This window comes from Brevibacillus sp. NRS-1366, from assembly GCF_050467985.1.
This window is the reverse complement of sequence record NZ_JBITPN010000021.1, coordinates 114,022-344,707: the sequence shown is the minus strand read 5'-3', so window position 1 is coordinate 344,707 and position 230,686 is coordinate 114,022. Positions and strand designations below refer to the sequence as shown.

The following is a 230,686-nucleotide window of genomic DNA, read 5'->3' as shown; positions in this document are numbered from 1 at the left end:
TTCTGGATGGGGACAAAAACAACCTGATCGCAAAGGAGATCGGCGTGTCCCGGCAGCGCTACTATGAGATCAAGCGAAGCGCAGTCATGAAAATGGCATGGGCGATGTATGGAAACAAGATTCAGCCGACCGGATGACACTGGTTTACACAACCTGACACTCACGTTCGTTTTCCCTTTCTTTTCCGGATTTGGATTATACTTGAGTCAAGCGAAACAAATAAAGAGTAGCACGAAGCCATCCGGTAACCTTGCCGGGTGGTTTTTTTGTACCCGGCGAGCAGGGAAACAGGCGAAAGCGCCGCACATTTTTGCGAGTTCAAGGCGTATGTCCACTCGCTTCCTGCTCGGCGGGCATGGCTCGCTATGTTGGATGGAGGAGGAGATTGTATGTGACAGAGCTGAGAAGAACGGGTCAGGAGAGCGGGAGGTGGAGGAGTCATGGTTCGTGAGCTTGCTGTACTCATTGATCTTGTTAACGAAGCGTACCCAGATCTACCAACCGTGGTGAATGTGGACGACTGGATGGCACAGCGTTTTGAGTCCCCAATTGCGTTTCTTTTAACTCAGGGAGTTATGGAGACGGGAAACAGCCTGACGTCCTACCAGGTGGTTGCAGAAGCTGCCATCGTGCTGCACTATCCCAAAGCAGACGGTGTGTATCAGCCGATATCGACAGAGCCGCTACGAGAGTTTTTGCGGCACAAACAGTTCAGCTATCAGGGGAAACCGAATGGTTTGACTATCGAAATTGATAGTTCTACGCTTCGAATCTGGCGGGATAAAAAGGATCGAATCGAAATCGCGTTTCGTTTCACGTACAACGTCTCCGTACCGAAGGAAGTCACGGAGAAAATCAACGTTTTTGATATCGAGGAGGTCAAGTCGTAGTGGCGAAAAAAGAGCTACGAACGCAGATATTCTACAATACGAAACACAAGGAGAGAAATTATGAGTAAAATTCATATTGTAACTTTCAAAGAACAAGAGAAAGATCAGAAAAAAAATAAAGCAAAAGTAGACATACATCTTGCCAAACGTACCGCAAGAGGAAAAAAAGTGAAATTAAAGCACGAATTTGAAAATATTCCTCGTGTGTTCATAGTTGAAGATGCTGACGATGAGACACTCGAAGAATTGCGTAATGATCCGTATGTACTAGCTGTAGAAGAAAATAGTTCCTATGAGCTGCATATGGCCCAAGTCACGGAATGGTCACACGGTGTAAACTTCATTGACATTTCTCAGTTCCGTTCTCGAGGATGGACTGGTGCAGGAGTAAAAGTAGGAATCATTGACACAGGTTGTGCGAACCACGAAGATTTAACTTGGACTGCACGATACAACGCTTATACAGCTGTTTACGGTGGGACAACTCCCGCGGAAGCAGACAGAAAAAATCATGGTACTTGTGTCGCAGGTATTATTGCTGGGAGAGACAATTCCAAGGGTTATGTAGGTATCGCTCCCGACGTACAACTATATGGTGTAAAGGCAGACAATGAAGCAGGTAGCGGTATTGATCAAACTGCAATCATTGACGGTATTAACTGGTTAATCAATCAAGGTGTTAAAGTTATTAATTGTAGCTTTGGTAGTGATATGGATCACTCTGGGGTCAGGGCAGCATTTCAAAACGCATATGAAAAAGGTGCCGTCATTGTTTGCAGTGCTGGTAATGGTCGCATTGTAAATGTTACAAATAATAGTGTGGGTTATCCTGGAGCGTACGATTTTGTCATTGCAGTGTCAGCTCTGAAGGCAAATAAACAACCAGCACCTTACTCCAGTCGTGGTCCACAAGTCAATGTCGCTGCCCCTGCTGATCCAGTTATGACAACAACAGCTAGTGCAGCAAATAAAGCTGGAACAGACTACCTTTCACCAAGTTCATCTTATACAGCTTTTGCTGGGACATCTTGTGCTGCTCCACACGTATCAGGATTGGCAGCATTATACAGACAGATGTTCCCTGATTCCTCACCAGACGATATTATTTCATTCATTGAAATGTTCGTTGAAGAATTGGGTGCTCCTGGTAAAGATTACGATTTTGGATACGGAATGGTAACGTCGCCTTGGACAACACATGCTGACTATCCGGGGAAACTGACTTCTACCGCTATCGAAATGTCAGGCAACAGTATTTCCAGTTCTTTGACAAACGGACTCGGTAAATTTTTTAAATTTGTACCAAGTAAGACGGGACGTTATTTCATTACAACTACTAGCGCCCTAAATCTTTATGCACGTGTCTATGATGCCAGCTACAGACAAATTGCACAGGACGATGATGGAGGAGGAAATTCTCAGCCAAGAATGACAGTGGATCTTGAAATGGGGAAAACCTACTATATTATGGTTTGCGGATACAGTGGCTCTCAGACTGGGTCTTTCACCATCAATGTAGTTGCAGGTGGTGCTGTCATTACAGAGGACTTTGAGGACACTACTTTTACAATTCCATTCACTGGCGACTGGGAGCGCTCAATGATACTCCGAGCATACAGAAGCAAAGCAATTGGACACGGTATGACATCCCAAACGTCGTTTAAAGCAAATGTGCCATCAGGAAGAACAGCAGTGTTGTCCTTCTACTACTATACATCTACCGAAGCAAACTATGACAAACTGATCGTTACAGTGAACGGTGCAACCGTTCTTGAAAAATCAGGTTCTAATGCCCTGACACGTTTTGAGACAACACTGAACGCTGGTGTGAATACAATCTTATTTAAGTTTGTTCGAAATGGAAGCGGAGATGGTGGTGGTAACTTTGTCTATATTGACGATGTGGAACTCACTGGTGACGGCGTTACCGTATCAGCAGGTTAACCACAAAAACTAATGGCCGATAAATACGAAGGAGATGTTGCAAAACCAGTTATAGATTTGAGAACATACGAAACTATTATCAATACTGTTACTGTTTACTAGGTCTTAAGCTCTTAAACAAAAATACGTTGAACGGAGGTGAGAGGCTCATGGTTGAAATTTACATGTAGCTGATTTTGAATGGTCAGCGTACGTTTGAACGGGTTCCAGTAAACCTGCAGAAGGCAGTCGAAAGTGAATTGGAAGCAGCAGGGCTGGATACGGATGGAAAGCTCTTCAAATAAATTTACCGAGCAACCTAACTTTTGTTAGCTTACGAACGCTACTTCGAGGGCTTATACTTACCATGCCTGTTGTAAGATTCCTTCTGCTTTCGTTGATAGAACGCCGTGTGCGATGAAAGTCGCCCGCACGGTGTAGGCTCGAACGAAGCCCTCGAATCTAGTTAAGGGAATAAGTCGAGAATAGCATACCGGTAGCTAGAAACCTGTTTTACAATGATCTCAATAATGAGCATGGCGAGGTTAATGGAGTACTGACCTGGAACGGGGCGACGGATGAAGCTGCGGTGAAAGGCTACAACGTGTATTTTGTGAGCCAGACGAACCAGCGAACGCTTATGGCGAGTGTCCTGAAAGGCTCAAAAGTACGTTTATACCTTTACAGAAGCAGACGTTCCACCCCAATTTGAAAAGCTGACGGTGTACGCGGTAGACTTGGATGGAGAGGAGTATCCCGAGTATGCCAGGGTCTATTACTTGGATCTCACGCTATAACTGTCGTTCAACACATCAACGAATCCCCCGGAAATCTATCCAGGGGATTTTTTCTACCACAAGGGAGGGCTAGAGGCTCTCCCTTTACTATTTACCCCAAAGGGGGTGAGGAGGAGATACGTGCATGAAGTTTCTACACAGCTTGGATAGCATCGCTACTCCCGCGAACGGATGGGCGGCCACAACGGGTGCACTGGTGTCATCCGTCTTTCACTATTTTTATGGCATGAATCGGCAGGACATCTTGGTCGTGCTCTTTTTTATGATTGGTCTCGATTGGGTGACAGGTGTTTTTGCAGCCAAAAAGGACCGATCCTACTCGTCTGAATACGGTCTCGCACGGATTCCACGGACATTGTTTCTGGTGGCGCTGCCGGCAGTCGGCAATCTGTTGGACCGGGTGATGGGAACGCCCGGCTTTCTTTTTTATGGCGTGACATTCGGACTGATTTACCACACGTGGACGAGTCTGACAGCGAATGCACATCGAGCGGGCTGGCCGATGCCGAAATCGATTGAGCGACTGGTGAGTGCGGAGATCAAGGCAAAGATAGAGCGTGCCAAAAGAAAGGGGTCCAATCTATAAATGAAAATCACCGACCTGCTGCTGACGAACGTAAAATCGCGACCGCGGACAAGGATTACCCCAAAGGGAGTCGTCATCCATTGGACGGCCAATGAAAGAAAAGGGGCCAATGCTGTGGCAAACCGCAACTATTTTAACAACCCCACTACAGAAGCAAGTACCCACTATATTGTGGACGATTCCCAGATCATCCGCTGTCTTCCGGAAAATGAGATGGGGTATCATGTCGGAGCAAAAACCTACAAGCAGACAGCTCTTACCAGGCTCAGTGCTTACCCGAATAACTGTACGATTGGGATCGAGATGTGTGTCAATGCGGACGGGAGCTTCCAGTCGATGTACCAGCAAACAGTGGAATTGACCGCGGATATATTGAAAAGATACGGCTGGGGAAAAGAGCATCTCTGGCGCCACTATGACATTACAGGAAAAAATTGCCCGGCGTTTTTTGTAGGAGATGAGTATGCACGAAAATATACAGGCCTAACAGCAGTGGGGGCATGGGACAAATTTCAACAGGATGTCCACAGGATGCTCACAGGTTATCCACAAAAGTCACAGGGACATGTGGATAAGTGTGCGATACTAGCCCCACTTGCTGCATCGGGTGTTCTCATCGACGGCGTATCTTATTTGCCTGTCCGTGTCGTCACTGAGGCTGTGGGTGGCGTGGTCGGATGGGAATCTACAACCAAAAAGGTAACGGTGAATGGACGGGAGATAGCGTATATGAACGAGAACGGGATCGCTTATACAGCATCAAGAGAATTGGCGGCAGCATTAGGTATGCAAGTGGAGTGGGATGAACAGAGGAAAACGGTTATTTTACTGGAAGGGATAACTGGTTGATAGCGAAAAGGCAGCTCCAAACCAAAAAAGCCGCAGAATCTGCGACTTTTAGGTAAGACGTACCGACTTTCGTATTTACTTGATTGGAATCGAGATGAGATCTTGGGCGCATAGTGTTGCTCCGGGCTTTATCATTTGCCGATTGACCAGAATCTGTCCATCCCGAATTCGACGGATAATTTGATTACGGCTCCAGCCATCAATCTGCTCGGAGAGGAGCTTGTCAATACGAAAGCGACCCTCTACGCTCTCGATGAGAATGGTTACTTCCTGGATTCCGTGCTCCTGGTATTCGAGCAGGGAAAGGAGGGGGAGTGGAGTCGCTGGCTGCAAAGACTCCATATCCGGTACCTCTCGATGATCAGTATAAGCTTTGTAGATCGCTACTTTTTCATTCCACGTATGGTTTTTCTCACATTTATAAATGGCAAAGCGGTAGACGTTTTTGCCGTTTGCATTATGTCGACGGATATTGGTGTCAAAAAACAGGACGGTTCGCCCGCAATTTCGACAATACCGCGTGACTTCCCGGTTACGATTGTTCTCTCTTAATACCCATGTATGCTCGATTGTTCGCAAGGTCCTTCACCTCATCATGAAAGTGAAAGGAACGCACCTGCTATTTGGATGTCCCGTAGGAGGAAACCGTATTTTTACAATAAAAAAAGAGATCCCCCATAGCGAATCTCCAACGAATCTACACCTACAGGTTTCGTTACGTTCCTTTGTAATGGGAAAAAAGGGCAGACTGCACCTGTATGAAAAACCATAAGTTTTTCGAGGGCAATGCTATCCAGTTTTTTAGGCCATTACAAAGTAGTTGTTGGCATACGTAGTACCGTACCTTTCCATCCAAATAGACGTAAATGAATATTACCATAATAGGTCCATTTTTCCAAGTCATTTGGAAAAATGCAAGCACAAGCATCATAAAGAGATAAGGTGAGCAATAGGATGGTAAAAGGAGTTCTAAAATAAAACGAATATAATGGTTAGCGCTGGCTAGTACGTGATCGTATCGTCGCGTTACTTTATATGTTTGGCATCTGTTCAAACTTCATGAAATGGAGGTTGTCATAAAATGTCTTTACTTAACATACCGGATGTAACACCTCGCATTACGCTTAAAAGAGAGGAAGTCATTCATCTGTTGTTAACCTCCATTGCCGTGGAAGAAATGAGCATGTCCCACATAATGAATGCAGAAGGAGATAAGATTCAGCAACTGCTGGAGAGAGAGAATGTCAGCCTGGATGACATGCTTCGTCTGAACCGCAGCATGGAGCGGATGCTTCGCAATATGATCAGTAAACAAATCCTGCTCCAATTCAAGCTGGATCATATTATGGAAATGGAAGGAAAATCCTTCACGGTTGATGACGGGGTTACGGTTGATGACAGTGTTGCCGTTGATAACGGAGTAGCGGTTGATGATGGTGTTGCGGTTGATGATGGTGTTGCCGTTGATAACGGGGTAGCCGTTGATGATAGTGTTGCCGCTGAAAACGGAGTCGCAGTTGATGAAGGCGATGAAGGCGATGATACTTGACCTTTCGAGTGAACAGCTTTATGAGGACATAATCAATCGGGCAAAGCATATGGGGGGAGATGAGCATCCTTCTGGATTTACCGGTTTATTAGAGTCCACTGCGGCTTTGGAACAAGCATTGGCAGTCTTAACCAAATGCCATGCCGTGCAAACCACCACCTGCCTGATGATGATGAAGAATCAAAAATCATCCTTTTCGCCCCAACTGCTGGGGAGCTGGTTGGAAGCGTCAAATCGTTCGTTGGAAACCATGATCATGTATCAGTGGGTTACTTTAACCCGAAAAAAGGAGATCTTTCAGTACTGGTTGGTGAGTTTGGAGTCAAAAAAAAACGAAAGTATCCCTCCTACCATCCTGGAGGCTGCGCGACAGACAAATGCTGCTGTCCATGATCTGGTGGAGGCCAAAATCCAACTCGTTTCCCAGTTGACGAGTAAGCTGCAACAAGCATCTTCTCTGGGCACTTCAGAGGAAGTGGTGGAGAAAGAAGCTCTCCTTGCTCTGCATTGCGTGGAGGAATTGCTACGAATACTGGCTCGAAAACAGAGTCTACTGACAACCCTTGGTCGAGACCAAGGTGTCGCGTTGGATACATGGTTGAAAGAGATGCGGCCTGCTATGTTCACTTCCGTAAAAAAGTTGGAAGGTCAAATAACAAAGACGCCTTTATTTTCAAAGGATCTTATCAGTAAATTAAGAGAAGCTTTAAACCGATTAATAGAGTGCTATAGTGCCCCTCCTATACCCCATACACCGTCACGGCTGTTCTTCGAAGCAGAGCCCCCACTACCCGAACCTTGGCTTAACGAAAAAGTTTTTGGGCGGCGTAAAAAAGGTCGGTAAGGAACAAGCAGGCTCGGCTACCTCAAGGGGGTAGTCTTTTTCTTGTATGATTTGAGGGATAAAAATGGGGGGAATTGTATCAGCGCAGCATAGCGAGAAGGGTGATCTGTGCCGGTTGGGAATAAAGGCAAGTGTAGTTGATTAGTAAAAATATTTGGTTAATTAACGCGTGTTGATAGTATAATATGTACGATATGACTATGCCTAATCATTCGGAGTGAAGACAGATGCCGCTGGATGACTTGACCGTTTTTTTGGATGAGCATGAGGATGAGGTTGTGGAAGAGTTCAGGAAACAGGTAGTGTCCGAGCACGGCCATTTTCGGGGAGTGGTTCACCTACTTGGAAAAGCCATGTACCGTTTGGTAGTCGGATATTTTCGCTCCCAGATATCCCATGAAGACATCAAACAACTGGCCTATAAGGTAGCGCATGAAGGAAATCAAGCAGAAATCAGCATTGGAGAGTTTGTCTATAGCGTCTGTTTGGGTAGGAAGTTAGTGCTAGACTTGTTCCAAAAAGGTTCATTTCCGCCTTTCACTCTAGTATCGGCCATGATCAAGACCAACGAATGCTTCGATATGTTTCTGGTTCACGCAGTCTCCCAGTACACCACCCTCAAAGATAACGATCTGGAAGAAAAGAAACTATTCATCGAGCGATCCCACAAAGACAGATTAACGATTTTGGGACAAATGGCGTCCAGCTTTGTTCATGAATTTCGGAATCCCTTGACCTCTATTATTGGATTTTCCCGATTGTTAAAAGAAGATTTTCCATCCTTACCTTATGTGGATATTATTGAAAATGAGCTGTATCAGTTGAATTATCGGGTGTCACAATTTTTGCTTGTGTCCAAAAAGGGAGTCATACATCAGAAGAAAGAAATTTTTAGTATTTATAAACTTTTTGAAGAAATTCTCTCCTTTCTTTATCCCAATATTGTCGATGTAAATGCTCATATAAACAGCTATATCGACCCAGCCTTCATGCTAAACGGCTACAGGGACGAGATGAAGCAAGTACTCATCAACATCATTTCCAATGCATTGGACGCTCTGCATAAAAAAGCCGGACACAAAGAAGTTGTTATCGAGGCGTTTCAAAACGGGAAGACAGCAACCATTACGATAGCCAACAACGGAGCCCCTATTTCATCCGACTTTTTGCCGGTCATATTCGAACCGTTTTTCACGACCAAGGAGTTGGGAACGGGGATCGGCTTATACGTTTGCAAGGAAATCATTGAGAGGCACGGAGGAACGATCATGTGCGAGTCTTCCGAGGAACAAACCATTTTTTCAATGAAGTTCCAGGGCACCGGGCTTCCTGCAAAATTATGAAGCTGAATTTTGGGAACATGGCATACAAAAAAGAATGGCAATGTTGCCATCCTTTGGTTGACTTCTTCCGTAGGTGTGTCTGTGTATCGCGGGGATTCAACCCAAATTTCCCCTATCATAAAAAGAGTGGGCCAAAATTAACGAGTAAATGGATAATCCCCTATAAATGCGAAAATGACATCCAAACCATGGTCAGTTTGAACGTCATTTTCGTCGTCCCCTTTTTACTGAATCCGTTCTCTTCTGATCTTTCCAATCGATTTGCCCATCATTTCGAGTAGTTTTACAAAAAGAACCAACAGATTCGCTAATAGGCAGCTGCATCCCAAAATCAGGAGCAGATACACGAGCGAGTACCAGGTGTTGGTAAACACCCACGACACTTCCCCATAGAGATCAAAGAGAAAGTCTTTAAACAGGATGAGAAAGGCAGAGTGGAACAAAAAGATAAAGTAGGTTAAACCTTTCCGAAACTTGATGTGAAGGTGATCCACTAGCTCCAAAAAGAAGACCATCATAACCAGGAACGAGAGAAGCGTAGCAAAGACAAACGTCATATGAACTGCTACGTAAAGCTTGCTTGAGACGACAAAATAGATCGCAGCCGCAGTCGAAACGCCCGTCACCACCATCAGGATGGAGCGGTTATTTCGTAAAAAAGATAGAATCGGCGCACGGTACCAAAATAGCAAATGTCCCATGTACAGGGTGAATATCCAGCTTGGAAGCATATGACGTGTAGTTAGCCCAAGCCAGCCTTGGTGGAGGTAATTAATGTAGACATATTGCACCGCAAGCAGAATCCAAATGACATACAGGATGTTTTGTTTAGTAATCAGTTTGCGAAAAAAGTAGGCAAAGACATAATACTGACAGATCATAAACACAAAGTAGAGATGATCCCCTGTTTTCCCCAGCAGGATATTCACAGCGTCGTCAGTCGTCGTCGGCATTTCCTTCTTCAATAGGTAATGATACAAGATACCTGATACCAAGAAGGGCAAGACGATATAAAAGAGCTTGCCTGTAAAAAATTCGCGAAACTTCGGATTTTTCGCTTCAAAAGAGTAAGCGGTCAAGTACCCGGTTGCGATGGTCAACAGGACTGTGCCGTAACGGCTGATCTGATTCAGGGCGAGCACCCAAAACGGATCGTTGAAATACATAGCCGAAGCGGTGAAATGACCGATGACAACCAAGAAGCTCGAAGTGAGCTGGATGTAAAACAGAGACTTCAAAATCTTTGAATCCGTATACATATGCATTCTCCATTTATTCGTTTGTCGGCTTGCGATTGCGCTCAAACAATAAACTACGAATGGCCTCAATGATAAAAAATGTTTCTTTGAATTATATTTGAAAAGAGCTTTTGAGCCAAAGGGAATCAATGGGAAGAGTAAAAAACAGGAAAAAAGCCACACGTTTTTGTGTGACTTTGCTCATTAATTCTTCTGTTTTTTTATTTGTTGGATGGTTTCAGTAACCACAAAAGCCAGATCGTCATTGCCAAACAGTGACAATACTCCAAGCAACGTGGCGTCGGAGATCTCTTCCGCTTCTTCTTTGGGAACAGTATTCTCCATCATTTGGGCGAGGAGGGGATTGTCACCTTGTTCGGGGTAGGCTAGTCGATACAATTCACGAGCATCCAGACCATGGTTGACACACCATTGCGCGAATACAAGGATCATCATGCCCTCGTCTCGCTGATAAGCCTGAATCATTTGATCTTCCATCTCTTTTCGGTTCATGAGTACACTCCTCTCCCAATCGTTAGTCATGAGCTAATTGTAGGGAAGAGGACGAATACCCGCAAGAAAAAAGAAAAAGGGGGCTCACTTCCTCCTTGAGGAGACCTCGATAGAGGTTTTTTTAAGACGTTTACGTGCTGGCCTTTTTATGGTTGTTGTGGTTCGTCAAAATAGGGAGCATGCGCGTGTCTTTTACCATTTCAGACTGACAAAAGGGGCAGCTGGGACTTGTGTCAAAGGAAAAGTTATCTCTCATCCAGCACGTACAGCCGTCATTGCTGCACGTCCATACATCTGTTTCCTCTTCTTCGATTGGAACGATTGCTTTCTTTGAGAAATACACAGTAACTCCTCCTTTGCGGGGCATCGTGCACAAAGTAACCTCTATTAATGTATGATGAGAACGGCGTAAATATACCAAGTATTTTCTTTGATGCCAAATATCACATGTAAAGATAATTTTTTACATTGACATTAATATAAATTTTCAGTAAAGTTAAGCAAAATTCAAGGAGCTTAATTTGAATGCCATTTATTAATTACAGCCTAAATGTGTTTGACCCACAGCTGGAACCATACCTCACTGAGTTGTACAAACAGCACAGAGAGCGTGCAAATGGAATTGACTGGAGCTATCACGAGTACATTCCTTGGGAACAGGGTCGATGTTTTAAAAAGGAGCCCTGGTCGATCGAACAACGAAAGCTCCCTACGGCTATCTATACGGCAGTGGAGACTTCGCTGTTGACTGAGGTGAATCTTCCTTTCTTTTATCACCATTTGGCTGTGACATTTAAAGGATCATTGCAGGTTTTGCAAGATTTTGTCCATACATGGGTTTCCGAAGAAGACCAGCATTCCTCGTTACTGGAAACGTACCTGATCATTACACGCAATGCTGATCCGCATGAGCTTCACCGGCTGCGTAAAGAAGTGGTCGAGGGCGGCTTTGCTCCTGACTTCGATACAGCGATGGAAACGATGGTTTATACTACGATACAAGAACTGGCCACAATGGTTTTTTACAACAATGTAGCAAAGGCCGCGACTCCATACGATAAAGATCTGTCCCGACTGCTTAGACGGATCGCAAAGGATGAGACGCTGCATTTTGCCTTTTACCGTGATGCTGTCAAAGGGTATTTGGGTGTTGATCATAACTTTGTGCATTACATACATAAGGCGATGACGTCGTTTGCCATGCCAGGTGTAGCGATGCCATCGTTTAAAGAGAGAATGGATATGATTGCCAAAGAAGCGAATTACGGCCCGGTTTCATACTTTAACCAGGTGTTTGACTACCTGATTCAATTTTGGGGGATCGAAAAACTGCAACCGAGTCGTGCGGAAGCAGAAGCTGAAAAACAAGATCTGTTGGCCTACCACCTGAAATTGAAGCGAATCAGTGAGCGTTTGGCGGCAAAAGGATTAAGTTAAGACAAGAACAGGCAACGAAAGCTATTCTTTCGTTGCCTGTTTTTTCATTTAGATGCCCCTATTGTTGATCAGGGATTAGGATTTGACCAGATGCTTCATTGCTGGTAATAGCGAGCAAGATCGCCTTGGACAATGAATCTGGATGATAAGGCTTGATCAAATACCCCTTGGCACCCAGATCGAATGCTTTTTTCTTTTCCTCAAAGGCACTGGAAATGACGATCGGAATGGTCCGCAGCTTCGGATTATCTTGCATGGCGGAAATGACTTTCCAGCCATCTTCACCATCCTGCAGGATCAAATCCAGTACGACAGCGTCAGGCCGTAGCTTCTCGATGGCTTCCATCGCTTCCGCCGCTGCGGAAAAGGAATAGACGGTAAAACCTGAACCAATCAGCTCATCTCGCAAAAGCTCCGACAGGTTTACATCGTCTTCAATGATGACCACTTGTCCATTTGACTGGTCCGAGGAGGCAGGAAGATTATCCGAATGCTCAGCTCGGTTCACTGTGAATGGCTCCTCAGGTAATGGCAGCGACACAGTAAAGGTACTGCCTCGTCCGGATTCGGAGGTAACGGCGATTTCACCGTGGTGAATGTGAACAATTTCCTGCACAATCGCGAGTCCGAGACCAGTGCCGCCGATTTCCCGACGATCAGAATTATCGACACGATAAAACTTGGTGAACAGATGAGGGATTGCTTCGGGAGGTATTCCTAAGCCCTCATCATGGATCTCCACTGCCAGACGTCCTTCCTCCTGACGGCAGATTACGCGGACGCAGCCGCCATTTGGCGAGTATTTCACAGCGTTGCTGATCAAATTCACTAGCACTTGGCGCAGCTTGTCCGGATCTCCGTATATAATCGTCTGCTCGGTTTTCAGTTCGAGCTCAAAGGAGTGCATGGGAGATTGGATACGGTAGAGTCCAAACACCTCACGAATCAGTTGGTCGATAGCGACTCTTTCCACTTCATACACTTGTCGCCCCGACTCCATGCGTTGCAAATCCAGAAAGTCGTTGATCAGAGAGGTGAGTCGCTTGGCCTCCTGATAAATGGCGGTCATGTAGCGTTGTTGTCGTTCCGGCTTTAGCTCTTTGTTGAGCATAAGCTCGGCAAAACCAAGGACGCTGGCGAGAGGTGTGCGCAGCTCATGGCTGACCGTACTGACAAACTCCGATTTCATCTGGTCAATCTCGTATTCCTTGGTGATGTCGCGATAGACGAGCAGAGTACTCCATTTTTCCTGATGACGATACAATGACTCGGCATACAACTGAATATAGCGGGTCTGCGGAAAAGTCAACTCGAACACAAGACTGCGAGACGGTGCTTCGCCTTCGCCTAGGACAACTGCTTTTATATACTGAACCAATCGTTCATGATCTTTCGTGCGATTTTGTAAAAGAGTGAAAAATGGATGGATATCATGCCCATGTAAATCGTTTATGTTATCGCAGCCCAATAGCTCGCAGAAAGTCCGATTCACCTGCAGGGTTGCCCCATTCAAATGAACGAGCTGCACACCCTCTTGGACCGTATCGAGCATATCTTGGGTCATTTGCCGCTGTTTTTCCGTTTCCTCATACATAGCGAGCTTGTCCAATGCCAAGGAGATTTGCTTGGCTAAGCCGATTGCCAGACGCTGATCTTTCTCTACGATTTTGCGTCCGACACGTGAGAGGATCATGCAGGCGACTACTTCCTGTGAAGCATTCAATACAGGCAAGTATAGCTCGGACGTAAAGACCAGGTCTTCCATAAGGCCGCGTTCTCCTTCGGTACTTTCACGGGTGAGGACAAAAGGAAGCTTGGTTTCTTGAATTCGTACGAGAGGACCTTCCTCTAGACCACGTAAGAGCTGAGCCATACCAGAAGAAGAAACACCAAAGCTGGAAACATCCGGGGCCGCTTGCAACAGCACGATGACGCCTTTGTCGGCATCCATGACTTCAGTCGTGTTGCGGATGATGCTCGACAGCAGCTCCCGTTTGTCCAACGTATTGGAGAGGGATTGGACCAGTCGATTTCGCTTTTCCAAATAACGCTCGTTGTCCGCCATTTTCACTAAAGCTTCTTGCAAGTCTTCCTGCTGAACCATGAGTTCATCCTGCTGCGCAAGCAATTCTTCGTTTTGCGCCATCAGCATTTCTTCCTTGGCCTGAATCTGTTTCATTAAAAAGTCGAGCGAACGCGTGAGCTGTCCGATTTCATCCAAACGATTCAGGTCAGGAAGCTCGGCAGTTTGACCTTTGGCGAAGCGATCAGCCATGGCAGCGAGTCGTACCAGAGGATTTCCGATGTCTTTGGTTGTCCGAATGCTAACCCAGAGCGAAATGATGAGGACCATAAGAATGTACAGGATGAACCAGAAGCTTTGCCGGGTCAAATCTTCAAAAAGTAGGCGATTTTCCTGCATGAGCAAAGCTTCGCTCTCTTGTGAGTACTTGCTTGCGTAATTGATCAGATTGTTTACTTCTTGATTTAATCCGCTGGAAGAGAACTTTCGTAGTGCCTCATAGTCGCCGGTTTTCGCGTAGTTTGAGGCTGTTGGGAATACGTTGGTAAAAAAGTTGTTGAAGAAGCTTTCAATGGAAGTAACCAAATTCAGCTCTTCATTCGTGAGCGGAAGCTTTTTGAACGAAAGGAGTGATTGTTCCAGCTTTTGTTTTTCGATAAAAAGTTCATTGTATTCGAACGGACTTAAGAAAGCATAATAGCCACGTGCCCGAAAAATGATCTGATTGGTATGCTCCTTAATCTGAACGATCAGCTCCTGCTTTTGCTTGGAGGCTTTCACTGCAGACTGATATTCAGAAAAGGCGCTGTAATTCATCGAGAGGACAATCGCAGCTCCTGCGATCACCAGCGAGAGAAACAAGAGCATCATTGCCGTGTAGCGGCGCGTGATGCTTTTTCTCAGTACCTGCCTAAGGTCATTCATGCAAGCATTTCCTCCACTTTACGCACCAGGTCACTAGGGCTAAAAGGCTTTGGCATGAAATCATCTGCGCCGGCTGCCCGCATTTTTTCCTGTTCGGAATGCTGGCTTTTGGCGGAGAGAATCAAGATTTTCACATTCTGCTTATCAGGCATCTGCCTGGCCTGGGTCAACACCTCATATCCGGTCAGCTTGGGCATCATGTAGTCGAGTATGATTAGGTCATAATCATTATGAGTAATTTTATGCAAAGCTTCTTCTCCGTCGCATGCGATGTCTAGCTTATGACCTTCATCTTCGAGAGTATCGCCGATCAACATACGCAGAACCGCTTCATCTTCTGCTAATAGAATAGTTGCCATTTTCTTTCCCCCAACAAATTCGTTTGCACGTCATACGACACGTTTCACCAAGCGCTTGATTCTTGCTTCTAATTCGCGCATGCTAAAGGGCTTGGTCATATAGTCGTCAGCGCCAAGCTGCAGGGCACGGACGATATCCTGTTCTTCTGTACGGCCTGTAAGCATGATCACCGTGTAACGCTTTGCATGAGGCAAAGTCTTGATTTTTTGCAAGACTTCCAGACCATCCATTTTGGGCATGATCCCATCGAGAATGACGAGATAGGATTCAGGACCCAGATGCCAGGAATTACTGAAAAAAGCTTCTCCATCCTGGAACAACTGTATGTCAGCGTGCATCCAACCGTCAAAGCTGGCCTGGACAGAATCGGCAAGCATGGTGCGAATCATCGAATCGTCATCAATAATAGCTACCTTCAATTTGACGTTGGGAGCTTCCGGTGCTCCTGTCGAAGCGGCTACCTCAATGCGCCGACGGCCGAGATTTTTAGCAGAGTACAAGGCAGTGTCGGCTGCCTCCACCCAATAGGGAAATGACTTTTCGGAGCCCTCGATTTGTACGACACCAGCCGAAAAGCTCAAGGAAAAAAGCCCCCCGGGTGAATCAAACGATAGTGAGCAAAAGGAATCAAGCATCTGTTCCAAACGCAGCTTGGCTTCCTGTGCAGTGGTTCGCGGCATAAGCAGGAGAAACTCCTCTCCGCCATAGCGAAACAGGATATCGTTTTTTTCTGCACTCGTCTGGATAAAGGAGGCGAATCTGCAGAGTACCTTATCACCGATCAAGTGACCATGCGTGTCATTCACACTCTTGAAATGATCGATATCCAAAAAGCCAAGAGAGAAGGGGGTAGCGGTTCTGAGCGCATCTGTAAGAAGCCGCTGATAAGTATCGCCAAGTGAATTGCGATTGTACACTCCTGTCAGCTCATCCAAGAACAGAATCCGGTCCATCCACCGTTTGCGTCCCAATTGGCGTTCCAGCCTGACTGCTAATTCTTCGATGTCGAGAGGCTTGCACATCACATCGTCGGCACCTAGCCGATAGGCACGAAACCGCGTTTGACGATCACAATCAATACTGATGACAGTTGTCGGTACATATTGTTTTTTGATCTTTTCGCTGAGCGTTTGCATGACTTGAAAACCACCTGTTTCCGGAATATTCAAGTCCAGAATCAAGCAGTCTGGGTTCATATCGTGAAAAAAGTCGAGAGCCTTGTCCGGATACACCGTTGCAATGACAGACCAATTGAGCTTCTCTAAGTTTTCTTTCAAATACATGAGAAGAGTGACGTCATCATCTAAAATGAGCACGAGAGGCTGGTTTTCATAGCAATTCTCTCGCTTGAGGGTTGGATCTTCCAGCAATACTTCTTGTTCAGGATGCTGCTTGTAACAAAGGGCAATCAATTCAAGTAAAAACGCGCGCCATTCATTTGAATGCCACTCTTTTGCTGGCATCTCATCCATTTGCTCCAAAAGAGTTTGCGAGAGATCAGACAAATCAGACAAGCCAATCGTGCCTGAGGTCCCTTTCAACGAATGAAGAAAGCGATACAGATCATCGTGGGAGATGGGCCCGTCTTGAGCGAACCACGCCTCCAATTGTTTGTGAATATGAAAGAGAAGAGTCTCTCTATACTTCATCATACTTGTGTGTTCCTCCAGTTTTAAAAAGGCAGCAAGCAGTCAAAACGACTGCTTGGCCACGTTGTTCAAAGGTCTCTATTTTGGTATTGTACAGGTAACTAGGCAAAAGTGTACCTTATCAGGAGGGTTTATCCAATGGATGATCTGATCGCGGCAGGTGTGAAGGATAAGGTAGTAGGTAGCACTTTATACTTTATATAGAAGAAACGAATTTACTCGCGAGCAAAGCCTTCTTCGATGAGATACTGCTCAGCCTCGACGTATGATTCAAATGATGCTTCCAGATTCATGCCGTGATACACATTCCACAGGGAATCTTCCTGCTGTAGCACAAGTGTGTTGTTTTGTTTGTCGATCCATGTTTCCTCTACCTGCTCAGGAGCTGCTGTAATCTTTGGAGCGACCTCGCGTTTTTGAGAGAGGGATTGAATCGAAGCTTCGATCACTGTGTGCAGCTCCTCCGCTGAGAAATCGCGGATGTTGACGAAGCCCTTGTCGTCCTTCTGGTAGCCTTTCAAAAAGCCGGCGAAAACAAAACCGTTTCCGTTGGGATGAAGATGGTAGACGACCGTTTTTTTATCATGAAGACTCTCTTCATAATGAAAGTTGACGCGTTTGAGAGAGACGTTGTTGCGCGTTAGTTGAGGGAACGATTCAATAATCGCCAGTTTTTCTTCAAAAGTAAGCATGGATTCCTCCGTGGTTTGATGGATTTCTTCGTCGATTATATCATAGGAGGGCACAAAGAATGAAAAGGGATAAATGTAAGCAGAAAAGAGGAATTGTATGAATGGCAAAAACCGAAAAGATATTGTAGCGGGACTGGAAGTAGAGATCGTGTTGAAGCAGGATCAACGGACGGGAAAGCGTACGCGCGGAATCGTAAAAGATATCCTCACGAATTCGAGTACGCATCCGCACGGGATCAAAGTGCGACTGACTGACGGTCAGGTAGGGAGAGTACAGGAGATTGTTAAGTAAACCGCTACCGAGGCTTGCTCATGAAGAAAAGGAAGAACGGGCAAATGCCGTGATGGCTTGCCCGTTTTATTTTTATAGGGAGCTGCTTCAAATCGCGTGCATCATCAGCGATACGAATCATGACTAGGAACAAGCACATCCTCGTCGGAGCTGCGTACCAAAATAAACGGCTCCAGATTCCCAAGTCCATGCAAGCATGTATTATGGTGGGCGATGATTTGATCTGCCTGTAGCACCTCATTGTCTGTAGTGGAGTGGGCATCCTTCACTAGCGTGACATCGTAGCCCAATGTCGTCGCTTTTCGGCAGGCGCTATCGATACAGAATTCCGTTTTGCAGCCCATGATGACCAGATGGTTGATCCCTTGAGCCTGCAACTGCTGATGCAGATCTGTTCCATGAAAAGAATCCGTCGCTTTTTTGTGAATGATCGGTTCGCCGGGGAGCGGAGCGATCTCAGGATGAATCGCATATTCGTAAGTACCTGCTTCGGCAACATCTACATCTTGTACATAAAAGACGGGGATGGCCTGGCTGCGTGCTTTTTGAATGATGCCTTTCATCGTTTGAACCAACCTCGCGTGATCGTAAACAGGGCCAATCCTAGGCCCTTCCATTATTCCTACTTGGGCATCAATCACCAACAGTGCAGTCATTCGAATCATATGTTCCTCCTTAGGGAAGGGGGACTATCGCATGAATGCCCCCTTTTTGTTGTGTAGTGTACGAACGAATATATGAGCATTCCGATTTGCATGTCTGTTCATAGTCGCCAACTCCTTTCGTCTCATCGAACCAGGCACTACTGTGTTCTTGATTTCTCTATAGGAATTGTACCATAGTGGGTTGGGAATTTTTAGACATTTCTCACCTGCAAGAAAAAAAGACTCATTTCTACTGATTGCCAGTAAAGAAATGAGTCTTTTTTTTTTCGCCATGTCCTACGATTCATTTTCCTTTTTCGGTACAAACTGAAAGATATCATGTGATTCAAAAGAGTCAATTAAACGGGACAGCCAAAGATAATACTCCAAACCATTTTCAATGCGCTGGATACTGAGGTCCACACGATCTCTGTATTCGTCTGTGAGTTCTTCAGATTCCTTGAGGGAGCGCAGTTCCTGCAGGGACTTTTTCAAGCCTTGAACATTCTGCTCACTGGCGTGTCTCCACTTCACAGAAAACAGATCAATGAAGTTCTGATACCAGTCCAGGTTGACTTCGTAGTGATCTTTCCGGGTGCCTTTTTTCCATATTTTTTCTACCATATTTAAGTCCATTAACGTGCGAACGCCGGTGCTCATGCTGGTTTTGCTCATCCCCAGCGCTTCTCCCATTTCATCGAGCGTCATTGACTTGTCCTGGAACAGCAATGTACCGTACAAAAGCCCTGTAGACATGGTAATTCCGTACAAATCCATGTTGCGGGCAAGGGTCTCGATTACGCGTGCTTGAGCTTTTTCGAGGATTTTTTCCTGTTTTGTATCCATTTTGAAAAGAGCAGCTCCTCTGGTCATATTACCTGACTAGAATTGTACGTTCCCAGAAGCAAAATGTAAATGGAGATGTTGTACAGTATATACAAGTAAAACTGCGAATACAGAAAGAAAAGTACGTAAAGTTTTTTCTGAACGCCGAAAATGCCCGATTATCGAGGCTCACCCAGTTTGAGGTAAAAATTGTGTCTCGTTACAATTGAAAGGGTAAGAAAGCATCTGTCAAAGCCTCCTCAGGGAAGGCGACCGCGTTTTAGCGGAATGTTTTACCGCAGAAAATGCCAGAAGCAGACGCTGAGGCACTTCGCCATGCGCTCCAAAATTCATAAGCGTTGGCTTATAAAATCTTATAGGTTAATGAGCAGTCCGGAAGTCGGGCGTAAAAGTTGGAGGTGACCATATGCCCAAGATTAAAGTAGAGAATTTGACCAAAATCTTTGGACGCCAGCCAGGGCGTGCATTGCCCCTCGTAAAGCAGGGAAAGACCAAACAAGAGATTGCAAAGGAAACAGGTCTTACCCTTGGGGTTAACCAGGCGAGTTTTGAGGTGCATGCAGGCGAAATTTTCGTCATCATGGGGCTTTCGGGTAGTGGGAAATCAACTCTGGTTCGCTTGTTGAATCGGTTAATTGAGCCTACAGAAGGCAAGATCCTGATTGACGGTATGGATATCGTCAGTATGAACACCGAACAGCTGCAAGAGGCTCGGCGCAAGAAGCTGAGTATGGTATTCCAAAAGTTCGCCTTGTTTCCGCACAGGACGGTACTAGAGAATGCCGAGTATGGCTTGGAGGTTCAAAATATCCCTAAGCCCGAGCGTGAGGCAAAGGCACGTCAGTCGCTTGCGCTCGTTGGTCTAGGTGGCTGGGAACAAAGCTACCCTGATCAGTTGAGCGGGGGAATGCAACAGCGTGTAGGTCTGGCTCGTGCACTGGCCAATGATCCAGACGTGCTTCTGATGGATGAAGCATTCAGCGCTCTGGACCCTTTGATTCGCAAGGATATGCAGGATGAGCTGTTGGAACTGCAGAGCACCATGCAAAAAACGATTATTTTTATTACGCATGATCTGGATGAAGCACTAAAGATCGGAGATCGGATCGCTCTCATGAAGGATGGTGCGATTGTCCAGATTGGGACACCTGAAGAAATCATGACCAATCCGGCAAACGAATATGTGGAACGATTCGTGGAAGACGTGGACCGCTCCAAAGTTCTGTCTGCAGAAAATGTGATGAAGCGTGCTGAAACCATCACGTTGGATAAAGGGCCGCGCGTTGCCTTGCAGCTGATGCGGGATCGCGGTGTGTCCAGTCTGTATGTGGTAGACAAGAAAAAGACATTGTTGGGCGTATTGACGGCAGATGCGGTTAATGGAGCCAAGCAAGAGGGAAAAACATTGGAGGACGTCCTGCGAACAGAAGTGCCAACAGTAGGACCGCAGACGCTGCTCAATGAATTGTTCGATTTGGTCGCTTTTTCCGATATTCCAGTAGCAGTAATAGGTGATCAGAATCGTCTGCTCGGCGTGATTGTAAAAGGTGCTGTTTTAGGCGGTCTGGCAGGAAAAGTGAATCATGAAAATCCACCGCCGATAGATGAGGAAGGGCAGGTGAGTAAGGAATGAGTCAACTATTTCCGAAGCTACCTCTCGATAAGTGGGTAGAAACCATTGTAGATGGACTGGATGAGCATTTGGGTTTTTTGTTTGATCTGATTTCGACAGGAATTGGCGGAACGGTCGATCTGTTTAACTGGATTCTGACTGGGCTCCCATTCTGGCTGATTATTATTTTGTTTACTTTGCTTGCCTATCGGGCTGGCAAATGGACGATCGCTCTTTTTACTTTCATTGGACTTCTCTTGATTCAGAATCTGGGTTATTGGGAGCATTCCATGGAAACACTTGCGCTGGTGCTGACCGCAGGCTTGATCTCGGTTGTCATCGGGATTCCGGTGGGGATCTGGTGTGCCAAGAATGACTCGGTGCAAAAGGTCGTAACACCGCTTTTAGACTTCATGCAGACGATGCCAGCGTTTGTCTACCTGATTCCAGCGATCTTTTTCTTCGGGCTTGGAAAAGTTCCAGGTGTGATCGCATCCGTGATTTTCGCGATGCCGCCGACGATCCGTTTGACGAATCTGGGTATTCGCCAAGTGCCTGCAGACTTGATCGAGGCTTCCGATGCTTTCGGTTCGACCTACTGGCAAAAGCTGATGAAAGTACAGCTTCCTATTGCCAAGACGACAATGATGGCAGGGATTAACCAGAGCATTATGCTGGCGTTATCCATGGTCGTCATCGCGTCCATGATCGGAGCGAAAGGATTGGGAGCGGACGTCTATCGGGCCGTTACCCAGATTAAAATCGGAGAAGGCTTTGAAGCGGGTCTGGCCATTGTCATTATGGCCATTCTGTTGGACCGCATCACGCAAAGTGTCGGAAAGAGAAAAAAAGCGTAGGAGGGGTTTTCATGAAAAAAGGTACCTTGAAGGGTTTGGCAGTCGCATTGGGACTTTCCATGGTGATGGCAGGATGCTCAAGCGGGGGAGCGCCGCAGGGCAATCAATCTGCGGGAGACAACACGGGCGGTTCTGCACCGAATAGTGTGGGTGCCGAGGTAGACCACAAAATCATCGGGATTGACCCCGGTGCCGGATTGATGAAAGCAACTGAAAAAGCGATGAAAGAATACGACCTCAAAGATTGGGAGCTGGTTGAGGGCTCCAGCGCGGCGATGACTGCCGCATTGACGCAGGCTTACAAAGACAAAAAGCCGATTATTGTGACTGGCTGGACACCTCACTGGATGTTCTCCAAGTTTGACATGAAGTACCTGGAAGATCCAAAAGGTGTGTTTGGTAAAGATGAGCAAATTCACACCATCGTCCGCAAAGGCTTGAAGGAAGATCAGCCGAGCGCGTACGCATTTCTCGACAAGTTTTCTTGGACACCTGAAGACATGGAAAAAGTCATGCTAGCGATCGAGGACGGTAAAAAGCCGGAGGAAGCGGCCGCTGAGTGGGTAAAAAACAACGAGGCAACCGTGAATAAATGGGTAGAAGGCATCCAGCCGGCGGAAGGCAAAAAGCTGGCCCTCGCTTATGTAGCCTGGGATTCTGAAATTGCCAGCACCAACGTCGTGAAGACTGTTCTGGAACAAAAGCTGAAATACAAGGTAGAGCTCAGCCAAGTCGAAGCTGGCCCGATGTGGGTCGGTGTAGCGGGTGGCGACGTGGATGGCATGGTAGCTGCATGGCTGCCAACGACTCATGAGGACTACTTTGAAAAGCTGGGTAAAGACATCGAGGATCTCGGCCCTAATCTGAGCGGAACCAAGCTCGGACTGGCTGTTCCAAGCTACATGGAGATCAATTCCATCGAGGATTTGAAGAAGTAATTAAGTTGTAAATGAAATAGGAAAGGCACTGCCCACGATTGTGAGGGCGGTGCTTTTTTTACGTATACGAATCTATAAGCGCGACCGCTTATGAATTCTAGAGCGCATGACAAGGTACCTCAGCGTCCGCATCCGGCATTACTTCGGTGAAACATTCCGCTAAAAACGCGGTCGCTCCTCCTTGAGGAGGCATCGATAGAGGTTTATAATTAGTTTTAGACTAATCCGATCAAAGAGCAACAAGGGTAAACTAGGAAGAGAAAATAAAGTGTTAGACTTCGGCTGTTTCTATAAGCATTTACTAGCTATTAGTTCAACATGATGCAAGCAGTTCAGTTCGCGAAAGGAAAATTGTAACATTAATTCCAATGATTCGGTACCGTTTCGCATTGTTCTTTCAGTATGTTTGCTATGGCTAAAGAAATTACCTAATGGCACAAAAGCTTGAAGACTTTTTGGTTTAACTCAAAATTGATTTAACCACATTGCCTTGCCATTTAATTTATTCTCGAATATAATCGAAATCAAATATTTGTACGGAAAGGAGGTAAAAAGAGATGGAGGCTGTTTTCATGAATGCTGTTTTGGGAAAAAACGCAAAAGTTTCAGGCGGTTTTTTTTTCAACGGGATACGTATGCCCTTTTTCAGATATACAATTCATGAAAATAGGTACCGGTTTCTTTTTGCCTTCTTGCTTAAGAAAGCAGTCGATTTAGCCTCCTAAAATAGTAATCCAATATTTTAGGAGGCCATAACAAAATGAACACAATCACAAAATCAAACGATCAAAATAGAGCATCTACAAAGCTGTTGATGACGGTCTTAGTATTATCGTCCCTTCTGGCTGCCATTACAGTAGATATGGTGAATCCTGTTCTGAGTATGATAAGCGAGTCTTTGAAAGCTTCAAAGGCGCAAGTAAGCTGGGTAGTAAGTGGCGTTGCCCTTGTACTAGCAATTGGAGTTCCCCTTTACGGTAGGATGTCCGATTTTTTTGAGCTGAGGAAGCTGTTCACATTTGCTACTTCCATATTGACTCTTGGAAGTCTTATCTGTGCCGTTGCTCCAAGTCTTTCAGTATTAGTATTTGGCCGAATGGTTCAAGGCGCAGGAATGTCTGCCATTCCCATCCTATCCGTTGTGGCCATTTCTAAGGTTTTTCCGGAAGGTAAACGTGGATCGGCTTTTGGGGTTGTTGCAGGGTGCATAGGAATTGGAACGGCTTTCGGACCGATTTTCGGAGGAGTCGTTGGTCAAATTTGGGGCTGGCACGCTCTATTCTGGATAACGTTTATTCTGTCGCTCCTTATAGTAATCGGATCCATCTATGCTCTACCACCAATTAAACCAACAGTAGAAGGTAATGACGAACGGAGATTTGATTTGGTCGGCGGTTCCCTACTCGGCCTGACCGCAGGACTTTTGCTGTTTGGGGTAACACAAGGGGAGTCAGCTGGCTTCGCCTCATCTTCTTCTTTAGGAAGTCTGCTGGGATCTTTAGTATGCTTGATCGGCTTCATTTGGCGTATACGCACAGCAAGCAAGCCATTTGTACCGCCGCTTCTGTTCAAAAACAGAGTTTTTGTTAACTCACTCGTAGTCGCTTTCTTCTCTATGTTTGCCTATTTTGCTGTTCTTGTGTTTGTACCACTGTTGATTGTGGAAATCAATGGGCTTACCCCCGGAAAAGCTGGACTGACACTTTTACCAGGAGGTGCCGCAGTTGCACTCCTTTCACCATGGGTTGGGCGAATCTCTGATCGAGTCGGAACCAAACCACTTTTGATCGTCGGGCTGATCATCATGGGAATTTCCACCCTGTTCTTGTCGTCATTTGCCTCTGGAGCATCTCCTATTTTGGTTTCAATTGGAGTTATGGGGGTGGGGATAGCAGTTGCTTTCATCAACTCACCTGCCAATAATGCTGCTGTAGGCGCTCTTCAAAAAGATCAAGTTGGTACTGGAATGGGCTTGTTCCAGGGAGCCTTGTTTCTTGGAGCAGGAACGGGAGCAGGAATTATCGGAGCTTTTTTGCATGCACGTAGAGATGCTCCCGAATCGTTAAATCCACTGTATACTCTTGATGCGATAGCATTTTCCGACGCATTTCTGGCTACGACCATAGCAGTGATTATCGCCCTATTTGCTGCATTCGGACTGCGAAACGACAAGAAAGGCAGTAATTCAGCTAATCTATTCCAATAGAGGTGTAAAGCTGATATTCCACTGTTCATTCAAAGTTTTTCGAAGTCAATACGTTTGGTGATTAAAAATGAGTAAGCAGCCTTCTTTAAGAGGCTGCTTTTCTTTTATTACAATAGAAATTTATGCTATCTAAAATTATACGGTTTCATTTTTTGTAAGTATTCACTTTTGGACGTATGCCAAGAACAGATAGGACACTGCCTTGGCATAATGACTGGGAGCTAGTCTAAATCATTTCTTTTCTTAGTCTACAGCTGGCCGAGGAAAAAGGAGAAAACAGCGAAGATCATAGAAACACCGACCGAGGCGCAATGGAAAAAGAGAAACGCGCCTTTAAGAGTCCACCTCTGAGAAGCCCCCTGAGACGGCTGCTTTGGACGCGGTTTCGCTTTTTACATGGAGCTGTGCAGGGATGCCCCAGCAGGTGTTCCTACGCAGCTGGAGCGTATTCTCCTTTTTCCTTTCCTCCACAACAGTTAGACTGACCACACAGCCAAAGGACGCGGGTGCCCGCGTTTTTCTTAAATGGAACCGAAGAGGAGGCTGCGGTACACGGCTGAGTCAGGTAGGATTCAAGCTGATGGCACCACTGTATGGTATGATGAGGAAGTCAGGCTGACGATAAAGTGAAAAGGGACGGGTGTTATGGTAAGGACACGCAAAGTAACCTCCTAAAATCAAAGAATGCGATTATTTAGGAGGTTTATCTAATGAAATTTCATCGTATCAATCTGGACAAATGGGAACGAAAACCTTACTTCGACCATTATCTAAATCAAGTGAGATGCACTTTTAGTATGACGGCAAACATTGATATTACTGAATTGCTCCCCGTCCTTCGTGAAAAGGGCGTGAAGCTGTACCCGGCCTTTCTCTATATGGTGACGCAGGCGGTCAATGCGCATCGTGAATTCCGAACAACATTCAATGCTGAGGGGCATTTGGGTTATTGGGAGCGTATGGTGCCGAGCTATACTTTTTTTCACCAGGACGATCAGACGTTTTCTACAATGTGGACGGATTTCACCGACGATTTCTATGCATTTCATCAAAACTATGCAGCCGATATGAAAAAGTACGGAGACAAAAAGGGTATCGTAGCAAAAGAAATGGAGCCGCCCTATGCATTCCCTGTCTCCTGCATCCCGTGGGTAAGCTTTACCGGCTTTAACTTGAACATTTTCGGCGATGGACGGTATTTACTGCCGATCATTACGAGCGGGAAATATTTCGAGCAAGAGGGCAAGACGTTATTGCCTGTTTCGTTGCAGGTTCATCATGCGGTTTGTGACGGATACCACGCCAGTCTTTTTATGAACGATGTACAAAAATGGGCAAAAGATTGCAAGGAATGGCTGCTCCTCGATTGATTGAAAAAAAACATTAGGTTGTCGACCAAGTCGGCAGCCTTTTTGAATCTCGTTCAACAGAGAACTTCGACGGTAAATCCTCCCGGAGCTTCAACATAGAATGTCCAACCATGAGACCTTTGTGGCGGACTCACATCAAACCCGTCAGCCTTCAAGCGTTGATTGATCTCGTTCACCCGCTCTTCACTCTCCTGAATGAATCCGATATGAAAGGTCTTGGGATAGCTGACTTGAGCACCTCTAATACTCCCTTCGCACTTTTACTCTCATATACAGGCGGCCACGCATGATCTTTTCTCCAAGGATCAGGAGCAGGGGCAAAGACCCGGAGTACGAGATTGAAATCGCCTGCAGGGGTAGGAATCCAGTTTGATTCTTTGCCTGGGGGTGGTTCTTTTTGAATGTAGAGATCCAGCGAGCCATCCGGATTGTAGACGAGCGTACCCGTATTGCTCCGAACAGACGAACGATTTGCTGCGGTGGTAGCCAAATAAAGCTGGTGGCTGTAGACGTTGATCGACCAAAAAGCCGGCGTCTGTGGCAATTGTTCCTTCGTAAAATGCAGGGTGTAACGTTTTGTACCTGTCAGCAGTCCTCCTCGTTCATCCGTGTAAGCACGATAGTAGACTTCCTCTTCAGGAACATTGGCAGCCAATCCTGAAAAAGCGATGAAGGCACGTGCGAGAAATTGGTTGCCGTAGGTACCGATCGGGGAAAAGGAACCCCACCCATTTCGAATGTGCGTATAAGGGGGGAAGCCATTTTGCACAATCCCTGGAGCCTCCAACAGAGCCCGTCTTAAGCCGGCTAAGGTTGCTGGACGGAGCTTGGAAGGAGTAAAGCCATGCTCTACGTCAATTCCAGCAAGGGCAAACTGGTCGAGTAGCACACGATCACAGGCTGGAGGCGGATTTTTGCAGATCATGTCCGTCATGATTTTGAAAAAGGACAGGGAAGTCAGCGCGTCAGCAGGAATCGCGGCAGAAACCTGTGGGGCAGAGGCTTGCTTGGCCTGAAGTAGGGGGGCAAGGGTGATCTGTTTTTCAAAACGAATCGCTTGTGGCAAATCGCTATCACCTTTGACCTCTACCCGTCCAACCAGCCAGACTGTACCCGTAGGCGTTTGTATAAGCGAGGTATTTGCTGGGACAATTCCTTTCCACCGAGGACCCGCAATCAGATAGCGTCCTGCCTTTTGCTTGGTTGAACGATTGGATACATTGCGAAACGTATTGGTGTAGACGTCCAGCATTTGCACGGTATAGTAACGATTTTGCGGGTTGTCTGGCACATTCAGGATCACAGGTGACTGCGACAAATCCAGCCAGGCATTCATATACAACGTATCGGAATTGGGGGTAACGATGTCCCGATAAGCGGGTGAAGCCAGCGTTTCGGAATAATAAAACTGGTTGATCGGAGCACGGCTTTGGGTCATCTCTCCCATTGTTTTGGCGGAAATGACGAGAGGATAGCCATAAATGTAAGCCTGAATGCCGAGTGAATAGGCTAGCTCCTCCTCGGACTCGGCGAGTTGTTTCAGATGCTGGGCAGTCGGAAAGGGAGCAGGAGCAGAACGGGAAGGCACACCAGAGGCAGCTTGCAGAGTGGGAGCGTACGGTTGAAAAAGAGAGAGACAGAGCACCCAGGCCACAAGTGCGATGATTTTAGGCGACAAGCGACGCATGATACCCCTCCTGTATCAAAACGAGTCATGGATTACGCAGTCGTATTCTTCGCGGGACGATGGCTATTTTATACAAAAGAAAAAGCCACCTAGCATGTAAGAAAATGTGCCTAGACGTTCCAAGGAGAAAAGTAATACTGGCTGCGGCGAAATAATTAGGATTTTTGGCTTTGATTCTTGCTTTTGCGAAAAAGGGCTGGATTCTGATTGTTGTTGTGCTCGGCGCAGTGGTTAGCTTTGTGAAAAAAATGGTAGGTAAAAAGAACAAAACGGAACACAGTGAATCAGATGAGGAAAAACCGTCCGCCTAACTGGTATCAAGACCGGACTGATAGAATGAAAGAAATGAGCGACAGCTTTTCTCCGTACGAGAATGGAGATGGGCTGTCTTTTTGTGTAGGGGGGAGAATAGAATAAAATAGGACAACGTTTATGGAGGTAGCCATTGGAACAACATCTGGATTTGTTTCTGATGAAATATGGTTATGTGGGAATTTTTGTTTCGCTTGCTCTAGGAGTAGTTGGACTGCCGATACCAGATGAGGTATTGATGACTTACGCAGGGTACGCGGTTTCCCGCGGCATTTTGGATATGCCATTTGCAGTGCTGAGCGCATTTTTGGGAGCGGCGGTGGGGATATCAGTTAGTTATGCGATCGCATTGAAGTGGGGACTGCCCTTATTGCTAAAAGTAGGTCCTTATCTACATATCACACCGAAAAAAATCGAATCAACCCAAGGGCTTTTTACAAAATTTGGTCCTTATCTTTTGTTTATCGGCTATTTTTTGCCAGGAGTAAGGCATATAACCGCATACTTGGCAGGAATGGCTTCGATGGATTTCCGCAGGTTCGCTATCTTTTCCTATTCTGGCGCGCTGCTCTGGAGCATGACTTTTTTGTTGCTGGGACGAGCGCTCGGAAAAGAATGGTTCAAGGTCGTCGTCTATATCCGGCATTACGGTCTTACGTTCTTGTTGATCGCTGCCGCGGTTGCCATCGTCATCTACCTTTTTCGAAAATACAAACCAACCACCAGGACATGAGGAAGGGAATGCGCTCATTCGATGAATCAGTGGAAGCTGTCTACCAAAACCAAACAGTACGTACTCGTTTGCATCCTTATAATCGTTGGGTGTTTGTTTATTTTTGGAAGGCTGGGTCAGGAAATGCAGGAACAAGATCTGGCAGGGTTTGACTCGTGGGTCATCGGAAAAGTGCAATCGACGATTACACCTAAGCTTACATCGGCCATGTTGTTCTTCACATTTTTGGCATCTTCGTCGTCCTTGATGACGTTAGCCATTCTTTCTGTCTTGCTGATGCTGTGGCAGCATAAACGGTGGGAGGCCCTATTTTTAGTGATTGCCTTAGGGGGCGGCATCTTGTTTAATCTCCTTCTCAAGTCGCTTTTTCACCGAGAAAGACCAACGATCCATCGCTTGGTGGAAGAATCGGGATACAGTTTCCCTAGTGGGCATTCCATGGCTGCTTTCATTTTTTTCGGGATGTTGGCGATTTTGCTCTTTCTCTTTGTCGTTTCTCGTGCTGCAAAGACTGTGATTGTCTTACTCGCTGTTCTCTTGATTCTTATGGTAGGAGTGAGCAGAATTTACCTTGGCGTGCATTACCCAAGTGATGTTTTGGGAGGGTTTGCTGCCGGGGGAGTGTGGCTTGGAATTAGTCTGGCAGGACTGAAAATCGTATTGGAAAGAAGATAAGGAGAGAGGATAGGTGGAAGGGCGAAAAGCATTTCATGGGGGCGAAATGGTAAACGGGAGCCTGCCTGCGATGCCTGTCGTCAAATAGAGCAAGTGTATGTGGAAGTCGGCGAATCGGAGGCAGGTATCTCCCGGTTTACCATGGATCAAAAGATGGCTGTCGCAGTTATAGTTTTAATGTCCGCGAATCGCCAGGCTGTCCTTTACCAGCCGAACAAATTCAAGCTGATGCTCCCCCTGTGCCGATGACTCGGCCAGTTTCAATACATCAGGCAGGGAAGATTCTTCTGCCGATGGACTCTTACGCAATATTTCGGCGAACTCGGCTACAGAGGCGAGGAATTTCAAGTCAGGTGCGAGAGCGTTTTGTACCTGTACGGACTGGGACACTTCTTCTACCTTTTGCGAGGTCGGGTTGTGGTAGCGGATGCGAACCGTACCGATATCGGTTGTATCCGCGGCTTTGAGCTTTACTTCGTACAAAGCGGTCACACTATGACCGGCGCCGACCTCTCCTGCGTCTGTCTTGTCATTGCGGAAATCCTCATCCCGGACATCACGATTTTCATAGCCCAGCAAGCGATACGAGTCTACTTGTTTGGGGTCGAATTCCACCTGGATTTTCACGTCACGGGCAATGGTCTGGAGGGTCCCCGTCAATGCTTCAGTGAAAACGCGGCGTGCCTCTGAAAAGGAATCGATGTAAGCGTAATGTCCTTCTCCTTTGTTTGCGAGCTGTTCCATCAAGACGTCGTTATAATTGCCCATGCCAAAGCCAAACGTGCTTAAATAAATATCTTTGCGAGCGTAGTCCTCGATTGAGCGCAAAATTCCTTCTGCACCCGTTTCCCCTACATTGGCGACTCCATCGGAGCAGAGGATGACTCGATTGATCGCACCGCTTTCAAAAGATCGGGACGCTATTTCATAGCCGAGGCTCAGTCCTTCCTCGGCGTTGGTGGAGCCTTCGGGACTAAGGCTCGTGATCGCTGCCAAAATCGTTTGTTTGTCTTCGGCAGAGGTAGGGGTAAGGAGCACACGCCCCTGGGATCCATAGACGACAATCCCCACCGTGTCGGATGGCTGCAATTGATCAACGAGGACATGTAAGCTTTTCTTCACAAGCTCCAACCGATCTTCGCGATTCATCGAACCAGAGACGTCAATGACAAAGACGAGATGAGCGGGTTTTCTTTCTTCGACAGCGATTTCCTTGCCCTTGATCCCGATACGGACCAATTGATTCCCTTTGTGAAAAGGGGAGGGGCCGCCATCGGCTTGAATCGCGAACGTATTCTTTTCAGGAGCGGCATAGGCTGACGGGAAATAGTTAATGAATTCTTCCACTCGAACAGCTTCTGCTGGCGGAAGAGAGCCGTCTTTTACATAGTTGCGCATGACTGTGTAGGAGCCGGTGTCCACATCAGCGGCAAAGGTGGAGAGATTGTCCTTTGCGGTAGATACGAATGGATTGGTGCCATAGTCTTGGAAGTACATATCGTTTTTCCGGGAGGAGGATTGCTTTGTGAGCGCGTAATCTGCCATGCCTGTACTCTCAGAGCTTCTTGGAGCACCGGCAGGAGCGGATGCGTTTGCGTTTGCCTGATTTGAAGTGGATTCGGTTTGGCCCCCCGTTGGCTGTGGGCTTGAACTGCCTGAGCTGCACCCGATCAAGGATGCGACCAAGATCGTGATGCCACCTGCGTGAATCATTTTTTTCATATCTGTATAACCCCCTTTGCCCTATGTGACGTGGAAAAAAAAGGAACGTTTCAAAGGTGGCGCTTTTTAACGTGTAAGAAAGTTTCAGTGCTTCACCGCATGGAAGCGACATGGCTTAAACTTTCTGGAGCGCATGGAAACTTTCCGCTAAAACGCGGTCGCTCATCCATGAGCAGGCCTCGATAGAGGTTTTCCTATTGTCGTAATCTTTTTGCAATTATTCTGGAATGGGAACCCGTACGCTTGTATGATGAGAGTATAAGGTGGGGAGGGAAATCGATGAACACATACAGTTACTTTTGTTCTACACGAATAGAAATGGGGACGGGCAAATCAAAGGAATTGCCAGCACTTTTGCACTCTCTGGAGGCAGGCTCGTCCATTTTACTGGTGAGTGATCCCGGTGTGATTCGGGCGGGATTGGTTGTACCGATTCAAGCTGCGCTTGAGGGTGCGGGCTTTCGCGTTTCGCTGTTCGACCGGCTGAGCCAGAACCCGCGTGATACGGAGTGTATGGAGGGCGCGACGCAATTTCGTGATGTTTCTGCTGATATGGTGGTGGCGATTGGCGGAGGAAGCGCAATGGATACCGGCAAAGCGATTGCTCTGTGTGGAAATAATGGCGGCACTCCTGCTGATTATGCAGACGGTCGGCTGTCTTACGCAAATATTGCTCCGATTATTTGTGTGCCAACTACTGCCGGGACAGGCTCCGAGGTCACTCGTTCCTCGGTGATTACAGAATCGAGTACCCATCGCAAAATGACGCTCAAGCACGCATCCCTGCGCCCGACGCTCGCTGTGCTTGATCCGACTTTGACCTACAGCGTACCTGCATCTGTTACGGCTGCTACAGGTGTAGATGCACTAGTACACGCCATCGAGGGATATACGTGCAAGGCAACGAATCCAATCTCTCAAGCACTTGGCGCAAAAGCGATGAAAACGATCATCTCCGCGCTTCCTGTGGCTTTTGCTGATGGTCAAAATGAAGCTGCTCGCCATGCCATGCTGGAGGGGAGCTTACTCGCGGGGTTATGCTTTGGCTCTGCGGATGTGGCTGCTGTACATTGCTTGGCAGAAGCACTTGGCGGTATGTACGATACACCACACGGAATAGCCAACTCAGTCTTTTTGCCGCACGTATTGCGATTTAATGCCATGGAAAACAAGGCGATGCACGCTGATTTGGCCCGGTACATGGGATTTGCGATGGATGCAGACACAGATGAGCTGGCCGTCGAGAAGCTGATCGCAGGGATCGCAGCGTGGACCGAGAGCCTGGGAATTCCGAAGCTCAAGGATGTGCCCGGGGTTAAAACGGAGGACTTCCCACGAATCGTAGAATTGTCCATGCAAAACGGCTCCACGCCAAGCAACGTGCGGACGATTACAGCAGAAGATTACCTGCATATTTTGGAAGAGGCTTATCAGGTGCGCTGAGGCAGGCTCCTTCATGTTTCCTGGCAGCGCCCCACTCGTGCAAAGGTCCGAAAACAGAGCTTTTGTACGAGTGGAGATTTCCTCCCTCCATGAATAATAACCATTCCTTGCCGCAACTATGAGCAGCAATCATGTGGAAAGCGAGTGATTGGCATGGTACCGTACCCTGGCATCTATTACGCGATCTTTGCTCTTATTTTGGCTGCCGGCTTGATAGTTACTATCTATTTTATGAAAAGGCAAGGGAGCAAAGAATTGGACCATCATGTAAGCGAAACGACAGTAAAAAACAAAGTTCTCGGCAACACAGGAATGCTCTTTTACGTTGGGGCGTTTGCGGTCTTGCTGGCGGTATTGCTCATTGGCATCATGGTGTATTCATAAGAGAGGGGGCGTACTTATGGAAAAAAAGCGATACTATGTCTCCTTACAAGCCGGAACCGTCATGGAACACCAGGGGGATTCCGGCTATGAGTTTGAAATTGAGGCAACCGAAGACGATGTGGCTTATCTAAAGACCATGTTTGAGGATCGGACGGCGTATGAATTTAATACATTCACGCGAAGCCATATCGTTGCCCTTCCCTATCATTTTGATTCCGAGAACGATCAGTACGATGAATGCTTGCGCCAAATTTATGCCGCCATTCATAAATGGGGAACGGATGAGACAAAAAATCATATTCAATCGATGGGAATTCTCGACGCGTCAATTCAATGAGAATTTCATCAGAGATGAACAGAGGGGAGACAATCTGTGGGTATCACACACTGGTTGCCTCCTTTTTTTGTGTACAAATCCGTTTCTCTAGCGCTCCTTTTAAAGACAATGCCATCTTTTTCTGATAGTATAACCGTTATCCAAAAAATGCGGTAACGAGCGGGCAAGCAACTCGTTTTTGGGTGAGCTGTCGCAAAATAGATACTTAGTTAAGGATGTGACTAAATTGCACCAATACTTGGGGTTCATTGGTTCATTTCCGATTCGATCGTACAGCCTGCTGTTTGTTCTGGCTATCGTTCTTGGCATTGGAGTTACCGTTACGCTGGCCAAGCTCCAGAAAAAAGAGCATTTGGCGGAGCACCTGCTGAATTTAGCGGTTCCAATGATCATTGGAGCTATTATTGGTTCCCGATTTTGGACCGTCTTTTTCTTTGACTGGGAATTTTACTCCAAGCATCCGGAAGAAATCATCGCAGTATGGCATGGTGGGCTTTCGATCCAAGGCGGCGTCGTTGGTGCCATCCTGGTTGCGATCTGGTATGTCAGGAAGCATAAGATATCTTTCTGGGAGCTGGCAGACCTGTGTGCGCCTGGGTTGATTCTCGGGCAGAGCATCGGGCGGGATGCGAATCTGATGAATGGAGATGCATTTGGAGATCCGACTGGCGGGAATTGGGGAATTCTTTATCCAGAAGGAACGAATGCGAGAGCTACGTTTGGGGATCAGCCGCTATATCCTGCCGAGGTGTGGGAAGGGCAGATGGATGTCATCATTTTTGCGATTCTCCTTCTTCTGATGCAAAAGCGTTTAACGAGAGGCTATCTGTTCCTCGCCTATAATATTCTCTACAACCTGGGGCGATTCTTTTTGGAAATGCTGCGCGGTGATTCGCATCGCTTTCTATTCAATTGGACAACAGCACAGTGGACATCTGTGGTTGTGATTCTTCTTTCTGTGGGCATTGGTGTATATTTGCGCAGAAAGCAAAAGCAAGAAGAGCTGGGCGGACTCACGCCATAAATAAGGAAATAGAGATGAAGTAAGCAAATCCTCGTCAATATGATGAGGATTTTTTTGTATGATGATCCACCTCGCTGGACATAGGCAGTGCCTCCTTTTGCTAGAACGGATGTATTGACAAGAAAAAAGCAAAACCATATTATAATACCTATAGGGGTATATGTATAAAGTAAATTTGCGATATCGCGTTTTTCAAAACAGGGAGGTAACTCGAATGAGCAAAGCATGGCAAGATATATCGCCGCAAGCCGTTGAAGCAAAGCTGGAGCAAAAGGAAGCAGTCCAATTCATTGATGTCAGAAATCCCGACGAATACAGCGAGGGTCATATAGAGGGAGCGATCTTGATTCCACTTCCCGTGCTGCCGGTCAGACTGCATGAAATTGACCCTGAGAAAGAAGTGATCTTCATCTGTCGCAGTGGCGCCAGAAGTTCTCAGGCTTGTGAGTATGTGACAGGCCAAGGGTACAAGAAGGTCGCGAATATGACAGGTGGCATGCTGAATTGGCAAGGAATGCAAGAGACAAAACAGGAGGGATTAGCATGACTGCAAATATCACTACAGCCTTACAAGCGATGACACCGCATGAGTTAACCCAAATTGTTTTCCATAAAGGAGAATTGTTTATTTTGGATGTTCGCAATCAAAGTGATTTCCACGATTGGAAAATAGAAGGGCAAAACATAGAGATTATCAACATTCCTTATTTCGATTTAATGGACGGAGTAGAGTCGGCTCTTGAGCAAATTCCAGAAGGTAAGAAGGTTCTCGTCGTTTGTGCAAAAGAAGGATCGTCGATTTTCGTTGCAGAGCAAATCGTAGAAGCTGGCAGAAGGGATGTGTATTATCTCCAAGGTGGGATGAAGGCATGGAGTGAGCATCTCGAACCGGTGAAGGTCGGGGATTTACGAGATGGCGGGGCGCTCTATCAGTTTGTGCGGATCGGGAAGGGCTGCCTGTCCTATATGGTGGTGTCGGGTGGCGAAGCGGCTATCGTCGATACACTGCGGATGACTGACGTGTATGAGGATTTTGCCAGCATAAATAACATTGCAATCACTCACACGCTTGATACTCATTTGCACGCAGACCATATTTCCGGCGGCAAGAAACTGGCAGAGAAAGTAGGAGCAACCTACTGGCTTCCTGCCAAAGATGCGGAAGAAGTGACCTTCTCGTATGAAAAGCTGGAAGAAGGCAAAGACATCACCGTCGGAACTACCAAAATTGCCATCCAGCCGGTCTACTCGCCAGGGCATACGATTGGCAGCACGTCGTTGATCATCGATGACATGTACTTTCTTACAGGCGACATTTTGTTCGTGGAGTCGATTGGACGCCCGGATCTGGCCGGAAAAGCAGAGGATTGGGTAGGAGACTTGCGCAGCACGTTATACACTCGCTACAAAGAGCTGTCTGACAATCTGATTGTTTTGCCTGCCCACTTTGGCAAAATCACCGAGCTGGGAGAGGGCGGAGTGGTATCTGCCAGACTGAAGGACTTGTTTGCAAAAAATCCCGGACTGAACATCGCAGATGAAGGTGAATTCCGAAGCGCCGTAACAGAAAATTTGCCGCCACAACCGAATGCCTACCAAGAGATTCGTCAAACCAATATGGGGAAAATACAGCCGACAGAGGAAGAACAACGGGAGATGGAGATTGGGCCCAATCGTTGTGCGGTTCATGATAAATAAACAAGGATACAGCCGAGCGAGCACTTTCATATTTGTGCTCGCTTTTTTCAACGTGTAGGAAAGTTTAAGTGCTTCCCTGATAGAGGTTTTCTTATTTCTTCACCAGACCAGGCAGATAAATATGGAACGAACTTTATCGTTTCTTTACAATGGATAGATTAAATGAAGGTGGGAGATGAGGGAGGGGAATTCATGGACGGAAAAAACATCCTGATCATTGAAGATGATCCGAAAATAAGAAGGCTGCTGAAGCTGTACCTGGAACGAGAAGGTTATGAAGTAGTGGAGGCGGAAAATGGGGAGGAAGGGATGGAGGCTTTTCAAATGTTTGATCCCTGCTTTGTCATTACCGATTTGATGATGCCAAAGCTCAGCGGAGAAGCATTTTGTAAATGGATTCGTGGCGAGCTGAAAAGCGACATTCCGCTGATCATGCTAACCGCAAAAATAACGGAAGCCGAGCGGATTGAAGGTCTGAAAATGGGTGCTGACGATTATATAACCAAGCCTTTCAGTCCTCAAGAGGTCGTGACCCGCGTCAATACCGTACTCAGAAGAACCGCCAATCGATGCAGCAAAATCAGTTATAAGGGGCTGACGATCAAACCGCTGCGCAAAGAAGTCAAATATAACGGAGCGATGATTCCTCTGACACAGCATGAATTCAAGCTGCTTTATTTTTTCATGAGACATCCCAATCAAATCTTGTCACGCGAGCAAATTTTAGGCGAGCTGTACCCGAATGAAGAGAAGGCAGTGATTGATCGTACAGTCGACGTTCATATGGGCAAGCTACGAGAAAAGCTCGAGTCAACCAATGATGCACCGTGTTTTTTTGAAACCATTCGCGGAATGGGGTATCGCTTTGTCGCTTATTAGTCAGCTACGTGAGTGGAAGCAGCAGATGGCCTGGAAGCTGATCGGAGTAAATATTGTTGTCATTCTTGTCGTGATTTGGCTTGCGGGTGTTTCGGTTAAAGATTTCGCGTGTGTGCTCGTCGAGAAGTACCGTTTTGTCGGAGAAGAAAAGAACCTCCTGTTTAACCAAACCATGCAATTTTACTTGATGCGTGCGAGCCTTTTAGCGATTGTGGTTGCTGCACTCATTCATTACGTATGCATCAAGAAAATGCTAGTTCCCCTTCGGCGCTTGGCTCAATCGACGCGTCAACTCATGGAGGGGACTTACCCTGAGATGATTGCGGTCACTTCCCATGACGAAATCGGGCAGCTAACCAAGCATTTTAATGATATGACGCGGACGTTGAAGCGGACGGAAGAGAATCGCAAGCGTATGCTGAGCAATATTTCTCATGACCTGCGAACTCCACTCAGCAATTTAAATGGGTATTTGGAGGCGCTAAAAAGCGGAGTGATTACCGGAGACCGAGAGCTGTATCACTCTCTTTTAGAAGAATCGCAGCATATAACCAGAATGGTCGAGCAGCTGCATCTGCTTTCTGTATGGGAAGATCGCCGCGAGACTAGCATGACCAAAACAAGCTTACAGATAGATGAGTTGATTTCGAAGAGTACGAACACCTTTCAGTGGGAGTTGAAAAAAAGAAATATGGAGCTGAACGTATCTCTGGAGCCTGGAATCGTGATTGGCGATGAGGATGGATTACGGCAGGTGCTCAACAATTTAATGCAAAATGCCATTAGCTATAATACGGGACGGTTCATAGGGATGTCAGGCAAAAGCGAGCCGCTTTGTTATCGCGTAACCGTGAGTAACGTTGGCGAGCCGATGCCAGAAGAGGTACGGGAGCTTGTCTTTGAACGATTTTTTCAGGTAGATCCGTCGAGGCAGCGCACACAATCCGTCAAAGGAAGTGGGCTTGGTTTGGCGATCGTAAAAGAGGTAGTGCAGAAGCATGGGGGAGAAGTCGGGCTGATTTCTGAGGAAGACAACTACTCGTTTTGGATAACAATTCCACGAAGCGGATAATCGTATTTGAAACTTGGATGCTTTATCAAATCTTTAAAAAGGAACGGTACTCTTATGAATAAAAGGAGGCCGTGAGAATTGTACAACTTTCAAGTAGGCTCTTTGGTTGTAAACGGGCAGCTCGTCTTGTTTTTCAGCTTTTGGTTCGGGGGCTGGCTGACGCTGCGATACCGATTGCGGAACAGACAGAACAAAAAGATGATTTTGTCCGTGGTAGCAAACGCCTTTTTGCTATGGCTGCTCATTTGGAAAGCGAGCTATTTCCTTTTCCATCCGCACGAGGTCATCTTCCAGCCGATGTCGCTTTTGTATTTTGACGGAGGGGAACGTGGAAAATGGGCGGCCAGCCTGGTTGCAATCGCTTATAGCGGGTACGTGTTCTGGAAGCGAAACATGTCGCTCGGGCTTTGGCTAGATAGCGGAGCCTGGTTTATGTTTGCTGGCTGGATGCTTTATCACATTTTGTTGCTGTTAATGGGTACTTCTCCGTCGATCTATGTGTTTCTTCTGGCTGGATTATTCTTGGCATGCTGGGTCTGGTATCGAGAGAAGCGGCAAGAGGGAGGCGCTCATGGGTAACGTTACCGTTCTGTTAGCGTTTGTCGCGGGGATGCTGTCGTTTTTGTCTCCCTGTGTTTTTCCGCTTATTCCTGCGTATGTGTCCCATTTGACAGGCTCCACCATACAGGAAGGCAGACTTGTCGTTCAAAGGAGAACATTACTCTATCAGTCGCTCAGCTTCATTGTAGGATTTACGCTCATTTTCATCGCTATGGGGGCATCAGCTAGTCTCCTTGGCCGCTTTTTTGCTGAAGAACGTGATTTGGTTCAAAAAGTGAGCGGGCTACTCATTGTTGTGTTTGGATTGCAGATGATCGGATTTTTAAATCTGCGATTATTGATGGCTGGTAAGACGTGGGAAACAAAGCGGGACATGAGCCGTGGAACCATTCGATCGTTTCTTACGGGCTTGGCGTTTGGCGCAGGCTGGACTCCATGTGTGGGACTTGCGTTGTCATCTATATTGCTTCTGGCAGGGTCTACGGAAACATTGTGGCACGGGGTCGGCATGCTGGCGGTTTATTCGCTCGGGCTGGGGGTTCCCTTTTTGCTTATTTCGTTGTTGTTGACGTATTCGCTCGGTATTATGAAAAGACTGAACAGGTGGATACCGCTCTTATCGAAAATCAATGGCTGGCTGCTTATCGGAATGGGATTTCTGTTGTTTACCGGACAACTGCAAAAAATCAGCGCTTGGCTAACCCAATATACGTTCTGGGACATCAACTTTTAACAAGTGGAGGTACGAGGGCTTGAAAAAAAGTATGATCGCGATCATTTTGTTGGTTGGACTTGTCGTTTATGGCGGATACGATTTGTTTCAAACATCTTCGTTAGAAACAGGACAATCCAAGGAGGCAAGCATAGCTAATCTGGAGACGGGTACGCAAAAGGGACAAGTGGCGCCTGACTTTTCGCTGACGGATCTGAATGGGAATGAGGTCAAGCTAGCTGATTTTGCAGGCAAGAGAGTACTGGTGAATTTTTGGGCAACCTGGTGCCCTCCATGTCGAATAGAAATGCCCCATATGCAAAAATTTTACGAGGATTACCAAGCGAAAGACGTCGTTATTCTGGGTGTCAATTTAACCCCTTCGGAGAAAAACATGGACGTCGTAAAAGATTTTGTACAGGGGCAACAGCTGACATTCCCGATTGTGTTGGATCAAAAAGGGGAAGTCACACAAACCTACCAGGTCGTCGCCTATCCCACTACCTATATGCTGGATTCCAATGGAGTCATTCGGGAAAAGTTTCAAGGAGCCATCAACTATGAAGTAATAGAGAAAGCCATTTCAAACATGAAGTAAACAGGAGTGAGTCGAGATAAGCCAGCAAGTTGCAAAGCTGATGCTATTTACGTTATCCGCTTGCCCGATGGGGCGGTCCATACAGACCGTGCTAGGTGAGGTTTTATCTGTTAAACAGGACACTAGCTATGAAGTGGTCTATGTCGATGCGGATCATGAAACAACGAATCATTACCGTATCAAGGCGAACCCGACAACGCTCTTTTTGGCTTTAGACGGACAAGAGCTGTATCGTTTTGAAGGTTTTAAAGAGACTACGGAAGTAATGGACTTGCTTGAGCAAATGGAAGAAGGAACACTTCGCTCCGAAGAGAATAGAGAAGAAAATCGGGAGAGTAAGGAAGTCTACACGATCTATTTATTTGACGCTGAGCAGATTGTCCCGGTGGAGGTAGAATCGATCAATTTGACGTCGATCAAGGCACCGAGAATAACGGCGATTCAGCAATTGCTGCGCGAGCGGCGAGATGGGCTCGAAAATCCGTTTCCCGAGCATACTTCGCTTTAGGCTGTCTCCTTTCAAAATCAATCGGGTGTGGTCACGCTTCGTACCGACACAAAGGTGAGCGCCGAGCAAGTCGAGCGAATGCGGGCATTGCTTGCCCAGACGTTAGCTGTCTATGGTGTCAATGAAGTGGCATTGGACTGGGCGTAAGCAGCACCCAACCCCCGCTCCCTATGTTATCCTTACACAAAAATGAATGAAGAAAACAGCCCTCTACGAATAGGGCTGTTTTTTTGTACAGAGAAGCGTTTATAAAATTCCTATCCAGTATAAGGGCCACCGCGACTCCGCCAGAAGGCCTCTGTTTCATTTTGGTTTGTCCATAAAGAAACTCCGTGGAAAGCTCCCAGAAGAAGGCAGGGGTAAGATCCAAGGCTGGCCGAGGAAAAGGGAGAAAAAAGCGAAGCTCTTTGGGGCCCAGCCGAGGTGGAATGAAAAAAGGGAAACACGTTTTTAAGCGTCCACCTCTGAGAAGCGTCATGAATCGGCTACTTTGGACGCGGTTTCGCTTTTTTCATGGAACCGTGCAGGGATGACGCCTCAGCAGGGGTCCCAAGAAGCTGGAGCGTTTTCTCCCTTTTCCTCTCCTCCACCACAGTCACACCGACCACCTAACCTAAGGCCGCGATTCCGCGATTATCCTCATTCCTGATCCAGATAATCCCCATCCCGCAGCCCATTCACGAACTTCTGCAGCCAGGTGTAATAGCTTACGCCGTGGCGCAGCTTATGCAGGTCACGCAGGCATTCCTGTCTTTCGGTATCGGATGTGTCTTCCGCAAGTACCATTTCTGAAAGCTCGGGAACCACTTGATTGATTGCCCCGAGCATGACGTCGATTTCCCGCTGCAGCTTCATAGTAAAGAAGACACGGAAGGTCTGGAAAAAATCGGTCTCCGCCACATATTGATCCTTCCGATCCTTTTTCTCCTCCAGCTTGGTGACCATTTTGGAATCAAGCAGTGATCGGATTGCATAGCTCATGTTGCTCTTGCTCATATTCATATAGTCTTTCATGTCCTCAAGTGTCATCGGCTTATCCTCGAAAAACATGATACCGTACAGCTTGCCGAAAGAATGGTTGGCGCCGTAGAGATCCATCGTTTGCGCAATAGCTTCGATGACTTGGGCGCGTAATTCATTACGGCGCAGCGACGACCCTTCCTGAGCCTGTGTGGTCATCTGCTTCATACAGACACTCTCCTTTGATATTTACGAATTGCGAGCATACCTTTACAAAAAAACAAACTGAAATTGACACCCCGTTAACACAGGTTGTTTACGATGAATGTACAATATTTTTTGTACAGAAGTTCATTATCTAGTTATTACATGATGATTCTATCAAAAATTCAATAGAAATTGAATGATAAATTGGAAGAAAAATCTAGTCCCCGTTGCAACTGTCAGAACGACGCCGACTACGAAAATTGGATGAGGGGTTTTGATCATGTCAAGTATTACGTTGAAGGCATTATCCAAACAATATACAGATGATAAGCACACGCTAAATGATTTAAGCCTGCATATCAAAGATAAAGAGTTTCTCGTGCTGCTCGGACCGTCCGGATGTGGAAAATCCACTTTGCTGCGCATGATTGCCGGTATTGAAGACATCACACAAGGTGAAATATACATTGGCGATGTTTGTGTAAATAAAGTGGAACCCAAGGATCGCGGGGTAGCGATGGTTTTTCAAAACTATGCGCTGTATCCGCATATGACCGTATTTGAGAATATGGCTTACGGGCTGAAAATCAAAAAGGTGAAAAAAGCCGAACGAGAAAAGCGGATTCATGCCGCAGCCGAAATTTTGCAGATCAATCCCTTGTTGAAACGGCTCCCCAGCCAATTGTCAGGTGGGCAAAAACAGCGGGTTGCAATCGGGCGAGCGATCGTCAAAGAACCAAAGGTCTTTTTGATGGACGAGCCGTTATCCAACCTCGATGCGAAGCTGCGTAATGAAATGAGAATTGAAATAAAAAAACTTCATGAGCGCCTGGATTCTACTTTTATTTATGTCACTCATGATCAGGTGGAGGCAGTCACGCTAGGTGATCGGATTGCAATTATGACAGAAGGAAAGTTTAGACAAATCGGTACTCCGATGGAAATCATTGATTGTCCCATCGATATGTTTGTTGCTAGCTTCATCAGTTCACCACCAATCAATTATCTGGATGCTGTTCTCGTTAATCGCGATGGACAAACCTATGTAGATACTGACGGAGTACTCGTGGAAACGGACTTGCCGATAGAAGTGATCAAAGACCATCCGAGAGTAGTAGCAGGGGTCAGGCCTGAGCATTGTTTCATAACGGAAGACAGCAGCAATGCATTTGTCATGGAGGTTTTGTTTACGGAAATTATCGGGACGGATGTGTTATTGCATCTAAAGCACAAGACATCCCATTTCATTGTGAAAAAAAGCTTTACGCAAACGTATGAAAAGGGGCAAAAGCTGTATGTGGGAATGCAGGCAAACCATGTCCATGTGTTTGACAAAAATACGCAAAAAAATGTAAGGAGCCTCCAATGAATGTTCTTCTTTCGTTAGATGGTTTAAGCTATCAAATCTTTGAACGCCGCGCACAGCAATTTGTCGGGAAAGGCTTTTCGTACTGTAAAAAAATGATCACGACGTTTCCTTCGGTTACGTTTCATGCTCATGCAGCGGCGATCACAGGGAACAATCCTGACAAGCATCTTGTCTTTGACAATGTTGTGGCTCGCTTGCAAACCATGGAAAGAATCGAGTTGTACAAAGACCACGACAGCATTTGTAATGAAGCACTACATAAACAAACGCTCTTTTACTCACTGGCTAGAAATGGGCTTAGGAGCTGCTGCATTCATTGGCCGTTAACGACTGGCAACCCGTATATTCAGCATCTGGTCACTGAATCGAGCAGCAAAAAAAAGCTTCAAGGCGCAGCTTCAGTGGTAGAGATCGATAACGTAGCACTGCACGAAACGATCCAGACGATTGAATCAGAGGCATATGACTTTATCGCTGCACGATTTGTCGGGTATGATGCTCTGTCCCACCACTATGGAAAAGATTCTATGGAAGCAGCCGAATATCTTGAGAGGCTGTTTGAACATATCGGGCAAATTGATCTCACACTCAGAAAATCGCAACAACCATACAACTTGTTTCTCTTTTCCGATCATGGACAAAGTGATGTTCAATCGTTCTTTTATCCGAATGAGATTTTGGCGCAAAGCCGCTGGCGGGAACAGCTATCTAACAAACAAATCCGGTTCGTCGGCGACGGGAGCGGGTCGTTATTGTTCTACAGCTCGCTTTGCCATCTGCAAAATCGAGAAATCATGGATTGCTTCAATCAATTTACAGAAGTAAATCACTTTTATGAGATTACCGGAGAAGCCCGTTCAGAATACAAGCCTGTCGGCATCCTGGACCTGAATCATAAGGTGTGCGGCGAAGATATCGTTGCTCCAGAACAGCCCAAATACATGGAGATGAAAAGCTTGCACGGGTACCATCCTTCCAATGTCGATGAGATGAATGGATTTATGGTGTGCATGGGTGAAGGGATCGAGAAAGGCAAAACAATAGAGGAAGCGCATCTGCAAAACATCGCACCGACGATCGCAGAGCTGTTTCAAATCTCTCACGAATGCGACGGTACCAAAATCAATGACATGATCAGGGAGTACGAATAGATGCTCAGGCTAATCAGCAAAAATGGAAAAGACAACCTATGGTCGCTAGCACTTCTGTTGCCGACTCTCATTCCATTAGTTGTTTTTTGGATTTATCCGATGATCAAGACGTTCCACATTAGCTTTACGGATTGGAATTACATTTCACCGACATTCAATTATGTGCAATTAGACAACTACAAAAATTTAATCAGCGATACCTTTTTTGCAAAAGTACTGATGAATACGCTCGTGTTTACGTTTTTCACAGTCGTTCCGCCAATTCTTTTGGGGCTGTACGCGGCTACCTTATTGAACAAAATCAAAGCATTTCGCAATTTCTTTGTTGCGACTGCTTTTTCATCGTGGATAACCCCGACTGTCGTGGTTTCAATGGTATGGGTCAGCATATTCGACAGTGATTCGGGAATCGTCAATCTGATTTTAAAAGGTGTAGGTTTAGAGCCGGTTAAGTGGCTGGGTGGACAAACGACGGCAATGATTGTCGTCATTATCGTAACCATTTGGCAGTATTTGGGATTGGCAATCCTGTTGCTGACCTCTGCCTTAGCAAAGCTAGATCCAGAAGTAGAGAAGGCCAATGATTTGGACGGCGGAAAAGGGCTGAGAAAATTAGTGAAAATCACCCTGCCCGCCATCTCCCCCATTCTCGTATTCTTGTTTATCTTTTTTACGCTGAATTCGCTCAAAGCCTATGATCAGATTTATATTTTGACGCAAGGCGGCCCTTCAGGTGCGACCTCAACCATTTTGTACTATTTCTATGTGCTAGCTTTTGAGTGGTATGAAACCGGTCCAGCTTCTGCATTGGCAATGATTTTCCTAGTGATTTGCCTTTTGATCAGCGCATTAAATTTCGGCGTATCCAAAATCCTGTTTAAGAAATGAGGTGGGGGCACTGAGCTGGGCAAAAGTCAAAACAGGCATCCGTTACGCAGCGTTAGCTGTCGTAAGTGTAATCATGGTATTTCCGTTTATTTGGATGTTCTTGATTTCGATCACGCCAAAAAACGAGGTCTACAGCGGGAGTATTTTGCCGTCGACCTTTCATTTTGAAAATTACATTCGCGTATTTACGGATACCAAGATGCTTCTTTATTTGTGGAACAGCATTTCTGTCAGCTTGATCATCATTGTTTTTCAGATTGTATCCGCTATTTTTGCAGCGTATGTATTCACGACGGTCCGGAAGAAATGGGTGCAATTTTGTTTTGTGCTGATCTTGGCTACGTACATGCTCCCATCAGCTGTAACGTATATTCCTTCGTTTATTCTCTTGTCCAAAGTGAATCTGTTGGATACGCATACGGGTTATATTCTCAGTGAATTTATCAGCATCTTTGCGATCTTTTTCTTGAGGCAATCTTTCGTTCAAGTGCCAAAAGAAGTCGTCCATGCAGCGAAATTGGATGGGGCGGGACATTTGAGGCTGATTTTCACGGTGTATATTCCGTATTGCAAAAATGCGATTGCTTCACTGGTCTTGATCACCTTCATTTACAGCTACAACAACTACATGTGGCCTTCCTTGCTCATCAAGTCAGAAGAAAACATGTTTGTCACGATTGGTTTGCGGAGGCTGTTTATGAGTCAGGCAGGTTATGGAATGGACTTTCCACTAGCCATGGCGGCGTGTGCGGTGTCGCTGCTGCCGATGTTAATCCTGTTGGCCGTTGCCAGCAAACGAATCATTCATTCCATGGCGAATCTGTATGTGAACAAATAATAAGGTGGTGATGTGCTGAGCTGGGAACCAGGTACTGATAAATGTGGGCATCGCTAATGGAGACGAAAACAGCTATTTATCGGGAGGGCATCATTGTGGAAAAGCGACAAAGAAACGCCAAGAGCGTCATTTCTTCGATCATGTGTTTTGCACTCATTATGACAGGGGTAATCGGTTGCTCGAATCAATCTTCATCGGAAAGCAATGCGAATGCAGCTTCAGCGCCTCAAGGAAAAGTCAAACTGGAATTCTACTATGGTCTTGGCGGTAAGCTCGGGGAGACGATGCAAAAAATCGTGAAAGACTTTAACAGCCAAAATCAACAATATGAAGTCGTGCCGGTGATCCAAGGGGACTATGGTGAAACCTTGCAAGCATTACAAGCATCACTTGCAGCGGGGAAGCCTCCTGCACTGTCTATTAACGGTTACCCGGAATTTATGAAGCTGGCAAAAAGCGATGCGCTGCTTCCATTGGATGAGTATATCAATCAACCCGAGTATAAAAAGGACGATGTTCTGCTGTTGGAGCAAGGCAAGTACAATGAGGCAACCTTGGGTGTTCCGGCCTATGTCGCTACACAAATGATGTACTACCGAAAAGATATCTTTGAAAAATACAAGATTGATTACAATTCTTTGGAAAGCTTCGAACAATTGGCGGATGCGGCGAAGCTCATCAAAGAAAAGGAAGGCATTAGCGGCTGGTCTGTCATGTGGTACGCAGAGCATATGATCGATTACGCACGTTCAGCCGGCGGCGATATCGTCAGCGAAGACGGGAAGACCGTTACAATCGACTCGGAAGAATGGATTTACGCTTGGGACAACATTCGCAAATGGATTCATGAGGACAAGATCATGGACACCGTCTATGGCGGGAATGGCTGGGAATGGTGGTATAAAACGATCGACAATGTGATGAATGGAAAATCTGCAGGATACACAGGTTCTTCTGGCGACGGAGGCGATCTGGATTTTACCAAAGTGGCAACTGGGATGCAAAAAGGATTTCATGGAGAAAAGCCTAGACCTGTAGCGACCTCTGTCATGTTTAACTTGTTCAAAGCGTCCTCCAAAGAGCAGCAGCAAGGTGCTTGGGAATTCGTGAAGTTCTTCTCGGAAGCGGAAAAAACGGCTTACTGGGCAGTAGAAACAGGCTATATTCCGATTCGGGACAGCGCGGTGAAAACAGAGATCTACCAAAATAAATTGAAAGAAAATCCATATTTATCGGTTCCTTTGGAACAGGCAAAAACAAATGGCATCGCTCCTTTTGTAGATCCGACAGGCGGCAAAATTTATGCGGAGATTGAGCTTGCGAAAGACAAAGTGCTCATCGAAAACATCCCGGCAGCGGAAGCGTTGAAAGAAGCGAAAAGAAAAGCGCAAATTGAGCTCGACAAGGCTCTGAAGCAATAAGCGTCACGAGCAAGCACGTATGGAAGGGAGCTCGCTATGAGAGATGCGCGTGGGTTCCTTTCCCATCCTTAATAAAATGGAGAGATGAATCATGAAAAACGACATCGCACTAGCTGTATTTGATCTTGCGGGAACACTTGTAGAGGATAACAACGGAGTCAGAGATTGTCTTCATAAAGCGGCAGTGGAATACGGATTGAATGTGACAAAAGATGAAATCAGCACCCATATGGGTACAAACAAAATTCATCTCTATCAATTTTTAATTGCCAGAACAAAAGGAAACATCATCGACTTTAAAAACTTCGAAGTAGACATCGACAATACGACCCATGATGAGGCCGTTAAGCTGTACGAACGATACACCGAATACATGATTGCTTACTATCAGGAAAATTGCCGAGAAATCGAAGGCGCTACCGAAACGCTGAAATGGTGCAAGGAGAATGGTATCAAAGTAGCGACAGGGACAGGCTTTCATAAAGACATCAACAGCGTCATTATGGAGTCGCTCGGTTGGGTGAAGAATGGCCTGATTGATTATGCTGTCGATCTCGATATGGTTCCAGAAGGCAAAGGACGCCCGGCTCCATTCATGATTTTCAAAGCGATGGAATTCTTGAATGTGCAAAATGTAAGACAGGTCATTAAAATCGGCGACACACCTGCTGACATGCTCGAAGGCTACAATGCAGGCTGCAAAGCGATTATTGGCGTGATGCAAGGCTCGACTCCAATCGAAGTGTGGGGTAAGTACTACCATACGCATGTGATCGACACCGTGAAAGAACTGCCTGAGCTCATCGTGTCTGGAAAAATCGTATGATGGATCAACTGGAGAAAACAGCGAGTATCGGCATTGTACTTCCTAAGCTGTTTCCTTTTCCGCAAAGCAAGCCGGAACAGATGATTTCCAGTCTGTTAACGATTCTGGAAGACCCCTTTTTTACGGCAGTGGAAGTTTCGTACATGGCTGATAAAGAGGCGAGGGAGCTTGCGAGAAAGCATATGCAGTACAGTTGTGTGGAAATCATTTTCAACGGCGGAGATGCTTTTAGAGAGCTGCAGATTGATGTAAGCTCCCTAGATCAACTTATTCGAAAAGAGTCTATCAAAAAGTGTCACATGCTGATTGACCACTGCTATGAGATGGGTGCAAAAATCATGCATATCGTGACAGGGAAGTTTGAAGGAGAAGAAAGGAAACAGCAAAACATACAGGCGTTTATTGCCTCCGCGATGGAGCTATGCAAGTACGCGAAGGAGAAAGCGCAAACGGAAAAGTATGAGCTGTGCATCTCTCTAGAGATCGGGGATCGGCATGTTGACCGCAAATATTTGCTGGGCCCTACCCATGAGGCAGTGAACGTAGCAAGAATCATCCGCAGCGAATATAACAATTTCGGTTTGCTGCTTGATCAAAGCCATCTTCCGATTATGGGAGAAGATCCGCACAAATCACTGTGGCTGGCCAAAGACTATTTGACGCATATCCACATCGGGAATAGCTACATCAAAGACAGACAAGCCCGATATTTCGGCGATAAGCACATTCCTTTTGGTGTCAAAGATTCGGAGGTAGGCGTTGCAGAGCTTACCGAGTTTATTACAACGCTCAGAGAAATTGACTTTTTTAAAAGCCCAAAACCAACGAGAAAGCCAGTGATTACATTTGAAGTGGGCTGTCTTGAGGATGAATCTCCGAAGCTTGTTATCGCTAATATAAAGAGGACCTTCTTTGAAGCTTGGGCAAATGCATAAACACTGTTTACAGGGGGTGTTGTCTACATGAATGTACTAATTACAGGGTACTTTAACGATTATTCGAAACAAAGAGTGATTCAATCGTTTCCGCAAGATTGGAAAATTCACATTGTTGAACCGCAGCGAATCGAGGAATTTATCAGCGAAGCGGATGTGTTGATTCCAGAGCATATCGAAGTAAACGAAGCCTTATTGAACAAAGCCCAACAATTAAAGTTTGTTCAGACGGGGGCCGGTTTTGATAATGTCGACATTGAAGCGTGCACCCAAAAAAGCATTTGGGTAAGCAATGCGGCTGGTGTAAATGCGAATGCAGTAGCCGAGCATATCATGGCTCTCATTCTTGGTTACTACAAGAACATTTCGTTTCTGGATCATTTCATGAAAAATGGAGGAGACGAAACGAAGCTGGAGTACGTCGGTGGCGAGCTGCGGGGGAAAACGATCGGGACAATCGGCTTCGGCGCGATTGGGTCCAGAGTAGCGGAGCTTGCAAAAGCGTTTCAGATGAACGTACTGGCTTATGATACCAACAAAAGCATTCAAAGCGATGACGTCGAATTGGTTGATTTAGATACATTGATTGCCAATTCAGACGTAATCACAATCAATATTTTTCTAAATGAGTCGACACGAAATTTAGTAGATAAATCGTTTTTAGATAAAATGAAAAACGATGGGCTGCTTGTGAATACAGCGAGAGGCCCTATTGTGTGTGAAGACGATTTGATCGAAGCGCTCAAAAACAAGGTGATTGGCGGAGCCTGTCTTGATGTATTTACTGCTGAGCCTTTGAGCTTGAACAGTGAGCTTCGAGCTTTGAAAAATGTCATCCTAACTCCTCATACAGCAGGTATGCCGGATGGAACCAAATTCCACGAAACCAGATACCGTTTCTTCGTTCAAAATATAGAGCGAATACAACGGAAGGAAGCGCCGCAAAATCATTTAAATCAACTCTTCTAAACGTAGGAAGCAGTGATCAAATGCGTCATGCGAAAGAGGCTCGGGGTAAAACGAAAACCCAAGCCTCTTTTTGCTGAAAGAAAACAATTACGGCGAATACAGACCAGGACCAATAAGCGCAAGACCCACTGCTACAGCAATAATGACGACTAAATACTCAATACCGCCCTTATCAATCCAATAGCCATTGGGCAGGTGAACTTTCATGGCACCGAGCATGGCGATCACAATCATAGCCGCGCCCAGCGTGAAAAAGAACCCGGAAGCGAATAAGAGTCCGCCAACCAGCTCAAGAATGCCCGCGATCGTAGCCATCAAGACACCCGGTTTGATTCCAACCGATTCCATCCAGCCCCCGGTCCCCTTGATTCCGTGTCCACCAAACCAACCGAATAATTTTTGACTCCCATGCCCAACAAAGCTTAATCCTAAAACGAGACGAATAATGAGCAATCCGAGATCGACCATGATGCTTCATCACCTTTCGGGAGTGTCAATAGAGAGCGATCACTCATTTTTAGATACTGTCCCATAAAGGGTGAAATTATCCATTTCACGATCACGAAGCCTTCTATATGGATAACAGGCGAGCTTTTTGTTTGTTATTTCTTTGCAGAAGAGGGGAAGCTAACAAAAAATGTTGGTAAGGAGAATTAGCATGGTACCGGGTTTTAAACGATTGATAATTGGCAGACCGATGAAATCAAATGAGCTGGGGGAAGAAAAGTTAAACAAGGTAAAGGCATTAGCTGTGCTTTCATCTGATGCTTTATCTTCTGTAGCCTACGGAACGGAACAAATTCTTCTCGTGCTCGTTACAATGGGTGCAGTAGCCTTATGGTATTCTATCCCCATATCGATAGCGGTCGTCTGTCTTTTAACGATACTGATTTTGTCTTACCGCCAAACCATTTTTGCTTATACAACAGGCGGTGGCGCGTATATAGTGGCCAAAGACAATTTCGGCACATCGGCTGGATTAGTTGCGGGTGGCTCTTTACTCGTAGATTACATTTTAACCGTGGCGGTGAGTACCTCGGCTTCCACAGATGCCATTACTTCCGCTTTTCCGGTGCTTCATAATCACCGTGTACTGATTGCTCTTCTCATGATTGCCTCGGTAACCATATTAAATTTACGGGGGATCACAGAATCTGCAACGATTTTAATGTATCCTGTGTATCTGTTTGTCGCTGCTATTTTTCTATTGATCATCGGCGGGGGATTTCAATGGATCGCGGGTAATGTGCATGCTCAAACGCCAGTATACGGTGTAGCTGTCCCGGGGATCACTTTATTCTTGCTTTTACGGGCATTCAGTTCTGGCTGTTCAGCGCTAACAGGAGTAGAAGCCGTCTCGAATGCGATCCCCAATTTCAAAAATCCTGCACCGAAAAATGCGGCTTTAACCCTCGTCATGATGGGACTCATCCTCGGCATGATGTTCATGGGTATTAGTTTACTGGCTTATTCGTATGGTATCGCCCCAAATCCAAAGGAAACGGTCGTATCGCAAATCGCGTCAGCTATATTTGGGAGAGGAGTCATTTACTACTTTATTCAAGCGGTTACAGCCCTGATTCTATTCCTTGCAGCCAATACTGCTTTTGCTGCTTTCCCCTTGCTCGCGTTTATGCTAGCCAAAGACAGATTCATGCCGAACATGTTTATGGTCCGTGGAGACCGTCTTGGCTTTTCGAATGGTATCATTTTCTTGGGTGTTCTCTCTGCCATTCTGGTGATTTCTTTTGGAGGAAGAACGGAGAATTTAATTCCTTTATACGCACTTGGTGTATTCGTCCCGTTTACGTTGTCTCAAGCAGGAATGATGAAGCGATGGATAACCAAAAAACCACAAGGATGGTTCATTCCTTTTGTTATTAATACCATTGGAATGCTGACTACCCTTACGATTTGTCTTATTTTCCTGATTACCAAATTTTCGCATGTGTGGACGATTTTCATCTTCCTTCCTATCGTTATTTTTATTTTCCGGAAGATTCATGGGCATTACAGTGATTTGGCCGAGGAGCTTCGACTGGATATCGCAACAGAAAAGCCCCAGCCAAAAGGAAGTGTGATTGTCATCCCGGTAGCTGGCATCTCACGGGTTGTAAAAAACACCATTAGCTATGCCAAGTCATTGTCTGATGACATCGTGGCCGTCTATGTTGGATTCAGTGATGAAGAGATGAAGAAAATGGAAGAGAGATGGGAGCAGTGGAATCCTGGTGTGCGGTTGATTGTTTTACGTTCTCATTACCGGAGTATCATTAAACCATTATTTAAGTTTATTGATACGGTTGAATGGAAAAAGGCAGAAACGGATCATGTGACTGTGATGATTCCGCAATTTATTACCAAACGTTGGTGGCACAACCTGCTTCATAACCAAACCAGTTTTTTTCTGCGAGCTTACCTTTTTGCTCGACAAGATGTCAAAATCGCTACTGTGCCGTACCGATTAAAAAAATAGGATACCTGTGCAAAAAAAAACGGCCCTGACACTCAAGTATTAGGGCCGTTTTCTTTATGATGCGCTTATGCTCTTGCTCTTCTTGGGCCAGATGAAATAGCTGGCCGCAATCAAAAGATCGATCCCTAAAACAATCGTCCAAAGCTTTGTAATTTGCAGCAGTGCATTCGTTCGAGATGGATCATCGATGAAATAAATCATCGCGACGAGCAGGGCTGCCCCGATCAAAAAGGCAAAAAGGTGCTTAAGCCAGCTTTTGGCGTAGTGTTTGGCATGCTCGATGCCGTATCGCTTAGGCTTCCCAGAAGCTTGCTTGGTGAAATAGTACTGGAATTTATCGTCGGCCCATTGAATCATACTTTTCCCAAAGGCGATGGATACTCCAATATAAACAGCGGCAAGTCCGTGAGCAGTCGTCGCGATGGCTCCGCGGTACAGATCCACCCCGGTGATGATGAGCAGAAGAAGATCAACGAAGGGAGTCAGGGCTAACAGAAACAAACCGGCCTTCTTTTGTTTGAATACATACCGTGTGAGTAACCCCAATCCAATGACAACCCAAAAGGCTATCTCACATTTGACGATCATCCATGCAATCAAATTCAATGTACATGTCTCCTCTGGCGGTTTCTCTTCCTTGATCAGGACACGAAATTTTTTGTGATACAATTGTATTATATAAATATGTTAGCATCTGTCTTTAAATAATACAATTGTATTATTTAATTGCTTGGGCCTGCCTATCTTGATAAAATACAGCTATGCCAAAACTGATCGATCATGAGAAAAGAAAAGAAGAAATTGCCGAAGCGACGTGGCGAGTGATTGTAAAGCTGGGAATGGAGGGAGCGACGGTCAGAAACATCGCCAAAGAAGCAGGTCTATCTTTAGGTGCTCTGCGCCATTACTTTTCCACACAAGATGAACTGCTGATTTATGCAATGCAGCTCGTGAAAGAAAGGGCGACAGCGCGAATCGAGAAAATCGCTTTATTGGAAGACGATCCGCCAAAAGACAAAATCATGAAGTTGGTTCTGGAGCTTGTCCCGACAAATCAAGAAAAGATGGCAGAAATGGAAGTTTGGTTCGCATTTACAGCCTACTTTAGACATAAACAAGAGGTGTTTGATGCGCAGCACGACGGGATTTATCGCGGACTGCAAAAAATCATAAACTATGCAGAGCAATTTCACATGCTTCCTAAACAGGTAGACAAGGACTTGGAAACGGAGAGGCTCTATGCGCTCATCGATGGCTTGGCGCTGCATGCGTTGCTGGAGCCGAAGCGCGTTGACAAGGAGCGGATTGAGCGGGTGCTGGTTTATCATCTGACAGCGCTTTTCGATGGTGGAGCAAGTAAATAACCAAATAGTAGAAGGCCGGGACTCCCTGTGAAGAAGGAGAGATTCGGCTTTTTTTCATTTTGTGGTGAGCGTTTCCTATCGTAGGTTGTCCCGTATGTAAATACCATGAAAAAAGTGAAATCCCTATAATCGACAATAGAAAGACGAAAATGAATGTAGCAAGACTAAGACCGCACAAGTTAGATAAGACATGCAACAAGAAAGGTATAAATGATAGCTGGCATCGGGTTTCCCAAAATGGATAAAGAGAGAGGAGAGAAACGAGACTTTTTGCCCTACTTTTTTTCACGATTCGTCAGCGCGAAAGATGTGTACGCGCAGCCGATTGTAGTGACGGTGCGTTCGCCGGAAAATGAATGGATTGACGTTATGCAGCCGAACGTCGCACTGTTGGCGATGTTGCATTACGAGACTCGCCCCAATTTAGTCAAGCTGTTGCTTTCTAGACAAATTAGTGCTTTTTCCTCCCCACCACACAGCATGACAACCACCTCCCTCACTTTGCACTTTCTCACATATTTATACATTTACAACCCGAACGCCTATTCGTACAATAAGGGCAAGAAGGTGACGAAGATGAATCGAAAAAAAGACATGTCTGCCGTACTGGATCACTTAAAAACAGACGAACGTTTTCGCGATAACATTGAACATTGGAGAGTCATTCCTTCGCGCGAAGCTAAGTCCGTTCCTTTTCCTGTGGAAATGGATTCGCGCATACAGGATGCTTTAGTTAGAAGAGGAATTACCTCGTTGTACACGCATCAGGAAACCTCCTTTCGCCATGTATGCGAAGGAAAACATATCGTAGCTGTAACCCCTACCGCCTCTGGAAAGAGCATGTGCTACCATCTGCCGATCTTGCAGACACTGTCAGAAGATACGCAGGCACGTGCGCTTTACCTGTTCCCAACCAAAGCTTTGGCACAGGACCAAAAGTCCGAGCTGCACGAGCTGATTTCAGAAATGGGTCTTTCGATCAAGTCCGAAACATACGATGGGGATACCCCGGCCAATATACGGCAGATGGTTCGAAAGGCAGGAAATATTGTCATTACCAACCCCGATATGCTGCACTCGGCGATTTTGCCGCACCATACGAAGTGGGTTTCCTTTTTTGAACATCTCAAATATGTCGTCATTGATGAGCTGCATACATACCGAGGGGTGTTTGGCAGCCATGTAGCCAACGTGATTCGGCGCCTCAAGCGAATTTGCGCCTTTTATGGCAGCCATCCGCAATTTATTTGCACATCGGCTACGATCGCCAATCCAAAAGAGCTGGCAGAGCTGTTGACTGAGGAGCAGGTTGAGCTGGTCGATAATAACGGCGCACCAGCAGGAACCAAGCATTTTGTCTTCTACAACCCGCCTGTGGTCAACCGGCAGTTAAACATTCGGCGCAGCGCCACACTTGAAGCGCGGGATATTACCGAACAGTTTTTGACCAATGGCATTCAGACGATCCTGTTTGCCAGAAGCCGTGTTCGCGTGGAAATTTTGCTGACGTACTTGCAGGAGCTGATCAAGCGAAAGCTCGGTTCAAAGACGATTCAAGGGTACCGTGGCGGGTATTTGCCCAGCCAGCGAAGGGAAATCGAGCGTGGCTTGCGCAATGGTGAGATCATGGGTGTAGTGAGTACCAATGCACTGGAGCTTGGTGTTGATATCGGCCAGCTGCAGGCGTGCGTGATTACCGGGTATCCGGGCTCAGTTGCCAGTACGTGGCAGCAGGCGGGACGAGCGGGAAGGCGGCAGGGGGAGTCGGCTGTGATCATGGTCGGGAGCTCTACGCCGTTGGATCAGTACGTAATCGCCAATCCTGAGTACTTTTTTGATCGCAGTCCAGAGACCGCGCGGATCAATCCGGACAATTTGATCATTTTGGTGGACCATCTCAAGTGCGCCGCCTATGAGCTTCCGTTTCGTGAGGGAGACCGTTTTGGCCGCGCGGAAATCGTGGAGATTCTGGAGTTTTTGACCGAGGAGCAGGTGCTTCACTACTCGCGGGGCAAATGGTTCTGGATGAACGATTCGTTCCCTGCGCACAACATCAGCCTGAGGTCAGCCTCACAGGAAAATGTGGTCATTATCGACATCAGTGAGCGGGGCAATGAGCGAGTCATCGGGGAAATGGATCGGTTCAGCTCGATGACGCTCTTGCACGATGAAGCGATTTATTTGCATCAGGGTACCCAATTTCAAGTGGAAAGGCTCGATTACGAGGAAAAGAAAGCGTACGTCCGAGAAGTGCAGGTCGATTACTATACGGATGCCAATCTGGCTGTTCAGCTAAAGGTGCTCGAGCAGGACCAGTATCGCCAGCATGCGCAGGGCGTTTTTGCGTACGGTGAGGTTTCCGTGCATGCGATGGCGACGATTTTCAAAAAAATCAAGTTCGAGACGCATGAAAACATCGGCTCTGGTCCGATTCACCTGCCAGAAGAAGAGTTGCATACGAATGCAGCGTGGATCGGCTTTTCGGAGACGCTCTTGACGGAAATCGGTACGGAGGATGTGGAGCGTGGATTGGTTGGTCTGGCGCATGTGCTGCAGCACGTGGCTCCGTTGTTCGTCATGTGCGATCCGATGGATTTGCACGTGATTCCCCAGCGCAAGGCAGTCCACTCACAGGAGCCGACGATCTTTTTATACGACCGCTATCCGGGAGGGATCGGCCTTAGTGAGCAGGTGTACAAGGAAATGGAAATGATTCTCACCCAAGCGGAGCGGATGATTGTTTCCTGTCCATGCGAGTCCGGCTGTCCATCTTGCGTGGGAGCGACCGATGACGGCAGCAAGGAGCTGGCCATGACCTTGCTGCGCGTCGCTGGGGGGGGAAGTGCGTATGTCTCTTAAGTCCAAGCTGCAACGGATGAAAGGGCATCTGGTAAAAGAAACGGACAAAATAGAGACTTCGTCGATGGAATTGGCTCCGGCGCAGGGACGCGATGCTTTGGTAAACGAATTCCCTGCCGAACAAGAGCAACACCAGCAGTCTATGCCTACAGACAATCCGACGCAAGAGATTCCATATGCGGACCGCTGGGAAAAGCTGCAAGCCACGCCGTACATATGGGAAGACGAGCATGTGATGATCCGTGAAGTTCGCTTTCCGATTGGTTGGCGGCACGGGGCTTATGCTTTTTCCGAGCTGCATGAAGCGATTTCGATTTGGGAAGCATCTGGCAGAGAGCATCCGCTTTCGGCGGCGGGCAGACGACCGGAGGACCTGTTGTTTTTTGACACGGAAACGACAGGTTTATCCGGCGGTGCGGGCAATACTGTCTTTCTCTTGGGATACAGTCGTATCGAAGGTGAACAGGTCGTGGTGCGTCAGCATTTCCTGCCTGCTCCCCACGCGGAAGTGACCTTGTACCAATCGTTTTTGGAACATGCGGGGAAATCTTCTCATCTGGTGACGTTTAACGGGAAATCCTTCGACTGGCCGCAGGTTCGGACCCGGCATACGCTGATTCGCGATCAGGTCCCTGCTTTGCCCGTGTTTGGTCATTTCGACCTCTTGCATGGCGCCAGAAGATTGTGGAAGGCTGAGCTGGAATCATGCCGATTGGGGATCATCGAGCAGGAGAAGCTGGACGTTTTTCGAGAAGACGACTTGCCAGGTTACTTGGCACCGGTCCGTTATTTTGACTTTTTGCACTCCCAGGACCCGGATGTGATCGAGGGTGTGCTGCGTCATAATGAGACGGACGTCTTGTCTCTCATTACTCTCTACATCCACATGACCCGGCTATTGTTAGATCATGAGCATGGAGCTATCTCTCATGAGGAGCGCTTTGAGATTGCCAGATGGTATGACAAGCTGGGCGATCAGGCGGCAGCTATGGATGGGTACCGTCTCGTCGCAGACAGTAATCACGCATGGAGCAACCGGGCAAGACTGGCGATCGGGCACCTCTACAAAAAGCAAAAAGATTATCAGCAGGCACTGCACGTCTGGGAGTCTTGCATGAAATCATCCGGCTACGTCCCGGAAGAGGTATATATCGAGGCGGCCAAGCTGTGCGAGCACCAATTCAAAGATTGGGAAAAAGCGCTGCATTATACACGGCAGGCGTACGAACAGTGGAAGAAGCGGGGAAGCCTTTTGCGCAACAGGTCAAAAGCGGATGGGATTGCGTATCAGAAGCGGATTGATCGGTTGGAGGCGAAAGGACGGGGAAGCGGGACGGAAGAAGACGGCCAAAATTCCGGACTTTTCGATTGGCCGAATGACAGTCCGAGCTTATAAAATAAAAAACAAGTCCGAGGCAGAATTTGCTTTGGACTTGTTTTTTGTCAATCGATCAATCATTTTTCTGTGACGACAATTTTCTTTTTTAAATTTTTTCTTCCTTAACCGTACCATCTTCAAAAGTATGCCGTACTGTAATGACATCATCGCTTGCTTTATAGTAGTAACTAAATGTACTAATTTTATCTTTTTCATCAAATTCGATGAAAAGCTGGGCATCGATTATGCCTTGTCTTAAACTATCGTAATCAACAACATCTACATTCATTTTTTGTAACGTCGTCCCCGTTGGAACAAATTTATAATCAGTATTCTTGGTAATATCAAAACGCCAAATGACCGTATTGGTATCAGCGCTATTGACAAGCTCGTATTTTTTCCCGAACATTTCTTGCACGTAAGCAGCAGATTGACCAATTGCTAGTTTTGTAACTGCCGAATCCAGTTCTTTTGAACGATCATCAGTACTCGGGGGTTCGTCAACTGTAACATTTTCGTCTATGACTGGTTTGTTTTCGGATATGATTAGTTCTTTATCCTGATCTTTCTTTTCATGAATTTGGCTGTCTTCCTTTTGGGATTGGGGATCACTGCAACCAAACATTGCTAAACTAAGCGAAAACAGCAGAAAATATAGGAGTGAAGTTGTTTTACATAACTTTACCATTATCATTATCCCGCCTTTAACTTCCATATTGAGGAATGAAATGATAGGAACTAGTGTGCATTGTTCACTCGTTATATTTTACAAAAAATGCTAATCATTAACAATAAAACAAAAGTAATTCCCTAAAAAGAATTGCTTTTGTTTTATCCTTCTGTGATTCCATTTCCTAGCTTAAAGGGGGCAAATTCCCGCAACAAAGCTATTTTACATACTTCACCCGGTATTCATCTGCCAGCATCGACATCAAAATGGAGTCATGGTAGGCATGGTTGTAATAAAGGGCTTGCCGCTGTACGCCTTCTCGCTGAAAGCCAAGCTTCTCATACGTATGAATAGCACGGTCATTATAGGCGAATACATTCAGCTCGATCCGGTGCAGGTTGAGGATGCCAAAGCCGTAGTCCAGCATCAGTCGCATGGCTTCACTTCCGTATCCTTTTCCCTGATAGGCAGACTGCTCGATAGCAATTCGAATAAATGCGTTGCGGTTGAACATATCGATATCGCCTATCTGGATGTCTCCTATCACCTGATCACTCTCACACAGTGCGATCAGGAGCAGTACGCTTGAAGAGTCTTGTCCCTTGCTCTCGATATACTGGTGAATTTGTTCGCGTGTATAATGCTTTTGCGTCCCTGTTAATTTGCGAGTTTCCTTGCTATATAAGGATTGGTAGTAAAACTCTGTATCTTCCAGCCCGATTGGTCGTAGATAGACGCGTTCGCCTTCCAAAAAGCGGACCGGGGTATTGGTATTTTCATAAGTAGACATTGGCTGAGTCCTCCTAGTTTTGTTTGTAGTACGTACAGGGAAGTTTTAATTAGCATAGCGAACATGTATATACTTGAAAATGGACAGTTTTGATAAAGATAAAAGGACAGATGGAAGGTGATACACCGATGCTGCTAACCCCCAAATGGGATGAAAATGGAGATGAACCGCAGTACGTACAGCTTTATACGTTCATGAAAAATGAAATTGTCGCGGGAAGACTGACTGAACAAACAAGATTGCCTTCTGTTCGCAAGCTGGCAGATTTGCTCGGGTTAAGCACGACTCCAGTGGAGATGGCCTACCAGCAGCTACTGTCCGAGGGTTTTATCCAGAGCAGGCCACGAAGCGGGTATTTTGTGGAGGCACTGCCTGATCCAGAGGTAAAACCGGGAATCGCTACGAATAGCGAGCCTGGGCAACACGAATCCCAGCCAGTTCCGAGCAAACGGCCATTGCTTCGCGATGACAAACCATACATGTATGACTTTCACATGTCTCAAAATGATTTTTCGCTTTTTCCGTATACGATGTGGCGTCGATTGTACAATCAAACCCTTCGACTGGAACAGCAGGAGGATCTTTTCTACGGTGATCCCCAAGGCGAGCCCGGCTTTCGACAGCAAATTGCAGACTACTTGCGTCGCTATCGAGGGGTTGCTTGCTCGCCAGACCAGATTGTGATTGGGGCGGATCAATTCGGCTTGCTCTCACTAGTCAGTCTGATGCTAGGGACAACGCATAAGCATATCGGCGTAGAGAACCCAGGGTATCTTTTATATGCCAATACATTTCGACAGCATGGATACGAAGCAGTCCCGATTTCTCTGGAAGAGGACGGAATTTGCATCGGGGAGCTGTATGAAATCAATATCAGGCTAGTTGCCGTATCGCCTTCGCACCAATATCCACGTGGGATGATTATGCCTGTTTCCAAACGGTTGCAATTACTGGAGTGGGCACAAACGGTCAATGGCTACATCATCGAGGACGATTACGATGGAGAGTTCCGTTATCATGGCAGGCCGATTCCATCTCTGCAGGGGCTGGTACCCAATTCGAACGTCATTTACATGGGTGGTTTTGCACAAGTCATGGCTCCTGCGCTCGGTGTCTGGTACATGGTTCTGCCGGAAACACTCTTGGAGGTCTATTACAGCCTCCTTCGCGAGACCCTTTTGGAACAATCGTCTTCTCGCTTGCATCAGCGAACATTGCAAGCTTTTATGGAAAAAGGATTATTGGAAAAGCACGTCCGCAAAATGCGCAACCTGTATCGCAAAAAACATGATGCACTGCTTGCGGCTGTCCAAAAGCATTTCGGTGAGAGAGCCAGTGTGATCGGAAAGGATGCGGGCTTTCACGTATTGCTGCGGGTATACAGCGAGCGAACTGAGGAAGAACTCAAGCAGCTGGCGATTCAAGCTGGAGTCAGGACGTCCTCGGCATCGTTCACATGGCTGCTGCCCCCAGATACGTTGCCCAAGGAGTTTTTTCTGGGATTCTCCGGCATTTCATTGGAAAAGATCGACCCAGGGATAAGCGTGCTATGTCGAGCATGGTTTGGAGATAGTTGACAATATTCTGATCATGAAGGAAAATATAGAAAACGAAATATTTTCCTTGTTTTTTGAAGGGAGAGTCAGGCTCACATGCAAGAGAGGATTATCCAATGCGCGGTACAAGAGGTAGAGACACGAGGTGTACGATTTACCATGTCCGATTTAGCTCGGAGGGCAGGGGTGAGTACGAAGACCTTGTATGCCTATTTTCCGTCTAAAGAGGCTTTGATTACACAAGTGATTGAGGAGAGCATCGAGGACTTGCGTGTAAGCGAAGACCAGATTTTGCACAATCCACATATGGATTTGGTTGAAAAAATGAAGCAGCTTTTGGCGTTGGTGCCAAACAGCTTCGCACGTACGGATCTGCGGGTATGGTACGAGCTAAAACGCTATTATCCCCAGCAGTGGAAGCTGATAGAGGAGTGCAACAAGCAAGAATGGGAGCATGTTCGGCTCATTCTTGAGCAAGGGCTCAAAGAGGGGATTTTTCGACCGATTCAGCTTCCGATCCTCATTCAGATGTACACGGGGGGCATTGACCAGTTGATCGATCAGCAGATAGCAGGGAATCACCACATGACGATCAGGGAGGCGCTGGATGCTATGATTGATATTTTGCTGGGTGGCGTATTGGCTCCGGCAGCAAGAGGGGAGGGAGACAAATGACGAGCTGGGTCTATCTTTTATTCGCTATTTTACTGGAAGTGGCAGGTACGACATCTATGAAGCTGTCAGATGGACTGAGCAAGCCTATACCCAGTGTGATGATGTTTATTTTCTATGTACTCTGCTTTTCATCCCTTAGCATGGCGCTCAAGGAGATGGAGGTTGGGACTGCCTACGCTATTTGGTCGGGACTCGGCACAGCGATTGTGGCAGTGATTGGTGTCATCGTTTTTAAGGACGCGTTCACGGTTAAAAAAGTGATCGCGGTCAGCTTGATTATTGCCGGTTGTGTCCTGCTGAATCTGGGAGACGGGGCGGCGCATGGACAGCAAGCGTTAAAAATTCCGCAAGATACGGGTATGGCCGTTAAGTGAGTGTGTCGATGAAAAGGCTGCGCTCTTTAGGTAAATACCCTAATTTCCTAGCATGATGTCAATAGTCTATGCAGGTAAATGACGCCGTGCATATACACATATAGTCATCAAAATTAAAAGGAAAGAGGGCGACAGCATGTATTATCCGAGTTCGCAGTGGCCGTCATCGTATACTTCATCTTATGGTCAGTCTTCCTATTATCCATCTCAACAAAGACCAGGATATCCACAGCCTCCCGGTTGGGAGCAAGGGCAAAGCCATGGGAGAATTTACGGTCAAGAACACAGGCGTAGATGCCCGGATCATTGCCGATTCTGTCCGCCACAATGCTGTCGAGGTCGCCGTGGTTATTAATCCTTCCTAAGCAGATACATTTCAGCAAAGAGCCAAAACCGAACCTATGTGGCGGATTGGCTCTTTTGCTATTTTAGAAGAGAAGGGTACAACGATACCAAAATTACTTTCATTCTGCTCACGCCTTCCACGATCTGTTCCTCCGAGACATTTCCATATCCGATGATGACCTTCTCTTCATGCCTGCCTTTGATGATGGCATGCTCCTCCACTGGATAGAGAAGCACACCGGCTTCCTCTAGGGAGACGAATACATCTGGTGTGAATCGAATTCCGGGAAACGCTGCTACAATATTCAGTCCGGCCGACTCCCCCCACATGCATACAGCCCACAAAGCTCGGGGATGGGGAAGGAGGGTTAGACTATGCTTCCATCACCATGCCGTATGCGTCTGTAGGAATCGGCTGCAGGGTGGCTCCCGATGATCGAAAGATGGTTTGGATATCGTAGGTAATCGGATCTTCGATTTGTACGGTGCTGCCTGGTCCCAACATGACTTTGGCTATCAACGAGAGCGCCTGTGTGGCTCCAGAAGTCATCACGATATGCTCGGGCTCGCACTGGACGCCTCGCATTCGGTACAGATAGCGGCCAAGCACCTCTCGTAGTTACTTTTGACCTTCTGGCCGTCCGTAGCCAAATACATCTGCTGGAGCGTCCAGGCAAACATCCTGCACGATCTTTCCCCAGGTTTTTCGCGGAAAAAGTTCCAGAGCAGGGACGCCGGAACGAAAGTCGATCAAGGCTGGACGAGCCTCTGCGCCTGCCTTTTTCACCAGAATGATTCCACCTCTTTCGTGTGAGGTGGTTTTTGCATTTATCGTGTCAGACTACAGTACGAGCGTCTTTCAAAATCCATTTTCGAAATAGACTGTAGCTTTTTGTCTCCCTCTGTCGTCATTATCTATATGAAAATGACGGATTTGTAGTAAGAAGAACCGTCGATGGAGGTATAGCGAATGAATACCGCGAAGTGCAAACGTTGGCTGACAGCCATTTGTGCATTCCTTCTCCTGGTGGCGGGAGGTCCTGGTCATCTGACTTCCATTGCCCTGGCAGAGGAGACGATCCATCTCGGCGTGACGGCGGGAATCGGAGGAGAGTACAAAGAAGCGGGAATGGTGCCTGTCCAGGTAACCGTGACGAACGGAGGGGCGGATGTAGAAGGAGAGCTCTTAGTTGCAGCGGGAGACAGGGGCAACAACGAATTTGCCGTGGCGTACTATCAGCCGGTTTCCGTAGCCAAAGGGGCCACCAAGCAAGTGATGATTTCCGTGCCAGGCTCCGAGCTGAACAGCGATACATATGTAGCTTTGATGCAAAACGGCAAGATTGTAGCCCAGGCCCCAGTAGGTGGGAAGCGCTACAGCTACGATACGCTGATGGTTGGCGTACTCGCAGGGAGCCAGGATACAGCCAATTTTTTAGGAGTTTTGCCGAAAAGCTCGATCTCGTACGATGTCAGGGTGCTCCCGATGAAGCCGGAGCTGATTCCGACAGCCGGGGCGCAGCTGCAGATGATCAACATGCTCGTACTGAACAATTTTGCCCTGGATACGTTAAATGAACAACAGATCGGGGCCATTCGCGATTGGACAAAGGCAGGGGGATTGCTGGTTCTAGCGGGGGGAGCCCAGTACAAGAAAACCGCAGGCCTACTTACAGATTTATCACCGGTAGAGGTATCCGGGGTGACGAGTGTACGCTCGTTATCCAGCATGGTTACAGATAAAAACAAGCCAATCGAGTTGACATCGCCATTTACGATCAGCAATGGGTCAGTAAAGACAGGGAAGGTGCTAAACGCTGAGGGTGGGGTGCCCCTCGTTGCGGTTCACAACGTAGGAGAAGGAAAAGTCTTATACGTTGCCTATGATTTGGCGGAAGAACCTGTCGCAAGCTGGGCTGGAAATAGCCGTTTTTGGGCGGATACGCTCATCAAGGCATTCGGCTCGTCGCTTGATAGCACCAGAAAGTCTGAATTCGATCGCTTATGGCCGTTACAGGAGGCTGCAGACCGAATTCCGGCGTTGAAAATACCAGAGGTCACCTGGTTTGCGCTGTTCTTTGGCGTGTATGCCTTGATTGCCGGACCGATTCTCTTTTTCATTTTGCGAGCCATGCGCAAGCAAAGCTACATGTGGGTGGTCGTTCCCGCGCTGGCAGTGGTGACGGGAATTGGTATTTTTTCCTTCGGTGCGATGCAGCGCGGCTCTGGTGTGATGGTTCATGAGACGAGCTTTGTCCAGCTCAAAAACGATGGACAAGCGAAGGCGCATGCCGTAACAGCCTTTTTCGTTCCGAGCAGCGGCGATTACAAAATGACGATAAAGGGGCAAGGCTTGTCTCAGCCCATTCTGGAAAGCAGGCGAACGAATGAGATTCCGAAAGTTTGGGTATCCATGCAGCCTGACCAATCCGAGATCCAGTTTCGTGATGTAGAGTTCTGGTCAATGCGCAAGGTTGCTTCAGAGCGAACCATTCCGGATGCGGGCACATTTGAATCCAATCTGTCCTATGCCAATGGAGCTTTGAGTGGGACTGTAACCAACAAAACCAAATTTACGCTCAAAGAAGTGAGAATTGCTTCAGGGGCACAAACACAGGAATTTGCCGAGATGGCACCCGGGGCGAGCGTGGAAGTAAATCTGCCATTACAGCCGTCAGCGCAAATGAGAACGGTTCAAAGACACGGGCTCGCTTCGCAGCTTTTGCCACAGCGCTTGCAGCAGACCCCGCGTGAAGATTCACGCGAGGAGCTCATGCTGAATATGGTGGAGTTTTGGCAGAGTAGAGGCGCGAACTCCGAGGTGATGATAGCGGGCTGGACCGATCAGCCTGTCGTAGAGTCAGTGGTTCAAAATGAAAACGTACAAGCTGACAGCATCTCTCTGGTCACATCTGCCCTGCAAGTAAAACCGTCCAAGGACGGACATGTTTATTACCCGGCAGGTACATTTGATGTGGCCATGTCAGGCAGCTCCGTTCCTGTGCAGGATGAAGGAGACGGTTACAGGCTGTCTGCTGGAGACATCTCCTTCGATATCAATCTGTATCAGGATGGACAGAAGCTGACGGTTGACAACCTTTATCTGTATACATGGTCGGATGACAATACGCCGTTCGCCAAAGAGGTGTACAACTGGAAGAGCAAGGCGTATGAGCCATTCGAGAAAGTATTCACGAACAATGTCATGACGGGCGACAAAGCAGCCAGCTTTGTATCGGGAGAGGGCATTCTCCGCCTCAAATTTGCCCACCAGTTTGAAGAGCAACGCCACATTGGTGTTCCGAATGTCAGTGTGGAAGGGAAGGTGAGTAAACCGTGATCCAGATTCAAAATTTGCGCAAGCGCTATGGAAAAATGGAAGCTTTGAAGGGACTTACACTCGAAATTGACAAGGGAACGGTGTTTGGCTTCGTCGGGCCGAACGGGGCAGGAAAATCAACGACGATGTCAATTTTGGCGACCCTTCTGGAACCGACGAGCGGGAAAGCGTACGTAGGCGGCTATGAGGTAACGAAGCATCCAAAAGAAGTGCGCAAGCTGATTGGCTACATGCCAGATTTTTTCGGTGTTTACGATAATTTGACGGCCGAGGAGTACCTGGACTTTTACGGAGCCAACTACGATATTCCGGCTGCGGAAAGAAAACAGATCATTCCCCAGCTGCTAGAGCTCGTCAATCTCAGTCACAAGCGCGATGCTTACGTAGATTCCCTGTCCCGCGGGATGAAGCAGAGGCTGGGACTTGCCCGCTCACTCGTGCACAATCCAGAAGTGCTGATCCTCGATGAGCCAGCTTCCGGTCTGGACCCACGGGCGCGGATCGAATTACGGGAGATTTTAAAAGAACTGCGGGACATGGGAAAAACGATCATCATCAGCTCACACATTTTGCCGGAGCTGGCGGAGATGTGTGATGTCATCGGGATAGTCGAAGAAGGCAACCTCGTTTCCTTTGGGCGAGTGGAGGAAATCTACGCAAAGATGCAGGAACAGCGCGTCCTGCGTATTCGCCTGCTGGATCAGGTAGAGGAAGCCATGACCCGATTGCGTGAAATGCCTCTGGTTACCAGCGTGACCAGGGAAGGAAACTGGATTGTAGCTGGTTTTTCCGGGAATGACCAACAGCAGGTGGAGCTCTTGCGGGAACTTGCCGTAGCAGGACTTCCAGTTGCCGCGTTCAATGAGGCTGTCGGAGACCTGGAAGAAATCTTCCTGGAAATTACGAAGGGGGTGGGCTCGTGAACGCATGGAAACGATTGCGCAACCCTGTCTTGTTCAATGAATGGAAAATGCGGATGCGGACGAACCGATCACCGTGGATCATTTTCCTCTACTTGCTGACGCTCGGCGGTATGACGCTATTGTACATCTTTTTGCAGACGAACGGGGGGAGCTACTATAATCCCAACCAAACCCGCGAGCTGTTAATGATGCTGTCTATCCTGCAGCTCGGCATGATTGGGTTTGTCGTGCCGGGACTGACGGCTGGCGTCATCTCGGGTGAGCGTGAACGGCAGACGCTGAGCATTCTTTTGACGACCAATGTGAGTGCCACCAGGCTGATTTTGGGGAAATGGCTGGCTTCGCTCAGCTTCATGACGTTTCTCGTGTTCGCGACGATACCGTTGTACGCCATCGTCTTTTTGTACGGGGGAATTTCGCCGGTGCAATTAATCAAGGTGTTCAGTTTTTATGTCATTACGATGTTTGCCATTGGCAGTATTGGGGTGCTTTTGTCCACCCTGATCAAACGGACTGGAATCGCGACGGTTGTCAGTTATGCGCTCGTATTCGGCTTTGCGATTGGATCCAGTGTGCTTGCAGAGATCATTCGCGAGCTGATCCGCTTTCAGCGCCGGGTCAACTACGCAACTTCTACGCCGTTTCCGCTTTGGCCTGATCTGTTGCACAGCATCAATCCGCTTTTTGCGATGTTGAATATTTTTGATGAAGGACCAGTCCGTGACTTGCGGAGAATGAACAATACCCAGTTCACCCTGTTGAATATCGACCCATTTTGGTATTACTGCTTCTTTTTAGGGCTAGTAACAGTCGTGTGCTTGCTCTTGTCGATTTACTTTATCCAGCCCGTGCGGCCGCGTTTTCGCAAAGCCGATCGCGCTGCGGAGCAATAAGCCATGTTTACCCAAAAATCAAATGATGAGCTGCAGTCGCTCCTAGAACCGATTCGCAAGAGGCTAAAGCTTCACGTTTTCATTAGACAATTGACGGTTTTCGGCTTGTGGGGGATGGGAGGAAGCGTACTTGCGCTCCTCCTTGCCCGTCTCTGGCCGATTCCTTATTATCTATGGATAGCGTGTGCCCTGTTTCTGCTGTCCGTATTGGGTGGCGGGCTGAGTGTGATTTGGAGGCAGCCGACACTCTTGCAAAGCGCCCGTGTAGCAGATGGGAATGGCTTGGCAGAGCGGGTAGTCACTGCGTGGGAAAATCGCAAAAATCATTCCACAGTGGCAAAGATGCAACGAGAAGACGCACTGCGCCTTTTGCGCAAACAGTTGCCGCAAATCGTTGAAAGTATCCAAGTCTTTGCAGATACACAGAAAAAGAAGTACGCCATCGGTGGACTTCTCGTTGCTTCTCTCCTGCTAGTTCTGTGGCCGAATCCCCAGGACCTGAGACTCGCCCAGATGGCTGAGGAGAAAAAAGCTGTGGCTGAGGTGGAAAAGGAAGTAGAGGCCATCAAGCAGGAAGCGAAAAGCGACCCGGCCATGAGTGAAGCGCAGAAAAAGCAGATGGAAGAAATGCTGGAGCAAGCAAAAAAGGCGTTGGCGAAAGCGAACGATCCGGCAGAACGGCTAAACGCGCTGCGCGCAGCCGAGAAGCAGCTAGAGAAATGGAAGGAAGCCCAAGAGCGAAAGCAGACGGCATTGCAAGAGCTTCAGCGCAGTCTAGGCAATCAGCAAGGGACGCGCTCTGTGGCGGATGCGATGAATAGTAGCGATCGCCAAGCGATGACAGAGGCCCTGAAACAGATGGAAAAAGCACTGGAAGCCATGAATCCGAAAGAGCGAGAGCAGCTAGCCAGCGAGCTGGAAAAGGCAGCCGAGCAATTGAAAAAGGAAGCCGAATCTGCACAGTCTGAGGAGCTAAAGGAAATAGCCAATCAATTGGCACAAGCAGCCGCGCAAACTGCCCAAGGACAGGTGCCCCAAGCCATGGCGGCCATGGAGACTAGCCTCATGCAGGCAATGGCGGGTGCCCAGCAAGCCCAGCAAGGCATGCTGGCGGCAGCAAATGCAGCAGCCTCGCTCCAGCAGTCTCAGATGACTCTCGCTAGCGCGGGTGCATCTGCGGGCAGTAGCGGGACGGCAGGTAACGGCACTGCTTCGGGGACTGCCGGTACAGGTCAAGCCGTTCCGGTCTCGGGAACACCCGGTAATAATCCGTCTCAGCCTGCATCCGGAGCCGCAGCGAATCCGGGCTCCGGTACGCCGAATCAACCCGCAAACGGGAATGGTGGTGCAGGGCAAGGAAGTGGTTCGGGACAAGGAAACGGTTCTGGCCAAGGGATCGGTTCCGGCTCGGGGTCAGGCAATGGGTCAGGCAGCGGCCAAGGATCGGGAGCTGGACTGGGAGCGGGAAATCACGAGCTGGTTACGATTCCGACCAATCGTATCGATGGCGAAAACGGACCGTCCGAGACCGTAGGCGGGCCTTTGGGTGCCGGGCCGTCGCAATCGCAGCAGAGCGGCAATACACAGGTTTCTTCCGGGAGTACGCTGCCATACGAGGAAGTGTATGGTCAATATGAGCAATTTGCCCGGGAAAGTATAGAAAAAGGCAACATTCCTGGCGACTATAAAGAGGTTGTGAAAGAATACTTCAGCAAAATTGAACCCTGAGTGGATCAGATACATGGAAGGAAGGGGACGTGGCTATGGCGCAGCAAACGTTGGAGGATTGCCTGCAGCGAGTAGAACTCGTCAGACAAGAGATTGGAAAAGTATTGGTGGGGCAAAAAGACGTCGTGGAACAGCTCCTCTGGGCAGTATTTGCTGGCGGTCATGCGCTTTTGGAGGGTGTGCCCGGTTTGGGGAAAACGCTGTTGGTGCGGACGCTGTCTCAGGCGTTTGAGCTGTCTTTTCAGCGCATCCAGTTTACACCGGACTTGATGCCGACGGATATTACGGGAACCAACATCTTACTGGTGGACGAAACGGGACAGCAATCGTTCCAGTTTCAGGCGGGACCGATTTTTGCCCATGTGGTGCTCGCTGACGAGATTAACCGGGCGACGCCAAAAACACAGAGTGCCCTCTTGGAGGCGATGCAGGAGCGGACCGTGTCTGCTGGAGGTGTGACCCGCCCACTCCCTGACCCGTTTTTCGTGTTGGCGACACAAAACCCATTGGAGCAGGAAGGTACCTATCCTTTGCCGGAGGCGCAGATGGACCGCTTTTTGCTCAAAATCGATGTGCCTTATCCGACAGAAGAAGAGCTAAAGGCAATTGTACTCCGGACGACAACCGGGCAGGCCGCGCAGGTAGAAAAAGTCGCTTCAGCGGAACAAATCGCCGAGATTCAGCAGGCTGCACGCGAAGTGCTGGTAGCAGATAGGGTGCTGGATTACGCCGTAGGATTGCTACTCTCGACACATCCTGGTCAGCAGGCTGTCGCTTCCGTCAATCAGTACGTGCGAAATGGAGCAGGTCCGCGCGGTGTACAGGCGATGGTCGCATTGGCAAAGGTGCGGGCACTTTTGGCAGGGCGATACAATCTGGCGTACGAGGATGTGGAGGCAGTAGCTTTGCCGGCGCTGCGACATCGGATTTTCCTCAATTTTGAGGGAGAGGCAAATGGTATCCGTCCGGATCGAATCGTCCGCGATATTTTGGACGGACTGGAGAGCCGAAAGGTATGAGCCAGCACTTGCTAGACCCATCGTGGCTCGCGAGGCTGGAGAGAATGCAGCTGGCGACGAGAAAAGTCGTCAGCGGCAATCAAGCGGGAGGGCGACGCGCAAGACAATTGGGCAGCTCCATGGAGTTCGCCGACTACCGAGCTTATGTTCCCGGTGATGATCTGCGCCAGCTCGACTGGAATGCTTACGCGCGCTCAGGGAAGCTCTTTTTGAAAAAATATTTGGACGAGACAGAGCTTCACGTCACGATCTACATTGATTGCAGCCGGTCGATGGGCTATGGAGAGCCGGGAAAAATGCACCGAGCCATCCAAGTCGCCGCAGCACTCGGGTACTTGTCTCTATGCAATCTCGATCACGTCTCCGTCTACGCTTTTGACAGCGGGATTACGGCGTCCATCCAAGGCTTGCAAGGAAAAAAACAGGCGCATCGACTGCTCGGCTTTTTGTCTTCGCTAAAAGAGGGCGGAACTGGTGATCTACATTCAGCGATGCGTCAGCCGGGAGCAGTGCGTGGCAAGGCAGGCATCTCGATTGTGCTGTCGGACTTTTTGTTCGAGTCAGGCTACGCTGGGGGAATCGCTTATTTGCAGGCAGCGCGGCAAGAGGTGACACTGGTCCAGGTACTGTCACAAGAAGAGCTGCAGCCTGCCTACCAGGGCGAGCTGAGACTGATTGATTCCGAAACCAGTCAGGCAAAAGAAGTATCCGTGACAGGACTGCTCATTGAAGAATACCGCAAAAGTCTTTCGGACTTTCAAGAGGAGCTCACTTCGTTTGCTTATGGGAGAGGAATCTCCTTTGTCGCAATCGAAGCCGAACAGGTACTGGAGTCGATCGTCTTTCAAGTATTTCGTCAGGCTGGCATGATTCGCTAGAGAGGAGAGACCAATATGCAGTGGATGGCACTCGGCAACATGTGGTTCGCATTGATCATCCCGGCCATCATCGTCCTCTACCTGCTCAAGCGAAAAGTAGAGGATCGTGTTGTACCAAGCACACTCTTATGGCAGCGTACGTTGCAAAATTGGGAAGCAGTGAGGCCGTGGGAGAAGCTGCGTCGCAATCTGCTTTTACTTCTGCAATTGCTGATCGCATGCTTCCTGCTATTAGCTTTGCTCAGACCAGCAGTTCCTACAGATGGGATCTCCACTGATCATACGGTACTAGTGGTGGATACGTCTGGCAGCATGTTGGCAAAAGAAGGGGAAGAGACGCGCATAGATCGCGCTATCCAGGCTGCACAAGGGTTGGTGGAGCAGTTGGGAAGCGGGCAAACCATGACGCTGATCGAAGCCGGACGCGAACCCAATGTACTTTTCTCCAAAAGCGAGGACAAGCAGGAGCTGACCCAAGCATTGCAAAAGCTCACTGCATTTCCGGGGGCGGCAGATACGACTGCGGCACTCTCTCTTGCAGGGGCAATTGCAGCCAATGAGCCAGGAAGCGGTGTCGTTTGGATCGGAGATGGAAGCGGGGATCACAAGGTGGAATCGGGAGGAGTTTCTGCTTTTTCCGGGAGCTTTCGTTTCATGCAAATCGGACGAACAAGGGAGAATGCGGCTATCGGCGTGTTCGTGACTCAACCGGCGGATAAAGGCATGGAGGGGCTGCTGCGGATTGATCATTACGGCAGTCAGTCTTCTCGTGGACAAGTCACCATCTATGATGGAGACAGCAAGCTCTTGGACACGGGGTCCTTTTCGATGGAAGCAGGAGGGTCTTATACGGTGTCGTTTTCGTCGTTGCCAGCTTCACCTGTCTACCGGGCTGTCATTGAGCCAGAGCAGGATGGGCTGGCAGAGGACAATGAGATGTGGAGCGTGCCGTTTGCAGCCGGCAAGGGCAAGGCAGTTCTCCTCTCGCCAGAAGGGAATCGATTTTTGCATCAAGTATTGCAGACGGTGGGCCGTTTGGAGGTGGAAACTCTTCAGCAGATGTCGCAGCAACAAACGGAAGCCCGCGATTTGTGGGTTTTCGATGGAATGGTGCCTGATAAGCTGCCGGACGGAAATATCCTCTTGATTGCGCCAGATCGAAAAACAGAGTGGCTGCCATACGCAGGGGTAAAAGAGCTGGACCAGCAGCCAAAAGCTGTATCTGACGATGACGCTCTGCTCAACTATGTGGATTGGGGTGAGGTACACGTAGCGTCAAGTGCGGAATTGGGGGAGATGCCGGGGTTGAAGGCATTGGTGCGTTCCGGCGAGACTGACTTGGTCCGGGCAGGCATCATCGACGGGCGACGGATCGTGATTATCGGATTTGATCTGCATGCATCGGATTTGCCGCTGCGTCCGGCTTTTCCGATTCTCATGCAAAATGTGGTGACTTGGCTTTCTCCAACCCAATCGGCACCAATCGGTTCAGCTCACCCGGGCGAGCTCTTATCTATTCCGCTGACTCCAGGAGTATCGGAGAGGCTGCTGACCTCCCCGAATGGACTGAGAAAGCCCATAACCGGTGAAGGGACAAACTGGGCGATGCAGGTTCCTGACCAGTTGGGGTTGTATCGTTTAGACGAAACGCTGGATACAGGGCAGCAGAGTCGATATTTTACCGTCCAGATGAGTGAGAGCGAATCAGACATCACGCCAAAAATGCAGCGGATGGGAACGGATAGTCAGGCTGGAAGGAGCGAGGGAGGAGAAAAAGCAGCCAGCACAGTGGGGACGAAGGAGCTGACGTATTGGCTCGCGGCGCTGGCCCTTTTGGTGCTGTTTGTGGAATGGAGGGTGTATCAACGTGGGTATTAATTTTGTACAACCGCTATTCCTATTGCTCTTGCTCCCGGTCTTATACGTGATGATCAGCTGGTGGCGACAGCAAAGGCAGATGCCAATCGGCAGAAAAGCTGCGATTGCGTCTATCAGATCACTTCTTTTCCTGCTTATTATTTGCGCACTGGCCGGGACGCAGCTGCTGACCCCTGTTCAGGCCAAAACGATTGTATTTGTAGTGGACCGTTCAGCATCTATGAAGGATGATCCACGGATCATGGCCTTTTTGCGCGACGCGGTGGAGCAAAAGCGCGCGGAGGACAAGTACGCCATCGTATCTGTCGGTGCAGAAGCTGCCGTAGACCAACCGCTGACCACACGTGCGGAGATTTTGCCTCTAGGTGTGGAGATTAACCGCCATGCTACCGATTTGTCTGAGGGAATCCGGCTCGCAGCGGCGATGATTCCGAGCAGCGCCAGGGGGAAGGTCGTCTTGCTCACGGACGGGATCACGACCAGTGGAGATGCAGCACGCCAAACGAAGCTGGCCCGTGAACGAGGGATTGCAGTGGAGGCAGTCTCCTTGCAGCAGCCCCAGGGCGATGAGGTTGTACTCTCTTCCGTGCAGGTGCCTCAGCATTTGTATGCTGGCGAAGAATACGGCATCAGCGTGGAGGTGGAGAGCACGCTTGCTACCGAGGCGACGCTTCGCTTGTATGAAGGGAACCGGGAAGCAGGACGACAAACTGTTCAGATTGATAAAGGAGTGAACCGTTTTGTTTTTCAACAAAAAGCGATGGAGCAGGGCTTTCACCGTTTCCGCGTCGAAATTGAGCCGCTGCATGATACAGTGCAGGCGAACAATCAGGCGACCACCTATACGCAAGTTGCCGGTTCTCCCGTCATTCTCGTTGCTCAGGGGCATCCGGGAGCGGCAAGCAATTTAGTTCAGGCCCTGGAAGCGGGCAGCTTGAAGGTGGATGTGCGAGATCTGGCTCTTTTGCCAAAGGAGCTGGATGGTTACAAGCAATATGCCACCGTCATTTTAGCAGACGTACCTGCCACCCAAATGAGCGACGCCGATATGGAACGGATGAGGACAGCCGTACGTGATTTGGGGATGGGCCTGATCATGACAGGTGGGAGTGACGGCTTCGGCATGGGCGGCTGGTTTCAGACACCGATCGAAGAAGCGCTGCCTGTTCACATGGACTTGAAAGGAAAAGAACAGCTTCCTTCTCTTGGGCTGCAGCTTGTAATCGACAAGTCGGGCAGTATGACCGGAGATGCCGGAGGCGTGGACAAGATGGAGCTGGCAAAGGAAGCCGCAATTCGCGCTACAACGATGATGAATCAGCAGGACTACATCGGCGTTATTGCCTTTGACGGTGATCCATGGGAGGTCGTAGCGCCGCAGCCGATTACCAAGCTAGATGCGATTTCGCAACAGATCGGCAGTATTGTTGCCGACGGTGGTACCGATATCTTCCCGGCTCTGCAGATGGCGTATGAGCGTGTAAAGACGATGAAAACTCAGCGCAAGCATGTCATCCTGTTAACAGATGGACAGTCCGGCATGCAGGATGATTACCAAGGTCTGTTGCAGCAGATGTCTGGTGAAAATATAACCGTTTCCACAGTAGCAGTCGGAGATGATGCGGATACGCAGCTTTTGCAGATGATTGCTGAATGGGGAAAAGGCAGATACTACTTTGCTAATGATGCCGAATCTATCCCGAAAATTTTCAGCAAGGAAACCGCTTTGGCCAGTCGCACATTTATCGTTGAGAAACCCCAAGTACCGGCACTCATAGGAGCAGGTGCCTGGTCTTCCCTGCAAAAAGGCTTGCCTCCTCTGCGGGCCTATGTGGCTACGACTCCGAAGCAGACCGCTGAAACATCCCTGATGAGCATGGACGAGGATCCCATCCTTACCCGCTGGCAATATGGACTCGGCCGCTCTGTAGCGTGGACGAGCGATCTCGAAGGCAAATGGGCTCCAGACTGGGTCAGTTGGGGAGGAAACAGTCGTCTGTGGAACGAAGTTGTCGCATGGACATTGCCGCAGATTACCGAAGGCGAATGGAAGACACAAACCCGTCTTGAAGGTACAAAAGGAAAGGTAATGGTGACGCTGCCTGCCGGAAGGGGAATGCCGCAGGAGCTGGAGGCAGTCGTGCTGGGGCAGGACATGCAGCGAGAGCTCATCCGACTGAGGCCAATTGCACCCGGTATCATGGAAGGTGACTTTGAAACGAATGATCCTGGAACGTACCTGATTCAGATCGTAGAGAAGGCACAAGGCAAAGTAACGGCAAGCCAGACAACAGGATTGACTGTCTCATATTCACCGGAGTACGGAATACCTGTCGATGGAGAAAAAGAACTGCGCAGTTGGCTGCTGGCTGGCGGAGGAACAGAGATCTCCAAAGCAGAAGAAGTTTTTGGTGGATCGTTTCCGGAAAAGTGGGATACCCAGTCTGTAGGCCAGTGGCTCTTGATGCTGGCTGCCCTGTTATTTCCCTTTGATGTCGCTGTTCGCCGCTTGCAGCTTCCCGATCACTGGTGGGCAAAGCTGGCAAGCGTGTGGACCCGCCGAAGGGCTTCATCTGCTAGTCCCAAACAGCAGGCTGTGCTGACCCGACTCGGGGCAAAACAGGCGAGTCAGCGAAGTGGTGCCCAAGCTGTCAGTAAGGAAACCAATAGCGGCAGTGACAAGGGCGTAGCGGCATCAACGACGAACCCGCAAGCGACGGCTCGCGCTGCTTTCAGCAAAGCAGCGCCCCTATCCAATAAAGAAGAGCGTACGGCCAACGAACAAGCCCAACCAGATGAAACACTAAACCGCCTATTGGCAGCAAAAAACCGCCGAACCAAATAGACACCATGAGAAAAGCAGCCTGTGCATGAAGCCATTGGCTGCTTTTCGTGTTTTTGATGAATGGAAGGCTACTTTGTCACTGAGAGAAGACCAAAAGCTGGCCGAGGAAAAAGGAGAAATAAGCGAAAGTCTTTGGGACACCGACCAAGGCGCAATGGAAAAAGGGAAACACGCCCTTAAGCGTCCACCTCTGAGGAGCTTCTTGAATCGGCTGCTTTGGACGCGGTTTCCCTTTTTCCATGGAGCCGGACAGTGAATCCCCCATGCTAGTGTCCCAAGAACTTGAGCGTTTTCTCCTTTTTCCTCCCACCACGAAAGCCCGAACGAAGCTACTCCGGATGATTGCGAGTCCCACGCCCCATTTCAAACGGAGAAGTAATGCCTTCGTACAGCAAATGCATCGTCATCCCCAATGCGGCATGATCCTGATTGTGGCAATGATCCATCCACAGACCCGGATTGTCGGCTTGAAATCCGACTTCGTACGTTTCACCAGGTGCGACATTGAGGGTATCCGTCCACCATGGACTGCCTGTGACGGCTTTACCGTTGCGGCTGAGAACAAGCATATGGTGTCCGTGCAGGTGCATCGGATGATCCATGTAGCTGCGGTTCACAAAGGTCATTTTCACCAGATCGCCTTCCTTCACCATCATCATCGGCGTATCGGGGAACACCTTGCCGTTAATGGTCCACAAACCATCCAAGCGTCCATCATAAAATCCGAATTGCACATCGAACAGCATTTGATACTCTCTGTCAAAATGCGTAGATAGGTCAAATGGCAACGATTGGGGACTGCCGTAGCGCGCTGGATCAAAAAGGGGCAAATCCATACCCATATCAGGCACTTCGCCAGTACCATCCGGACTTAGCAATAATCCCTTCCCATTCGCATTTTTGGCCTGCGCAAAGAAAACGGGACGATTCGGCATGGTGAAACTGACGTCATATCTTCCACCCGCTGCCAGCAAGAGCGCTTGATTAGCAATCAGATTGGGTTCATTCACATCATTTCCATCAATCGCTGCAACCTGAAACGGAGTTCCGAGCAGCTGGAAAGTCACGGGAAAGTTGTCTGCGTTAATCAGGCGCAGCCGCACCGAAGTGCCAGGGGAGACGGTGTCTAGCGCAAGCGTATCGCGTCCGTTCAGCGTGACTCCTTCTTTGGCAAGCTTGTGGTGAATAAGTGTTACATCTCGGAAGCTGCCTGTTTCCTGAGGGCTGTCAGCAGGCTCGATCACGAGAGCGCCCAATAACCCTTTCCGCACTTGAACAGAAGCCTGTTGATGAGAGTGGTACCAGTACGTCCCGACTTGTTCGGCGACAAAGCGATACACATGCCGTTCACCTGGCATCACAGCATCTTGAGTAGCTCCGGCGACGCCATCCTCTGCATTTGGCACATGTAATCCATGCCAGTGAATCGTGACACCGTCTGTAATATCTTTGTTTTCCAGTACGACCTCGACTAGCTCGCCTTGCTTGATGCGAAGCTCAGGTCCTGGATATTGACCGTTAAAGGTCCACGCTTCGGCTGTTTTACCCGAGGGGAGCTGAATCGTTGTTTTTTGAGCGGTCAGCGTAAACTGGCGATCCGGGGTGCCTGTTCGCGGCCCGGTCAATTCCGTTACACTGATCAGCTTGCCCGGTGCCCCTTCAGATAAGTGCTCGGCATGAGCATCCGCTGATGCTTGCAGCTGTGGTACATGCCGTCCTGTGTCTATGTTCGTGTGATCGGTCATTTTCAACTGATCGGGGAGGATGCTCGCCACCAGCTCTTGATTGCCCCAATAGAAAATTCCGGTCCCGAGTGCCAGAAGGATGGCTGCAGCACGTAAAAAACGGATTGCCGGATGAAGTTTAGTGAACTCGCCAGGGCGAGAGCTGCGGTGTTGCTGCCACGATTGCCATATCCAGAGAAGCGAGAAGCCGCCAATAAGAACGCCCCATGCGATCGCGAGCTTAGGTAATTCCAAAGTAACAGCAGGGAAAAGGAATTGCAGAACAAGGGCAATCAGTACGCCGAGTACAGTTGCCTGCAGCGGCACAATCAATTCAGGAGCAGAAGCTTCTCTTCTCCAGTCAGCGTCTACCACGTCTGTTTTTTCTGGCGTGCTTTCTTCTTGCTGTACTTCCAATGCCGTTGCAGCTTCATGTATCACTGCATCTTCAGTAGGCGTATTGCTTGGTAATGTTAGCTCCGCCGTCGCTAGGTCCCATGAGTTTGCAGCTGTAGTGGCCGTGGACAGGGGAGGCGCTTCCCCAGAAGGGCGGATATGTCCCATGGCCAATCGCCATAGTCTGGGAAACGAAACCATTAGACTGACTGTCATAGGCAGCAGAATCAGCGGGAGAAAGCCAATCAGCTTGTCTTTTACGTACAGCCAGCCAAAAGAATGAAACAGGGACCACGTCACAAACGCTTGCCCCGCAAAGAGAAGGAGCGCCAATAAAACAAAAAACAAGCTCCAGCCAGCGCCCTTCATCAAGGAGCGTGTAGATGGCAAATAAACGAGCCCCTTCACTTTGGTTGCTGGCAGAAGCGTGGCTACCAAAAGGATCAGGAACAGCCCCTGATGGATCCCTGCGAGAGTTTCAAAATCAGACATGATAAGTTCCTCCTGTTAATGAGTTCGTTTCTATCATATAGAGGAACGACTGAAGCCCAAACGTACCAGGGCAGGATTTTACCTCAGTCTCAGGTCGGATACCCTACTTGCTTCGCTTTGCTTTGTGCTGAATCATTATGAATCCACGTATATATCAAAAGATCAATCCTAGGCAGGGGGTTAACGCTCTTGGAAACGTTTAAACGGTTGAAGGACTACTATTGGCCATATAGACGGTATTTTTTGATTTCAATACTTTCGTTGCTTGTCGTAACGGGCGTAACCGTCGTCTATCCCCTCGTATTGAAGTATACGATCGACGAGGTGTTTGGACGGGAGCAGTATGAGCTGGTTCCTTATTTGGCGATCGGGTTTATTGTGCTGATGGGGATAAAGGGGATCGCCGTGTACTATCACCAGTACTTTGGCGATCTGTTTGGAGTGTCAACCGTATATGAGCTGCGCAACGAGTTGTATAAAAAGCTGCAATACTTGCCTTTTCGCTATTACGACAACGCCAAAACAGGCGATCTGATGTCGCGGCTGGCTGGGGACGTAGAGGTATTCCGGTTTTTTCTGTCGTTCGGCTCGGCTCAATTTCTCAATTTTTTGCTGCTCATCGGCTTCGGATTTGCCATCATGCTGTACTTGCATCCTTCGCTTGCATTGGTCACATTGGTCGCGATGCCATTTGTTGCGATTACAGCGTACCGCTTTGATAAAAAGGTTCATGTGGCCTTCAAGCAAATCAGAGAGGCTTTTTCGGCTTTAACCACCAAGGTTCAGGAGAATATCAGCGGCATCAATACCGTCAAGGCTCTTTCCCGCGAAGACTTTGAGATTGGCAAGTTTACGGAGAAAAATCAGAACTACAAGGACAATCACATTTCTACAGCCAAAATTTGGGGTGCCTTTTTTCCAGTCATGGAGCTGATCGGCAATATTTGTGTGGTCACATTGCTGGCGTATGGCGGCTGGCTAGTAATTCATGATCAGATGAAGCTGGGGGAACTGGTCGCTTTTTTTAGTTTGGTTTGGTTTATTATTGGTCCACTGATGCAGCTCGGTTTTATTCTCAATTCGTATTCGCAATCAAAAGCAGCAGGAGAACGCTTGTTGCAGGTGCTGGATGAAGCCGATGACGTTCCAAAAGGATTGGAGCAGGAGGATGGACATGACGGAAAATTACGTGGTCACGTGCAGTTTGTCGATGTCAGCCTCTCCTACAACAAAGAAAATGAAAACGCGCTTCGTGCCATCAGCTTCAATGCGACACCCGGAAAGATCATCGGGCTGATTGGCGCGACAGGTTCAGGAAAAACAACCGTCACCCAGTTGATTTCGCGCTTTTATGCCCCGACCCAAGGCATGATTCTCATGGATGGAAAGGAGATCGCGAGCTATCCCCATCAAGAGCTGCGCAAGCATATCGGGGTGGTGTTTCAGGAGTCTTTCCTGTTTTCTTGCTCGATTTACGACAATATTGCGTACGGACGCCCAGATGCCACGATGGAGGAAGTGGTGACTGCAGCGAAATATGCACGGGCACATGACTTCATCAAGGAGCTTCCGGAAGGATACGATACCCTTTTGGGAGAGCGGGGCCTCGGACTGTCAGGCGGCCAAAAACAGCGGATAGCCATCGCTCGGGCTTTTTTAACGAAGCCCAGCATTTTGATATTAGATGATGCTACCAGTGCTGTTGATATGGAGACCGAATTCCAGATCCAGCATGCTTTGCGAGAGGTGATGGTGGGGCGTACCACCTTCATCATCGCGCATCGAATTTCTTCTTTGAAGCATGCGGATGAAATCCTCGTTTTGGATCGGGGGATGGTTGCGGAAAGAGGGACGCATGATCAGTTGGTGGAAAAGCAGGACGGAATCTATCGGCGCATTTACCAGATTCAGTTTCAGGATCACCTGACAGTGATGCATGAGCAGGCAAGGGAGAGGAGCAGAGCATGAAAAGCAGGCAAAGAAAGGAACGATTTCGGTACTCGATCGACAACGTAATCGACAAACCGTACAACTGGTCCCAGATGGCGCGCTTGCTCGGCTATATGAAACCGTATGTAAACAAATGGCTCCCTTTTGCTGCTCTCTCGCTGATTGTCGTTACGATCGTTCGGCTCGGAGTTCCTTTTCTGATCAGCATAGCGATTGACGAAGCGATTCAAAAAAAGGACCTCGCGTACTTGTTGATTTTGACAGGAGTCATTTTGGGATTGTATCTGCTCGGGTGGTTCGAAAATGCGATGCGCATCCGCTGGACGAATCAACTCGGACATTCGATTATATTTGATTTGCGCCAGCAGCTTTTTACCCATATTCAACGACTTTCCCATCGTTTTTTCGACGGGCGCTCGGCTGGCTCCATCCTCGTGCGAATTACGAACGACATTAATTCCTTGCAGGATTTATTTACGAACGGAGTTGTCAACATCTTTATCGATATCGCCATCCTGGCAGGAATTGTCGTCATGCTGTTTGTGCTGAGTCCAACACTGACGCTCGGGATTATGATCGTGCTTCCGCTGATGTTTTTGATTTCCATCAAGCTGCGAAAGAAGATCCGACTCTCCTGGCAAAACGTACGGCTCAAGCAGTCTAGCATTAATTCACACTTAAATGAGAGCATTCAAGGCATTCGCGTGACCCAATCCTTTACGCAGGAGCAGGAGAACATCTCCTTTTTTAAACGGATGAATCAGGATAACTACGAAGCCTGGCGTGTAGCTACACAGCAAAGCGCAACCTTTCGCCCAGTAGTAGACATGGCCGGTGCGATCGGTACGGCGATTCTGATTTGGCTGGGAGCTATGTTAATCCAAGCCGATGATATCTCAGTAGGGGTTTTTGTTGCGTTTGCCTATTATCTCGGAAACTTTTGGGAGCCGATTTCCCGCCTTGGTCAAGTGTACAACCAGCTGCTCATGGCGATGGCTTCCTCGGAAAGAATCTTTGAATTTCTGGATGAGAAGCCTTCCGTGCCAGAGAAAAAAGAGGCTGTGGATCTGGGCGTGATTCGAGGCGAGATCGAGCTTTCCGATGTTACCTTTTCCTATGATGGCAAGCGGGATGTGCTGAATGGAATCAGCTTGAAAATCCGTGCAGGAGAAACGATTGCTTTTGTCGGGCATACGGGCTCGGGCAAGACATCCATCGTCAATCTGATTTGCCGCTTTTATGACCCTGCCAGTGGCTTTATAACGATTGATGGCGTTGATCTTAGAGAGATTAAGCTGGATACGCTGCGTTCTCAAGTAAGCATTGTGCTTCAAGACACGTTTATTTTTTCGGGGACGATTATGGAAAACATACGCTTTGGACGTCCGGGGGCAACAGACGAAGAAGTCAGGCAGGCTGCCAAAGAAATTGGCGCGGACTCCTTTATTTGCAGGCTGCCTAACGGTTATGATACAGAGGTGGAAGAACGTGGGAATGTGCTTTCTCAGGGAGAAAGACAATTGCTCTCCTTTGCCCGGGCTTTGCTGGCCAATCCGCGAATCCTGATTCTGGATGAAGCGACGGCGAGCATTGATACGGAGACGGAAGTAAAGGTGCAGAAAGCATTGAATCGCTTGCTGCAAGGAAGGACAGCGATTGTTATTGCCCATCGTTTGTCCACGATTCGCGAAGTAGACAAAATCGTGGTGCTTGATCAAGGCCATATGATTGAGCAAGGGAATCATCAGCAATTAATGGAGAAAAAAGGTACCTATCAAAGCCTGGTCAGTTCCCAGTTTCGTGTACTGGAGAGAGAATAATCATCGGTCAGGAGGAAGCTGCATGTATTACCTCTACGTCGAAACATAACAACGCTGTCCGCGCTGCCGTGCACCACCTTTTCCTCTCACCCCGAATCGATGACGGGAAGAACAGGCGAGAAAACGGGAGGAGATGAAACGATGACGCAACAGAACTGGATACGCATTTTTCAGGAAGAGGTAGAAGCTGCCTTTGAGGGCTGGAATTTTTCACGTTTAACAGAAACAGGAAGGATGCAGGAAGCCCCCTTGAGCTGGAATTACCCGAGCGTCGTTCGGCAGAAAATGAAGGGAATTCACTCGATGCTGGATATGGGGACAGGAGGAGGAGAGCTTTTGAGCAGACTTGCTCCTCTGCCTGACCAGACTTATGCCACCGAAGGCTACTCACCCAATGTCGATGTCGCCCGGGCCAGGCTGGAACCGCTAGGCGTCAAGGTGATTCCTGCGGATGGCGAAGACGTGCTGCCTCTCCCTGATCAATCATTGGAGCTGATCATCAACCGGCATGAGTCTTACGCGCCAGCGGAACTGTACCGCCTGCTTAAGCCAGAGGGATTGTTTATTACCCAACAAGTAGGCGGGGGGGGATAATCTGAAGCTGAACCATCTACTAGGGGCACCGATCCCGCAAGAATACCTTCATTGGAATCTGGCGTATGCTGCCAAACAACTGGAAGAAGCCGGATTCATCATTTTGGATCGAAAGGAAGAAGAGGTCTATACACGATTTTATGATGTCGGGGCGATCGTCTACTATTTAAAGGCAATCGAATGGCAAATTCCAGACTTTTCAGTGGAGCGTTACGCTGATGCTTTGGTTCAACTGCATCATGATTTGGAATCGGCCTCTTATGTGGATATCCCGACCCATCGTTTTTTGCTTGTGGCCCAGTCTAGGAAAAAATGGTAAAAAAGTGACCCCAAATTGTCGATAAGACAAAATGGGAGCAATTATTAGAAAAGCACCCGTAATAGGGTGCTTTTTATATGAGTGTAGGAGACCGTCCCATCTATGCGAATTCATATCGTAAACTGCGAAGGAGAAGTGAGACAGATGAGAAAAAGTTTGGCGACACGGGTTGCTGTTCTTGTGGCAGTGATTGTAGCACTCATGATGGCAATTAACATATTCATGATCAATCAAAACAGCACGACCACTGTAGAGCAGACGCTGTCCCGTTCCAGTATCAGTACTGCACTTACGATTGCTGCTGGAATTGACACTGAGGCGTACGCGAGATTTCTGGCTCAGCCGCAGGAAGGAGAGGACTACTGGGCCATTCGGAATAATTTACTCGATTATACACTAAAAACGGGTGCTCTCTACGTCTACACCCTGCAGGCAGACAATGGGCAAGTGAAAATCTTGGTAGATGGTACGGAAAAAGGGGCAGAAGATGCAGCTTGGATTGGACAGCCTACTTCCACGACTACATTTGCAGATATTTCTCCAGCCCTAAAGGGGGAAACGAACAGCACACCGATCGTTTCAGATCCGTTGTACGGTGATTACCTCAGCTCATTTGTGCCAATCAAGGACAAATCCGGCCAAGTGCTAGGCGTGCTAGGTGTTGATACATCGGCAGACAAGGTGGGCTTGATCAGCGATTTAGTGCTTAGCAGTACGATACCGCGTATTATTACTGCCATGATCGCTGTTACGTTAATTGCTTTGCTGGCTGTGTATTTCATTGTCAGAAAAATGCTGCGTCCACTCAGCATCGTGGAGACGGCATCGACCCGTATCGCTTCGGGAGACTTGACGTCATCAGAGATTGCCGTTTCCAATAAAAATGATGAGATCGGCCGGATCGTAGTAGCTTTTGGCGAAATGACGACCCAATTACGTCAGATTATTGGCGGGGTCAAAGAGACGACGGAGAGAATTGACAAGATGTCTGGCTCGATCCGTGAAGGCGCCACGTCTGTCCGTGAGCAAAATAAAAATGTCGTAGTCGCCAGTCATGAGATCGCACTGGGGAATGAGCAAACGGCAACCGCGATGGAAACCACTGTGCAGACGGTACAGGAGTTCCTCAGCGAGCTCGCAGAGTTGAATCGTGCTATTGACGAGATGGACGGAATCTCCAATCAAGTATCTGAAATTGGGCAAGGCAGTTACAAGGTCCTGCAGGAATTTTTGGCGGATGGAAAAGAAACGAACAAGCAGTTCCATGACGTTCAACAAACGATGAGAATATTGGAAGAAAAATCAGATCGCATCAACGACGTCATCGTAACCATTCAGCAAATTGCCGGGCAAACCAATCTGCTGGCGCTAAATGCCGCGATCGAAAGTGCCCGCGCAGGAGAAGCAGGAAGAGGCTTTGCAGTCGTTGCAGATGAAGTGCGAAAATTGGCAGAACAGACGGGTGCAGCGACCCTCGTCATTCAAGAGAGCATCCAGGATATTCAGCATCAGGTAAAGCAGGCTACGGAAAAGACAACGGCAACTCTCGACCGTTACAATGCAGGTACAGAACGGCTTGATTCCGTTACCCAAGGGATTACGGCTCTTTCGGATATGACTGCTACCCTGAAAGCATCGCTGGCAAACGTCATCTCCAATGTGGAAGCGATGAAAAACGGCCAGCAAAAGGTGAATGAGTCGGTACTGACGGTCACAGCGATATCCGAACAGACAGCAGCAGCTACCGAGGAAGTTTCCGCAACCATTCATGAGGTAAGCAGCAATGTGGATCATTTTGTGGCTGAAACCGAACAAGTAACCGACAGCATTCAGGAGCTGCGAAATAAGGTAGATACGTTCCGCTTGTAGCCATTCGGATAGTACGACAAAAAAACAGCTCTGTCGCTTAGCCAAAGAAATTGCTAAGGGAAGAGCTGTTTTTCATGTAGAGAACAATCCGATCAATACACACACGGCTGCTTGAATGGTTAACAGGACTCTGCGTAACCAAAAAAAAGCGTGCTTCTGCTGCTTTTCGTCAATCGGCAGAAGGGAATACATGTTGCTTTTTCGATGGTGGCTCCACAGTCCCTTCAATTGAATGCCTGACATGAAAAGAAATAGAGTAGCGACGATTGCCTTGGCGTACAGATTCGGCAATAGCAGGATCAGCAAGGATGCTAAAACAATCAGCCTGATGTACACACCTGCATAGCCGCCTGAGCGAATAAAGGTCTTCAAGAAAAGCTGCCGAGCCGCATGAGACTGTCGGTAGGAGACGGCTTTGGTTACGGGGATGAGCCACTGACGGGGCTTCACCTCGTTTTGCAGAGAAGGGACATCTTTAAAATTGTTCACGATCCGGTAAAATCTGCTGCGTAACCCCGTCTCGACTTCCAAGAGACGGTACCACTGGATGGTATGCTTTCTCTTTATCGTTTGCAGCCTGAAATGGAACCAGATGACGAGCAGGATACCAATCAAGCCGGCGTATGGCACATGATGGTAGGTTAAGAGTTGCCCCCCACTGAGTACCCAAGCGAGTACAAAATACGAAAATAAAAAGCGGGCAAGGGAATACTGCTGCTCCCTTTTTTTATCAGGCAATCGCAAGAAAATCCAACTGCTGTATAGATTCCAGCCCTTTAGAACAAAGGGGACGCACCAGTAAAGCCAGAGCTGTCCACCCTGGACACCCAGCGTCCCTTGATAGAGAGGCGAGAGAAGGAGCAGCACAATGAATAATCCGATACTCTGGATGCAAAAATTGTACGCCCTCGTCTTTTGAAAGTAGCTGCTCATCTTTGTTTCCGCAGGGGTTAAAAAGAGCAGGTCCGCTTCAAGTAAAAACGTACGGTGCGGGCTTTTGGTGACGAAGAGCGCAATCACAAAAGCAAGGGCGTACGAGATCGGAAACCAGGAAGGGATCATCTCGACGAAGCTTCGATAATAGAGGGAGAGCAACCCCATCAAAACAATCATAACAATGAGCAAGCCACCACTGGCTATGTACTGTGAGTACCGGACAAATTCTACAGAAAATCGATTTAATCGTTCGCGAAATAGCGCATCAACATCTATGTTCACTCGCTATCACCCTCTACTATATGTAAATAGATATCGTCCAAAGAGTGGTGGGTCAATCCAGTGAAGCTGCGCAGTTCTTCCAGTGTTCCTTGTGCTCTGATTTCACCTTTGTGCATAATGATAAATCGGTCGCAGTACTTTTCAGCGGTTGCCAAAATGTGCGTGGACATGAGGATTCCAGCGCCTTGTTCCTTGCAACGATTCAGCCATGTCAAAAGCGAACGAATTCCGAGAGGATCTAGCCCTAATATAGGCTCGTCAACGATGTAGAGACGCGGCTGCACGAGCAGCGCCATCATGATCATCAGCTTTTGTCTCATTCCTTTTGAAAATTGCTGTGGGAATCTATCTTTCATTTTTTCCATTCGGAACTCTTTTAATAGAGGAACGGCTCTTTCCTCAAACACCTCTCTCTCCAATCCATGGCTCATCGCGGCGAGCTCGATATGCTCCCATAAGGTCAGTTCCTCATAATAAATAGGAGATTCAGGTATGTAGCCATAGGAAAAGCGATATGTATCCGGATCCGACTGGAACGTCTTTCCTGCTATGCTGATGGCGCCCTTGGCAGGCTCTAATAGTCCGAGGATATGCTTGATGGTTGTACTTTTGCCTGCTCCATTCAAACCGATGAGCGCCACAATTTCCTTTTCCTGTATACGGAAGGAAACGTCTTTGATCACAGCATGGCTCGCACTGTATCCACCTGTTACTCCTTGTACTTCTAATAGACTTGTCATGGTATCTCATCCCCCTTTCTAGCATTGCAGCAATTCCTTCTATTGTACCCATTATCAATAGAGAAATAAAATAGGGCACCCTTTTTCCAAAGCGTGCCTTGGAGCTACTTACTCCAATGTATTCACCATACTTTTTACTGGGTTTCTCATCAGGTCATAATGAGGAAAAATCAGGTCTGCTTGCTGATTGGTTTTAAAATCGGATACATGTATTGGTGTGCTTTGCGATGCGGGCTGTTGATCAGCAGATGGCAAGTTTTCTAATAGGGGAGGTAGCGAATAAGGTGGCTTGACTAACAAAAACAACAGTACCCCACTAATCATGCATATCAAAAGGGAAAGGATCACAGGGCTGTCCTCCTTCCGTATTTTAGAAAAATTGGCCCTACCAAGTCCTGGCAGAGCCCGTATTTCATTCGAGACAACAGGAAAATAGAACAATTCACATTTGTTTATATCTGTATTTAGCGTCTCGAATTTCTGTTGTTTCTGCTGTTTTTTTGATTGTTGCTGTTGCTGTTGTTGTTGTTGTCTTGTTCGTTGTTGTTTTTTGCACTGTAGCTGATGTTGCGAATATGGAAGGGGAGCAGCTTGATCAGCTCGTTTCCTACAATCATAGTAACTTCAGAATCTGTGGCGTCGACCATCACGCCTTCAATTTTTTCCGGACCACCACGATTAATTTGAACCGATTGAAACTGCATGCTTTGGAGAAGAGAGGTGAAGTTTTCTGCATCAATGTAGAGGAGAGTAGGTTGTTGAGAAGTCTCAGGATCTTCGTAATATTCACTTGTTTCCCGAGTATCCAGAGTTAAACTTTTGACATGATCATTCTTGTAGTAGATCATTCCTTCGTTTTCGATGTAAACGACAAAATGATCATCTTTTACGTCTATCAGCTTACCACTTCTAGACTCAGGTCCGCCTCTGTCAATACGGACTGATCTGCCGATAAACGAATCCATACTGGTTTTTTCCATTCGAAAGATCCCTTCCTTTTTCTGTTTTTTTGCACGGTTCAAACGTAAGCGAGATGCCACATCGATTTGAACGGTGTTTCAAGGTTTGTTCGTGTTTTGTTTTACACGAAAGAAAGAGTCACCTCCCGTAACTTGCTAATCCAATGTATGTCTTACTGGCAGACAACGTATAAGCAGATGACATGTACTATTTGTCCATTTTTTAAGCGGAATGAACCCCCCCTGCGGAACGTACTTTATTTATAGTAAGAAGTGGGAGCATCGTCAGCCTTTTTTGCGAGGAATTGGACAAAGAGGGATACGAGTACAAGCAATGATTTCCCCTCCTTCATAAACAAGAAAGTAAGAAGGACGGAGGAGGTGAATCCCATGACGCCGGGGCAAAATAACAAGCAGACAGACATTGACAAACAGGTACAGCGCATCTATCAACGATTAGACAAATTCGAGGAACGGGTAGACCAGCTTGAGGGACAAATGATTGCAGCTACGAAGTGGTTGGAACGGATAGAACACCGTTTAGAACGTATGGAAGAAGTACGCGTAGATCTATTACAGGCTTTAGCCAAACTGCAGACAGAGTTAGAGTTGAAATCGGAGAAAACAGATAAAGAGAAAGATATAATTAGGCAGCTATTGAACAACGACAAATCGGACAAAGAAAATTTCGCACAGTTGCTTGAAGGAGAAAAAGCAGGAAGCAAGAGCGGTTTTTACAAGTATGGGCGGTTGTGGGACCCGTTATCGCCTCCGTTCTTACTTCTTTTTTGCTCGATTTTTCATCTAAGGAATGTAATTGTGGAAAAGATGTGTAAAGCAAATTCCATTTTTCTACCGTAACTCCTGTCTATACTTGGGGGGCAGATCATAGAAAGAGAGGATAACCTAGTGAAGAAGTTTGATGTTTCTATACTCTCGGTCTCCATCCTATTGACAGGGTTAGCGGTTTTGGGATTTTACCAGGCAGGGGAGAAGGACAAGGACCCAGCTTTAGTAAAAGCCGGCGATACCTCGATTACTCAATATCAGTTATATGATGAAATGAAAAGTGTGTACGGTAAACAAATGATTCAAGAGCTGGTTGCCCAATCATTAATTAAACAGGAAGCCAAGCTGCAAAATATAACAGTCACACAAGAAGAAATGGACAAAGAAATTGATTCCATTAAAAAACAAATCGGGTCCGAGGAAGCTTTCCAGGACTATTTGAAAAACATGGGGATGAACGAACAAAAGCTGCGTGAAAAGCTAAGTGTTCTTTTGACCCGTGATAAATTGTTGGACAAGGCTTTCCCCGTAACAGATGAAGAGATTAAAAAATACTACGATGAAAATAAAGCGAATATGGGCTCGCCTGCTCCCGAATTTGACAAGGTAAAAGATCAGATCAAATCTGCTCTGGTCGATCAGAATCGAGGAGAAAACTACAACGAATGGCTCAACTCGATTCAAGCCAATCATAAGGTCGAATGGCTAGACCCTGCCTTTGAAGAAAAGGCTGCGAGTGCGCAAGCTGCACCAGCGCAAGGATAGATTAACAAAAACCACTCGTAGGGGTGGTTTTTTTGTTAATCAAAAAGGGTGGCTGCAAAACAAGGCAATCAAGCGGATTGTGAGAAAAAACAAGGGCATACTGAAGACACCCCCTAAAAAAGGAGACAGAGGAACGTGGACGGTCTATGGGTAAAGCTGCTTGTAAGTCCGTTGGTGGTCGTAGTAGCGGATGCACTGTTTCCAGAAGTGAATTTTGCCAACCTTTATCAGTCGATCGGAGTAGGCTTTGTTCTAGCGTTAGCCGGCACTTTTCTAGAGTGGGCGATTCTTGTACCGGGCAGCTTGTGGATGACAACCGCCATCGACTTCATTATTGGATTTCTCATTGTATATGGTAGCATCATCTTTTTGCCGAACGCTCAAATGAGCGCGATGGGTGCCGGGTTTGTCGCTATAATATTTGGCGTGAGTGAGTATTTGCAGCATACGTGGTTAATTCGTACAGGACGAACGGAAGAAGCATAGGACTGCTTTTATGCGACAAAAGGGTGTCCCGAAAGTAGCTTGGACTACTTAAGGGGCACCCTTTTTCTTGACGATAAACTCGATCCATTTCCACGGTAAAAACCTTTTAGCGGCAAGGGTCAATCCTATGCCACGCCCAACCGGATAACGTAAACGGGGTTTTGCCGCCATGGCAGCAGACACAATCACTGCAACGACTTCGTCTGGCTCGGGTGCTTGCCGAATGATCGTCTCGACGTGGGCAATCATCTGTTTTGTTTGCTTGGCGTACGGTGAATGGGGGAAAGGTGTCTTTTGTCTCATTCCTTTTTCCCAGATGGATGTCCGGTATGAGCCTGGCTCGATCAGAACTACGTGAATAGGATAGGGGAGCATTTCCAGCCGAAGAGATTCGCTGAAGCCTTCTATCGCGTGCTTGGAAGCAACATAGGGAGCCAGTCCCGGAAAGCCGAAGCGGCCGCTGATACTGCTCAAGTTGATAATCGTACCGCTTTTTCGCTCTCGCATATAGGGCAGGACGGCACGAGTGACATCAATGACTCCAAACACATTGACATCGAATTGGTTGCGCCACTCTTCAGAAGTAACCTCTTCCACAAATCCTCCGCAGGCGTATCCGGCGTTGTTAACCAAAAGGTCTATCTGGTGATGCCTGGCGATGACTGACGATACCGTCTGTTCAATTTGCTGGGTAGAAGTCACATCCATAGGCATGACTTCTATATGATGGGCAACATTTCGAGTCATGGCGAGTTTGTCAAGAGGTTCACGCTTGTCTGGATCTCGCATGGATGCAATTACCGTGAAACCTGCCTCGGCTAAAGCAACCGAAGTGAGCATCCCAAAGCCACTGGAGGCTCCTGTGACCAGTGCTACAGGCCTTTTTTGCATGTTTTTCTCCTTAATGATTCCTATTTTGGTCGTATTTCTCAGGAAAATTCACAAATTTGTTCATAAATTTGTTAACAAAATGATAACAAATAGACTTTAGATTAAGGAAAATTTATGTATACTTAATATGGTTACCACGCACGGGCAGAAGTGTATACCTATTCCTATTCTATTCGTTTTTGGAATGTCTGCTAATACTTTTCCTGATTGGGTATTATAGGTGTGGAAAGTAAAAGATAGCCATTCTTAGGCGATAGGAAAGAGAATGAAAGACTTCTAGTTGCAAGCGTGGCTAGAACGTTACCAACACGAAGAAAGAGGGGTTCACTGGTATGAAGGGTTGGCAACAGTTTTGGCGTCAGCTTTCTCTGTTTGGTCTGCTGGCACTAGTCTTAACCGGTTGTGGCAAAGATGAGCTCTCCGCGCTCAAGCCTTCGGGTCCGGTTGCAGCAATGCAGTATGACTTGATGAAGCTGTCCTCCGCTATCATGATCGGCGTCTTTATTGTTGTTATGCTGATCTTTACGTACGTCCTTATCCGTTACCGTAAGCGTCCAGGACAGCAAGGCGTTCCAAAACAGGTAGAAGGCAATCATGCACTTGAAATTCTATGGACCGTCATTCCTTTCCTGCTCCTCATTATCATGGCAATTCCAACTGTTACTACTGGATTTGCTCTGCACAAGGAGTATCCGAAAGAGGAAGCAATTCAAGTAAAGGTTACCGCTCACCAGTTCTGGTGGGAATTTGAGTATCCGGATCTTGGAGTATCAACAGCGCAAGACCTTGTTCTGCCAGTCGGTAAAAAGGTTCAATTTAACGTGACCTCTGCTGACGTTATGCACGCATTCTGGATTCCTGCATTGGGTGGTAAAATCGACACCAACCCAGGTCAAGAAAACAAAATTTGGCTGCAAGCAGACAAAACAGGCATTTTCTATGGAAAATGTGCGGAGCTCTGTGGAGCGTCCCATGCCTTGATGGACTTCAAGGTAGAAGTAATGGAACAAGCTGCGTTTGACAGTTGGGCAAATGGCATGAAGGGCGTTCAGTCCGCAGAGCCAGTAGCAGCAACTGCGGCAAGTGCGGCACAAGGACAAGAAATCTTCAATAAGAGCTGTCTGGGTTGTCACGCGATTGCCGGTAAAGGCGGCAAAATGGGTCCAAACCTAACCAACTTTGCAGATCGTGAGCGTGTTGCGGGTATTCTTGCACACACACCTGAAAGCATTGCAGAGTGGCTGAAAGATCCTCAAAAGGTGAAGCCAGGCAACAACATGCCTAACTTGAACCTCGATGATAACCAAGTGAAAGCGCTGGTTGACTACATGTCTACTCTCAGCGTGAAGTAACTACACGTAAGTGATTTACAATCGTCATAGGCAGTGACGCTTAAAAGGAGGTAAACCTGTGTCTGCACATGCTTCTCACGCACCAAATCGTTCAGGGCTGTGGGATTGGCTCACGACAGTGGACCACAAGAAGATTGCAATCCTGTACTTGATTGCCGGCGGAATTTTCTTCCTGGCTGGCGGCCTCGAAGCCATGCTGATTCGTTTGCAATTGATGTACCCAGAGTCTTCTGTTATTGGTGCCAAGACGTTCAACGAAATGATCACCATGCACGGTACGACAATGATTTTCTTGGCAGCGATGCCGGTCATCTTTGCTTTGATGAACGCTGTTGTTCCGCTACAAATCGGTGCACGCGACGTAGCATTCCCGTTTGTTAACTCACTCGGATTCTGGCTCTTTTTCTTCGGTGGGGTGCTGCTGAATACCAGCTGGTTCTTGGGCGGAGCGCCTGATGCTGGTTGGACATCGTACACGACTTTGGCTTTGAATCAATATAGCGGCCACGGTGTAGATTTTTACGTACTGGGTCTGCAAATTGCCGGTATCGGTACGCTGATTGGTGGTATTAACTTCCTGGTTACCATCATCAACATGCGTGCTCCAGGTATGACGTTCATGCGCATGCCAATGTTTACTTGGTCGGCATTCATTACATCCGGTTTGATCTTGTTCGCATTCCCGGCGATCACCGTCGGTTTGGTTCTCTTGATGTTTGACCGTTTGTTCGGTGGTAACTTCTTTAACCCGGATGCGGGTGGTAACGTTGTCATTTGGGAGCACTTGTTCTGGATCTTCGGTCACCCCGAAGTATACATTCTGATTCTCCCGGCATTCGGTGTTATTTCTGAAGTTATTTCCACGTTTGCAAGAAAGCGTCTGTTCGGTTACAGCTCCATGGTATTCGCTACTGCGCTGATCGGTTTCCTCGGCTTCATGGTATGGGCTCACCACATGTTCACAACAGGTCTGGGTGCCATCGCCAACACGCTGTTCGGACTTGCAACGATGTTGATTGCGGTACCTACGGGTATCAAAATCTTTAACTGGCTGTTGACGATGTGGGGCGGTCAAATCCGTTTCACTACAGCAAACCTGTTTGCAGTAGGGTTTATTCCTACCTTTACCATTGGTGGTATGACAGGGGTTATGCTCGCGATTCCAGCGGCTGACTACCAATACCATGACAGCTACTTCGTAGTAGCTCACTTCCACTACGTAATTGTAGGGGGACTCGTTTTCGGTCTCTTCTCAGGTCTGTATTACTGGTGGCCGAAAATGTTTGGTAAAATGCTGAATGAAAAATTGGGTCAATGGAATTTTTGGACATTCTTTATCGGTTTCCACCTGACCTTCTTCCCTCAGCACTTCCTGGGTCTGATGGGGATGCCGCGCCGTGTCTTCACTTACATGAAGGATCAAGATCTGGATGTTGGTAACTTTATCAGTACGATCGGTGCATTTGGAATGGCGATTGGTACCATCCTATTCTTAGTGAACTGTGTCGTCGCAGCGAAGAGCTCCAAACGTGCTCCTGCTGACCCATGGGATGGACGTACACTGGAATGGTCGATTCCCTCGCCACCACCAGAGTACAACTTTGCTCAAACACCGCTGGTTCGTGGTCTGGATGCTTTGTGGATTGAGAAAATGGCTGGTAACAAAGGCATGACGCCTGCAGAACCGCTTGGCGATATTCACATGCCATCACCATCGTTCTTGCCGTTCCTGATGTCTTTGGGTCTATTCATCGCCGGCTACGGTTTCATGTACCACAACTACGTGGTCGTAGCGATCGGGATGCTGGTTACATTCGCTAGCATGTTTGCCCGTTCTATAAAAGACGATCCGGGTTATCATATTCATGAGGACGAAATCGAGGAGAAAGGGGTAAAGGCTTAATGGCTACACATCATGCAAATGCAGTATTGCCTGACGAACCGGAAAAAGCCACCCTTGAAGGCAAGAATAAAGTTCTTGGCTTCTGGCTCTTCCTTGGTGGGGAGACTGTTCTTTTCGGTTCCTTGTTTGCCACATTCATCGCACTTCGCGATCAAGTAAACGGCGGACCTACGTCCCAACAGTTGTTTGATATGCCGCTGGTTGCTGCTGCAACGCTAATCCTCTTAACCAGCTCGATGACAAGCGTTATGGCTACACTTGCTCTACACAAGAAAAACCTGAAAATGATTCAGGTATGGCTGACGATCACCGTATTGCTCGGTCTTGGATTCCTTGGCCTGGAGATTTACGAGTTCGTACACTATGTGCACGAAGGACATAAAGTCTCGACGAGTGCATTCGGTTCTGCCTTCTATACGCTGGTTGGCTTCCACGGAGGCCACGTTGCGTTCGGGATTATCTGGATCACCATTTTGCAGTTGTCTGCAGTGAAAAAAGGCCTGACAGTAGTAACGGCTCCGAAGTTCTACCTGGCCTGCCTGTACTGGCACTTTATTGACGTCGTATGGGTATTCATCTTTACCGTGGTATATCTCATGGGTATGATCGGTGGAAAGGTGGGATAAATCTATGGGGGCACATGCTCATAATGAAGAAGTACGTAAGCCGAAAGTGAAGCACGATGGACCTAAGAGACACGTTGTTGCTTTTATCGGATCTCTCGTATTGACCGCGCTGGCGTTTATCGCAGTAGCATTTGAGGTGATTCCGACTGGATTTACCGTACCATTCATCGTTATCTTGGCTTTTGTCCAGGCGTTCTTCCAACTGTTTGTGTGGATGCACATGGATCAAAAAGGTCATGAGTTTGCACGGATCAGCATTTTTGCAGGATTGTTCGTTATCCTGCTCGCGGTAATCGTATTCGTTTACTGGGTGTGGATCTAGGAAGCAAAGCGATTTAGAGGGGACAGACATTGCGTCTGTCCTCTTTTTTTTGTGCGACTATTTGGTGCGGCAGTGGAGAGGAGGAAACAGGAGAAAACGCTCAAGGTTCTTGGGTCTCTTTCTGGGGGAGTACTGTCCGCTTCCGTGGAAAAAGGGAAACCACGTCCAAAGTTGTTCTCTCAAAGATGTTGTCGCAGAGGTGGACGCTTAAAAGCGTGTTTCCCTTTTACCCCTCCAGCTCGGTAGGAGCCCCAAAGACCTTCGCTTATTTCTCCTGTTTCCTCTGGGAGCGAAAGATTTCAGTCGAGCTTAAAAAATAGTTAGTTAATCGAGATGACGACAAGATTTACTTATTTAAAGAAATTGTTACCAAAAAAATCCTCGACCTTAAAAAATACTTCTAAACGATTTACCTCTTGAAAAGCCTTACGAATATCCGATCCATCATCAAAAGCTGCTCACGAGGAAAGAGGAGAAATAAACGAAAGATCTTTGGGATCCCAACCGAGGCGGAAAGGAAAAAGTGAAACACGCCTTTAGCGTCCACCTCTGAGAAGCTTCCGGGATGGGCGACTTTGGACGCGGTTTCGCTTTTTCCTTGTAGCCGGGCACAGACTCCCCGCAGGGATCCCAAGAAGCTGGAGTGTTTTCTCCTCTTTCCTCGCCTCCACTACAAGCAACGATAAAGTGGTTTTGTTTTTTATTTTGCAGCTGATTCTGCCAGCGGTTTTTTAGCATAAGTAGGAATATAACAGACTGAGTTTTCTTGCTTTTTGAAAAATACTTGCACCTGCTTCAAAGGCTTTATATAATAAAAATATCAACATGCGTTAAAATAACGTTATATTATTTACTCGTTACATGTTTTGACTATTTTTCAAAGAAAGCAGGGATCATGATGGTGAAATTGGTGGCAATTTATCGCAAGCCTGAGGATATCGAAGCTTTTGACAAGCATTATTTCGAAGTGCATGGCCCATTGGCAGAAAAAATGCCTGGCTTGATCAAGATGGAAGTCAGCAAAGTGTATGGAACGCCGATGGGTGAATCTGACCTTCATCTGATGGCAGAAATGTACTTCGAATCTAAAGAAGCTTTGATGGAAGCGTTGTCATCTCCTGAAGGCCGCGCAGCGGGAAAAGATCTGCGTGGATTTGCGGGTCCAGTTGTGTCCATGCATTTCGCTGAAGTGGTATAGACGTGAGCACAAAGCAGTTTATTGACGAGAGCGAGCTTCACCGCAAGCACTACGATGAAATTTGCCAAAAACTGAAGCAAGATCAATTCGCACAATTTCTGGGCATCAAGCTGATTGAGCTGGGAGAGGGAACAGCCACAGCAGAAGTGACGGTTGCCGATCATATGCTGAATGCACATGGCACTGCTCATGGAGCGATCATTTTCTCTCTGGCAGACTTTGTTTTTGCAGCAGCCTGTAATTCCTATGGGAAGACTTCCGTAGCGCTATCTATGAACATTGGATTTCTGGCAGCGGCGATGAAAGGAAATCGGTTGGTCGCAACCGCTACAGAAGAGAAGAAAAACAACCGGACCGCCTGGTATCGTATCCGTGTCGAAACGGAAAATGGCCTGGTAGCGACATTGGACGCACTGGCTTACCGAAAAAGCGAGTACTTTGTCCAGGTCGACGAAGAAAAATAGACAAATGCGAAACGAAAACGGAGAAAGGAAGCCGATGCCAGGTGCTTTGGCTCCTTTCACTGTTTTACGCCGAAACGTTGAAAAGGGGACGCTAGAGATGACAGGGGAAAACCGAAATCGTTTCAACCACTACCTGGGCATAGAAATCGTGCATCGAGATGAGCAGGGGTGCAAAGCAGCACTGAAAATCCGCCCTGATCTCTTCAATAGTATAGAAGGCGTCGTGCACGGAGGGGTTACTGCTACGTTGGCCGATGTGGTTATGGGACATGGAGCGGCGCCTCACGTCGACGGCGTACAGCAGTGTGTCACCGTGGAAAGTAAAATTCAATATCTGTATCCAGCGCGCGGTGAACTGCTGGAAGCAGAGTCTAAAGTTTTAAAACAGGGAAAAAGCCTGATTATCATGGAAGCACGCGTCACCTGTGATGGCAAACTGGTCGCATTTGCAACCGGCACCTATGCACGGGTAACTACAAAATAAAAGGAACCAAGCACGTGCGGGGGAGGACAAGGATGAACCAGGATACAGTGCGATTTGAACGAGACGGACACATAGGGTTAATCACGTTGAACCGTCCGGATGAGCTCAATGCCCTTAATTACGAAACATTGGAGCGATTGGGCGACTTCATTGAGCAGGTGCGTCTCGATTCGAAAGAGATTCGTGTATTGATCGTGAAGGCAGAGGGCCGTGCTTTTTGTGCCGGTGCTGACTTGAAAGAACGTCGTACGCTAACAGAGCAACAGGTGCGCCGTAATGTGCGAAAAATTCGGGACGTATTTACTGCATTGGAGAGACTTCCACAGCCGACGATTGCCATGATCAACGGGTTTGCCTTTGGCGGGGGCTTCGAGCTCGCACTAGCCTGTGATTTCCGTTATGCGGTAGCAGAAGCCAAGATGGGATTGACGGAAGTAAGCCTTGGAATCATCCCGGGTGCAGGCGGTACGCAGCGACTTTCCCGTTTAATTGGGCCGTCCAAAGCAAAAGAGCTCATATTGACAGCTCGTCGGATTTCCGCTGCTGACGCACAGGAGCTTGGCTTCGTTAATGGAGTGGCAGAGGATAATGTCATATTGGAAGCGTTGGCAATGGGACTGGCAAATGAGATTTTGGCCAATGCACCGCTTGCTGTTTATCAGGCAAAGTCAGCGATCGACCGTGGTTCTAGCGTCGACTTGCAAACGGGACTGGATCTGGAAACGATGTGCTATGAAGTAATTATTCCAACCAAAGACCGTTTAGAAGCATTGGAAGCATTCCAAGAAAAACGAAAGCCCGTGTTTTTAGGTGAATAGATATAAATTAAACGCATACAAGAAGTAACAGAATGGGGGAAGAGATATGATCTTTAATAAGGAGATGGAAGCGCTGTCAAGGGATGAAATGACAGAACTTCAATTGGGACGCCTCAAAGAGACTGTGAAACGCGTATACGAACGAGTTCCCTTTCACAAAGAAGCGATGGATGCAGCAGGGGTAAAGCCGGAGGATATTCAATCCATCGAAGATATTCAGAAACTTCCGTTTATGAAAAAGACGCATTTGCGTGAAAACTATCCATTCAATCTGTTCGCGGTTGATATGAAGGACGTAGCCCGAATCCACGGTTCGTCTGGAACAAAAGGAAAACCGACTGTCGTAGGCTACACCAAAAAAGACCTCGAAAACTGGGCGGAAATCGTAGCTCGTGCCATCTGCTGCGCAGGTGGACAGCTTGGGGATATTTTTCACAATGCTTACGGTTATGGACTGTTCACGGGTGGACTCGGTCTGCACAACGGAATCGAATATATGGGAGCAGTAGCTGTACCGGTATCAGGTGGAAACACGTCCCGTCAGATTTGCCTGATTGAAGACTTCAAACCGCGCGGACTGGCAGCTACACCTTCGTACGTGCTGAACATCGTGGAAGAAATGAAAAAGATGGGGATCAACCCGCGAGAAACGAGCGTCAAGTACGGCATTTTTGGTGCAGAGCCATGGTCCGAAGAGATGCGCGTTCAATTGGAAGAAGCACTCGACATCAAGGCAGTCGACATTTACGGTCTCTCTGAAGTCATGGGACCAGGTGTATCCATCGAGTGTCATGAAGCGCAGGATGGTCTGCATATCGCCGAAGACCATTTCTATGCAGAAATTATTGATCCGAGCACGGGTGAAGTGCAGCCATACGGTCAAGAAGGAGAGCTCGTGTTCACCTCCTTGACGAAGGAAGCTTTTCCAGTTGTACGCTACCGTACTGGTGATATCGCTTCGCTCAATCCTGAGCCATGTAAATGCGGCCGCACGACCATGCGCATGTCGCGCATCAAAGGGCGTGTGGACGACATGCTGATCATTCGCGGCGTCAACGTGTTCCCGACGGAGATTGAGTCTGTCTTGTTAACCTTTGAACAACTGGCACCTCAGTACCAAGTAGTGATCGAACGCGATGGGGCATTAGACCGATTTGAAGTTCACTGCGAGCTAAATCAGGATTATGCAAGTAAAATCGCCGAGAATGAAAATGCTGCACTTGCGCCATTAACCAAAGAGATCGGTCATATGATCAAAAATACGTTGGGTGTTTCCGTAGTCCTGCGCATCTTGCCGCCAAACTCCTTGTTGCGGAGTGAAAGTAAAGCTATCCGTGTCGTGGATAACCGGAACAAACCCCAAGCTGCCATTTAATCGGTTGCAATCTAAATCGACATGTCTGGGGAAAGGTGTGACTCTTCGTGTCCTATGAATACATCACGGTAACAAATGATGAAGCCGTAGGTATTGTAACGCTCAATCGACCGAAAATTCTCAATGCCCTAAATTTGCAGTTGATAGATGAGCTGGTGGAAGCGCTAGAGCAGTTTGACCGCGACCCCGCGATCGGTGCGATTGTTATCACTGGCAATGACAGAGCTTTTGCCGCTGGGGCGGATATCAATGAAATGGCGGAAGCATCTGCAATCGAAATCATGCAAAGAGATCAGTTTGCCGTATGGGATCGCATGTCAAGGATTTCCAAGCCAATCATCGGAGCTGTCAGCGGCTTTGTACTTGGTGGCGGCTGTGAATTAATGATGAACTGCGACATCGTAATCGCATCGGAAACGGCGGTAATCGGACAACCGGAGATCAATCTTGGCGTGATGCCGGGGGCAGGTGGCACGCAGCGTCTGACTCGCGCGGTCGGTCTTCGCAAAGCGATGGAAATGCTGCTCACGGGAGAGCCAATCTCTGCCAAGGAAGCCTGGCAGTATGGTTTGGTCAACCGTGTAGTGCCAGTGGAAGCATATTACAGCGAGGCACTCAAACTGGCCAAACGAATCGCCAATCAGGCACCGCTCGCTGTCAAAGTGATCAAGAAAACAGTGCATAAGGCAGAGGATCTGCCGCTTCAAGAAGGCATGGATTATGAACGGAACAGTTTTTATTTGCTGCTCGCAAGCGAAGATCGGAAGGAAGGAATGCAAGCCTTCCTGGAAAAACGCAAACCCCGGTTTACGGGAAACTAGGAGGCAGCCATGTACGAAACGATTCTCTACGAAGTATCCGAAGGCGTCGCAGTCATTACGATGAACCGTCCAGAAAAATTCAACGCTTTTACTGAGCTGATGAACAAGGAAATCACTGAAGCCTTGAAACAGGCGCAAAAGGCACCCGAGGTTCGCTGCATTTTGTTTACGGGAACAGGTCGGGCGTTTAATGCTGGACAGGATTTAGGAGATGTGTCAGGCGGGAATGTGGACTTTGGCGGATTTTTGCGCAAACGATACAATCCGATGATTCTGCAATTCCAAAAAACGGAAAAGCCAATTGTAGCTGCGATCAATGGAGTAGCAGCAGGTGCAGGAATGAGTGTAGCGCTTGCTTGTGATATTCGGCTCGCGTCTGATAAGGCTTCGCTCGTTAATGCGTTTGTCAACATCGGATTGGTGCCAGACTCGGGTGGCTGCTACTTCCTGCCGCGCATCGTCGGGATCGGCAAAGCGCTGGAGCTAGCGATGACCGGCGAAAAGATCTCTGCAGAGGAAGCGCTGCGCATTGGCCTCGTCAACCAAATATATCCTGCTGACTCCTTCAGGGAAGAAGCGATGTCGTATGCGCGCAAGCTGGCTGCGCTGCCTACCCGTGCAATCGGTTTAATCAAGCGCACCATGTACAAGGGGCTTGAGATGAATTTGGAAGAGACCTTGGAATATGAAGCGTTTGCGCAGGATGCGGCAGGCAGTACGGAGGATCACAAAGAAGGGGTTACCGCCTTCATGGAAAAACGTGCTCCTCGCTTTACAGGCCGATAGCCAAAAGGGGAGGTTTATAGCAGTGGAGACGAAAACAGTGGGCGTCATCGGTGCCGGAACGATGGGGGCAGGAATCGCTCTTGTATGTGGCCGCAAAGGGCATCAGGTCAAATTATTGGATGCGAATCAGGCTGTTTTGGACAAAGCGCGCAGCTATCTGCAATCCATCCTGACCAAGGATGTGGAAAAAGGCAAAATCAGTGAGCAGCAAAAGGTAGACACACTTGAGCGAATGAATCTCGTCTCGGATATGGATCAATTGGCTACGTGCGATATCGTAATTGAAGCGGTACCAGAGCGGCTGGATCTGAAAAAAACGATTTTTGGCGAGCTCTCTCGGATTTGTCGGAGCGATGCACTGCTCTTGACCAATACTTCCTCCATTTCGATTACGGAAATTGCTGGAGGATTACCTCATCCCGAGCGTATTCTCGGGTTTCATTTTTTCAATCCCGCACCCGTCATGCCTCTGGTTGAGGTCATACGCGGAAAGAAATCTAACGAAGAAAATGTGGAGCTGGCCTACTGTTTTGCGAAGCAACTGGGCAAAGTGCCTGTACTCGTGACGGATACACCTGGTTTTATCGTTAATCGGATCGCCCGCCCTTACTATAATGAAGCCTTGCGTATTCTCGGCGACAATGTAGCCGGTGTGGAACAGATTGATCGAATCATGAAAAGGGCTGGCGGATTCAAAATGGGGCCGTTCGAGCTGCAGGACATGATTGGGATCGACATCAATTTTGCTACGACTGAGTCGGTGTATTGCGATTTCTTCCACGAAGGACGATTCAAGCCCAGCCGGATTCAGCAACGGATGGTACAGGCCGGCAGCCTGGGCAGAAAGACGGGGGAAGGCTTCTATGACTACAGCAAATAAGGCGGTTCTGCTTGCGGGTGACAGCCCGCTCTATGCAGAGTTTCATCAACTGCTTACCGATAAGGGCTTTCGGGTGCTATCGCGCGAGGAAGCAGCAAGTGAGCCGGGTACGGTTTTACTCGCGATGGAAGTAAACAGCGTCGATCTAGAGGCGAAGCGACAAGAGCTTTGCGCACTAGACCAATTGCTGCCAGTTGGTGTGCCCATTGTGACGACTTCGCTCGCCATTACGGCGACAGAAGCTGCCTCCTGGACCAAGCATCCTGAGCGCGTGTGCGGCTTTGGGACGCTCGTGCCTTTGGCTGAGCGAGAGCTGATCGAAATCGCCCCTGCCCTGCAAACGGAAGAAGCGGCGTTACTGGCGGCGGTGTCTCTTTTTCAATCGCTCGGCAAAGAGACAGAAGTCGTGGAGGACGAGGTGGGGCTCGTATTTCCGCGCATCCTTTCATTGATTATTAACGAGGCGGCATTTGCTTTGATGGAAAAGGCAGCGACCCGAGAGGACATCGACACAGCGATGAAAAAGGGAACCAATTATCCGTATGGGCCGCTGGAATGGGCAGATCGGATCGGACTGGATGAAGTGTATGCCATTTCGCGTGGCTTGCAGCGCGATCTGGCCGAAGAACGATATCGCACAGCACCGCTTCTGCGAAAGCTGGTACTCGCCAAACGTTTTGGTGTGAGAAGCGGCCTGGGCTTTTACCATTATGAAACCAAAGAGGGGTGTGAGCAATGACACAGGCACGTAAGGGTGTATATGTGACGGCAGCTGTTCGCACACCGATCGGTAAATTAGGCGGCAGTCTGAAAAATACGCCCATCGATGATCTGACTGCGATCGTTTTAAACGGTGCGCTGAAGCAGGCAGGACAAACTGGTGAGAGTGTGGATGGAGTCATTATGGGGAACGTGATTTCGGCGGGACCTTTTATCAACATCGCACGTGTGGGGCTTCTAAAAGCAAGCTTGCCGGAAACGGTGCCGGGCTTGACTGTAAACCGGGTATGCGCTTCTGGCTTGGAGGCGGTCAATCTGGCAGCGCAGTCCATCCAGGCCGGACACAGCAGTGTCATGCTGGCGGGTGGTGTGGAAAACCTGACCCGCTCGCCGTATATCATGGAAAAATTTGAACTGCCGTTCCAACGCGGTGGACAGACCCTGATGGAATCATTCGGCGGGCCTCGTTCTGCACCGATCTCCCTTTACGGCGAGCTGACGATGGGAGATACAGCAGAGAATGTGGCAGAACGCTACGGAATCAGCCGCGAGGATCAGGATCAGTTTGCCGCGGAAAGCCAAAGACGGGCGATTGCGGCAATTGATGAGGGACGATTTCGTGAGGAGATCGTACCCGTTATACTCCGTGGCAAAAAAGGCGAAGAAACCATATTCGACACAGATGAATTCCCGCGTCGCGATTCCAGTGTAGAGTCGCTAGCCAAGCTACGCCCTGCATTCCGCAAAAATGGCAGCGTCACTGCTGGCAATTCGTCCGGGATTAATGATGGAGCGGCTGCTCTCCTGCTGATGAACGAAGAAAAGCTGAAAGAGTCAGGCCTCGAACCGTTGGGACGGATTATCCATTTCGTCAGTGCCGGGGTAGACCCGCGTATCATGGGGATTGGGCCGGTCGCGGCGATTCAAAAGCTGCTCGCAGAAGTCAACATGACCGTAGATCAAATTGATCTATTCGAATTAAATGAAGCCTTTGCTTCTCAATCACTCGCTTGCATGCGCGAGCTGGGACTGCCGCCAGAGAAGACAAACGTAAATGGCGGGGCAATCGCTCTTGGCCATCCGCTTGGCTGCAGCGGTGCCCGGTTGGCAGGTACGATTTTGTACGAGCTGCGCCGTCGTAAAAAACGCTATGGCATCGTTTCTTTGTGTATCGGTGGAGGACAAGGATTGGCTACGTTGGTAGAAGTACTGTAAGGAAAGAGAAACTGGCCAAGAAGTGGAGGAGTTGGCGATGAATACACCTGTAATTGTAGATGCTCTGCGGACGCCGATTGGACGTATTGGCGGAGCTTTAAAAGACGTGCGCCCGGATGATCTGGGTGCTCTAGTGATTCGGAAACTGTTGGAGCGAAATCCGATCGATCCAAAGAGTATTGACGATGTCATTTTTGGTTGTGCCAATCAGGCTGGCGAGGACAATCGCAACGTAGCCCGCATGTCTTTGCTGCTCGCTGGTGTACCGGTTGATGTTCCTGGTGTCACGGTGAATCGTTTGTGTGGATCAGGTCTGGAGGCTGTCAACCAAAGCGCCAATGCGATCAAAGCAGGCGCGGGAAAAGTGTATATTGCCGGTGGCACTGAAAGCATGACACGTTCGCCGCTCGTGATGATGAAGCCAGGTACGGCTTTTCAGCGCGGCAACCAGCAGTTGGTTGATACTACGTTGGGCTGGAGACTGGTCAATGACAAAATGGCAGAGATGTATCCCCCGATCAGTCTGGGTGAAACCGCTGAAAATGTAGCGGAGCAGCACCGGATCAGCCGCGAAGATCAGGATGCGTTTGCTCTTCGAAGCCAGCAAAACTATGCGCGTGCACTGGCAGAAGGCAAATGGGAGGCGGAAATCGTTCCAGTAGAGCTGCGCGGGCGAAAGGGTGATGTGTCTTATTTTGATCGCGATGAGCATGCCCGTCCGGAAACGACTATCGAGCAATTGCAAAAGCTAAAACCGGTGTTTAAATCAGATGGTTCAGTGACTGCAGGTAATTCGAGCGGTCTGAATGACGGCGCCAGTGCATTGCTGATCATGAAACAGGAGGCGGCGCTGCAAGCAGGCTTTAAGCCGCGCGCACGTATCGTCGCTTCCTCTGTGGCAGGTGTCGATCCATCCGTCATGGGTATTGGTCCTGTTCCAGCTACACGCAAGGCACTCAAGCAAGCGGGTCTTGGCATAGAGCAGATCGATCTGTTTGAGTTCAACGAGGCATTCGCAGCACAAGCTGTAGCCAGCGTACGCGAGCTGGGTGTCGATCCCGACCGCGTCAATGTAAACGGCGGGGCCATCGCGTTGGGACATCCGCTTGGTTGCAGCGGGGCACGTATCCTGACGACCTTGCTGTACGAAATGGAGCGCCGCGACGCCAGGTATGGTCTGGCAGCGATGTGTATCGGTGTTGGTCAAGGAATCGCGACAATTATCGAGCGTGTGTGACATCAAAACAGAGCGGGGAGCAATGCTCCCTTGTTTCGTTATATATTCTAGGTCGATAACGCACTTGCAAAAGATATGATACAATTTCACAGCAAAGAGGTAAGAATCGATCTGGGGGTTGAAGAAACATGAAGCCACAATCCATGCTGTTCACCATTTACGGTGACTATGTGCGCCATTATGGAAATGAGATCTGGATTGGTAGTTTGACCAGGCTAATGGGAGAGTTCGGTTTGTCTGAGCCTGCGGTTCGCGCCGCGATCTCACGGATGCTCCGCCAAGGCTGGCTTGAATCTAGAAAGATAGGAAATCGCAGCTATTATTCGTTTTCCGAACGTGGCAAAAAACGTCTGGAAGAGGCCGCTGCCCGTATCTACAAGGTAGAAACGGACCGTTGGGATGGAAAATGGTGCATTGCCAGCTACAACATTCCGGAAGAACGTCGCGCACTGCGGGATCAACTGCGCAAGGAGCTAGGCTGGATGGGCTTCGGAATGTTGACGACCAGCACCTGGATCAGCCCTAACAATCTGGCTGATCGGATCAAGGAGCTGACCGAGGCACATGAGATCACCGAGCACGTAGAGATCTTTTCAGCAGAACATCTCGGGTGGAGAGATCCTAAGCAACTGGTGCAAAAATGCTGGAATATCGAGGAGATCAATGCGAAATACCGCGAATTCATTGACGCTTACCAAACCGAGTACGAGGCGCTGGGTGAGAGGCTCCGTCATAACGAAGAAGTTGCTGACAGCCACTGCTTTGTAGAAAAGACCAAGCTGGTCCACCAATATCGCAAGTTTTTGTTCATTGATCCTGATTTGCCGCAGGAGCTTCTGCCAGATCTCTGGTTAGGAAAAGAAGCGGACGAGCTGTTCCAAAATTACTATCAGATGTTAAATCCAGGGGCTGTTCGATTCTTCGAGACATTATACGAGGGAGCACCACAATAGGTGGCAGCCATGCACAGAGGCGCCCTAGAAAGCCTAGGGCCTTTTTTGCCCGGACATTTTCCAAAAAATTAGATGTAAACTTTTAAATTAGGAAAAAAAGAGACGTGATACCAAGGGGTACGAGCTAACTAAAATAGTTAGATTATTCCGATAACAATTAACTTTACACTGATTCGCGGGCTAGCTAGCTTCATCTGGACAAGGGAAAAATGAATGTATACGGGTGTAACAGGGGAGTTTTCTTTCTCTGCTGAAGACCACAACGGTTTGATGGAAGACAGCATGATCATGGTTGAAGTGAAAGATGGAAAGTTCCAGATTTTAAAATAACGAAAAAACGATCGGGCATGATGAACTGGCTGTTCTTTCCGCAAATGGAGTCCTGCGGAGGGAATAGAACTAGCATTCTGATGGTTGCCCCCATGCTGCAAAAGGCATTTTTACTCGAGCGTATGGTGGGCGTCGCAGATAGAGAAAAATTTCTGGCTTATTATCCGGCAAAAGGCTTGAACCTGGGGATACAGGTAGGGGACGAATTGCGGGAAGGAAGTATCAATGCCATGGCCATAGCAGAAAAACGGCGGGTGGTAAAAAAGATTGGCAAAGAGGTATGTCCGAGGAGTTGAGAAAGCAGCAGTATCAACGGACCCTTCGGAATGAATGTTTTGAAAATGATGCCTATTGCGAAAATGTATGACGTTATGTTATTATTGCGTTATAAAAACGTATCATAAAAAATTCGTAATGAATTTGGTTTTAAGGAGGGCTTGCTCCATGCAAACACAGATTGAGCGTTTTGACATGACAGAGAACGAAAAAATGGAAGCGTTTTTAGCGCGTATCGACCGCGGTGAAAAAATGGAAGCCGACGACTGGATGCCAGATGACTACCGTAATCAATTGATCAAACTCATTTCGATGCACGGCATGAGTGAAATTATGGGAGCATTGCCGGAGAAGGAATGGGTACCAAAAGCACCAACGCTGCGTCGCAAGCTGGCGATCATGGCGAAGGTACAGGATGAAATGGGTCACGGACAGCTTCTGTTGCGAGTGGCGGAAGACCTCATCGCGCCTCTGGGTAAAACGCGTGAAGATATGATGCAAGATTTGTTTACTGGCCGGCTGAAGTTTCACAACGTATTTCACATGGAGGCACCAACCTGGGCGGACGCAGGTGTGATTGGATGGTTAGTGGACGGAGCGGCGATCATCACACAATCCATGTCGCTTGATACATCTTACGCACCTTATGCGCGGGCCTTGCACCGGATTTGTGCGGAGGAGAAGTTCCACGCGCAACATGGAGAAAGCATCGTGCTTGAGCTGGCTGAGGGTACAGCCGAGCAGCGTCAAATGCTGCAAGAGGCGATCACTCGCTGGTGGCCATCGCTCTTGATGTTCTTTGGCCCGCCTGAGAACGGCAACATCACGAGCAATCAAGCATCCAACATGCGTTACAAGATCCGTACGCAAACCAACGAAGAGCTGCGCCAAATTTTCTTAAAAAAATATTTGCCACGGGTATTCCACCTTGGATTCACTGTACCAGACGATACGATTTACTTCGATGAAGAGAAGGATATGTGGGTGTACCAACAACCTGATTGGGAAGAGTTCAAACAGATTGTGAAAGGCAAAGGACCTCGTTCAGCCCACCGCCTGAATCTGCGTGAAATGTCTTATGAAGAAACAAAATGGGTGCGGGACGCAATCATGTCGTTCGGCCGACGTGCAGGGTAGGTGAATGAAATGAGCATGGAAGCGAAAGCAAATGAGAACTTTTTCATATACGAAGTTTTTAGTCAGAAAAACGTAAGCGCTTCATTTGTCCACCAATTCAGCTTGTTGGCACCAAATGAAGAGGTAGCGCTCACCATGGCCCGCGAGAATTTCCTTCGGAGGGAACCTTGTTTTAATCTTTGGGTGGTAAAAAGGGATAACATCCATGGCTTGCCGCCTGAAGAACGTCCTTTCCTGGAGCGATTGGACAACAAGAGCTACCGGGAGACGAGAGGCTACGGTGACCTGCAGGCGAGATGGCGCCATCATAAGGAACAGTACGAAGAACAACAAAAGCATGCAGGAAACGGCAGCTAAGGAGGCGTTTATTCAATCATGGGCGATATCGTACGTGTAGAAACAGTTGAACAAGCAAAACAAAACCAGGAATACGCGCAGGCCTTGGCTGATCTGTTGTTCCAACTTGCTGACGATGATTTCATCCTCGCTTATCGGGGTTCGGAGTGGCTCGGGCTCGCTCCTCATATTGAGGAAGACGTGGCTTTCTCCTCCATGTCTCAGGACATGATGGGGCATGCTGTGATGTACTATCAGATGCTGGAAGACTTAGGTCTGGGCAAAGCTGACGATCTCGCACAGCTGCGTGATTCCTCAGCATTCCGCAATGCCATTCTGGTTGAACGCAAAAACGGTACTGGCGAGTACAACGACAATCCGCACTACGATTGGGCGTATGCGATTGTCCGCAGCTACGTATACGGTCTGCACAAGCAGGTGCGCCTCGAAGCACTGCTCCAATCCTCTTATGAGCCGCTTGCTCTGATTAGTCGCAAAATGCTGACAGAGCATCGTTATCACCTGATGCACTGGCAGGTATGGCTGAAGCAGCTTGCGAATAGTACACAAGAAGCCCACGGCAAGCTAGAGGCCGCCATTGCCAAAGTGTGGGAAGATGCGGGAGAGCTTTGCAGCCTCGGTCAAAATGCAGAAAACATCGTCCGCTTTGGTCTGATTGCAGGGGAAGAGCTGCTCAGACAAAAATGGCTGACCAACACCAAAGACATTTTCCAAAAAGCAGGACTGAGCTGGCCGGGTGATCCTGGCGTACCCGCAGAAAAGGGACGCGCAGGAGAGCACACAGCAGATCTTACTCAAGCGCTCGCAACCTTGTCTGAAGTGTACCGCATGGATCCAGCCGCGAAATGGTAAAGGGGTGATTCTCTATGACGAGCGATAAAACCACGCAGTATGAATCGCAAGAAGCGATTTGCTGGGAAATGCTGCAGGATGTAAAAGATCCGGAGATCCCGGTGATCAGCATGGTCGAAATGGGCATGATTCACAAGGTGCGAGTGGAGTCGGGCGTCGTGGAGGTTGAAGTACTCCCTACTTTTGTCGGTTGTCCGGCACTCGAAATCATGAAAAAGAACATCACAGAAAAGCTGATAGAAGTGAAAGGCATTGCAGAAGTACAGGTTCGCTTCGTTTATGATCCGGCTTGGACTTCGGACCGCATTGCTCTCGATGCTCGGGACAAGTTGAAAAGCTTTGGCATCGCACCGCCGCCGACAGGTTTTATGCCGGGAGATTCGTGGGATGTGTCATGTCCTTTCTGTGATTCTGTCTACACACAGCTGGAAAATCTGTTTGGTCCTGCAGCCTGTCGCAGTATTTTGTATTGCCGAAACTGCAAGAATCCGTTTGAGGCTCTAAAACCAATTTATTGAAGAGAATGAGAGGAGCGAGTGTCGTGGGAGAGTACAAACAAATGTATATCAATGGAGAATGGGTTGCTGCCCAGAGCGGCGAAACCACCCGAATTACAAATCCGGCAACGGGCGAGGTAGTAGGGGAAGCCTCCTTCGGTGACGGCCGTGATGCCAAAAAAGCAATTGATGCTGCACATGAGGCGTTTGCCGGCTGGTCTCGCCTGACTGCCCGTGAGCGCTCCAAATACTTATACAACCTGTCCGAGCTGGTGAAAAAGAATCGCGATGAGCTGGCAGGACTCATCTCCGCTGAGATGGGTAAACCGCTTGGTGAAGCAAAAGGAGAAGTGCTGGGCGCAGCGGACAACTTTGTCTGGTACGCAGAGGAAGCAAAGCGTGTATACGGCGAGACGATCCCGTCTTCCGTACCGAACAAGCGTATCATGGTCCTGCGTCAGCCAGTGGGTGTAGTCGGAGCGATTACGCCATGGAATTTCCCTGTGAACATGGTTGCTCGTAAAATTGCCCCAGCCTTGGCAGCGGGTTGCACCGTAGTCCTGAAGCCTGCCGAAAGCACGCCCTTGTCCGCAATTCGTCTGTTTGAGCTAATCGAGCAAGCCGGTTTTCCGAAAGGCGTAGTCAACCTCGTTGTCGGCAAGCCGGAGTCGATCGGCCAGGAATTCATTGATAATCCGAAGCTTAGCAAAATTGGCTTTACTGGATCCACTCGCGTCGGCAAGCTCCTGATGGAAGGGGCAGCCAAGCAAGTAAAGCGCGTCAGCATGGAGCTTGGCGGACATGCGCCGTTCATCGTGTTTGCCGATGCTGATTTGGATGCAGCCGTAAAAGGTTTGTTTGAAAGTAAATTCCGCAACTCCGGTCAAATGTGCATTTGCACAAATCGCCTGTATGTTCACGAAGAAGTGGCGGAAGCCTTCACGGAAAAATTGGTTGAGCGTCTGAAAAGAGCGAAGGTGGGAGACGGTCGCCAGAAGGAAACGGAAATCGGTCCATTGGTGAACGAGCGCGCTCTGAACAAAGTACTGGAGCATATTGAAGATGCAAAAGGAAAAGGCGGTCAGGTCGTCTTCGGCGGCAACCGCTTGACTGATGGCGAATATGCAAACGGCTTCTATTGCGAACCAACTGTCATCACGGGTGTAACGGAAGAAATGAGAATTTCTGTTGAAGAGACGTTTGGACCTGTTGTTCCAATGGTACGATTCACTGACGAAGCAGAGGTAGTGAAGCAGGCAAACAACACGCGTTACGGCTTGGCCGCATATGTATACACGAAGGACAACCAACGCTGCTTCCGCATGGCAGAGGAATTGGAATACGGCATCGTCGGCATCAATGACGGTTCGCCAACCCAAACCCAGGCGCCATTCGGTGGTTTCAAGGAAAGCGGAATCGGCCGCGAAGGCGGCCACTTCGGAATGGATGAGTACCTGGAAACGAAATTTGTTTCCTTTGGTCTATAAAAAACGGAGCAATCTCCAGCTAGAAGTCCAGATTAAGATCTGGGCTTCTTTTTTTTGCCCTCAGCGTTTACCCCCAAAAAGAAAGCCAGTGTAAAACTAAACACTCGTGAGAGGAAACCGGAGAAAACAGCGAAGGTCTTTGGGGCACAGCCGAGGTGGAACGAAAAAAGAGAAACACGCTCTTAAGCGTCCACCTCTGAGAAGCGTCATGGACCGTCTACTTTGGACGCGGTTTCTCTTTTTTCATGGAGCCGTGCAGGAATGACCCCCAGCAAGTGACCCAAGAACCTGGAGTGTTTTCTCCGATTTCCTCTCCTCCCCTACAGCCCGCCCACTTCTTGCTTTCTTCGCCACCCTATTTGTCAACACTTTGTTCATTTTTATCCTCTAAGAAGAGTGGAAACAACGGTATAATGAAGAATGTAAAGAGGGCACCCTTTTTAGTACAGATAGGAATTTATAAAATTCATATCCAGTATAAGAGCAACCGCGACTCCGCCAAAAGGCATGGCGTAGCCAGGTTTTCTAATAGGAAGGGAGGATATTCATGGGAAGTCATCAACACGATATGTCATCCGGAGTAGGGACGGCATCGTTTTCGGATTTGTGGAGTCCTGATGTGATGCTATTTACGCTTTTAGTAGCCTGTCTATATTTTCTGGTGACGGGTCCGCTGCATAAGCGATTTGCCAATGCAACAGTGGCCACAACTCGGCAAAAATTACTGTTTATCTTTGCTTTAGTATTGTTTTACACAGCTCAGGGGAGCCCAATCAGCTATTATGGCCATCATTACCTGTTTAGTTTGCACATGCTGCAACAATCTATCTTATACTTTGCACTGCCTCCCATCGTGCTGCTGGCGATGCCCGAGTGGCTCCTGGAAAGAATCTTTCGACCCAAAGCACTAAAAGCCATACTTCGAGCAGTGACACATCCGCTAGTCGCAGCGCTTATGTTCAATACGTTGTTTTCCTTTTACCATATTCCGTTCATCTTTGATGCGGCAGCCCTCAATCATCAGTGGATGACTGTCTATCACGTTATTCTGGTCTTTGCCGCGTTTGCCATGTGGTGGCCGATTGTGAGCCCGCTATCAGATAATAAGAAGCAGCTGGCAGGTTTGAAAAAACTCACCTATATTTTTGCGAACGGGGTACTCATTACCCCAGCCTGTGCGCTGATTATTTTTGCTGAAAATCCTTTGTACGCCACCTACATTTCGGCTCCGCAGATTTTCTCTAGCCTCGATACGTTTAGTGACCAGCGTTTGGGCGGGATTATTATGAAACTGGTGCAGGAACTCGTATACGGGTGTGTGTTGGCCTATGTCTTCTATCACTGGTATAAGCAAGAGAAGCAAGAAGACTTGCCGATGGACCTACAGCCATCCGCTGCAAACATCCTAATGAAAACTCCTGCCACTGACGAAGGCAGAGCGTAAACAGACAGATTAGATGAATGAGGTGTAGGAAATGTCCATTTTGTTGCCTACAATAAGCACTTTGTTTATCGTCATCAGCGGCATTCTGGTCGCTTTTGGCTGGTATGCGATTGCAAAGAGACAAATAGAAAGACATATGAAGATTATGAAGTGGGCTGCAATCTGTGCGACGATCTTCTTTATCACATATGTTTCCAGAACCGCTTTTCTCGGAAATACCCATTTTGGCGGTCCTGACAGCTTAAAGCCGATCTACCAGACTTTCTTGATCTTCCACATTATACTGGCAACGGTTGGTGGCGTGATGGGACTGGTCACGATCAGACACGCTTACAAAAAGAATTATGCAAAGCATAGAAAAATTGGTCCTTGGACTTCTATTGTCTGGTTCATCACAGCGATTACGGGCGCAACGGTTTATACCTTGTTGTACCTGATTTATCCTGGCGGTGAAACAGCGGGCGTTATCGATGTTATTTTTGGAAGATAGATTCAGGACAGGAGGTACAAAACGTGGACCAGCAAGTGACTATGCAGGAATCGCTCCAAACCGATCCCTCTTTGCATACACAATCGGTAGAACAGGCAACTTGGCGTGATTATGTACAACTGACGAAGCCTGGTATTACGATGTCCAACCTGATGACTACATTCGCAGCCCTTTGGTTGGCGTCTTATGGATATCCAGACTGGGTACTCGCAATCTTCACCATGATAGGTACTGCTTTGGTGATTATGTCAGGTGCGGCGTTAAACAACTTTTATGATCGTGACCTGGATAAAAAAATGGAACGGACCAAAGGCCGAGCACTTGCAACGGGGCGAATTTCACCTCGAAATGCTCTGCTTGTCGGGATTGGTTTGCTCTTGGCTGGCTTGGCTGTCCTCGCTGTTTTTGCTAACCCATTGGCTGCAGTGTGGGGATTGATTGGTCATATTTTCTACGTGTTGATCTATACACCACTGAAGCGCGTAACTACGCTCAATACGGTGATTGGCGGAATTTCCGGTGCTGCTCCTCCAGTGATCGGATGGGTAGCGGTAACGAATAGCATGGACTCGGCCGCTTGGCTGTTGTTCCTCGTATTGTTCTTGTGGCAGCCGCCGCATTTCTTGGCGCTGGCGATGCTGAAAACAGAAGAATACCGTGCTGGCAATCTGCCCATGCTACCAGTAGTCAAAGGCTTTGCCGAAACAAAGAGACAAATGATGCTGTGGGGATCCGTATTGTTCCCGGCTTCTCTGTTGCTCTTCATTCATGGCAGCGTAGGGTATGTCTACCTGATTGTCATGGGTGTGATGGGGCTTGTGTACATGGTACTTCTGTTCCAAGGCTTCAAGGCCAAGGATGATCTCGCATGGGCTCGCAAGCTGTTTGGCTATTCGATTTTGTATTTGACGATTTTCTGTGCTTCGATCGTCATTAGCACCATGGTGCACTATTATTGACACGAAACACTCACCAAATGTTCACGGAACATCCCTTGTTTAACAGGGGATGTTTCATTAATGTAAGAGAGGACAATAAGTAAGAGGCCACTATTGTACAGGGTCTTAATCCTCTCTAGAAACAGGGTGTATTCACTATGGAAAAATGGCTGAAACCTCTAGCCGTTCTTGCTACTCTCGTCATGTTTATCGTCATGATAGCCGGGTCGCTCGTAACCAAAACGGATTCCGGTCTTGGATGTGGAAACGACTGGCCGCTTTGCAATGGCAAATGGGTCCCGGAGTATACCTTGGCTTCAATAATTGAATATATGCACCGTCTAATAACCGGGGTTGCCGGTATTATCGTAGTGATTTTTTCGGTGCTGTGCTGGCGCCACTTTCGGGGCAACAAGGAAGTACGCAATCTGGCACTGTTCGGCTTGTTTTTCATCGTGCTGGAGTCCATTCTGGGCGCTTCCGCAGTAATCTGGCCGCAATCCTCTTCTGTACTGGCCCTTCACTTTGGTTTCTCGCTGCTTGCGTTTACGGGTGTGTTTTTGCTTAGCCTGTATGTTCTGCAGCGGGACAAAATGGAAGCGGTCGTACAAGGAACAGTCTCCAAAGGATTTCGCAATTGGATCTGGGGAGTAACGATTTATGCGTATGGTGTGGTCTATTTGGGCGCGTACGTACGTCATACGGGGTCTAGCATGGCTTGCAGCGACTGGCCACTGTGCGGTGGCAAGCTGATTCCGGAGCTTTCCGGCCAGGTAGGGATTCAGTTTGTACACAGGCTCGGTGCCTTGGTTCTGGCAATTTTGCTCCTTGCGACGATGATTTACGCCGTTCGTCATTTTAAGGAAACGCGTCGAGATCTTTATGGTGCGAGCATCCTGTCGTTTGTGCTGGTCATGGCGCAAGTGTTCAGTGGGGGCTTCGTGGTATTGTTTAAGCTCCACCTGTACGCGACCCTTATTCACTCGATGATCATTACGATTTTGTTCGGGGTCATTTGCTACATGTGCCTGCAAGTGCTAAAGACGCCTCGGCGTAACAATTTGAGGAAATAGCAAAAGAGAAAAGCCAACTGGAAAAAGCCGCTGTCCCGGGTAAACGGGAAAGCGGCTTTTCACATGTAAGTCAGTTAGCTTCTAAAAGCCGGTATTTTGCCTGTGGATGCTCTGTGTTATAGTGAAGCCAAAATCGGTTGCAGAAGGTGGGGCAAGGAATGGAGCATTTTTTACTGTTTGTGGTGATGTCCATCTTGTTGATCATTTTACCCGGCCCGGATACGGGATTGGTCACGAAGAACACAGTGACACACGGAAGCAAAGGCGGGCTGCAAACACTAGCAGGCATCTCTACCGGACTTCTCATTCATACGATGGCGGCTGTTTGTGGTCTTTCTGCGCTCATTGTCAAATCCGCGATGCTGTTTTCGGTGTTCAAGTACGTAGGGGCGATTTATCTGGTGTATCTCGGTGTAACTACCCTGTACGCCGTCATTAAGAAAAAAGAGAGCTTTGCCCCAGTAGAGGTAGAATCAAAATATCGCCACAAATCGGCGTTTTTACAAGGCTTTCTGACTAATCTTTTGAATCCAAAGGTAGCCGTTTTTTTCCTTACCTTTCTACCGCAATTTTTGCCGGCGGGCAGTGAGCCATTCTTCCCGTTTCTCATGATGGGAATAACCTATACGGTTCTCACCGTTATCTGGTTTTTGCTCTATGTGTACGTCATTGATCTGATGAGTACGTGGATGAAGAAGCCTTCTACGCAGCGTGCTGTTCAGGGCATATCGGGATTGGTGCTACTGCTATTTGGCATGAAGCTGGCTTTTGAAAAAAATCCATAGGGATGTGAGCAAACGATTCCCTTCAGTGTTGCTCATGGATTGTAGCTAAAACCTTGTTGCTATCGGTCTGAATCATTCTATCACTCCACTTTTGCTGATACTTGAGTGGAATCTGCAGCATATCCTTGATTTTTTCTGGAGTCAGGAAGCTGGTGTCGATCTGAATGTTCACGTCACTGGGCGATATCGGTCTGGTGGCTGCTAAACAAAAGCACCAGTCCTGTTCATATTTCTCTATGGCGTCGAAGTGATAGGGCAACACATAATAACCAGCTGCCTTAAGGGTTGCCACAATACTCCAGCAGAATTCTGGCATCTCCGATAGAATGGAGGAAGCAATAGCTATCACTCCGCCTGGTGTTAGTCTTTGTTTCAGGAGTCTGTAAAACTCCCTGCTGTACAGTTTGCCAAGTGCAAGGGCCTTATTGCTGGGTTCTGGGATGTCAATGATGATGACATCCCACTGCTTCCGGCTTTTCTCCACGAATGCCCTGCCGTCCTTTATTATTGTGCGCACCTTGGGGTCGTTCAGCGAGCCCTTATTAAATTTAACCAGAGGCTTGAATGTTTTCCCTAAATCCATCATTACATCGTCTTTGTCAATCACCGTGACCTTATTCACCTCAGTGTATCGAAGGATTTCTCGCGTTGTAATTCCACCGCCGCCGCCAATCATCAGGATTCGCTTCGGTGTCTGGGCAACGGACATAGGTATATGCACCAAGGCTTCGGCCCACATATTGTCATCCTCTGTGGTTCCAAACATCACGTAGCCATCACCATAGACCAGCACTTCCCCATTTTTTTGCCGGACTACCGCGATTCGCTGTATCGGCGTCTTAACTCGGCGCAGAATTCGGTACTTTCCGTCCGGCTCGTCATCCTTGGAAATATAATCGCGGAGGGACACAGTTCTTGCATCGAACAGAGAACCGTCAGATACCATTTGCCGTATCCTATTAACCATGAAATCCTCCTTTCAGCTGCTGTCCGGATCAAACACATGTAATCCTAATATACGTAACTAGCAGACTTTTAGTTGACTCCGACTTCCTTCATATATAATTTGTGTAAGTTAATGTTGCTCATTCTGTTTGCCTTGGCATGCCTCCGAACAGATTGGATTTTCTTCGAGAAATGAAACCACGAGTTGAGCTTTTCCGGAATCGTTTCATTCTGAACGGTGATCTTTCTATCCCCCCACACAAGAGGCTTATTTGCCGCCAAATGAAATCCCCAATCACCGAACGAGGGTACAGTGACGTGGTAGCTTAGGGTGTTTAATCCTATGCTTTTAAGTGTTTTTCCTATGCTCCAGTACACAGACGGAGCGCTCTCCGGTGAATGAGATTGACAAACCAAGACGCCGTTCGGAGTCAAATGCTGGAACATGGTATGAAAGAACTCTGCCGTATACAAGCTGCTTACCACTTCATCGGCAGGATCTGGGAAATCAACAATTATGGCATCATAAAAATCCCCTTGCTTCGACAAAAACACACGGGCATCCATTTGATGGATCGTGACTCGTGTATCACTCAAAGAATGTTCATTTAATGACGCCACTTTTTTTACACTCTTTGCCACTTTAAGAACTAGCGGATCAAGATCTACAAGATCAACGTGCCCCACATCCGTATATTTGAGGGCTTCTCGCACGGCAAATCCGTCGCCTCCCCCTACTATTAGGATACGTTCACGTTTGGGAATAAGTGTCATTGCGGGGTGAACGAGTGCTTCATGGTAAATTCGTTCATCCAAAGAGCTGAATTGCAACTGCTTATCCAAGTACATACGAACATCTTTCGATTGGATGATAAAAACTTGGTTACCGTCAAAGGAGCCTTGCTCCAGGATCCGGTTGGGTCCAGACAGCAATTGCTGCAATTCAATTAAGTCTTCGGTGTCACTGGAACTATTTTCGTTCGAATTACTTTGATCGTAATCTTGGAGACCGCTTAAAGCGATGAGCTTTGCTGTCGGATCTGGAAGCAGAGGGGAGTAGAGTTTGTGCATGTTTGGATTGTCTACTGTGTTGACATGGGCACTCTTGCGAACGGATAGAACCTGTGTGGGGAATTGAAACCATGCCGATATATCTTCAGGAAGTGTTCGATGTGGAATAGTGAAATTCTTTTTCTGCCAAACAAGAGGGTTTTTTCCTGCGATATGAAATCCCCAATCACCAAATGAAGGGACAGTCAGATGATAGCTAAGTGTCTTAAAACTGGCACTTTCAAGTGTACGTGCTATACTCCAGAACAACAATGGTACTTTCTTCGGAGAATGTGACTGACAAACTAATATGCCATCTTCGGATAAAAGGGAGAATAGACCATTAAAAATCGGCAATGAATAGAAATTCCCAATTTCTTTATTGACCGGGTCTGGAAAATCTACAATGATCACATCGTATTTTTCGCTTTCCCTTGTTAAGTACGTATTAATATCCTCACCAAAAACTCTCAAGCGCTTGTCGAACAACGCTCGCTCGTTGAGGGCATTCATTTCAGGCAATTGCTTGATGACATTCAGTAAACTTAGGGAGATACCAACCAAATCGACTTCTTTGACATCCGCATATTTGAAAACTTCACGCAGCAACAGACCATCATTACCGCCTACACACAAAACACGATCATGCTTGTGAGCAAGGTTCATAGCAGGGTGAACAAGAGCTTCGTGATAAATCCGTTCGTCCATCGAGTTGAATTGCAACTGATTATTCAAGTACATCTGTATATTTGGAGATTCTAAAACCAGCACATTTTGATACTCACTAGTACCCTCATACAGAATTTTATGCGGACCTGCCAATAACTGCTGCAGCTCTATGAAGTCTTCCATATCCCCACGTTCATGAGAAAATGATAATTTTGGACGATTCCCATCTTTCAAAATTTCACCCCATCTCATGTATGCATTACGCTACAGTATACGAACGACGTTAAAAAATGCCTGGGTGTCTACCTAATAAAAGTGGAGTAAATTTCAACCACGTACAGCGCTGTCTTTTGTTACAATAAAAAGCAAACACATGATCGTGGCGAAAGGATGGAATTCATGCGTATTTTACATACAGCCGACTGGCATTTCGGGCGACAGCTGGAAGGCAGGGATCGACGGGTGGAGCAGGCGGCCTTTGTGGACGAGCTAGCTCGCATTGCCGATGAACGAAAGGTTGATTTGGTTCTGATTGCGGGTGATGTGTACGATTCAGTCAATCCGCCTGCCTGGGCAGAAGAGCTGTTTTATGAGGCTTTGGAGCGATTGTCCGCAGAGGGCAAACGTGGGGTTGTCGTCATCGCCGGAAACCATGATCAGCCTGAGAGGGTGAGAGCGGCAGCGCCACTGGCGACCAAGCACGGCATTGTGCTTTTGGGCTTGCCTAAGGAAGCCCCACTGCAAGTGCAGGAAACTCCTCATGACCGGGTAAGGATTGTCCAGGGAGGCCCCTCATGGCTGGAGCTTGCGGTGCCTGGGTGTGAGCATCATGCGGTTGTGCTTGCGCTGCCATATCCTTCTGAATCTCGGTTAAAAGAACTGCTCAGCGAGAGCTTTACCCAGGAGCAGATGCAGTTGGCCTTTTCCGAGCGTATTGCCCAATTGTTCGACGAGCTATCCAGCCACTTTCGTGCGGATACCGTCAATCTGGTCACCAGCCATCTGTTTGTCATGGGAGGAATGGAAACGGATTCGGAGCGTCCCATACAAATCGGGGGAGCGCTGACTGTTTCACCGCAAGCTTTTCCGAAGAATGCTGATTACGTGGCGCTTGGGCATCTGCATCGCTTGCAAAAGCTAAGTGACAAGCCATTGGTGCGCTATAGCGGATCGCCGCTTTCCTACAGCTTTTCTGAAGCAGGACAAAGCAAGGCTGTCGTCTTGGTCGAGGTGGTCCCTGGAGAAGACGTGCGCGAGGAAATCATTTATTTGACGAGCGGCAGGCCTTTAGCACGCTGGAGAGCAACAGAAGGGATTGCCCAGGTGGAGCGATGGCTTGCAGAAGGACGGGATGCAGGTGCATGGATTGATCTGGAGCTGCACGTCTCTGATGTCATCGACCCGGCAGAATTTCAGCGTGTCCGCAAGCTCAGTGACGACTTCCTCAAGATCCAGCGCGTCGTAATCAGAGAAGATAGCGAGGTAGAAGCAGGGGCGCAGAGGGTCGAGCTGACGGAGCTGACCTCGGATCAATTGTTTCGCCGCTTTTATGAACGGAGACGGGGAGCCGAGCCGGATGAACGATTGGTAGCGCTGTTTCAGCGACTGCTGGCTGAGACCGGGGGAGAGGAGGAAGCGCAGTGAGACCGATACGATTGAAGCTGGCTGGGATGCACAGCTACCGGGAAATGCAAGAGGTTGATTTCGAAATCCTTTGCCAGGCGGGACTGTTTGGGATATTCGGTCCTACTGGAAGCGGTAAATCCACGATTTTGGATGCGATAACACTGGCTCTCTACGGGCAGGTCGTGCGCCTCGGCGGGGGGAACCATCCCAAGGAAGTACTGAACCAGTTGGAGCAGCGCGTGTTCGTTTCGTTTACCTTTGAGCTGGGAAAAGGGGCTGACCGCAGGCAGTACACCGTAGAGCGGGAATTTGGTCTGGACAAAAAAGGAAATAAGCGTCAGCCAGAAGTGAGACTAATTCAATCGGGAGCCATTACCGGAGAGGCAGATGTCGTTCTGGAGTCCAAGGCGACTGCAGCAACCGCCGCGATCGAGGCATTGATTGGTCTCACCCTGCAAGACTTTACCCGTGCTGTCGTCTTGCCGCAGGGTCAGTTCTCCCGTTTCTTGACCTTAAAGGGGAGCGAGCGAAACGAGATGCTCCAGCGGATGTTTCGTCTGCACATTTATGGTGAAAAGCTGAGTGAGCGTGTCCGGCATGCGTTGGAGCAGACAAAGGAACAGATGCATCGGTTGCAGCTGGAGATGGCTGCTTTGGGCGAGGCAGGCCCCGAGGCGCTTGAAGAGGCACGGCAAATTTTTGGGGAAGCGGCTCAAAAAGAACAGGAATTCACGCAGCAGAAGCAGGAGCTGGCCGGAAAGCAAAAGGAACTGGAGCAGCTATATCAATGGCAGCAGGAGCTGGCTTCGGTACAACGGCATTTGCGGGAACATACAGCCAAAGAAGAGGAGATAAAGGTCTGGAAGTCCAGCATTCAAAACTGGGAATCCAGCATTCGCCTCTATCCGCTGGTGCAGCAATATGAGCGTTTGGACAAGGAGTGGCTTTCGACCGAGCAGGCTCTGGGACAAAGTACGAAAGAGCAGGAAAAGGCCAATCTTGCTATGGAGGCAGCAGACAGCGAGTACCAGCGCGCACATTCTGAGCTGACGATTCAAGAGCCAGACTTGATACTGCAAAAAGGAAGGCTCTCTCAAGCCCTCGAATGGGAAGAGGAGCTGAAGGCGATCCGCGAAGAGTGGACAGGCCTCGAACGGGAATGGAATGAAGTGTCGCTTGCACTTACCCAGGTAGAGGAGCAACTGGTTCGGGACGAAGCAGCCTTGCAAGAGTGGGAGGATGAGTGGAAGCAGTTGGAGGAACAGTTGCGACAGACTGCAGTCACTCCCGAATGGCGAGACCAGATCGCTAGGGCCAGAGAAGCGAAGCAGCAGTGGGAGCGGGAACAAGCGAAGCAGCAAGAGCTGGAAGCGGCGCAGACAGCAGCTATGCAACAGCTGCAGCAGGCAACGAATGCGGCAAATGAGCACCGGATTGGCTGGGAAGCAAGTGCAAACAGGCTGGCGCAGCTAAAGGAGCAGGTGGCCGTTTTTGCGGGGCAGCCACAGATGAGCGATGCAGACTGGGAGCAAGCGAGGAATGTGCTGGCGGAAATGAAGCAAATCGGTCGTCAGTGGCGAGAAGTCTTGCAACAAGTAGCTGGCTGGCAGGAAAAATCGCAGCGCATTGCTGGGGAGCGGGAGCAAGTGTCCGCTCGCTATCGTGAATTGACCGAGGCATTTGATAAAAGTGAAGCGCTTGTTGCAGGGAGGCTTGCCAGGCGTGATCAGCTTCGGCAGGAGTGGGAGCAGTGGCAGCAAGAGAATATGGCACGGTTCCTCCGCGAGCGTCTCGAGGATGGCAAAGAATGCCCGGTATGCGGTTCTACTCACCATCAGCATGGTAATGACAGTCATGACGCTGCATTGGCAGGATCGCAGGGAGATGAGCTGCGTGCCCGAATGAAAACAGCGGAAGAAGAGCTGCGTTCCGCTGAGCAGCAGTCTAGTCTTGCCAAGGAAGCGCTGCTCGGGGCAAAAGGAGAGCTGGCTGCTTATGACGAACGGTTAGCTGCTCTAACAGAAGAGCGTAGTGGACTGGAAGGACGAATAGAGGCAATCCAGGCAGAGTGCCGCGGATACGGAACACCATGGGATGTAGAATCGTTCGAAGTGCTCTTGGGAGTCTACCAGCGCGAGGAAAAAGAGCTGTCTCAAAGACAGGCAGAGCGCGAACGGGCAAAAGAAGAGCAGGAGCGACTGCAAAAGCAGGTAGAGTCGCTGCGTGAGGAAGAGGCAGAGCAGAAGCGCCTTTTGGAGCGAAGCGTGATTCTTCAGGAGCAGTTTCAAAAGACGGTAGAGGAAGGAAAAGTCCGGTTGGAAACGGCTGCAATACTGGCTGAGCGTGCAGCGATGGAGCTGGATGCCAAACGCAAAGACGTGCTCGTGGAGGAAATTGAACAGCGTTACGAGGAAATCGGGAGAATGGACCGACGTCTGGCAGAGCTTGCGCGAATCCGTGTGGAAAAGGAAGCACTGCGCGGTTCGCTTTTGTCCCAAGTCGAAACGGGCAAGACCAGTCAAATCGAAGGAAAGTCGCGAGTAGCTGCAATCAGCGAAAAGCTGGCAGACAGAAAACGCATGTGGGAACAAAAGCATATGCAGTGGTTGGAGCGGACTGGCGGACAGCCCGCACAGGAGAGGCTCGCTCAAGTAGAGGAGCGACTGACAGGATTACGGCAAGCTGCTGCTCAAGCGGAGATTAAACGCAAGGAAGCAGCAGAAGCACGTGAAACGGTACAGAACAATCTGGTTAAGTATTCCGAAGCTTTAGCGGTTCTGACCCGGCAACGCCAAGAGGCGCATGAAACGGTGTATCACGGCTTGCAGCAGTACGGTATGGCAACTATCGATCAGGTAAAGCAGTTGTACGAAGAACGCGGACAGCTACCTAAGGCACAAGAACAAGTGGAAGCGTATGAACGAGTCCTGGGACAGCTTCGCTATGAGGAAGACCGGTTGGTTCAGGCTGTAGGGGGCCGCACTCTCACTACAGAAGAGTTTGCCGCTGCAAAAGAGGCGTGGCAACAGTGGGAGCAAATCTTTCAGGACGTGCAAAAACAAGTGGCAGTGGCAAAAGAGTATGTCGACCGGATGGAAAAAAACCATGTCAAATGGCAAGAGCTGTACAAGCAACTCGAAGGCCAGCAAGACGAGCAAAGCCGCTTGGAAGAGCTGAAAAAGCTGTTTGAAGCGAAGGCATTTGTCCAGTTTATCGCAGAAGAAAAGCTGGTTTCGATCGCTCGCGACGCTTCGTACCATTTAAAGCGAATGACTGCCAATCGTTACGGTTTGGAGATCGGGGACGAGGGTGAATTCGTCTTGCGTGATGAGGGAGCCGGAGGGATGCGTCGATCGGTCAGTACGTTATCTGGCGGAGAAACTTTCCTGACCTCTCTCTCGCTTGCGCTAGCCTTGTCTATGGAAATTCAGATGCGCGGAGGACGGTTGGAGTTCTTTTTTCTGGACGAAGGCTTTGGAACACTCGATCCCGAGCTGTTGGAAGTCGTCATGGATGCATTGGAACGACTCCGCATGGACGACTTTACGATTGGTGTGATCAGCCATGTCCCGGAAATCCGTGTCCGCATGCCGCGGCGTTTGGTCGTGACACCAGCTGAACCAATGGGAAAAGGAAGCACACTCCAGCTGGAAATGGAGTAAGGAGGAAGAAATTCATGGCAGTCCAATTTATATTGGGACGGGCGGGAACTGGAAAAACGGACGCCATCCATCGACAGCTTCAAGAACGGCTGCGGGATAAGCCGCTCGGTTCACCGATGATCCTGCTCGTTCCTGAACAGGCCAGCTTTCAGGCAGAGTATGCGCTAGCCACACTTCCTGAGCTAGGTGGCGTGATGGGGACGCAAGTGCTCAGCTTTGGCCGACTGGCTCATCGACTGATGCAGGAGCTAGGCGATTTGACGACTGTGCCTGTCGATGATTTGGGTAAGCATATGGTATTGCGGATGCTTTTGGAGCGGCACAAAGAAGAGCTTCAAGTGTTTGGCCGCTCTGCGATGCAACCGGGATTTGCCTCTCAGCTCGGTCGCTTGATCAGTGAGTGCAAGTCTTACGGCGTTTCTTTTCCTCCCTCGGAAAATGTGGAGTGGGGTACCGCCAATTTAAATCAAAAGGTAAACGACCTGCGACTGATTATGAACGCGTACGAAGCGTATCTGGCGGAAGGCTACTGTGATGCGGATGACATCCTGAATCGGGTAGCTGTCATGGTGAGAGACTCCGCCTACATCAGACAAGCAGAGATTTTCATAGATGGATTTACAGGGTTTACGAATCAGGAACTGCGTTTGATCGACCAATTGATGACGCATGCCAAACAGGTGACCATTGCGCTCGCGCTTGATCCGAACGAACGTGAAGCTTCGGTCGATGAGCTGGGGTTGTTCCATCCTACGCTGCGTACCTATCAGGATCTTACGCTGATGGCACGCGAAGCAGGCGTCACGGTAGTAAGGCCGATGCTGCTGACAGAATCGCACCGGTTTGCCAGCAGTCCGCGGCTACGGCATATGGAGCAAGTCTATTTTCAATGGGGGGACACAGGAGCTGCCCCCCAATCTGGGCGGACAGATGAGGTAGTTCTGCTCTCAGTAGTTAACAGACGGGCTGAGGTAGAGGCGGTTGCCCTGAAAATGTTGGCTCTCACCAGAGAAGAAGGATACCGCTGGAGGGACATGGGGATTTTGCTGCGAGAGATCGGAACGTATGCAGATGAGATAGCTGCTGTCTTTACGGACTACGGCATTCCTCACTTCCTCGATCAGAAGCGGACGGTCATGCACCATCCGTTGGTGGAGCTGGTTCGCTCGGCACTTGAGGTGATTGTGACCAGATGGCGCTACGATGCGGTCTTTCGCTGTCTGAAAACCGACCTGCTCACGGTAGGGATCACTGATGAAGCTACGACGCGCAAAGAAATTGACCGACTAGAAAATTATGTGCTGGCACATGGCGTATTTGGTTATCAATGGGGAGAAGAATCGGCCTGGCGTTTTCGTGGTCAGTCAGGGACTGAGGAAGATGCGATTGCCGATGAGCTGCGGAGAAAATACGCTGCGCCGCTTCTCGCTTTTGAAATGGAGATGAAGCAGGCCACGCGTCAAAACGTACGCGACATGACGACTGCTTTGTACAATCTCCTGCTGACGCTCGATGTACCGGGCAAGCTGGAATATTGGCAGCGAATGGCGGAAAAGGACGGCGATTTGGACGCGGCACAGGTGCATGGACAGGTGTGGACCGGACTGGTTGAGCTGATGGATCAAGTGGTGGAGGTCATGGGCGAGGAAAGTATGGAGCTTGCGACATTTGCCCGCGTCCTCGATAGCGGTTTGGAAACCATCGAGCTAGGCCTCGTTCCCCCCGCACTGGACCAAGTGCTGGTAGGGTCGATAGAGCGTTCGCGTCAGCCAGAAGTAAAAGCACTGTTTTTGCTGGGAGTAAATGAGGGAGTCATCCCCTTGCGTCCAAAAGAAGAAGGAATCTTGGATGAGGCAGAGCGTGAGCGGTTAGCGGAAATGGGTCTGACTCTGGCTCCGGGAGCCAAGCAGCGTTTGATGGCGGAGCCGTATCTCTTATACCAGGCGATGACGAGACCGTCAGAGAGACTCTTGCTTAGCTGTGCCCTCGCAGACCACGAAGGCAAGGCACTGCTGCCTTCTTCCGTATTTGCCCGCGTCAAGGAAGTGCTTCCTGATGTCGCTTCACAGGTATTTTATAACGAACCCACAGGCGAGCAAACAGAAGATACCTTTTTGCTGGGCAATCGACGGCGTGTATTCAGTCATTTGCTGACACTGCTTCGGGGGATGAAAAAAACAGGGGAACTTCCGCCATTTTGGTGGGAGGTATACGACTGGTTCATACGTTCTTCTCCAGAGGTTTCCCGGGAAAAATGGCTATTGTCCGGTTTGCGTTACAGAAACCAACCGGGTGAGTTAGATAGAGCCACGAGCGCGACTTTGTACGGCAAGCAGTTGAAAATGAGTGTTTCGCGACTGGAGCGGTTCCAGTCCTGTCCGTTTTCTCATTTTTCTTCGCATGGACTTAAGCTTTCGGAGCGCACCCTATACAAGCTGGAGCGATTTGATGTCGGCGAGCTTTTCCATGCTTCCCTCAAACGGGCTGTTGAAAAAATGAACGAAGAAAACATGGAGTGGGGTAGACTGACCGAGGCCAATAGCATGGATTTGGCGAGCGAGGTCGTAGAAGAGCTGGTTCCTGCTACACGAAGCAGTATTTTGACGAGGACGGCGCGCTACCGTTACTTGTCAGGCAAGCTGAAAAGAGCGGTGGGCAGAGCGATTTTCGTATTAGGTGAACATGCAAAGCGAAGCCGCTTCGCCCCAGTCGGGCTAGAGGTTTCCTTTGGGCCAAACGCAGACTTGCCAGGTCTTGCGCTGTCGCTGGAGAATGGCGTGGATCTGCAACTGATTGGCCGAATCGACCGTGTGGACCAGTCGCTGGATAGCGAAGTTCCATATTTGCGGGTCATTGATTACAAGTCGAGTCCCAAGCAGCTACAGCTTTCTGACGTATGGAACGGTCTGAATCTGCAGCTTTTGGTTTACCTCGATGTGGTCGTTGCGAATGCAGAACAGTGGCTGGGGAGAAAAGCCGAAATGGGCGGCGTCTTTTACTATCAGGTTGCCGATCCATTCGTTACAGCAAAGCGTCTTTTGAGTTCCGATGAAGCAGCAAAAGAACGGGCGAAGCGCTTGCGGATGAAAGGGCTGATGCTAGCCGATCCCGAGCTGGCGCGAATGATGGATGCCCAGGTGGAGCAAGGAGCATCAGAGCTCGTCCCGTTTGAGATCAAAAAGGACGGGACTCTCTCCTCACGTTCATCGGTAGCAACTGCAGAGCAGTTTCAGGCGTTGACCACCTACGTTCGCGATACAGTCAAGGAAATCAGTACGCGTATGACCAATGGAGAGATTCACATCGAACCGTATTCCAATGGAACCATGACGGCATGTGATTACTGCTCGTACAAGCCTGTTTGCCAGTTTGACAAAGAGACTGGCGGAAATGGGCATCGTCAACTGTCAAAATGGAACAACAAGCAAATATGGAGCATGTTAGCCGAGCAGCTGACAGGAGAGGGGGAGAGCCAGGGTGACGGAGCAACGACCACAGGCCAAGCCTGAGCAGTGGACAGATGAACAGTGGCAAGCGATTACGCAGCGCGGGAACAATTTGCTGGTAGCTGCCGCAGCGGGTTCAGGCAAGACCTCTGTGCTGGTAGAGCGAATTATCCGGCGAATCATGGATGAGAGCGACCCGATTGGGGTCGATCAGCTTTTAGTAGTGACCTTTACCAATGCAGCAGCGGCCGAAATGCGCCATCGGATTGGCGATGCTCTACGCAAAGCATTGAAGGACGACCCGCATTCTGCGCATTTGCGCCGTCAGCTCGCCTTGCTGCAAAGAGCGACAATCACGACACTGCACTCTTTTTGTCTCGGAATCCTGCGTCAGTACTACTATTTGATCGATCTCGACCCTGATTTTCGCATTGCCGATCAGCTAGAAGGGGAGCTGCTGCGTCAGGACGTTCTCGAGGAGCAACTGGAAGCCTGGTACGAAGATGACGCAGATTTTCACGCACTGGCCGACGTCATGCTGGACGGACAGGATGACCAGGCGCTTACCATTCTGTTATTGCGTCTGTATGAGTTTTCACGCAGTCACCCCGATCCGGCACATTGGTTAGAGGAAGCTGCGGGAATGTTTGAAAGAAGCAAGGAGCGCGGATTGGATGGACTTCTTTGGACTAGAAGTGTGCTGCGTTCCCTGGAGCTTGCATTGGGAGGAATGGCAGGGAAAATGAGAAGGGCCGTGCTTTTGGCGTCATCACCAGACGGCCCTGCTGCTTACCTGCCCCTGCTGGAATCCGAGGCAGCCGCATTGGAGTACGCTAGCAATTCGTGTGCAGCTGGCTGGGAAGCGGCTGTTCAAGCAGTGCGTGGAGTTGTCTTTGCCAAACTGCCTCCGGTGAAAGGCACTGATCCCGCTATCAAGGAACAAGTGCAAGATTTGCGAAACAGCGTGAAAAAGGAATTGGGGGAGCAAATCGAGCAATATTTCTCGATGACAACCGAGCAGTATTTGGCTGATTTAGAACGTATAGCACCGCATATGCAAACACTTGCGAGGCTCGTGACTACGTTCGCTGACGCCTTTCAAAAGGAAAAGCGTGCACGAAGCCTGGTCGACTTCGGCGATTTGGAGCATCTCGCCCTGCGTGTACTGACCAAGCGTAATGAAGCGGGAAGCGTGATGCCATCCTCCGTATCGGAGCAACTGCGAGCGCAGTTTGCCGAGGTTCTAGTCGATGAGTATCAAGATATCAATCTGGTCCAAGAGACTATTCTTCAAATGGTTTCCCAGGACAAAACGAGTGGTACCGCAGCAAATCGCTTTATGGTAGGTGACGTCAAGCAGAGTATTTATCGGTTCCGATTGGCAGAGCCCAAGCTGTTTCTCGATAAATACTTGACCTATCAAAAAGAGGGAGCTGACCTCGAAAAAGAGGATGTAAGCACTCTCGGTCTGCGAATTGATCTGGCAGCCAACTTTCGCAGCAGACGAGAAGTAGTGGACGCTGTTAATTTCCTGTTTCGCCAGATCATGTCTCCCGGAGCAGGTGAGATTGATTACGATCGGTCTGCGGAGTTGATCAATCGCGCCGCTTATCCTGAGGTGGAAACAGACCGTCTGCGCGTAGAAATGCACCTCATTGACCGCAGCGACAGCCAAATAGAGTCTGGACCAGCAGAAGCGACCGAAGCTGTGGAAGAGTCAGATACGGGCATTCCGGACGGATCGGGAGAGTCTGGAGAAGAAGCGAGCGCAGCACAACTGGAAGCGCGATTGATCGCCAGTCGGATTCGCCGCTGGATGGAGCCCGGCGAGGGAGAAGCCCCTCTGCTTGTTTTTGATAAAAAGGCAGGGGGACTGCGTCCTCTGGCCTATCGTGATATCGTGATCTTGCTGCGAGCCACTGCAGGCTGGGGCCAGACGCTGCAAGAGGAGCTGAAAGCCGCTGGCATCCCTGTGTATGCAGAGCAAACAGCGGGGTACTTCGCAGCGACAGAAGTAGAGACGATGCTTTCCTTGCTGCGAGTGATTGACAACCCGTTGCAGGATATTCCCCTGGCTGCGGTATTACGATCTCCGATAGTTGGCCTTCGTGAGGAAGATCTCGCCCAGATCCGCATTCAATATGCTTCCGGTCCGTTCCATCTCGCTGTCGTTCAGTATGCCGAGGACCGTGACCCCCGGGAGCCTTGGGAAAAACGGCTGCGCTATTTTTTTAACCGTCTGGGGGACTGGCGGTCTCAAGCACGCAGAGGCGCACTATCAGAGCTGCTCTCTGTCTTGTACCGGGAGACCGGTTACCTCGATTATGTGGCGGCCTTGGAAAATGGCCAGCAAAGGGAGGCAAATTTGCGTGCTTTGTACGATCGTGCAAGACAATATGAGTCTGGATCGTATCGTGGGTTGTTCCGGTTCCTACGCTTCGTCGACCGTCTTCAGGAGGCGGGCAATGACCTGGGCGAAGCCCGGACGATCGGGGAAAACGAGGATGTCGTCAGAATCATGACAATCCACAAAAGTAAGGGATTGGAATTCCCCGTTGTGTTTGTAGCGGGGATGGGCAAGCAGTTTAATACGATGGATTTAAAGAGTCAGTTCCTGTTGCACAAGGATCTTGGCTTTGGGCCTATAGCTGTGGAACCTTCGTTGCAGGTTCGCTATCCGAGTCTCGCCGCTTTGGGGATTCGGCAGCAGCTCAGGCGGGATATGCTGGCCGAAGAGATGCGCGTCCTGTATGTGGCATTGACTCGTGCACGTGAAAAGCTGATTCTCGTTGGGGCAGCAAAGGATTTGGCAAAAAGCATTACAGATTGGGGGCGACAGGACGAGGGAGAGCGCCTCAGTGACGAAGATCTGGTTCAGGCAAAAGGCTATTTGGATTGGGTAGGACGTGCCATGCTGCGCCATCCCGAGGCAGGTATGCTGCGTTCCTATCCAGAGACGCAGGGAACTGGCGAGGTGGTAAGAGTCCGGACGATTCCAGATGAGTCGGTATGGTCATTCCACTTTTATCAGGCAGATGAGCTGCGAGCGCAGACGGAACCGCAATTGGGCGATATGTCCGTGTGGGAGCGCATGACGAAACGGGAGCCCATCGACGATCGTCCGGCAGATGAGCTGCTCCAAAGTATTGTGGAGAGTCGTCTGGGCTGGAAGGATCCACATACGATCGCCCCTCGCGTACAAGCGAAGTGGAGTGTCAGTGAATTGAAGCGGCAGGCCAAGACGAGCAAAAGCGGCAATCAAGTTGTGCTCCCATCGATTACAGAAAGGCCCAAGTTTTTGGCGGAGCAAAAACGGGGTCGCATAACAGGGGCGGAAAAAGGCACCATTACTCACCTGATTATGCAGCATCTCGACTTGCAGCGACCATTGGACGAGGAGGATATCCGTGAGCAGTTGTCTTCGCTTGCGGCCCGTCGCTTTTTGACCGAAGAGCAAGTGCAGGCGGTGGATGTGGGGCAAATCGCCCGATTTTTTACCGATCCGCTTGGACAACGAATGAAGCAGGCACGGGTGGTACATCGCGAGTTGCCGTTTACATTGGTCATCCCTGCCCGCGAGGTAGAACCAGAGCTTGGAGAGGAAAGTATTGAGCAGGTGATCGTTCAAGGGGTGATCGATTGTCTTCTTGAAGAGCCTGACGGCAGCCTGGTCCTGATTGATTTCAAGACAGACTGGATGGCAAAAGAACCTTCTGCTGCAGCCATCGAGGAACTGACCAGAAGGTACGAGGGACAGATTAGGCTCTATGTACGCGCGATTCAGCAAATCGTTAAACCGAATCAGGAAGTATCGAGTTACCTGTATCTCCTTTCAGGTGGATTTGCGATCGCTTTCTCGTAAATGAAAATACTAGGTAAGGACGCCGTTCTTAAATGAGCGGCGTTTTTTATTTAGATGTGAGTAAGTATATACGGTGGACCCGAGGAGCTGGGGCGTTTCGCCTGTTCCTTCCTTGCACAACCATTTGAACGATGGAAAATAGTCGTTTTCTTCTTTATTTATACGAGATGGCGAACATACGTGCTATTATGAAGAGGAATAGTTAATAGTCATCTAATTAAAACGCATACCGTCCATGCAGGGCGATTCTTTCTGGGGGTGGAGTAGAGTGAAGCTGTTTTTTCAATACAATTGGCAAGTAAGAGATGAGTGGTTTGATTGGTGCAAGCAGCTTTCCCGTGAAGAATTGCTGCGCCAGCGTGAAGGTGGAGCAGGCACCATCCTCTACACCTTGTTTCATATTGCCGATGTAGAGTATAGCTGGCTGAGGGGAATACAAGGAAAGCCGGATGTGCAGGTTTCCTATGGAGATCACGTATCACTCCAGCAGGTAAAGGAGCTGTCCGACGCCTGGCGGGAAGAGGTTGCCGCGTTTTTGGATACATGGACAGACGAATGGGACAATGAGCCCGTGGTCGTATCATGGAGTGAAGAGGGACACACGAAAGGGGAAATATTACGACATGTGATCGCGCATGAGATACATCATATGGGGCAATTGTCTATTTGGGCGAGGGAGCTTGGATACAGGCCTATTTCCGCTAATGTGATTGGAAGAGGATTGGCACCAAAGCAAGCGAAGCTAGGATAGGCAGCGAATTCAAAGCCAGATACACCTTGAATAAAGGGGATTTCTTGACATACATGCATAATATGGCTCTCTACAGATCATACTCCAACTGTTTTAGATAGAAAAAATGGTGAGCGGAATGTGAGTGTGGGGGGATATCATACGTGTCTATCAAGCAACAACTGCTAAGGAAAAAAAGCATCACCTACTTGCTTGAACAGATAGAGGACAAGAAGGGAGCGCTAAAAAAGTCATTGAGTGCATTTGACCTGACCATGCTAGGAGTCGGCGCGATCGTGGGTACAGGCATTTTTGTCCTCACAGGGGTAGCGGCAGCGGAGCACGCTGGTCCCGCTCTTGTTTTGTCGTTTGTTCTCTCCGGGCTCGCCTGTGCCTTTTCCGCTCTTTGTTATGCAGAGTTTGCTTCTACCGTTCCGGTGTCAGGAAGTGCCCATACGTATAGCTATGCAGCTTTTGGTGAACTAGTTGCCTGGATGATAGGCTGGGATTTGATTCTCGAATACGGCGTGGCCTCTGCTGCTGTTGCCAGTGGCTGGTCAGGCTACGCCCAGGGCCTACTGGCAGGATTCCAGATTCATTTACCGCTCGCCTTAACGAGTGCGTTTGATGCATCAAAAGGGACGATCATTGATTTGCCCGCCGTTATTATTATTTTTATCATTACCATGTTACTGATGAAGGGAACTCGGGAGTCCGCCCGCTTTAATACGGTCATGGTGTTGATTAAGATCGCCGTCATTCTTTTGTTTCTCATTGTTGGGGTTGGTTATGTCAAGCCAGAAAACTGGAGTCCCTTTATGCCGTTTGGCTTTGCTGGAGTGGCGACTGGAGCTGCTACCGTATTTTTTGCTTTTATTGGATTTGATGCCGTCTCCACCGCAGCGGAGGAAGTTCGTAACCACAGCGGGACATGCCCGTCGGAATCATTACCTCTCTCTTGGTTTGCACCATCCTCTATATTGCTGTCTCCTTGACCCTGACAGGGATCGTTCCTTACGAAATGCTGAATGTCAAAAACCCTGTTGCCTTTGCATTGTCGTATGTGAAGCAGGATTGGGTTGCCGGTTTTATTTCCTTGGGGGCGATTGTGGGGATTACGACGGTCCTTCTTGTCATGATGTACGGGCAGACCCGTCTGTTTTTTGCCATGAGTAGAGATGGACTGTTGCCTGCTATCTTTTCGCAGGTGAATCCAAAAACACAAGTTCCCCAAAAAAGTACGCTCATCGTCGGAATTCTCGTAGCGATCTTCAGCGGCCTCCTGCCTTTGAACAAATTGGCGGAGTTGACGAACATCGGAACGCTGTTTGCCTTTATTCTCGTCTCCATCGGAGTAGCTGTCCTTCGAAAAACAAATCCGGACTTGCGGCGTGCCTTTCGCGTGCCATTCGTGCCCCTCGTTCCGATTCTCGCCGTCTTCTTTTGTGGGTATCTGGTCTATAGCCTGCCTACGGTAACCAAAATCGGGTTTATTGGCTGGCTAGCAGTGGGGGCCATCGTCTATTTTCTTTATGGGCGAACACGTAGTTTCTTGGGGAAAGATGAATCTCGACGGTCGTGACATCAGGACTTTGTAATACCAACGGACAGGGACGAGCTAGCCAAAGTGGAGGGGTTAGGATGCTCTACTCACAGTTATGTAGCATCTGACAAAAGTGTCCAATTCGTGGTAGAGTAAAAAGTACCAAATCGACGAGGAGAACAGGCCATGAAGCGAAAAAGAGCAGACCGCCCTGGTTGGAGACGGGTCAAACGATTGGGCTATCAGGAAAAGTGGGTAGATGCCTTGTCCTTTACCGGCTATGCCGTCCGTTTAACATTGGATGAGGTGAGCGATCCGGCGTACATGCCTGTCGGCGAAAAAATACTGTGTGTGGGAGATCGAGGGTACGTATATTTGCAGTACTTTCCTCGTGATCAGGCGTATGCTGTTACGAAAATGTTAGACGAACTGGGCAACACCGTGCAGTGGTATATTGATATTTGCAAAAGGCATGGCAAGGATGAAAAAGGACACATCTGGTATGATGATCTCTATTTGGACATCGTAGTGTTGCCACAAGGAGAGGTATACCTTTTGGATCAGGATGAACTGGATGAGGCATTGCAAAAGGGGATCATTACTAGCCAGGACTACCACTTTGCTTGTGAAACAGCAGATAAGCTTCTAAAAGAAATCATGGCTGGCAAGAGAGATGCCTTTGACTTTCCGAACTTCTTTGCATAAACTGATGAAGAGTTTTTGGATTAACCAATAAAAGGGGGAACAGGGTATGAAAAAAGCGATGAAGCAGGACCTGTTCCATTCCCTATTTCCCTAAGAACGAAAGCGATTGTTGCTTTCGTTCTTTTTTTGTAATGGGGAAGGAAGCAGTCAGGCTTGAGGAGAGAGAACGCGTAGCGAAGGGGGATGCCGATGCGGTACAAACGTGTATTGGTGAAGCTGAGCGGTGGAGCGGTAGCAAAAGAGAATGGCTTTGGATTTAATCCTGTACAGCTAGAGCACATTGCCGGTGAAATTCTGGCGCTCGTAAACTTGGGCGTAGAAGTGGCGATCGTGATCGGGGGAGGCAATATTTTTCGAGGCAATATGGCCGACATGTGGGGCATTGAACGAGTGGAAGCCGATAATATCGGCACATTGGCAACCGTCATCAACAGCTTGATGCTGCGGGGTGTCCTGAAAGCACGCGTAGAGCGAGAGGTTCGGGTAATGACTGCCGTTCCGATCAATGCGGTAGCCGAGCCGTATATTCGCTTGCGTGCCGTTCATCATCTGGAAAAGGGGTACGTGGTCATTTTCGCAGGAGGAAATGGTCAACCGTACGTTACGACTGATTATCCAGCCGTCCAACGCGCACTGGAGGTAGAAGTGGACGCCCTTCTCGTAGCGAAGCACGGTGTCGATGGCGTCTTTACGGCTGACCCGCGAACCGATTCGACCGCGAAACAATACGTGGAGGTTTCTTTTGACGAGATTGTCAGACGGGACCTGCGCGTCATGGATCAGGCTGCGATGATTTTGGCGAGAGATCACGGACTGCCCTTGCACGTATTCAATTTTGACCAGCCAGGGGCGATGGCACAAATTTGTAACGGAGAACAAGTAGGCACTTATATCAGCCGCCAAGGAGAAGCTGTATATAAATGATCGAAGAGAAAGCTCACAACCTTCTCCGCGTGGAGGGGGTTTTTCTATTGCTTCAAAAACGTTTTACATATTACGACAAAGGAGCATATAATCATAATAAAAGTGAGTGATCACTCGCGTTTGTCTTAAGCGTGTAGTTTTCATTAATGGAGCAAGCAGGCCATCGAGTTGCACTTTTATTTCTCATTTTTTGGCGAGTGATTACTCACATCAATAACGACGAGGTGGATCGTATGAAACGGTTCTTCCATTCCATCCTGATCGGCGGACTCGTGCTCGCGTTGTCGGGCTGCACATGGTTTGGGCAAAAGGAGCAATCTTTATCAGGGACGATAGAGGCGGAGGAGTTGCCGATTGTTGCAGAGGTAGGGGGATTGGTCACGAACGTCAAGGCAGAAGAGGGAAGCACGGTGAAAAAAGGACAGGTGCTCGCGGAAATTGACAAGCGAAGCTACGAGATCGGCGTAGCAGAGGCCAAGGCAGCACTAGAGCAAGCGATAGTCCGGGTAGAAGAAGCAAAGGCAGGCTCACGCGATTCGGCTATCCAAAAAGGGATTGCAGGCGTGCAACAGGCTGACGCCAACATTCGTCTGGCCCAAGCGAGAAAGAAACAGGCCGATGCGGGTATTGCTAGAGCCAGGGAACAGTTGACGCAGGCGGAATCGCAATTGAAGGGTGCTGAGCAGACACTGCTCTATCAACAAAGACGTGTCCGGGAAGCGAATGAGCTGTTCGCAAAAGGAGCGATTTCCAGGAAGGATTTGGAGACGCAAGCGGAGACAGCCAGCCAGGCCCAAACACAGTTCAATCAGTTGACGGCACAGGTCGCTCAAGCACAAGCAGCGTACCGCTCCGCGGGGGAGGATGCAGCCGCGGCTTTAGCTCAAACCGGTACTGCACAGGCCGAGCAAGCAGGGGCAAAGGCCGATCTGGACCTGTTAAAGGAAGGGAGCACGGACTATACGATTCGAGCGTTACTAGCGACACAGCAGCAAGCACAGGCTAGGCTGGATCAGGCGATACTACAAGTAGAAAAGGCACAAATAAAAGCAGCGGCAGACGGGGTGTTGCTCCGTTCCTCGATCGAGCAGGGCGAGGTGGCAAAAGTCGGAGCGACGCTGTTTACGATGATGAAAGAGAATCGGCTCAAGCTCGTTGTGTACATTCCGGAAGCACAGTTAAACCGCGTCCAAAAAGGGCAAGCGGTAGGAATACAAGTGGACGCTTATCCCGGCGAGACGTTTACGGGACGAATCAGCACGATCTCGGAAAAAGCAGAGTTTACACCGAAAAACGTGCAAACGCCGGATGAGAGGACCAAGCTCGTATTTGCGGTGACGATCCATATTACGGAGGCACTGGGCAAGATCAAGCCAGGTATGCCTGCCGACGTGTTGCTGCCTGACCAGGGGGGAGCCCAATGAGTGTTGCCATTCATTGCGAGCAACTGACCAAACGCTTCGGGGATCGCGTCGCCGTCAACAAGCTCACACTGACTGTTCCCAAAGGCTCCATTTACGGATTCCTGGGACCCAATGGCTCTGGTAAATCGACCACGATCCGTATGCTGTGTGGCCTTTTGACACCTACGACAGGAACGGGAACAGTGCTAGGTTTTGACGTTATGACGCAGAGTGAGGAGATTAAGCAGCGAATCGGATATATGTCACAAAAGTTTAGTCTGTATGAAGATTTGACGGTAGAGGAAAACCTCGATTTTTATGCGGGCGTGTATCAGCTGCATGCTGCAGAACGAAAACAGCGTAAAGCCGAGCTGATCGAAATGGCGGGTCTGAGTGGCAGGGAAAAGCAGATCGCAGGCTCTTTGTCTGGCGGCTGGAAACAGCGTCTTGCTCTTTCCTGCGCTCTTTTACACAAGCCGGAGCTGCTGATTTTGGACGAACCGACCGCAGGTGTCGATCCGGTATCCAGGCGTATTTTTTGGGAAGTGATCCACGAGCTGGCAAACCAGGGAATTACGGTTCTCGTGACCACTCATTACATGGATGAAGCGCAGACCTGCGACTGGATCGGGTTTATCTTTTTCGGCAATCTGCTGGCAGAAGGGACGCCGCAGGAATTGATCGATCAGCGCGGTGGCGGCAATCTGGAGGATGTCTTCATTGATCTGGTCAGACGAGAAGAAGCCCGGCAGAGAGAGGAGGGGGCGTGATGAAGAGGTTCGTCTGGGGGCGCTACTGGTCCGTGGTCAAAAAGGAAATCATCCAGATCAAACGGGACCGCCCGAGTCTCGGGATTGCGCTCGTGATGCCCTTGATGCTCTTGTTTTTATTCGGGTATGCCGTCAATACAGACGTGAATGATATCAAGATGGTCGTCTGGAATCAGAGTCCTTCTGCTGTGAGCCGGGAATTGGTCGATCAGTTCGTCAATACGCGGGTATTCCAAGTGACAGCGCAGGTGAGCGGTTATGAAGGGATCGAGGCGATGCTGGATGAAGGCAGTGCCGATGTGGCCCTAGTCATCGGGCCAGATTATACGCGTAAACGAGACCGCAATGAGCCTGTTCACGTGCAGATGCTCATTGACGGCTCCGATCCGAATATCGCCAGAACGGCTGTCTCCCATGCCCAGTTGATCGTGCAGAACCAAGCCATTACCTTGCAGGAAAAAAGGCTGCAAAAACAAGGGATGGGAGAGCTGGAACTGCCTATGGGTCTGGACTCGCGTGTGCTGTTCAATCCCAATATGGAGAGCATCGTGTTTAACATCCCCGGGCTGATCGGGCTGATCATGCAGAACGTCACGATGATATTGACGGCCTTTTCCCTCGTCCGTGAAAAAGAACGTGGAACGATGGAGCAGCTGATCGTTACGCCGATTCGTCCATTGGAATTGATGCTCGGAAAAATTACTCCATACGTGGGAGTGGGGCTGTTTTCGTTTTGCCTGGTGCTTGTGGTCGGCACCTATTGGTTTGGCGTCCCGGTAAAAGGGAGCATCCCGCTTTTGGTCTCTTTGTCTATCCTGTTTCTCGTGACGACACTTCTTCTGGGGATATTTATCTCCACAGTTGCACGCACCCAGTTACAGGCGATGCAGATGGCATTTGCTCTGATCCTTCCGAGTGTGCTTTTGTCAGGATTTATGTTCCCGCGCGATTCCATGCCGGTCGTGATACAATGGTTGGGCGGTCTTGTCCCGTTGACCTATTTTCTAGAAATTTTGCGTGGAATCTTTTTAAAAGGGGCTGGACTCTGTGCCTTATGGCGGGAAGTCGTTGGAATGGGGATGTTTAGTCTCTTCATTTTGGCAGTAGCAATCCTGCGGTTCCGCAAAAAGATCGAATAGAGGAGCGTATATAAGGTATGAACAAGCCATCATTGGTAGAGGGCCTGTTGCAATATGTGGAAGAGCTCAAAGACGAGAGCGAAATGACAGAAAAGCAGCGAAATATTTTGCGGGCCTCGATTAAGCTGTTCGCGGAAAAAGGGTTTCATGCCAGCTCTACTTCGGAAATTGCCAAGGAAGCGGGAGTGGCAGAAGGAACGATCTTTCGTCACTACAAATCGAAAAAGGACATTTTGCTTGCTGTCGTGGCACCTGTGCTTTTGAAGGTTGCGGCACCGTTCATTTTGAAGGACGTCCGTGAAATATTCAAAGAGGAGGCCAAAAAACCATTTGCCGAGGTTATGACTGAGTTGTACCGGAACCGACTGGAATTGGTCATGGCAAACGAAAAGCATATTCGCATCCTGCTGCAGGAGGCATTCTTCCATGATGAGATCAGGGAAGCCTTGATTGTCAGCGTATTTGCAGACGTCAAAGAGATGGCCAATAAGCTGATCGAAGCAAAGGTAGATGTCGGTGAGCTGCGTCCATTGCCCACCCAGGCTGTTTTTCGGGCTGTGCTGTCCTCCATGATTGGTTTGGTCTTGTTTCGGCAAGTTTTAGACCCGGATGAGTTTGGTGTTTATAGTGACGAAGAGCAAATAGCCCTGAATGTCGATATTTTAATGAACGGCATTGGGAATCGTGAATAAAGGTATGTTCTATCTAAAAAAATTTATTGATCAACGCTTCTTATCTTGCATATATGGTATAGAAAATAGTACAGGGAATGGTATAATTGCAAACAACTTTTTGCTGTTTACCATGGAGGAGAGAACATCATGCAATTGTTATCAGAGAGAGAATGGCTGGCGTACCGTGAAAAAAACAAAGATCGTGCGCGCATGCTGATTTCTTGCCCGGACCGTGCGGGTATCGTAGCGGCTGTATCCAATTTCCTGTTTCAACAGGGAGCAAACATTGTCCAGTCTGACCAGTACACAACCGATCCGGAGACGGGCCGTTTTTTCATGCGAATCGAATTTGATCTGGTCAACCTGGGAGAGCGCTGCGAAGCCATCAAGGACGAGTTTAAGCCGTTAGCCGAAAGCCTTGGCATGGAATGGTCACTGGTGGAGGCGCATAAACGCAAGAAGGTAGCCTTGTTTGTATCGAAGGAAGACCACTGTCTCTTGGAGCTGTTGTGGCGCTGGAAGTCAGGAGAGCTGCATGCGGATATCGCAGTAGTCATCAGCAACCACCCAGACATGCAGGAGACGGTAGAGTCCTTTGGCATTCCGTACCGCTGCATTCCGGTTACGAAAGAAAACAAGCCGCACGCAGAAGAAGAGCAGATCGCGGCAGCCGCAGGGGTAGACCTGATCGTACTCGCCCGTTACATGCAGATCCTGTCCCCTCGCTTTTTGGAGGATTACGCGATGCGCATCATCAACATCCACCATTCCTTTCTGCCCGCCTTTGTGGGGGCAAAGCCATATGAGCAAGCATACCGCCGCGGTGTGAAGCTGATCGGAGCTACTGCCCATTACGTCACAGAAGAACTGGACGCAGGCCCGATCATCGAGCAGGATGTTCAGCGCGTTTCGCATCAGGAAGACGTGGAGACCTTGAAACAATTGGGTCGTCAGGTAGAGCGTACCGTACTCGCTCGCGCCGTTGGCTGGCATTTGGAAGACCGCGTGCTGGTGTATGGGAATAAAACGATTGTGTTTCCGTAGAAGAAAACATAGCGAAAGAGCCCGTCCATATGGATCGGGCTTTTTTGATGCATCGTGCAGGAATGACTCCAAGCAAGTGTTCCAAGAACCTAGAGCGTTTCTCCTGTTTCCTCCTCCCCTCCACCTACAGCCCGCGGAAAACTTTACCTGACAAGCCCCGTAAGTTCAAAAAATTCAGGCTCAGGCTTCATCAACTTTGTCCCTTTTTCTGACTGAAAATAGATTTCTTGATCGCTCTCATACAGCACTGACACTTTTTGATCCCCAAAATCAAGAGTGCTTTTATTCTGACGAGGAGTTACTTCTTCCTTCCAATCAAACGCATCATTCACCATCCGGACGATTTCGGTTATTTTCGCCTTGTCAGTGATTTCCACACAGTCGCTGTCTTGACCCGCCTTTTCAGATACGCATATGCGGTCAGGAACATTTTCAATCCACGTAGTGGAATGAAGGATCCCATGCTTATCGAAAACGACCTCAGTCTGTTTCGAGAGTGCAAAGGAACTGCCGCGAACGGATAACTCCCAATCTACATCAGGCTTTCTCCACCGCGTGATAAAACCGGACACACTTTCATCCTCATTCTCAGAAGCATGTTGATAAGTAAGCGTCCAGCCATACTTTGGCAGTTCATTTTGATAAAAATGATAAATATCCTCCCAATGATCCCCCTGCATTTCGTAGTGAAACTCAGTAGGCTTGAGGCCTTTAAATAAAGGGATGTCCTCCTGTTTTTCTGGAATGATCGACATCCCTGAATAGGTTTCATCCTTTAGGGTAGCTGTTTGATAGATGAACCCACCGACTACAACGAGCACGAGTACGATTACGATGGTTAACCATTTCCCTTTTTTCACGTGGTACCCCCATTGAGTAAAGGATTGACACGGTTCCCTATAATCATCTCCAAAAACCGCGCCACCACTGGACGGTGATTGTGATCATCCTCACGCATGCAGAGGTAGACGGGGCGATTGATATCTACTTTTGGAGTTTAAATAGATCTACGTGATAAAAAAATTTACTCTTACATTGGAAAAAGGGCTAAAGGGAACAGTTATCTTAATTAACAGGAAACTTATTTAATAAACCTCCGTCTATATAAATAGGAAAATATTACCGTAATGGTTGACGGATACAAAATATTCCATTATATTGAAAAATATGTAAATACAATCAATAACAGGGGGATTATTAATGAAGGCAAGTAATATCATGACTTCCGCTGTAGCTACGATCGCAGCACTAACAATTGTTACTCAAGCTTATGCAGCTCCTGATGTGTATTCTCTAGGAGTCCCTGATGTCCAACAAGAAGAGACTAACTGGTGCTGGGCCGGATCATCCATATCAGTCTTAGGTTACAATGATATCGATGCTTTCCAAGATGATTTTGTGAGAAGCGTTAAAGGCTCAGTTGTTAATAGAACCGCTTCATTCAGTGAAGTTAAGAGAGGTCTTGCTGGAGAAGGTCTATCTTCCACATTTACCTCTGATTATCTCAGTTTTTCAACACTCAAATCAAAACTATATAATGGAGATCAACCAGTAATGGCTGGAATTAAATGGACTTCTGGTGGGGGGCATATGGTTGTTATAGATGGGTATGATGATGATTCTACAAATTACATTGAATATATGGACCCATGGGATGGTGACCATTATGTTAAATCATACTCGTCGTTTAGAAGCAGCAGCAGTCAAACATGGATTGAATCTCTTCATGACTTTAATTAAAGGGAGGCACTTTACAAATGAATAAGAAGATACTGATATCCGTAGTTGCATTAACTTTAAGTTTTGGTCTTATTGCAAGTGCATATGCAGGCGATAAAGGAAGTAAAAAGGCGTTGGAAGATTATAAGCGTATCCAATTGTCAAAAACAATTAGTAAAGCTGAAGAAAAAGGTATTGCAGATCTCCAACTGTCAGATTATTCGATTCCTGAATACGTGATTAGCGCAGAGGATATTTTAGCTTCTGAAGGTACTGACATTTCAGCAATTTTAAAACCGACTGAAAATCAATTGTGGTTTATGATGAATGACAATGAAGCCGAAGGTATTATTATTGCAAATGACAAAGAACCAGTATTAATGGGTGGCAAAAAAGGAGCAAAAAAGCTGCAAAAATTATATAAGGAATTACAAAAAGACATTACTAAAGGCGATAAAATACTATATTTTGAGTTTCAAGGTGGAGGGATTTTTCTAATTGAAAAAAGCAATAAACAGGATGTTTGGCTAAGTGAACGAGCTTCTACTATTTTAGAGCTTGAGGCATACAAGAAACTGAAACCAGAAGTTGTATTGAAAAGCATGAAAGAAAGAATTAATGATGGGGTTTCCGGGTTTACACCTAGCGATTAGGAGGCGGGCTAACGTTTGTCAAACCACTTTTCAAAGTAATAATCGGTTAAAATGGATAGCCGGAATTCCTTGGAGTACAGGAATTCCGGCTTCCCGTTTATTACGAGTGAAATTATTTTTTCTCAGGGGATGTAAACGTTCCCTACAATCATCTCCAAAAACCGCGCCACCACGGGACGGTGATTGTGATCGTCCTCACGCATGCAGAGATAGACGGGACGATTGATATCGACTCCGGGCACGATCACGCGTCCTACTTCACCGCGGGCTACCATTTCGCGAACAGCCAGTTCGGGAGCGAGCATGACGCCGTAGCCAGCACGAACGGATTGGATCGACTCGACCAGACCGTGGTATTGCAGCCCGACACGGGGCGGATTCACCCCGTTTTCGCGGCAGAGGGAAAAGAGGCGTTCCCTGGTTGAGCTGCCTTGCTCCCGCAGCAGAAACGGTTCTTCCACGAGCTGAGCCAGTGAGATTTTTTGCCCAGCAAACGGATGCGAAGAAGGGACAATAAACCAATAGAGGACATCAGTCAGATGAAGGCGCCGGATGGGGCGATCATCCCATGACTCGTTCGTGATCACAGCCAGATCAGCCTGGCAGCGAAGAAGACGCTCAATCGACTGCTCCGAGTTGCCAGTGCGAATTTCTATCTCTACGTGCTCATGCGCCTGTTTGTAGTCAGCCAGCCATTTTGGGACGAGATAATGGGAAGGGAGGAAGGTGGAAGCGAGACGCAGCTTTCCCTTTGTCCCTTCTTTGATTTCTTCCAGCTGTGACTCGATTTCCTTTTCCCAGTCGTAAATGCGACGTGCTTTTTCATATAGAAAGCGGCCTTCATACGTAAGCGAGATTCCTCGTCCATCAGGCGTGACCAACGTAACGCCCAGCTCGTGCTCCAGCTTACGAATTTGAGCACTGACAGCAGGCTGACTGATGGTGAGTGTATCTGCTGCTGCGGTGACGCTGCCCCGAGCAGCCACCTCGACGAAGATTCGCAAGGCGTGCAAATTCATCGTGTACCTCCCATTCATCCATTTTATTTATGAGTGAGGTAGAAAGATGTATTAGATCAGATGAATCATTCTATTTACTGTATAACATAGAAGCGTGGTAGAGAAAAGGAGCAGGTCATGAGAGAAATCAGCGGAAAGACACAGGTCATCGCAGTAGCTTTGGTAACGGCGTTATGTATGCTAGGGGATTCCATGCTGTATGTAGTCCTTCCTATTTACTGGAGGGAAGCAGGACTCACATCCTTATGGGAAGTGGGCGTATTATTGTCCATTAATCGTTTGGTTCGAGTGCCGCTTGGTCCGCTCGTGGGGAAATGGTATGAACGAACAGGAGGACGGACTGGCTTGATCGTGGCTGTCGGTCTGGCTATTGTAACTACTCTCGCGTACGGTTTTCAAGGATTTTGGCTGTGGCTGGTGGTGCGCTGTTTATGGGGCGTAGCCTGGACGTTTTTGCGGCTGGGTGCCTATTCTTTGATTGTGACGGTTTCAGAGGGGCACAATCGTGGACAATTGATGGGCCTCTATAACGGCTTGTACCGCTTAGGCAGCTTGGGCGGGATGCTTGGAGGAGCATTGCTTGTTTCGGTTTATGGGATGTCCATCGCGTCTTTCGTGCTAGCCATGTTTTCGCTTTTTGCCGTCATTCTTTTGTTTCTGTACGTGCGTCCTTCCTTTACCAAAGAAGGTAATGGAACGGCTGAGATCGCCAATGAACGAAGTCTATGGAAGCAGGGCAGTGTGCTGGCCACGATGGGTACCGCACTTATCGTTACGATGGTGTATCAGGGAATGTTTGCCTCTACACTGAGCAGGCTGATCGAGGTGCGTCAGCCGCTTGTCGTCGTAAGCGGGGTGGTAGTAGGGGCGGCAGTTCTCTCCAGTCTGGTGCAAGGAATTCGCTGGGGCTGGGAGCCATGGGCAGCTCCCTTGTTTGGCAAGCTGTCTGATCGATATGGGAGAAAGAAAATGTTCATTTGGACGCTCATCGTGGGGGCCATGCTTTTTGGACTGATGCATTCGCCAGCTACTGTTGTCGTCTGGTTTGCGATCTTGATGGGGATACAATTGACAGCAACCATTGTCACTACCGTGATGGATACACTAGCGGCTGATGAAGCAGCCAAGCAGACGAATAGTACAGCGCTGATGACCGTTTATTCGGTTGTCACTGATCTCGGAGCGGCATTGGGCCCCCTGATTGCCTTTTGGATGGATGGCAGCTTGGGACTGGACGTGATGTACGTCGTCATCGCAGTCGCCCTGCTTGCCATCGCCATCGCCTGGGCAGGAGAGAAGAAGTGGGTCAAGATGGGCAATGTTTCCTGATGGTCGCCATGACATGAGCGATCACCTCTTCCTTGTCAGGACCATGCAGGAGCATATGGTTGGAGTGCTCATACCAACTGATTTGCGGGGCTGCTGCCTTGTCCACACTCGTCGCTAAAAGCTCGGCGCTCACAGCATGCACCGTGTCGTCCCGTTTTGCCTGCAGCAGTACATAGGGTGTCTTGATTTTCGGGAGCAGCGGCTTCGTTTCTGATAACAGAAGGCGAAATTGCAGCATGCTGCTGAGCGGGATTCTGCCGATGCTCTGGATGTAACGACGGGAGTGGGTAGGAAAGTCCTCTCGCAAATAGTGGACGGCTTCTTTTACATCCCAGTATTTATACGGGGTATTCATAGTGATTAACAGCTTTACCGGATAGGACGTAGCCAGATGAAAGGCGAGCAATCCGCCCATGGAAAATCCGATGACGACGATGGAATCGACCCGCATCGAAAGGAGCTTGTAGGCTTCTTCTGCTGATTTCAGCCACTCATGACGGGTGCTTTTGGCCATATGCCGTCGGGTCGTTCCATGTCCCTCGAGCGTTGGACATTCTACCGGAAAACCAGCTTCGCGCAGATGCTTGGCAAGCGGGAGGATGTCATTGATGTCCCCAGCAAAGCCATGGATAACGAGACAACCGACAGTACCTGACATGCTTGATCTTCCTCTCAAATAATGGGAAATTGGTTTACCTATCTATTATATACGCTATGGTACAGGGAAGCGACTGTACAAGTGTGGCAACGGCAACGCAAAAAAGCGACCTTCACCGATAACATCGATGAGGCCGCTTTTTTCATGGCCCTAAGCAGGGGAACCAAGAAGCTGGTGCGTTTTTTCCTTAAAGTCCAATCGTTTTCAATTCAGGGGAGACAATCAACTTAGGCTGTGTGCAGGCCTGGATGTCTTCTGCGGTATAACCTTCTGCCACTTCTACGAGGACGAGACCTTCTGATGTTACATCCAGAACAGCACGGTCTGTAATGATGCGATTGACGACCTTTTTGCCTGTAAGTGGAAGGGCGCATTCATTCAAAATTTTCGTCTCGCCATGCTTGTTGACGTGGTCCATGATGACGACGATTTTTTTGGCACCATGCACCAAATCCATCGCGCCGCCCATCCCTTTCACCATTTTGCCGGGGATCATCCAGTTTGCGAGGTCACCTTCGGCGGATACTTCCATCGCCCCTAAAATAGCGAGGTCAATGTGACCGCCACGGATCATGGCAAACGACTCAGCACTGGTGAAGTAAGCAGCACCAGGAATAGCGGTTACGGTTTCTTTTCCGGCATTGATCAAATCAGGATCAAGCTCATCTTCCGTCGGATAAGGACCAATTCCCAAGAGACCATTCTCTGATTGAAGCACGACTGTTTTTCCTTCAGGGATATAGTTGGCTACCAAAGTAGGCATCCCGATCCCCAGGTTAACGTAAAAGCCATCTTCTACTTCCTGAGCAGCACGAGTGGCGATTTGTTCACGTGTCAGCGACATGTTTATTGCCTCCTTTGTATGCAAAGTATTTCTTGTCTATTAGGAGCGGACCGTACGCCGCTCAATCCGTTTTTCGAACGATGGAGCCAAGATTACACGCTGTACATAGACGCTCGGAGTGTGGATTTGATCAGGAGCCAGCTCGCCTGTCTCCACGATTTCTTCTACTTCCACGATCGTAATTTTACCGGCGGCCGCCATCATTGGATTAAAGTTTTGCGCGGTTTTTCGGAAGACGAGGTTTCCCATCTTATCCGCCTTCCATGCTTTGATGAGGGCGAAATCACCTGTAATCGCATGCTCCAACAAATATTCCTTGCCGTTGAAGTCTCGGGTTTCACGACCTTCGGCGATAGGAGTGCCGACGCCAGCCGGGGTGTAGAAAGCAGGAATGCCTGCGCCGCCAGCACGTATGCGCTCAGCCAGTGTTCCTTGTGGGGTCAGCTCGACCTCCAGCTCTCCGGAGAGGAATTGACGCTCGAACTCCTTGTTTTCTCCGACATAGGAGGAGACCATTTTTTTGATTTGTTTTTCCTTCAGCAATAGACCAAGGCCCCAATCATCCACACCGCAGTTGTTGGAGACGATGGTCAGGTTTTTGATTCCCTTGTCACGCAGGGCGATGATCAAATTTTCCGGAATTCCTACCAGGCCAAATCCGCCGACGAGCAAAGTAGCATGATCGTGGATATCAGCCACGATATCAGTGTAAGACGTGTAAATTTTTGCCATGACGATCACTCCCACCATGAAAAAATGATAAACCTGACTGATTTGAAAGCGCTAACAAGCAAGAGCAGAGCTGCCCTGCTTGTTTTCACACTTCTATCATACAGCATCTGAGTTACAAAAAAGTGACGAATAATCTGTTTGTTTTGCTAACTTGGCATGAATAATAAAAAAATATAAAAAATGACAGAAAAGTGATACAACTAGTTCGTTTTTTCTGTAAAATATATTTTGCCAGCTATTCTTCTTGTATAGACAAAGTTTTGGCGCAAAATGTGGGGTTGCTGAGGTGGATAGTATGAAAAAGTGGATCAGTCTCGTGGTCGTGGCCCTGCTTCTAACAGGCTGCGAAAAGCTGGAGGGGCAAGTAGCCCAACTGAAAAAGATAGAAGAAGAGTCCGTTATCAAGGTGAAAACGGTAAACGCCTATACGGTGGAAGAAAGCCAGGAGGGGCGGGCGATGGAAGTCTCGGGTGTCGTAACTCCACGTCAGGAGCTGGCCCTGTCCTTTGGTACTTCCGGTAAAATTGCCAATATTCTGGTTCAAAAGGGCGGCAGCGTCAAAGCGGGACAAACGCTTGCTACCTTGGAAGAATCCGTCTGGCAGCAAGGAGTAAATGCAGCGCAAGGCCAAGTGGCAAGTGCGAACATCCGGCGGAGCAAGGCGATCCAAGGTCCCGAGAGTCATGAGATACAAACGCAGATACTGCAGGTAGAAAAAGCAAAAGAGACTGCCCTCAAAGCGGAGCGAGAGCATGCGCAGGCAAAAGTTCTCTTTGCAAATGGGGCGATTGCGAAGGACGAATTGGACAGACTGGCACTTGCACAGCGGCAAGCACAGCTCAATCTGGAGGAAGAGCAGGTCGCATTCAACAAGCTAAAGCAAGGTGCTGACCGATTGGACATCGAGGAGGCCAATGCCGATGTGCAGCAGGCCAATGTTCAGTTGAGTCGTGCCAAGCAGGATGCAGCAGATGCCGTAATCAAGGCGCCTTTTGCAGGGGTAGTTGCCGCGATTACCAAGGTAGAGTCTGAGCAAGCTGGTGCAGGCAGCGAAGTAATCCGCTTGGTTGACACCTCATCCTGGCTGGTCAAGCTGCAAGTAGAAAGTGAACAGATCGGCAACTGGAAGCCGGGGGCAGCGGTCAAAGTCAAATCAGCATATGGCAGCGAGGCAGAGGGCAAGGTGACATTTGTCTCACCCGTTATGGATCAAGGCCTGGGATCGTATCCGGTAGAAGTGACGATTGTCGGAAGCGATGTGAACTGGAAGGGCGGCATGACGGTTACGTGTCAGTATCAGCTGGACGCGAAGAATGTTGCGATCGTACCTGTCAGCAGCATCGGGATTGCTGAAGAAGAATACTATGTGATGAAAATCCGTGAAAATACAGTGGAAAAGACTCAGGTTAAATTGGGGGGCCTGTATGGGACATTTTATGAGGTTTTGGAAGGGCTGGCACCTGGTGATCAGATCGTAGGCGCGGGACTTTCTTACGTAGTGGACGGCGAGGCGGTGCAGGTCGCTGATGAATAACAGAACTTTTTTATCCATCCTTCCTTCTCTCGCTAGAGTACTCGCCGTTATTTGTTGTCTATTGGCTGTTGGGGCAGCGCTGAGGATGGACCTGAAGACGTTTCCAGACAGACCTGTTCCAGTGTATACCATTACCCTGATCGCGCCTGGACTTACATCGGACAAAGTGGATGAGTCTGTGACCAGGCGCGTCGAGGAAGCCGTGCGTGCCATGGGCAGTGCACTGACGATAAAGACTGCGTCTCGTCCAGGCCTTGGAACAGTTACAGTAGAAACGACACAGAGTATCGGCTCTGACTACAAGGAGCGCTTGGAAAAGAAACTGGGTGAAGTCACGAAGCAGCTTCCGGTGAAAGAATGGAGCATCAGTCAGGACAATCTGGCAGACAGTCGGATCGGGTTATACCTTGTGCATGGAGCTGATCTGGTGACGTTATCAGACGTCGCTCGCTATACGGTTTATGAAAAGCTCATTAGTACGCCCGGAATTGCGCGCGTCGATGTAGATAACAGCGCAGTACGGCAGCAGGTAGATCTCGTTTTCCGTCCCTCCATGCTACTTGCATACGGACTGACTCCCGCTGATGTGCTGGGGCAATTGCCAGGAGACGTAGTCGCGCAGCAAGTAGGCAGTGTCGGGAAGAACCAGGATCGTACGTCTTTCCAATGGACAAGCCAATCCGAGGGACCACAGGGCCTCGGCAAGCAGCTCATTTCTACAGACAAAGGATACGTTCCGCTCAAGACACTGGTTGACATCCGCGACCTTCGAGGGAGCAAAGGAGAGGAAGTAAGTGTATATCGAGGGTCTCCTGCGATAGGGATTACCGTGTATGCGGCAGATGTAGGGCAGATTCCGTCGATCCGATCAGAAGCAGCCAAAGCGATTGCTGAATTAAACACAGACGCGGCTGGCAAGTATGCGATTGACATGATTGAAGATGATGCGCTTCCCGTTGCAGGTGCAGTGAAGCAGCTTGCGTTGTTGGCCGCAATTGCCGCTTTATTGAGCGCCCTCTTCCTTTACTTGACCCTGCGAAGCAAGGGGGCAGCAGCGCTTTCGCTTTTTGCGAACTTCCTCGCGGTGGGCAGCGTGCTTGGAGGGATGTGGCTTGGTGGAATGCCACTGACGCTCGCATCTCTGGGGCCAGTCATTATTTTTTCGCTTTTGTTTACGGGAGCAGGCTCCGCCCTGTTTCATCGTCTGCACCGCTTGGCTGGCTATAACCTCATCGACAATTTGCGAGAAGCAGGGAAGCTGATGAAGCCTTTGCTTTTAACGATTGTGGTTTTGGGAGCTGGCTGGTCATGCCAGATGATGACCGATTTTCTCGAAGCACAGGATAGGATCGTCCTGTACGATGCTTGGCCTGTGATGCTGCTTGGTACAGCGGGACTTTGGCTCGTCTACGGATTTATCATTCCCGTGCTGGCGGGGACGTGGCTGACAGACGCTGAGAGCAGGATCGTCCGTTCTACCCGACCGCCCAAAAAAGCGAAAGCCTATTTAACCATGCGCTGGGAGCGACTTGTGAAACAAGGGTACTTGCCGTATGGAATTACCCTCGCGGCATCCGTGGGCATCGTCATTTTGTTCAAGTCCTTTGTCCTGGTTGATTCATACGGGGAAGTGGCAACGAATAAAAAGACGCTGACGTTGCATATGGTTCAGGGGAGCAGTGTAGATGATGCCATCCGTGCAGCCCAACTGACAGAAGAACGGTTGCGCGGGCTTTCGGAAGTACGTGATCTGTACACAGTTGCTTCCCGCGAGCAGTTGTCCTTTCATTTGCAACTGGCGGACAAGTACGATTGGGAGCGCACCGTAGTTGATTTTGAAAAAGAACTGGATAAACAACTGCGCGGCATCCCCAATACCGATCCGTTCGCGTTGGTGGTCAGTGACGATATCGCGACACGTCTTGAATTTACCGTTAAGGGACCTTCTTTGGAAACGACCAGAGATATTGCCAATGCGATTCTTGTCTACCTCCAAAAATTAAGCTGGAGCGATAAAGAAGGACGAGAGATGATCACCGATGAAAGGCTGGGCGCTGGACAGACCGGAACGTATGTTGACATTCGCCCCAAACAGGAGATGCTGGCTCGCTACCGTGTGACGGAAGACGAGATCAAGCGCCAGTTGGAAAGCTATTTGGGTGATCAAGCGGCCGGTTCGGTCTATTGGAACGAACGAAATATACCTGTTAACGTCCGATTCCCGGAAAAGTGGATGGATCATCCGGACCAGGTGAAGAACATCCTCATTCGTACACAAGAAGGAACGGTGCGTCTGGCTGACTTGGTAAATTGGTCCATGACCACAGAGTCCCTTGTTTATGAGCGCAAAGATGGTTTATACGTCTTCGTAGTAAGCAGCGCGGTCTCCTCTCCTAGCTGGCTCAACGATTTGGCTGATAACATTCCGCTGCGTATGCAAAAATCGTTGACGATTCCTGAGGGGTATACGGTCTTCAATGCCAAGGAATTGAAGAAGCTGGAGGAACAGCAGTCAGACAAGCAGGATTGGAGCGGGCGGGTTCTTGTAATCGGAGGCCTCGTTGCCGCTGTATGGATGGCGAGTCTTGTTCTTCAGCGCAGAGCCCGGGACGGACTGTTCGCACTTGTCCTCATCCCAGCTTTAGCGGGAAGCGTCCTTTTGGGATTGCTGGTCACCGACCGCCAGATGAACGCTATGGCTTTTTACGGAATTGCTGCCGCCTTGGCTGTACTGCTCCAGCAAGCGTTGGTCCATCTCGACGAGCTGTATCTGGCCAAAGCCGAAGAAGATAGCATTTGGGATGGCGTGCAGAAAGGCACCAGCCGCGCTCTTTTTCATCAGCTCAGTGTCCTGGCTGCTATCGCGATTGCCAGCCTGCCGCTAGCTGGAGGGTGGGTAAGCGGGATTGACTCGTTTGCCTCCTTTGCCAGTCCGTTATTGTTTGGCACTTTGTTTTCTGGTTTTGCCGTGATTGTGCTCATCCCGGGCATGCAGCATGCGTCCGAATGGAAACAAGTCACTCAGGCTGAATTCTCCATTCCCATTCTGCTGCGTCGTCTCCGCATTTGGTGGGAAAATGATCAGGTCCGCCGCGCAGATGCGAAAATCAGAAAACGCCAGCAAAAACAGCTCAGACAAGAGCAACGTACGCAAGCGAACGAATATAAATCAAAAAAAGAGAGTGATTTGGCAAAGGAAGATTTCTTGCCTTTGTCAACTTCCACAAAAGACGTCAATCTGTAAGGAAGTATGGACTACATCGACACCTCTCCGTATAGGATTGGTGTCTTTTTTCTACCTCATGTAAGATAGAGAGGAATCAAATCGGGGGGAGATCAAGTGTGCGCCGATACGTGAAAGTGATGGATTACCTGCTGCTGGCGGCGATCCTGATCGGATTGTTTATCTCTTCGTCCCAACCGTATTACAAGCAGGACCTGCGAGGGACGATTTCGAACATGGTCGATGGGGACACGTGGGGGGATCGGATTGGGGACGTGTCGATCCCGTATGGGGGCAAGGAAATAAGCGTAGAGGAAAAAGGAATTGCCGGATTCATTGAGTTCTTTTTACGCAAAGGGACACATTTTCTGGTGTTTGCCCTATTGGCATTTGCTTGGTTTCGTGTCTATTCCCATCATCTGAGCTTTGCAGTAGCCCTGCCCTGGAGCGCTTTTTCCAGCGTGATGACGGCAGCGTTGGACGAGTGGCATCAGACTTTTTCTCCAGACCGGGCGGGAATGGTTGCCGACGTGCTGCTGGATGCATCCGGTTCTGTCACGATGTTGTTGATAATTACTCTCATATACAGGTATTCACGACAGAAATGATGTAATAAGATGGGAGAGGCTCAACCGTCCTAGAATGGGAAGAGGCGTTGATTGGAAGAGTAGAGGGAGTGGATAACAGCATGGAAGAAAAACAGAACGTGCTAGTGCTCAATTGCGGCAGTTCCTCGGTCAAGTACAAGGTGTACGAGATGCCGGCAAAACAATTAATTGCGCATGGTTATTTACAGCAGATCGAGCGTGATCAATACGAGGACGCCATTCGCAGCGTTTTCGATACATTGAAAGACATTCCGATTCATCTTGTATCCCACCGCGTCGTGCATGGGGGCGAGACGTTCAAGGAATCCGTGTGTATCGATGAGAATGTGAAAGCAAAGATTGGAGAGCTAGCTCGGTTTGCTCCGCTCCACAATCCCATTAATCTGATAGGGATCGAGGTCGCGCAAAGCATTTATCCAGATGTCATGCACGTCGCTGTCTTTGATACGGCTTTTCATCAGTCGATGCCGCCTTCTTCCTTTTTATACGCCTTGCCATACGAATACTATGAGAAATATGGCATCCGGAAATACGGCTTCCACGGAACTTCGCACCGCTACGTGATGGGACGCGTGGAAGAGCTTTTGGAACGGCCGAAAGAGCAGCTTCGACTAATCAGTTGCCATATTGGAAGCGGAGTCAGCATTACGGCGATCAAATACGGAGAGTCTTTTGATACGTCTATGGGAATGACGCCACTCGCTGGCCTATCAATGGGAACACGTAGTGGCAATATAGATCCGGGAATTATTCCTTATATTGAAGAGATCGAAAAAACCGATACAGCTGGAGCCATTGGTATTTTAAACAATGAGAGTGGCCTGATGGGCGTATCCGGCGTCTCTAATGATTTGCGTGAAGTAATGGCCAAAGCAAAGGATGGCCACTATCGGAGTCAGCTAGCATTAGAGCTTTTTACGACTATCATTCATAAACATATTGGATTGTATCTCGCGAGACTCAATGGTGTGGACGGTATTATCTTCACAGCAGGCGTAGGTGAAAATAACCCGATCGTTCGTGAATTAGTGTGCACAGGTCTGGAATTTGCTGGTGTGATTCTGGATCGGGAGGCAAATCGCAGTTGCAAAGGAGAGGCGTTTATCAGCACGCCGTACTCTATGGTAAAGGTGATGGTAATACCTACCAATGAGGAGCTGATCATGGCTACAGACGCATTTGAACTATCTCGCATACAGTCCGATTGCTCGACCTAGAAAGAATAGGCTTTTCAGTATTTGAATTTCTCTGCTATACTAAGAGAATGAGGGTACTGGTTGAGGCTCTCACCATTTTTCGGAAATGATAAAAGGAGTGCAAACTGGATGGCAGTACAAGTGGGAAGCATCATCGAAGGAAAAGTGACAGCGATTAAACCGTTTGGGATGTTCGTAGCAGTCAGCGAAACGGAGCAGGGGCTGGTCCACATTTCCCAAGTAGCAAACGGTTTTGTAAAAGATATCAATGATCACTTTACCGTGGGGGCACAAGTAAAAGTTAAAGTACTCTCCATTGATGATGCAGGAAAAATCTCGCTTTCGGTTCGCGCCGCACTCCCAGCGCCTGAGCGTCCGGAACGTGAAGAGCGTCGTGGTGGTGGATATCGTGGAGGCGACCGCGGAGGGAATGCAAGACGGGAAAGCGGTGCTTCTTTCGAGGATAAGCTGAAAAAATGGATGAAGCATAGCGAAGAAAATCTTGCGACTATCAATAAAAAGAACGCAAAACGCGGCTACTAAGCCTTGGGATAACTGAGAAGGACGGGATATCTTCCCGTCCTTTTCTTTTTTTTCTAACTGCGACATTCTTCTATAGCAAATCCTCAGAGACATGTAGTTCCTACCTAATTCATAAAACCCTTGACTCTATTCCGTAAATGAATCGATACTTAGATCGAAAGTAAATTTTTTGAAAAATATATGATTAATACCAATTTTCTTGTCATAACCGTCTCAGTATTTCTGATGAGCTTATTTACGAATTTGTTTTCTCCTGCTTCTCGAGCATTGGTCAGCCAATTGTTAGATGGAGAAGATTTGGCGCTCGTACTGCAACGTATGTGATCGGCTCCATCGGGATTGCGGCTCGATCTGCCGGGCTTCGCTGAACGAGTTCATCGGATTTCACGCTAAGCCATCGGCCGTTTCCAGTGCCGATGGCTGTTTTTTTTCATCCTATCCTAGTCAAACCGAAATCCTTGCTGCTCCAAAAAGTTGCGCATGTGGGGGCGGGCATGCTTGCTGAATTTATCCGCCATTTCATTTGACCAGGTGGTGTCTTTCTGACGTCCGCGATAATACTCCTGCATAACCTGATCATAGCTTTCAATTCCGGCCGCAACGTGCTCGGAGTCATACGAATTGTGATGGTAAACCGCTTTGGCATCCAGCCGGGGACGGATCGACGGCACCTGATCCGGTACGCCGACACACATGCCAAAAACAGGATATACCAGTTCAGGGAGACGCAATAAAGCGGCTACATCCCCCGGATTGTTGCGGATGCCGCCGATATAGACGATGCCCAATCCCATCGATTCAGCGGCCAGCGCGGCATTTTGCGCGGCGAGCGCCACATCGACTGTGGACACGATGAAATTTTCCATGGTCGGAATGTACGCGGTCGTAGACTCCCGCTGTTCACATGCCATCTTGGAACGGTGCAGATCGGCGCACCAGACGAGAAACAGCGGACATTGCGCAACATACGCCTGATTGCCGGTGAGAACGGCCAGTTGTTGCTTTAATCCCGAATCCGTCACGCCAATGACGCTGTAGGCCTGCACATTGCTGGAGGTGGAGGCCGATTTTGCACTGGTAATGATCGCTTCAAGCTGCGTGTCTGAAAGCGGTGTTTCCTTGAATTTGCGAATGGAACGGTGGCTGCAAATGGTGTCAATTACCTGATTCATGCGGTTCCTCCAATAGCTGGGAAGTGATTGAAAGCGGCTGCAAAAACGGTCAGTCAAGTTGGAACTGCGCGGCTGCATACCCGGCGATTTCTTCCCCGATCATCAGCGAGGCTGTGGCGGCGGGAGAGGGCGCATTGCATACATGGATGCTGTTTTGGCGCGGGATGATATAGAAATCATCGACCAGCGAACCGTTTGACTGCAATGCTTGGGCTCTCACCCCAGCAGGAGCCGGAATTAGATCGGCTTCTTGGATTTCGGGAATCAAACGCTGGGCAGCGCGAACGAAGGCACCCTTGTGAAACGATTGGTACATCTCCCGAAGCCCGTTGCGCCAATGGGTTGCAGCCAGCTTCCAGAAGGCCGGGTAGCGTATCGTCTCCAGAAAGTCGTTCCAATCAAAATCCATTTTTCGGTAGCCTTCTCGTTTCAAGCTTAACACGGCATTAGGACCGACATCCACATGCCCATCAATCATGCGGGTAAAATGCACCCCGAGAAACGGGAACTGGGGATTGGGCACCGGGTAGATGAGATGCTTGACCAGATGTTGCTTTTCCGGCTTCAACAAATAGTATTCGCCGCGGAACGGGATGATTTTTACGTCCGGATGCTCGCCGTTCATCCGGGCGATCCGGTCGCTGTGCAGCCCTGCACAGTTGATCAGATGCCGTGCCAAGAACGTGCCTTTTGTCGTTTCCACCGCCAGCTCGTGTGGTTTTTGCGAGATGGCCAGCACCTTTGTCGAAAGCGAAAGCGTGGCGCCGTCTGCTGCCAGCAGTGCCGCCAGCTTTTCCGCCACCTCGGCGTAACGGACGATCCCGACGCTGTGTACCTTGATGGCAGCAAGACCGCTCACATGCGGCTCGATTTCGTGCAGCTCGTCTGGTGTAAGCCGGGTCAGCTCAAGTTCATTTTGCAAGCCTTGATGGTAGAGCCGTTTAAGCAACGGCAGCTCTTGCTCGTCGGCCGCTACGATTACTTTGCCACACACCTCATGCCGGATTCCATGTTCCTCGCAGAACGCGACCATCTGCCGGTTTCCTTCGCGGGCCAGCCTTGCTTTCAGGCTGCCCGGCTTATAGTAAATCCCCGAATGAATGACGCCGCTGTTGTGACCGGTCTGGTGAAATGCCCATGCTGCTTCTTTTTCCAAAAGCGCGATGTGTTTGTCTGGAAACCGCTGTTGCATTGCCCACGCGGTGGACAAGCCGACGATTCCGCCCCCGACGATCAGAAAATCGTATCTCATCGGCGCCTCTACATGCCGAGGGAAACATATTTCGTGTCCAAATATTCCTCGAGACCTTGATGGCCCCCTTCGCGACCATAGCCACTCTGCTTCATGCCGCCAAACGGCGCCTGCGCCACGCCGGGAAGCGCATCGTTTAAGCCGATGATGCCAAACTGCAGCGCTTCGGTGACCCGAATGGCCCGCTTCAGGTCGGACGTATACAGATAGGCGGCCAAACCGTAATCGGTATCGTTGGCCTGCCGGATCACTTCTTCTTCGGAGTCGAACACGATGATCGGCGCTACCGGACCGAACGTTTCTTCAAACGAGATCAGCATATCCGGGGTAACGTCACCAAGTACGGTCGGTGCGTAAAACAAGCCCTGCTCACCGAGCTGTTTGCCGCCACACAGCACTTTGGCCCCTTTGCCGATCGCATCGTTCACATGCTCCGTCACTTTCGCAAGGCCGCCCGCGTTCACCAACGGGCCGATTTCCACGTCATTTTCAAGGCTGTTGCCGACGGTAAGGGCGGCCACCTTTGCTGCAAACAGCTTGGAAAACGACTCCAATACGCCGCGCTGCACATAAATCCGGTTGGCGCATACGCACGTTTGCCCGGCATTGCGGAACTTGCTGGCGAGCACTCCTGCTGCCGCTGCTTCCAGGTCGGCATCGCCAAAGACGATAAATGGCGCATGTCCGCCAAGCTCCAGCGAGAGTCGTTTCAACTGCTCTGCGGACTGTTTGACAAGCTGCTTGCCCACCTCGGTAGAGCCGGTAAACGATACTTTGCGCACGATCGGATTGGAGAAAATTTCATCGGAAATCGGCTGGGACGCACCGGTGACGACATTGACCGTCCCGGCCGGAAAGCCCGCCATCTCCACCAGCTTGCAGAAGGCGATCGCGCTTAGCGGCGACAGGCTGGCAGGCTTGACGATTCCGGTGCAGCCTGCGGCGAGCGCGGGACCGAGCTTGCGGGTCATCATCGCCAGCGGGAAGTTCCACGGCGTAATCGCGGCGACGACGCCGACAGGCTGCTTGATCACCAGCAACCGCTTGTTCGGGGACGAAGCAGGAATCGTTTCGCCATAGATGCGTTTGCCTTCCTCCGCATACCATTCGAGGAAGGAAGCGGCGTAGGCGACCTCGCCCAAAGCCTCTTTATATACTTTTCCCATCTCCATGCTCATAATTGCCGCCAGTTCCTCGCGATGCTCCAGCATCAGGTCGCGCAGGCGCAGCATCAGGCTTGCCCGTTCCTGGGCGGTACGAGTGGACCAAGCCGGGAATGCCTGGTGGGCCGCTTCGATTGCTGCCTTCGTCTCCGCCCCGCCAGCGTTGGGGACGCGACCGATCGTTTCCCCGGTTGACGGGTTGACGACTGCGAATGTCGCTTCATCGTTTGCATTCACCCAGTTGCCGTTTACGTACATGTGCAAATGTTTCAGATCAATCAGTGAGATTGTTCGGGTCATTGGATGGTTCCTCCTTTTAGGGGCTCTAAATGGTCAAATTGTACAGATGGATCAAGTCCGACTTCGTCGTGTGACGCGGATTCACCACGATGTTTCCACTCTTCATCGCATCATCCGCCATCGCGTTGATTGATTCGGGATCGATCTTGTATTCGCTGAAGCTGTCCGGGATGCCGATATCGGCCGAAAGCCGGCGTACAGCTCGCACGGATTGGTTGGAGAGGTTGAGTGCCGTATCGCTTCCGGGGCTCGCTTCTCCCATCAGCACCGCGATTTTGGCGAACTTTTCCGGAATGGCAAGGCGGTTAAATTCCATCACATGGGAAAGCAGCACCGAATTGGCGATGCCGTGCGGAATCTGGTACCAGGCGCTTAATGGATGACTCATCGCATGGACGTTGCCCAGACGCGTATTGTTAAAGGCCAGACCGGCGACGAGACTGCCGTACAGCATGTTTGTCCGCGCTTCCAGGTTGTCGGGATTGTAGACGGCCTTTCGGAGATTGGCGGAGATGACCGAAATCGCCTCCTGCGCCAGCAACTCACTCAACGGGTACGCCTTTTTGGAAACGTATGACTCAATCGCGTGAACGAGTGCGTCCAGGCCGGTTGCGGCTGTCAGCATGGGCGGCAGCGTGAGCGTCAGGCATGGGTCCACGACAGCCCAGCGGGCACTCAGCTTGCGGCCGCCGATCGTGATTTTGTACTGCCGTTTCACATCCGTAATGACAGTGAAGATGGTTATCTCGCTCGCTGTGCCGGCTGTGGTCGGAATGGCGATCATCGGCAGCGCGGTACAGGGGAATTTATCCATCCCTTCATAGTCGGTGATGTCTCCCCCGTTCGTTGCCAATAGGGCAAGCGCCTTGGCAGTATCGAGCGGGCTTCCCCCGCCAACCCCGATGACCAGATCGGCGTTGCAATCCTTCAGTACGTGAAAGCCGGCATCGACGGTAAGTGTGGACGGGTTTGGTTCGACACTGGAAAACACCGTACAGTCAGCGGTCGTTTTGGCAATTTGCGCCAGCACCGTATCCAGAATCCCAGATCGTTCAATTCCTTCATCACAGACGACCAGAACACGTGAAAAAGCGTGCTCATTGATAATTCGGCTGACTTCCTCGACGACCCCGGGCCCAAACAAAATTTCCGTGCTGCAATTAAATGCGGATACAGACGTTGGCAACATTAACAAGGACACTCCTTTACGAAAAATAACTGTACTGATTTAGAAGAGAGAAATAGCAATAAACATGCCAACAATCCGAAAATGGGTTCAGCGGAAGAAAAGCGCTACTCGTTTTGGGGAGAGAGCGGTTTGACTGGTCTTGGATGGGGGAATACGTGTTGTCGTTTTGTGCAAGATTGCACCTGTTGTGCAAAAATGCAATTGTGAAGATGAATGTAATCGTTTACAGTTTATACACTACTTCAAAAATTCGAACAAAGGTGAGTGCTGATGAAAAGGAATTGGAATCAACCTGACTTGCAGGATGGACGAATCACATCGTCCAAAATGAATCAGTTTGTCGATTGCATCGAACAACCGGCATGGCTGCTGGACAAGCAATGCAAGCTGCTGTATGCAAACGAGGCCGGGCAAGCGCTGGCTTGCGACGACCTCCCTTTTCTCGGCGAGCGGCTGATCGCTGTGGATGACATGATGCTGGAGGATCGCTATGTATATGCGAAGGGCTCCTATACCCGAACGGTTCGCAGGGTTTTGCTGGAGGAAGAAGTGTATTATCTGGAGATCTGGAACCAGGCGGAAGAAGCGCAGCCTCCGTTTGATATTACTAGGGAGCTGGAGCTGATTATCGATTCAGTACAGGAGGGGATCTATGTCACCGATGAGCACGGATTTACGATCCGGATCAACAAATCGTATTCGGAAAATACGGGCATTTCCCGAAGCGAGGTATTGGGAAAGCATGTATCCGAGTTGATCAGTACAGGCTATTTTGACGATTCCGTCACTCTGAAGGTGATGAAGCACAAAAAACCGGTTTCCCTGCTGCAAAAAATCAAGGAAAAAAATCAGATGTGGCTGGTAATGGGGAAGCCTGTTCTGGACGAGGAGGGCAATATCAGAAGGATAGTCAATACGCTGCACAATATGACCGAGCTCAACGAGATGCGCGAGGTGCTGAAGGAGCAGTCCTTGCTCATTCGCGAGCAGACTCGCGAGCTGGAAATCTTGCGCTCACAGCTGACGGAAACCGGCGAGGTCATTGCCAACAGCTACAAGATGCAGCAGGTCGTCTCGCGTATTCGCAGGCTGGCAAAAGTGGACAGCTCCGTGATTATCCTGGGTGAGACGGGCTGCGGGAAAAACATGTTCGCTCGTGCCATTCACCGGCTGAGTGACCGTAGCGCGATGAACTTCATTGAGGTCAACTGCGGGGCGATTCCCGAGCATTTGTTTGAATCGGAGTTGTTCGGCTACGAGAACGGGGCGTTCACCGGAGCGACCCGCGGCGGCAAAACGGGACTGCTGGAGGCGGCCCATATGGGCACGCTGTTCCTTGATGAAGTGGCGGAAATGCCGATGAATTTGCAGGTGAAGCTGCTATCTGTTCTGCAAAGCAAAAAAATCCGGCGAATCGGCGGTGTGAAGGAGATCGATGTGGATGTACGAATTGTCGCTGCGACCAACAAGGATCCGCAGCAGTTGATCGCGGAGAAAAAGCTGCGCGAAGACTTATATTACCGGCTGTCGGTCGTCCCGGTCATGATTCCGCCGCTGCGCGAACGAAAAGACGACGTGTATGCGTTGGCCGAGCATTTTATCAAGCGGTACAACAGCAAGCACAACCTGAACGTCAAGTTTTCCAAGGCGGTGTTTCTCACCTTGGAATCGTATCATTGGCCGGGCAATGTGCGGGAGCTTGAGCATCTGATCGAGCAGTTGATCGTGTTGGCAGACAACCAATTTGTCGATGTGGACGATCTGCCGCGCGAACTGCAGCTGTACAACAAGGTTCACGAAGGAGATCTGGGCAAGGATTTGAAGACGATCGTGGAGGATGTGGAGCGGAAGCTGATCACGGAAGAGTGGGAAAAGTACCAGGATATCTATGTGGTAGCGGAGCGTCTAGGCATGCATCGCACGACGTTGATCCGCAAAATCAAGAAGCTCGGCTTGCAATTTACAAAGCTCAAACAAATTTAGTGCAACTTTGCACAGAATTGTGCGAAGATGCACGGATTGGACCGGGAAAAATCGACTGTATTTTCTGATGATGAGGCGAAAATCCCGACAGTTCGCTGTTTTCCTGTTTTGGCACAGGATTTGCTTTAAAGGTGCTGTATCACAACGAGCCGTGCCAGGGCGTTGTCGAATGTAAGCGTTTAAAAGGGAGGTGAAGGAACGGCAGGCACAAGGTCGTTCTCCTAAGCTTGGCTGATTGCAAAAGTTACAGGGGCCATGTTCACACCAAAGATGATGTAAGGGGAGGAATTCAAGTGAAAAAGTTTTTGAGCGTGTTGCTTCTTAGTGTCACGATGCTCGTAAGCGCTTGCGGCAGCGGAGGCGGCGATGCCGCATCGGGTGGTCAATCGGCTGGACAGGAAGCCGGTCAAGCAAGCGGCGGAACAAAAGAGGCGTTGAAAATCGGAGCGATTTTTCCATTTACCGGTGCCAACGCGCTGCTCGGTGACGAAAGCTTCCGTGGTCTGGAGCTGGCAGTCAAAATGAGAAACAAAAACGGCGGCGTCGCTGGTGGCAAAACGGTGGAAATCGTGAAAGGAGACGCTCCTGATGCCAATGCGGCCCAATCGGAAGCAAACCGGCTGATCCAGCAGGAAAACCTCAAGTTGATCACGGGCTCCTATTCCAGTGCAGTTGCGTTTGCCGCAAGCGAAGTAACGGAACGCAACGGTGTGCTGTTCTGGGAAATGGGCGGGATTTCCGACAAGATTACGGAACGTGGCTACCAATACGTGTTCCGCGCGAACCCGCGCTCTGCTACGTTCCAGGAAAAACATCTGGAATTCATCCAGAAGGAACTGGCGCCGAAGCTGAACAAAAAGCCGGAGGAAGTCAAAATCGCCATCGTCCATGAAGATTCGCTCAACGGTGCGACCGGCGCCCAATATTTTGAGAAAATTGCCAAAGTGGCCAACATGAACATCGTCACGGTGCAGTCGTACAGCGCGAAGAGCGTCGATCTGTCGTCCGTGGTGCTGAATGTGAAAAATGCGCAGCCTGATGTGATCGTCATGACTTCGTATTTGAACGATTCCATCCTGTTCGTTCGCCAGGCGAAGGAATTGGGTTTGAACGTCACGGCCATCGTTGGTACCGGCGGCGGCTATTCGATGAAGGACTTCCAGAAATCGGTCGGCAAAGACGCAGAAGGAATCTTCAGTCTCGACTTCCCACAATACAAAATCAACACGCAATTTACACCAGGCTTGGAAGATTTCCAGAAGCTGTACAAGGAAACATACGGTGAAGAACCGCGTTCCGGTCACTCGCTGGCCAACTTTGTAAGCGCAAACGCCCTGCTGGATGTACTGGACAAGGCAGGCGAGGTTGACCCGGACAAGCTGCGTGACGAAATCATCAAGCTGAACGTTGAGCCGGGGAAAACGGCGAACGGCTGGGGAATGCATTTCGACTCAAGCAACGGCCAAAACATATTGGGAACACCGTATGTCCACCAGTGGCAAAACGGTGAGCTCGTTGGCGTATGGCCGAAGGAAATCGCGGTCAAAGAGATGCTGTTCCCAATGCCGAAATGGGAAGACAAAAAATAGCATGGCACTGATCAGGACAGGCTTGTTGCCTCCCTGATCATTTACTCCATGACAGAGGAGGCAACAGTCGAATGCAGTTAGTTCAGGTTCTGATCTCCGGTCTGTTGATCGGCGGCATCTATGCGTTGATCAGCATGGGTCTTAATTTGATTTTAGGTGTCGTCCGCATCATTAATTTTGCCCATGGCGAATTTTTGATGATTGCGATGTATATGAGCTTTGTGTTTTATTCCACGTTTGGCCTGGACCCGTATGTGTCTGCGCCACTTGTGACGATCCTTTTGTTCCTGTTCGGGATGGCGATTCAGCGGGTGATGATCCAGCCGATTCTCGATCAGCCGGCGACCGTGAAAATTTTCGCCACGCTCGGCCTGTCCATCGCCTTGCAAAACTTTGCGCTGATGATGTGGAAAGCTGATTTTCGCAACGTGCAAACGGCCTACCAGACCGATGTCATCCGGCTGGGCGAGGTTGTCATCAGTATTCCGCGGCTGGTTGCGTTTGCTGTCGCAATCCTGATTGCACTCGGTTTGTTCTGGTTTTTGAAACGGACGATGACGGGCAAGGCGATCCGTGCGGTAGCGATGGGACGTACCGCAGCCGCTTTGATGGGGATCAACGTAAAGCGAATCTATTTGCTTGCGTTCGGGATCGGCTCCGCATTGGTCGGTTTGGCCGGTTCGATTCTGATGCCGATTTTCTACGTGTTTCCGACAGTCGGAACGCTGTTTTCGCTCACCGCCTTCGTCGTCGTCGTGCTGGGCGGAATGGGCAGCATGTCCGGCGCATTTCTCGGCGGCCTGCTGATCGGGCTTGTGGAGGCGTTTGCCGGGGTACTGATTTCGCCTGAACTTAAAGAGGCAGTTTATTTCTCGATCTTTATCCTCGTGCTGCTGTTCCGTCCGTCCGGTTTGTTCAGTCTTGGAAAAGGGTCTGAGGAGGTGGGATTGTAATGAAGTTTTTTGGTTCAAAGACCAACGTATCGCTGGCCGTTTTCTTCTTGCTCGCGCTCATTTTGCCATTGCTGGTGGACAACAAGTATTACATGAACATTTTTATTTTGGTGCTGTTCTTTGCGGGGATCAGCGGGTCATGGAACATACTGGCGGGGTATAGCGGGCAATTGTCGCTTGGTCACTCGATTTTTTTCGGGTTGGGACAGTACACATCCACACTGCTGTTGATCAAGCTGGGCGTCTCGCCGTGGATCGGAATGCTGGCGGCATTGGTTCTTTGTATGATTGTCGGGGCCTTGATCGGCTATCCGTGCTTCCGCTTGAAGGGACCGTTTTTTACTCTGGCAACACTCGCTTTTCTCGAAGTGATTCGCCTGCTTGTGTCGTACTTCAAGGACTTCACGAGCGGTGCAGTCGGATTGAACATTCCATTTAAGCCCGGCTGGGGAATGATGATGTTTCGGGGCAAGGAAGAGTATTACTATATTGCGCTTGGCATTTTGTTCGTTGTTCTGGCTGTTACGTACTGGATTGACCGGAGCAAAATAGGTGCTTATCTGATTGCCATCCGCGAAAATGAGGAAGCGGCGGAGATGCTGGGCATTCCGATCAGCCGCTACAAAATGTACGCCGTGCTGATCAGCTCGGGCTTGGCCGGAATTACTGGTGTGTTTTATGCTCAATATTTGCTCTTTGTCGAACCGGCATCTGCTTTTGACATGAACCTGTCCATTCAGGTAGCGCTCATCGCCATCATCGGTGGAATGGGAACCGTGCTGGGACCGGTGATCGGCGCGATTTTGATGGTGCCGCTCAACGAAGTTCTTCGCTCCACCTTTTCGGGATACAACGGTCTGAATTTCTTCATCTACGGGATTGTTCTGATTCTCGTTGTTTCGTTCATTCCAAACGGCATCCTGCCGACCATCTCTGACAAATACAAGAGCTACAAGCAAAGACGGAAGAAGGCAACGGAAATCGCGCCGAACGTCCAGGTGGAAAGGAGAGGAAGGCTTTGATTTTACAGGTAAACAATGTCACCAAGCATTTTGGCGGGATTAAGGCCGTAAACGGTGTCAGCTTCAATGTCAACGATCGGGAAATCGTCGGCATCATCGGTCCGAACGGCGCGGGCAAAACAACCGTGTTCAATCTCATCTCAGGGGCATTTCCGGTAACATCGGGTTCGGTCGTTTTTCAGGGCGAGGAAATTACGAACCAGAAGGCCAATCTGATTTGCAAAAAAGGGATTGGCCGTACCTTTCAGATCGTCAAACCGTTCGGCAGCATCAGCGTGCTGGAAAACGTGATGGTCGGTTCGTACAACTGGACGTCGCGACCGCGCGAAGCCCGTGAGTATGCGCTGGAAATTTTGGAGAAGGTCGATTTGGTGCATCGCAAGGATGATGTGGCGAAAAGCTTGACGATTGCCGACAAAAAGCGTCTGGAAGTAGCGAAGGCGCTTGCGACAAAACCGAAGCTGCTGCTGCTCGACGAAGTGATGGCAGGCTTGAACCCGAGCGAAGTCAGCGAAATCATTCCGGTGATCGGCAATCTCGTAAACGACGGGATCAGCCTCGTGATCATCGAGCATATCATGGCGGTCATCATGGAGCTGTCCCACAAGGTGGTCGTGATCCACCACGGCGAGAAGATTACGGAAGGATCGCCACAGGAAGTAACGAGCGATCCGAAAGTAATCGAGGCATACCTGGGGGAGGCGGTTACGAGTGCTTAAGGTGCAAAACATCGAGCTTTTTTACGGCGAGGTACAGGCGTTGTGGGATGTATCGCTGGAGATCAAGCAAGGCGAGGTCGTTGCTCTGGTCGGAGCGAACGCAGCCGGCAAGTCAACGACGATCAATGCGATATCCGGTACGGAAAGAATCTCCGGCGGCAAAATTTTGTTCGAGGACGAGGAGATTCAAACGCTCGATTCACATGAGATCGTGGATCGAGGAATCATCCAGGTGCCGGAGGGGCGCAAGCTGTTTTCCTTCATGACGATTGAAGAAAACCTGGAACTCGGTGCGTACAGCAAACGGGGCAGAAAAGATATGAAAAAAAATCTGGAGATGGTTTATCATCTCTTTCCCATCTTGAAAGAGCGAAGCAAGCAGATGGCAGGCTCGATGAGCGGCGGACAGCAGCAAATGTGCGCCATTGGCCGAGGGCTGATGTCCAACCCAAAGCTCTTGATGATCGACGAGATGTCACTTGGTCTGGCGCCGATTCTCGTCACGAAGCTGTTTGAAGTGATGCGAGAGATTACGCAGCTAGGCATCACGGTCATGCTAGTGGAACAGAACGTCAACCACTCGCTGGCGATGGCGGACAAAGGCTTTGTACTGGAAAATGGTCGTGTCACGATGTCAGGGGTTGCCCAGGACCTGCTGCACGATCCGCATCTGAAAGCAGCGTATCTCGGCATGTAAAACCGAAAAGCAGCAGCAGCGGCTGTTTTCATCAACCCCATAACGGAAGGAAGATTTTCACATGATGAAGGCGATCGTCAAAACGGCTCGTCAGGCGGGTCACCTGGAGCTGCGGGAAATGGAGCTTCCACAGCCCCAAGCGGGGGAAGTGCGAGTTCGGGTAAGGGCTGCCTCCATTTGCGGAAGCGATATTCATGCCTACCATTACGATCCTTCCTATTGGTTTATGACCGTGCCGGTCGTGCTGGGACATGAATTTGCTGGCGTGGTCGACGCTGTCGGGGAGGGCGTGGATACGGTAAAGCTGGGCGAGCGGGTAACGGTCGAAGCGATCCATTATTGCGGCGAGTGCAGATCGTGCAGGGAGAACAACCGTCACATCTGCGAGCGGTTCCAGGTCATCGGACTGCACAAAAACGGCGGCTTTGCCCATTATGTGTGTGTGCCGCAGCAGTTCATCCACCCCCTACCAGCCGAATTGAAGCTGGAGCAGGCGGCGGTGGTGGAACCGTTGTCCATCGCGGTCCACGCCGTATACGACCGATTGAAAGCAGAGCGTGGGCAGACGGTTGCCGTGTTTGGGCCAGGACCGATCGGGATGTTTACTGCGCAGGTACTGAAAAGCGCAGGTTACATCCCGGTGCTGTTCGGCATTGATTCTGACGAAAAGACGCGCCTTCCTGCCGCCCGTGCACTTGGCATTGCCACGGTTAATCTTTCGCAAGGGATCCAGGAAGCACTGTCCGGGCTTGGCATCGAACGATTTGATCATGCCGTCGATTGCTCCGGCAGTTCGCAGGCGGTCGAGCAGGGGCTTGCGGTCTTGAAAAAGGGCGGCAGCCTGACGCTGGTCGGACTGTTCAAGGATCGGGCGGACATCGACTTTTCGCAGCTCGTGAGGAATGAGATCAGCCTGGTCGGCAGCTATTCGTCTACCTCCGCCAATTACCACGAGGCGATCAGACTGTTGGTCGATGGCGAGGTACGGGTTGACAACTTGCTTACCTATTATCCGCTCGAGGAGTATGAACAGGCGTTCCAAGAGGCGATGGACAAAAATTGCATCAAACCGGTATTGCTCATGTAACGCTTTGAAATATACAGGATTGGAGAAGAATTCATATGCAACTGTTTGAATTGAATGGAAAGACCGCGATCGTTACTGGTGGCGGCAGAGGGCTGGGACGCGGAATCGCGCTCGGACTGGCCCAAGCCGGGGCAGATATCGCGCTGATCAGCCGGACAAGGCAAGAATTGGTTGAGACCGCAGCGGAAATCGAAGCATTGGGAAAAAAATGCTTGTATCAGGATATGGATATTCGCGATAGGGAAGCGCTTGGTCAGTTTGTGAAGCAGGTTGCCCAAGAGCAGGGGCATATCGATGTGCTCGTCAACGGAGCCGGCCTGAATGTACGAAACACCGTACTGGATACGAAAGAGGACGACTGGGATTATGTGATGGACATTAACCTGAAAAGCGTACTGATTGCAAGCCAGACGGTGATCCCTTACATGCAGGAACAAAAAAGCGGCAAGATCATCAATATCGCCTCGCTGACAAGCGAATTGGGCTTCAAGGGGATGGCCGCCTACTGCGCGAGCAAGGGCGGGGTTGCCCAGTTGACCAAGGCGATGGCGGTCGAGCTTGCGGAAGACGGCATTTGCGTCAATGCGATTGGCCCAGGCTATTTCCGCACGAAAATGACGGAAAGGCTGTTTCAAAACGATGACACGACAAAATGGATGCTGTCCCGTATACCGTTGGGCCGTACGGGAGACTACCAGGATTTGTGCGGCACCGCCATTTTCTTGGCGTCAACGGCTTCCGACTATATTACTGGACAAACCATTTACGTTGATGGCGGCTGGTTGGCATCGTAAGCTCCACAAGCGTAAAAACAAGCTGGATTCGAGGGAGGTAATCGTATGACGGGAACTGCCAAACTGCTTGCGGATAACGACAAGCTGACACATTTGCTATACCAAATGGAGCTGATTCGCTCCTTTGAAGAAAAAGTGGAGAAATTGTTCCAACAAGGAAAAATCCACGGAACGATGCACCTGTGCATCGGCCAGGAAGCTACTGCAGTCGGCGTGTGCGCCATACTGGAGAATCGCGACAAAATTATCACCACCCACCGCGGGCATGGGCATTGCATCGCCAAAGGAACCGATATCAACCGGATGATGGCCGAGCTGCTTGGCCGAGAAACCGGCCACTGCAAAGGCAAGGGCGGCTCCATGCATATCGCTGATTTAGACAAAGGGAATCTGGGGGCAAACGGAATTGTTGCTGCCGGGCTTCCGATCGCCACCGGTGCGGCTCTCACGTCGGTCATGAAACAGCTCGGATATGTGGTCGTCTGCTTTTTCGGCGATGGAGCCTCGAATGAAGGCGCGTTTCATGAAGCGTTGAACCTGGCGGCTGTCTGGGATTTGCCGGTCATCTTTTTCTGCGAGAACAATCAGTACGGCATGTCCGGCTCGATCAAGGAAATGGTGAGAATCGAGCATATCGCGGACAGGGCGGCAGCCTACGGCATTCCTGGCAAAGTGGTGGACGGCAACGATATCATCGCCGTGATGGAAACGATGGAAGAGGCGGTTGCCCGGGCACGTAGAGGCGAAGGTGCGACGCTGATCGAAGCGAAAACATACCGCTGGCGCGGACACTCGCGCAGCGATGCACGAAAATACCGGACTCGTGAAGAAGAGGCCGAATGGCGCACACAGCGCGATGCAATCGCCAACTTCCGCGACCGCCTGATGGCTGACGGGGTGATTACTGAAGCGGATTGGCAGACGATTCAGGCAAGGGTGCAGCAGGAGATTGAAGAAGCGGTGACGTTTGCAGAGGAAAGTCCGATGCCGTCTTTCGATTCATTGGAACAAGACGTATACGCATGAACGGATTAGCCGAAAGGTGTGGAACGAGAATGAGAGAAATTACGTATTTGGAAGCGGTTCGTGAGGCCATGTGCCAGGAAATGAGAAGCAACCCGGATGTATTTATCATGGGTGAGGATATCGGCATTTACGGCGGAGCATTTGGCGTCACCAACGGCATGATCGAGGAGTTCGGACAACAGCGGGTTCGCAACACGCCGATTTCGGAAGCGGCGATCAGCGGCTGCGCGGTAGGAGCGGCGGTTACCGGCATGAGACCGATTCTTGAACTGCAATTTTCCGACTTCATCACGATTGCAACCGACAATATCGTCAACCAGGCAGCCAAGCTGCGCTATATGTTTGGCGGAAAAGGAAAGGTGCCGATTGTCGTTCGCACGCCCGCCGGTTCAGGCGCAGGGTTCGCGGCACAGCACTCGCAAAGTCTGGAGGCATGGATGGCGCACATTCCTGGCTTGAAAGTCGTGCAGCCGTCTACCCCGCATGATGCCAAAGGGCTGATGAAAACAGCGATCGATGACGACAATCCGGTGCTGTTTTACGAGCACAAGCTACTTTACGGCTTCAAGGGAGATGTCCCGGCCGAGTCTTACTCCATCCCGTTTGGAGTGGCGGATATCAAAAAGGCAGGCAGCGATGTCACGATCGTCGCCACCGGTATCATGGTGCACCGCGCACTGGAAGCAGCCAAGCAGTTGGAGAAAGACGGAATCAGTGCAGAGGTCATTGACCCGCGGACCCTCGTGCCGCTCGATGAGGAAGCGATCATCCGCTCCGTGAAGAAAACAGGCCGTGTGGTCGTCGTTCATGAAGCGGTCAAACGGGCCGGATTTGGCGCAGAGATCGCCAGTATCATCGCGGAGAGCGAAGCGTTCGACTATCTCGATGCACCGATCATGCGTGTCGGCGGTCTTGCGATTCCGGTTCCCTACAATCCCTTGCTGGAGAAAAAAGCAGTACCACAAGTGGAGGATATTGTCCAGGCGGCTGCATCGACGATCCATCATCGCTAAAGGGGGGAACGGATAATGGCAACGGAAGTGTTGATGCCCAAAATGGGGGCAACGATGGAGAGCGGGACGATCATCCGCTGGTTCAGGCAGACAGGCGAGACGGTTGAGGCCGGGGAGCCGCTCGTCGAGATCATGACCGACAAGATAAATATCGAAGTGGAAGCGGACATCTCCGGCGTTCTGCTCAAGGTGAACCACGAGGCCGATGAAGTGGTCGAGGTCGGCGTAGTTATCGGCTATATCGGCCAGGTGGGAGAGCAAGTCGGTGAAGCAGCCAAGCCGGATTCTGCCACAGCAGCACAGACATATACGGAGCTGCAGCAGACAGATGCTGGCGACGTGGCTTCGCAAGCGGCGGAATCAGACGTGCCTGCCGGACGGGTGCGCAAAACGCCGGCCGCACGCAAATTGGCCGCAGAACAAGGAATCGATCTTCACAGCGTGAAAGGAACCGGACCATCCGGTCGCATTCAGCGTACAGATGTGGAAGCGCACATCGCGAGCGATCCTGTAATGAAGGCAACTTCACTTGCCCGCAAGATTGCTGCCGACAGAGAGATTGAACTTGCCACGATTGAAGGCTCAGGGGTCAACGGCAAAATCATGCGTGACGACGTGATCGGACAGTTGCAGAAAAAGCACGCTACGACGGATTCCGTGGCACCAGCCGAGCGAATTAAGCTGGAGGGGATGCGCAAGGTAATTGCCCAGCGCATGGGACAAAGCGCCTTTACCGCTCCGCACGTCACGCTGGTCAGCGAAGTGGATATGTCGGACGCGATGCGCATGCGCAAGGAGCTTTTGCCTGTGGTTGAAAAAGCGACCGGACAGCGTCTTTCCTATACGGAGATCATCGTGAAATTCGTCGCGCTTGCCCTGTGCAAGCATCCGTTGGTGAATGCCTCGCTACAGGGCGATTACATCGTGATGAACCGCCAGGTAAACGTCGGACTGGCCGTAGCGGTACCAAACGGGTTAATGGTTCCGGTCATCACGGACGCCGACCGGAAGGGACTTGCTGAACTTACTGCCGAATGCAAGAAGCTTGGCGGTTTGGCCCGCGCAGGCAAATTGACGCCGGATTTGCTCAAGGGCGGAACATTTACGATTAGCAATCTCGGCATGTATGCAGTGGATGCCTTTACGCCGATCATCAACCAGCCGGAGTCGGCCATCCTCGGAGTGGGCCGCATCACGGAAAAAGCGGTAGGCGTCAACGGCACTATCCAGCTGCGCCCGATGATGACGCTCAGCCTGTCGTTTGATCATCGCGTGATGGACGGCGCTCCGGCTGCGGCATTTTTGACCGAGCTGAAGCAACTTCTGGAAAATCCATTTCAAGCACTCATATAGGTGAAGCCATGAAAACATATGATGTCGTTATTGTCGGCGGCGGGCCTGGCGGTTACGTAGCCGCCATTCGCGCTGCCAAGTCAGGATGTACGGTTGCATTGGTGGAAGCGGATCATATCGGAGGAACGTGCCTCAATCGGGGCTGCATCCCCTCCAAGACGCTGCTTCGCCATGCCGAAGCGATCGAGCTGATCAAGCAGGCAAAAGAATGGGGCATCGAAACCGGCGAGATGAGCTTTTCTCTGGAGAAGATGATGACGCGCAAAGATCAGGTGATCAAGCGTCTGCGGACCGGGATCGGGTCTTTGCTCAAGGCGGGAAAAATCGAGCTGTATCAAGGAATTGGCACCGTTGGCGAGGATCGCATCGTCTCCGTGAAAACCGCTGAATCGAGGGTGTTGCTGGCAGCGGGCAAAGTCATTCTCGCAACCGGATCGGTCCCGTTTGTCCCACCCATTCCCGGGGCGGATACAGTGAGGATTCAAACGAGCGATACGATCTTTGATCTAACTGCGATTCCGAAATCGATCGTGATCGTTGGCGGCGGGGTAATTGGCGTGGAGTTCGCCTGCATTTTTGCCAGCCTGAATACAGAGGTAACGATTGTGGAGATGGCGGAAACGATTGTGCCGAGCGAAGCCGGCGAGGTGACGGCGGTGCTGCACAAGGCGCTAAAGAAAAAACGGGTCAACATTTTGACCGGGGCTAAGGTAAAGGAATTGGGGCAGGCAGATGGCTGCAAGCAGGTGATTGTGGAAACCAGCTCGGGTCAGACGCAAACGATACCAGCAGACGAAATTCTCGTTGCAGTCGGAAGAAGACCCAACCTTTCGGCGATTCAACGCTTGCCATTACAAATGAAAGGGCCGTTCGTCGCCGTCAACAAGCGGATGGAGACGTCTTTGCCAGGGATTTACGCTGTCGGCGACCTGATCGGCGGATGGCAGCTTGCCCATGTCGCCAGTGCGGAAGGGCTGGTCGCCGCCGCCAATGCTGCCGGTCTTGCCGAAGAGATCGATTACCGAGCCGTTCCCCGTTGCGTTTACACCCAGCCGGAAATAGCCAGCGTCGGTCTGACCGAACAGGAAGCGCGCGAAAAAGGCTACAAGGTGAAAACGGAGGTCCACCATTTTTCCGGAAGCGGCAAAGCGCTGGCGATGGATGAAAAGGAAGGCTTCGTCAAAATTATTGCCGACGAAACGTACGGCGAGATTTTGGGCGTTGTCATGGTTGGCGCTCATGTGACGGAAATGATTTCGGAGGCAACGGCGTTCATTCATTTGGAAGGAACGGTCGAGGAGCTGTCCAACATGATTCACCCGCACCCGGCTCTGGCGGAAAGCCTGTACGAGGCAGGAGCGGCCTGGATGGGCAAAGGGGTTCACAAATAACCGAGAGGTAAAGAACGACCGGGAGAGGACGCGTCATGAAAGCATTGGTAAAAACAAAACCAGGTCCGGGCCATCTGGAGCTGCTGGACATACCAGAGCCAGCTTGCCCGCCGGAGGGCGTCAAGATCAAGATTGCCTACAGCGGAATTTGCGGAACCGACCTGCATATTCGGCACGACAGCTTTCCGCATATACCGCCTGTTGTCCTTGGGCATGAATTTGCCGGAGTTGTTGATGAAGTGGGGGAACACGTTTCTCGGGTCAAGCATGGAGATCGCGTGCTTGTCCTGCCTTCCACGGCGGTAACGTGCGGCACCTGCGAATATTGCAAAACTGGCTATTACTGGTTTTGCTCCGGTCGTCGCGGTATGGGCATCGGGGTAAACGGCAGCTTTACGCAATATGCGGTGGTCCGTGAAGACATGGTATTTTTGCTGCCTGAGCATTTGTCGCTGGAGGAAGCGGCTTTGGGGGAAGCGTTCGCTGCGGCGGTTCAAGCGATTGAAGAGCTGACCACGATCGGCGTGGGTGACACGGTGCTGCTTTCCGGGCCGGGGCCAATCGGCTTGCTCTGCCTGGCGCTTTTGCGGCTCAAAGGCTGCAAAACGATTGTCGCCGGGACAAACGCTGATTCCATTCGCCTTGCGATTGCCAGGGAGATGGGAGCCGATCTTGTCGTCAATGTCGAAGCCGAATCGATCCACGCGATCATCGAGCGGGAAACGGCGGGCAAAGGCGTTGATGTTGCGGTGGAGTGCGCTGGTGCAGGCGCTTCGGTCGCCACCTGCTTGAAAGCGGTCAAAAAGCTGGGACGCTACGTACAGGTCGGCATCCTCGGCAAAGAGATTATGGTTGATTTCGATACGATTCTGTACAAGCAGCTGCAAGTATTCGGCTCAGGCGCCCATTCGCAGAAAACGTGGGAGAAGATGATGAGAATACTGGAGCAGGGCAAAGTCGACCTGTCCCCAATCATCACGCACAAAATTCCGCTCAGCGACTGGGAGCATGGCTTTGTGCTTTGCGAACGCAAAGAGGCAGGCAAGGTGCTTCTCTATTACGATCAGGGATGAGTGGTGAATCAAGGATGAAATACGTACTAGATGCGCAAGGAAAAGTAGCGATTGTAACGGGTGCTGCAAGCGGCATTGGCCGCGAGATCGCTTCCGAGTTGCTTGCTGCCGGTGCCCATGTCGTAGCTGCCGATCTGGATGGTGCAAAGCTTGCGGAGGTGTTTCCACAAGAAACGTTTGCCAACGTGACAACCGTTGCCGCGAACGTGTGCGTTGCAGGTGAACGGAAAAAAATACTGGAAGCGGCGCTGGTGCAGGGCGGAGTCGATTATTTGGTCAATTCGGCGGGAATTGTTCGGACGAGCGACATTTTTTCCGTTTCCGAGGAAGAATGGGACCTGATCCAGAACGTAAACGCCAAATCGTGCTTTTTCATGTGCCAGCTGATCGGCAATTACTGGCGGCAAAACGGCGAAACAGGGGCGATTGTCAACTTCTCCTCGTCTGCTGGAAAAACAGCGAGCACGACGCCGATCGCTCCGTACAATGCCAGCAAGGCAAGTGTGATCGCCGTCACCAAAAGCTTTGCCCACGCCTTGGCCCCGTATGCCTGCCGAGTCAATTGCGTCTGCCCGGGCCTGATCAACACCCCGATGCAGCAATCGTTGAAAAACGGTCTCTCTCACGGCGGGGATGCAGAGGAAGCGGAAGTCGCCAAGCGCCGCGTCGCGATGGTGCCGCTCGGACGGGAAGGGAACGTTGAGGAAGTATCGCGGGTCGTATGCTTCCTGCTGTCGGACGGGGCCGGATATATGACAGGGCAGGCCGTCAACATTACCGGCGGCATGGTGATGTATTAATAAAACATATGCTACCTAACGGAGGAAGTCTGTACGTATTGGGGAATTTCGGAGGAAACCCTTTCGCACAGACAAGCCTCCTTTTTACATTCCATGGGTGTATCAAAAATTAGAAATGGATGTCCCTGATGGAGGAAGGTTACAATTGAAAAGGAGAAGTTAGAAGAGAGAGGAATCGTGGGCAGGATGCAGCTCGATTTTGCTCCATTTGTTGCCGTTACCCCCGAGGAGACGGTCACACCAGGAGTTTTGCTTTTTACAGTCAGCTATTATAGCCAGGACCTGCTGGTGTACGCAGCGCTGGCAGTTCCCGAATCCTTTTTACAGGAAGAGGCGTCATTGCCTGCCTTGTTGTATTGCCGCGGCGGGATAAAGGGTGTCGGCCGCGTAAGACCGGAGCGGATCAGTCAGATGGCTTCTTTTGGCTACGTGGTTCTCGCCCCTCATTACCGAGGCAACGAAGGCGGGGAAGGGCGCGACGAATTTGGCGGTGCAGATCGCCACGATGTGTTTACTGCGTACACTGCGCTTCGCGAATTAAAGGGAGTCGACAGAGAGAGAATCAGCGTATACGGCTTTTCCCGCGGGGGCGTCATGGCCTTGTTTGCTGCGATGGAGTGCGAGGGGATTTTGGCTGCTGTGGTGTGGGGAGGCGTCAGCGACATGTTTTTGACGTACGAGGAAAGGGTGGATCTGCGGCGGATGCTGCGTCGGCTCGTCGGCCATCCGCGCAAGCAGGAGGATGCGTATCGCTATCGTACCCCCTTGTTTCGCGTGGCAGAGATTGCTTGCCCCGTATTGATCATTCATGGGACGGCAGATGAAAATGTGGGGATCGAGCACGCCCACAGGCTGGCAAATGCCTTATCACAAGCTGGAAAGCCGTATGAAATATGGCTGGCAGAAGGCGCCAGCCATTTATTCAAGGGAGAAGATATCGAAAGCTATACCCGAAGAATGTTTGCCTGGTTAGAAAACCAAGCGAACACGCCTCATTCTTAATCGACGCTCGGCGTTAGCGGCAAGGAAATAATGATTTCCGTCCCTTTTCCGAGCTTGCTGTTCACTTGCAGCTCTCCGCCGTGGTTTTCTACCATTCTGCGGGAAATTGGCAGACCGAGCCCCGTTCCATCTTCTTTCAAAGAAAAGAACGGATCAAAAATGCGGACGAGATACTCTGGGGAGATACCTTCTCCGGTATCGCGAACGTGAATATGCACAGCTTTTTCGTCAAGGCGGCTTTCAATCTCCAGAATGCCGCCTTCTTTCATGGACTCAATACTGTTTTTCATCAAATTCAGCAAAATTTGCTTCAGTTGCTCCACATCCACATGAATCCGTATGTCCGGACTGCAGCGATCCACGATTTGGATTCCGTGCAGCATCGCTTCTGCATTCATCAATGGCAGAATGGAATGAATCACACCAGTGAGAGCTACCTCCCGATAGTCCGGTCTAGATGGCTTGGAGAGCATCAGCAGCTCTGTGACGATCCTGTTGACTCGCTCAATTTCTTGCAAAATGAGAGGGAGGTAGTGGAGATCCCGTTCCTCTGTGGGTAATCGCTGTTCCAAGAGCTGAATAAATCCGTATATGACCGTTAGCGGATTGCGAATCTCGTGGGCAGCTCCTGCGGCGAGTTGACCTACCATCGCCAGCTTTTCCGACTGATTCAAATATTCCTGAAGCTGCTCCTGTTCCGTAATATCCAAAAAGGCGACCATCCAGCCGGTTTCTTGGTCATGCTGGTGATTATGCAGGGGAATGTAGGAAACCAAAGCGATAAACGGCGTATTGTCTTGCTTGAACAAAGTCATTTTTCGGTTGACGAACCAGGGAGCATTGTCTGCTCCTGACGATGCTGCCAAAGAATCTTTTGTAACTGGGTAGCCTACCTCATCCAGCTTTACGAGGTGCTTGGCCAGTTGGTTGACGTGGATGTCGGCTGCCGCATAGGGACGGGTAATAATTCCGACTGGAAGCGAGTTTAAGATTTGCTCGCGAACATTCCTCTCCTCCGTCAAAATACGGCGCTGCTCCTCATCTTGGGTAAACAGACTGGAGATGCTGCTGGACATTTTGTTGAACTCTTGAGCCAGCTCCCAGAACTCGTCTTTATTGTTGTAGACGATTTGCTGGCCAAAGGTTCCCTTGGATACCTCCCGTGCTTGCTGCATGAGAGATTCAATGGGACGCAGTAGTTCATTGCGAAAATAAAACGTGCAGAACAAACCGAAAAGAATCGACGCTACTGAAACGGTATACGTTAAGATAAGCGATACCTCGATGCTATCGTTGGTTCGCTGAAATTCTTTGTTTGTCTTGTATTCGAGCTGATTCAGCGAAAAGGAGAGGTCACGCTCCAACTGATCCATCAGCGGCTGCACCTCATGCGTTAAAACATAGCTGACGGCAGGTACGTTATTCGCCTTCAAGAGTGGATTAATCTTATTCAGGAATAAAAAGTCCAGCTTCGAAATAGACTCGATAATCGAAAATAGCCCACTGTTCTCTGCCGTTTGGGTAATAGACGCAAAACGGGATGTATCAATAAGATTCGTATAATACTGATCCAGGTATGACTGATCACGAGTCAAGGTGTAAGTCTTGAGAGCGTATGCTTTGGTGTAAATCTGATTCTTTACCTCCAAAAGAGCGCTTGTCTGCGGCAACACATTTTGGGTGAGATGCATTTCATCAGACGTTACTTTCGTCATCTGATAGCTAAATAAAGTCGTAATACAGCCGATCAAAAGCATCATGACGAGATAGCTGAGCATCATTTTCTTCTGGAATCCCAGATTTCTGAATAAGGACATGCCAATTATCCTCCAGATGAACCGTGGGGCTCGGTAAGTCGTTTTACCTCACGATTGATTTCTTCGCGAATTTTTTCCGGTACCATGGGACCGAATGGGCTGAGATGATTTACGCCTTCTGCAAGTCCGTAAATGACCTGTCCGCTCGGCAGCTTGTTTTGTACATACTGCTCCATAATGATGCGGTAGCATTGGCGGACATCCTGGATCATCGAAGCGAGTACGTAATCCGGAGCGATGTAGCGCTGGTCGGCAATATACCCGATTGTGTACACTTTGGCGTGCTGCGCTTCCGTAATGACCGCGAGATTGAAGCTGTCCCCCGTGGTATAAATGACATCGACGCCTTGGTCAATCATCTGCCGCGTGACCTTTACCGCACCGTCAATATCGCTAAAGTCAGGGACAGTCTCAATGACCACCTTCGTTTTCGCAGAGACGCTTTTTACGCCCTCGAGAAAGCCTTCAGCCTGGTCCATTTCTGGTGGCTTGTCTACGAGAATGTAGCCCACCTTGCCAGCTTTGGACATTTTGGCTGCCAGCACCCCAACCAGATGTCCCGTAGGTTTCATATCGTAACGGATGGTAGTCTGGTTTTTGTGAGGTGCTTCGCCATTAAAGGATACAAAGCGTGAACGCGGATGTTTGGGAGCTACCTCCGTAAATGGTCTTGAAAAAATAACACCGTGTCCGAGGATCAGATCAAAATCGTTGGCCGCGAACTTTTCAGCCACTTTCGTAATCTGGTCTGGTTTAATATTATTGGCGATCTCCAGCGAGAAGCCGAATCGCTTCTGCATCTCAGTAATACTTTCCAATGCACTGCTATTCCAGCCCTGATCATAGCTTGGGCCTTCCAAGAGCAGAGCGACACGCAATTTTTCGGAAGTATGACCACTCTCATTCAGGTCTCGAATATGTTTCATGCTGGTAAAAAACTGACTCGTAATGAGCAGAAGCAGCCCGACAACTAAACCGGCAAACAAGACAGGAAATAGCTGCAGCTTAGGCATGGGATGATTCCTCCAAATAGTTGGCTATTAGGCGCCTTTGGGCTGACCTAACATTCATTATGAAAAACAACAATTGAACACACTTCTATGCTAACGGGAAAAAATCCTGCTGGAAAATAGAGAAAACCCGCGCATAATTACGCGGGTTTGTCTTTCACAATAGGCGTGAGGCGGGAAAATTAAAATTTGGTGCCTCGCTGCAAAGCATTTTGGTTGTCGGTCGTATGGGTAATCTGCGGAGACATAGAATAATTAGGCATTGGATAAGGATTTTGGTATTGGTTCAGGGATTGGATTGCTTGCGGCGAAACCTGTCCCTGGTAGACAAGAGCCACAGGAGAAACCTGATTGTTGTAGGCCGTTGTCTTTTCGCTGTAAGGCTGTTGATTGTTGTACATTTGATGAGGTTGTGCGGTAGTGTTCATGTAAGCCTGATTCTGATAAAACGTAGCTTGTTGTTGGTGGAACAAGGCCTGCTGATGATGAGCATCTGCGTGATAGCGGTGCAGTTGTGCGTGCTGTTGATGAGCAAAGGCCCGTTCTTGGTGTTGCCGTGTATGCATCTGCATCTCCTCCAAAACATGCTGTTTTTCGTATACTGTGGCATCCAAGCGCCTTTCAAAGTATGTCCAACTGACAGAGGAACATACAAATAGGAATGCTCAGATGAAGCTGGGGCAGGATAAAGAGGAATACATCTCCTGACAAGGAGAAGGGAAGGGAGGAACGCAATATGGAAAAGGATTGGGTAGAAATATCGCAACCGGAGATTCCAGATGAAGTGAGGCAGGTGGAAATACCGGAGATTGGTGAAACGACTCCTCACCCAAAACCGGAAAGTCCGGTTGCTTCAAATGGAGAAGCGGGGTCCACAGAAGGCGGGGCGGGGGAGTCAACGGAACAGATCGGTTTTATTTCATAATTGTTTGACAATGGGACATGTGTTCGACAAAAGAAGTCATTTTCTCTCGTAGACAAGCTCAGTGATTTCTGCAAAAGTAAGAAGGAGATGCGAGAATGATGCGAGGGGATAGGACAACATGGCCCGATTGCTAATTGTAGACGATGCAGCCTTTATGAGAAGGATGTTGACCGATATGTTGTCTGGACTACATGAGATCTGTGGAGAGGCGAGCAACGGATTGGAAGCAGTAGAACAATACAAGCGACTGAGGCCTGACATTGTCACGATGGATCTCACGATGCCAGTTATGCACGGAATTGATGCCATGAAAGAAATTTTGCATTACGATGAGGAAGCCAAGGTGCTCATCTGTTCGGCCCTTGGGCACAGGCAAAAGGTGTTAGAGGCGATGAAGACAGGAGCGCTTGATTTCGTCGTCAAGCCTTTTCAGAAAGAACAAATACTAGATGCGATCTCACGTCTTGTGTAGCGTTTGAAAAGCCGCCAGTTCCCAAGTGGAATGGCGGCATCCTTTTTTGCTATTCTCTATCGATTACAATGAAATCTCGGTTCCCAGACCCGCTGCTTTGGCAAGCTCATAGACCGTCTTGGCTACAGCCGTATCCAAATAGGCGATCCCTACTGATTTATAGAGGGTGATTTCATCCGCCGTCTCACGTCCCGGCTTATTGCCCGTGAGAATCTCTCCCAATTCGGCGTGCAACTGGTCAAAGCTCCATTCGCCGCGGCTTATTGGGATGAGCAGATCGCCTGCTTCATGCTGGGCACCTTCGAGCGTGTCCACCACGACCTTGCTGCTTCGCTGCAGTGTGGTCAGGTCGACCTCCTGCATGTGTGGGAGAAACGCACCGATGGCGTTGATATGTGTGCCTGGCTGCAAACGAGCGCCATCAAAGAGAGGCGTAGTTGCTTTGGTGCTGCAAATGATGATGTCCGCTTTTTCTACTGCTAGGTTGGCGTCCTCTACTACATAGATTTCTCCTTGCCAATCCGGATACAGGGCGGACAGCTTTTCTTTCAATTCGTCTGCTTTTGCACGTGTACGATTGTACAAAAAGATCTCAGTCAGTGGGCGGACTTCCATTACGGCTTGAATCTGGCCGATCGATTGAGCTCCGCAACCGAGAACGGCGCAGCTGTGTGCATCTTCCTTTGCCATATATTTGGTCGCGACGCCGCTGCTCGCTCCTGTGCGCATAATGGTCAGCAGGCTGGCATCCATCATGGCGACATGCTGTCCGGTTTTCGCCTCGGTCAGGAGAATCACACTCTGCAGTGCCTTGATTCCATGCTGATGATTATACGGGAAAATGCTGATGACTTTCACAGCGATATAATCATCTGACGCTAAATAGGAAGGCATGTATAAGCTCGTACCTTCATATTTAGGATGGTCGATGGCAGTCCGTACGGGAGTAACGACGAGGCCCTGCACATGTTCGCGAAAAACGTGCTCCACGTCTTCCAGACATTGTTTCATCGTATAAATTTGTTCGATATTTTCTCTGCTAAGTACAAGCACAATGGCTCACCCTTTCTTATTCCTCCATATTTAAATCCTTAGTCTCCTTGGTAGCGGATACGGCAATCAAAGAAATGATTCCTGACAGCACGATGTATAGCGCGATCGGAACCCAGGAGTTGAAAGCGCTTAAAAGTGCAGTCGCAATTAATGGCGCAGTACCACCTGCCAAAGCGGCGCCTAGCTGGTAGCCGACTGTTACTCCAGTATACCGCACATTGGTGCTGAAAATCTCAGAGAACATTGTGCCAAGCACTGCTGTAACCGGAGCCCAGAGAATGCCCAGTGCGATGATCGTTGCGACTGTCAACCACAAGGCCGATTTTAAAGACAGTAAGTAAAAATACGGAAAAGCAAACAGCATCATAGCGATCGTTCCACCGATGTACAGCGGTTTTCTGCCGATTTTGTCAGAGAGCTTGCCCATAAAAGGAATCGCGATTGTCGTGACGAGTGTAGCAATCGTGACCGCATTGAGTGCAGTAATTCGGTCATATTCCAAGTACTTCGTTGCGTAGGCAATGATAAAAGTTGAAAAGATGTAGAAGGGACCGGTTTCTACTACTTTGGCACCTACTGCGATCAAGACAGCCTTCCAGTGGTAACGGAAAGTGTCAACGATCGGAACTTTGGCGATGTTGCCACTTTCTTTTGCTGCTTTAAATGCAGGGGTCTCATCAATCCCATTGCGAATCCATAGCCCAACGAAGACAAGGGCAGCGCTCAGAATAAAGGGAACTCGCCAGCCCCAAGACATGAATTGCTCATCAGGCAGTGCACTCATCAGTGAGATGGCAAGCGTGCCGAGCAGCATACCAATGGTGACGCCCATCTGCGGGATACTTCCAAAGAAGCCGCGTCTGCCTTTACCCGAGTATTCAACCGCCAAGAGCAAAGCGCCGCCCCACTCGCCGCCAATACCGAGTCCTTGAATTAAACGCATGAGAACGAGCAAGACAGGTGCCCATATCCCGATCGAATCGTAATCAGGCAATAACCCGATCAACACGGTGGCGCCGCCCATGAGAGACAGGGTCAGCACAAGCGTTTTCTTGCGTCCAATCTTGTCCCCGATGTGGCTGAAGATGATGCCGCCTAAAGGACGGATGAAAAAGGGAAGTCCAAACGAAAGATAAGAGAGCAGTAAGCCTACCGTAGGATCGGTTGAAGGGAAAAACAACTTGTTGAATACGAGTGACGCCATCGTTCCATAAAGAAAAAAATCAAACCATTCAATCGAGCTTCCGATTAAACTGGCTACCAATGCCTTGGTTTGAACCTGTTTAGAAACTCCCGCTTGAAGTTGTTGTGCCATCGTTTCTAAATCCTCCCTTGATGTTATCTGAGATTATGGTGCGAAGTGGGGTACGTATAGCGGGAAAGCTCCTCCTTTCAAAAAATGCGGACTTCGAATGAATTTGAAGTGTTGCTTCAATTAATGAGTGAAGTGACACTTCAATTTTCGGGAATAAAAAAAGAAAATTTCTTCATGCAGCTGGTAATAGTAACGATTATAAAATGTAATGGGAATTGTATCAATAGTGAAAATATGTTTGACGTGGATTTCTTTTTTTCGGTTATCACATGCAGGCAGTAGCTCTTTGCACCTTTTTCAAACAAAGGGTATGATAGACCTATCTTGCTTATTTCGAGGTACGATGAATGGAACCTACTATTGGAAAGCTAATCAAATCGCTGCGTGTCGGGAAAAAAAAGACACTCAAGCAAATATCTGAAAAAACAGAACTCTCGATAAGCTTCTTGTCCCAGGTAGAGCGGGGCAAATCGTCGATTACACTGGAATCCTTGAAGAAAATCTCAGAGGCGCTAGAGGTGAGTCCCAGTTATTTTTTTTCGGAAAATCCCTCCCAAGCGAAGACAAAACTGAGACGAGGAAATCCGGAACCGACGAAACCAACTCCATTTCCATTTGTATATGAAGACTTGTCAGGAGAGCTCGCCAATCCTTCGATGGAGCCGATTCTGGTCACGCTTTTGCCCCATGAATACAAAGGGATCCCTTTTGTGCATAAAGGACAGGAATTCGTCTATGTTCTAGAAGGAGTACTCACTCTCTTGTTTGGTGATGAGGAGCATGACTTGTACCCGGGCGACAGTATTCACATGGAGTCGTCCACACCTCACAACTGGCTTAATCGAACAGGAGAGCGTGTCAGGTTTCTCTGTGTGAATTCGTTAATCAAAGAATGAGGCGCACGGTTCCTGTATAATAGAATGACCTATTTCAGTGCGGTAAAGAGGTGGGAGTGTGTCGGTTGTGCCCAACTATTTTCAGCAATACCAGGATGCCGATATGGATGAATTAGCAGATGTAATCGGGGAGCTTTTGCAAAATCCGATTACCGTTGAAGATGCCGATCATAAATTGATTGCATACAGCTCGCATGGTGAGAGCACGGACCAAGCGCGGTGGTCGACGATCATGGGACGCAGAGTACCGGAAAAGGTGCTGACCCGTTTGTGGAAAGACGGAGTATTTCAGGAGCTGTTGACCAAAGACGATCCCGTGCATATTCCGGCAAAGGACGAGATTGGTTTAGGAAAAAGAGCCGCCATTGCTATTCGGCGAGGCAACGATGTGCTGGGCTACATATGGGCCCAGGAGGTCAATCGGCCGATCACCCATGACGACGATGAAATTTTGCGGCAGGCAGCAAAAGCGGCCGTCTCACGGCTCATGCAGCGCCAAGGAAAACGCAAGGCAGAAGAACAGCGGCGCAAGGAATTTTTGTGGGAGCTGCTCCTGGGCAATCACAGCAGTGAAGCGGTCATTCGGCAAAAGGCGGAAAGCCTGCAGATGCAATTGCCGGCTTCGTATTTGATTTGTATTATCGAAGCGGCAGGGGCCAGGTTGGACCAGTACTTGTATCCCTTGCTGATGCGCGACAAGCTGTTTTGGGTAGTGGACGGTGCGCAGATCATTTTGCTGATCGGACTCACAGAAGCTAAAAAAGAGAAGAGCGACTTACTGATTCGAAAGGTCGAGCAGTTTCTCTCTGATTCGTTGGGCAAGCTGGAGTCTCATGTCAGTGAAGGTCAGGTAATCGCAGGGTATGGACGAGGGTACAAGACATACGCGGAGATTGTGAAAAGCTACCGTGAAGCGCTGCATGCGGTCAAGATCAAGAAGCTTTTCCCGCGGGAAATCGAAGGCATCCACGCATATCAGGAGCTGGGTATATACCGTTATTTGCTCCAGCTGAAGCAGTGGGACGAAGAACAAGGCTATGAGAACGAACGGATCGAAGGGCTGAAACAGTACGACCGCGATAACCAGACGGCGATGCTCGAAACACTGGAGACCTTTTTGGATGCAGCGGGCAAGGTGAATGTGACTGCGCAACGACTGCATATCCATATCAATACCCTTAGCTATCGTCTGCGGCGCATTGAAGAAATTGTACGCGTGGATCTAGATAATATGAATCAACGGGCAGCGCTGTATTTAGAGCTGAAGATGGCGAAATTAAAAGAGGAACAGTAGTTCGTTTGTGGGTTTTCACAAATAGCAGGATACCAAAATTAAAGGAATCCCCAAGGAAAGGCACGTAAAAAAAGCTGTACAATGATACTACTCTCATTAAATACGGCTTTCCAAGGAGGACTACCTATCATGATCGTTGGAGTTCCTAAAGAAATAAAAAATAACGAAAATCGCGTTGCCATCACGCCAGCAGGTGTAGCTGCACTGGTTCAAAGCGGCCATACTGTGCGCGTAGAAACCAATGCTGGTCTAGGCAGTGGCTTTACCAATGAAGATTACACAGCAGTAGGTGCTGAAATTGCTGCTACAGCGGCTGAAGCTTGGGCAGTTGATATGGTATTGAAAGTAAAAGAGCCACTTCCTTCTGAATACGGTTTCTTCCGTGAAGAATTGATTCTGTTTACGTACCTGCACCTGGCTCCAGAACCTGAGCTGACTCGTGCGCTTATCGAGAAAAAGGTTATTGCCATTGCCTACGAAACCATCCAGCTTGACAACGGAGCATTGCCACTCTTGATGCCAATGTCCGAAGTAGCAGGCCGCATGTCCGTACAAATCGGGGCACAATTCCTGGAAAAACAATACGGCGGAAAAGGTGTGCTGCTCGGTGGCGTACCTGGCGTGCCAAAGGGTGAAGTGGTTGTCATTGGTGGCGGTATCGTCGGTACCAATGCAGCGAAAATGGCATTGGGCCTCGGAGCAAACGTAACCATCATTGATGTGAACGCAGATCGTCTGCGTCAATTGGATGACCTGTTCCAGGGCCGCGTGCAAACATTGATCTCCAACTCCTTCAACATTGCGAACGCAGTGAAAAAAGCAGACCTCTTGGTGGGCGCAGTGCTCATCCCGGGTGCCCGCGCACCTCGTCTCGTAACAGAGGACATGGTGAAGCAAATGACGCCAGGGTCTGTCATCGTTGACGTAGCGATTGACCAAGGTGGTTCTATCGAAACGATCGACCGCATCACGACACACGATAATCCAACCTATGAAAAACATGGAGTTATCCATTATGCGGTAGCAAACATGCCTGGTGCCGTTGCACGTACATCTACACTGGCATTGACCAACGTAACGATTCCTTATGCACTGCAATTGGCAAACAAAGGCTACGCCCAAGCCATTCGTGACAACAAGCCGCTGGCTAAAGGTGTCAACGTGATTGCAGGCAAAGTGAGCTACAAGGCCGTTGCGGATACGCACAATCTCCCATATGCGTCTGTGGAAGAAGTACTTTTGGTGAAAAACTAAGCTGCGGATAAAAAGAAAAACTGCTTGCCCTTCATGCATGGGCAGGCAGTTTTTTTGTGCAAAGGCTTAAGGGAGCAGGTGGTCCGGATAGTGATACCAATTCAGCTTCATCTTGCCGGAGTCACTAAGTCGAACGTTTACGGATACTTCCGCGAGTGCATCTGCTGTCAATTTTCTGGAGTGGTCTTTGGCAAATTGCTTCCAGGCGCCCAAATCGTGTTTGTAGAGTGCTTCTTCAAGGCCATAGAGATCCGTACCTGCCTTGATTCCCTTCAAGAACGTAGCTCTAATTTGCTTCTCAATTTGTTTTTCCGCATCCTTTTGAATGAAATCAGCCTTTACTGAGCCCATTATTTCTCGAACAAACCCATTCAAGTGAACCAAAATGCGAAAACGAGGGTCCACCCCTGTTTGTATAGGTATAATTTCTACCCGCACACTTAGAATGCGCAGCGTCGCCTTCGGTTTATTGTTTTCACGAATGATTAACCCGGCAAACTCCGTATGTGGGTTTAGCCAGCGAAGTCCCAGCAAGTCTTGGCTAGGAAAAAAACCGTTCCACTTGCCTCGGTAAATCGTATGAACCCCATCAATGGTGAGACGGGAGATATAGTTGTTGTTTTCCTTCCAGGCTTGCGTATAGATCGATATGTTCGGCATGATGACGGTGTTGCTGGGCTCCCAAAAGCGGGAAATAAAAGTGTAATACCGAATGGGTTCAATAAAGGATCGCTGCTTATACACATCCTGCGGTTGGTGCAAAAGGGAGGTTAGCGGTGAAAAGCCTGTAATCGAATGGTTGCTGAGCACTTCGGCAATCGGCTCTTTTGTTCCAAAGACCCACTTTGTGTAGCGGAGAAGTCCATACCGATTCAAGATGTCAAAGGTAGGCAGTATATCTTTTTTTAACATGCGTTCGTGGTAAATGAGTGTGGACACAAAGCCGCTAAACAAAGGGATTTGCGCATTTTTTTGCATGTTATCCATAGCGCCTTGTAATGTTTCTCCTCTTCCAATCGAAACCACAATGGGTGGTTTGGACGTACCAGGCGACTCCTGCTTGGCTACAGTCGAGAGATCTGCTGATTGCGCGTACAGGACGTATTCATTATTCACATAGTCGATTCCGAGAGCAGACAGGTAGTTCAAATCCTGGATCGATTTTTGATCCCAGCAGCCACTGACAAAGGTCAGAGACAAAAGGAGTAAGAAGCTTGCCATCCATCGCCGCTTCATTTCAAACCTCCTTTGCTATTGCCGTTTTGTTTAAAAATGTAGATCAAAGGACGAAACAAGACTTTCACTAGAGTCATCAGAAAGTTGGAAGAGTGATTCAACACATAAGGTCTTCCAAATGATGTGAGCGTAGACAAGTAGTAGACCATGATCAAGAGGCTGATCACAAAGCCATAGATACCCAAGATCGATGAGAGCAGAAAGACAGCAAAACGAGAAACGGTTACGGCTCCGCTCAAGGATTGATTGATCAGGGTAAAGGAAGCGACGACAGTCAACGAGCCGATGAACAGCATAGACGGCGAAGTAATCCCTGCTCGAATGGAGGCATCGCCAATAATAAGTGCACCTACCAGAGCGAGGGTTTGCCCGACTGTTTTGGGCAGACGAGCCCCCGCCTCACGTAAAAATTCAAAGATAAACAGAATCCCGAACAGCTCCATGGGGGCAGAGAACGGTAAGCCTCGTCTCCCTTGAGAAATGGTGGCAAGCAATTGGAAAGGAAACTCTTCTACATTGTAAGAGGTGAGAGCAATCCAAAATCCCGGTAAGAAGACAGCGATAAAGATTCCGCCCAACCTCAGAATACGCTCCAGCCACACAAAAACAATCGGATATTGATCATCCTCGGGAGATTTGATCAGCTCCAGGAGGGTGACCGGGGCAATCAGGGCAACAGGAGAACCGTCAATTATGACGATTGCTTTTCCTTCAAACAGCATGTAAATGGCATAATCGGGACGACCCGAATAATCAACAAGCGGAAACAAGGAGTAGGTATGGTCGCTCAGCCTTTGTTCCAAAATGGCGCTGTTGATGTTTTTTTTTGCTTTGCAGTCCAAAAGCCGCTCCCGCATAGACTCCACGAGGTCTAAAGGCGCAGCATCTCTCATGTATAGCATCGAGACTCGGGTCTTGGAGCGTGTTCCCAGTGTAAACGTCTCACAAGCTAGTGAAAGCGTTCGAAGTCGTTTGCGTATCAATGCTACATTAGCGTTAAGATCCTCTACGAACCCGTCTCGGGGGCCTTTGATGGATACCTCTGTATTTGCTTCCTCTGTATTCCGTTGAGGGCGATTGGAAATATCCCACGTAAAAGGCGGAGAATCCCCCAGAAACAGCAATAAGTCTCCTGCAAATAATCGCTCTACCCAATATTCCTGATCATCAATAAGAGGAATGAGTGGCAGCGAGCGGATGTCACCCTTGCCTAGGGAGTGTTTCAGCTGTGGAAGCACGACTTCGTGCATTTGCCTGATATTAGCAAGCCCCTCGCAATAGATGGGCAGGATGGTTTGATCATCACTTGAAACCAATCGCAAAAAGCTTACATCTGCACAATGAGCAAAGACTTCTTGTAATTCGGCTTCACGACTCATGCCCTGTATCCTCCTGTCTGGTTGATCTCCTCAGGGCTACGCCAGCAAGTAAGAGTGTAACGATTACGATTACGATCAAAAAGAGAGGGTAATACACCTTTGACAAAAACGAAACAAAGGCCATATCGCTAAAAGGGAGGCTGGTAACGGCAATCAAGCTTCCTCCCAAAATGATCAGAAGAAGCCAACGCCTCGATGCAGAATGGATTTGCAGAAGCTCACAGATTAACAAGAAGCATAACGAAATGCGTATAAACGAGCCGGAAAGCCATTGATAGATGGCAAAGAACTCCATATTCTCGATATCTTTACCGATAGTCAATAGGCGCCATTGTTCAAAGGCAGGGAAACGTTGACGAGTCGATTCAATAGGTCCAAACTCCGCGATCGCACCTGTCAACGGACTTATGGTCAGCACGACAATGATGAATACCATGATCAAGTAGTGAGTCAATCGCAAAGGTGCTCGCACATGATGCTGGAGTAGCAGCAAGATAAACAATTCCACAAATCCTCCACCTACATACACCATCCCGTGAAGCATGGGGGTGACCCCGTGTTGAAACAGCGGCAGCAGCAAGCTGTAATCCTTTTTGGGAATATTGCCAAAGGCTACGAAAAAACCAAGGATTGCTACAACTGGCAGTAAGATTCCAGAGGTGATCCCGAGAGGTGCAATCCCTCCGTGGGCAGCAATTACGCAAAAGATGATCAGTGCCAGCGCTGTCACCCATTCAGGTGTATAGGGCAAATAGTTCACGGTCGTCCATGTTTGTGTATCAATCAGGCTGACTAGTGCCATCAAATACAAGGCGAAAATAATCGGTGTGAGCAGCAGGTAACTGACGAACTTGCTAGAATGACGCGTGACCCATGATTGCAAAGACTGGCGATTGAGGCGACGGCTGATAAGAGACAGGAGGCATGCCCAAACGGCAAAAGGGACAGCTGTCAACAGAACACCCAACCATGAATCACGTCCCGCCTTGCTCAGCAAAAGGGGGATGACTGTTACGTGATTGGAGATTCCCACTGTCAGCATAATCATCATGATTGCTTGGCCAATCCCGATCTTTCCGTCCACTTTCATAGCGGCTCTTTTCACCTCCATGATTGGTGGTGTTGTTATGATTTGCCTGCCAGCCTGGAAATATGTATCACGTATAAAGCTTACCCACCTTACACAAAGTGTGGTATTCTACAATGAGGTAAAACGGAGCGAGGAGTGCAACCAGATGTATCAGCTTATACGAAAGTATCTGTTTCAGCAGGATACAGAAGAGATTCATGAGAAGACGATTCATGCCCTGAAGCTGGCGCAGGATTTGGCTCCAGGCAAAAGTGTGTTGAAAATGATGTACCAACGAAAAGATGAGCGTTTGGAAACAAAGCTCTGGGGCCTAACGTTCCCCAATCCGGTAGGTCTGGCTGCCGGTTTTGACAAAAATGCGGAAGTGTACCATGGCTTGGGTGCTTTAGGGTTCGGATTTGTGGAAGTAGGAACACTCACTCCGCAAGGTCAGCCAGGCAATCCCAAACCGCGAGCATTCCGCCTTCCTGAGCATCAAGCTCTCATCAATCGAATGGGATTCAATAACCAGGGCGCGTATTTGGCTTCTCAGCGCCTGATTGACTACGCTTATTCTGACATTCCTATCGGCATCAACATCGGAAAAAACAAGCTGACTCCGAACGAAGAAGCTGCCAGCGATTATAGCAAGTGCATGGACATGCTCTATGCGTACGGACATTATTTCGTAATTAACATCAGCTCACCGAATACGCCTAATCTCCGAGATTTGCAGGAGACAGAGAGCTTGCGTGTGCTCATTCGTACTGTGCGAGAAAAAGCCGCGGAGATGGAGGTCCGCGGAGTGAAGCGAAAACCCATTCTCTTAAAAGTCGCTCCTGACATGTCAGATGAGCAAATGCGGGATGTGGTGCAAGCAGCTGTCGAGGAGGGCATTTCCGGGATTATTGCCACGAATACGACTCTGTCCCGTGAAGTGGTCAAAGCTCATCGATATGCCGAAGAAGCAGGAGGATTGAGCGGAAGGCCACTTACAGAACGCTCTACTGCTTGGGTAAAAGAGATTTATCAGGAAGTGGGCGACAAGGTCCCCGTCATTGGAGTAGGCGGTATTTTTACGGGTGAGGATGCTTACGAAAAAATTCGTGCAGGTGCGAGTCTTATTCAGGTATACACCGGCATGATCTACCAGGGCCCTGGTATTGCCAAGCAAATCAATAAAAAGCTGCTGCAATTGATGAAGCGGGATGGATTTACCCATATAAGTGAAGTAATTGGGGTAGATGCAAAATCATAGCAGATAATCAATGAGCGAGCCGATGCTGTCATTTGCGCAGCTTCTCGGCTCGCTTCCCTTGTTTTCCTCTCTTTTTCTTTACCCACCTTTTGGTTATAATGAAAGTGGACAATTATTTATTGTCCGAAAATTTGATATCGTTGGCCTTAGGTGCCTTTATGTATATGCGAAACATAAAGGGTAACAGGGAATCGGGTGAAAATCCCGAGCGGTCCCGCCACTGTAACCAGGGAGTTCTCTTTGAAAGGAAACCACTCATATTTATATGGGGAAGGACAAAGAGCGCATGGATCTGGAAGCCAGGAGACCTACCTATAAGCCACACCCGATTACCTTCGCGGAAAGGAGCGGTGATTACGAGACAATATGGCTGAAAGGTTTTGGTCTATTGTTTTGTGCGCGCAAATCTCGTCTTCGTGTAGATGGGATTTTTTTTGTACATTCGATTCGTACGTTAAAGGAAGAAAGAGAAGGAGGAAGTCGAATGAATCGGTCTCGGATCATTTCTACATGCCTATTGATTGCCGGATTTGTTTTTTATTTTTTAGTGAATGAACCTCAGACAGGGCATGCAATGCACATTATGGAAGGGTATTTGCCTTTTTCCTGGGCGCTGTTTTGGTGGGTAGTCTTCTTGCCATTTTTTATTCTCGGGTTGCGCTCGATCCAAAAGATTGTAAAAGAACATCCAGAAATGAAATTGCTCCTGGGTGTGTCAGGGGCATTTGCCTTTGTATTGTCGGCACTTAAAATTCCTTCTGTGACGGGGAGCAGTTCACATCCGACCGGAACTGGTCTGGGCGCCATCATGTTCGGTCCTCTGGCGATGTCTGTTCTGGGCAGCTTGGTGTTGTTGTTCCAGGCGCTTCTATTGGCGCACGGAGGCTTGACTACACTGGGTGCAAATGCCGTATCCATGGCTGTAGTCGGCCCGATGGTGGCATACGGAATCTATCGCTTGATTATGCGTGTGAATGGCGGGCAACGTCTTGCTGTTTTTGCGGCAGCGGCCTTGGCCGATTTGGCTACCTACGTAGTTACCTCGATTCAATTGGCTCTGGCGTTCCCAGCGGAATCGGGTGGGGTTCTCGCCTCGTTTGCCAAATTTGCCGGCATCTTTGCTTTTACCCAGATTCCTTTGGCGATCAGTGAGGGTCTTTTGACCGTACTTGTCTGGAACTGGTTGCAATCTTACAATGCAAAAGAGCTGTCCCAATTACGGCTTTTAAAACGGGAGGAATCGCTGTGAAAAAGGGATTAAACTGGCTGTTACTCTTGGGAGTAGTAGTACTAGCGGTGCTGCCGCTGCTATTGGTTCAGGATTCGGAATTCGGTGGCGCCGATGGTGCAGCAGAGGAAGCCATCAAGGAAATTTCACCTACATATGAGCCGTGGTTCCAGCCGCTTTTGGAGCCGCCAGGGGGCGAAACAGAGAGTCTGTTGTTTGCTGTCCAAGCCGCATTGGGTGCAGGTGTTATCGGATATGCGATGGGATTGTACAAGGGACGGCTGGATAAGTCGAAAAAATGAATTGGCAGCAGCTCGATTCCCTTTCCTACCAAAATCAATTGAGGCACCTGCCGCCAGAACATAAGCTTTTATTCGGCAGTGTGCTGCTGCTGCTTGTTCTCTTGGGTCATTGGCTGGTACAAATGCTCGTCTTTATTTGGATAGGGGTGTGGGTCGTTGGATATGCCCGCATCCCTGTGCGTTCCTATTTGCTGTTTTTGCTGCTGTCGCTTTCTTTTTTTGTAGCTGGTCTGCCTGCTTTATTGATTGATTGGATCAAAATGGGAGTGGCAACACCATCAGTAGAGGTGCTGGTATCATGGAAGCTCGGGTCTTATTTGTTCTATGTCTCTCCTACGGCTGTTAACAAGGTGGCCGTGCTATTTTGGAGGACGATGGCAAGCCTTAGCTGTTTTTCATTGATCTTGTTTACTGTGCCGTTCGCAGAAATTTTGCAGGTATTACGGCGGATCGGGATACCTTCCATTCTGACTGATTTATTGATGATCATGTACCGCTTTATCTTTGTCCTGCTGCAAACGTCCTATCAATTGTGGATTGCGCAGCGTTCACGTGGTGGTCATCAGGGATTCAAAGCAATGCTGCGTGATGTAGGGATGCTGGCAACTCAGTTGTTTGTTCGGGCCATGCGCAAGTACGAAGCGCTGTACAAGGGTATGGCAGCCAGAGGATTCTCAGATAGTTTTGACGTACTCAGTTTGCATACGCATTCCCGCTCACCCCGATATGAATGGGAGTCGGCAGCGGGGTGTATCATGCTGATTGTGCTTGAGTGGTGGACAGGAGGTTGGGGGTTTTGACTTCGTGGTTATTGGCGTTTAATGATCTGCACTATACGTATCCAGGTGGCAGGGGACCAGTCCTGCGAGGGGTGACCTTTGGGATTCCCGAGGGGAAAAAATGTGTCCTTCTCGGGCGCAATGGCTGTGGCAAGTCCACACTCTTTCTACACGGAAATGGAATTATCCAGCCACAGACAGGACAGGTCTCATGGAGAGGCAAACCATTCGTTTACAAGCGCTCAGCTTTGCAGGAGATGACACAGCGAGTAGGTCTGGTCTTTCAAGACCCCGAGCATCAATTGATCGCCAGCACAGTCTCGGAGGATATTTCGTATGGCTTGTGCAACCGCAACCTGCCGCCAGAGGTAATTCGAGCAAAGGTAGAGAATATCCTGGACGTGTTCGGGATGAGAGAGCTCGCAGATGTGCCCATCCATCACCTGAGTCTGGGGCAAAAACGGCGGCTCGCACTGGCAGGAGTCATGGTCCTGGAGCCGCAATTGCTGCTACTAGATGAACCGACAGCCTATCTCGATCGTTACCAAACGAAAAACTTACTCCGAGAGCTGGATCAAATCCATCGAAGTGGAACAACCGTCCTGATGGCGACACATGATATGGACATCGCTTTTGAATGGGCAGAGTGGATTTGTGTGATGGACGCAGGCAAGCTGGTATTCGCCGGAGAGCCACAGGAGGCTTTGTCTAAACGAGAGATGCTGGAGAGCTTGCACCTCGGGATGCCGCTGATCGCAGAAGTGTGGGAGGCGCTGCCGGAATCGCTTAAACAAGAAGTCGGTGGAGGTATTCCCAGATCGGTCGATGAGCTGAAAAAGAGATTGAGTGGGCAGTTGGTCAGCAGCCGTTGAGTGGACGAAAAAGATAAAAAGGTATAAGGCAAGTTACAACATATTTTTATTTACGATGAGTTATGGTAATATTGGATAAAACGTAAACTAAAAAAGACCGCAGGTGCTACCAACACCCACGGTCACCACAATAGACGTTCCCCTCAGGGGACGGCTCAGCAATAGGTTTACCGTAAGACACAGATCACCCGGCTGCTAGGCTCAAGGGTGATCTATTTCTTTTTGGGGAAAGACAGCATGGCTACAATAAGCATACCAAAAGCAAGCATCAGGCTTATCGCTTCATACACTGTCATATTTCTCACCCCCTTTATGCAGGAGATGAGCCGACCACCCTTGAGGAGCGTATTCTATTGTATTAGGAAAATAATAGCATGTTTAGTGCCCGAGCGAATAGTGCCGCCTTCTCTATGACATCCTAATCCTCAAATGACAATGGGAGGCAAGCGTATGAAAGACGACTTGATCATGGGCAGGCCCGCTTCAAAGCCACCCGAGAAAGAGATTTCTCGCAAAGTAAAAGATCAGCTTTTGTATAATGTGCTGGAACAAGAGATGCAATCAGCGGAAACCGCTATAAAGCAAAAGAATGACTATCTGAAAGGAAAAGCTTAAATAGAAAGTGAATCGTTCAAGTAAATGAACCAGTCAACAACAACGAAGAAAGTGTTGTTGGGCTGGTTTTTTGTATTCTCTTGCAAAGTCACAAGCATTGCCTAGAAATATGCAAGAGTAGATCTTCATCTTGTCCGGAAATCGCCAGGATTTTATCTCCCGCTTTATAGTAAAGGGTTGAGGAATGCTTGGTTCGAACCCAAATCGTTTGCCGTTGTTTATATTCTTTTGTTTTTATTACACATTTCTCTATGCCAACCTCAATATGGGCGATGACCGGAGCATAGGGGATTAAGAGCCAGACGCTTGTAACAGTTCCTTTCTTATCTTGGGTCCAGCGCCAGCCGTATGAATTCTCAAAAATAGCAAGATCTTGAGTTAGAAAACCACAGTGAGTTCCTGTTGTTTGGGGACTGTGAGCCAGATCACGACGTAACCGAATCACCTTCAGTTGAAAGCCGTCAATGCGATCAGAGCGATCGACCTCATCGCCCAACGAAGCAAATCCATGAAGCCCCTCAAACGCAAGCATGTCAGAAAGGGAGGCCATATCCCACTTTCTCCGTTCAGCATCTGTTGTAGCAGGATCGACTTTGGGAATTCGGTAAATACCACCCAAAGGAATCAGTTGGTTGCCATATTTCGCGGGCTTTCCTTGGCGAACGAGCCAGCGGTCCAGTGCAATAGCAGCGAGCGATCTCGCTTCGCTGAAACCGAGTTCACTTGCCTTCTTTGCTAACTCATGTGCAAGATACCAATCCTCTAGCGACTCCCCATGCTGGAAAATAACTGCTGAATGGAAAAAGTCTGATCCCTCAAGTAATACTTCCTGGGAAATCATTTCTTTTACGCGTTTCCTCCTCCATTCGTCTCGATGGATACGATCAACTGGCATCGTTTTTAAATCTAGCTGATCTTCTTCAAATATGGTCAGCAGCTCTTGATTCATTCCGATAACTCCTTTTTTCAACCGATTACTCATGAGATAAGCAAACCTTTCCGTTACATGAAGCACTCTCCAATAGTGTAATCGATTCTCTCTTGATCGCAGTGTCTATTTTTCATTGATTGCGAAATGAGATGTTTGAACTATGATGAGTTGGGTATATGTAAATAATCACACATATCCAAGCCATAAGGAGAAGAAGCATGAAAGCAACCATACGGAAAAAACTAATTATCGTCTGTTTACTACTGCTAGCTATTCCTACATTATTGACAGGCATCATCGGCTATTCCATTTCAAAGGATGGACTCAACCAGCTTTCGCAAACGAGTTTGAAAAATTCCGTCCGAATGGCCATTTCGATGATCGACATCATTAACCAAGATGTTAAAAGTGGAAAAATATCGTTGGATGAGGCACAGGAACTAGTAAAAACACATATTTTAGGTCCGAAAAACGCCGACGGAACTAGATCCATTACGAAGGAATTTGACTTTGGGAAGAATGGATACATGTTTGTGTATGATAAAGAAGGGAATTCACTGCTCCATCCGAATTCTGAAGGACAAAATTTGATTGATAAACAAGATTCGGATGGCGTTTACTTTACCCGAGAATTTATCGAACGGGGCGTGAACGGGGGAGGATTCACCTACTACAAATGGCCACTACCTGATGATCCTGATTCACTGGAACCGAAAATCGCTTACTCGCAAATCGATCCAAATTGGGGCTGGATTATTATCGTCAGCTCGTACATGAGCGATTACAATGATCACGCGAATCAAATTATTACGATTTTGTTGATGATTATCGGCTGTGCGCTGCTTGTGGGCGCTGTGGTTGTTATCCTGTTTGCCAATCACATTTCAAAACCGCTGGTGAAGCTGACCAGTCTCGTCAAACGAATGGATGATGGAGATTTAACAGTCGAACCTTTGCAAATCAAGAACAAGGATGAAATCGGTCAACTCTGTGACAGCTTTAACAGCATGTCTGTGAAATTAAAAGAAGTCATTGGAGATGTAGCGGAGACCTCTCAACAATTAGCAGCATCGTCCGAAGAGTTGGCAGCGAGTAGCGAACAGACGGAGCGCGCGACAGAGCAGATCGCGCAGGCCATTCAGGAGGTTTCTATTGGGGCTGAAAGACAATCGGTAAATATGAAAGATGCGGATGATCGGGTAACAGGGGTATCTAATCGATTACAACAATTGAGTTCCTCCATGGCGGCGGTGGCTGCGTTGGCTACAAAAACAAATCAGCAGGCTTCCAATGGAAATGAAGTTGTCGCACAGACCATCAATCAAATTAGTCTCATTCAACAAACCTCAGCTGCAACCGCAGAAGATATCATCCAGTTGAATGAGAAATCCAAGGATATTACACACATCGTCGAAGTGATCACCCAGATTGCGAACCAAACCAATCTGTTGGCACTAAATGCAGCCATTGAAGCTGCGAGAGCAGGGGAGCACGGCAGAGGCTTTGCCGTCGTTGCAGATGAGGTGCGTCAATTAGCAGAGGGATCTGCGAAAGCAGCAGGCGATATCCGTACTATCATAGAACAAATCCAGTTAAATACCCAGTATGTAGTGAATCGCATGAAAGATGGCACAGAAGTGGTTCGGGATGGAATTACAATGATTGAACAAACAGGTGATTTATTTACGGACATCGTAAAAATGATCGAAAATATCTCATTAGAATCACAGGAAGTTGTCGGTATTGTGGAGACCATTCATGTGGAATCCCAGACCATGGTGGAATCAATCCGGGAAGTTTCTCAGATATCCGAGCAATCATCTGGCAACATTCAAAACATCGCTGCTGCTTCCGAAGAACAAAATGCAACGATGGAGGAAGTGTCAGCGACTGCGGGCGCATTAAGCAAAATGGCGCTCGATTTGCAGGATGCGCTTAGTCGGTTTAAAATCTGATCGATCACCCATTTTTTCGTGAGACCAGGAGTAATTCTTTGCAACCTTGTTCCATCATTTTCCGTCAATAGATACGCTATAGCCATAATACATCTTTAGAGGAGAATGCATGATGAAAAAATTGGTATCTACATCCTTGGTTCTTGCCTTACTAACCACTGCAGTACCTGCTGCTTTGGCGAAAGAGGGAGAAAACGGAACGGTTAAGGGAAATGGCAAGGTAGAAGTTCAAGTTGAAGCTTCCGTAGAAAAAAGTAAAGCAGACAGTAAGGACAAGACAACTTCAAGTGAAGCGAAAGGGATTTCCTCTTCTGCCAAGTCAGCGCAGGACAAGGTTGCATTAAAAAAAGAACTGATTGAGCTGCGTCAGGAATTGAAGCATGCGACAGAGATTAGCAGCGAACAGAAAGCAAAATATGAAGCCCTGGTAGCCGAGTTAGAAGAACAGGCGGACATCACTCAATCCGTAGAAGTTCAATTGGAACTGGTCGAGCGTTACTATAACAAAGCAGATCGCTCTTCTGTCGTCAAGCTGGGTAAATTGTTGAAAGCATCTGGCAATGCCGAGATCACAACACTTGTGGACGGCAAGGCCCTTGAGACAGAAGTAAAACCGTTTGTGCAGGGTGGACGAGCCCTGGTACCGGTTCGAGCAATCAGTGCTGCACTAAAAGCGGAAGTGAAATGGGATGAGAAAACAAGTACAGCTTTGATCACCCGTGGCAGTGATTCCATCACATTGTATTTGAATAAACAAGAAGCAACGGTGAACGGAAAAACCGTTACTCTCGAGACCGCTCCTGTCCTCAAGAATGGCCGCCTCTTCCTGCCGCTTCGTTTTGTCAGCGAACAATTGAAAGCGGAAGTGAATTGGCAGGAAGAAGGTAAGATTGTCTTGATTGACGATTTGCTCCAGGAAAAGGTTGAGGAAAAAACCAAGGTAAATAAAGAAGAACAGAACAAGACCGATGAAGAGACCGAATCCACTTCGGATGAAACCCAATCTTGATTTTTCATCTTTTTCTTTCCTCCTCATCGGTAACTTCGACATATTCAGGAGTTAATCATTTGTTGAGATTTGTTGAGAAGACTAACGTTTACTTGTTTTGCATTTTGTTTATGGTAAGTCAGCATCTTTCTACGAATGTTCAAGTAGAAGTCAATTCTTTGACTTAAAGAGATGATTAAGGGAGCTGTTAAATTGAAAGATTGCGCAAATGAGTTAAGTTCATTCCTGAGAGCTTCGATCTTTAGGTCTAGACATTCAATATCATGAGGCCCCATCTCTCCACCCTTTTCAATTGCAATTTAACCAAATTATAGCAATAGGAGTTTTGAAAGACTACAGGCTTTCTGTAAATAAGTGTAATGGGGGATAAAGGCATAAAAAAAACCCCTTTCCGAAAAAAGGGATTTTCTTTACACTCTGGGTCCTTCTCAATCGAGAAGGGCTTTTTACTGCTTTCTTTTACAGATCGTAGTACAGCTCATACTCTTTCGGATTTACGGTACGTTCCACTTGCTCGATTTCGCCGCGCTTCAAGGAAATCCAGCTTTCAATCACATCTTTTGTGAAGACGTCGCCTTCCAAGAGGAATGCATGATCTTGTTCCAATGCGACCAGAGCTTCCTCGAGAGATCCAGGTGCGCGTTTGATCTCGTGTTTTTCAGCATCGGAGAGGTCGTAGATATTTTTATCCAACGGACCAAAGCCCAATACACGCGGGTCGAGCTTGCGCTTGATACCATCGAGACCAGCCATCAGCATGGCAGCAAACGCCAAATATGGATTTGCAGTAGAGTCTGGTGTGCGGAACTCGATGCGGGACGCTTTTGGTGTGACAGCAGCGATCGGGATACGGACTGCAGCCGAACGATTTCCTTTGGAGAACACCAGATTGACAGGTGCTTCATAGCCGGGAACGAGACGCTTGAACGAATTGGTACTAGGGTTGGTCAACGCGATCAGGGCAGGTGCGTGGTGCAGAATGCCGCCGATGTAGTGGAGCGCCGCTTCGCTCAAGTTTGCGTATCCGCCTTGCTCATAGAACAGAGGGGTGTCGCCATCGAACAAGCTTTGGTGAACGTGCATGCCGGAGCCGTTGTCGCCAACGATCGGTTTTGGCATGAAGGTAGCCGTTTTGCCATGCTTGGCAGCTACGTTGCGGACGATGTATTTGAACAAGAGCAGATTATCGGCTGTGCGGGTCAACGTATCGAAGCGGAAGTTAATTTCTCCCTGGCCTGCGGTTGCTACTTCATGGTGATGGCGTTCAACGAAGAGGCCAGCTTGCGTCATGAGTGTGCACATTTCATTGCGGATGTCCATTTGCGAATCGGTTGGCTGTACAGGGAAGTAACCGCCTTTGTTGCGTACCTTGTAACCGAGGTTTTGTCCCTCTTTTCCTGTGTTCCAGAATGCCTCCTCAGAATCAATGTGGAAGAAGGACCCGGATGGACCAGAATCATAACGGACGCTGTCGAACAGGAAGAACTCCGATTCTGGGCCAAAATAGGCTGCGGTAGCCACACCAAGTTGTTGCAGGTAGGCTTCTGCCTTCAAGGCGATGCTACGGGGATCACGTGTATAGGTGCTGTAGTCTGGACCTGCGATGTTGCAAACAATATTCAACGTTTTGGCTTCTACGAATGGGTCGATAAAGGCGGTCGCAGGATCAGGCATCGCTACCATGTCGCTTTCTTCGATGGATTTGTACCCCGTCAGGCTGGAACCATCAAAAGCGACGCCATTACGGAAGGTTCCTTCATCTACTGCGTAGGCAGGAACGGTTACATGATGCTGGCGACCGAGTAGGTCAACAATTCGGAAATCAACGTATTCAATATTTTCAGAGTCAATCGTCGACAAGATCGTTTTCATATCCATGGAACAAACACTCCAATCACGAATTATTTTAAATTTAACAATCGGAAAGTTCGCCTTTTCGTACGTTATTCTATTTCGTATTATAGCGACAACCGGCAATGTTCGTCAAGAGGTTTTCTGACGTATGATGTAAGGATTTCTAACATAATATTATGGGGTTTTGAAAATGTTTCCGGTTTTGTAGAATGAAGACGAACTATTTTTTAGAAAACCTGGCTACGCCATGCCTTTTGGCGGAGCCGCGGCTGCACTTATACTGGATAGGAATTTTGTAAATTCCTATCTGTAGAATAAAAAAGGAGGCGAACATTTTATGAAGGTACTGGTGCTCGGGGCGGGAGGAATCGGCGGATATTTTGGAGGCAGGCTTGCTGAGAAAGGAGTCGATGTAACGTTTTTGGTGCGTGAACGTAGATACAAGCAGCTAAAGGAGCGAGGACTGCGCGTGCAAAGTATTCACGGGGACTTGCATCTGCCCTCTCCACAATTGATCCTGTCAGGAAATGAGGCAGGACCATTTGATGTGGTGCTGTTGTCCAACAAAGCTTACACACTTGGGGAAAGCATCGACTCCATCGCTCCGTATGCAGGGGAACAAACCGTAGTTATTCCGCTCTTGAACGGGATTGCGCACATGGAGCTATTGTGGGAGCGGTTTGGCCGTGAGCGAGTGCTTGGAGGACTTTGCTTTATTGAAACAACCTTGAATGCGGATGGGGATGTTGTACAGACCAGCTCCGTTCATGATGCCCTCTTCGGTGAGTGGGAGGGCGGAAGAAGCGAGCGTGTCGACCGGATCGAGCAAGCCTTTTCCGGAATCATCGGTTCCATGCGGGCAAGTGATCATATTCAGCGGGAAGCTTGGCACAAATACTTGTTCATCACGACATTCTCGGGCATTACTACGCTAATGAATTCAGCGGCAGGTCCCATTCGCGAGACACAATACGGCTTGGAGCTGACCAGACAGCTTTCCGAAGAAGTCGCATCGATTATGCAAGCCCTAGAAGCCCCTATCCGTTCAGATATCGTCGAGAAGCAAATGGTCACCTTTCAAAACCAGGCGGCGACGATGAAATCCTCCATGCTGCGTGACATGGAAAAAGGGCTTCCTGTCGAGGGCGATCATCTCCAGGGGTACTTGCTAGCGCACGCAGAAAAACACGGCTTGTCCACACCGCTTTTAAAAGTTGTCTACAATAATCTGAAGGTTTATGAACAGAAGCGGTCACATCCTGTTTAATGAAAAACGTCGAGACGTTTTTCACAGAAAATAAGGTATAATAAGTGGGCGAACGAGAACGTCATTAGAAAAATAGGAGGGGTATAGATGGAAGTCATCAAGATTTCCCCCCGCGGATATTGTTATGGTGTCGTGGATGCCATGGTATTGGCACTCCGAACAGCGCAAAACTTTGACCTTCCCCGCCCGATTCACATTTTGGGTATGATTGTACACAATGCTCACGTCGTCGAGGCGTTTGAAAAACAAGGAATCAAAACACTAGATGGTGAGGATCGCCTCGCTCTTTTGGATCAGGTGAATGAGGGGACAATCATTTTTACTGCGCATGGCGTCTCTCCTGAGGTGCGGAAAAAAGCGCGTGAAAAAGGCCTGACTGTCGTAGACGCGACCTGCCCGGATGTAACGAAGACGCATGATCTGATCCGGGAAAAAGTCGCCGACGGATATCACGTGATCTACATTGGGAAAAAAGGTCATCCAGAGCCTGAGGGTGCGATCGGTATCGCGCCTGATCATGTACATCTGGTGCAAAAGGTAGAAGAGCTGGATGCTCTAGAGGTGCCCGCTGATAAACTGATCGTCACCAACCAGACGACGATGAGCCAATGGGACGTCAAGCATCTGATGGACGCGATCATCAAACGTTTTCCACGTGTCGAGGTGCACAATGAAATTTGTCTGGCTACGCAGGTACGTCAGGAAGCCGTGGCGGAGCAGGTGGGAGAGGCGGATGTATGTATCGTCGTAGGCGATCCGCGCAGCAACAACTCCAATCGACTGGCACAAGTTTCCGAGGAAATTGCGAGTGTGCCTTCCTATCGGATCGCTGACCTGTCAGAGCTGGACATTGAATGGCTGCGCGGCAAGAAGAATGTCGCGGTCACCTCGGGTGCGTCGACGCCGACACCTTTGACAAAGGAAGTCATCAGCTTCCTGGAGCAATTCGATGAGTTTAATCCCGCGACCTGGGACAAGAAACGGACCGTCAACATGGCGAAAATATTGCCGGCGGTTAAATAGGAGAGTCGTATGTTCGAAGCACCCTCCGGTAATCAGCAGGGTGGCACTACTGGCAAATACGTTAGTTTTGCCGCCCTCTATCTTTTTATTTACTACGGGTTTGGCGCGTTTTCGCCGCTTATAACCCAGTATTACAAAGCCATTCACTTATCAGGGACGCAAATTGGCTTGATTAGTGCGGTTGCGCCTGTTGTTTCCATTGTGACGCAGCCGATGTGGGGCATGATTTGTGACCGCTTTCAAATTCGCAAAGCTGTCCTCATTCTCACCCTTGTCGTGTCAGGCCAGGTGGGGCTGCTCTTTACAGCAGTCTCTTCCTTTGGGTATGTATTGCTGTTATACATACTCCTCTCTTTTTTTCAGAGCGCGGTGATACCGATCTCGGACAGTCTGGCCTTGGGCTATGCGAAAAAAAGGCATTTGCAATTTGGCGACATTCGCATGTGGGGAGCTGTCGGCTTCGCTCTCGCAGCCTTTGTCACAGGGCTGTTGGTTGATCAGTGGGGGCCGTCCGTTTTGTTTTATTCGTATTGCTTAGCACTCATGGTCGCGATCCTGTTCTTATGGCGCGTGCCGGAAGAAGTGACAGAATCTTCTCGATTTACCGTCAGCATGTTCAGAGGAATGAAGGACTTATTTCGCATTCCGCGTTTCTTGTTGTTTCTGATGGCGTCGTTTTGCATTTTTGGAACGGTCAATGCCAACAACATCTGGTTCTCACTGTATTATCAGGAAATAGGCGGGACGGTTGCAGGTGTGGGGTTAGCTTTTCTTCTGTTTGCCGGCAGTGAAGCTCCATTCATGAAGCTGGCAGGATTTTTCGTCCGCCGCTATGGGCTGGAGCTGACGCTTCTTTTTGCTGCAGTTTTCTCAGCGCTGCGCTGGTTCTGGTATAGCTCAGCTCCCAGTACGACTGCTGTCCTGGCTATCTTCTTTATTCAAGGAATTTCTGTTGGTTTTTATTTGGCGACAGCGGCTCAGTTCGTTAGAGAAAATACACCCGCCTCCCTACAAGTGACGGCAATTGCCATCTTTTTCTCGGTGGGAAGCGGGCTGGGAACGATGCTTTGCAATTTGGTGGCAGGCTGGATCAAGGATTCGTATTCAATGCTTGCCATCTATTTGTTCTTTGGAATCATGACTGCAATCGGGATCATCCCGCTCTTAATCATCCGATTCGGCCCGTGGAAGCAGCAGGTGCACCAAGAGGAAGTAATCGTTACTCAATAATCAAGGTCCCTTGATAGCCTGTTTCGGGATACCCCGGGGAATCGGACACGAAGGAAAACTGGCCTTTTTTGTCAGCCGAAAATTGCAGCATGGTAGACTGGGTAGGCTTCAGCTCGGTGGAAGCCAAATTCAGATCACGGATGGCGAGATTGTGCGGCCGGGTGTCTGTGTTGACGATCATCAGTGAAACGAGATCGCCTTCACGTATGGCCAGCCGATTCGGCAAAAAGCCGGCACTGGATATCGTGACCGTTTGGGTGCGTGAAGCAGCAGCGTAGGAAGTATGTAGACGATAGTGGTGATGCGTCCAGAGGAGGGCTATCGTTACGAATAAGGCAATGAGTGGGTAGCGCAATTGCCGGAACCGTTGACAGGACAATACAGATCAGCTCCTTTGTGCAAAAATCCATGTTGAGTTTAGTATTATCCTGTCCTCTGGTTGTATGAACTAGTCAAGAAAATGGAGACTTGAAAATGAGCACGGACATGGGTTCCCCATTCGAGGGAACCTTTTTTAGATGTATTACATTGTCACACATAGTAATCTGTGTTATGTTGTACTTGCGAGGTGAAGCAGATGGGTGAAAACAGTATCAGCAGCGATATCATTCGTGGGCATCTCGATGCCATTATTCTCCGTGTCTTGTGTGAAAGTGATAATTACGGCTATGAAATCATGAAGGCGATAGCTAAAAATAGCGGCGGCAAATACGAACTAAAGGAGCCTTCTCTGTACACCAGCCTGAAAAGATTGGAGAAGCAAAAGCAGATTGTCTCTTACTGGGGAGACGAAACCCAGGGGGGCAGACGAAAGTATTACAAGGTTACGCCATTGGGGATAGAAGCGTATGAAAACGCACTGGAGGCGTGGAAGGTAGCTAAAACAGTCATTGATCAATTAATCGAAAGGCAGGATCAAAGCTGATGGATCGTTTACACAATTACGTGGAGCAACTGTTCATAAAGTATAAAGGCAGTAAACAAGTCCAAGAGCTAAAGCAAGAGGTACTGAGCAATCTGGAAGCAAAAGTCGCTGATTTAACAGCGAACGGCATGGATGAGGGCGAGGCCGTCCGTGTCGCAAAGGATGGCATCATTACAATAGACGATCTGATCGACAGCAATCGAAAGGTGTATATCAACCAATGGAGACTGGAGCTTGTACAGATCGGATTGTTGTATTTCCTGATTGCCTGGATCATCGCGCTGCCCTTTCGAATCATTGGGAGCGGCATTTTGCTAAATGAGCTGCTATCGTTCATCACGTTTATTTTGGGGATAAGCTATCTGGTGCTGCGAACCAGAAAGCAAGCTCTGTATTTGCGGCAGACGGCTACTCTCGATTTACAAGCCGCCTTCTATCGGAGAAAGCTCGGGTGGGTAATATGGTCGATATTTATTGGGGTGATGGTGCTTTATACAACGGCCATTCACTTTGGAAGCAATATATGGTTTTCCCGACCTGCCACATTCTCTGGACCGTATCAGTTCGCGGTGGTGGCAATCGCATACGTGCAACCTTTTTTCTCGATTCTCGTTCCATTGCTGCTCCATGCGATGCCGAAGCTGATCATGAAGTATGAAGTGGGTGAAGAAGATGATTACGAGGCATAGAGCCATCATCCTTTTGGCTATTCTCGGGAGTGCTCTCTTTGCGCTAATTCAAGGGGTTATCATTCCGGGGAACATGGCGAAAGAAGAACAGTATCGGCAAGCGCAGCAAAACCCGATCACGCACGATCTCGACTCTATTCTGAAATATAAAAGCAAGTACATGGGTGACGCCTCCAACCTGATAAATTTAATTCAGCACTTGCCGCTCTCTCAAATACAAAAGTCGTTTCAGTTGGATTCTAAGCAGCTGACGATCAAAGTAAACTACAGAGAAACGATTGATGTGATCAAAGAGAGCGACCTTCAAAGAGCGCTGCTGTACAACTCGCTTGCTGCCTTTGCATTAGTGGATAATCTGGAGGCTATCGAGTTTCATTTTTACGATGCATCCTATCTGGCTACTCGAGCTGACAGCAAAGAAGTTTTTGGGTCCGACTTATCTCTTATGCTGACCAAAGACCAGTGGAAGGCCATGCAAGAGCAATTAAAAGACGATCAGTTTGTAAGCAAAAGCGCGCTGACGATGTTGCAGAAATAACGTCTCTCCCAAGACAAAAGCCCTCGCTGAAGAGGGCTTTTGTCTTAGAAAAACAATCGCAGCAAACAGTAAATCAGAGCCGAGATGAGAGCAGAGATCGGCAGGGTGATGAACCAGGTGACGACGATCCGTTTGGCGATACCCCAGTTGACGCTCTTTAACCGCTTGGCTGCGCCGACTCCCATAATGGCAGAGGAAATGACATGAGTAGAGCTGACAGGGAGCCCGAGCTGTGTAAAGGTGAAAATGATCGAGGACGAGGTGAGATCGGCTGTTGCACCATTAATCGGTTCGATTTTGGTGATTTTCCCTCCGACTGTTTTGATGATTTTCCACCCGCCGACTGAAGTTCCTAATCCCATGGAAATCGCACAGATGAGCTGCACCCAAAAAGGAATCGTGCCCGGATCAGATTGCAAATCGGCAGCCACCAAAGCGAACACGATGATCCCCATCGCTTTTTGTGCATCGTTGGTTCCATGCGCAAAAGACTGGAGCGCAGCCGTGAAAATCTGAAAGTAACGAAACCCCCTGTTCACTTTGGAGGGAGGGGTGGAAACGCGCCTGAAAACAGCGAAAAACAAATTCATCATGAGATAACCGACGAGAAGGGCGATGATAGGGGAGAGAATTAATGCCCTGAAAATCTCCGTAAAGCCTGCCCAGTTAATGGGGGCAGTTCCTGCTGAAGCGATCACAGCACCGACAATGGATCCGATGAGAGCGTGAGACGAGCTGCTGGGTATCCCGTACCACCACGTAATCAGGTTCCACGAGATAGAAGCAAGAAGGGCAGCCATGACAATGATGACGCCGTATTCCAGCTTGGCGGGATCAGCGATTTTCCCGCCGATCGTCTTGGCGACGCCAGTAAAGGTAAGGGCGCCAATGAAATTCATAATAGCGGCCATGGTGATGGCAATCTTGGGAGGCAATGCTTTCGTCGATACGGTTGTTGCGATGGCATTGGCCGTATCGTGAAACCCGTTGATGAAATCAAAGGAAACAGCTAGGACGACGACAGCGATAATAAGGGGAAAGCTCGTATGCATGGAATCTGTCTCCTTGTTTTACGTATTGCCCATGATGACGGTCTCCATCGCATCTGCGACGTCCTCGCAATGATCCATCACATCCTCCAGCACCTCATAAATCTCTTTGAATTGGATGATGTGGATGGGATCGGACGATGATTTGAAAAGCTGGCGAATACTATCTCGCAAAAGCTCATCTCCATCGCTTTCCAAATCGTTGATTCGAATAATAAACGCTTTCATGGCGGTCAGTTTTTGCTTTTGCAACAGCTCGATGGCGAGCAAAATCTGGTGGGTAGAATCTTCGATGATCTGACCGAATTTCACCATGGTCTCATCAGGTTCGAAGATGTCGTACATGTAGAGACGGGCCGCGCAGCCCTCCAGCCCGTCGAGTACATCGTCTAATTTAACAGCGAGCTCCATAACATCCTCACGCTCAATTGCAGTGATAAAGGTCTTGTTGATTTTAACAATAATCTCGTGAATCAGCTTATCTCCTTTTGATTCATATTCCTTCATTGTTTCGGAAAAGCTTTTGACAGTTTCTAATGAGGAAATTTTATATTCATTGAAATAAACTGCTGATTCATAAACATTCTTGGCAATCTCGTATAGATCATCCAGTAGGGCGTCTGATTTGGTAAAAAGCATGACGAACCTCCCATTGTGAATCTGACTACGAGTATTTTTCGTGGAGGCGGTAGTGATTATTCACCCTTTCACAGTTCACGAGAAGAATAGCAGGCTTGCCATATACAGGGCTACCCCCCACATGATGAGCGCCGAGAAGATATTCAAGCCGCGAAGCATTCGTCCAGAGCGATCCAGTCGTCCTGCCAGGCGACCGGCCACAGACAGGCTGAAGAACCAAATACACGAAACGAGGATGCAGGAAATCGTAAAGCCCCACTTTTCTGTCCCTGTGTAGCTAAGTGAGCTGGTGCCGATCACTCCGATTGTATCCAATATCGCGTGCGGGTTTAACAAAGAGACGGAGGCAGCAAACATCACTTGGCGCTTTCCTGAAAATTGCTGGGCTTCTCCCGTTTCTACGGATGGACGACTCCGCCACGTAAGATACCCCATGTAGAGTAAAAAACAGACGCCAACCGCGTACAATACCGTTTTGAGCCAGGCAACAGTAAGCACAACCAGTGATACACCGAGGACAGCTAACAGGATGAGCAGCATATCACATAAAGCTGCGGTAATGACGACGGGGATTGCCCGCCAAAGTGTGGGCTGGACTGCCCCTTGATTAAACACAAATACATTTTGTGCGCCGAGTGGCAAAATAAGTCCAAATGCAAGCACGAATCCGTGCAAAATGGCTTCCAACACGAATGTTCCTCCTTAATTCTTCGCTTGTTTATCGAATACTGTCATTATTGCTGCTTCTGCCGTTGTTGTCTCCAGCCAATTGGTTTACATCTAGCTCAACCAATTTGTAAAATGAAGATGTAGGAAGGAGGAGGCAGCCATGCTCTCAATTGACTGGAAGCCCAACAAATCATCTGACATACCTGTCTATTTGCAAATTGTTTCTTACATAAAGGAAAAAATAGCAGCAGGTGATTGGCCTGTAAAAAGCAAACTCCCTACCCAACGGGCATTGGCCCTTGCGTTTCAGGTGAATCGAAGCACTGTAGTAACCGCCCTGGAGGAGTTAAAGGCAGAAGGACTAATTGAATCAACGATAGGGAGCGGTACGATCGTCAGCAACAACACCTGGTCTCTTTTGACCACAAACCCGCCCCCCGATTGGATGGGATATGTACAGTCTGGAATGCATCTACCCAATATGCCTACGATCCAGATGATCAATCGGTACGAGCCAGACCCGAGCTATACCAGGCTGGGAACGGGTGAATTATCCCCCAAGCTCATTCCTACGAAACAAATGGAGGAGGTACTGATTGGTCTGCGCAAAAAAATGACCATGCTAGGTTACTCAGAGCCAAAGGGGTTATTGCCGCTGCGTCAGGCCATCAGCCGTCATCTGCGCAGCAGGGGAGTCGAAGCCGCACCTGGTTCCATTCTTGTCGTATCGGGTGCCCTGCAGGCCCTGCAATTGATTTCTCTTGGCATTTTGCATCGTGGGTCTGCCATTTTATTAGAACAGCAATCGTATTTATACTCGATGCCTTTGTTTCAATCATCAGGGATGCAGTTGGTTGGTGTTTCCATGGATCGAGAGGGCATTGTGCCAGAGGTGCTGTCACGACAAAAGCAAGGGCATAACGGTGCATTGCTCTACACGATTCCCGCCTACCACAATCCGACCGGGATCTTGATGACAGAGAGGCGAAGACAGCAGGTAATGGCAGTTTGCGAACGAGAGCGCTTGCCTGTGCTCGAAGATGATGTTTACGGAGAGCTGTGGTTGGACGAACCAGGACCAATGCCGCTAAAATCACGTGATCAAAATGGACTGGTTCTATATATGGGAAGTCTGTCCAAAACACTTTGTCCGGGTCTGCGAATCGGGTGGATCGTCGGTCCTGAGCCAGTGATTGAGCGCCTAGCTGACGTGAAAATGCAAACAGACTACGGGTCGAGCGCGCTGTCTCAATGGGTAGCAGCGGAGTGGTTGTCTAGCGGGATGTATCAACAGCACCTGGCACAAATCCGGATTGCTTTGCGGGACAGAAGAGAGCGTACGTGCCAGGCTCTGTCGCGTTGTTTTGGTGAGCTTGCAGACTGGAGTATTCCAGAGGGAGGCTTTTACATCTGGCTGCGTTTGCGGCAGGCCGTTTCCATGCGAACATTATTTTCCAAAGCACTCGCGGAAGGTATTTTGTTGAATCCTGGTTATATATACGACCAGACTGACAGCAACCATCTGCGAGTGTCCTACGCGTATGCCGACGAAGAGGATCTGGAGCACGCGTTGTTTACGCTCTCTAGGCTGGTAAAAGAAATGGCAAAATAAAAAGGTCCACCGGGCGTTTTGTCTGGTGGACCTTTCGAGTGTTTTCCCGTACATGATGAACCGTTGGTAATGACTATCACTTGTATTATCCATAAAACGTTCATTTGAGAAAAGTGAAAAGATGGTATATGATTAAAATAATTATTAAATTATATTTATTATATTTAATACGAAAGGAGCACTGGTATGAAAAATCTCGATTATCATCATCTTAATCACGTGAAAGAGCAAAATACATCAAAGAAAACACTCTGGATCACCTTGGTGCTGACCCTGTTTTTTACGATAGTGGAAATTGTGGGAGGGCTGCTCTCCAATTCTCTCGCTCTCTTATCCGATTCGGCGCACATGATCTCTGACGTAATTGCGCTGGGACTGAGCATGACCGCCATCTATATGGCCACGCGGAAGCCTAATCAGAAGTACACGTTCGGATTCCTGCGTTTTGAAATCATCGCTTCGTTTCTGAATGGGCTGGCTCTTGCCATTATTGCGATCGGTATAGTAATCGAAGGGATCAAACGGATGATTCACCCGCAAGATGTTGATTTGCGACTCATGTTAATCATTGCTTCCATCGGATTGGTAGTAAATATTGTTCTGACGATTGTTTTGAGCCGAAGCACAAAAGAAGAAGACAATCTCAACGTAAAAAGCGCTCTCTGGCATTTCATTGGAGATTTGCTCAGCTCTGTCGGCGTCATAACTTCTGCCGTTCTCATTCACTTTACCGGCTTTTACATCTTTGACCCCTTGATCAGTATGGTAATCGGGGCAATCATCTTTATCGGGGGAGCCAAAATCATTCGCGAATCACTCTCGGTACTGATGGAGTCTGTTCCTCAGCAGTTTGATCTGGAAAAAATCCGCGAAGAAATCAGCATGGTAGAAGGGGTTGAGGATGTTCACGAGCTGCATTTGTGGGCAGTAACGACGGAGCATTATTCCCTTACCGCGCACGTCTTTGTTCGGGACGACATTCAGCCGTTTTGCGTCATTATGGCGATCAACCATCTCCTGAAGACTCGATATGGCATCGAACATTCAACGATTCAAATTGAAGATCCAACTATTCTGGATCATGGTGAATACGGAAAAAGTTCTTGCTCCAACAAGTTTGATCCTTGAAGATAAAGCATTCTAGAACGGGCTGGCTAGGATTGTTCCTGGTTGGCTCGTTTTTTTATGGAGAATCTCGATTTCCATCAAGACCCCTATGGATTGTACACATATGGTAAAATTATACTGACTGATTTCGAAATATTCATTTATCTGATGAAATGCGACATCCCGTTGCAAACAATCTATCGGAGGACTATTATGCTGCCAGCTATTGAGCAAAGCATTTTGTCGGAGATTAGGAACCGATACGGAATCTTCCAAGAAAACATCAGCCCTTTAGGCGGATTTGACAGCTATGTATACGAATTTACGAAAAATGGCACTCCGTTTATCTTAAAAATCTCACATAGCCAGAGAAGAACGGAAAGCGAGCTTCAAGGAGAAATTGACTGGCTTCAATATGTAGCGAATCACGGTGTATCCGTTGCCCGAGCGATCCCTTCCGAGCTGGGAAATCAAGTGGAAGTAATCGGGCATGCAGATTCCTATTTTACAGCAGTTGCTTTTGAAAAAGCACCCGGGCATCTCCCGACGAAAGAAAATTGGGATCCCCAATTGTTTGAAAAGTGGGGACGTATCACTGGCAAGCTGCATTCGCTCAGCAAATCGTATCAGCCCCATCAGGCTGTATGGAAACGTAAGAAATGGGATGATGAGGAACATTTGAATATCCAGCGGTACATTCCAGCTGAGCAAGAAATCGTTATAAAAAAATCGAACGAGCTGCTGTCCAGGCTGAAAAGCATCCCGGAAACAAATGAGAACTATGGCATCATTCATGGCGATCTGCATTTTCTTAACTTCCATATTCATGACGGTGACCTTATCCTATTTGATTTTGATGATAGTGCCTACAACTATTTCCTGTACGATGTGGCTGTGATTCTTTTTTATGCCTATTGGCGACCGCTACAGGAGACAGACGACAGACGATTTTTTATCAAAGATTTCCTGACTTGGTTTCTGAAAGGATATCGGCAAGAAAATGAATTCCCGAGCGAATGGTTTGCGTATCTACCAGACTTTTTAAAGCTGCGGCATTTGGTTCAGTATGTTGTCTTTCTACAATCGGTGGAAGGAAAGCCTCTCACTGGAGAGGACGAAGAAACGCTGGAACATTTGAACAGAGTGATTGAGAAAGATTGGCCGATTATTGATGTTGATTTTATAGGAATGGTTAAGGAAGAAAAATGAGAATGAAATCTAGTGTTTTCCATGTAATTCGATTACGATGATGCCTATGAAGATATTTTGGCAATCATCTTTACCAACGAGGAGTAGACCATGAAACAGAGCAAAACAAATGCCATGCGCATCTTGGACAAGGCAAAAATCGACTATCAGATGCTAACGTACAGCGCAGACGACGGAAAAATCGATGGAGTATCGGTTGCCCAAAAAATCGGCAGGGAAGCGGGAGCGGTATATAAAACACTGATTGCTCAAGGAGCGAGCAAGGGGTATTACGTATTTGTCATTCCGGTGGAAGCCGAGCTTGACTTGAAAAAGGCAGCGAAAGCAGTCGGGGAAAAGAAAATCGAAATGATCCCGGTCAAGGACATTACAAATGTCTCCGGGTATATTCGCGGCGGCTGTTCGCCCATTGGCATGAAAAAGCTGTTTCCGACCTGTCTGGACGAAAGCGCGCAATCACGCGAATCCATCATTGTCAGCGGGGGAAGCATTGGCGTACAGATTGAAATCGCCGTCGTTGATTTGGTGAATGCTACCAAAGCGCAGCTGGCGGACGTCTCCAAGGATGGATAAAGCAACCCAGGAAAAAGGGCAATCCAATGTGGATGCCCTTTTTGTGTGGGAACGGCCCTTTTATTAATGATAAGGGAACTGCGTCGAGTAACCGCTAAACTGCTGATAAGCTTGTTGCAACTGCTGTTGTTCAGCAGCCTCCAGCTTATACCAGCCCTTTCTAAACATCAGGTCGTAGGCCTCACGAGCGCCTTGATGCGTTTCGTTCAAGATCTGCAGCATATCGGTATGCAGCTTTTGGTGACTCGCTTCACGCACGGCAATGTTAAAGTTGTCTGTCAAATATTTGCATGTTGCCAAACAATCGTTCAGATAGTCCCGATCGTTCATCTGGGGGCCTTTTACCTGCGGCAACTGCCCTGACTGTGGATTAGCGATTTGATTTTGATTTGGCATCCGTATTATTCCTCCTCCCTACTGCATCTGTGGTTGCTGTTGTTGGGATTGCGTCTGCGGAAGAGTCGACATAATCGCTGTATTGTTGTTTTGCAGGTGACTAAGCAGCTTCTGATAGTGCTGCTGGTGCATTTTACCGGCTTTTTCTAATGCTTGCTTAACCTCGGGATCGGTCGCCTGCTGAGCGAAAGCGTGCAGTTTTTTAAAGGCAATCAGTTCCCAGGACAAGGCATCCTTGAGATAGTTTAAGTCTTTTGCGGTAATCACCTGCGGAGGCTCAGGAATGGGCACCTGCGAAAAGGGCGCGGAAGACATGAGGGATGGCATTGAATGGCTCCTTTCATGTGGGATACAACATATAGGATGAGCAACAACGCATGAAATATCCCTTGTCGAATACAGGCAAAAAAAGAACCGGCTTAGGTAGCCGGGTCAGAAACGTGTTATTCTGTTGTGATTAGCTCTAGGCCAGCGATTTGAATATCAATGCTGGCGGGTGCGATGTTCAGACAAAAACTGGTCTCCTTGTGCAAAGCAAGCTGGATATCCTGCATTAGTGTTGGAATGTCTCTGCCATAAGGGAGCTTGAGCGACAAAGTGACATAGAGTCGCGGTAAATCATCGAATGTAAAAACGGTTTTCAAAACCTGCCCGACTTCAGCAAAATCATTGCAGGTCGCCAATACGATTTTACGCAGTACTTGGGGATGGATCTGGATGCGTCCACCGGTAAAAGGAGGATGAACGACAGTTGTTTCCCCAATCATTTCTTTTTTTGAGCTGAAAATTTGCTGAGCAGAGGCAATGAGACGTTGCAAAAAGTCCTTTTCCACTTCTACGCGAGGTATCGGAATGACGTGCTTTCCCATTGTTTGACGAACATATTGGGCTGCCTCAATTTCTTGCTTGGGCTTGATGGATTCAATCGGAATATACTCAGCAGGCGAGGAGAGCTGGAGGGCTTCTACGATCCGCTCGATCATTCGCTTCGAGGTCCCTAGAATCAGGATCCGACTCGGTTGAATCTGGTCGAGAATCCGTTTCACTTCTGACGCATGTTCTTCATAGTGAAAGATGGCGCGTTTGACCGCTTGAATTTTTGTCTTTTCATACTTGGCCGATGTGCCTGCGATTTTGCGTCCCTCGTATATGAGAATGCCATCGTCGATGATGGCGTCGATATTCATGCGATAAGCCAGCTCAAGTGCACTTGAGCTTTTTCCTGTACCGCTTGTTCCGAACAAGGCATAGATTTCCATGAATGCCTCCCTTATTTTTTCCCTTCATTATACACGAGTGGGAGGGGGGGAAAAAGCTAGCGGTACTGTGCGCCCATTTCCCGAGAACGCTCGGTAGCACGCAAGATAGCGGCAGTGACCCCTTGCTGGAATTGATAGGCCTCCAATACTTCAAGGCCAGCTTGGGTCGTTCCGCCAGGGCTGGTTACCTGCTGACGAAGCAGCGCAGGCTCCTCACGTGTATCGAGCAGCATGTGGGCAGCTCCGATCACGGTCTGAAGGGTAAGCTGTCGGGCCATTTCCCGATCAAGTCCAGCTGTGGCACCTGCGGCCATCATCGCTTCCACCAAATAATAAATATAGGCAGGACCGCTGCCGGAAAGTCCGGTAATGATATCGAGCTCTTCCTCGGCTACTTCATAAACAGTCCCAATCGCTTCAAACAGACGGGTAGCCTGCCGGAGCTGTTCTTCTGTGACGAACTGATTGGCGGCAAGACCAGTAGCAGACAGTCCTACAGCAGATGATGTGTTGGGCATCGTGCGGATGATGGGACAATTTACACCGAGCCATTCTTCGATCAGGCTGGTAGAGACACCGGCAATGACGGAAATCACCAATTGATCAGCATGGACGACTCCGCGCAGATCCTGGAGGGCTTCTGCCGCGTCCTTTGGCTTGATAGCCAGGATCAGGATGTCCGACGAACGGACGACCTCCCTCTTATCTTGTGTATACTGTACGCCGTAGGCATCCGCTAGTTGCTGTAGACGCTCCCGATTATTGCGATTGGATATCAAAAGATGTTCAGGAGCGAGTAGTTCTTTTTTAAGGATGCCGGACAGCATGGCTTCGACAATAGAGCCTGCACCGAGAAATCCGATCCGTCCTTCAATGGAAAAGTTGTTTTGGTTGCTCATGGATGGTTCCCTCCTTTTGGCCTAACGGGTTTGTCCGGTTCCGCGTACGACGTATTTATAAGAAGTGAGAGCGGGCAAGCCCATTGGACCTCGCGCATGCAGCTTTTGTGTGCTGATGCCAATTTCTGCGCCAAAACCGAATTCGCCGCCATCTGTAAAACGCGTAGACGCATTGTGATAAACGGTCGTCGAGTCTACAGTGGCCAGGAAACGGTGTGCAGATTCATTGTCTTCGGTAATAATCGCTTCGGAATGACCTGTGCTGTGCTGAGCGATGTGCTGGATAGCATCCGCCAAACTATCTACCGTGCGTACCGACAAAATCAGAGCGGAGTATTCTGCATCCCAGTCAGCAGCAGAGGCTACCTGCAGATGAGCGGAAAGCTCGGGGTGCAGCGCTATCGTCTGCTCACAAGCCCGGATCTCCACACCGGCATCGAGCAACTGTCCTAGTAAATCACTTTGATAGCCAAGCGGCCACTCGCGGTGCAAAAGCAGGGTTTCGGCCGCGTTGCAAACAGCAGGTCGACTCGTTTTGGCATTGATGACGATGGATTGGGCCATGTCATACTGAGCAGACTGATCGACGAAGATGTGGCAATTGCCAACGCCTGTTTCCAAGACGGGGACACTCGAGATTTGCAGGACCCGATTGATTAGCCCCGCACCACCGCGAGGGATGATGACATCAATCAAGCCGTTAGCGGTACATAAAATATCGACGGAAGCGTGTTCAGCGAAAGGAAGGTATTGGACCGCATCGGCAGCGAGTCCCGTAGCTTTGAGGGCAGTGCGGATGCTGCTGACCAAAGCCAAATTGCTCGATACCGCACTATGGCTGCCTCTCAGCACGATCGCATTGCCTGTTTTCAACGCAATAGCAGCAGCGTCAATCGTCACATTGGGGCGAGCTTCGTAAACCATCCCGATCACACCAAGGGGGACGCGTACTTGTTCGATCGCCAACCCGTTTGGTCGCGTCCAGCGCTCCATTACTTGACCGACAGGATCTTCAAGAGAGACGAGCTGATGCAATCCGTCTACCAGATCGCGAACCCTGTCAGGCGTCAATCGAAGCCGATCCAGATAGGAAGCTGGCTGACCGTCCGCTTGGGCCCGTGCCAAGTCTTGTTCATTGGCGGCTAGGATGGCGTCCATGTCTACCAGCAGTTGTTCACCGATGGCGGCCAATGCTCTGTCCTTTTCAGTCCGACCGAACAGCGCCATTTGCCGTGATGCCTGTTTGGCCAGTGTGATTTGTTCCTGCACTTTTTCCTTCAAGCTTTCCATGATCTCCCCAGCTCCTTGTTCTTTCTATTTTTGTGAAACAGTTGATTCCTACTCGCTGTTTTCTTTACACGATCTGTGTCCATTGATCCCGATGGATTACGGTGCCGCTACGTCTGGCTGGTCCCGTGGGTGAGAGAAGGTCCATCAATTCTGCTGCATCGTATCGACTGACGCCGCGTCCGATCAGTGATCCTGCACAGTACACCTCAATCACTTCTCCAGGAGCGAATGTGCCATTGACATCTCTCACGCCGGCCAGTAAAAGACTGCGCCGCTTTTCGAGAATGGCCTCGGCAGCTCCGTTGTCAATCGTGATCGAGCCGCGTACAGGCGAGTGCAGTGCGATCCATTGTTTGCGGGTCGGAACCCCATTCGCTGCAGGAGCTTCTGGATGGTAGCTGACATACGTGCCATTGCCATTGCCGTTTAGTATTTCGAGCAGATCAGCGGATTGATCTAATTTTCCGATAAAGCTCGGAATGCCCAGACCTTGTGCGGTTTTTGCTGCAATCAGCTTGGAGCGCATGCCGCCGGTGCCTAATTGGGATGCACCACCTGCGAGAGCTTCCACTTCCTCCGTTACTTGCGATAGCCATGTGATGCGCGAGGCATCGGGGTGATTTCGTGGGTCTTTGTCATACAACCCGTTTGTATCCGTGAGAATCAGGTAGAGATCGGCGTGAACCAACCCTGCCACTAAAGCACCTAGCATGTCATTGTCGCCAAAAGTAAGCTCTGCGACCGATACTGTATCGTTCTCATTGATGATTGGCAAAATGTTTTTATCCAAGAGGAGGGACAAGGTCTGAAAGGCGTGCTGATAACGCTCCCGATGAGAGAAGTCACCCCGTGTCAAAAGAATCTGGGCCACGCTGAATCGATGAGCCGCAAACATTTGGGTGTAGGTTTGCATCAAAAGGCTCTGTCCGATCGCGGCAGCAGCTTGCTTGGCAGCCAGCGTACGCGGTCGTTGTTTATAGCCGAGGCTCTGATAACCGCTAGCTACTGCTCCTGAGGAGACTAATACGACCTGATGGCCTGCTTCGCGAAGCCTGCTGACAGCGGAGACGAGCAGCGACATTTTCGCTGGGTCAACACCACCATTTGCCGCTGCCAGCGAGCTGCTGCCAACTTTTACGACCAACCGCATTTTACCCTTCTTCATCCCTGTTCCCCCTGTTTCCAAACAATATAAAAAACCCTTTCGTCTCTTTGATAAGGACGAAAGGGCATCATGACCTCCGCGGTACCACCTTATTTGACGTTGCCTACTTGAGGAATGCTCAAGTACAGAAACGTCCGGCTCTCTTTCTTTGATAACAGGTGAAAGAAACCTGTCCAGGTCTTCCCTGGATGCTCTGGGGTGGGTTCAAACTGATTCAAGGGCGAAACCTTTCAGCCGGTGGATTTCGCTCTCTGCTCCTGAAGGGCAGCTTTACTGTTCCCCGTCATTGCCGCTCACTATGTGCTTATTAATTCACTATTATTCGCTTGACACAGAAGAAATGTCAAGAGGGTTATTGAAAATTTTCGTTGCCGTATGTCCCTTTTCTCGATTTGATTTCGTACCGCTTCGTTTTTTTGTCACGCACTAACTGGTAGCGGACTGTACGGTCTGTAGCGAAGGTAGTATCGGTACTATTTTCGACCGTAACATTCAAATCCCCGTCCAATTTTTGTACGGAGGTGTTTCGGACTGAAATCAGCGTAGGATAATCTGTTCGGGGCAGCGAGACATATACTTTTCCTTTCACCAGCTTCGTAGACATGTTATCGTACAAGGATTCCGCTAGAGGCTTACTCCAAAATTGGGAAAAATAACCAACAATCTTGTCCTTGCTGTCGAATCGCTCGGGCAATTCCCGATAGGTCAGGCCGTCCTCATAAACGGTCTTGCCTTTCGCATTTTCCAGAGCGGAGTAGTAGACATCCTCCAAAACGTGCTCGGCCCGATTTAAAAAGAGTACGACTTCCATTTTGTTATCTCCAAGCTTTTGAAGAGCGGATGGCTTGTTCGATTTGTTTTGGACTTTTGCTTTTGCCTGTGCTTTTGTCTTTTCTTTTTCTTTCTTTTGCTCTTCGTTCGAAGGGGAATTACAACCCGTTACAAGGAGAGAAAAGGCTAGAAAGATCATCCAATTTTTCCATTTGGTCATGATTACGCCACCTCTTTTTGGAACAATCGTTTCCTGTTAGCGTGCGTGGCTGGCAGGCCAAATAGCCGTGTAAATATTTTCCTCGCCAATTCTTTCAGCATATTGAGTCTCTTTCTTTCGAAAAAGGAAACAGGATAGGGGTTGTCTCGCATCCCAATTATGTCTATCATGGAGAGAGTTATGTAGATCGAACAATTGAGGTGGAAAATATATGTTTGGTTTTGGAAAAAAGGCGAAGAAGCCAGATGGCATTGATGTTCTGATCATCAAGACAATCGAGTCAAAAAACCGTAACTTTTATCAGGTTGCTTTTCCAAGCATCCTAGCGAATGATATTCTTTCCATGCTGCAAAAGCTGGAAAAATCAAGTGCGAATCAACCAGAGTACCTGGGCGAAATTGGCGGTTTCCGCATCGTGACCCATCTAGAAGCACTGACGAGCTATGATGTGTTGGATGACGCTGACATGGAGGCACAGCCTGTACACATTGAGGACTTTGCCAATATTCTTTTGCGTCGTCTCGAGGCGTTGGAAGAGTCTGGAGCATTAGGCGAGTCCGAAGATATCGCGTTTATCATGGGTGAGCTGACTATGCTGCGTGATGGCAGCTTTGTTCCACAAAACTAAACGAAATCGGAGAGGTGACTTGTTTGTTGCAATCGCCTGTCCATCAAGAATAGCCGGTGGTATGCCCATCGGCTTTTTTGTTTTCATTTGCATTTGCGGGGCAACTTTTTCGTGGGAATAAACGTAATAGCAATGTATGGGATTGAGTGGAAAAGAGAGGCGACAGGAGGGACATGAATGATTGAGCTGACAGGAGTAACCAAAAGCTACAATCGCACGACAAAAGCGGTTGATCACTTGAACCTGACCGTTCCCAAAGGCGAGATTTTTGGATTTCTCGGTCCGAATGGAGCAGGCAAAACGACAACGATTAAAATGATTACGGGCATTATCCGGCCAGATCAAGGACAGATCATGATCAACGGCAAAGATATTGCCCGGGATACATTGGAAGCAAAACGTCAATTTGGCTATGTGCCCGATAGCCCGGATATGTTCCTGCGGCTCAAAGGCTTGGAGTATGTCAGCTTCATGGCAGATATTTACGAAGTACCGCAGGAAGTACGCAAAGAGCGGATTCAGCAGCTCGCCAAACGCTTTGATATGACAGAGGCTCTCGGTGATGCCATTCAAAGCTATTCACACGGGATGCGGCAAAAGATCATGATTATGGGGGTACTGGTGCATCATCCGGAGGTTTGGATTTTGGATGAGCCGCTCACTGGACTAGACCCGAAATCATCGTATACCTTGAAAGAAATGATGCGAGAGCATGCAGATAGCGGTCGTACTGTCTTTTTCTCTACCCATGTGCTGGAGGTAGCGGAAAAACTGTGTGATCGGGTGGCAATCATCGACAAAGGCCAGATTCTGTACTGCGGCACCTTTGCAGAAATGCAGCAGCATTTTCAATCGAATGTATCACTGGAAAGCTTGTTCCTGGAGTTGACCCGACATGAATAAGGTCCTGATTCTCACCAAAATCATGCTGAAAAATGCAGGGTCGTCATGGAAGGCAAAAAAGGGAGGCGGCTGGAAAAGTTTACTCATCCTGATTGCCATCGGACTTGGCTTTTTGCCGCTGATCATGGCGAGCGTGCTGTTTATTTCCGGTCTGTACGACGGCTTAGAAATGGTAGGACAGCAAGGAGCATTGCTTGGCCTGGGCGTGGCAGTAGTATCGCTGGCCATCTTTATATTGGGCATCGTGTATGTGCTTTCGGTCTTTTACTACTCGCAGGATGTGGAGCATATGCTCCCGCTGCCGCTCGCTCCATGGCAGATTCTCGGAGCCAAGTTTCTGGTGGCCCTGTTGTATGAGTATTTGACCGAGCTGATTCTGCTTGGGCCAATCCTTGTCACCTTTGGGGTCAAGAGCGGAGCGGGGATTCTTTACTATTTGTATGCATTGGTTGTTTTTTTATTGGTTCCTGTCTTGCCATTGATGCTTTCAGCGTTGGTCGTTATGTTATTCATGCGTTCTACCAATGTAGGGAAGAGCAAGGACCGCTTCCGCTTGATTGGAGGCTTGCTGGCGATAGGGGTAGCGATTGGTTTTCAGGTAGTCGTTCAGCGGCAAACGAGCGGGAAGATGGATAACATCGAGCAGATGCAGCAAATGATTCTCACCGGGGAGAATACACTGCTCAATTTGGTGACGCAGCTTTTTCCTGCGAGCAAGCTGGCCGCGCTGGCTTTAATTAACAGTACGACATGGAGCGGACTCGGTTATCTGGCTGTTTTTTTCCTGATTGCGGCGGCAAGTGTAGCTGTGTTTCTGTTCATTGGCAACCGTCTCTACTTCAGAGGCGTCATGGGTATCAGCGAAGCCATGGCCAAACGGAAAAAAGTCGACGAAACGGCTTTTCACAAGCTTGTACGATCACGCTCAGCTTTGATGGCTTATGCAGCTAAAGAATGGAAAATCTTGTGGCGCACGCCGGCTTACTTGATGAACTGCACGCTGTCGAGTATTCTTTTACCTGTGCTTGGATTAATTCCGTTTTTAAGTCGCCAAGACAGTAAGGAAATGCTTGCCTCCTTGAGCGCGTCGATGCAAGGGGAGCATACAGGCGGGGTGTCAGTCGCAGTTGCTTTTGTGGCGTTCATGGTGATGGCGGGAATAAACAGTACCTCGGTTACTGCGATTACGAGAGAAGGACAGGGGTTTTTTCTGAACAAAAGCTTGCCTATCCCTGCTATACAAATCTTGATGGCGAAATTAATGCCGGGGATCATCCTGAGTGCTTTGAGTATGCTGCTCTTGCTGGCGGAAGGTGCGTGGTTCCTCGACTTGTCACCTGTGTTTGTCCTGTCCTGCCTACTTGCCGGGATTCCTGGGATCATTTTTATCAATATGTTCGGGATCATGGTTGACCTGCATCTGCCAAAGCTATCTTGGAGCTCCGAGCAGGAAGCTGTAAAGCGCAACATGAATCCGCTGTTTACTCTGATCCTGAGTTTTATTGCAGGAGCTCTGATGGTATGGTGTGCATACGGACTGGGTGGCTCCATGACTGTTACGGCACTAGGTCTCTTTGCGCTATTTACGATTTTGGATGTGATCTTGTACCGGATACTTGTGACCAAGGGACCAGTGTGGATGGACAAGATCGAGGCTTAGGCGACAACACTAAAAACAGGCCGCCCTCGCTTATGAGAGCGGCTTTTTGGCATTCGCAGAAAAAGGTGTAAACAAAAACGACCGGCATCCCGATACAAGAAGTAGCTAGGTCTGCAGCAGTAAGACCAGCGATCAGCCACCCATATTTCCGGTCTACCGTCGAAAGAATTGGTGTTTTAGACTCATATTCGTTGAAAGCAACCGAATAGATTGGAGACAATGAAGGCGGAATAGAAAAAGAAGGGAGTAAAGAACAGTCATGATGAAGCGCATTTTACTTGGTTTTCTCATGGCTCTGCTTCTTGCACAGAGTGCTTTTACAAGCAATGCAACCGCAGCCGTTGTGTTTACCGACACCAGTGGGCACTGGGCAGAACAGCAGATTAACGAATTGGCCAGATTGGGCATTTTAAAGGAAAATGGCTACCAGCCTTTCTATCCAAACAAACCGGTATCGCGGGGCGAAGCCTTGGCTTTGATGAATCGAGTTTTTGAATCGGTCTACGGGCCTGTCGCAAAGCCTGAGCGAAAAAACAATCTGGATTACCGATACCTGCTGCGCTCAGAAACCGAGCAGCTGCTTGCCAACATGCGAACCATGCTGCAAATCGAGACGGGCATCGTCAGCCATTACGATCCGGGAGATCGGATGCTGTACTACCTCTATCTGGCAGACAATTATAAGCTGATGAAGAAGCAGGAAAAGGAAAACCTCGATTGGTGGCTGTCCACTGCATCTTTGCAGCGCCCGTTGTCGAGGGAAGAAGCCAGCTTGCTTTTGTTCCATATGATGACCCCGCAAAAATTCAGGACAGCCAATATTAAGCCACAGGATGCGGCTGCTTATTTTACGAGCTTTTATGAATGGAAGCAGGACACTTTTTACCGTGATACATATTCCCCGTACGCACTTGCTATCCGTGAATTTAATCTGTTCGCATCAGAGAAGACATTTCAACCTGAAAAGCTGATGTCGCGAGCTGAATATGCCGTGGTGATGAAAAGGCTGCATGATTACTTCATAAAAGATGCGACAGGACAGTTCAAAGCAAGCGGGGCCCATCAACAAAGAATTGCACAGGTGTATTTGAGAGCTGCCACTCTGGCCTTCGAATCGAACAATCAAGCCAGATTGTCCAGGTTCTTTACCCCAACTGCACTGATGACCATGAGCAAGCTAGCACATAAACCCAAGTTTACCGAACATCTGAATCTTACGGTAAAAGCAGATGAGAACGATTCGAACAAACTGTGGGTCATAGGTCAATACCAGGATTCCATAAATGGAGTGTACCAGCTGGAATACTTGTTTGAACCGGATGCTTCCAATGCCTACGGTCGCAAAATAACCAGGATGATTTATACAGAAAAGTAACAGCGCTTACAGAAGGGAGGTATCTGTTTTTCGGATGCTTCTCTTTTCCCTTTTCTACAAATTTGGAGGAAAAGGGGATAAGAGGCAATTGCAACTGACAGAATGTTCGATTACAATAAAAGTGAACGGTGATTCAGTTTGAGGAAGCAAGACATCTCTATGGGCAGGTCATAGCCGATTGGCGAGATGTGCTTTTTTAGCCAGCCAAATGAATGAGTATTCATTCAGAGGAGACATGAGTCATGTTTTACAGGAATATCTATGGAAAAGTAGAAGTTATAGAAATAATCCGCTAGTCTGAATATTGGGTATTCGCTGTGGCGAGGTCATTTTTTCTGAGGAGGATATGTAGATGGAACGCAAAATTCGCAAAGCAGCCGTTCTGGGTTCTGGCGTGATGGGAGCAGGGATCGCAGCACACCTGGCAAACGTGGGAATTCCGACAGTATTGCTGGATATCGTGCCGCGTGAATTGACAGAAGACGAGAGCAAAAAAGGTTTGGCACTAACCGATTCTGTGGTCAGAAACCGCATCGCGCAAATGGGCAAGGATCGGCTGTTAAAGGATAAGCCGGCCCCGCTCTACGATAAAAAGAACATCGACTTGATTACCGTGGGTAACTTTGAAGATCATCTAGCCCTTTTGTCCGATGTGGATTGGATCATCGAGGTAGTAGTGGAGAACCTCGAGGTGAAAAAAAATGTGTTCGCCATGGTAGAAGCGCATCGGAAACCAGGCTCTATCATCTCTTCCAACACGTCAGGCGTTTCTATCAATGAAATGGCAGAAGGAAGATCTGAAGATTTCCAAAGGCACTTCCTAGGCACCCATTTCTTTAATCCTCCTCGCTACTTAAAGCTGCTAGAGATCATTCCCAGTAGCAGCACGGATTCAGCTGTTGTTTCATTTATGCGCCAGTTTGGTGAGCATGTCCTCGGAAAAGGAACCGTGCTGTGTAAGGATACGCCGAACTTTATCGCCAATCGCATCGGTACATATGGACTGCAGGTATCCATCCATGAGATGCTGCGCATCGGTTTGGGCGTAGATGAGGTGGACGCGTTGACTGGTCCTGTGATCGGTCGTCCGAAAAGCGCAACATTCCGCACCCTGGATGTTGTCGGACTGGATACGTACGTACACGTCGCGGGCAATGTCAGGAACAAGAGCTCTGACGAGGCGGAAAAGGCAGTCTTTGAAGTCCCTGAATTTGTTTTGCAAATGGTAGAAAAACGCATGCTTGGTCAAAAGGCAGGGCAAGGCTTTTTCAAGCAGATCAAGTCCGAAAAGGGCAAGGAAATCGTCGCGCTGGACACGAATACGCTGGAGTACCGCCCAAGCATAAAGGCCAAGTTTCCTTCTCTCGACGCTGCCAAAACAGCCAAGAACTTGCCTGAGAAGCTGAAGACATTGGTGTATGGGAAGGACAAGGGGAGCGAGTTCGTTTGGAGCGTCTTTAAAAAGGTACTGCTGTACTCGGCAGACAAAGCCTACGAGATTGCAGATGATATCGCTTCGGTCGATCAGGCGATGAAATGGGGCTTTGGCTGGGAGCTGGGACCATTCGAGACGTGGGATGCGATCGGTGTAGAGAAATCTGTAGCGCGCATGCGTGAGGAAGGCGAGATGATCCCGGCACTCGTGGAAGAGATGCTGGCGAGCGGCAAAACCTCCTTTTATGATAAAAAAGATGGGCGTACCGCTGTCTTTTCCATTGGCGGTGTGTATAAAGACATAGAAGAAAACAAGGAACGAATCCATTTGGCTGCACTCAAGGAGCAGGGCAAGCTAATTCGCAAAAATGCAGGCGCGGCCTTGATCGATTTGGGCGATGGAGTTGCTTGCCTGGAGTTTACTTCTCCGCATAATGCCTTGGGCCTGGATCTTCTGCAAATGGCGAATGTGGCTGCAGAAGAGGTGCAAAAGAACTTTTTGGGTCTGGTCATCGGCAACCAAGGCAAAAACTTTTCCGTCGGGATGAATTTGGCGATGGCATTGATGGAAGCCCAAGACGAAAACTGGCTAGAGCTGGACCTTTTGGTTACGAACTTCCACAAGGCAGGCCGTGCGCTGCGCTATATGCAGCGCCCCGTCGTTGCGGCACCGTTTGGCATGACACTCGGCGGCGGCGTAGAAGTCGTCTATTTGGCTGATCGCGTACAGGCATCTGCCGAGACATACCTCGGACTGGTGGAGGTGGGAGTAGGACTCTTGCCAGGTGGCGGAGGAACAAAGGAAATGCTGTTCCGTGCGATGGAGAATCTGCCGGACACAGGCACTGTGCCAGTTGATCCGTTCCCATTGGTAGCGAAAGCCTTCGAGACGATTGCCATGGCGAAAGTGTCGACGAGCGGCCAGGAAGCGATCAATCTGGGGTACCTGCGACCTACGGACCGGATCAGTGTCAACCCGGATCATCTTTTGTACGACGCGAAGCAGCTGGTGCTAGCCATGGATAAAGAAGGCTATACGCCGCCAGTCCCTCGCAAAATCAAGGTCATTGGGGAAACAGGCTACGCTAACCTGTGCCAAAATGTGTACGCGATGAAAAAGAGCGGGTACATCTCCGACCATGATGAGCTGATTGCGAATAAGATCGCTTATGTCATGTCCGGCGGCAATTTGCCGGCAGGTACAGAAGTGACGGAAGCATACATTTTAGAGCTGGAAAAAGAGGCGTTCCTCGAGCTGATCAAAACGCAGAAAACACAGGAACGCATGCAACACATGTTGACCAAAAACAAGCCTTTGCGCAACTAATATCCCAGGCAACCAAAAATCTGGCTTTCCAGTTAGTCAATGGACGAATGTTTCGCTAGTGAGAAGGAGGCAAAAAACGATGAGAGAAGCAGTTATCGTCGCAGGAGCCCGCACTGCAGTCGGCAGAGCAAAGCGAGGCAGCCTGAAAGACGTTCATCCTGTAGATATGGGAGCGGCTGTTGTGAAGGATTTGCTCCGACGCGTCCCGCAACTCGATCCTGCTGATATTGAAGATGTCATTATGGGAACGGCAGTGCCAGAAGCGGAGCAAGGCATGAATATGGCGAGGCTGGTCGGACTTCGAGCCGGATTGCCGAGTAATGTAGCCGGGATCACGATAAACCGTTTTTGCTCTTCAGGCTTGCAGACGATCGCGTACGCTGCCCAGCAAATCATGATCGGAAGCTCCGACGTGCTCGTGGCTGGCGGAGTAGAGAGCATGAGTCTTTTGCCGATGGCAGGACACAAGGTAGCGCTCAATCCGACTCTCGTGAAAACGATGCCGGAAGCGTATATGGGAATGGGTCATACCGCAGAAGAAGTGGCAAAGCGCTACAACGTTACACGCGAGGATCAGGATGCATTTGCATTGACCAGCCATCAGCGGGCTGTCGCGGCGATTGCTTCGGGCAAGTTTCAGGAAGAAATCGTCCCCCTGACCGTGAAGCAGCATTCCTTTGATGAGGGAGGCAATCTGCATGTCAACGAGCGTGTGTTTGACAAGGATGAAGGGGCGCGTGCGGATACGACGATGGCAGCACTCGGCAAACTCAGACCAGTCTTTCACGTCCAAGGCAGCGTGACGGCAGGAAACTCCTCGCAAACAAGTGATGGCGCGGCAGCTGTTTTGATCATGTCCGCTGAAAAGGCAGCGGAGCTCGGGGTCACGCCGATCGCCAAATTCCGTTCCTTTACGGTAGGCGGGGTTGATCCTGATGTGATGGGAATTGGCCCCATTGTGGCAGTTCCAAAAGCATTGAAGCTGGCAGGGGTCAGCATGGCGGATGTCGATTTATTCGAGCTGAACGAAGCATTTGCTTCCCAGGCAATCGCCGTCATCCGTGAGCTGGGCCTGGACCCGGAAAAGGTAAATGTCAACGGCGGAGCCATCGCGATGGGCCACCCAATGGGATGCACCGGAGCGAAATTGACCATTTCGATCTTGAATGAACTGAAAAGACGCGGTGGCAAATACGGGGTAGTGACGATGTGTGTTGGCGGAGGTATGGGAGCTGCTGGCGTTTTTGAAATGATCTAACTCGTACGTCCATTTTCGAATAAGGAGAGGGATTGCAATGGCAGATACGAAAGAATTGATCCGTGGTGGTAGTTTTTTGATTGATGCCGGTTCGGCTGATGATGTGTTTGTTCCCGAGCAGTTCAGTGATGAGCATAAGATGATCGCCAAGACAACCGAGGATTTTATCGTCAATGAAGTGCGCCCTCACCTGGAAGAGATCGAAAATCACCAATTTGACATCTCTGTTCGTCTGCTGAAGGAAGCAGGGGAGCTGGGGCTGCTCGCTGGCGATGTGCCAGAAAAATATAATGGTTTGGGTCTTGATAAGGTCAGCACGGCCCTCGTGACGGAAAAATTTTCACTCTCTCGTGGTTTTGCTCTCAGCTATGGTGCGCACGTAGGTATCGGCTCCTTGCCCATTGTATACTTTGGAACAGACGATCAAAAGCGCCGCTATCTGCCTGATCTGGCATCGGGAAAACGTTTGGCGGCCTACTGTCTGACCGAGCCAGGCTCCGGATCCGATGCGCTCGGAGCCAAAACGACTGCAACCCTTTCCGAAGATGGGACGCACTACCTCCTCAGCGGGGAGAAGCAGTGGATCACAAACGCAGGCTTCGCCGATGTGTTTATCGTTTATGCCAAAATCGATGGTGAAAAGTTCAGCGCCTTTATCGTTGAGCGCACCTTCCCTGGCGTATCGTTTGGTCCGGAAGAGAAAAAGATGGGGATCAAAGGCTCTTCTACCCGTACAGTCATTTTGCAAGACGTACAGGTGCCAATCGAAAACTTGCTGGGCGAACCAGGCAGGGGGCATGTCATTGCCTTTAACATTTTAAATGTAGGTCGCTACAAGCTGGCAGTAGGTGCGGTAGGTTCGGCAAAACGGGCACTGGAAATCGCGACTACGTATGCGAAAGAGCGCAAGCAGTTTAAGACACCTATCGCTAATTTCACACTCATAAAAAACAAGCTGGCAAACATGGCAATCAAAACGTATGCAGCCGAGAGCTCGGTTTATCGTACCGTAGGCTTGTTTGACACCGCCCTGACCAGACTGGGTGACAAAGCCGAAGAAGGAGCAGAAGTAGCAAAGGCAATTGCCGATTACGCCATCGAGTGCTCCATCAACAAAGTATTTGCCACTGAGGTGCTGGATTATTGTGTGGACGAAGGGGTACAAATCCACGGCGGATACGGCTTTATGTCTGAATACGAGATCGAAAATATGTATCGTGATTCCCGAATCAATCGCATTTTTGAAGGAACGAACGAAATCAATCGCTTGCTCATTCCTGACACGCTGGTGAAAAAAGCGATGAAAGGCGAGCTGCCACTTCTGCAAGCAGCGGCGAGCTTGCAGGAAGAGCTGATGAGCTACTATCCGCAAGAGATGGAGGATACACCTCTGGCAGCCGAGAAACACCTGATCAGCATGACACGCAAAATCATCCTCATGGTCGCAGGTTCCGCGCTGATGAAGTATCAGCAGGCTATTTCCAAAGAACAGGAGCTGCTCGCCTTTGCAGCCGATATGTTGATTGAGCTGTACGCGATGGACAGCGTCGTGAAGCGTACGGAAAAGGCAATAGCTTCGCGTGGACTGGAACAGGAACAGCAGAAGCTTGAGCTGACAACTGTCTATGTTCAGGAAGCATTTGATCGGATCGAAGGCTGGGCGAAGGAAGCACTGGCTGCAATGGAAGAAGGCGATGACCTGAGACTGCGTCTGTCGATCTTGAAAAAGCTGACGCGCCGCACACCAATCAATACAGTACAACTCAAGCGAAGCATTGCGGACCGCGTGATTGCCGCAGAAGGATACACGCTGTGACGCTAATGAAATTTCTTCTTAACAAAAGGAGCTGAGGACATTCCTCTGCTCTTTTTTTGTACAGATAGGAATTTATAAAATTCCTATCCAGTATAAGCGCAACCGCGGCTTCGCCAAAAGGATGGCGGAGCCAGGTTTTCTAATTGTCAGGCAAGAGCTTCCCACCCAACGCCTGAGATTTTGCCGATGGATGCCAGTCATTTACGCTATCGTGCATAATTTTGGTAGCAATCACCAACGCTAATGAAACAAACCAAAAAGCCGCAAGGAACGTGGTCAGATGAAGTCGAGAGGATGGCTAAAAAGAAAAAGAGCATCGGCGGCAAATAGGAGCCATTCCTACTCCGCTGCTCCTTCCCATGAAATTAGTGACCGGTTGGATGAAAATATCGCCGTGCTTCAAAATATATTCACACTTACCCCAGATTTAGTCATCCGCCACTTCGAGAGCAAATTTGTAGAGGGGCGGGTAGCCCTTGTTTATTTGACCGGACTCGTGGACAAGAACTCCATTAACAACAATGTGCTTCGTCCTATGCTGTCATCGAATGAACGAGGCAATACCAGCATTTTTGACCTTTTATCGGTAGGAGAAGTAGCCAACGTTTATGACTTTCCAGCAGTCGAACAGGCGATTCTGCAAGGAAACTGTGTACTGTTTATTGATGGTCGCAAAGAAGTTTTGTCTGTTGAGACGAATGGATGGCCGCAGCGGGCAATTGAGGATCCCCAGTTGGAAGCCTCTTTGAAGGGCGCGCATCAAGGATTTGTGGAGACTGGAATCCAAAATATCGCTTTGATTCGCCGTTATCTGCCTAATCGAGAGCTGAAGATCAGGGAATATTTAGTGGGGGAAAGAGGCATCTGCAAAGTTTCCGTCCTCTATTTCTCCGATGTCGTCAATCCAGAGGTGCTTCAGGAGTTAGAGGACCGGATCAAAATAATCAAGATAGATTCTATCCTCAATACCGGTGAGTTGGAGGAATTAATCGAGGACAACCCGTACTCTCCTTTTCCTCAGTTTATGACGACCGAAAGGCCAGATTCAGCAGCATCCCATATTTTGCAGGGCAAGATCGTAGTAATCGTGGATCGTTCTCCCAGTGTATTGGTAGGACCCGCTTCATTTGCTTCTTTTTTCCAAAATGTGGATGATTACAGTACCCGTTGGCTGGTAGCAACGTTTATCCGTATTCTTCGCTTTTTGGCATTCATGATCGCGACCTTTCTTCCAGCTATCTACATTGCTGTCATCTCGTTTAATTACGAAGTGATTCCGCTAGACTTGAT

The 230,686-nt window shown here is 48.9% G+C and carries 212 protein-coding genes, 3 pseudogenes and 1 riboswitch (2 of these 216 running past the window's edge); of the genes and pseudogenes, 155 read left to right on the top strand and 60 right to left on the bottom strand.

The annotated features are described in order from the left end of the window. The 6 genes from ACIFQN_RS15855 to ACIFQN_RS15830 all read left to right on the top strand — a co-directional run. A protein-coding gene (locus tag ACIFQN_RS15855) for a hypothetical protein (RefSeq protein ID WP_429834002.1) crosses the window boundary here: on the top strand, positions 1–137 show its end. It extends 541 nt beyond the left edge of the window; only the last 137 of its 678 coding nucleotides appear in the window; its start codon lies off the left edge, out of view; the stop codon is at positions 135–137. A gap of 303 nt (positions 138–440) precedes the next feature. Beyond that, positions 441–890, top strand: coding sequence for a hypothetical protein (locus tag ACIFQN_RS15850; RefSeq protein WP_429834001.1), 450 nt, complete (start codon positions 441–443; stop codon positions 888–890). 60 nt (positions 891–950) lie between these two features. Beyond that, the gene (locus tag ACIFQN_RS15845) at positions 951–2,834 is read left to right on the top strand and encodes a S8 family serine peptidase (RefSeq protein WP_429834000.1); all 1,884 of its coding nucleotides are present in this window, start codon (positions 951–953) and stop codon (positions 2,832–2,834) included. Between the two features lie 176 nt (positions 2,835–3,010). After that, the gene (locus ACIFQN_RS15840) at positions 3,011–3,118 is read left to right on the top strand and encodes a hypothetical protein (RefSeq protein ID WP_429833999.1); all 108 of its coding nucleotides are present in this window, start codon (positions 3,011–3,013) and stop codon (positions 3,116–3,118) included. A 616-nt stretch (positions 3,119–3,734) separates the two neighbouring features. Beyond that, entirely contained in the window at positions 3,735–4,196 is a 462-nt protein-coding gene (locus ACIFQN_RS15835; RefSeq protein ID WP_429833998.1) for a phage holin family protein, read from the top strand. Then, on the top strand, positions 4,197–5,045 hold the full coding sequence (locus tag ACIFQN_RS15830; RefSeq protein WP_429833997.1) for an N-acetylmuramoyl-L-alanine amidase: 849 nt from the start codon (positions 4,197–4,199) through the stop codon (positions 5,043–5,045). It abuts the gene before it with no gap. A gap of 75 nt (positions 5,046–5,120) precedes the next feature. Here ACIFQN_RS15830 and ACIFQN_RS15825 read toward each other — a convergent pair whose 3' ends face one another. Next, a complete protein-coding gene (locus tag ACIFQN_RS15825) occupies positions 5,121–5,624 on the bottom strand; it encodes a S4 domain-containing protein (protein ID WP_429833996.1) in 504 nt (167 codons plus the stop codon). 502 nt (positions 5,625–6,126) lie between these two features. Here ACIFQN_RS15825 and ACIFQN_RS15820 point away from each other — a divergent pair. The 3 genes from ACIFQN_RS15820 (at position 6,127) to ACIFQN_RS15810 (ending at position 8,781) form a co-directional block, all read left to right on the top strand. Continuing rightward, entirely contained in the window at positions 6,127–6,594 is a 468-nt protein-coding gene (locus ACIFQN_RS15820; RefSeq protein WP_429833995.1) for a hypothetical protein, read from the top strand. Further along, positions 6,527–7,438 carry a hypothetical protein gene (locus tag ACIFQN_RS15815; RefSeq protein ID WP_429833994.1) on the top strand — a complete coding sequence of 304 codons (912 nt, stop codon included), beginning with the start codon at positions 6,527–6,529 and terminating at the stop codon, positions 7,436–7,438. The genes ACIFQN_RS15820 and ACIFQN_RS15815 overlap by 68 nt, the downstream gene beginning before the upstream one ends. A gap of 227 nt (positions 7,439–7,665) precedes the next feature. Continuing rightward, positions 7,666–8,781, top strand: coding sequence for a histidine kinase N-terminal domain-containing protein (locus ACIFQN_RS15810; RefSeq protein WP_429833993.1), 1,116 nt, complete (start codon positions 7,666–7,668; stop codon positions 8,779–8,781). Positions 8,782–9,005: 224 nt separating this feature from the next. Here ACIFQN_RS15810 and ACIFQN_RS15805 read toward each other — a convergent pair whose 3' ends face one another. The 3 genes from ACIFQN_RS15805 to ACIFQN_RS15795 all read right to left on the bottom strand — a co-directional run bounded on the left by ACIFQN_RS15805 (position 9,006) and on the right by ACIFQN_RS15795 (position 10,875). Beyond that, a complete protein-coding gene (locus ACIFQN_RS15805) occupies positions 9,006–10,040 on the bottom strand; it encodes an acyltransferase family protein (protein WP_429833992.1) in 1,035 nt (344 codons plus the stop codon). A 183-nt stretch (positions 10,041–10,223) separates the two neighbouring features. Next, on the bottom strand, positions 10,224–10,532 hold the full coding sequence (locus ACIFQN_RS15800; RefSeq protein WP_429833991.1) for a hypothetical protein: 309 nt from the start codon (positions 10,530–10,532) through the stop codon (positions 10,224–10,226). A gap of 130 nt (positions 10,533–10,662) precedes the next feature. Further along, positions 10,663–10,875 carry a cold-shock protein gene (locus ACIFQN_RS15795; RefSeq protein WP_429833990.1) on the bottom strand — a complete coding sequence of 71 codons (213 nt, stop codon included), beginning with the start codon at positions 10,873–10,875 and terminating at the stop codon, positions 10,663–10,665. Positions 10,876–11,057: 182 nt separating this feature from the next. Between ACIFQN_RS15795 and ACIFQN_RS15790 the strand changes: the two genes are divergently transcribed. Beyond that, on the top strand, positions 11,058–11,969 hold the full coding sequence (locus ACIFQN_RS15790; protein ID WP_429833989.1) for an acyl-ACP desaturase: 912 nt from the start codon (positions 11,058–11,060) through the stop codon (positions 11,967–11,969). Positions 11,970–12,027: 58 nt separating this feature from the next. On the opposite strand, the gene ACIFQN_RS15785 is transcribed toward ACIFQN_RS15790, so the two are convergent. The 4 genes from ACIFQN_RS15785 to ACIFQN_RS15770 form a co-directional block, all read right to left on the bottom strand. Continuing rightward, positions 12,028–14,916 (bottom strand): ATP-binding protein, encoded by a 2,889-nt coding sequence (locus ACIFQN_RS15785; protein ID WP_429833988.1) that lies wholly within the window; start codon positions 14,914–14,916, stop codon positions 12,028–12,030. Next, positions 14,913–15,275, bottom strand: a complete 363-nt coding sequence (locus tag ACIFQN_RS15780) for a response regulator transcription factor (RefSeq protein ID WP_429833987.1) — start codon at positions 15,273–15,275, stop codon at positions 14,913–14,915. The genes ACIFQN_RS15785 and ACIFQN_RS15780 overlap by 4 nt, the downstream gene beginning before the upstream one ends. 30 nt (positions 15,276–15,305) lie before the next feature. Continuing rightward, positions 15,306–16,928 (bottom strand): response regulator, encoded by a 1,623-nt coding sequence (locus tag ACIFQN_RS15775; protein WP_429833986.1) that lies wholly within the window; start codon positions 16,926–16,928, stop codon positions 15,306–15,308. A 212-nt stretch (positions 16,929–17,140) separates the two neighbouring features. Next, on the bottom strand, positions 17,141–17,617 hold the full coding sequence (locus tag ACIFQN_RS15770) for a hypothetical protein (RefSeq protein ID WP_429833985.1): 477 nt from the start codon (positions 17,615–17,617) through the stop codon (positions 17,141–17,143). Between the two features lie 97 nt (positions 17,618–17,714). On the opposite strand from ACIFQN_RS15770, the gene ACIFQN_RS15765 reads away from it, so the two are divergent. Then, complete coding sequence (locus ACIFQN_RS15765) at positions 17,715–17,909, top strand: YwbE family protein (protein ID WP_429833984.1); 195 nt, start codon at positions 17,715–17,717, stop codon at positions 17,907–17,909. Positions 17,910–18,013: 104 nt separating this feature from the next. Here ACIFQN_RS15765 and ACIFQN_RS15760 read toward each other — a convergent pair whose 3' ends face one another. Beyond that, the gene (locus ACIFQN_RS15760) at positions 18,014–18,574 is read right to left on the bottom strand and encodes a cysteine hydrolase family protein (RefSeq protein WP_429833983.1); all 561 of its coding nucleotides are present in this window, start codon (positions 18,572–18,574) and stop codon (positions 18,014–18,016) included. Between the two features lie 276 nt (positions 18,575–18,850). Continuing rightward, entirely contained in the window at positions 18,851–19,399 is a 549-nt protein-coding gene (locus tag ACIFQN_RS15755; protein WP_429833982.1) for a GbsR/MarR family transcriptional regulator, read from the bottom strand. Positions 19,400–19,805: 406 nt separating this feature from the next. Between ACIFQN_RS15755 and ACIFQN_RS15750 the strand changes: the two genes are divergently transcribed. From ACIFQN_RS15750 to catA, 5 genes are all read left to right on the top strand, one after another. Beyond that, on the top strand, positions 19,806–21,032 hold the full coding sequence (locus tag ACIFQN_RS15750) for a quaternary amine ABC transporter ATP-binding protein (protein ID WP_429833981.1): 1,227 nt from the start codon (positions 19,806–19,808) through the stop codon (positions 21,030–21,032). Continuing rightward, positions 21,029–21,868: an ABC transporter permease gene (locus tag ACIFQN_RS15745; RefSeq protein ID WP_429833980.1), complete on the top strand. Its 840-nt coding sequence runs from the start codon at positions 21,029–21,031 to the stop codon at positions 21,866–21,868. The genes ACIFQN_RS15750 and ACIFQN_RS15745 overlap by 4 nt, the downstream gene beginning before the upstream one ends. Before the next feature lie 11 nt (positions 21,869–21,879). Continuing rightward, positions 21,880–22,806, top strand: a complete 927-nt coding sequence (locus tag ACIFQN_RS15740) for a glycine betaine ABC transporter substrate-binding protein (protein WP_429833979.1) — start codon at positions 21,880–21,882, stop codon at positions 22,804–22,806. A 760-nt stretch (positions 22,807–23,566) separates the two neighbouring features. Continuing rightward, entirely contained in the window at positions 23,567–25,012 is a 1,446-nt protein-coding gene (locus ACIFQN_RS15735) for an MFS transporter (protein WP_429833978.1), read from the top strand. 710 nt (positions 25,013–25,722) lie between these two features. Further along, positions 25,723–26,382, top strand: a complete 660-nt coding sequence (gene catA, locus ACIFQN_RS15730) for a type A chloramphenicol O-acetyltransferase (RefSeq protein WP_429833977.1) — start codon at positions 25,723–25,725, stop codon at positions 26,380–26,382. A gap of 53 nt (positions 26,383–26,435) precedes the next feature. On the opposite strand, the pseudogene ACIFQN_RS15725 reads toward catA, so the two are convergent. Next, positions 26,436–26,627: pseudogene (locus ACIFQN_RS15725) on the bottom strand (VOC family protein); the annotation flags it as partial. After that, on the bottom strand, positions 26,555–28,069 hold the full coding sequence (locus ACIFQN_RS15720; RefSeq protein ID WP_429833976.1) for a DUF1254 domain-containing protein: 1,515 nt from the start codon (positions 28,067–28,069) through the stop codon (positions 26,555–26,557). The pseudogene ACIFQN_RS15725 and the gene ACIFQN_RS15720, both read right to left, overlap by 73 nt. A 170-nt stretch (positions 28,070–28,239) precedes the next feature. Between ACIFQN_RS15720 and ACIFQN_RS15715 the strand changes: the two genes are divergently transcribed. The 3 genes from ACIFQN_RS15715 to ACIFQN_RS15705 all read left to right on the top strand — a co-directional run bounded on the left by ACIFQN_RS15715 (position 28,240) and on the right by ACIFQN_RS15705 (position 29,789). Then, entirely contained in the window at positions 28,240–28,380 is a 141-nt protein-coding gene (locus ACIFQN_RS15715; protein WP_429833975.1) for a hypothetical protein, read from the top strand. Positions 28,381–28,514: 134 nt separating this feature from the next. Beyond that, positions 28,515–29,114: a DedA family protein gene (locus ACIFQN_RS15710; RefSeq protein ID WP_429833974.1), complete on the top strand. Its 600-nt coding sequence runs from the start codon at positions 28,515–28,517 to the stop codon at positions 29,112–29,114. A 21-nt stretch (positions 29,115–29,135) separates the two neighbouring features. Further along, the gene (locus ACIFQN_RS15705; protein ID WP_429833973.1) at positions 29,136–29,789 is read left to right on the top strand and encodes a phosphatase PAP2 family protein; all 654 of its coding nucleotides are present in this window, start codon (positions 29,136–29,138) and stop codon (positions 29,787–29,789) included. A gap of 174 nt (positions 29,790–29,963) precedes the next feature. Here the strand turns inward: ACIFQN_RS15705 and ACIFQN_RS15700 are convergent, their stop codons facing one another. After that, positions 29,964–31,511: a vWA domain-containing protein gene (locus tag ACIFQN_RS15700; protein ID WP_429833972.1), complete on the bottom strand. Its 1,548-nt coding sequence runs from the start codon at positions 31,509–31,511 to the stop codon at positions 29,964–29,966. A 279-nt stretch (positions 31,512–31,790) separates the two neighbouring features. Here ACIFQN_RS15700 and ACIFQN_RS15695 point away from each other — a divergent pair, with 279 nt between their 5' ends. The 12 genes from ACIFQN_RS15695 (at position 31,791) to ACIFQN_RS15640 (ending at position 40,727) form a co-directional block, all read left to right on the top strand. Further along, a complete protein-coding gene (locus tag ACIFQN_RS15695; protein ID WP_429833971.1) occupies positions 31,791–32,954 on the top strand; it encodes an iron-containing alcohol dehydrogenase in 1,164 nt (387 codons plus the stop codon). A gap of 153 nt (positions 32,955–33,107) precedes the next feature. Beyond that, the gene (locus ACIFQN_RS15690; protein WP_429834145.1) at positions 33,108–33,338 is read left to right on the top strand and encodes a hypothetical protein; all 231 of its coding nucleotides are present in this window, start codon (positions 33,108–33,110) and stop codon (positions 33,336–33,338) included. A gap of 16 nt (positions 33,339–33,354) precedes the next feature. Beyond that, the gene (locus ACIFQN_RS15685) at positions 33,355–33,675 is read left to right on the top strand and encodes a hypothetical protein (protein WP_429833970.1); all 321 of its coding nucleotides are present in this window, start codon (positions 33,355–33,357) and stop codon (positions 33,673–33,675) included. A gap of 226 nt (positions 33,676–33,901) precedes the next feature. Continuing rightward, positions 33,902–34,699: a prolipoprotein diacylglyceryl transferase gene (gene lgt, locus ACIFQN_RS15680; protein ID WP_429833969.1), complete on the top strand. Its 798-nt coding sequence runs from the start codon at positions 33,902–33,904 to the stop codon at positions 34,697–34,699. A 214-nt stretch (positions 34,700–34,913) separates the two neighbouring features. Further along, a complete protein-coding gene (locus ACIFQN_RS15675) occupies positions 34,914–35,246 on the top strand; it encodes a rhodanese-like domain-containing protein (RefSeq protein ID WP_429833968.1) in 333 nt (110 codons plus the stop codon). Between the two features lie 29 nt (positions 35,247–35,275). After that, positions 35,276–36,397, top strand: a complete 1,122-nt coding sequence (locus ACIFQN_RS15670; RefSeq protein ID WP_429834144.1) for an MBL fold metallo-hydrolase — start codon at positions 35,276–35,278, stop codon at positions 36,395–36,397. 192 nt (positions 36,398–36,589) lie between these two features. After that, complete coding sequence (locus ACIFQN_RS15665; protein ID WP_429833967.1) at positions 36,590–37,276, top strand: response regulator transcription factor; 687 nt, start codon at positions 36,590–36,592, stop codon at positions 37,274–37,276. Continuing rightward, positions 37,215–38,348: a sensor histidine kinase gene (locus ACIFQN_RS15660; protein ID WP_429833965.1), complete on the top strand. Its 1,134-nt coding sequence runs from the start codon at positions 37,215–37,217 to the stop codon at positions 38,346–38,348. The genes ACIFQN_RS15665 and ACIFQN_RS15660 overlap by 62 nt, the downstream gene beginning before the upstream one ends. Positions 38,349–38,426: 78 nt before the next feature. Further along, positions 38,427–38,927 (top strand): hypothetical protein, encoded by a 501-nt coding sequence (locus tag ACIFQN_RS15655; RefSeq protein ID WP_429833964.1) that lies wholly within the window; start codon positions 38,427–38,429, stop codon positions 38,925–38,927. Next, entirely contained in the window at positions 38,920–39,642 is a 723-nt protein-coding gene (locus ACIFQN_RS15650) for a cytochrome c biogenesis CcdA family protein (RefSeq protein WP_429833963.1), read from the top strand. The genes ACIFQN_RS15655 and ACIFQN_RS15650 overlap by 8 nt, the downstream gene beginning before the upstream one ends. Positions 39,643–39,661: 19 nt before the next feature. After that, on the top strand, positions 39,662–40,219 hold the full coding sequence (locus tag ACIFQN_RS15645) for a peroxiredoxin family protein (protein ID WP_429833962.1): 558 nt from the start codon (positions 39,662–39,664) through the stop codon (positions 40,217–40,219). 40 nt (positions 40,220–40,259) lie between these two features. Further along, positions 40,260–40,727 carry a hypothetical protein gene (locus ACIFQN_RS15640; protein WP_429833961.1) on the top strand — a complete coding sequence of 156 codons (468 nt, stop codon included), beginning with the start codon at positions 40,260–40,262 and terminating at the stop codon, positions 40,725–40,727. 639 nt (positions 40,728–41,366) lie between these two features. On the opposite strand, the gene ACIFQN_RS15635 is transcribed toward ACIFQN_RS15640, so the two are convergent. Beyond that, positions 41,367–41,915 (bottom strand): GbsR/MarR family transcriptional regulator, encoded by a 549-nt coding sequence (locus tag ACIFQN_RS15635; RefSeq protein ID WP_429833960.1) that lies wholly within the window; start codon positions 41,913–41,915, stop codon positions 41,367–41,369. A gap of 259 nt (positions 41,916–42,174) precedes the next feature. On the opposite strand from ACIFQN_RS15635, the gene ACIFQN_RS15630 reads away from it, so the two are divergent. The 8 genes from ACIFQN_RS15630 to ACIFQN_RS15595 all read left to right on the top strand — a co-directional run bounded on the left by ACIFQN_RS15630 (position 42,175) and on the right by ACIFQN_RS15595 (position 50,291). Next, complete coding sequence (locus ACIFQN_RS15630) at positions 42,175–43,263, top strand: ABC transporter ATP-binding protein (RefSeq protein ID WP_429833959.1); 1,089 nt, start codon at positions 42,175–42,177, stop codon at positions 43,261–43,263. Then, positions 43,260–44,414, top strand: a complete 1,155-nt coding sequence (locus ACIFQN_RS15625; protein ID WP_429833958.1) for an alkaline phosphatase family protein — start codon at positions 43,260–43,262, stop codon at positions 44,412–44,414. The genes ACIFQN_RS15630 and ACIFQN_RS15625 overlap by 4 nt, the downstream gene beginning before the upstream one ends. Next, positions 44,415–45,302 carry a carbohydrate ABC transporter permease gene (locus ACIFQN_RS15620; RefSeq protein ID WP_429833957.1) on the top strand — a complete coding sequence of 296 codons (888 nt, stop codon included), beginning with the start codon at positions 44,415–44,417 and terminating at the stop codon, positions 45,300–45,302. 1 nt (position 45,303) lies between these two features. Beyond that, a complete protein-coding gene (locus ACIFQN_RS15615) occupies positions 45,304–46,140 on the top strand; it encodes a carbohydrate ABC transporter permease (RefSeq protein WP_429833956.1) in 837 nt (278 codons plus the stop codon). Positions 46,141–46,235: 95 nt separating this feature from the next. Beyond that, complete coding sequence (locus tag ACIFQN_RS15610; RefSeq protein ID WP_429833955.1) at positions 46,236–47,561, top strand: ABC transporter substrate-binding protein; 1,326 nt, start codon at positions 46,236–46,238, stop codon at positions 47,559–47,561. 91 nt (positions 47,562–47,652) lie between these two features. Then, entirely contained in the window at positions 47,653–48,387 is a 735-nt protein-coding gene (locus tag ACIFQN_RS15605) for an HAD hydrolase-like protein (RefSeq protein ID WP_429833954.1), read from the top strand. Next, the gene (locus ACIFQN_RS15600; protein ID WP_429833953.1) at positions 48,384–49,322 is read left to right on the top strand and encodes a sugar phosphate isomerase/epimerase family protein; all 939 of its coding nucleotides are present in this window, start codon (positions 48,384–48,386) and stop codon (positions 49,320–49,322) included. Before ACIFQN_RS15605 ends, ACIFQN_RS15600 begins: the two co-directional genes overlap by 4 nt. A 27-nt stretch (positions 49,323–49,349) precedes the next feature. Further along, positions 49,350–50,291 (top strand): NAD(P)-dependent oxidoreductase, encoded by a 942-nt coding sequence (locus tag ACIFQN_RS15595; protein WP_429833952.1) that lies wholly within the window; start codon positions 49,350–49,352, stop codon positions 50,289–50,291. 87 nt (positions 50,292–50,378) lie between these two features. Here the strand turns inward: ACIFQN_RS15595 and ACIFQN_RS15590 are convergent, their stop codons facing one another. Beyond that, positions 50,379–50,759 carry a DoxX family protein gene (locus tag ACIFQN_RS15590; protein ID WP_429833951.1) on the bottom strand — a complete coding sequence of 127 codons (381 nt, stop codon included), beginning with the start codon at positions 50,757–50,759 and terminating at the stop codon, positions 50,379–50,381. A gap of 190 nt (positions 50,760–50,949) precedes the next feature. Between ACIFQN_RS15590 and ACIFQN_RS15585 the strand changes: the two genes are divergently transcribed. Continuing rightward, a complete protein-coding gene (locus ACIFQN_RS15585; protein WP_429833950.1) occupies positions 50,950–52,767 on the top strand; it encodes an APC family permease in 1,818 nt (605 codons plus the stop codon). 54 nt (positions 52,768–52,821) lie between these two features. Here ACIFQN_RS15585 and ACIFQN_RS15580 read toward each other — a convergent pair whose 3' ends face one another. Then, on the bottom strand, positions 52,822–53,373 hold the full coding sequence (locus ACIFQN_RS15580) for a hypothetical protein (RefSeq protein WP_429833949.1): 552 nt from the start codon (positions 53,371–53,373) through the stop codon (positions 52,822–52,824). Between the two features lie 155 nt (positions 53,374–53,528). On the opposite strand from ACIFQN_RS15580, the gene ACIFQN_RS15575 reads away from it, so the two are divergent. The 3 genes from ACIFQN_RS15575 to ACIFQN_RS15565 all read left to right on the top strand — a co-directional run bounded on the left by ACIFQN_RS15575 (position 53,529) and on the right by ACIFQN_RS15565 (position 58,386). After that, entirely contained in the window at positions 53,529–54,131 is a 603-nt protein-coding gene (locus tag ACIFQN_RS15575; RefSeq protein WP_429833948.1) for a TetR/AcrR family transcriptional regulator, read from the top strand. A gap of 576 nt (positions 54,132–54,707) precedes the next feature. Beyond that, positions 54,708–56,990, top strand: a complete 2,283-nt coding sequence (locus tag ACIFQN_RS15570; RefSeq protein ID WP_429834143.1) for a DEAD/DEAH box helicase — start codon at positions 54,708–54,710, stop codon at positions 56,988–56,990. Then, positions 56,980–58,386: a ribonuclease H-like domain-containing protein gene (locus tag ACIFQN_RS15565; RefSeq protein ID WP_429833947.1), complete on the top strand. Its 1,407-nt coding sequence runs from the start codon at positions 56,980–56,982 to the stop codon at positions 58,384–58,386. The genes ACIFQN_RS15570 and ACIFQN_RS15565 overlap by 11 nt, the downstream gene beginning before the upstream one ends. Positions 58,387–58,474: 88 nt before the next feature. Here the strand turns inward: ACIFQN_RS15565 and ACIFQN_RS15560 are convergent, their stop codons facing one another. Then, positions 58,475–59,056, bottom strand: coding sequence for a hypothetical protein (locus ACIFQN_RS15560; RefSeq protein ID WP_429833946.1), 582 nt, complete (start codon positions 59,054–59,056; stop codon positions 58,475–58,477). 199 nt (positions 59,057–59,255) lie between these two features. After that, positions 59,256–59,828 (bottom strand): GNAT family N-acetyltransferase, encoded by a 573-nt coding sequence (locus ACIFQN_RS15555; RefSeq protein ID WP_429833945.1) that lies wholly within the window; start codon positions 59,826–59,828, stop codon positions 59,256–59,258. A 128-nt stretch (positions 59,829–59,956) separates the two neighbouring features. Here ACIFQN_RS15555 and ACIFQN_RS15550 point away from each other — a divergent pair, with 128 nt between their 5' ends. The 3 genes from ACIFQN_RS15550 (at position 59,957) to ACIFQN_RS15540 (ending at position 62,433) form a co-directional block, all read left to right on the top strand. Beyond that, on the top strand, positions 59,957–61,405 hold the full coding sequence (locus ACIFQN_RS15550) for a PLP-dependent aminotransferase family protein (protein ID WP_429833944.1): 1,449 nt from the start codon (positions 59,957–59,959) through the stop codon (positions 61,403–61,405). Positions 61,406–61,480: 75 nt separating this feature from the next. After that, complete coding sequence (locus ACIFQN_RS15545; protein WP_429833943.1) at positions 61,481–62,059, top strand: TetR/AcrR family transcriptional regulator; 579 nt, start codon at positions 61,481–61,483, stop codon at positions 62,057–62,059. Then, a complete protein-coding gene (locus ACIFQN_RS15540; RefSeq protein ID WP_429833942.1) occupies positions 62,056–62,433 on the top strand; it encodes a DMT family transporter in 378 nt (125 codons plus the stop codon). The genes ACIFQN_RS15545 and ACIFQN_RS15540 overlap by 4 nt, the downstream gene beginning before the upstream one ends. Positions 62,434–62,856: 423 nt before the next feature. On the opposite strand, the gene ACIFQN_RS15535 is transcribed toward ACIFQN_RS15540, so the two are convergent. From ACIFQN_RS15535 to ACIFQN_RS15525, 3 genes are read right to left on the bottom strand one after another with little or no spacing between them, the layout of a single operon-like run. Then, on the bottom strand, positions 62,857–63,108 hold the full coding sequence (locus ACIFQN_RS15535; protein WP_429833941.1) for a hypothetical protein: 252 nt from the start codon (positions 63,106–63,108) through the stop codon (positions 62,857–62,859). 43 nt (positions 63,109–63,151) lie between these two features. Beyond that, the gene (locus tag ACIFQN_RS15530) at positions 63,152–63,388 is read right to left on the bottom strand and encodes an aminotransferase class I/II-fold pyridoxal phosphate-dependent enzyme (RefSeq protein ID WP_429833940.1); all 237 of its coding nucleotides are present in this window, start codon (positions 63,386–63,388) and stop codon (positions 63,152–63,154) included. Positions 63,389–63,397: 9 nt separating this feature from the next. After that, a complete protein-coding gene (locus ACIFQN_RS15525; protein ID WP_429833939.1) occupies positions 63,398–63,565 on the bottom strand; it encodes a hypothetical protein in 168 nt (55 codons plus the stop codon). Positions 63,566–63,748: 183 nt separating this feature from the next. On the opposite strand from ACIFQN_RS15525, the gene ACIFQN_RS15520 reads away from it, so the two are divergent. The 8 genes from ACIFQN_RS15520 to ACIFQN_RS15485 are packed head-to-tail and all read left to right on the top strand — an operon-like array spanning position 63,749 to position 76,282. Beyond that, positions 63,749–66,118 carry a DUF7408 domain-containing protein gene (locus tag ACIFQN_RS15520; protein WP_429833938.1) on the top strand — a complete coding sequence of 790 codons (2,370 nt, stop codon included), beginning with the start codon at positions 63,749–63,751 and terminating at the stop codon, positions 66,116–66,118. Continuing rightward, on the top strand, positions 66,115–67,041 hold the full coding sequence (locus ACIFQN_RS15515; RefSeq protein WP_429833937.1) for an ATP-binding cassette domain-containing protein: 927 nt from the start codon (positions 66,115–66,117) through the stop codon (positions 67,039–67,041). Before ACIFQN_RS15520 ends, ACIFQN_RS15515 begins: the two co-directional genes overlap by 4 nt. Beyond that, entirely contained in the window at positions 67,038–67,934 is an 897-nt protein-coding gene (locus tag ACIFQN_RS15510) for an ABC transporter permease (RefSeq protein WP_429833936.1), read from the top strand. Before ACIFQN_RS15515 ends, ACIFQN_RS15510 begins: the two co-directional genes overlap by 4 nt. Before the next feature lie 3 nt (positions 67,935–67,937). Then, the gene (locus tag ACIFQN_RS15505) at positions 67,938–69,662 is read left to right on the top strand and encodes a hypothetical protein (RefSeq protein ID WP_429833935.1); all 1,725 of its coding nucleotides are present in this window, start codon (positions 67,938–67,940) and stop codon (positions 69,660–69,662) included. A 35-nt stretch (positions 69,663–69,697) separates the two neighbouring features. Next, complete coding sequence (locus ACIFQN_RS15500; RefSeq protein WP_429833934.1) at positions 69,698–70,681, top strand: AAA family ATPase; 984 nt, start codon at positions 69,698–69,700, stop codon at positions 70,679–70,681. After that, entirely contained in the window at positions 70,678–71,559 is an 882-nt protein-coding gene (locus ACIFQN_RS15495; RefSeq protein ID WP_429833933.1) for a DUF58 domain-containing protein, read from the top strand. The genes ACIFQN_RS15500 and ACIFQN_RS15495 overlap by 4 nt, the downstream gene beginning before the upstream one ends. 15 nt (positions 71,560–71,574) lie before the next feature. After that, complete coding sequence (locus ACIFQN_RS15490) at positions 71,575–73,437, top strand: vWA domain-containing protein (protein WP_429833932.1); 1,863 nt, start codon at positions 71,575–71,577, stop codon at positions 73,435–73,437. Further along, the gene (locus tag ACIFQN_RS15485) at positions 73,427–76,282 is read left to right on the top strand and encodes a VWA domain-containing protein (protein ID WP_429833931.1); all 2,856 of its coding nucleotides are present in this window, start codon (positions 73,427–73,429) and stop codon (positions 76,280–76,282) included. Before ACIFQN_RS15490 ends, ACIFQN_RS15485 begins: the two co-directional genes overlap by 11 nt. A 329-nt stretch (positions 76,283–76,611) precedes the next feature. Here ACIFQN_RS15485 and ACIFQN_RS15480 read toward each other — a convergent pair whose 3' ends face one another. After that, the gene (locus ACIFQN_RS15480) at positions 76,612–78,894 is read right to left on the bottom strand and encodes a multicopper oxidase domain-containing protein (protein ID WP_429833930.1); all 2,283 of its coding nucleotides are present in this window, start codon (positions 78,892–78,894) and stop codon (positions 76,612–76,614) included. 189 nt (positions 78,895–79,083) lie between these two features. Between ACIFQN_RS15480 and ACIFQN_RS15475 the strand changes: the two genes are divergently transcribed. The 4 genes and pseudogenes from ACIFQN_RS15475 to ACIFQN_RS15460 all read left to right on the top strand — a co-directional run bounded on the left by ACIFQN_RS15475 (position 79,084) and on the right by ACIFQN_RS15460 (position 85,446). Then, positions 79,084–80,862 (top strand): ABC transporter ATP-binding protein, encoded by a 1,779-nt coding sequence (locus ACIFQN_RS15475; protein ID WP_429833929.1) that lies wholly within the window; start codon positions 79,084–79,086, stop codon positions 80,860–80,862. Then, a complete protein-coding gene (locus ACIFQN_RS15470) occupies positions 80,859–82,664 on the top strand; it encodes an ABC transporter ATP-binding protein (RefSeq protein WP_429833928.1) in 1,806 nt (601 codons plus the stop codon). The genes ACIFQN_RS15475 and ACIFQN_RS15470 overlap by 4 nt, the downstream gene beginning before the upstream one ends. A gap of 141 nt (positions 82,665–82,805) precedes the next feature. Beyond that, positions 82,806–83,577, top strand: a pseudogene (locus ACIFQN_RS15465) (class I SAM-dependent methyltransferase). 144 nt (positions 83,578–83,721) lie between these two features. Next, complete coding sequence (locus ACIFQN_RS15460; protein ID WP_429833927.1) at positions 83,722–85,446, top strand: methyl-accepting chemotaxis protein; 1,725 nt, start codon at positions 83,722–83,724, stop codon at positions 85,444–85,446. Between the two features lie 72 nt (positions 85,447–85,518). Here ACIFQN_RS15460 and ACIFQN_RS15455 read toward each other — a convergent pair whose 3' ends face one another. The 3 genes from ACIFQN_RS15455 to ACIFQN_RS15445 all read right to left on the bottom strand — a co-directional run bounded on the left by ACIFQN_RS15455 (position 85,519) and on the right by ACIFQN_RS15445 (position 88,384). After that, entirely contained in the window at positions 85,519–86,664 is a 1,146-nt protein-coding gene (locus ACIFQN_RS15455; RefSeq protein WP_429833926.1) for an ABC transporter permease, read from the bottom strand. Beyond that, entirely contained in the window at positions 86,661–87,404 is a 744-nt protein-coding gene (locus ACIFQN_RS15450) for an ABC transporter ATP-binding protein (RefSeq protein WP_429833925.1), read from the bottom strand. Before ACIFQN_RS15450 ends, ACIFQN_RS15455 begins: the two co-directional genes overlap by 4 nt. 464 nt (positions 87,405–87,868) lie before the next feature. Continuing rightward, positions 87,869–88,384: a hypothetical protein gene (locus tag ACIFQN_RS15445; protein ID WP_429833924.1), complete on the bottom strand. Its 516-nt coding sequence runs from the start codon at positions 88,382–88,384 to the stop codon at positions 87,869–87,871. A 369-nt stretch (positions 88,385–88,753) separates the two neighbouring features. Here ACIFQN_RS15445 and ACIFQN_RS15440 point away from each other — a divergent pair, with 369 nt between their 5' ends. From ACIFQN_RS15440 to ACIFQN_RS15430, 3 genes are all read left to right on the top strand, one after another. After that, positions 88,754–89,224, top strand: a complete 471-nt coding sequence (locus ACIFQN_RS15440; RefSeq protein WP_429833923.1) for a hypothetical protein — start codon at positions 88,754–88,756, stop codon at positions 89,222–89,224. Positions 89,225–89,272: 48 nt separating this feature from the next. Further along, positions 89,273–89,917, top strand: a complete 645-nt coding sequence (locus ACIFQN_RS15435) for a SurA N-terminal domain-containing protein (protein ID WP_429833922.1) — start codon at positions 89,273–89,275, stop codon at positions 89,915–89,917. A gap of 135 nt (positions 89,918–90,052) precedes the next feature. Next, a complete protein-coding gene (locus ACIFQN_RS15430) occupies positions 90,053–90,403 on the top strand; it encodes a DUF2512 family protein (protein ID WP_429833921.1) in 351 nt (116 codons plus the stop codon). Positions 90,404–90,451: 48 nt separating this feature from the next. On the opposite strand, the gene ACIFQN_RS15425 is transcribed toward ACIFQN_RS15430, so the two are convergent. After that, on the bottom strand, positions 90,452–91,294 hold the full coding sequence (locus tag ACIFQN_RS15425) for an oxidoreductase (RefSeq protein ID WP_429833920.1): 843 nt from the start codon (positions 91,292–91,294) through the stop codon (positions 90,452–90,454). A 332-nt stretch (positions 91,295–91,626) separates the two neighbouring features. Here ACIFQN_RS15425 and coxB point away from each other — a divergent pair, with 332 nt between their 5' ends. The 27 genes from coxB (at position 91,627) to ACIFQN_RS15290 (ending at position 116,114) form a co-directional block, all read left to right on the top strand. After that, on the top strand, positions 91,627–92,646 hold the full coding sequence (gene coxB / locus ACIFQN_RS15420; protein ID WP_429833919.1) for a cytochrome c oxidase subunit II: 1,020 nt from the start codon (positions 91,627–91,629) through the stop codon (positions 92,644–92,646). Between the two features lie 58 nt (positions 92,647–92,704). After that, a complete protein-coding gene (ctaD, locus tag ACIFQN_RS15415; RefSeq protein WP_429833918.1) occupies positions 92,705–94,549 on the top strand; it encodes a cytochrome c oxidase subunit I in 1,845 nt (614 codons plus the stop codon). Continuing rightward, positions 94,549–95,175 carry a cytochrome (ubi)quinol oxidase subunit III gene (locus ACIFQN_RS15410; protein WP_429833917.1) on the top strand — a complete coding sequence of 209 codons (627 nt, stop codon included), beginning with the start codon at positions 94,549–94,551 and terminating at the stop codon, positions 95,173–95,175. The genes ctaD and ACIFQN_RS15410 overlap by 1 nt, the downstream gene beginning before the upstream one ends. A 4-nt stretch (positions 95,176–95,179) precedes the next feature. Continuing rightward, on the top strand, positions 95,180–95,497 hold the full coding sequence (locus ACIFQN_RS15405; RefSeq protein ID WP_429833916.1) for a cytochrome C oxidase subunit IV family protein: 318 nt from the start codon (positions 95,180–95,182) through the stop codon (positions 95,495–95,497). Positions 95,498–96,395: 898 nt separating this feature from the next. After that, a complete protein-coding gene (locus ACIFQN_RS15400) occupies positions 96,396–96,695 on the top strand; it encodes an EthD family reductase (protein ID WP_429834142.1) in 300 nt (99 codons plus the stop codon). Between the two features lie 2 nt (positions 96,696–96,697). Continuing rightward, on the top strand, positions 96,698–97,159 hold the full coding sequence (locus tag ACIFQN_RS15395; protein ID WP_429833915.1) for a PaaI family thioesterase: 462 nt from the start codon (positions 96,698–96,700) through the stop codon (positions 97,157–97,159). Positions 97,160–97,256: 97 nt separating this feature from the next. Beyond that, complete coding sequence (locus ACIFQN_RS15390) at positions 97,257–97,643, top strand: PaaI family thioesterase (protein ID WP_429834141.1); 387 nt, start codon at positions 97,257–97,259, stop codon at positions 97,641–97,643. A gap of 32 nt (positions 97,644–97,675) precedes the next feature. After that, positions 97,676–98,461, top strand: a complete 786-nt coding sequence (locus ACIFQN_RS15385) for an enoyl-CoA hydratase-related protein (protein WP_429833914.1) — start codon at positions 97,676–97,678, stop codon at positions 98,459–98,461. Positions 98,462–98,507: 46 nt separating this feature from the next. Continuing rightward, entirely contained in the window at positions 98,508–99,836 is a 1,329-nt protein-coding gene (locus tag ACIFQN_RS15380; protein ID WP_429833913.1) for a phenylacetate--CoA ligase family protein, read from the top strand. 47 nt (positions 99,837–99,883) lie between these two features. Next, positions 99,884–100,657: an enoyl-CoA hydratase-related protein gene (locus tag ACIFQN_RS15375; protein ID WP_429833912.1), complete on the top strand. Its 774-nt coding sequence runs from the start codon at positions 99,884–99,886 to the stop codon at positions 100,655–100,657. 9 nt (positions 100,658–100,666) lie between these two features. Then, complete coding sequence (locus ACIFQN_RS15370) at positions 100,667–101,443, top strand: enoyl-CoA hydratase-related protein (protein ID WP_429833911.1); 777 nt, start codon at positions 100,667–100,669, stop codon at positions 101,441–101,443. Positions 101,444–101,465: 22 nt separating this feature from the next. Then, on the top strand, positions 101,466–102,323 hold the full coding sequence (locus ACIFQN_RS15365) for a 3-hydroxyacyl-CoA dehydrogenase family protein (protein WP_429833910.1): 858 nt from the start codon (positions 101,466–101,468) through the stop codon (positions 102,321–102,323). Then, positions 102,307–103,062, top strand: a complete 756-nt coding sequence (locus ACIFQN_RS15360) for a 3-hydroxyacyl-CoA dehydrogenase family protein (protein WP_429833909.1) — start codon at positions 102,307–102,309, stop codon at positions 103,060–103,062. The genes ACIFQN_RS15365 and ACIFQN_RS15360 overlap by 17 nt, the downstream gene beginning before the upstream one ends. Then, positions 103,059–104,258 (top strand): thiolase family protein, encoded by a 1,200-nt coding sequence (locus tag ACIFQN_RS15355; protein ID WP_429833908.1) that lies wholly within the window; start codon positions 103,059–103,061, stop codon positions 104,256–104,258. Before ACIFQN_RS15360 ends, ACIFQN_RS15355 begins: the two co-directional genes overlap by 4 nt. Positions 104,259–104,295: 37 nt before the next feature. Beyond that, positions 104,296–105,495 (top strand): thiolase family protein, encoded by a 1,200-nt coding sequence (locus tag ACIFQN_RS15350; RefSeq protein ID WP_429833907.1) that lies wholly within the window; start codon positions 104,296–104,298, stop codon positions 105,493–105,495. 128 nt (positions 105,496–105,623) lie between these two features. After that, positions 105,624–106,448 carry a phenylacetic acid degradation operon negative regulatory protein PaaX gene (paaX, locus tag ACIFQN_RS15345; RefSeq protein WP_429833906.1) on the top strand — a complete coding sequence of 275 codons (825 nt, stop codon included), beginning with the start codon at positions 105,624–105,626 and terminating at the stop codon, positions 106,446–106,448. A 347-nt stretch (positions 106,449–106,795) separates the two neighbouring features. Then, a complete protein-coding gene (locus ACIFQN_RS15340) occupies positions 106,796–107,074 on the top strand; it encodes a hypothetical protein (RefSeq protein WP_429833905.1) in 279 nt (92 codons plus the stop codon). 148 nt (positions 107,075–107,222) lie between these two features. Beyond that, positions 107,223–108,191: a 1,2-phenylacetyl-CoA epoxidase subunit PaaA gene (paaA, locus tag ACIFQN_RS15335; RefSeq protein WP_429833904.1), complete on the top strand. Its 969-nt coding sequence runs from the start codon at positions 107,223–107,225 to the stop codon at positions 108,189–108,191. Between the two features lie 9 nt (positions 108,192–108,200). After that, positions 108,201–108,548: a 1,2-phenylacetyl-CoA epoxidase subunit PaaB gene (paaB, locus tag ACIFQN_RS15330; RefSeq protein WP_429833903.1), complete on the top strand. Its 348-nt coding sequence runs from the start codon at positions 108,201–108,203 to the stop codon at positions 108,546–108,548. 18 nt (positions 108,549–108,566) lie between these two features. Next, positions 108,567–109,400: a 1,2-phenylacetyl-CoA epoxidase subunit PaaC gene (gene paaC / locus ACIFQN_RS15325; RefSeq protein WP_429833902.1), complete on the top strand. Its 834-nt coding sequence runs from the start codon at positions 108,567–108,569 to the stop codon at positions 109,398–109,400. Between the two features lie 14 nt (positions 109,401–109,414). Continuing rightward, positions 109,415–109,918 carry a 1,2-phenylacetyl-CoA epoxidase subunit PaaD gene (gene paaD / locus ACIFQN_RS15320; protein WP_429833901.1) on the top strand — a complete coding sequence of 168 codons (504 nt, stop codon included), beginning with the start codon at positions 109,415–109,417 and terminating at the stop codon, positions 109,916–109,918. 23 nt (positions 109,919–109,941) lie between these two features. Continuing rightward, on the top strand, positions 109,942–111,384 hold the full coding sequence (locus ACIFQN_RS15315) for an NAD-dependent succinate-semialdehyde dehydrogenase (RefSeq protein ID WP_429833900.1): 1,443 nt from the start codon (positions 109,942–109,944) through the stop codon (positions 111,382–111,384). Positions 111,385–111,931: 547 nt separating this feature from the next. Beyond that, positions 111,932–112,828, top strand: a complete 897-nt coding sequence (locus ACIFQN_RS15310; RefSeq protein ID WP_429833899.1) for a cytochrome c oxidase assembly protein — start codon at positions 111,932–111,934, stop codon at positions 112,826–112,828. Between the two features lie 31 nt (positions 112,829–112,859). Then, positions 112,860–113,318, top strand: a complete 459-nt coding sequence (locus tag ACIFQN_RS15305) for a DUF420 domain-containing protein (protein ID WP_429833898.1) — start codon at positions 112,860–112,862, stop codon at positions 113,316–113,318. 23 nt (positions 113,319–113,341) lie between these two features. Next, entirely contained in the window at positions 113,342–114,277 is a 936-nt protein-coding gene (cyoE, locus tag ACIFQN_RS15300) for a heme o synthase (protein ID WP_429833897.1), read from the top strand. 137 nt (positions 114,278–114,414) lie between these two features. Next, positions 114,415–115,329, top strand: a complete 915-nt coding sequence (locus ACIFQN_RS15295) for a COX15/CtaA family protein (protein WP_429833896.1) — start codon at positions 114,415–114,417, stop codon at positions 115,327–115,329. A gap of 158 nt (positions 115,330–115,487) precedes the next feature. Further along, on the top strand, positions 115,488–116,114 hold the full coding sequence (locus ACIFQN_RS15290; RefSeq protein WP_429833895.1) for a LysE family translocator: 627 nt from the start codon (positions 115,488–115,490) through the stop codon (positions 116,112–116,114). 22 nt (positions 116,115–116,136) lie between these two features. Here ACIFQN_RS15290 and ACIFQN_RS15285 read toward each other — a convergent pair whose 3' ends face one another. Then, positions 116,137–117,081 carry a spermidine synthase gene (locus ACIFQN_RS15285; RefSeq protein WP_429833894.1) on the bottom strand — a complete coding sequence of 315 codons (945 nt, stop codon included), beginning with the start codon at positions 117,079–117,081 and terminating at the stop codon, positions 116,137–116,139. 68 nt (positions 117,082–117,149) lie between these two features. Continuing rightward, the gene (locus ACIFQN_RS15280) at positions 117,150–118,961 is read right to left on the bottom strand and encodes a spermidine synthase (protein ID WP_429833893.1); all 1,812 of its coding nucleotides are present in this window, start codon (positions 118,959–118,961) and stop codon (positions 117,150–117,152) included. A 216-nt stretch (positions 118,962–119,177) separates the two neighbouring features. Here ACIFQN_RS15280 and ACIFQN_RS15275 point away from each other — a divergent pair, with 216 nt between their 5' ends. From ACIFQN_RS15275 to purU, 13 genes and pseudogenes are all read left to right on the top strand, one after another. Next, the gene (locus tag ACIFQN_RS15275) at positions 119,178–120,422 is read left to right on the top strand and encodes an exonuclease SbcCD subunit D (RefSeq protein ID WP_429833892.1); all 1,245 of its coding nucleotides are present in this window, start codon (positions 119,178–119,180) and stop codon (positions 120,420–120,422) included. After that, positions 120,419–124,066 (top strand): AAA family ATPase, encoded by a 3,648-nt coding sequence (locus tag ACIFQN_RS15270; protein WP_429833891.1) that lies wholly within the window; start codon positions 120,419–120,421, stop codon positions 124,064–124,066. Before ACIFQN_RS15275 ends, ACIFQN_RS15270 begins: the two co-directional genes overlap by 4 nt. A 14-nt stretch (positions 124,067–124,080) precedes the next feature. Next, entirely contained in the window at positions 124,081–127,575 is a 3,495-nt protein-coding gene (addB, locus tag ACIFQN_RS15265; protein WP_429833890.1) for a helicase-exonuclease AddAB subunit AddB, read from the top strand. Beyond that, on the top strand, positions 127,544–131,374 hold the full coding sequence (gene addA / locus ACIFQN_RS15260) for a helicase-exonuclease AddAB subunit AddA (RefSeq protein ID WP_429833889.1): 3,831 nt from the start codon (positions 127,544–127,546) through the stop codon (positions 131,372–131,374). Before addB ends, addA begins: the two co-directional genes overlap by 32 nt. 268 nt (positions 131,375–131,642) lie before the next feature. After that, on the top strand, positions 131,643–132,125 hold the full coding sequence (locus ACIFQN_RS15255; protein ID WP_429833888.1) for a DinB family protein: 483 nt from the start codon (positions 131,643–131,645) through the stop codon (positions 132,123–132,125). Between the two features lie 143 nt (positions 132,126–132,268). Then, positions 132,269–133,686: pseudogene (locus ACIFQN_RS15250) on the top strand (amino acid permease). A gap of 147 nt (positions 133,687–133,833) precedes the next feature. Beyond that, a complete protein-coding gene (locus ACIFQN_RS15245) occupies positions 133,834–134,352 on the top strand; it encodes a DUF402 domain-containing protein (RefSeq protein ID WP_429833887.1) in 519 nt (172 codons plus the stop codon). Between the two features lie 183 nt (positions 134,353–134,535). Next, a complete protein-coding gene (gene pyrH, locus ACIFQN_RS15240; RefSeq protein ID WP_429833886.1) occupies positions 134,536–135,276 on the top strand; it encodes a UMP kinase in 741 nt (246 codons plus the stop codon). 233 nt (positions 135,277–135,509) lie between these two features. After that, positions 135,510–136,700, top strand: a complete 1,191-nt coding sequence (locus ACIFQN_RS15235) for an HlyD family secretion protein (protein WP_429833885.1) — start codon at positions 135,510–135,512, stop codon at positions 136,698–136,700. Further along, the gene (locus ACIFQN_RS15230) at positions 136,697–137,449 is read left to right on the top strand and encodes an ABC transporter ATP-binding protein (protein WP_429833884.1); all 753 of its coding nucleotides are present in this window, start codon (positions 136,697–136,699) and stop codon (positions 137,447–137,449) included. Before ACIFQN_RS15235 ends, ACIFQN_RS15230 begins: the two co-directional genes overlap by 4 nt. Then, positions 137,449–138,588, top strand: coding sequence for an ABC transporter permease (locus tag ACIFQN_RS15225; protein WP_429833883.1), 1,140 nt, complete (start codon positions 137,449–137,451; stop codon positions 138,586–138,588). Before ACIFQN_RS15230 ends, ACIFQN_RS15225 begins: the two co-directional genes overlap by 1 nt. A gap of 17 nt (positions 138,589–138,605) precedes the next feature. After that, on the top strand, positions 138,606–139,280 hold the full coding sequence (locus ACIFQN_RS15220) for a TetR/AcrR family transcriptional regulator (RefSeq protein WP_429833882.1): 675 nt from the start codon (positions 138,606–138,608) through the stop codon (positions 139,278–139,280). Between the two features lie 129 nt (positions 139,281–139,409). Continuing rightward, positions 139,410–140,306 (top strand): formyltetrahydrofolate deformylase, encoded by an 897-nt coding sequence (gene purU / locus ACIFQN_RS15215; RefSeq protein WP_429833881.1) that lies wholly within the window; start codon positions 139,410–139,412, stop codon positions 140,304–140,306. Between the two features lie 143 nt (positions 140,307–140,449). Here purU and ACIFQN_RS15210 read toward each other — a convergent pair whose 3' ends face one another. Beyond that, positions 140,450–141,166, bottom strand: a complete 717-nt coding sequence (locus ACIFQN_RS15210; protein WP_429833880.1) for a hypothetical protein — start codon at positions 141,164–141,166, stop codon at positions 140,450–140,452. 340 nt (positions 141,167–141,506) lie between these two features. On the opposite strand from ACIFQN_RS15210, the gene ACIFQN_RS15205 reads away from it, so the two are divergent. Together ACIFQN_RS15205 and ACIFQN_RS15200 are read left to right on the top strand one after the other, a co-directional pair. Then, positions 141,507–142,046 carry a papain-like cysteine protease family protein gene (locus tag ACIFQN_RS15205; protein WP_429833879.1) on the top strand — a complete coding sequence of 180 codons (540 nt, stop codon included), beginning with the start codon at positions 141,507–141,509 and terminating at the stop codon, positions 142,044–142,046. 17 nt (positions 142,047–142,063) lie between these two features. Continuing rightward, positions 142,064–142,678: a hypothetical protein gene (locus tag ACIFQN_RS15200; protein WP_429833878.1), complete on the top strand. Its 615-nt coding sequence runs from the start codon at positions 142,064–142,066 to the stop codon at positions 142,676–142,678. Positions 142,679–142,800: 122 nt separating this feature from the next. On the opposite strand, the gene ACIFQN_RS15195 is transcribed toward ACIFQN_RS15200, so the two are convergent. Further along, entirely contained in the window at positions 142,801–143,697 is an 897-nt protein-coding gene (locus ACIFQN_RS15195; RefSeq protein WP_429833877.1) for a LysR family transcriptional regulator, read from the bottom strand. Positions 143,698–143,814: 117 nt separating this feature from the next. On the opposite strand from ACIFQN_RS15195, the gene ACIFQN_RS15190 reads away from it, so the two are divergent. Further along, positions 143,815–145,026, top strand: a complete 1,212-nt coding sequence (locus ACIFQN_RS15190; RefSeq protein ID WP_429833876.1) for an MFS transporter — start codon at positions 143,815–143,817, stop codon at positions 145,024–145,026. On the opposite strand, the gene ACIFQN_RS15185 is transcribed toward ACIFQN_RS15190, so the two are convergent. The 3 genes from ACIFQN_RS15185 to ACIFQN_RS15175 all read right to left on the bottom strand — a co-directional run bounded on the left by ACIFQN_RS15185 (position 145,004) and on the right by ACIFQN_RS15175 (position 147,260). After that, positions 145,004–145,684, bottom strand: a complete 681-nt coding sequence (locus ACIFQN_RS15185; RefSeq protein ID WP_429833875.1) for an alpha/beta hydrolase — start codon at positions 145,682–145,684, stop codon at positions 145,004–145,006. The genes ACIFQN_RS15190 and ACIFQN_RS15185 overlap by 23 nt on opposite strands. Before the next feature lie 187 nt (positions 145,685–145,871). Next, positions 145,872–146,528, bottom strand: a complete 657-nt coding sequence (locus ACIFQN_RS15180) for a CoA transferase subunit B (RefSeq protein WP_429833874.1) — start codon at positions 146,526–146,528, stop codon at positions 145,872–145,874. Between the two features lie 39 nt (positions 146,529–146,567). Continuing rightward, positions 146,568–147,260 (bottom strand): CoA transferase subunit A, encoded by a 693-nt coding sequence (locus ACIFQN_RS15175; protein WP_429833873.1) that lies wholly within the window; start codon positions 147,258–147,260, stop codon positions 146,568–146,570. 295 nt (positions 147,261–147,555) lie between these two features. Here ACIFQN_RS15175 and ACIFQN_RS15170 point away from each other — a divergent pair, with 295 nt between their 5' ends. The 5 genes from ACIFQN_RS15170 to ACIFQN_RS15150 all read left to right on the top strand — a co-directional run bounded on the left by ACIFQN_RS15170 (position 147,556) and on the right by ACIFQN_RS15150 (position 154,364). Continuing rightward, on the top strand, positions 147,556–148,794 hold the full coding sequence (locus ACIFQN_RS15170) for an efflux RND transporter periplasmic adaptor subunit (protein ID WP_429833872.1): 1,239 nt from the start codon (positions 147,556–147,558) through the stop codon (positions 148,792–148,794). Further along, positions 148,787–152,038 (top strand): efflux RND transporter permease subunit, encoded by a 3,252-nt coding sequence (locus tag ACIFQN_RS15165; protein ID WP_429833871.1) that lies wholly within the window; start codon positions 148,787–148,789, stop codon positions 152,036–152,038. The genes ACIFQN_RS15170 and ACIFQN_RS15165 overlap by 8 nt, the downstream gene beginning before the upstream one ends. 98 nt (positions 152,039–152,136) lie before the next feature. After that, entirely contained in the window at positions 152,137–152,625 is a 489-nt protein-coding gene (locus tag ACIFQN_RS15160; protein WP_429833870.1) for a VanZ family protein, read from the top strand. Between the two features lie 80 nt (positions 152,626–152,705). Beyond that, positions 152,706–153,842, top strand: a complete 1,137-nt coding sequence (locus tag ACIFQN_RS15155; protein WP_429833869.1) for an acetate/propionate family kinase — start codon at positions 152,706–152,708, stop codon at positions 153,840–153,842. Positions 153,843–153,950: 108 nt separating this feature from the next. Further along, entirely contained in the window at positions 153,951–154,364 is a 414-nt protein-coding gene (locus ACIFQN_RS15150) for a S1 RNA-binding domain-containing protein (RefSeq protein ID WP_103104114.1), read from the top strand. Between the two features lie 440 nt (positions 154,365–154,804). Here ACIFQN_RS15150 and nfsA read toward each other — a convergent pair whose 3' ends face one another. Genes nfsA through ACIFQN_RS15130 form a run of 4 tightly spaced genes read right to left on the bottom strand, consistent with a single transcriptional unit; the run spans position 154,805 to position 159,440 of the window. Further along, complete coding sequence (gene nfsA / locus ACIFQN_RS15145) at positions 154,805–155,536, bottom strand: oxygen-insensitive NADPH nitroreductase (RefSeq protein WP_429833868.1); 732 nt, start codon at positions 155,534–155,536, stop codon at positions 154,805–154,807. Between the two features lie 49 nt (positions 155,537–155,585). Beyond that, the gene (gene lhgO / locus ACIFQN_RS15140) at positions 155,586–156,788 is read right to left on the bottom strand and encodes an L-2-hydroxyglutarate oxidase (RefSeq protein WP_429833867.1); all 1,203 of its coding nucleotides are present in this window, start codon (positions 156,786–156,788) and stop codon (positions 155,586–155,588) included. 8 nt (positions 156,789–156,796) lie between these two features. Beyond that, positions 156,797–158,251 (bottom strand): NAD-dependent succinate-semialdehyde dehydrogenase, encoded by a 1,455-nt coding sequence (locus tag ACIFQN_RS15135; RefSeq protein WP_429833866.1) that lies wholly within the window; start codon positions 158,249–158,251, stop codon positions 156,797–156,799. A 25-nt stretch (positions 158,252–158,276) separates the two neighbouring features. Beyond that, a complete protein-coding gene (locus tag ACIFQN_RS15130; RefSeq protein WP_429833865.1) occupies positions 158,277–159,440 on the bottom strand; it encodes an iron-containing alcohol dehydrogenase in 1,164 nt (387 codons plus the stop codon). A gap of 270 nt (positions 159,441–159,710) precedes the next feature. Here ACIFQN_RS15130 and ACIFQN_RS15125 point away from each other — a divergent pair, with 270 nt between their 5' ends. From ACIFQN_RS15125 to ACIFQN_RS15055, 15 genes are all read left to right on the top strand, one after another. Then, entirely contained in the window at positions 159,711–161,423 is a 1,713-nt protein-coding gene (locus tag ACIFQN_RS15125) for a sigma-54 interaction domain-containing protein (protein ID WP_429833864.1), read from the top strand. 311 nt (positions 161,424–161,734) lie between these two features. Then, the gene (locus ACIFQN_RS15120) at positions 161,735–163,012 is read left to right on the top strand and encodes an ABC transporter substrate-binding protein (RefSeq protein WP_429833863.1); all 1,278 of its coding nucleotides are present in this window, start codon (positions 161,735–161,737) and stop codon (positions 163,010–163,012) included. 71 nt (positions 163,013–163,083) lie between these two features. After that, positions 163,084–163,965, top strand: a complete 882-nt coding sequence (locus ACIFQN_RS15115; RefSeq protein WP_429833862.1) for a branched-chain amino acid ABC transporter permease — start codon at positions 163,084–163,086, stop codon at positions 163,963–163,965. Then, complete coding sequence (locus ACIFQN_RS15110; RefSeq protein ID WP_429833861.1) at positions 163,965–164,987, top strand: branched-chain amino acid ABC transporter permease; 1,023 nt, start codon at positions 163,965–163,967, stop codon at positions 164,985–164,987. Before ACIFQN_RS15115 ends, ACIFQN_RS15110 begins: the two co-directional genes overlap by 1 nt. Beyond that, complete coding sequence (locus ACIFQN_RS15105) at positions 164,984–165,706, top strand: ABC transporter ATP-binding protein (RefSeq protein WP_429833860.1); 723 nt, start codon at positions 164,984–164,986, stop codon at positions 165,704–165,706. The genes ACIFQN_RS15110 and ACIFQN_RS15105 overlap by 4 nt, the downstream gene beginning before the upstream one ends. Continuing rightward, a complete protein-coding gene (locus ACIFQN_RS15100) occupies positions 165,699–166,403 on the top strand; it encodes an ABC transporter ATP-binding protein (protein ID WP_429833859.1) in 705 nt (234 codons plus the stop codon). The genes ACIFQN_RS15105 and ACIFQN_RS15100 overlap by 8 nt, the downstream gene beginning before the upstream one ends. Positions 166,404–166,464: 61 nt before the next feature. After that, the gene (locus tag ACIFQN_RS15095) at positions 166,465–167,490 is read left to right on the top strand and encodes a zinc-dependent alcohol dehydrogenase (protein WP_429833858.1); all 1,026 of its coding nucleotides are present in this window, start codon (positions 166,465–166,467) and stop codon (positions 167,488–167,490) included. A gap of 35 nt (positions 167,491–167,525) precedes the next feature. Next, positions 167,526–168,284 carry a glucose 1-dehydrogenase gene (locus ACIFQN_RS15090; RefSeq protein WP_429833857.1) on the top strand — a complete coding sequence of 253 codons (759 nt, stop codon included), beginning with the start codon at positions 167,526–167,528 and terminating at the stop codon, positions 168,282–168,284. A gap of 45 nt (positions 168,285–168,329) precedes the next feature. Next, positions 168,330–169,310 (top strand): thiamine pyrophosphate-dependent dehydrogenase E1 component subunit alpha, encoded by a 981-nt coding sequence (locus tag ACIFQN_RS15085; RefSeq protein ID WP_429833856.1) that lies wholly within the window; start codon positions 168,330–168,332, stop codon positions 169,308–169,310. A gap of 29 nt (positions 169,311–169,339) precedes the next feature. After that, positions 169,340–170,323, top strand: coding sequence for an alpha-ketoacid dehydrogenase subunit beta (locus ACIFQN_RS15080; protein WP_429833855.1), 984 nt, complete (start codon positions 169,340–169,342; stop codon positions 170,321–170,323). 15 nt (positions 170,324–170,338) lie between these two features. Then, positions 170,339–171,676 (top strand): dihydrolipoamide acetyltransferase family protein, encoded by a 1,338-nt coding sequence (locus ACIFQN_RS15075; protein ID WP_429833854.1) that lies wholly within the window; start codon positions 170,339–170,341, stop codon positions 171,674–171,676. A gap of 8 nt (positions 171,677–171,684) precedes the next feature. Further along, the gene (lpdA, locus tag ACIFQN_RS15070; RefSeq protein WP_429833853.1) at positions 171,685–173,067 is read left to right on the top strand and encodes a dihydrolipoyl dehydrogenase; all 1,383 of its coding nucleotides are present in this window, start codon (positions 171,685–171,687) and stop codon (positions 173,065–173,067) included. Between the two features lie 35 nt (positions 173,068–173,102). Beyond that, positions 173,103–174,140, top strand: a complete 1,038-nt coding sequence (locus ACIFQN_RS15065) for a zinc-dependent alcohol dehydrogenase (RefSeq protein WP_429833852.1) — start codon at positions 173,103–173,105, stop codon at positions 174,138–174,140. Between the two features lie 14 nt (positions 174,141–174,154). Continuing rightward, positions 174,155–174,940, top strand: a complete 786-nt coding sequence (locus ACIFQN_RS15060) for an SDR family NAD(P)-dependent oxidoreductase (RefSeq protein WP_429833851.1) — start codon at positions 174,155–174,157, stop codon at positions 174,938–174,940. A 186-nt stretch (positions 174,941–175,126) separates the two neighbouring features. After that, complete coding sequence (locus tag ACIFQN_RS15055) at positions 175,127–175,942, top strand: alpha/beta hydrolase family protein (protein WP_429834140.1); 816 nt, start codon at positions 175,127–175,129, stop codon at positions 175,940–175,942. Here the strand turns inward: ACIFQN_RS15055 and ACIFQN_RS15050 are convergent. The 3 genes from ACIFQN_RS15050 to ACIFQN_RS15040 form a co-directional block, all read right to left on the bottom strand. Then, a complete protein-coding gene (locus tag ACIFQN_RS15050) occupies positions 175,939–177,759 on the bottom strand; it encodes an ATP-binding protein (RefSeq protein WP_429833850.1) in 1,821 nt (606 codons plus the stop codon). The two genes, ACIFQN_RS15055 and ACIFQN_RS15050, sit on opposite strands and share 4 nt — an antisense overlap. Positions 177,760–177,764: 5 nt before the next feature. Further along, positions 177,765–178,772, bottom strand: a complete 1,008-nt coding sequence (locus tag ACIFQN_RS15045) for a BMP family ABC transporter substrate-binding protein (protein WP_429833849.1) — start codon at positions 178,770–178,772, stop codon at positions 177,765–177,767. A gap of 179 nt (positions 178,773–178,951) precedes the next feature. Beyond that, positions 178,952–179,335 (bottom strand): hypothetical protein, encoded by a 384-nt coding sequence (locus ACIFQN_RS15040; protein WP_429833848.1) that lies wholly within the window; start codon positions 179,333–179,335, stop codon positions 178,952–178,954. A gap of 170 nt (positions 179,336–179,505) precedes the next feature. Here ACIFQN_RS15040 and ACIFQN_RS15035 point away from each other — a divergent pair, with 170 nt between their 5' ends. Together ACIFQN_RS15035 and ACIFQN_RS15030 are read left to right on the top strand one after the other, a co-directional pair. Next, positions 179,506–179,694 carry a hypothetical protein gene (locus ACIFQN_RS15035; RefSeq protein ID WP_429833847.1) on the top strand — a complete coding sequence of 63 codons (189 nt, stop codon included), beginning with the start codon at positions 179,506–179,508 and terminating at the stop codon, positions 179,692–179,694. Positions 179,695–179,812: 118 nt separating this feature from the next. After that, positions 179,813–180,166, top strand: a complete 354-nt coding sequence (locus ACIFQN_RS15030; protein WP_429833846.1) for a response regulator — start codon at positions 179,813–179,815, stop codon at positions 180,164–180,166. Positions 180,167–180,229: 63 nt separating this feature from the next. On the opposite strand, the gene ACIFQN_RS15025 is transcribed toward ACIFQN_RS15030, so the two are convergent. Both ACIFQN_RS15025 and ACIFQN_RS15020 read right to left on the bottom strand, forming a co-directional pair. Then, positions 180,230–181,219 carry an ornithine cyclodeaminase family protein gene (locus tag ACIFQN_RS15025; RefSeq protein ID WP_429833845.1) on the bottom strand — a complete coding sequence of 330 codons (990 nt, stop codon included), beginning with the start codon at positions 181,217–181,219 and terminating at the stop codon, positions 180,230–180,232. A 16-nt stretch (positions 181,220–181,235) separates the two neighbouring features. Then, on the bottom strand, positions 181,236–182,534 hold the full coding sequence (locus ACIFQN_RS15020; RefSeq protein WP_429833844.1) for an MFS transporter: 1,299 nt from the start codon (positions 182,532–182,534) through the stop codon (positions 181,236–181,238). Positions 182,535–182,881: 347 nt separating this feature from the next. Between ACIFQN_RS15020 and ACIFQN_RS15015 the strand changes: the two genes are divergently transcribed. The 3 genes from ACIFQN_RS15015 to ald all read left to right on the top strand — a co-directional run bounded on the left by ACIFQN_RS15015 (position 182,882) and on the right by ald (position 185,978). Beyond that, positions 182,882–183,430: a helix-turn-helix domain-containing protein gene (locus ACIFQN_RS15015; RefSeq protein WP_429833843.1), complete on the top strand. Its 549-nt coding sequence runs from the start codon at positions 182,882–182,884 to the stop codon at positions 183,428–183,430. A 58-nt stretch (positions 183,431–183,488) separates the two neighbouring features. Beyond that, positions 183,489–184,724, top strand: coding sequence for a PucR family transcriptional regulator (locus ACIFQN_RS15010; RefSeq protein WP_429833842.1), 1,236 nt, complete (start codon positions 183,489–183,491; stop codon positions 184,722–184,724). A gap of 129 nt (positions 184,725–184,853) precedes the next feature. Then, on the top strand, positions 184,854–185,978 hold the full coding sequence (ald, locus tag ACIFQN_RS15005) for an alanine dehydrogenase (RefSeq protein WP_429833841.1): 1,125 nt from the start codon (positions 184,854–184,856) through the stop codon (positions 185,976–185,978). A gap of 66 nt (positions 185,979–186,044) precedes the next feature. Here ald and ACIFQN_RS15000 read toward each other — a convergent pair whose 3' ends face one another. The 3 genes from ACIFQN_RS15000 to ACIFQN_RS14990 are packed head-to-tail and all read right to left on the bottom strand — an operon-like array spanning position 186,045 to position 189,683. Next, positions 186,045–187,214, bottom strand: coding sequence for a Ger(x)C family spore germination protein (locus tag ACIFQN_RS15000; protein WP_429833840.1), 1,170 nt, complete (start codon positions 187,212–187,214; stop codon positions 186,045–186,047). Next, positions 187,211–188,593, bottom strand: a complete 1,383-nt coding sequence (locus tag ACIFQN_RS14995) for a spore germination protein (protein WP_429833839.1) — start codon at positions 188,591–188,593, stop codon at positions 187,211–187,213. The genes ACIFQN_RS15000 and ACIFQN_RS14995 overlap by 4 nt, the downstream gene beginning before the upstream one ends. After that, positions 188,583–189,683 (bottom strand): GerAB/ArcD/ProY family transporter, encoded by a 1,101-nt coding sequence (locus tag ACIFQN_RS14990; protein WP_429833838.1) that lies wholly within the window; start codon positions 189,681–189,683, stop codon positions 188,583–188,585. The genes ACIFQN_RS14995 and ACIFQN_RS14990 overlap by 11 nt, the downstream gene beginning before the upstream one ends. A 145-nt stretch (positions 189,684–189,828) precedes the next feature. On the opposite strand from ACIFQN_RS14990, the gene ACIFQN_RS14985 reads away from it, so the two are divergent. The 5 genes from ACIFQN_RS14985 to ACIFQN_RS14965 all read left to right on the top strand — a co-directional run bounded on the left by ACIFQN_RS14985 (position 189,829) and on the right by ACIFQN_RS14965 (position 194,101). Next, a complete protein-coding gene (locus ACIFQN_RS14985; RefSeq protein WP_429833837.1) occupies positions 189,829–190,920 on the top strand; it encodes a quinone-dependent dihydroorotate dehydrogenase in 1,092 nt (363 codons plus the stop codon). Between the two features lie 131 nt (positions 190,921–191,051). Next, positions 191,052–191,250: riboswitch (cobalamin riboswitch) on the top strand. A 154-nt stretch (positions 191,251–191,404) separates the two neighbouring features. Further along, a complete protein-coding gene (locus tag ACIFQN_RS14980) occupies positions 191,405–192,169 on the top strand; it encodes an energy-coupling factor ABC transporter permease (protein WP_429833836.1) in 765 nt (254 codons plus the stop codon). Then, positions 192,166–192,450 carry an energy-coupling factor ABC transporter substrate-binding protein gene (locus ACIFQN_RS14975; protein ID WP_429833835.1) on the top strand — a complete coding sequence of 95 codons (285 nt, stop codon included), beginning with the start codon at positions 192,166–192,168 and terminating at the stop codon, positions 192,448–192,450. The genes ACIFQN_RS14980 and ACIFQN_RS14975 overlap by 4 nt, the downstream gene beginning before the upstream one ends. Beyond that, entirely contained in the window at positions 192,447–193,250 is an 804-nt protein-coding gene (cbiQ, locus tag ACIFQN_RS14970) for a cobalt ECF transporter T component CbiQ (RefSeq protein WP_429833834.1), read from the top strand. Before ACIFQN_RS14975 ends, cbiQ begins: the two co-directional genes overlap by 4 nt. Further along, positions 193,247–194,101 (top strand): energy-coupling factor ABC transporter ATP-binding protein, encoded by an 855-nt coding sequence (locus ACIFQN_RS14965; RefSeq protein WP_429833832.1) that lies wholly within the window; start codon positions 193,247–193,249, stop codon positions 194,099–194,101. The genes cbiQ and ACIFQN_RS14965 overlap by 4 nt, the downstream gene beginning before the upstream one ends. A 212-nt stretch (positions 194,102–194,313) precedes the next feature. Here the strand turns inward: ACIFQN_RS14965 and ACIFQN_RS14960 are convergent, their stop codons facing one another. Next, positions 194,314–194,397: a putative holin-like toxin gene (locus tag ACIFQN_RS14960; protein ID WP_429834139.1), complete on the bottom strand. Its 84-nt coding sequence runs from the start codon at positions 194,395–194,397 to the stop codon at positions 194,314–194,316. Between the two features lie 154 nt (positions 194,398–194,551). On the opposite strand from ACIFQN_RS14960, the gene ACIFQN_RS14955 reads away from it, so the two are divergent. Beyond that, positions 194,552–194,716 (top strand): hypothetical protein, encoded by a 165-nt coding sequence (locus tag ACIFQN_RS14955; RefSeq protein WP_429833831.1) that lies wholly within the window; start codon positions 194,552–194,554, stop codon positions 194,714–194,716. Positions 194,717–194,804: 88 nt separating this feature from the next. Here the strand turns inward: ACIFQN_RS14955 and ACIFQN_RS14950 are convergent, their stop codons facing one another. Continuing rightward, the gene (locus tag ACIFQN_RS14950) at positions 194,805–195,665 is read right to left on the bottom strand and encodes a hypothetical protein (RefSeq protein ID WP_429833830.1); all 861 of its coding nucleotides are present in this window, start codon (positions 195,663–195,665) and stop codon (positions 194,805–194,807) included. A 200-nt stretch (positions 195,666–195,865) separates the two neighbouring features. Between ACIFQN_RS14950 and ACIFQN_RS14945 the strand changes: the two genes are divergently transcribed. Both ACIFQN_RS14945 and ACIFQN_RS14940 read left to right on the top strand, forming a co-directional pair. Continuing rightward, on the top strand, positions 195,866–197,602 hold the full coding sequence (locus ACIFQN_RS14945) for a methyl-accepting chemotaxis protein (protein WP_429833829.1): 1,737 nt from the start codon (positions 195,866–195,868) through the stop codon (positions 197,600–197,602). A gap of 109 nt (positions 197,603–197,711) precedes the next feature. Further along, entirely contained in the window at positions 197,712–198,611 is a 900-nt protein-coding gene (locus tag ACIFQN_RS14940; protein ID WP_429833827.1) for a stalk domain-containing protein, read from the top strand. Positions 198,612–198,655: 44 nt separating this feature from the next. On the opposite strand, the gene ACIFQN_RS14935 is transcribed toward ACIFQN_RS14940, so the two are convergent. Further along, positions 198,656–198,886, bottom strand: coding sequence for a Spo0E family sporulation regulatory protein-aspartic acid phosphatase (locus tag ACIFQN_RS14935; RefSeq protein WP_429833826.1), 231 nt, complete (start codon positions 198,884–198,886; stop codon positions 198,656–198,658). A 184-nt stretch (positions 198,887–199,070) separates the two neighbouring features. After that, a complete protein-coding gene (gene glnA, locus ACIFQN_RS14930) occupies positions 199,071–200,489 on the bottom strand; it encodes a type I glutamate--ammonia ligase (protein WP_429833825.1) in 1,419 nt (472 codons plus the stop codon). A gap of 313 nt (positions 200,490–200,802) precedes the next feature. On the opposite strand from glnA, the gene ACIFQN_RS14925 reads away from it, so the two are divergent. The 3 genes from ACIFQN_RS14925 (at position 200,803) to ACIFQN_RS14915 (ending at position 203,985) form a co-directional block, all read left to right on the top strand. Next, positions 200,803–201,732, top strand: coding sequence for a ketopantoate reductase family protein (locus ACIFQN_RS14925; RefSeq protein ID WP_429833824.1), 930 nt, complete (start codon positions 200,803–200,805; stop codon positions 201,730–201,732). Positions 201,733–201,819: 87 nt separating this feature from the next. Next, a complete protein-coding gene (locus ACIFQN_RS14920) occupies positions 201,820–202,755 on the top strand; it encodes a 4-hydroxy-3-methylbut-2-enyl diphosphate reductase (protein WP_429833823.1) in 936 nt (311 codons plus the stop codon). Positions 202,756–202,764: 9 nt separating this feature from the next. Then, positions 202,765–203,985, top strand: a complete 1,221-nt coding sequence (locus ACIFQN_RS14915) for an MFS transporter (protein ID WP_429833822.1) — start codon at positions 202,765–202,767, stop codon at positions 203,983–203,985. Here ACIFQN_RS14915 and ACIFQN_RS14910 read toward each other — a convergent pair. Beyond that, positions 203,975–204,364, bottom strand: a complete 390-nt coding sequence (locus tag ACIFQN_RS14910; protein ID WP_429833821.1) for a cupredoxin domain-containing protein — start codon at positions 204,362–204,364, stop codon at positions 203,975–203,977. The two genes, ACIFQN_RS14915 and ACIFQN_RS14910, sit on opposite strands and share 11 nt — an antisense overlap. A 198-nt stretch (positions 204,365–204,562) precedes the next feature. Here ACIFQN_RS14910 and ACIFQN_RS14905 point away from each other — a divergent pair, with 198 nt between their 5' ends. From ACIFQN_RS14905 to ACIFQN_RS14895, 3 genes are read left to right on the top strand one after another with little or no spacing between them, the layout of a single operon-like run. Beyond that, complete coding sequence (locus ACIFQN_RS14905) at positions 204,563–204,910, top strand: PadR family transcriptional regulator (RefSeq protein WP_429833820.1); 348 nt, start codon at positions 204,563–204,565, stop codon at positions 204,908–204,910. Next, the gene (locus tag ACIFQN_RS14900) at positions 204,910–205,599 is read left to right on the top strand and encodes a permease prefix domain 1-containing protein (protein WP_429833819.1); all 690 of its coding nucleotides are present in this window, start codon (positions 204,910–204,912) and stop codon (positions 205,597–205,599) included. Before ACIFQN_RS14905 ends, ACIFQN_RS14900 begins: the two co-directional genes overlap by 1 nt. After that, complete coding sequence (locus ACIFQN_RS14895; RefSeq protein ID WP_429833818.1) at positions 205,583–206,137, top strand: DUF4825 domain-containing protein; 555 nt, start codon at positions 205,583–205,585, stop codon at positions 206,135–206,137. The genes ACIFQN_RS14900 and ACIFQN_RS14895 overlap by 17 nt, the downstream gene beginning before the upstream one ends. Positions 206,138–206,181: 44 nt before the next feature. Here the strand turns inward: ACIFQN_RS14895 and ACIFQN_RS14890 are convergent, their stop codons facing one another. The 3 genes from ACIFQN_RS14890 to ACIFQN_RS14880 form a co-directional block, all read right to left on the bottom strand. Beyond that, on the bottom strand, positions 206,182–207,189 hold the full coding sequence (locus tag ACIFQN_RS14890; protein WP_429833817.1) for an inorganic phosphate transporter: 1,008 nt from the start codon (positions 207,187–207,189) through the stop codon (positions 206,182–206,184). A gap of 18 nt (positions 207,190–207,207) precedes the next feature. After that, the gene (locus tag ACIFQN_RS14885) at positions 207,208–207,825 is read right to left on the bottom strand and encodes a DUF47 domain-containing protein (protein ID WP_429833816.1); all 618 of its coding nucleotides are present in this window, start codon (positions 207,823–207,825) and stop codon (positions 207,208–207,210) included. A 75-nt stretch (positions 207,826–207,900) separates the two neighbouring features. Next, the gene (locus ACIFQN_RS14880; RefSeq protein WP_429833815.1) at positions 207,901–208,515 is read right to left on the bottom strand and encodes a LysE/ArgO family amino acid transporter; all 615 of its coding nucleotides are present in this window, start codon (positions 208,513–208,515) and stop codon (positions 207,901–207,903) included. 139 nt (positions 208,516–208,654) lie between these two features. Between ACIFQN_RS14880 and ACIFQN_RS14875 the strand changes: the two genes are divergently transcribed. The 4 genes from ACIFQN_RS14875 (at position 208,655) to ybaK (ending at position 212,995) form a co-directional block, all read left to right on the top strand. Then, positions 208,655–210,106, top strand: coding sequence for a PLP-dependent aminotransferase family protein (locus tag ACIFQN_RS14875; RefSeq protein WP_429833814.1), 1,452 nt, complete (start codon positions 208,655–208,657; stop codon positions 210,104–210,106). 186 nt (positions 210,107–210,292) lie between these two features. After that, on the top strand, positions 210,293–211,234 hold the full coding sequence (locus ACIFQN_RS14870; protein ID WP_429833813.1) for a cation diffusion facilitator family transporter: 942 nt from the start codon (positions 210,293–210,295) through the stop codon (positions 211,232–211,234). 192 nt (positions 211,235–211,426) lie between these two features. Further along, positions 211,427–212,422 (top strand): phosphotransferase enzyme family protein, encoded by a 996-nt coding sequence (locus tag ACIFQN_RS14865; protein ID WP_429833812.1) that lies wholly within the window; start codon positions 211,427–211,429, stop codon positions 212,420–212,422. Positions 212,423–212,512: 90 nt separating this feature from the next. Then, positions 212,513–212,995 (top strand): Cys-tRNA(Pro) deacylase, encoded by a 483-nt coding sequence (gene ybaK / locus ACIFQN_RS14860; RefSeq protein WP_429833811.1) that lies wholly within the window; start codon positions 212,513–212,515, stop codon positions 212,993–212,995. Positions 212,996–213,058: 63 nt separating this feature from the next. Here ybaK and ACIFQN_RS14855 read toward each other — a convergent pair whose 3' ends face one another. The 7 genes from ACIFQN_RS14855 to ACIFQN_RS14825 form a co-directional block, all read right to left on the bottom strand. Next, on the bottom strand, positions 213,059–213,391 hold the full coding sequence (locus ACIFQN_RS14855) for a spore coat protein (RefSeq protein WP_429833810.1): 333 nt from the start codon (positions 213,389–213,391) through the stop codon (positions 213,059–213,061). 18 nt (positions 213,392–213,409) lie between these two features. Next, positions 213,410–213,718, bottom strand: coding sequence for a ferritin-like domain-containing protein (locus ACIFQN_RS14850; protein WP_429833809.1), 309 nt, complete (start codon positions 213,716–213,718; stop codon positions 213,410–213,412). 116 nt (positions 213,719–213,834) lie between these two features. Further along, complete coding sequence (locus ACIFQN_RS14845; RefSeq protein ID WP_429833808.1) at positions 213,835–214,650, bottom strand: hypothetical protein; 816 nt, start codon at positions 214,648–214,650, stop codon at positions 213,835–213,837. Positions 214,651–214,706: 56 nt separating this feature from the next. Beyond that, a complete protein-coding gene (gene proC / locus ACIFQN_RS14840) occupies positions 214,707–215,549 on the bottom strand; it encodes a pyrroline-5-carboxylate reductase (RefSeq protein ID WP_429833807.1) in 843 nt (280 codons plus the stop codon). Positions 215,550–215,570: 21 nt separating this feature from the next. Beyond that, positions 215,571–216,839 carry a glutamate-5-semialdehyde dehydrogenase gene (locus ACIFQN_RS14835; protein WP_429833806.1) on the bottom strand — a complete coding sequence of 423 codons (1,269 nt, stop codon included), beginning with the start codon at positions 216,837–216,839 and terminating at the stop codon, positions 215,571–215,573. A 64-nt stretch (positions 216,840–216,903) separates the two neighbouring features. Next, positions 216,904–218,004, bottom strand: coding sequence for a glutamate 5-kinase (proB, locus tag ACIFQN_RS14830; protein ID WP_429833805.1), 1,101 nt, complete (start codon positions 218,002–218,004; stop codon positions 216,904–216,906). Positions 218,005–218,356: 352 nt separating this feature from the next. Then, complete coding sequence (locus ACIFQN_RS14825) at positions 218,357–218,995, bottom strand: hypothetical protein (protein ID WP_429833804.1); 639 nt, start codon at positions 218,993–218,995, stop codon at positions 218,357–218,359. A 211-nt stretch (positions 218,996–219,206) separates the two neighbouring features. Between ACIFQN_RS14825 and ACIFQN_RS14820 the strand changes: the two genes are divergently transcribed. The 8 genes from ACIFQN_RS14820 to ACIFQN_RS14785 form a co-directional block, all read left to right on the top strand. Beyond that, on the top strand, positions 219,207–219,623 hold the full coding sequence (locus tag ACIFQN_RS14820; RefSeq protein WP_429833803.1) for a hypothetical protein: 417 nt from the start codon (positions 219,207–219,209) through the stop codon (positions 219,621–219,623). A gap of 177 nt (positions 219,624–219,800) precedes the next feature. Beyond that, positions 219,801–220,526, top strand: a complete 726-nt coding sequence (locus ACIFQN_RS14815) for an ABC transporter ATP-binding protein (RefSeq protein WP_429833802.1) — start codon at positions 219,801–219,803, stop codon at positions 220,524–220,526. Beyond that, positions 220,519–222,186: a putative ABC transporter permease subunit gene (locus tag ACIFQN_RS14810; RefSeq protein WP_429833801.1), complete on the top strand. Its 1,668-nt coding sequence runs from the start codon at positions 220,519–220,521 to the stop codon at positions 222,184–222,186. The genes ACIFQN_RS14815 and ACIFQN_RS14810 overlap by 8 nt, the downstream gene beginning before the upstream one ends. A gap of 259 nt (positions 222,187–222,445) precedes the next feature. Next, on the top strand, positions 222,446–223,561 hold the full coding sequence (locus ACIFQN_RS14805; RefSeq protein WP_429833800.1) for an S-layer homology domain-containing protein: 1,116 nt from the start codon (positions 222,446–222,448) through the stop codon (positions 223,559–223,561). Positions 223,562–223,913: 352 nt separating this feature from the next. Then, positions 223,914–226,322 (top strand): 3-hydroxyacyl-CoA dehydrogenase NAD-binding domain-containing protein, encoded by a 2,409-nt coding sequence (locus tag ACIFQN_RS14800; RefSeq protein ID WP_429833799.1) that lies wholly within the window; start codon positions 223,914–223,916, stop codon positions 226,320–226,322. Between the two features lie 79 nt (positions 226,323–226,401). Further along, complete coding sequence (locus ACIFQN_RS14795) at positions 226,402–227,580, top strand: acetyl-CoA C-acetyltransferase (protein ID WP_429833798.1); 1,179 nt, start codon at positions 226,402–226,404, stop codon at positions 227,578–227,580. Between the two features lie 37 nt (positions 227,581–227,617). Beyond that, complete coding sequence (locus ACIFQN_RS14790) at positions 227,618–229,396, top strand: acyl-CoA dehydrogenase family protein (protein ID WP_429833797.1); 1,779 nt, start codon at positions 227,618–227,620, stop codon at positions 229,394–229,396. Positions 229,397–229,676: 280 nt separating this feature from the next. Beyond that, positions 229,677–230,686, top strand: partial view of a spore germination protein gene (locus ACIFQN_RS14785; RefSeq protein ID WP_429833796.1) — the 5' portion only. The gene runs 535 nt beyond the window's last position; 1,010 of the gene's 1,545 nt are visible here — the first part of the coding sequence; the start codon lies at positions 229,677–229,679; its stop codon lies beyond the right edge, outside the window.

What these genes read in the sequence shown, in the direction of transcription:
- ACIFQN_RS15850 (WP_429834001.1), top strand. Translation starts at nt 441, where the DNA reads ATGGTTCGTGAGCTTGCTGTACTCATTGATCTTGTTAACGAAGCGTAC.
- ACIFQN_RS15845 (WP_429834000.1), top strand. Translation starts at nt 951, where the DNA reads ATGAGTAAAATTCATATTGTAACTTTCAAAGAACAAGAGAAAGATCAG.
- ACIFQN_RS15835 (WP_429833998.1), top strand. Translation starts at nt 3,735, where the DNA reads ATGAAGTTTCTACACAGCTTGGATAGCATCGCTACTCCCGCGAACGGA.
- ACIFQN_RS15830 (WP_429833997.1), top strand. Translation starts at nt 4,197, where the DNA reads ATGAAAATCACCGACCTGCTGCTGACGAACGTAAAATCGCGACCGCGG.
- ACIFQN_RS15820 (WP_429833995.1), top strand. Translation starts at nt 6,127, where the DNA reads ATGTCTTTACTTAACATACCGGATGTAACACCTCGCATTACGCTTAAA.
- ACIFQN_RS15810 (WP_429833993.1), top strand. Translation starts at nt 7,666, where the DNA reads ATGCCGCTGGATGACTTGACCGTTTTTTTGGATGAGCATGAGGATGAG.
- ACIFQN_RS15805 (WP_429833992.1), bottom strand. Translation starts at nt 10,040, where the DNA reads ATGTATACGGATTCAAAGATTTTGAAGTCTCTGTTTTACATCCAGCTC.
- ACIFQN_RS15800 (WP_429833991.1), bottom strand. Translation starts at nt 10,532, where the DNA reads ATGAACCGAAAAGAGATGGAAGATCAAATGATTCAGGCTTATCAGCGA.
- ACIFQN_RS15790 (WP_429833989.1), top strand. Translation starts at nt 11,058, where the DNA reads ATGCCATTTATTAATTACAGCCTAAATGTGTTTGACCCACAGCTGGAA.
- ACIFQN_RS15785 (WP_429833988.1), bottom strand. Translation starts at nt 14,916, where the DNA reads ATGAATGACCTTAGGCAGGTACTGAGAAAAAGCATCACGCGCCGCTAC.
- ACIFQN_RS15780 (WP_429833987.1), bottom strand. Translation starts at nt 15,275, where the DNA reads ATGGCAACTATTCTATTAGCAGAAGATGAAGCGGTTCTGCGTATGTTG.
- ACIFQN_RS15775 (WP_429833986.1), bottom strand. Translation starts at nt 16,928, where the DNA reads ATGATGAAGTATAGAGAGACTCTTCTCTTTCATATTCACAAACAATTG.
- ACIFQN_RS15770 (WP_429833985.1), bottom strand. Translation starts at nt 17,617, where the DNA reads ATGCTTACTTTTGAAGAAAAACTGGCGATTATTGAATCGTTCCCTCAA.
- ACIFQN_RS15765 (WP_429833984.1), top strand. Translation starts at nt 17,715, where the DNA reads ATGAATGGCAAAAACCGAAAAGATATTGTAGCGGGACTGGAAGTAGAG.
- ACIFQN_RS15760 (WP_429833983.1), bottom strand. Translation starts at nt 18,574, where the DNA reads ATGATTCGAATGACTGCACTGTTGGTGATTGATGCCCAAGTAGGAATA.
- ACIFQN_RS15755 (WP_429833982.1), bottom strand. Translation starts at nt 19,399, where the DNA reads ATGGATACAAAACAGGAAAAAATCCTCGAAAAAGCTCAAGCACGCGTA.
- ACIFQN_RS15750 (WP_429833981.1), top strand. Translation starts at nt 19,806, where the DNA reads ATGCCCAAGATTAAAGTAGAGAATTTGACCAAAATCTTTGGACGCCAG.
- ACIFQN_RS15745 (WP_429833980.1), top strand. Translation starts at nt 21,029, where the DNA reads ATGAGTCAACTATTTCCGAAGCTACCTCTCGATAAGTGGGTAGAAACC.
- ACIFQN_RS15740 (WP_429833979.1), top strand. Translation starts at nt 21,880, where the DNA reads ATGAAAAAAGGTACCTTGAAGGGTTTGGCAGTCGCATTGGGACTTTCC.
- ACIFQN_RS15735 (WP_429833978.1), top strand. Translation starts at nt 23,567, where the DNA reads ATGAACACAATCACAAAATCAAACGATCAAAATAGAGCATCTACAAAG.
- catA (WP_429833977.1), top strand. Translation starts at nt 25,723, where the DNA reads ATGAAATTTCATCGTATCAATCTGGACAAATGGGAACGAAAACCTTAC.
- ACIFQN_RS15720 (WP_429833976.1), bottom strand. Translation starts at nt 28,069, where the DNA reads ATGCGTCGCTTGTCGCCTAAAATCATCGCACTTGTGGCCTGGGTGCTC.
- ACIFQN_RS15705 (WP_429833973.1), top strand. Translation starts at nt 29,136, where the DNA reads ATGAATCAGTGGAAGCTGTCTACCAAAACCAAACAGTACGTACTCGTT.
- ACIFQN_RS15700 (WP_429833972.1), bottom strand. Translation starts at nt 31,511, where the DNA reads ATGAAAAAAATGATTCACGCAGGTGGCATCACGATCTTGGTCGCATCC.
- ACIFQN_RS15695 (WP_429833971.1), top strand. Translation starts at nt 31,791, where the DNA reads ATGAACACATACAGTTACTTTTGTTCTACACGAATAGAAATGGGGACG.
- ACIFQN_RS15690 (WP_429834145.1), top strand. Translation starts at nt 33,108, where the DNA reads ATGGTACCGTACCCTGGCATCTATTACGCGATCTTTGCTCTTATTTTG.
- ACIFQN_RS15685 (WP_429833970.1), top strand. Translation starts at nt 33,355, where the DNA reads ATGGAAAAAAAGCGATACTATGTCTCCTTACAAGCCGGAACCGTCATG.
- ACIFQN_RS15675 (WP_429833968.1), top strand. Translation starts at nt 34,914, where the DNA reads ATGAGCAAAGCATGGCAAGATATATCGCCGCAAGCCGTTGAAGCAAAG.
- ACIFQN_RS15670 (WP_429834144.1), top strand. Translation starts at nt 35,276, where the DNA reads ATGACACCGCATGAGTTAACCCAAATTGTTTTCCATAAAGGAGAATTG.
- ACIFQN_RS15665 (WP_429833967.1), top strand. Translation starts at nt 36,590, where the DNA reads ATGGACGGAAAAAACATCCTGATCATTGAAGATGATCCGAAAATAAGA.
- ACIFQN_RS15660 (WP_429833965.1), top strand. Translation starts at nt 37,215, where the DNA reads ATGATGCACCGTGTTTTTTTGAAACCATTCGCGGAATGGGGTATCGCT.
- ACIFQN_RS15650 (WP_429833963.1), top strand. Translation starts at nt 38,920, where the DNA reads ATGGGTAACGTTACCGTTCTGTTAGCGTTTGTCGCGGGGATGCTGTCG.
- ACIFQN_RS15640 (WP_429833961.1), top strand. Translation starts at nt 40,260, where the DNA reads ATGCTATTTACGTTATCCGCTTGCCCGATGGGGCGGTCCATACAGACC.
- ACIFQN_RS15635 (WP_429833960.1), bottom strand. Translation starts at nt 41,915, where the DNA reads ATGAAGCAGATGACCACACAGGCTCAGGAAGGGTCGTCGCTGCGCCGT.
- ACIFQN_RS15630 (WP_429833959.1), top strand. Translation starts at nt 42,175, where the DNA reads ATGTCAAGTATTACGTTGAAGGCATTATCCAAACAATATACAGATGAT.
- ACIFQN_RS15625 (WP_429833958.1), top strand. Translation starts at nt 43,260, where the DNA reads ATGAATGTTCTTCTTTCGTTAGATGGTTTAAGCTATCAAATCTTTGAA.
- ACIFQN_RS15620 (WP_429833957.1), top strand. Translation starts at nt 44,415, where the DNA reads ATGCTCAGGCTAATCAGCAAAAATGGAAAAGACAACCTATGGTCGCTA.
- ACIFQN_RS15605 (WP_429833954.1), top strand. Translation starts at nt 47,653, where the DNA reads ATGAAAAACGACATCGCACTAGCTGTATTTGATCTTGCGGGAACACTT.
- ACIFQN_RS15600 (WP_429833953.1), top strand. Translation starts at nt 48,384, where the DNA reads ATGATGGATCAACTGGAGAAAACAGCGAGTATCGGCATTGTACTTCCT.
- ACIFQN_RS15595 (WP_429833952.1), top strand. Translation starts at nt 49,350, where the DNA reads ATGAATGTACTAATTACAGGGTACTTTAACGATTATTCGAAACAAAGA.
- ACIFQN_RS15590 (WP_429833951.1), bottom strand. Translation starts at nt 50,759, where the DNA reads ATGGTCGATCTCGGATTGCTCATTATTCGTCTCGTTTTAGGATTAAGC.
- ACIFQN_RS15585 (WP_429833950.1), top strand. Translation starts at nt 50,950, where the DNA reads ATGGTACCGGGTTTTAAACGATTGATAATTGGCAGACCGATGAAATCA.
- ACIFQN_RS15575 (WP_429833948.1), top strand. Translation starts at nt 53,529, where the DNA reads ATGCCAAAACTGATCGATCATGAGAAAAGAAAAGAAGAAATTGCCGAA.
- ACIFQN_RS15570 (WP_429834143.1), top strand. Translation starts at nt 54,708, where the DNA reads ATGAATCGAAAAAAAGACATGTCTGCCGTACTGGATCACTTAAAAACA.
- ACIFQN_RS15565 (WP_429833947.1), top strand. Translation starts at nt 56,980, where the DNA reads ATGTCTCTTAAGTCCAAGCTGCAACGGATGAAAGGGCATCTGGTAAAA.
- ACIFQN_RS15560 (WP_429833946.1), bottom strand. Translation starts at nt 59,056, where the DNA reads ATGGTAAAGTTATGTAAAACAACTTCACTCCTATATTTTCTGCTGTTT.
- ACIFQN_RS15555 (WP_429833945.1), bottom strand. Translation starts at nt 59,828, where the DNA reads ATGTCTACTTATGAAAATACCAATACCCCGGTCCGCTTTTTGGAAGGC.
- ACIFQN_RS15550 (WP_429833944.1), top strand. Translation starts at nt 59,957, where the DNA reads ATGCTGCTAACCCCCAAATGGGATGAAAATGGAGATGAACCGCAGTAC.
- ACIFQN_RS15545 (WP_429833943.1), top strand. Translation starts at nt 61,481, where the DNA reads ATGCAAGAGAGGATTATCCAATGCGCGGTACAAGAGGTAGAGACACGA.
- ACIFQN_RS15540 (WP_429833942.1), top strand. Translation starts at nt 62,056, where the DNA reads ATGACGAGCTGGGTCTATCTTTTATTCGCTATTTTACTGGAAGTGGCA.
- ACIFQN_RS15535 (WP_429833941.1), bottom strand. Translation starts at nt 63,108, where the DNA reads ATGTGGGGGGAGTCGGCCGGACTGAATATTGTAGCAGCGTTTCCCGGA.
- ACIFQN_RS15520 (WP_429833938.1), top strand. Translation starts at nt 63,749, where the DNA reads ATGAATACCGCGAAGTGCAAACGTTGGCTGACAGCCATTTGTGCATTC.
- ACIFQN_RS15505 (WP_429833935.1), top strand. Translation starts at nt 67,938, where the DNA reads ATGTTTACCCAAAAATCAAATGATGAGCTGCAGTCGCTCCTAGAACCG.
- ACIFQN_RS15500 (WP_429833934.1), top strand. Translation starts at nt 69,698, where the DNA reads ATGGCGCAGCAAACGTTGGAGGATTGCCTGCAGCGAGTAGAACTCGTC.
- ACIFQN_RS15495 (WP_429833933.1), top strand. Translation starts at nt 70,678, where the DNA reads ATGAGCCAGCACTTGCTAGACCCATCGTGGCTCGCGAGGCTGGAGAGA.
- ACIFQN_RS15490 (WP_429833932.1), top strand. Translation starts at nt 71,575, where the DNA reads ATGCAGTGGATGGCACTCGGCAACATGTGGTTCGCATTGATCATCCCG.
- ACIFQN_RS15480 (WP_429833930.1), bottom strand. Translation starts at nt 78,894, where the DNA reads ATGTCTGATTTTGAAACTCTCGCAGGGATCCATCAGGGGCTGTTCCTG.
- ACIFQN_RS15470 (WP_429833928.1), top strand. Translation starts at nt 80,859, where the DNA reads ATGAAAAGCAGGCAAAGAAAGGAACGATTTCGGTACTCGATCGACAAC.
- ACIFQN_RS15460 (WP_429833927.1), top strand. Translation starts at nt 83,722, where the DNA reads ATGAGAAAAAGTTTGGCGACACGGGTTGCTGTTCTTGTGGCAGTGATT.
- ACIFQN_RS15450 (WP_429833925.1), bottom strand. Translation starts at nt 87,404, where the DNA reads ATGACAAGTCTATTAGAAGTACAAGGAGTAACAGGTGGATACAGTGCG.
- ACIFQN_RS15445 (WP_429833924.1), bottom strand. Translation starts at nt 88,384, where the DNA reads ATGGAAAAAACCAGTATGGATTCGTTTATCGGCAGATCAGTCCGTATT.
- ACIFQN_RS15440 (WP_429833923.1), top strand. Translation starts at nt 88,754, where the DNA reads ATGACGCCGGGGCAAAATAACAAGCAGACAGACATTGACAAACAGGTA.
- ACIFQN_RS15425 (WP_429833920.1), bottom strand. Translation starts at nt 91,294, where the DNA reads ATGCAAAAAAGGCCTGTAGCACTGGTCACAGGAGCCTCCAGTGGCTTT.
- coxB (WP_429833919.1), top strand. Translation starts at nt 91,627, where the DNA reads ATGAAGGGTTGGCAACAGTTTTGGCGTCAGCTTTCTCTGTTTGGTCTG.
- ACIFQN_RS15410 (WP_429833917.1), top strand. Translation starts at nt 94,549, where the DNA reads ATGGCTACACATCATGCAAATGCAGTATTGCCTGACGAACCGGAAAAA.
- ACIFQN_RS15405 (WP_429833916.1), top strand. Translation starts at nt 95,180, where the DNA reads ATGGGGGCACATGCTCATAATGAAGAAGTACGTAAGCCGAAAGTGAAG.
- ACIFQN_RS15400 (WP_429834142.1), top strand. Translation starts at nt 96,396, where the DNA reads ATGGTGAAATTGGTGGCAATTTATCGCAAGCCTGAGGATATCGAAGCT.
- ACIFQN_RS15390 (WP_429834141.1), top strand. Translation starts at nt 97,257, where the DNA reads ATGACAGGGGAAAACCGAAATCGTTTCAACCACTACCTGGGCATAGAA.
- ACIFQN_RS15385 (WP_429833914.1), top strand. Translation starts at nt 97,676, where the DNA reads ATGAACCAGGATACAGTGCGATTTGAACGAGACGGACACATAGGGTTA.
- ACIFQN_RS15380 (WP_429833913.1), top strand. Translation starts at nt 98,508, where the DNA reads ATGATCTTTAATAAGGAGATGGAAGCGCTGTCAAGGGATGAAATGACA.
- ACIFQN_RS15370 (WP_429833911.1), top strand. Translation starts at nt 100,667, where the DNA reads ATGTACGAAACGATTCTCTACGAAGTATCCGAAGGCGTCGCAGTCATT.
- ACIFQN_RS15360 (WP_429833909.1), top strand. Translation starts at nt 102,307, where the DNA reads ATGACTACAGCAAATAAGGCGGTTCTGCTTGCGGGTGACAGCCCGCTC.
- ACIFQN_RS15355 (WP_429833908.1), top strand. Translation starts at nt 103,059, where the DNA reads ATGACACAGGCACGTAAGGGTGTATATGTGACGGCAGCTGTTCGCACA.
- ACIFQN_RS15350 (WP_429833907.1), top strand. Translation starts at nt 104,296, where the DNA reads ATGAATACACCTGTAATTGTAGATGCTCTGCGGACGCCGATTGGACGT.
- paaX (WP_429833906.1), top strand. Translation starts at nt 105,624, where the DNA reads ATGAAGCCACAATCCATGCTGTTCACCATTTACGGTGACTATGTGCGC.
- ACIFQN_RS15340 (WP_429833905.1), top strand. Translation starts at nt 106,796, where the DNA reads ATGATGAACTGGCTGTTCTTTCCGCAAATGGAGTCCTGCGGAGGGAAT.
- paaA (WP_429833904.1), top strand. Translation starts at nt 107,223, where the DNA reads ATGCAAACACAGATTGAGCGTTTTGACATGACAGAGAACGAAAAAATG.
- paaB (WP_429833903.1), top strand. Translation starts at nt 108,201, where the DNA reads ATGAGCATGGAAGCGAAAGCAAATGAGAACTTTTTCATATACGAAGTT.
- paaC (WP_429833902.1), top strand. Translation starts at nt 108,567, where the DNA reads ATGGGCGATATCGTACGTGTAGAAACAGTTGAACAAGCAAAACAAAAC.
- paaD (WP_429833901.1), top strand. Translation starts at nt 109,415, where the DNA reads ATGACGAGCGATAAAACCACGCAGTATGAATCGCAAGAAGCGATTTGC.
- ACIFQN_RS15310 (WP_429833899.1), top strand. Translation starts at nt 111,932, where the DNA reads ATGGGAAGTCATCAACACGATATGTCATCCGGAGTAGGGACGGCATCG.
- ACIFQN_RS15305 (WP_429833898.1), top strand. Translation starts at nt 112,860, where the DNA reads ATGTCCATTTTGTTGCCTACAATAAGCACTTTGTTTATCGTCATCAGC.
- ACIFQN_RS15295 (WP_429833896.1), top strand. Translation starts at nt 114,415, where the DNA reads ATGGAAAAATGGCTGAAACCTCTAGCCGTTCTTGCTACTCTCGTCATG.
- ACIFQN_RS15290 (WP_429833895.1), top strand. Translation starts at nt 115,488, where the DNA reads ATGGAGCATTTTTTACTGTTTGTGGTGATGTCCATCTTGTTGATCATT.
- ACIFQN_RS15285 (WP_429833894.1), bottom strand. Translation starts at nt 117,081, where the DNA reads ATGGTTAATAGGATACGGCAAATGGTATCTGACGGTTCTCTGTTCGAT.
- ACIFQN_RS15280 (WP_429833893.1), bottom strand. Translation starts at nt 118,961, where the DNA reads ATGGAAGACTTCATAGAGCTGCAGCAGTTATTGGCAGGTCCGCATAAA.
- ACIFQN_RS15275 (WP_429833892.1), top strand. Translation starts at nt 119,178, where the DNA reads ATGCGTATTTTACATACAGCCGACTGGCATTTCGGGCGACAGCTGGAA.
- addB (WP_429833890.1), top strand. Translation starts at nt 124,081, where the DNA reads ATGGCAGTCCAATTTATATTGGGACGGGCGGGAACTGGAAAAACGGAC.
- ACIFQN_RS15245 (WP_429833887.1), top strand. Translation starts at nt 133,834, where the DNA reads ATGAAGCGAAAAAGAGCAGACCGCCCTGGTTGGAGACGGGTCAAACGA.
- pyrH (WP_429833886.1), top strand. Translation starts at nt 134,536, where the DNA reads ATGCCGATGCGGTACAAACGTGTATTGGTGAAGCTGAGCGGTGGAGCG.
- ACIFQN_RS15235 (WP_429833885.1), top strand. Translation starts at nt 135,510, where the DNA reads ATGAAACGGTTCTTCCATTCCATCCTGATCGGCGGACTCGTGCTCGCG.
- ACIFQN_RS15230 (WP_429833884.1), top strand. Translation starts at nt 136,697, where the DNA reads ATGAGTGTTGCCATTCATTGCGAGCAACTGACCAAACGCTTCGGGGAT.
- ACIFQN_RS15225 (WP_429833883.1), top strand. Translation starts at nt 137,449, where the DNA reads ATGAAGAGGTTCGTCTGGGGGCGCTACTGGTCCGTGGTCAAAAAGGAA.
- ACIFQN_RS15220 (WP_429833882.1), top strand. Translation starts at nt 138,606, where the DNA reads ATGAACAAGCCATCATTGGTAGAGGGCCTGTTGCAATATGTGGAAGAG.
- purU (WP_429833881.1), top strand. Translation starts at nt 139,410, where the DNA reads ATGCAATTGTTATCAGAGAGAGAATGGCTGGCGTACCGTGAAAAAAAC.
- ACIFQN_RS15205 (WP_429833879.1), top strand. Translation starts at nt 141,507, where the DNA reads ATGAAGGCAAGTAATATCATGACTTCCGCTGTAGCTACGATCGCAGCA.
- ACIFQN_RS15200 (WP_429833878.1), top strand. Translation starts at nt 142,064, where the DNA reads ATGAATAAGAAGATACTGATATCCGTAGTTGCATTAACTTTAAGTTTT.
- ACIFQN_RS15195 (WP_429833877.1), bottom strand. Translation starts at nt 143,697, where the DNA reads ATGAATTTGCACGCCTTGCGAATCTTCGTCGAGGTGGCTGCTCGGGGC.
- ACIFQN_RS15190 (WP_429833876.1), top strand. Translation starts at nt 143,815, where the DNA reads ATGAGAGAAATCAGCGGAAAGACACAGGTCATCGCAGTAGCTTTGGTA.
- ACIFQN_RS15185 (WP_429833875.1), bottom strand. Translation starts at nt 145,684, where the DNA reads ATGTCAGGTACTGTCGGTTGTCTCGTTATCCATGGCTTTGCTGGGGAC.
- ACIFQN_RS15180 (WP_429833874.1), bottom strand. Translation starts at nt 146,528, where the DNA reads ATGTCGCTGACACGTGAACAAATCGCCACTCGTGCTGCTCAGGAAGTA.
- ACIFQN_RS15175 (WP_429833873.1), bottom strand. Translation starts at nt 147,260, where the DNA reads ATGGCAAAAATTTACACGTCTTACACTGATATCGTGGCTGATATCCAC.
- ACIFQN_RS15170 (WP_429833872.1), top strand. Translation starts at nt 147,556, where the DNA reads ATGAAAAAGTGGATCAGTCTCGTGGTCGTGGCCCTGCTTCTAACAGGC.
- ACIFQN_RS15165 (WP_429833871.1), top strand. Translation starts at nt 148,787, where the DNA reads ATGAATAACAGAACTTTTTTATCCATCCTTCCTTCTCTCGCTAGAGTA.
- ACIFQN_RS15155 (WP_429833869.1), top strand. Translation starts at nt 152,706, where the DNA reads ATGGAAGAAAAACAGAACGTGCTAGTGCTCAATTGCGGCAGTTCCTCG.
- ACIFQN_RS15150 (WP_103104114.1), top strand. Translation starts at nt 153,951, where the DNA reads ATGGCAGTACAAGTGGGAAGCATCATCGAAGGAAAAGTGACAGCGATT.
- nfsA (WP_429833868.1), bottom strand. Translation starts at nt 155,536, where the DNA reads ATGAATCAGGTAATTGACACCATTTGCAGCCACCGTTCCATTCGCAAA.
- lhgO (WP_429833867.1), bottom strand. Translation starts at nt 156,788, where the DNA reads ATGAGATACGATTTTCTGATCGTCGGGGGCGGAATCGTCGGCTTGTCC.
- ACIFQN_RS15135 (WP_429833866.1), bottom strand. Translation starts at nt 158,251, where the DNA reads ATGACCCGAACAATCTCACTGATTGATCTGAAACATTTGCACATGTAC.
- ACIFQN_RS15130 (WP_429833865.1), bottom strand. Translation starts at nt 159,440, where the DNA reads ATGTTGCCAACGTCTGTATCCGCATTTAATTGCAGCACGGAAATTTTG.
- ACIFQN_RS15125 (WP_429833864.1), top strand. Translation starts at nt 159,711, where the DNA reads ATGAAAAGGAATTGGAATCAACCTGACTTGCAGGATGGACGAATCACA.
- ACIFQN_RS15115 (WP_429833862.1), top strand. Translation starts at nt 163,084, where the DNA reads ATGCAGTTAGTTCAGGTTCTGATCTCCGGTCTGTTGATCGGCGGCATC.
- ACIFQN_RS15110 (WP_429833861.1), top strand. Translation starts at nt 163,965, where the DNA reads ATGAAGTTTTTTGGTTCAAAGACCAACGTATCGCTGGCCGTTTTCTTC.
- ACIFQN_RS15095 (WP_429833858.1), top strand. Translation starts at nt 166,465, where the DNA reads ATGATGAAGGCGATCGTCAAAACGGCTCGTCAGGCGGGTCACCTGGAG.
- ACIFQN_RS15090 (WP_429833857.1), top strand. Translation starts at nt 167,526, where the DNA reads ATGCAACTGTTTGAATTGAATGGAAAGACCGCGATCGTTACTGGTGGC.
- ACIFQN_RS15085 (WP_429833856.1), top strand. Translation starts at nt 168,330, where the DNA reads ATGACGGGAACTGCCAAACTGCTTGCGGATAACGACAAGCTGACACAT.
- ACIFQN_RS15080 (WP_429833855.1), top strand. Translation starts at nt 169,340, where the DNA reads ATGAGAGAAATTACGTATTTGGAAGCGGTTCGTGAGGCCATGTGCCAG.
- ACIFQN_RS15075 (WP_429833854.1), top strand. Translation starts at nt 170,339, where the DNA reads ATGGCAACGGAAGTGTTGATGCCCAAAATGGGGGCAACGATGGAGAGC.
- lpdA (WP_429833853.1), top strand. Translation starts at nt 171,685, where the DNA reads ATGAAAACATATGATGTCGTTATTGTCGGCGGCGGGCCTGGCGGTTAC.
- ACIFQN_RS15065 (WP_429833852.1), top strand. Translation starts at nt 173,103, where the DNA reads ATGAAAGCATTGGTAAAAACAAAACCAGGTCCGGGCCATCTGGAGCTG.
- ACIFQN_RS15060 (WP_429833851.1), top strand. Translation starts at nt 174,155, where the DNA reads ATGAAATACGTACTAGATGCGCAAGGAAAAGTAGCGATTGTAACGGGT.
- ACIFQN_RS15055 (WP_429834140.1), top strand. Translation starts at nt 175,127, where the DNA reads ATGCAGCTCGATTTTGCTCCATTTGTTGCCGTTACCCCCGAGGAGACG.
- ACIFQN_RS15050 (WP_429833850.1), bottom strand. Translation starts at nt 177,759, where the DNA reads ATGTCCTTATTCAGAAATCTGGGATTCCAGAAGAAAATGATGCTCAGC.
- ACIFQN_RS15045 (WP_429833849.1), bottom strand. Translation starts at nt 178,772, where the DNA reads ATGCCTAAGCTGCAGCTATTTCCTGTCTTGTTTGCCGGTTTAGTTGTC.
- ACIFQN_RS15040 (WP_429833848.1), bottom strand. Translation starts at nt 179,335, where the DNA reads ATGCATACACGGCAACACCAAGAACGGGCCTTTGCTCATCAACAGCAC.
- ACIFQN_RS15035 (WP_429833847.1), top strand. Translation starts at nt 179,506, where the DNA reads ATGGAAAAGGATTGGGTAGAAATATCGCAACCGGAGATTCCAGATGAA.
- ACIFQN_RS15030 (WP_429833846.1), top strand. Translation starts at nt 179,813, where the DNA reads ATGGCCCGATTGCTAATTGTAGACGATGCAGCCTTTATGAGAAGGATG.
- ACIFQN_RS15020 (WP_429833844.1), bottom strand. Translation starts at nt 182,534, where the DNA reads ATGGCACAACAACTTCAAGCGGGAGTTTCTAAACAGGTTCAAACCAAG.
- ACIFQN_RS15015 (WP_429833843.1), top strand. Translation starts at nt 182,882, where the DNA reads ATGGAACCTACTATTGGAAAGCTAATCAAATCGCTGCGTGTCGGGAAA.
- ald (WP_429833841.1), top strand. Translation starts at nt 184,854, where the DNA reads ATGATCGTTGGAGTTCCTAAAGAAATAAAAAATAACGAAAATCGCGTT.
- ACIFQN_RS15000 (WP_429833840.1), bottom strand. Translation starts at nt 187,214, where the DNA reads ATGAAGCGGCGATGGATGGCAAGCTTCTTACTCCTTTTGTCTCTGACC.
- ACIFQN_RS14995 (WP_429833839.1), bottom strand. Translation starts at nt 188,593, where the DNA reads ATGAGTCGTGAAGCCGAATTACAAGAAGTCTTTGCTCATTGTGCAGAT.
- ACIFQN_RS14990 (WP_429833838.1), bottom strand. Translation starts at nt 189,683, where the DNA reads ATGAAAGTGGACGGAAAGATCGGGATTGGCCAAGCAATCATGATGATT.
- ACIFQN_RS14985 (WP_429833837.1), top strand. Translation starts at nt 189,829, where the DNA reads ATGTATCAGCTTATACGAAAGTATCTGTTTCAGCAGGATACAGAAGAG.
- ACIFQN_RS14980 (WP_429833836.1), top strand. Translation starts at nt 191,405, where the DNA reads ATGAATCGGTCTCGGATCATTTCTACATGCCTATTGATTGCCGGATTT.
- cbiQ (WP_429833834.1), top strand. Translation starts at nt 192,447, where the DNA reads ATGAATTGGCAGCAGCTCGATTCCCTTTCCTACCAAAATCAATTGAGG.
- ACIFQN_RS14960 (WP_429834139.1), bottom strand. Translation starts at nt 194,397, where the DNA reads ATGACAGTGTATGAAGCGATAAGCCTGATGCTTGCTTTTGGTATGCTT.
- ACIFQN_RS14955 (WP_429833831.1), top strand. Translation starts at nt 194,552, where the DNA reads ATGAAAGACGACTTGATCATGGGCAGGCCCGCTTCAAAGCCACCCGAG.
- ACIFQN_RS14950 (WP_429833830.1), bottom strand. Translation starts at nt 195,665, where the DNA reads ATGAATCAAGAGCTGCTGACCATATTTGAAGAAGATCAGCTAGATTTA.
- ACIFQN_RS14945 (WP_429833829.1), top strand. Translation starts at nt 195,866, where the DNA reads ATGAAAGCAACCATACGGAAAAAACTAATTATCGTCTGTTTACTACTG.
- ACIFQN_RS14940 (WP_429833827.1), top strand. Translation starts at nt 197,712, where the DNA reads ATGATGAAAAAATTGGTATCTACATCCTTGGTTCTTGCCTTACTAACC.
- ACIFQN_RS14935 (WP_429833826.1), bottom strand. Translation starts at nt 198,886, where the DNA reads ATGGGGCCTCATGATATTGAATGTCTAGACCTAAAGATCGAAGCTCTC.
- glnA (WP_429833825.1), bottom strand. Translation starts at nt 200,489, where the DNA reads ATGGATATGAAAACGATCTTGTCGACGATTGACTCTGAAAATATTGAA.
- ACIFQN_RS14925 (WP_429833824.1), top strand. Translation starts at nt 200,803, where the DNA reads ATGAAGGTACTGGTGCTCGGGGCGGGAGGAATCGGCGGATATTTTGGA.
- ACIFQN_RS14920 (WP_429833823.1), top strand. Translation starts at nt 201,820, where the DNA reads ATGGAAGTCATCAAGATTTCCCCCCGCGGATATTGTTATGGTGTCGTG.
- ACIFQN_RS14915 (WP_429833822.1), top strand. Translation starts at nt 202,765, where the DNA reads ATGTTCGAAGCACCCTCCGGTAATCAGCAGGGTGGCACTACTGGCAAA.
- ACIFQN_RS14905 (WP_429833820.1), top strand. Translation starts at nt 204,563, where the DNA reads ATGGGTGAAAACAGTATCAGCAGCGATATCATTCGTGGGCATCTCGAT.
- ACIFQN_RS14900 (WP_429833819.1), top strand. Translation starts at nt 204,910, where the DNA reads ATGGATCGTTTACACAATTACGTGGAGCAACTGTTCATAAAGTATAAA.
- ACIFQN_RS14895 (WP_429833818.1), top strand. Translation starts at nt 205,583, where the DNA reads ATGATTACGAGGCATAGAGCCATCATCCTTTTGGCTATTCTCGGGAGT.
- ACIFQN_RS14890 (WP_429833817.1), bottom strand. Translation starts at nt 207,189, where the DNA reads ATGCATACGAGCTTTCCCCTTATTATCGCTGTCGTCGTCCTAGCTGTT.
- ACIFQN_RS14885 (WP_429833816.1), bottom strand. Translation starts at nt 207,825, where the DNA reads ATGCTTTTTACCAAATCAGACGCCCTACTGGATGATCTATACGAGATT.
- ACIFQN_RS14875 (WP_429833814.1), top strand. Translation starts at nt 208,655, where the DNA reads ATGCTCTCAATTGACTGGAAGCCCAACAAATCATCTGACATACCTGTC.
- ACIFQN_RS14870 (WP_429833813.1), top strand. Translation starts at nt 210,293, where the DNA reads ATGAAAAATCTCGATTATCATCATCTTAATCACGTGAAAGAGCAAAAT.
- ACIFQN_RS14865 (WP_429833812.1), top strand. Translation starts at nt 211,427, where the DNA reads ATGCTGCCAGCTATTGAGCAAAGCATTTTGTCGGAGATTAGGAACCGA.
- ybaK (WP_429833811.1), top strand. Translation starts at nt 212,513, where the DNA reads ATGAAACAGAGCAAAACAAATGCCATGCGCATCTTGGACAAGGCAAAA.
- ACIFQN_RS14855 (WP_429833810.1), bottom strand. Translation starts at nt 213,391, where the DNA reads ATGCCAAATCAAAATCAAATCGCTAATCCACAGTCAGGGCAGTTGCCG.
- ACIFQN_RS14850 (WP_429833809.1), bottom strand. Translation starts at nt 213,718, where the DNA reads ATGCCATCCCTCATGTCTTCCGCGCCCTTTTCGCAGGTGCCCATTCCT.
- ACIFQN_RS14845 (WP_429833808.1), bottom strand. Translation starts at nt 214,650, where the DNA reads ATGGAAATCTATGCCTTGTTCGGAACAAGCGGTACAGGAAAAAGCTCA.
- proC (WP_429833807.1), bottom strand. Translation starts at nt 215,549, where the DNA reads ATGAGCAACCAAAACAACTTTTCCATTGAAGGACGGATCGGATTTCTC.
- ACIFQN_RS14835 (WP_429833806.1), bottom strand. Translation starts at nt 216,839, where the DNA reads ATGGAAAGCTTGAAGGAAAAAGTGCAGGAACAAATCACACTGGCCAAA.
- proB (WP_429833805.1), bottom strand. Translation starts at nt 218,004, where the DNA reads ATGAAGAAGGGTAAAATGCGGTTGGTCGTAAAAGTTGGCAGCAGCTCG.
- ACIFQN_RS14825 (WP_429833804.1), bottom strand. Translation starts at nt 218,995, where the DNA reads ATGACCAAATGGAAAAATTGGATGATCTTTCTAGCCTTTTCTCTCCTT.
- ACIFQN_RS14820 (WP_429833803.1), top strand. Translation starts at nt 219,207, where the DNA reads ATGTTTGGTTTTGGAAAAAAGGCGAAGAAGCCAGATGGCATTGATGTT.
- ACIFQN_RS14815 (WP_429833802.1), top strand. Translation starts at nt 219,801, where the DNA reads ATGATTGAGCTGACAGGAGTAACCAAAAGCTACAATCGCACGACAAAA.
- ACIFQN_RS14810 (WP_429833801.1), top strand. Translation starts at nt 220,519, where the DNA reads ATGAATAAGGTCCTGATTCTCACCAAAATCATGCTGAAAAATGCAGGG.
- ACIFQN_RS14805 (WP_429833800.1), top strand. Translation starts at nt 222,446, where the DNA reads ATGATGAAGCGCATTTTACTTGGTTTTCTCATGGCTCTGCTTCTTGCA.
- ACIFQN_RS14800 (WP_429833799.1), top strand. Translation starts at nt 223,914, where the DNA reads ATGGAACGCAAAATTCGCAAAGCAGCCGTTCTGGGTTCTGGCGTGATG.
- ACIFQN_RS14795 (WP_429833798.1), top strand. Translation starts at nt 226,402, where the DNA reads ATGAGAGAAGCAGTTATCGTCGCAGGAGCCCGCACTGCAGTCGGCAGA.
- ACIFQN_RS14790 (WP_429833797.1), top strand. Translation starts at nt 227,618, where the DNA reads ATGGCAGATACGAAAGAATTGATCCGTGGTGGTAGTTTTTTGATTGAT.